The organism is Bartonella sp. M0192, assembly GCF_016102305.1.
In the GTDB taxonomy this organism is placed as follows: Bacteria; Pseudomonadota; Alphaproteobacteria; order Rhizobiales; family Rhizobiaceae; genus Bartonella; species Bartonella apihabitans.
Map to the genome: position 1 here is coordinate 1271274 of NZ_JACFOU010000001.1, position 230686 is coordinate 1501959.

Annotated in this window: 200 protein-coding genes, 6 tRNA genes and 2 pseudogenes (1 of these 208 running past the window's edge); 149 read left to right on the top strand and 59 right to left on the bottom strand. The window is 45.4% G+C overall.

Annotation, left to right across the window (positions count from 1 at the left end; all coding sequences use genetic code 11):
- Positions 1–29: 29 nt before the first annotated feature.
- Together H3S82_RS05580 and H3S82_RS05585 are read right to left on the bottom strand one after the other, a co-directional pair.
- Positions 30–890: a 23S rRNA (adenine(2030)-N(6))-methyltransferase RlmJ gene (locus H3S82_RS05580; protein WP_198232311.1), complete on the bottom strand. Its 861-nt coding sequence runs from the start codon at positions 888–890 to the stop codon at positions 30–32.
- A 23-nt stretch (positions 891–913) separates the two neighbouring features.
- Entirely contained in the window at positions 914–1675 is a 762-nt protein-coding gene (locus tag H3S82_RS05585; protein WP_246785240.1) for a L,D-transpeptidase, read from the bottom strand.
- 317 nt (positions 1676–1992) lie between these two features.
- Between H3S82_RS05585 and H3S82_RS05590 the strand changes: the two genes are divergently transcribed.
- From H3S82_RS05590 to H3S82_RS05645, 12 genes are all read left to right on the top strand, one after another.
- Positions 1993–2814: a DMT family transporter gene (locus tag H3S82_RS05590; RefSeq protein WP_255519358.1), complete on the top strand. Its 822-nt coding sequence runs from the start codon at positions 1993–1995 to the stop codon at positions 2812–2814.
- A gap of 53 nt (positions 2815–2867) precedes the next feature.
- Positions 2868–4988 (top strand): molybdopterin oxidoreductase family protein, encoded by a 2121-nt coding sequence (locus H3S82_RS05595; protein ID WP_198232313.1) that lies wholly within the window; start codon positions 2868–2870, stop codon positions 4986–4988.
- 90 nt (positions 4989–5078) lie between these two features.
- The gene (nagZ, locus tag H3S82_RS05600) at positions 5079–6095 is read left to right on the top strand and encodes a beta-N-acetylhexosaminidase (protein ID WP_198232314.1); all 1017 of its coding nucleotides are present in this window, start codon (positions 5079–5081) and stop codon (positions 6093–6095) included.
- Positions 6096–6176: 81 nt separating this feature from the next.
- A complete protein-coding gene (locus H3S82_RS05605; RefSeq protein WP_198232339.1) occupies positions 6177–7010 on the top strand; it encodes a ScpA family protein in 834 nt (277 codons plus the stop codon).
- A complete protein-coding gene (gene scpB, locus H3S82_RS05610) occupies positions 7003–7707 on the top strand; it encodes an SMC-Scp complex subunit ScpB (protein ID WP_198232315.1) in 705 nt (234 codons plus the stop codon). The genes H3S82_RS05605 and scpB overlap by 8 nt, the downstream gene beginning before the upstream one ends.
- Before the next feature lie 114 nt (positions 7708–7821).
- Positions 7822–8151 (top strand): twin-arginine translocase TatA/TatE family subunit, encoded by a 330-nt coding sequence (locus H3S82_RS05615; protein WP_077971052.1) that lies wholly within the window; start codon positions 7822–7824, stop codon positions 8149–8151.
- A 62-nt stretch (positions 8152–8213) separates the two neighbouring features.
- Positions 8214–8984 carry a Sec-independent protein translocase protein TatB gene (gene tatB, locus H3S82_RS05620; protein WP_198232316.1) on the top strand — a complete coding sequence of 257 codons (771 nt, stop codon included), beginning with the start codon at positions 8214–8216 and terminating at the stop codon, positions 8982–8984.
- A gap of 21 nt (positions 8985–9005) precedes the next feature.
- Complete coding sequence (gene tatC / locus H3S82_RS05625) at positions 9006–9803, top strand: twin-arginine translocase subunit TatC (protein ID WP_198213045.1); 798 nt, start codon at positions 9006–9008, stop codon at positions 9801–9803.
- A gap of 61 nt (positions 9804–9864) precedes the next feature.
- Positions 9865–11142, top strand: coding sequence for a serine--tRNA ligase (serS, locus tag H3S82_RS05630; RefSeq protein ID WP_077971057.1), 1278 nt, complete (start codon positions 9865–9867; stop codon positions 11140–11142).
- Positions 11143–11162: 20 nt separating this feature from the next.
- Positions 11163–11927: a 5'/3'-nucleotidase SurE gene (gene surE / locus H3S82_RS05635; protein ID WP_198232317.1), complete on the top strand. Its 765-nt coding sequence runs from the start codon at positions 11163–11165 to the stop codon at positions 11925–11927.
- A 4-nt stretch (positions 11928–11931) separates the two neighbouring features.
- The gene (locus H3S82_RS05640) at positions 11932–12591 is read left to right on the top strand and encodes a protein-L-isoaspartate(D-aspartate) O-methyltransferase (protein ID WP_077971062.1); all 660 of its coding nucleotides are present in this window, start codon (positions 11932–11934) and stop codon (positions 12589–12591) included.
- A 262-nt stretch (positions 12592–12853) separates the two neighbouring features.
- Complete coding sequence (locus H3S82_RS05645; RefSeq protein ID WP_198232318.1) at positions 12854–14038, top strand: peptidoglycan DD-metalloendopeptidase family protein; 1185 nt, start codon at positions 12854–12856, stop codon at positions 14036–14038.
- Positions 14039–14112: 74 nt separating this feature from the next.
- Here the strand turns inward: H3S82_RS05645 and H3S82_RS05650 are convergent, their stop codons facing one another.
- On the bottom strand, positions 14113–14976 hold the full coding sequence (locus tag H3S82_RS05650) for an ATP-binding protein (RefSeq protein ID WP_198232319.1): 864 nt from the start codon (positions 14974–14976) through the stop codon (positions 14113–14115).
- Positions 14977–15220: 244 nt separating this feature from the next.
- Between H3S82_RS05650 and yajC the strand changes: the two genes are divergently transcribed.
- The 4 genes from yajC (at position 15221) to H3S82_RS05670 (ending at position 19485) form a co-directional block, all read left to right on the top strand.
- Positions 15221–15757: a preprotein translocase subunit YajC gene (gene yajC, locus H3S82_RS05655; RefSeq protein ID WP_198232320.1), complete on the top strand. Its 537-nt coding sequence runs from the start codon at positions 15221–15223 to the stop codon at positions 15755–15757.
- A gap of 247 nt (positions 15758–16004) precedes the next feature.
- Positions 16005–18251, top strand: coding sequence for a protein translocase subunit SecD (gene secD, locus H3S82_RS05660; protein WP_198232321.1), 2247 nt, complete (start codon positions 16005–16007; stop codon positions 18249–18251).
- On the top strand, positions 18251–18637 hold the full coding sequence (locus H3S82_RS05665) for an Mth938-like domain-containing protein (protein ID WP_078040365.1): 387 nt from the start codon (positions 18251–18253) through the stop codon (positions 18635–18637). The genes secD and H3S82_RS05665 overlap by 1 nt, the downstream gene beginning before the upstream one ends.
- Positions 18634–19485 carry a phytoene/squalene synthase family protein gene (locus H3S82_RS05670; RefSeq protein WP_198232322.1) on the top strand — a complete coding sequence of 284 codons (852 nt, stop codon included), beginning with the start codon at positions 18634–18636 and terminating at the stop codon, positions 19483–19485. Before H3S82_RS05665 ends, H3S82_RS05670 begins: the two co-directional genes overlap by 4 nt.
- Before the next feature lie 107 nt (positions 19486–19592).
- Here H3S82_RS05670 and glp read toward each other — a convergent pair whose 3' ends face one another.
- The 5 genes from glp to H3S82_RS05695 are packed head-to-tail and all read right to left on the bottom strand — an operon-like array spanning position 19593 to position 25014.
- Positions 19593–20819, bottom strand: coding sequence for a gephyrin-like molybdotransferase Glp (glp, locus tag H3S82_RS05675; protein ID WP_198232323.1), 1227 nt, complete (start codon positions 20817–20819; stop codon positions 19593–19595).
- The gene (gene moaC, locus H3S82_RS05680; protein WP_198232324.1) at positions 20800–21303 is read right to left on the bottom strand and encodes a cyclic pyranopterin monophosphate synthase MoaC; all 504 of its coding nucleotides are present in this window, start codon (positions 21301–21303) and stop codon (positions 20800–20802) included. The genes glp and moaC overlap by 20 nt, the downstream gene beginning before the upstream one ends.
- 1 nt (position 21304) lies before the next feature.
- Positions 21305–22099: an indole-3-glycerol phosphate synthase TrpC gene (gene trpC / locus H3S82_RS05685; RefSeq protein WP_198232340.1), complete on the bottom strand. Its 795-nt coding sequence runs from the start codon at positions 22097–22099 to the stop codon at positions 21305–21307.
- Positions 22089–23117 carry an anthranilate phosphoribosyltransferase gene (gene trpD, locus H3S82_RS05690; protein ID WP_078039370.1) on the bottom strand — a complete coding sequence of 343 codons (1029 nt, stop codon included), beginning with the start codon at positions 23115–23117 and terminating at the stop codon, positions 22089–22091. The genes trpC and trpD overlap by 11 nt, the downstream gene beginning before the upstream one ends.
- Before the next feature lie 7 nt (positions 23118–23124).
- Positions 23125–25014: a peptidyl-prolyl cis-trans isomerase gene (locus H3S82_RS05695; RefSeq protein ID WP_198232325.1), complete on the bottom strand. Its 1890-nt coding sequence runs from the start codon at positions 25012–25014 to the stop codon at positions 23125–23127.
- A 160-nt stretch (positions 25015–25174) separates the two neighbouring features.
- Between H3S82_RS05695 and tpiA the strand changes: the two genes are divergently transcribed.
- The 16 genes from tpiA (at position 25175) to H3S82_RS05775 (ending at position 42717) form a co-directional block, all read left to right on the top strand.
- Positions 25175–25939, top strand: coding sequence for a triose-phosphate isomerase (tpiA, locus tag H3S82_RS05700; protein ID WP_077971085.1), 765 nt, complete (start codon positions 25175–25177; stop codon positions 25937–25939).
- Positions 25940–26020: 81 nt separating this feature from the next.
- Positions 26021–26530, top strand: coding sequence for a preprotein translocase subunit SecG (gene secG / locus H3S82_RS05705; protein WP_198233559.1), 510 nt, complete (start codon positions 26021–26023; stop codon positions 26528–26530).
- A gap of 592 nt (positions 26531–27122) precedes the next feature.
- Positions 27123–27755 carry a L,D-transpeptidase gene (locus H3S82_RS05710; protein WP_198234366.1) on the top strand — a complete coding sequence of 211 codons (633 nt, stop codon included), beginning with the start codon at positions 27123–27125 and terminating at the stop codon, positions 27753–27755.
- Between the two features lie 240 nt (positions 27756–27995).
- Positions 27996–29624, top strand: coding sequence for a CTP synthase (locus tag H3S82_RS05715; protein ID WP_198232951.1), 1629 nt, complete (start codon positions 27996–27998; stop codon positions 29622–29624).
- Positions 29625–30105: 481 nt separating this feature from the next.
- Positions 30106–30939: a 3-deoxy-8-phosphooctulonate synthase gene (gene kdsA, locus H3S82_RS05720; RefSeq protein WP_198232924.1), complete on the top strand. Its 834-nt coding sequence runs from the start codon at positions 30106–30108 to the stop codon at positions 30937–30939.
- 92 nt (positions 30940–31031) lie between these two features.
- A complete protein-coding gene (eno, locus tag H3S82_RS05725) occupies positions 31032–32306 on the top strand; it encodes a phosphopyruvate hydratase (protein ID WP_198232925.1) in 1275 nt (424 codons plus the stop codon).
- Positions 32307–32529: 223 nt separating this feature from the next.
- A complete protein-coding gene (locus H3S82_RS05730) occupies positions 32530–32940 on the top strand; it encodes a TM2 domain-containing protein (protein WP_198232926.1) in 411 nt (136 codons plus the stop codon).
- A gap of 297 nt (positions 32941–33237) precedes the next feature.
- Positions 33238–33567, top strand: a complete 330-nt coding sequence (locus H3S82_RS05735; protein WP_077991813.1) for a septum formation initiator family protein — start codon at positions 33238–33240, stop codon at positions 33565–33567.
- Positions 33568–33696: 129 nt separating this feature from the next.
- Positions 33697–34737 (top strand): pyruvate dehydrogenase (acetyl-transferring) E1 component subunit alpha, encoded by a 1041-nt coding sequence (pdhA, locus tag H3S82_RS05740; RefSeq protein WP_077971101.1) that lies wholly within the window; start codon positions 33697–33699, stop codon positions 34735–34737.
- Between the two features lie 56 nt (positions 34738–34793).
- Positions 34794–36137, top strand: coding sequence for a pyruvate dehydrogenase complex E1 component subunit beta (locus H3S82_RS05745; protein ID WP_370541276.1), 1344 nt, complete (start codon positions 34794–34796; stop codon positions 36135–36137).
- A gap of 13 nt (positions 36138–36150) precedes the next feature.
- Positions 36151–37536, top strand: coding sequence for a pyruvate dehydrogenase complex dihydrolipoamide acetyltransferase (locus H3S82_RS05750; protein ID WP_198232928.1), 1386 nt, complete (start codon positions 36151–36153; stop codon positions 37534–37536).
- 2 nt (positions 37537–37538) lie between these two features.
- Positions 37539–38180, top strand: a complete 642-nt coding sequence (locus H3S82_RS05755; protein WP_198232929.1) for an SGNH/GDSL hydrolase family protein — start codon at positions 37539–37541, stop codon at positions 38178–38180.
- Positions 38181–38206: 26 nt separating this feature from the next.
- On the top strand, positions 38207–39667 hold the full coding sequence (gene lpdA, locus H3S82_RS05760) for a dihydrolipoyl dehydrogenase (protein ID WP_198232930.1): 1461 nt from the start codon (positions 38207–38209) through the stop codon (positions 39665–39667).
- Positions 39668–39740: 73 nt separating this feature from the next.
- Positions 39741–40709: a lipoyl synthase gene (lipA, locus tag H3S82_RS05765; RefSeq protein ID WP_075869990.1), complete on the top strand. Its 969-nt coding sequence runs from the start codon at positions 39741–39743 to the stop codon at positions 40707–40709.
- Positions 40710–40712: 3 nt separating this feature from the next.
- Complete coding sequence (locus tag H3S82_RS05770; RefSeq protein ID WP_077971118.1) at positions 40713–41174, top strand: type II toxin-antitoxin system RatA family toxin; 462 nt, start codon at positions 40713–40715, stop codon at positions 41172–41174.
- A gap of 190 nt (positions 41175–41364) precedes the next feature.
- Positions 41365–42717, top strand: coding sequence for a ferric reductase-like transmembrane domain-containing protein (locus H3S82_RS05775; protein WP_198232931.1), 1353 nt, complete (start codon positions 41365–41367; stop codon positions 42715–42717).
- A gap of 423 nt (positions 42718–43140) precedes the next feature.
- On the opposite strand, the gene H3S82_RS05780 is transcribed toward H3S82_RS05775, so the two are convergent.
- The 3 genes from H3S82_RS05780 to rirA are packed head-to-tail and all read right to left on the bottom strand — an operon-like array spanning position 43141 to position 45406.
- Positions 43141–43635 (bottom strand): CinA family protein, encoded by a 495-nt coding sequence (locus tag H3S82_RS05780; RefSeq protein WP_198232932.1) that lies wholly within the window; start codon positions 43633–43635, stop codon positions 43141–43143.
- On the bottom strand, positions 43632–44888 hold the full coding sequence (locus tag H3S82_RS05785) for a bifunctional 2-C-methyl-D-erythritol 4-phosphate cytidylyltransferase/2-C-methyl-D-erythritol 2,4-cyclodiphosphate synthase (protein ID WP_369459124.1): 1257 nt from the start codon (positions 44886–44888) through the stop codon (positions 43632–43634). Before H3S82_RS05785 ends, H3S82_RS05780 begins: the two co-directional genes overlap by 4 nt.
- A 50-nt stretch (positions 44889–44938) precedes the next feature.
- Positions 44939–45406, bottom strand: coding sequence for an iron-responsive transcriptional regulator RirA (gene rirA, locus H3S82_RS05790; RefSeq protein WP_077971124.1), 468 nt, complete (start codon positions 45404–45406; stop codon positions 44939–44941).
- An 811-nt stretch (positions 45407–46217) separates the two neighbouring features.
- Here rirA and H3S82_RS05795 point away from each other — a divergent pair.
- From H3S82_RS05795 to H3S82_RS05830, 8 genes and pseudogenes are all read left to right on the top strand, one after another.
- A pseudogene (locus H3S82_RS05795) lies at positions 46218–48395 on the top strand (ATP-binding protein); the annotation flags it as partial.
- Between the two features lie 14 nt (positions 48396–48409).
- Positions 48410–49774 carry a sigma-54 dependent transcriptional regulator gene (locus H3S82_RS05800; RefSeq protein WP_077971127.1) on the top strand — a complete coding sequence of 455 codons (1365 nt, stop codon included), beginning with the start codon at positions 48410–48412 and terminating at the stop codon, positions 49772–49774.
- Positions 49775–49777: 3 nt separating this feature from the next.
- Positions 49778–51154, top strand: coding sequence for a Trk system potassium transporter TrkA (gene trkA / locus H3S82_RS05805; RefSeq protein ID WP_077971131.1), 1377 nt, complete (start codon positions 49778–49780; stop codon positions 51152–51154).
- A gap of 11 nt (positions 51155–51165) precedes the next feature.
- The gene (locus tag H3S82_RS05810) at positions 51166–51984 is read left to right on the top strand and encodes a hypothetical protein (RefSeq protein WP_198232934.1); all 819 of its coding nucleotides are present in this window, start codon (positions 51166–51168) and stop codon (positions 51982–51984) included.
- A 422-nt stretch (positions 51985–52406) separates the two neighbouring features.
- A complete protein-coding gene (clpP, locus tag H3S82_RS05815) occupies positions 52407–53039 on the top strand; it encodes an ATP-dependent Clp endopeptidase proteolytic subunit ClpP (protein ID WP_077971133.1) in 633 nt (210 codons plus the stop codon).
- A 237-nt stretch (positions 53040–53276) separates the two neighbouring features.
- Positions 53277–54551, top strand: coding sequence for an ATP-dependent Clp protease ATP-binding subunit ClpX (clpX, locus tag H3S82_RS05820; protein WP_077971134.1), 1275 nt, complete (start codon positions 53277–53279; stop codon positions 54549–54551).
- Positions 54552–54745: 194 nt separating this feature from the next.
- Positions 54746–57172: an endopeptidase La gene (lon, locus tag H3S82_RS05825; protein ID WP_077971135.1), complete on the top strand. Its 2427-nt coding sequence runs from the start codon at positions 54746–54748 to the stop codon at positions 57170–57172.
- A gap of 239 nt (positions 57173–57411) precedes the next feature.
- On the top strand, positions 57412–57690 hold the full coding sequence (locus H3S82_RS05830; RefSeq protein ID WP_077971136.1) for an HU family DNA-binding protein: 279 nt from the start codon (positions 57412–57414) through the stop codon (positions 57688–57690).
- 67 nt (positions 57691–57757) lie between these two features.
- On the opposite strand, the gene H3S82_RS05835 is transcribed toward H3S82_RS05830, so the two are convergent.
- The 3 genes from H3S82_RS05835 to trmFO are packed head-to-tail and all read right to left on the bottom strand — an operon-like array spanning position 57758 to position 60525.
- Entirely contained in the window at positions 57758–58390 is a 633-nt protein-coding gene (locus H3S82_RS05835) for a YrbL family protein (RefSeq protein WP_198232935.1), read from the bottom strand.
- Between the two features lie 60 nt (positions 58391–58450).
- Positions 58451–59149 carry a phosphoglycolate phosphatase gene (gene gph / locus H3S82_RS05840; RefSeq protein ID WP_198232936.1) on the bottom strand — a complete coding sequence of 233 codons (699 nt, stop codon included), beginning with the start codon at positions 59147–59149 and terminating at the stop codon, positions 58451–58453.
- On the bottom strand, positions 59122–60525 hold the full coding sequence (gene trmFO, locus H3S82_RS05845; RefSeq protein ID WP_370541277.1) for a methylenetetrahydrofolate--tRNA-(uracil(54)-C(5))-methyltransferase (FADH(2)-oxidizing) TrmFO: 1404 nt from the start codon (positions 60523–60525) through the stop codon (positions 59122–59124). Before trmFO ends, gph begins: the two co-directional genes overlap by 28 nt.
- 1102 nt (positions 60526–61627) lie before the next feature.
- Between trmFO and H3S82_RS05850 the strand changes: the two genes are divergently transcribed.
- The 10 genes from H3S82_RS05850 (at position 61628) to H3S82_RS11285 (ending at position 70082) form a co-directional block, all read left to right on the top strand.
- Positions 61628–61710 (top strand) — tRNA-Leu (locus H3S82_RS05850).
- Positions 61711–61860: 150 nt separating this feature from the next.
- Positions 61861–63357: a trigger factor gene (tig, locus tag H3S82_RS05855; RefSeq protein WP_198232937.1), complete on the top strand. Its 1497-nt coding sequence runs from the start codon at positions 61861–61863 to the stop codon at positions 63355–63357.
- Between the two features lie 141 nt (positions 63358–63498).
- Positions 63499–64998, top strand: a complete 1500-nt coding sequence (gene gatB, locus H3S82_RS05860) for an Asp-tRNA(Asn)/Glu-tRNA(Gln) amidotransferase subunit GatB (protein WP_198232938.1) — start codon at positions 63499–63501, stop codon at positions 64996–64998.
- Between the two features lie 5 nt (positions 64999–65003).
- The gene (locus H3S82_RS05865; protein ID WP_198232939.1) at positions 65004–65492 is read left to right on the top strand and encodes a GNAT family N-acetyltransferase; all 489 of its coding nucleotides are present in this window, start codon (positions 65004–65006) and stop codon (positions 65490–65492) included.
- Positions 65493–65597: 105 nt separating this feature from the next.
- On the top strand, positions 65598–65996 hold the full coding sequence (locus H3S82_RS05870; RefSeq protein WP_077971146.1) for an NADH:ubiquinone oxidoreductase subunit NDUFA12: 399 nt from the start codon (positions 65598–65600) through the stop codon (positions 65994–65996).
- Positions 65997–66133: 137 nt separating this feature from the next.
- Complete coding sequence (locus H3S82_RS05875) at positions 66134–66520, top strand: DUF2155 domain-containing protein (RefSeq protein WP_370541278.1); 387 nt, start codon at positions 66134–66136, stop codon at positions 66518–66520.
- A 621-nt stretch (positions 66521–67141) separates the two neighbouring features.
- Positions 67142–67645 carry a hypothetical protein gene (locus H3S82_RS05880; protein WP_198232940.1) on the top strand — a complete coding sequence of 168 codons (504 nt, stop codon included), beginning with the start codon at positions 67142–67144 and terminating at the stop codon, positions 67643–67645.
- 118 nt (positions 67646–67763) lie between these two features.
- On the top strand, positions 67764–68198 hold the full coding sequence (locus H3S82_RS05885; protein WP_198224841.1) for a L,D-transpeptidase: 435 nt from the start codon (positions 67764–67766) through the stop codon (positions 68196–68198).
- The gene (locus H3S82_RS05890; RefSeq protein WP_198232941.1) at positions 68198–69373 is read left to right on the top strand and encodes a hypothetical protein; all 1176 of its coding nucleotides are present in this window, start codon (positions 68198–68200) and stop codon (positions 69371–69373) included. The genes H3S82_RS05885 and H3S82_RS05890 overlap by 1 nt, the downstream gene beginning before the upstream one ends.
- Positions 69339–70082 (top strand): rhomboid family intramembrane serine protease, encoded by a 744-nt coding sequence (locus H3S82_RS11285; RefSeq protein ID WP_198232942.1) that lies wholly within the window; start codon positions 69339–69341, stop codon positions 70080–70082. The genes H3S82_RS05890 and H3S82_RS11285 overlap by 35 nt, the downstream gene beginning before the upstream one ends.
- 115 nt (positions 70083–70197) lie before the next feature.
- On the opposite strand, the gene H3S82_RS05900 is transcribed toward H3S82_RS11285, so the two are convergent.
- Complete coding sequence (locus H3S82_RS05900) at positions 70198–71025, bottom strand: RNA methyltransferase (RefSeq protein WP_198232943.1); 828 nt, start codon at positions 71023–71025, stop codon at positions 70198–70200.
- A 208-nt stretch (positions 71026–71233) separates the two neighbouring features.
- On the opposite strand from H3S82_RS05900, the gene H3S82_RS05905 reads away from it, so the two are divergent.
- Together H3S82_RS05905 and H3S82_RS05910 are read left to right on the top strand one after the other, a co-directional pair.
- Positions 71234–71317: transfer RNA gene (locus H3S82_RS05905), tRNA-Tyr, on the top strand.
- A 23-nt stretch (positions 71318–71340) separates the two neighbouring features.
- Positions 71341–71414 (top strand) — tRNA-Gly (locus H3S82_RS05910).
- 72 nt (positions 71415–71486) lie between these two features.
- On the opposite strand, the gene H3S82_RS05915 is transcribed toward H3S82_RS05910, so the two are convergent.
- The gene (locus H3S82_RS05915) at positions 71487–72338 is read right to left on the bottom strand and encodes a MurR/RpiR family transcriptional regulator (RefSeq protein ID WP_198232944.1); all 852 of its coding nucleotides are present in this window, start codon (positions 72336–72338) and stop codon (positions 71487–71489) included.
- Positions 72339–72516: 178 nt separating this feature from the next.
- Here H3S82_RS05915 and H3S82_RS05920 point away from each other — a divergent pair, with 178 nt between their 5' ends.
- The 16 genes from H3S82_RS05920 (at position 72517) to rpoC (ending at position 92905) form a co-directional block, all read left to right on the top strand.
- Positions 72517–74166, top strand: a complete 1650-nt coding sequence (locus tag H3S82_RS05920) for an ABC transporter substrate-binding protein (RefSeq protein WP_198232945.1) — start codon at positions 72517–72519, stop codon at positions 74164–74166.
- 84 nt (positions 74167–74250) lie between these two features.
- Positions 74251–75267 (top strand): ABC transporter permease, encoded by a 1017-nt coding sequence (locus H3S82_RS05925; RefSeq protein ID WP_198232946.1) that lies wholly within the window; start codon positions 74251–74253, stop codon positions 75265–75267.
- Between the two features lie 8 nt (positions 75268–75275).
- Positions 75276–76151: a D,D-dipeptide ABC transporter permease gene (ddpC, locus tag H3S82_RS05930; RefSeq protein WP_246785242.1), complete on the top strand. Its 876-nt coding sequence runs from the start codon at positions 75276–75278 to the stop codon at positions 76149–76151.
- A gap of 2 nt (positions 76152–76153) precedes the next feature.
- Positions 76154–77134 carry an ABC transporter ATP-binding protein gene (locus tag H3S82_RS05935; RefSeq protein ID WP_198232948.1) on the top strand — a complete coding sequence of 327 codons (981 nt, stop codon included), beginning with the start codon at positions 76154–76156 and terminating at the stop codon, positions 77132–77134.
- On the top strand, positions 77131–78078 hold the full coding sequence (locus tag H3S82_RS05940; RefSeq protein ID WP_198232949.1) for an ABC transporter ATP-binding protein: 948 nt from the start codon (positions 77131–77133) through the stop codon (positions 78076–78078). Before H3S82_RS05935 ends, H3S82_RS05940 begins: the two co-directional genes overlap by 4 nt.
- The gene (gene ddpX, locus H3S82_RS05945) at positions 78069–78662 is read left to right on the top strand and encodes a D-alanyl-D-alanine dipeptidase (protein WP_198237121.1); all 594 of its coding nucleotides are present in this window, start codon (positions 78069–78071) and stop codon (positions 78660–78662) included. The genes H3S82_RS05940 and ddpX overlap by 10 nt, the downstream gene beginning before the upstream one ends.
- 384 nt (positions 78663–79046) lie before the next feature.
- Complete coding sequence (gene tuf / locus H3S82_RS05950) at positions 79047–80222, top strand: elongation factor Tu (protein ID WP_078040400.1); 1176 nt, start codon at positions 79047–79049, stop codon at positions 80220–80222.
- A gap of 52 nt (positions 80223–80274) precedes the next feature.
- Positions 80275–80350: transfer RNA gene (locus tag H3S82_RS05955), tRNA-Trp, on the top strand.
- Between the two features lie 336 nt (positions 80351–80686).
- Positions 80687–80899: a preprotein translocase subunit SecE gene (gene secE / locus H3S82_RS05960; protein WP_077971156.1), complete on the top strand. Its 213-nt coding sequence runs from the start codon at positions 80687–80689 to the stop codon at positions 80897–80899.
- Between the two features lie 20 nt (positions 80900–80919).
- Complete coding sequence (gene nusG, locus H3S82_RS05965; RefSeq protein WP_077971157.1) at positions 80920–81450, top strand: transcription termination/antitermination protein NusG; 531 nt, start codon at positions 80920–80922, stop codon at positions 81448–81450.
- Between the two features lie 164 nt (positions 81451–81614).
- A complete protein-coding gene (gene rplK / locus H3S82_RS05970) occupies positions 81615–82043 on the top strand; it encodes a 50S ribosomal protein L11 (RefSeq protein WP_077971159.1) in 429 nt (142 codons plus the stop codon).
- A 4-nt stretch (positions 82044–82047) separates the two neighbouring features.
- Positions 82048–82749: a 50S ribosomal protein L1 gene (rplA, locus tag H3S82_RS05975; RefSeq protein ID WP_077971161.1), complete on the top strand. Its 702-nt coding sequence runs from the start codon at positions 82048–82050 to the stop codon at positions 82747–82749.
- Between the two features lie 314 nt (positions 82750–83063).
- Positions 83064–83582: a 50S ribosomal protein L10 gene (gene rplJ, locus H3S82_RS05980; RefSeq protein ID WP_077971163.1), complete on the top strand. Its 519-nt coding sequence runs from the start codon at positions 83064–83066 to the stop codon at positions 83580–83582.
- Positions 83583–83682: 100 nt separating this feature from the next.
- A complete protein-coding gene (rplL, locus tag H3S82_RS05985; RefSeq protein ID WP_077971165.1) occupies positions 83683–84054 on the top strand; it encodes a 50S ribosomal protein L7/L12 in 372 nt (123 codons plus the stop codon).
- Positions 84055–84409: 355 nt separating this feature from the next.
- Positions 84410–88549, top strand: a complete 4140-nt coding sequence (gene rpoB / locus H3S82_RS05990) for a DNA-directed RNA polymerase subunit beta (protein WP_078039397.1) — start codon at positions 84410–84412, stop codon at positions 88547–88549.
- A gap of 147 nt (positions 88550–88696) precedes the next feature.
- On the top strand, positions 88697–92905 hold the full coding sequence (gene rpoC, locus H3S82_RS05995) for a DNA-directed RNA polymerase subunit beta' (RefSeq protein WP_198237122.1): 4209 nt from the start codon (positions 88697–88699) through the stop codon (positions 92903–92905).
- A gap of 145 nt (positions 92906–93050) precedes the next feature.
- Here rpoC and H3S82_RS11390 read toward each other — a convergent pair.
- A pseudogene (locus tag H3S82_RS11390) lies at positions 93051–93425 on the bottom strand (VOC family protein).
- 658 nt (positions 93426–94083) lie between these two features.
- Positions 94084–94470 carry a hypothetical protein gene (locus H3S82_RS06005; RefSeq protein WP_198232174.1) on the bottom strand — a complete coding sequence of 129 codons (387 nt, stop codon included), beginning with the start codon at positions 94468–94470 and terminating at the stop codon, positions 94084–94086.
- A gap of 452 nt (positions 94471–94922) precedes the next feature.
- Here H3S82_RS06005 and H3S82_RS06010 point away from each other — a divergent pair, with 452 nt between their 5' ends.
- Entirely contained in the window at positions 94923–95309 is a 387-nt protein-coding gene (locus tag H3S82_RS06010; RefSeq protein WP_077973506.1) for a MerR family DNA-binding transcriptional regulator, read from the top strand.
- Positions 95310–95351: 42 nt separating this feature from the next.
- Here H3S82_RS06010 and H3S82_RS06015 read toward each other — a convergent pair whose 3' ends face one another.
- A complete protein-coding gene (locus H3S82_RS06015) occupies positions 95352–96320 on the bottom strand; it encodes a DUF1624 domain-containing protein (RefSeq protein WP_198232173.1) in 969 nt (322 codons plus the stop codon).
- A 95-nt stretch (positions 96321–96415) separates the two neighbouring features.
- Here H3S82_RS06015 and H3S82_RS06020 point away from each other — a divergent pair, with 95 nt between their 5' ends.
- The 3 genes from H3S82_RS06020 to H3S82_RS06030 all read left to right on the top strand — a co-directional run bounded on the left by H3S82_RS06020 (position 96416) and on the right by H3S82_RS06030 (position 99268).
- A complete protein-coding gene (locus H3S82_RS06020) occupies positions 96416–97093 on the top strand; it encodes a nitroreductase (RefSeq protein ID WP_198232172.1) in 678 nt (225 codons plus the stop codon).
- A 335-nt stretch (positions 97094–97428) separates the two neighbouring features.
- Entirely contained in the window at positions 97429–98826 is a 1398-nt protein-coding gene (locus tag H3S82_RS06025) for an L-serine ammonia-lyase (RefSeq protein WP_198232171.1), read from the top strand.
- 10 nt (positions 98827–98836) lie between these two features.
- Positions 98837–99268 (top strand): DUF1489 family protein, encoded by a 432-nt coding sequence (locus H3S82_RS06030; RefSeq protein ID WP_198224830.1) that lies wholly within the window; start codon positions 98837–98839, stop codon positions 99266–99268.
- Between the two features lie 31 nt (positions 99269–99299).
- On the opposite strand, the gene H3S82_RS06035 is transcribed toward H3S82_RS06030, so the two are convergent.
- Both H3S82_RS06035 and H3S82_RS06040 read right to left on the bottom strand, forming a co-directional pair.
- Positions 99300–99575 (bottom strand): hypothetical protein, encoded by a 276-nt coding sequence (locus H3S82_RS06035; RefSeq protein ID WP_077971174.1) that lies wholly within the window; start codon positions 99573–99575, stop codon positions 99300–99302.
- A 36-nt stretch (positions 99576–99611) separates the two neighbouring features.
- The gene (locus H3S82_RS06040) at positions 99612–100976 is read right to left on the bottom strand and encodes a D-alanyl-D-alanine carboxypeptidase (RefSeq protein WP_198232190.1); all 1365 of its coding nucleotides are present in this window, start codon (positions 100974–100976) and stop codon (positions 99612–99614) included.
- 312 nt (positions 100977–101288) lie between these two features.
- Between H3S82_RS06040 and clpS the strand changes: the two genes are divergently transcribed.
- The gene (gene clpS / locus H3S82_RS06045; protein ID WP_078039404.1) at positions 101289–101678 is read left to right on the top strand and encodes an ATP-dependent Clp protease adapter ClpS; all 390 of its coding nucleotides are present in this window, start codon (positions 101289–101291) and stop codon (positions 101676–101678) included.
- A 6-nt stretch (positions 101679–101684) separates the two neighbouring features.
- The gene (clpA, locus tag H3S82_RS06050) at positions 101685–104030 is read left to right on the top strand and encodes an ATP-dependent Clp protease ATP-binding subunit ClpA (RefSeq protein ID WP_077971177.1); all 2346 of its coding nucleotides are present in this window, start codon (positions 101685–101687) and stop codon (positions 104028–104030) included.
- A 165-nt stretch (positions 104031–104195) separates the two neighbouring features.
- Here clpA and H3S82_RS06055 read toward each other — a convergent pair whose 3' ends face one another.
- The 3 genes from H3S82_RS06055 to H3S82_RS06065 are packed head-to-tail and all read right to left on the bottom strand — an operon-like array spanning position 104196 to position 105858.
- The gene (locus tag H3S82_RS06055; RefSeq protein WP_198232170.1) at positions 104196–104618 is read right to left on the bottom strand and encodes an HIT family protein; all 423 of its coding nucleotides are present in this window, start codon (positions 104616–104618) and stop codon (positions 104196–104198) included.
- Positions 104619–104673: 55 nt separating this feature from the next.
- On the bottom strand, positions 104674–105393 hold the full coding sequence (locus H3S82_RS06060; RefSeq protein WP_246785297.1) for a glycerophosphodiester phosphodiesterase family protein: 720 nt from the start codon (positions 105391–105393) through the stop codon (positions 104674–104676).
- Between the two features lie 3 nt (positions 105394–105396).
- Positions 105397–105858, bottom strand: coding sequence for a RidA family protein (locus H3S82_RS06065; protein ID WP_198232168.1), 462 nt, complete (start codon positions 105856–105858; stop codon positions 105397–105399).
- Positions 105859–106005: 147 nt separating this feature from the next.
- On the opposite strand from H3S82_RS06065, the gene H3S82_RS06070 reads away from it, so the two are divergent.
- The 14 genes from H3S82_RS06070 (at position 106006) to lpxB (ending at position 120226) form a co-directional block, all read left to right on the top strand.
- Entirely contained in the window at positions 106006–106830 is an 825-nt protein-coding gene (locus H3S82_RS06070; protein ID WP_198232167.1) for a cell envelope integrity EipB family protein, read from the top strand.
- Positions 106831–107035: 205 nt separating this feature from the next.
- Positions 107036–107818 carry a 30S ribosomal protein S2 gene (rpsB, locus tag H3S82_RS06075; RefSeq protein WP_077973510.1) on the top strand — a complete coding sequence of 261 codons (783 nt, stop codon included), beginning with the start codon at positions 107036–107038 and terminating at the stop codon, positions 107816–107818.
- Positions 107819–107932: 114 nt separating this feature from the next.
- Positions 107933–108856, top strand: coding sequence for a translation elongation factor Ts (tsf, locus tag H3S82_RS06080; RefSeq protein WP_198224824.1), 924 nt, complete (start codon positions 107933–107935; stop codon positions 108854–108856).
- 150 nt (positions 108857–109006) lie between these two features.
- Positions 109007–109726, top strand: coding sequence for a UMP kinase (gene pyrH / locus H3S82_RS06085; protein WP_198232166.1), 720 nt, complete (start codon positions 109007–109009; stop codon positions 109724–109726).
- Positions 109727–109760: 34 nt separating this feature from the next.
- Positions 109761–110321, top strand: coding sequence for a ribosome recycling factor (gene frr, locus H3S82_RS06090; RefSeq protein WP_078039408.1), 561 nt, complete (start codon positions 109761–109763; stop codon positions 110319–110321).
- 33 nt (positions 110322–110354) lie between these two features.
- The gene (locus tag H3S82_RS06095) at positions 110355–111080 is read left to right on the top strand and encodes an isoprenyl transferase (protein ID WP_198232165.1); all 726 of its coding nucleotides are present in this window, start codon (positions 110355–110357) and stop codon (positions 111078–111080) included.
- A gap of 76 nt (positions 111081–111156) precedes the next feature.
- Complete coding sequence (locus H3S82_RS06100; RefSeq protein WP_198232164.1) at positions 111157–111972, top strand: phosphatidate cytidylyltransferase; 816 nt, start codon at positions 111157–111159, stop codon at positions 111970–111972.
- A 15-nt stretch (positions 111973–111987) separates the two neighbouring features.
- Positions 111988–113136 carry an RIP metalloprotease RseP gene (gene rseP / locus H3S82_RS06105; RefSeq protein WP_198232163.1) on the top strand — a complete coding sequence of 383 codons (1149 nt, stop codon included), beginning with the start codon at positions 111988–111990 and terminating at the stop codon, positions 113134–113136.
- Between the two features lie 229 nt (positions 113137–113365).
- A complete protein-coding gene (gene bamA / locus H3S82_RS06110) occupies positions 113366–115780 on the top strand; it encodes an outer membrane protein assembly factor BamA (RefSeq protein WP_198232162.1) in 2415 nt (804 codons plus the stop codon).
- A gap of 47 nt (positions 115781–115827) precedes the next feature.
- Positions 115828–116871, top strand: coding sequence for a UDP-3-O-(3-hydroxymyristoyl)glucosamine N-acyltransferase (gene lpxD / locus H3S82_RS06115; RefSeq protein WP_077971188.1), 1044 nt, complete (start codon positions 115828–115830; stop codon positions 116869–116871).
- Positions 116872–116875: 4 nt separating this feature from the next.
- Positions 116876–117355, top strand: coding sequence for a 3-hydroxyacyl-ACP dehydratase FabZ (fabZ, locus tag H3S82_RS06120; protein WP_077971190.1), 480 nt, complete (start codon positions 116876–116878; stop codon positions 117353–117355).
- 9 nt (positions 117356–117364) lie between these two features.
- A complete protein-coding gene (lpxA, locus tag H3S82_RS06125; RefSeq protein WP_198232161.1) occupies positions 117365–118192 on the top strand; it encodes an acyl-ACP--UDP-N-acetylglucosamine O-acyltransferase in 828 nt (275 codons plus the stop codon).
- Positions 118193–118194: 2 nt separating this feature from the next.
- Positions 118195–119067 (top strand): LpxI family protein, encoded by an 873-nt coding sequence (locus tag H3S82_RS06130; protein ID WP_198224806.1) that lies wholly within the window; start codon positions 118195–118197, stop codon positions 119065–119067.
- Positions 119060–120226 carry a lipid-A-disaccharide synthase gene (gene lpxB, locus H3S82_RS06135; protein WP_198232160.1) on the top strand — a complete coding sequence of 389 codons (1167 nt, stop codon included), beginning with the start codon at positions 119060–119062 and terminating at the stop codon, positions 120224–120226. Before H3S82_RS06130 ends, lpxB begins: the two co-directional genes overlap by 8 nt.
- Positions 120227–120514: 288 nt before the next feature.
- On the opposite strand, the gene H3S82_RS06140 is transcribed toward lpxB, so the two are convergent.
- The 5 genes from H3S82_RS06140 to H3S82_RS06160 all read right to left on the bottom strand — a co-directional run bounded on the left by H3S82_RS06140 (position 120515) and on the right by H3S82_RS06160 (position 124855).
- The gene (locus tag H3S82_RS06140; RefSeq protein WP_198224802.1) at positions 120515–121294 is read right to left on the bottom strand and encodes an amino acid ABC transporter ATP-binding protein; all 780 of its coding nucleotides are present in this window, start codon (positions 121292–121294) and stop codon (positions 120515–120517) included.
- Positions 121295–121319: 25 nt separating this feature from the next.
- The gene (locus H3S82_RS06145; protein ID WP_198232159.1) at positions 121320–122567 is read right to left on the bottom strand and encodes an FAD-binding oxidoreductase; all 1248 of its coding nucleotides are present in this window, start codon (positions 122565–122567) and stop codon (positions 121320–121322) included.
- A gap of 39 nt (positions 122568–122606) precedes the next feature.
- Positions 122607–123314, bottom strand: coding sequence for an ABC transporter permease (locus H3S82_RS06150; protein WP_198232189.1), 708 nt, complete (start codon positions 123312–123314; stop codon positions 122607–122609).
- Positions 123314–124033, bottom strand: coding sequence for an ABC transporter permease (locus tag H3S82_RS06155; protein ID WP_198232158.1), 720 nt, complete (start codon positions 124031–124033; stop codon positions 123314–123316). The genes H3S82_RS06150 and H3S82_RS06155 overlap by 1 nt, the downstream gene beginning before the upstream one ends.
- Positions 124034–124102: 69 nt before the next feature.
- The gene (locus H3S82_RS06160) at positions 124103–124855 is read right to left on the bottom strand and encodes a transporter substrate-binding domain-containing protein (protein ID WP_198232157.1); all 753 of its coding nucleotides are present in this window, start codon (positions 124853–124855) and stop codon (positions 124103–124105) included.
- A 795-nt stretch (positions 124856–125650) separates the two neighbouring features.
- Here H3S82_RS06160 and H3S82_RS06165 point away from each other — a divergent pair.
- From H3S82_RS06165 to H3S82_RS06200, 8 genes are all read left to right on the top strand, one after another.
- Complete coding sequence (locus tag H3S82_RS06165; RefSeq protein ID WP_198232156.1) at positions 125651–126955, top strand: MFS transporter; 1305 nt, start codon at positions 125651–125653, stop codon at positions 126953–126955.
- A gap of 50 nt (positions 126956–127005) precedes the next feature.
- Complete coding sequence (locus H3S82_RS06170) at positions 127006–128172, top strand: M20 aminoacylase family protein (protein ID WP_198232155.1); 1167 nt, start codon at positions 127006–127008, stop codon at positions 128170–128172.
- Positions 128173–128710: 538 nt separating this feature from the next.
- Positions 128711–129505, top strand: coding sequence for a thymidylate synthase (locus H3S82_RS06175; protein WP_078039419.1), 795 nt, complete (start codon positions 128711–128713; stop codon positions 129503–129505).
- Entirely contained in the window at positions 129502–130011 is a 510-nt protein-coding gene (locus H3S82_RS06180; protein WP_198232188.1) for a dihydrofolate reductase, read from the top strand. Before H3S82_RS06175 ends, H3S82_RS06180 begins: the two co-directional genes overlap by 4 nt.
- A 111-nt stretch (positions 130012–130122) precedes the next feature.
- Entirely contained in the window at positions 130123–131310 is a 1188-nt protein-coding gene (gene hflK, locus H3S82_RS06185) for an FtsH protease activity modulator HflK (protein ID WP_198232154.1), read from the top strand.
- On the top strand, positions 131310–132206 hold the full coding sequence (hflC, locus tag H3S82_RS06190; RefSeq protein WP_198232153.1) for a protease modulator HflC: 897 nt from the start codon (positions 131310–131312) through the stop codon (positions 132204–132206). Before hflK ends, hflC begins: the two co-directional genes overlap by 1 nt.
- The gene (locus H3S82_RS06195; protein WP_198232152.1) at positions 132206–132391 is read left to right on the top strand and encodes a DUF2065 family protein; all 186 of its coding nucleotides are present in this window, start codon (positions 132206–132208) and stop codon (positions 132389–132391) included. The genes hflC and H3S82_RS06195 overlap by 1 nt, the downstream gene beginning before the upstream one ends.
- Positions 132392–132528: 137 nt before the next feature.
- Positions 132529–134025: a Do family serine endopeptidase gene (locus tag H3S82_RS06200; RefSeq protein WP_198237123.1), complete on the top strand. Its 1497-nt coding sequence runs from the start codon at positions 132529–132531 to the stop codon at positions 134023–134025.
- A 303-nt stretch (positions 134026–134328) separates the two neighbouring features.
- Here H3S82_RS06200 and serB read toward each other — a convergent pair whose 3' ends face one another.
- On the bottom strand, positions 134329–135228 hold the full coding sequence (gene serB, locus H3S82_RS06205; RefSeq protein ID WP_198232150.1) for a phosphoserine phosphatase SerB: 900 nt from the start codon (positions 135226–135228) through the stop codon (positions 134329–134331).
- Positions 135229–135242: 14 nt separating this feature from the next.
- On the opposite strand from serB, the gene miaA reads away from it, so the two are divergent.
- Positions 135243–136109, top strand: coding sequence for a tRNA (adenosine(37)-N6)-dimethylallyltransferase MiaA (gene miaA / locus H3S82_RS06210; RefSeq protein ID WP_198232149.1), 867 nt, complete (start codon positions 135243–135245; stop codon positions 136107–136109).
- A 944-nt stretch (positions 136110–137053) separates the two neighbouring features.
- Here miaA and H3S82_RS06215 read toward each other — a convergent pair.
- The 3 genes from H3S82_RS06215 to H3S82_RS06225 all read right to left on the bottom strand — a co-directional run bounded on the left by H3S82_RS06215 (position 137054) and on the right by H3S82_RS06225 (position 143445).
- Complete coding sequence (locus tag H3S82_RS06215) at positions 137054–140797, bottom strand: vitamin B12-dependent ribonucleotide reductase (protein ID WP_198232148.1); 3744 nt, start codon at positions 140795–140797, stop codon at positions 137054–137056.
- An 815-nt stretch (positions 140798–141612) separates the two neighbouring features.
- Positions 141613–142089, bottom strand: a complete 477-nt coding sequence (locus H3S82_RS06220; RefSeq protein ID WP_198232147.1) for an NUDIX hydrolase — start codon at positions 142087–142089, stop codon at positions 141613–141615.
- Between the two features lie 123 nt (positions 142090–142212).
- Complete coding sequence (locus H3S82_RS06225) at positions 142213–143445, bottom strand: UbiH/UbiF family hydroxylase (protein ID WP_198237124.1); 1233 nt, start codon at positions 143443–143445, stop codon at positions 142213–142215.
- Between the two features lie 179 nt (positions 143446–143624).
- Here H3S82_RS06225 and pcsA point away from each other — a divergent pair, with 179 nt between their 5' ends.
- The 6 genes from pcsA (at position 143625) to H3S82_RS06255 (ending at position 150570) form a co-directional block, all read left to right on the top strand.
- Entirely contained in the window at positions 143625–144392 is a 768-nt protein-coding gene (gene pcsA, locus H3S82_RS06230) for a phosphatidylcholine synthase (protein WP_281432059.1), read from the top strand.
- 131 nt (positions 144393–144523) lie between these two features.
- Positions 144524–145573 (top strand): enoyl-CoA hydratase/isomerase family protein, encoded by a 1050-nt coding sequence (locus H3S82_RS06235; protein ID WP_198232145.1) that lies wholly within the window; start codon positions 144524–144526, stop codon positions 145571–145573.
- The gene (locus tag H3S82_RS06240) at positions 145573–145989 is read left to right on the top strand and encodes a DUF6163 family protein (protein WP_198232144.1); all 417 of its coding nucleotides are present in this window, start codon (positions 145573–145575) and stop codon (positions 145987–145989) included. Before H3S82_RS06235 ends, H3S82_RS06240 begins: the two co-directional genes overlap by 1 nt.
- Positions 145990–146171: 182 nt before the next feature.
- Entirely contained in the window at positions 146172–147461 is a 1290-nt protein-coding gene (locus tag H3S82_RS06245) for a murein L,D-transpeptidase (RefSeq protein ID WP_077971227.1), read from the top strand.
- 123 nt (positions 147462–147584) lie between these two features.
- Positions 147585–149366, top strand: a complete 1782-nt coding sequence (locus tag H3S82_RS06250) for a hypothetical protein (protein ID WP_198232143.1) — start codon at positions 147585–147587, stop codon at positions 149364–149366.
- 124 nt (positions 149367–149490) lie between these two features.
- Positions 149491–150570, top strand: coding sequence for a COX15/CtaA family protein (locus H3S82_RS06255; RefSeq protein ID WP_225867969.1), 1080 nt, complete (start codon positions 149491–149493; stop codon positions 150568–150570).
- A 163-nt stretch (positions 150571–150733) separates the two neighbouring features.
- Here the strand turns inward: H3S82_RS06255 and argC are convergent, their stop codons facing one another.
- A complete protein-coding gene (gene argC, locus H3S82_RS06260) occupies positions 150734–151669 on the bottom strand; it encodes an N-acetyl-gamma-glutamyl-phosphate reductase (RefSeq protein WP_198232142.1) in 936 nt (311 codons plus the stop codon).
- A gap of 355 nt (positions 151670–152024) precedes the next feature.
- Here argC and glyA point away from each other — a divergent pair, with 355 nt between their 5' ends.
- From glyA to nusB, 6 genes are all read left to right on the top strand, one after another.
- A complete protein-coding gene (gene glyA, locus H3S82_RS06265; RefSeq protein WP_077971233.1) occupies positions 152025–153332 on the top strand; it encodes a serine hydroxymethyltransferase in 1308 nt (435 codons plus the stop codon).
- 20 nt (positions 153333–153352) lie between these two features.
- A complete protein-coding gene (gene nrdR, locus H3S82_RS06270) occupies positions 153353–153835 on the top strand; it encodes a transcriptional regulator NrdR (protein ID WP_198232141.1) in 483 nt (160 codons plus the stop codon).
- A complete protein-coding gene (ribD, locus tag H3S82_RS06275) occupies positions 153828–154940 on the top strand; it encodes a bifunctional diaminohydroxyphosphoribosylaminopyrimidine deaminase/5-amino-6-(5-phosphoribosylamino)uracil reductase RibD (RefSeq protein WP_198232140.1) in 1113 nt (370 codons plus the stop codon). Before nrdR ends, ribD begins: the two co-directional genes overlap by 8 nt.
- A complete protein-coding gene (locus H3S82_RS06280) occupies positions 154925–155533 on the top strand; it encodes a riboflavin synthase (protein WP_198232139.1) in 609 nt (202 codons plus the stop codon). The genes ribD and H3S82_RS06280 overlap by 16 nt, the downstream gene beginning before the upstream one ends.
- A 194-nt stretch (positions 155534–155727) precedes the next feature.
- Complete coding sequence (locus H3S82_RS06285) at positions 155728–156183, top strand: 6,7-dimethyl-8-ribityllumazine synthase (RefSeq protein WP_198232138.1); 456 nt, start codon at positions 155728–155730, stop codon at positions 156181–156183.
- Positions 156180–156659 carry a transcription antitermination factor NusB gene (nusB, locus tag H3S82_RS06290; protein ID WP_077971240.1) on the top strand — a complete coding sequence of 160 codons (480 nt, stop codon included), beginning with the start codon at positions 156180–156182 and terminating at the stop codon, positions 156657–156659. Before H3S82_RS06285 ends, nusB begins: the two co-directional genes overlap by 4 nt.
- Positions 156660–156807: 148 nt before the next feature.
- Here nusB and H3S82_RS06295 read toward each other — a convergent pair whose 3' ends face one another.
- Positions 156808–157320, bottom strand: coding sequence for an outer membrane protein assembly factor BamE (locus tag H3S82_RS06295; protein ID WP_077971242.1), 513 nt, complete (start codon positions 157318–157320; stop codon positions 156808–156810).
- A gap of 237 nt (positions 157321–157557) precedes the next feature.
- Here H3S82_RS06295 and H3S82_RS06300 point away from each other — a divergent pair, with 237 nt between their 5' ends.
- The 5 genes from H3S82_RS06300 (at position 157558) to H3S82_RS06320 (ending at position 161435) form a co-directional block, all read left to right on the top strand.
- Positions 157558–158139, top strand: coding sequence for a DUF177 domain-containing protein (locus H3S82_RS06300; protein WP_246785244.1), 582 nt, complete (start codon positions 157558–157560; stop codon positions 158137–158139).
- Between the two features lie 135 nt (positions 158140–158274).
- The gene (gene plsX, locus H3S82_RS06305; RefSeq protein WP_198224761.1) at positions 158275–159345 is read left to right on the top strand and encodes a phosphate acyltransferase PlsX; all 1071 of its coding nucleotides are present in this window, start codon (positions 158275–158277) and stop codon (positions 159343–159345) included.
- Positions 159346–159391: 46 nt separating this feature from the next.
- Positions 159392–160366, top strand: a complete 975-nt coding sequence (locus H3S82_RS06310) for a beta-ketoacyl-ACP synthase III (RefSeq protein ID WP_077971248.1) — start codon at positions 159392–159394, stop codon at positions 160364–160366.
- A 74-nt stretch (positions 160367–160440) separates the two neighbouring features.
- A complete protein-coding gene (locus H3S82_RS06315) occupies positions 160441–160752 on the top strand; it encodes an integration host factor subunit alpha (RefSeq protein WP_077971250.1) in 312 nt (103 codons plus the stop codon).
- A 176-nt stretch (positions 160753–160928) separates the two neighbouring features.
- Positions 160929–161435 (top strand): MerR family transcriptional regulator, encoded by a 507-nt coding sequence (locus tag H3S82_RS06320; protein ID WP_198232137.1) that lies wholly within the window; start codon positions 160929–160931, stop codon positions 161433–161435.
- A gap of 968 nt (positions 161436–162403) precedes the next feature.
- Here the strand turns inward: H3S82_RS06320 and H3S82_RS06325 are convergent.
- Positions 162404–162478: transfer RNA gene (locus H3S82_RS06325), tRNA-Val, on the bottom strand.
- 102 nt (positions 162479–162580) lie between these two features.
- On the bottom strand, positions 162581–162943 hold the full coding sequence (gene cpdR / locus H3S82_RS06330; RefSeq protein ID WP_075870787.1) for a cell cycle two-component system response regulator CpdR: 363 nt from the start codon (positions 162941–162943) through the stop codon (positions 162581–162583).
- A 164-nt stretch (positions 162944–163107) separates the two neighbouring features.
- On the opposite strand from cpdR, the gene H3S82_RS06335 reads away from it, so the two are divergent.
- Positions 163108–164019, top strand: coding sequence for an N-formylglutamate amidohydrolase (locus H3S82_RS06335; protein WP_246785245.1), 912 nt, complete (start codon positions 163108–163110; stop codon positions 164017–164019).
- A 217-nt stretch (positions 164020–164236) separates the two neighbouring features.
- Positions 164237–165022: a histidinol-phosphatase gene (hisN, locus tag H3S82_RS06340; protein ID WP_198232136.1), complete on the top strand. Its 786-nt coding sequence runs from the start codon at positions 164237–164239 to the stop codon at positions 165020–165022.
- Here the strand turns inward: hisN and H3S82_RS06345 are convergent.
- The gene (locus H3S82_RS06345; protein WP_198232135.1) at positions 165012–165953 is read right to left on the bottom strand and encodes an alpha/beta fold hydrolase; all 942 of its coding nucleotides are present in this window, start codon (positions 165951–165953) and stop codon (positions 165012–165014) included. The two genes, hisN and H3S82_RS06345, sit on opposite strands and share 11 nt — an antisense overlap.
- A 409-nt stretch (positions 165954–166362) precedes the next feature.
- Between H3S82_RS06345 and H3S82_RS06350 the strand changes: the two genes are divergently transcribed.
- The 3 genes from H3S82_RS06350 (at position 166363) to H3S82_RS06360 (ending at position 173563) form a co-directional block, all read left to right on the top strand.
- Positions 166363–166851: an Hsp20 family protein gene (locus H3S82_RS06350; protein ID WP_077971255.1), complete on the top strand. Its 489-nt coding sequence runs from the start codon at positions 166363–166365 to the stop codon at positions 166849–166851.
- Between the two features lie 483 nt (positions 166852–167334).
- Positions 167335–172062, top strand: coding sequence for a glutamate synthase large subunit (gltB, locus tag H3S82_RS06355; protein ID WP_198232134.1), 4728 nt, complete (start codon positions 167335–167337; stop codon positions 172060–172062).
- Positions 172063–172108: 46 nt separating this feature from the next.
- Entirely contained in the window at positions 172109–173563 is a 1455-nt protein-coding gene (locus H3S82_RS06360; RefSeq protein WP_198224753.1) for a glutamate synthase subunit beta, read from the top strand.
- A gap of 454 nt (positions 173564–174017) precedes the next feature.
- Here H3S82_RS06360 and H3S82_RS06365 read toward each other — a convergent pair.
- Together H3S82_RS06365 and H3S82_RS06370 are read right to left on the bottom strand one after the other, a co-directional pair.
- A tRNA-Pro gene (locus H3S82_RS06365) sits at positions 174018–174094 on the bottom strand.
- A 451-nt stretch (positions 174095–174545) separates the two neighbouring features.
- Complete coding sequence (locus tag H3S82_RS06370) at positions 174546–174944, bottom strand: cytochrome c family protein (RefSeq protein ID WP_198232133.1); 399 nt, start codon at positions 174942–174944, stop codon at positions 174546–174548.
- Positions 174945–175118: 174 nt separating this feature from the next.
- On the opposite strand from H3S82_RS06370, the gene H3S82_RS06375 reads away from it, so the two are divergent.
- Positions 175119–175490, top strand: coding sequence for an iron-sulfur cluster assembly accessory protein (locus H3S82_RS06375; protein ID WP_198232132.1), 372 nt, complete (start codon positions 175119–175121; stop codon positions 175488–175490).
- 173 nt (positions 175491–175663) lie between these two features.
- Here the strand turns inward: H3S82_RS06375 and mazG are convergent, their stop codons facing one another.
- A complete protein-coding gene (gene mazG, locus H3S82_RS06380) occupies positions 175664–176494 on the bottom strand; it encodes a nucleoside triphosphate pyrophosphohydrolase (RefSeq protein ID WP_198232131.1) in 831 nt (276 codons plus the stop codon).
- A gap of 116 nt (positions 176495–176610) precedes the next feature.
- Between mazG and galE the strand changes: the two genes are divergently transcribed.
- The gene (gene galE / locus H3S82_RS06385; protein WP_198232130.1) at positions 176611–177618 is read left to right on the top strand and encodes a UDP-glucose 4-epimerase GalE; all 1008 of its coding nucleotides are present in this window, start codon (positions 176611–176613) and stop codon (positions 177616–177618) included.
- Between the two features lie 26 nt (positions 177619–177644).
- Positions 177645–177854, top strand: a complete 210-nt coding sequence (locus tag H3S82_RS06390) for a molybdopterin-binding protein (protein ID WP_198232129.1) — start codon at positions 177645–177647, stop codon at positions 177852–177854.
- A 756-nt stretch (positions 177855–178610) separates the two neighbouring features.
- Here H3S82_RS06390 and H3S82_RS06395 read toward each other — a convergent pair.
- The 7 genes from H3S82_RS06395 to H3S82_RS06425 form a co-directional block, all read right to left on the bottom strand.
- Entirely contained in the window at positions 178611–179543 is a 933-nt protein-coding gene (locus tag H3S82_RS06395) for a lipid A biosynthesis lauroyl acyltransferase (protein WP_370541234.1), read from the bottom strand.
- Positions 179543–180571, bottom strand: a complete 1029-nt coding sequence (locus H3S82_RS06400) for a zinc-binding dehydrogenase (RefSeq protein ID WP_198232127.1) — start codon at positions 180569–180571, stop codon at positions 179543–179545. Before H3S82_RS06400 ends, H3S82_RS06395 begins: the two co-directional genes overlap by 1 nt.
- A 51-nt stretch (positions 180572–180622) precedes the next feature.
- Entirely contained in the window at positions 180623–181900 is a 1278-nt protein-coding gene (locus tag H3S82_RS06405) for a beta-ketoacyl-ACP synthase (protein WP_198232126.1), read from the bottom strand.
- 10 nt (positions 181901–181910) lie between these two features.
- On the bottom strand, positions 181911–183104 hold the full coding sequence (locus H3S82_RS06410) for a beta-ketoacyl-ACP synthase (RefSeq protein WP_198232125.1): 1194 nt from the start codon (positions 183102–183104) through the stop codon (positions 181911–181913).
- A 9-nt stretch (positions 183105–183113) separates the two neighbouring features.
- The gene (locus H3S82_RS06415) at positions 183114–183398 is read right to left on the bottom strand and encodes an acyl carrier protein (protein ID WP_077971280.1); all 285 of its coding nucleotides are present in this window, start codon (positions 183396–183398) and stop codon (positions 183114–183116) included.
- 228 nt (positions 183399–183626) lie between these two features.
- A complete protein-coding gene (locus tag H3S82_RS06420) occupies positions 183627–185948 on the bottom strand; it encodes an NADP-dependent malic enzyme (protein WP_370541236.1) in 2322 nt (773 codons plus the stop codon).
- 16 nt (positions 185949–185964) lie between these two features.
- On the bottom strand, positions 185965–186744 hold the full coding sequence (locus H3S82_RS06425; protein ID WP_198232123.1) for an SDR family oxidoreductase: 780 nt from the start codon (positions 186742–186744) through the stop codon (positions 185965–185967).
- A 265-nt stretch (positions 186745–187009) separates the two neighbouring features.
- On the opposite strand from H3S82_RS06425, the gene H3S82_RS06430 reads away from it, so the two are divergent.
- From H3S82_RS06430 to H3S82_RS06445, 4 genes are read left to right on the top strand one after another with little or no spacing between them, the layout of a single operon-like run.
- A complete protein-coding gene (locus H3S82_RS06430) occupies positions 187010–188179 on the top strand; it encodes an ABC transporter permease (RefSeq protein WP_198224737.1) in 1170 nt (389 codons plus the stop codon).
- A 12-nt stretch (positions 188180–188191) separates the two neighbouring features.
- Entirely contained in the window at positions 188192–189031 is an 840-nt protein-coding gene (locus H3S82_RS06435) for an ABC transporter ATP-binding protein (RefSeq protein WP_077971285.1), read from the top strand.
- Position 189032: 1 nt separating this feature from the next.
- Positions 189033–189998 carry an MlaD family protein gene (locus H3S82_RS06440; protein ID WP_077971287.1) on the top strand — a complete coding sequence of 322 codons (966 nt, stop codon included), beginning with the start codon at positions 189033–189035 and terminating at the stop codon, positions 189996–189998.
- A complete protein-coding gene (locus H3S82_RS06445) occupies positions 189995–190606 on the top strand; it encodes an ABC-type transport auxiliary lipoprotein family protein (protein WP_198232122.1) in 612 nt (203 codons plus the stop codon). Before H3S82_RS06440 ends, H3S82_RS06445 begins: the two co-directional genes overlap by 4 nt.
- A 1371-nt stretch (positions 190607–191977) precedes the next feature.
- Here H3S82_RS06445 and H3S82_RS06450 read toward each other — a convergent pair.
- Positions 191978–196999, bottom strand: a complete 5022-nt coding sequence (locus H3S82_RS06450) for a hypothetical protein (RefSeq protein WP_198232121.1) — start codon at positions 196997–196999, stop codon at positions 191978–191980.
- 201 nt (positions 197000–197200) lie between these two features.
- On the opposite strand from H3S82_RS06450, the gene H3S82_RS06455 reads away from it, so the two are divergent.
- Positions 197201–197524: a 2Fe-2S iron-sulfur cluster-binding protein gene (locus tag H3S82_RS06455; RefSeq protein ID WP_198232120.1), complete on the top strand. Its 324-nt coding sequence runs from the start codon at positions 197201–197203 to the stop codon at positions 197522–197524.
- 3 nt (positions 197525–197527) lie between these two features.
- Here the strand turns inward: H3S82_RS06455 and H3S82_RS06460 are convergent, their stop codons facing one another.
- Complete coding sequence (locus tag H3S82_RS06460) at positions 197528–198154, bottom strand: DUF922 domain-containing Zn-dependent protease (protein ID WP_198224729.1); 627 nt, start codon at positions 198152–198154, stop codon at positions 197528–197530.
- 105 nt (positions 198155–198259) lie between these two features.
- Between H3S82_RS06460 and folP the strand changes: the two genes are divergently transcribed.
- The 3 genes from folP (at position 198260) to H3S82_RS11395 (ending at position 200275) form a co-directional block, all read left to right on the top strand.
- On the top strand, positions 198260–199096 hold the full coding sequence (gene folP, locus H3S82_RS06465) for a dihydropteroate synthase (RefSeq protein WP_198232119.1): 837 nt from the start codon (positions 198260–198262) through the stop codon (positions 199094–199096).
- Complete coding sequence (folK, locus tag H3S82_RS06470; protein ID WP_198232118.1) at positions 199087–199623, top strand: 2-amino-4-hydroxy-6-hydroxymethyldihydropteridine diphosphokinase; 537 nt, start codon at positions 199087–199089, stop codon at positions 199621–199623. The genes folP and folK overlap by 10 nt, the downstream gene beginning before the upstream one ends.
- A 109-nt stretch (positions 199624–199732) precedes the next feature.
- Positions 199733–200275, top strand: a complete 543-nt coding sequence (locus H3S82_RS11395; protein WP_149867422.1) for a hypothetical protein — start codon at positions 199733–199735, stop codon at positions 200273–200275.
- 60 nt (positions 200276–200335) lie between these two features.
- Here the strand turns inward: H3S82_RS11395 and cobJ are convergent, their stop codons facing one another.
- From cobJ to cobG, 4 genes are read right to left on the bottom strand one after another with little or no spacing between them, the layout of a single operon-like run.
- Complete coding sequence (gene cobJ, locus H3S82_RS06480) at positions 200336–201739, bottom strand: precorrin-3B C(17)-methyltransferase (protein WP_198232117.1); 1404 nt, start codon at positions 201737–201739, stop codon at positions 200336–200338.
- A 23-nt stretch (positions 201740–201762) separates the two neighbouring features.
- Entirely contained in the window at positions 201763–202503 is a 741-nt protein-coding gene (locus tag H3S82_RS06485) for a precorrin-2 C(20)-methyltransferase (protein WP_198232116.1), read from the bottom strand.
- The gene (locus H3S82_RS06490; protein WP_198232115.1) at positions 202500–203126 is read right to left on the bottom strand and encodes a precorrin-8X methylmutase; all 627 of its coding nucleotides are present in this window, start codon (positions 203124–203126) and stop codon (positions 202500–202502) included. Before H3S82_RS06490 ends, H3S82_RS06485 begins: the two co-directional genes overlap by 4 nt.
- 27 nt (positions 203127–203153) lie before the next feature.
- On the bottom strand, positions 203154–204521 hold the full coding sequence (gene cobG, locus H3S82_RS06495; RefSeq protein WP_198232114.1) for a precorrin-3B synthase: 1368 nt from the start codon (positions 204519–204521) through the stop codon (positions 203154–203156).
- Between the two features lie 71 nt (positions 204522–204592).
- On the opposite strand from cobG, the gene cbiE reads away from it, so the two are divergent.
- The 8 genes from cbiE (at position 204593) to ilvN (ending at position 213146) form a co-directional block, all read left to right on the top strand.
- A complete protein-coding gene (gene cbiE, locus H3S82_RS06500; protein WP_198232113.1) occupies positions 204593–205807 on the top strand; it encodes a precorrin-6y C5,15-methyltransferase (decarboxylating) subunit CbiE in 1215 nt (404 codons plus the stop codon).
- Positions 205808–205935: 128 nt separating this feature from the next.
- Complete coding sequence (hfq, locus tag H3S82_RS06505) at positions 205936–206178, top strand: RNA chaperone Hfq (RefSeq protein ID WP_077973529.1); 243 nt, start codon at positions 205936–205938, stop codon at positions 206176–206178.
- Between the two features lie 177 nt (positions 206179–206355).
- Positions 206356–207705, top strand: a complete 1350-nt coding sequence (gene hflX, locus H3S82_RS06510) for a GTPase HflX (RefSeq protein ID WP_198232112.1) — start codon at positions 206356–206358, stop codon at positions 207703–207705.
- A 29-nt stretch (positions 207706–207734) separates the two neighbouring features.
- On the top strand, positions 207735–208277 hold the full coding sequence (locus tag H3S82_RS06515) for a gamma carbonic anhydrase family protein (protein WP_077971312.1): 543 nt from the start codon (positions 207735–207737) through the stop codon (positions 208275–208277).
- A 69-nt stretch (positions 208278–208346) separates the two neighbouring features.
- Positions 208347–209330, top strand: a complete 984-nt coding sequence (locus tag H3S82_RS06520) for a bile acid:sodium symporter family protein (protein WP_198232111.1) — start codon at positions 208347–208349, stop codon at positions 209328–209330.
- Complete coding sequence (locus H3S82_RS06525; RefSeq protein ID WP_198232110.1) at positions 209314–210129, top strand: methyltransferase domain-containing protein; 816 nt, start codon at positions 209314–209316, stop codon at positions 210127–210129. Before H3S82_RS06520 ends, H3S82_RS06525 begins: the two co-directional genes overlap by 17 nt.
- Before the next feature lie 633 nt (positions 210130–210762).
- Positions 210763–212562, top strand: coding sequence for an acetolactate synthase 3 large subunit (locus H3S82_RS06530; RefSeq protein WP_198232109.1), 1800 nt, complete (start codon positions 210763–210765; stop codon positions 212560–212562).
- Positions 212563–212573: 11 nt separating this feature from the next.
- The gene (gene ilvN, locus H3S82_RS06535) at positions 212574–213146 is read left to right on the top strand and encodes an acetolactate synthase small subunit (RefSeq protein WP_198232186.1); all 573 of its coding nucleotides are present in this window, start codon (positions 212574–212576) and stop codon (positions 213144–213146) included.
- 75 nt (positions 213147–213221) lie between these two features.
- Here ilvN and H3S82_RS06540 read toward each other — a convergent pair whose 3' ends face one another.
- Entirely contained in the window at positions 213222–214295 is a 1074-nt protein-coding gene (locus H3S82_RS06540; RefSeq protein ID WP_198232108.1) for a nitronate monooxygenase family protein, read from the bottom strand.
- A gap of 86 nt (positions 214296–214381) precedes the next feature.
- On the opposite strand from H3S82_RS06540, the gene H3S82_RS06545 reads away from it, so the two are divergent.
- The 3 genes from H3S82_RS06545 (at position 214382) to H3S82_RS06555 (ending at position 216514) form a co-directional block, all read left to right on the top strand.
- Positions 214382–215503, top strand: a complete 1122-nt coding sequence (locus H3S82_RS06545; RefSeq protein WP_198232107.1) for an ATP-dependent RecD-like DNA helicase — start codon at positions 214382–214384, stop codon at positions 215501–215503.
- A 77-nt stretch (positions 215504–215580) separates the two neighbouring features.
- A complete protein-coding gene (locus H3S82_RS06550; protein WP_198232106.1) occupies positions 215581–216348 on the top strand; it encodes a glucose 1-dehydrogenase in 768 nt (255 codons plus the stop codon).
- Between the two features lie 13 nt (positions 216349–216361).
- The gene (locus H3S82_RS06555; protein WP_198232105.1) at positions 216362–216514 is read left to right on the top strand and encodes a hypothetical protein; all 153 of its coding nucleotides are present in this window, start codon (positions 216362–216364) and stop codon (positions 216512–216514) included.
- 138 nt (positions 216515–216652) lie between these two features.
- On the opposite strand, the gene gltA is transcribed toward H3S82_RS06555, so the two are convergent.
- Complete coding sequence (gltA, locus tag H3S82_RS06560; protein WP_077971323.1) at positions 216653–217945, bottom strand: citrate synthase; 1293 nt, start codon at positions 217943–217945, stop codon at positions 216653–216655.
- Between the two features lie 348 nt (positions 217946–218293).
- Entirely contained in the window at positions 218294–219715 is a 1422-nt protein-coding gene (gene gltX / locus H3S82_RS06565) for a glutamate--tRNA ligase (protein WP_198232104.1), read from the bottom strand.
- Positions 219716–219937: 222 nt separating this feature from the next.
- Here gltX (H3S82_RS06565) and H3S82_RS06570 point away from each other — a divergent pair, with 222 nt between their 5' ends.
- Positions 219938–222133: a ComEC/Rec2 family competence protein gene (locus tag H3S82_RS06570; RefSeq protein WP_198232103.1), complete on the top strand. Its 2196-nt coding sequence runs from the start codon at positions 219938–219940 to the stop codon at positions 222131–222133.
- 531 nt (positions 222134–222664) lie between these two features.
- On the opposite strand, the gene bfr is transcribed toward H3S82_RS06570, so the two are convergent.
- Positions 222665–223159 carry a bacterioferritin gene (bfr, locus tag H3S82_RS06575; protein ID WP_077971331.1) on the bottom strand — a complete coding sequence of 165 codons (495 nt, stop codon included), beginning with the start codon at positions 223157–223159 and terminating at the stop codon, positions 222665–222667.
- Positions 223125–223439 (bottom strand): (2Fe-2S)-binding protein, encoded by a 315-nt coding sequence (locus tag H3S82_RS11195; protein ID WP_077971333.1) that lies wholly within the window; start codon positions 223437–223439, stop codon positions 223125–223127. The genes bfr and H3S82_RS11195 overlap by 35 nt, the downstream gene beginning before the upstream one ends.
- 229 nt (positions 223440–223668) lie before the next feature.
- Here H3S82_RS11195 and rpiA point away from each other — a divergent pair, with 229 nt between their 5' ends.
- The 7 genes from rpiA to gltX (H3S82_RS06610) form a co-directional block, all read left to right on the top strand.
- The gene (rpiA, locus tag H3S82_RS06580; protein ID WP_198232102.1) at positions 223669–224373 is read left to right on the top strand and encodes a ribose-5-phosphate isomerase RpiA; all 705 of its coding nucleotides are present in this window, start codon (positions 223669–223671) and stop codon (positions 224371–224373) included.
- Between the two features lie 83 nt (positions 224374–224456).
- Positions 224457–225038 (top strand): DUF2059 domain-containing protein, encoded by a 582-nt coding sequence (locus tag H3S82_RS06585; protein ID WP_077971336.1) that lies wholly within the window; start codon positions 224457–224459, stop codon positions 225036–225038.
- A gap of 176 nt (positions 225039–225214) precedes the next feature.
- Positions 225215–226603 (top strand): glutathione-disulfide reductase, encoded by a 1389-nt coding sequence (gene gor / locus H3S82_RS06590; protein ID WP_198224694.1) that lies wholly within the window; start codon positions 225215–225217, stop codon positions 226601–226603.
- A 200-nt stretch (positions 226604–226803) separates the two neighbouring features.
- On the top strand, positions 226804–228177 hold the full coding sequence (locus H3S82_RS06595; protein WP_198232185.1) for a class II 3-deoxy-7-phosphoheptulonate synthase: 1374 nt from the start codon (positions 226804–226806) through the stop codon (positions 228175–228177).
- Positions 228178–228223: 46 nt separating this feature from the next.
- The gene (locus tag H3S82_RS06600) at positions 228224–228577 is read left to right on the top strand and encodes a diacylglycerol kinase (RefSeq protein ID WP_198224692.1); all 354 of its coding nucleotides are present in this window, start codon (positions 228224–228226) and stop codon (positions 228575–228577) included.
- A 44-nt stretch (positions 228578–228621) separates the two neighbouring features.
- The gene (locus tag H3S82_RS06605; RefSeq protein ID WP_198232101.1) at positions 228622–230298 is read left to right on the top strand and encodes an NAD+ synthase; all 1677 of its coding nucleotides are present in this window, start codon (positions 228622–228624) and stop codon (positions 230296–230298) included.
- 9 nt (positions 230299–230307) lie between these two features.
- Positions 230308–230686 carry the beginning of a glutamate--tRNA ligase gene (gene gltX, locus H3S82_RS06610; RefSeq protein WP_077971346.1) on the top strand. The gene runs 992 nt beyond the window's last position, so 379 of the gene's 1371 nt are visible here — the first part of the coding sequence; the start codon lies at positions 230308–230310; the stop codon falls past the right edge of the window.

Here is a 230686-nt window from a genome sequence, read left to right on the forward strand (position 1 = left end):
TATGTTTCATTGTCTCAAATCCGTCAAGGTCAAACAGCTTCACCATTTATCCATTCATTGATTAATTGTGCATGTTTGTCCACGCCGAGGCGATCAAGCAAAAATGCTTTGAGCTTGTTCATTTCCTGGGGCAACACATAAGGTGGATTGACAATAATCATGCCACAGCCATCAAGTCCCGGCATTTCGGAGCGTTGTTTGATTCTAAGCTCTAGCCGCAAGATTTTCGGTATCGAAGTGCTTTTCAACTCGTTCATGAACCAATTGAGTTCATTATAATGTTTGACAGGATACCAAAGGGCATAAATTCCACCGGAAAAGCGCTTATATGCTTTCTCGAGACCTTCGATAAGCCGTTCGAATTCGTCGGTTTTTTCAAATGGCGGATCAACAACAATAAGTCCGCGCTTTTCTTTTGGCGGCACGTGGGCACCAAGCGCAAGATATCCGTCAAGATGGATGATACGCGCCTGATAATCACCGGCAAAATTATTCGCCAATTTTTTATAATCGGCTTCATGAAGCTCTATTGCCGTTAAGCGGTCCTGTTTTCTTAAGAGTTTCCGCTCGAGGTAAGGGGAGCCCGGATAACGGGTCAATTTGCTGCTATTTCCGCCATTAAGGTCGTTTACAACATCAAGCCACGGCTTGATGAGCAATTCGATGTCGGGTGCGATAGGTTGATGAAGGATACGGCCGATACCGTCAATCCATTCACCGGTTTTTTGTGCCTCTTCCGAAGCAAGGTCATAAACGCCGATACCTGCATGTGTATCAATCACACGGAAAGCATGGTCTTTCTTTTTTAAGTATTCGATGATGCGGGCGATAATAATGTGTTTGAACACATCGGCAAAATTGCCTGCATGATAGATATGACGATAATTCATTATTTTTCTAATCGTTTTTAATATCAGCCGAGGCCGATTTTATGGGGCAGAACAACAGCGCGGGTTCCAACCGGCACACGGCTATAAAGATCGATAATATCCTGATTGAGGAAACGAATACATCCCGAGGATACACGCTTGCCGATTGACCAGGGTTCGACCGTTCCATGCAAACGGAAAAGTGTGTCTGTTCCACCCCGATAAAGATAAAGTGCACGAGCGCCGAGCGGATTACCGGGACCACCTTTCATGCCATCCGACAGATGGCCGTATCTTTGCGGCTGCTTTTGCATCATGCTTGCCGTCGGGTGCCATGTCGGCCATACTGCTTTGCGACCAATTGTTGCTTCTCCTTGAAAATCTGCAGCGGCCGACCGCGCAACACCGACGCCGTAGCGCATGGCTCGTCCTTCCGAAAGCACAAAATAACAGAAGAAGTTGGTTGGATCGACAACAATGGTTCCAGGCTTATAAGGCATATGGAATGCAACTTCCTGACGCAGATATTCCGGATTGATACGCCTTGTATCAACAGCACTCACCGGAAAACCGTTATCGGTCGTAGCCGCATACATGGATGCGTATTTTTCATTTAACGGATATTCTCCGTAACTGACCTTCTTCTTTTGCGTAACCTTCGGCTTCGCCTTGTGCCGCCTTATAACATAGGTCGTTGTCGTAACCGGCTCGCCGGTATCAATCGGAACCATTTTGGGTAAGGGGTGGCGAAAAGTACAACCGGCAAGGAAAAGCGGTGCCGAGAGAAGGAAAAAGCGTCTGTTCATTTTAAAGATCTCGATAGCGCGGACAGACCATAAAATTATAAAGCAAGTTCTGGTCCGTCATAATTGGAAAAAGCAAATATCCTTCAATAAGGTTTGATGAGCAGATAAAAGAAAATGGACATAGACTCTTTTCTGCAAATCAATTTTTATGTGGGAAGCTTTTAACACAAAATTAACCTGACTTGATAGAGGTCTTTAAATCTGATTTTCTAATTTTTTTGGATTAACTTGAACTTCCACTTATAAACCTCCCTTTTATCGGTTTGTTGACCGGAAAGTATGGCAGATGTCGGGCTTGATGGTGTCACTTGTGCTTTTTGGCCGCATTGATGCATGCGCTATGGAGCGTGGCTTTGAAATTAACCGGTGAGGCAAAGGCTAATATAACGGTTTTTATGGCGGGTTCTTCTATTCTGGCACTTGCAGGTATTCCTTTTCAATCCTTGCCATCACTTGCGAGCCTGCCGATTTTGCTCATTTCTGTCTTTGTGCAGGTCATCTATATGATGCTTGTCGGAATCGTTTATCAAAAAGGTGATGTAAGCCAGTCTTATCCGGTGATGCGGGGCGTAGCACCGCTTTTTGTTGCGCTCTTGAGCGAACCGGTTCTCGGCGAACGACTGTCTTTGGTGGCATGGTGCGGTGTTATTCTTATATGTTTCGGGGTGCTGACCTTGGCACTTGAAGCATTAAGACGCAGCAATAGAATAGCCCCCTCTATCATCCCGCTTTCTTTGCTAGCGGCTGCTTTTATAGCCTTTTATACTCTCCTTGACGGGGTGGGTGTCAGACTATCGGGGGCGCCTGCTTCTTATATTTTATGGATATTTTTTCTGATTGGTTTGGTGAAAGTTGTTTTTGAACTTTTCAATCATAAAACGCGCCAACCATTTTTGACCCACTTTCAACGCTATTGGTTTATCGGTCTTGTTGGCGGATTTTTGTCGCTCGGGTCTTACAGCCTTGCCCTTTGGACAATGACAAAGTTACCGGTGGCGCTGGTTGCGGCTTTGCGCGAAAGCGCAATAGTCTTTGCTGTTATTTTATCCTATTTCGTCTTGCGTGAACATGTGAGCCTCGCGCGCTTTATCAGCTCGATCATCATTGTTCTTGGCGTTATTGCTGTAAGACTAGCCTGAAAATAGTAAAATTGCTAAATACATCCGTTTTCATTGATTGAGTCGGAATTACCATGAACAACGTAAAAATTGGTCATACAGCCTGTCCCCATGATTGTCCTTCAACCTGCGCGCTTGATGTGGAATTATTGTCTCCGACAAAAATAGGCCGGATCAGGGGAGCAAAAGACAACACTTATACGGCAGGCGTTATCTGTGCAAAAGTCGCCCGTTACAGCGAGCGCGTACACAATCCGGCAAGATTGTTGAAACCGCTTGTCAGAAAAGGTCCAAAAGGCGAGGGTAATTGGCAGCAAGTCTCATGGTCTGATGCACTCGACCTCATAGCCGAAAACTTTCAAAAGGCAGAGAAAAAATACGATTCAACCACTATATGGCCTTATTTCTTTGCCGGAACCATGGGATTGGTGCAGCGCGATTCAATCAATCGTTTGCGGCACGCCGGAAAATATTCGCGGCAATTTTCAACATTTTGTACCAATACCGCAGCAACCGGTTATTTTGCCGGGACCGGCAGGATTGCGGGTGTTGACCCGCGGGAAATGGAAAAATCCGATCTTGTGGTGATCTGGGGGACCAATGCGGCAAGTACGCAGGTCAATGTTATGACCCATGTCACCAGAGCGCGTAAAGACCACCATGCTCGCATTGTTGCTATTGATGTTTTCGAGAGTGCAACGGTGCGTCAGGCCGATCTTGGCTTGATTTTAAGACCGGGAACCGACGCAGCCTTGGCCTGTGCCGTTATGCATATATTGTTTCGGGATGGTTTTGCCGATTGGAATTATCTCGAACGCTATAGCGATGACCCGCAGGGGCTCGAGCGCCATTTAAAAACAAAAACGCCGCAATGGGCCGCTGAAATTACCGGTCTATCTGTTGAAGAAATAGAAACTTTTGCCCATTGGGTGGGAACAACCAAACGCACTTTCTTCCGGCTGGGATACGGTTTTACCAGACAACGTAACGGCGCGGTTGCAATGCATGCAGCGCTTTCTGTGCCCGCAGTTACGGGAGCATGGCAATATGAAGGTGGTGGCGCATTCTATTCTAACGCTTCGATATTTGCTCTTAACAAGAACGAAATTGAAGGAACGGCTTTCTCTGATCCGAAAATCCGTTCGCTTGATCAATCGAAAATCGGCAGAATTTTGCTTGGCGATAAAGAAACACTTTATGGTGGCCCGCCTGTAACTGTGTTGTTTATCCAGAATACCAATCCGGCAAATGTTGCGCCCGAACAACGGTTGATCCACAAAGGTTTGGCTCGCGAAGACCTTTTTACAGTGGTTCATGAGCAATTTATGACGGATACCGCTAAAATGGCCGATGTCGTTCTGCCTGCAACAATGTTTCTCGAACATGATGATATTTATCGGGCAGGTGGCCAACAACATATTCTATTAGGACCGAAATTGATTGAACCTCCGCTTGGACCGAAGCCCAATCTTTATGTTATAAACGAATTGGCAAAACGGCTCGGATTTGGTCACATGGCGGGGTTCGATAAAACAGCCGTTGAACTTATCGATAATATGTTGAGAGCGTCACACCGCGGGACTTATGAAGAACTTAAGGAAAAACGCTGGCTTGACGTTCAGCCTTCTTTTGAACGCGCCCATTTTCTGAACGGTTTTGCCTGGCCTGACAGGAAATTCCGTTTCAAGGCACAATGGACAGGTTATAAAGCTCCCGACACTCCCCCTGATACGATGGGATATCAAGGGCCGTATCAAGAAATGCCCGATTTTCCCGACCAGTGGGATGTTATTGAAAAAGCGGATGAAGAACATCCGTTCAAACTTGTAACATCACCCGCACATAATTTTCTCAATTCAACATTTTCGGAGTCACCTACATCTTTATTGAAAGAAATCCGTCCAACGCTCATGATCCATCCCGATGATGCAGCAATTTATGGTATCGCGGATGGCGATCTTGTCGAGATAGGCAATCAACGCGGTAGTGTGGCGCTTCATGCAAAATTGTTTAAAGGCTTGAAAAGACATGTTGTGGTCTCGCAAGGATTGTTTGCCAATTCAAGTTTTGTTTGGGGAGAAGGGATAAATGTTTTGACCGGAGCAGATTCACCGGCTCCTAATGGCGGCATAGCCGTTCACGATATAAAAGTCTGGGTGAAAAAGCTTGATAATTCCGTTAGGGCACAACGTTAATAAAGTCACGGCGAATACTCGAAAAATGCTATAGAGTCGTTATAATTGATTTCGGAAAGGCGCCTTGAGACGGCGAAACAGTTAAGGACTATGCAAAATATGAAAGCTATGATTGTTGGTGTATCAGGCCTTAGCCTAACGGCAGCCGAAAAAGATTTTATAGCAGAAAACCAGCCTTGGGCTTTTATTCTTTTTGCAAGAAATATCGGTTCGGCCGACGAGGTTAAACAATTGACTTCCTCGCTCGTCTTGGCAAGTGGCCGAGAGGATGTTTTTATTTTCATTGATCAGGAAGGTGGACGTGTCCAAAGGCTGCGTGCGCCGCTAGCGCCTGATTATCCGCCGGCTGCAACATTGGGTGAACTCTATAAAAAGGATAAAGCAAAAGGGGTGCGTGCAACCTTTATCATGTCACGTCTTCACGCATTTGATCTGCGCCGGTTGGGAATAAACGCCGACTGCCTGCCGCTTCTTGATGTGCCGATTGAAGGAGCAGATAATGTGATTGGTACACGTGCTTATGGCAATGACTATGAAACAGTTATAGCCTTGGGACGAGCAGCCGCAGAAGGTTTGAAGGCAGGCGGTGTCCTGCCGGTCATGAAACATATTCCCGGGCACGGTCGCGCATTATGCGACACCCACAAAAGCCTTGCCCGTGTTGATGCATCACTGGAGACTTTACGTCTTAATGATTTTGCCCCGTTCGAGGCATTATCCGATCTTCCGGTGGCAATGACGGCGCATGTTGTTTATGAAAGCGTTGATTCCGAAAAACCGGCAACCTTGTCAAAAAAGGTCGTGGGCGGCATTATTCGTAAAGAGATTGACTTTGACGGCTTGTTGATGACGGATGACTTATCGATGAAGGCGCTTTCAGGCGATCTGGGTGATTTGGCAAAAGAGGCTTTCGAAGCCGGATGCGATCTTGTTTTACACTGCAATGGCGAACAAGAAGAAATGCAAAAAATCGCTGCAGCAACGCCCTGGCTTGAAGGAAAATCGCTCGAGCGCGCGCAATATGCGACAAACTGGGTTAGCGAGCCCGATCAAGCTGACGAGAAGGCATTGCGGGAGGAATTTCAAAATCTCCTTGCGTTAAGCTAAGAGGAATCGGATTTGGCACAAAACGACAATAAATCTAATCCGAAATTAAAAAACGCGAACGGACACCGTGCTCAAACGGCAATGGAACCCATTTGGGAACAGGATGAGGAACACGGCGTCAGTGAACCGACATTGGTTATTGATGTTCAGGGGTTCGAAGGCCCGCTTGATCTATTGTTACAATTGGCTCGTAACCAGAAAGTCGATTTGGCACATATATCCATTGTCGAACTTGTACAACAATATCTTGATTTTGTTAAAACAGCACATGAATTGAGACTCGATCTCGCGGCCGATTATCTGGTGATGGCCGCCTGGCTTGCTTATCTCAAATCCCGTTTGCTTGTGCCGCAGCGGTCGGATGACGAAGGGGAAAGTGGCGAAGAGCTTGCCGGATTGTTACAATTCCGTTTGCAGAGGCTTGAGGCCATGCGTGAAGCGGCAGGACAGCTTGTAAACCGTAACCGTTTGGGACGGGATGTTTTCAAGCGCGCCAATCCGGAAATGGTGGTAGTTGAAAAAAAGCACCTGTATGATGTATCGCTTTATGATCTGTTGATGGCTTATGCCGGTTTGCGCCAAAGACAGGCTGTGAAACGTGTCGAAGTAGGAAAGAGAGAGGTCTGGTCGCTAAAAGCCGCGCGCGCAATCTTGGTGCGGTTGATGGGCGAAGCAAAAGATTGGCAGGCATTGGACAAGTTTTTATTTGCTTTTATCCCGACAGCTTATGAACGTCGCACAGCATTGGCCAGCACTTTCGCGGCAAGTCTTGAAATGGTGAGAGAAAAGCAGCTTGATATCCGTCAGGCTGCGCCTTTTGCTCCGATTTATCTTCGTGCGCACAAAAAGGCTGAAGGGCCGAAAACCATAAATATCGGGGGCGGGGTAAAGCCCGTAAGTAAGCAAGATGACTGAACCAAAAAACGCAGAAAAAAATAGAAATGGCGAGCTCAACATAACCCCCGAACTTGTTCGCATGGCCGAAGCAATTGTTTTTGCGTCGAGCGAACCTGTGACTGATCGCGCTTTGGAAGAGCGGCTTCCCAATGGCGCAAATATTTCGGCGATTATGGATGTTTTGAAACAGGATTATCAAAAACGCGGGGTCAATCTCGTAAAAGTGGGAAATGCTTATGCGTTCCGGACAGCACCCGATCTTGCGTTTCTTTTGAACAGGCAAGAAGAGCGGCCAAGGAAACTTTCCCGTGCTGCTTTGGAAGTGCTGGCAATTATTGCCTATCATCAACCGATAACGCGTGCGGAACTAGAAGACGTCAGAGGCGTTGAAACATCGAAAGGCACGTTGGATGTGTTGATGGAAGCAGGTTGGGTGAAAATTCGTGGAAGGAGGCGCGTTCCGGGACGACCAGTCACTTACGGAACGACCCTTGCATTTCTGGATGAATTCAGCCTGCCGGAAATTTCGGATTTACCGGGGATGGAAGAGCTGAAAGGTGCAGGTCTTCTATCGTCAAGATTACCGTCAAGTTTCCGTATGCCGTCACCGACAGCCGATCCGGATATTCTGACCGATGAAGAAGAACCGCTTGAAGATGTCAATTTGGAACAATTAGGACTTTTAAGTCCACTTGATCGGGAAGAAAAATCTTAAAATCACCTTGTTTGGGAATAAAAAATGTAAATACACGTGGTTGTGTTTAAAAGACTTGAAAAAAGTGTCTAAAAGTACACATTAAGACAGTTCCAGCATTGAAGAGAGTACATAATGGGAAATTTCCTTTCACCTGTTCACCTCATAGTGATCCTACTCATCATTCTTGTCCTATTCGGTCGTGGTAAAATTTCAGAATTCATGGGCGATTTTGCTAAAGGTATCAAGAGTTTCAAAAAAGGTCTGAAAGAAGACGATGACGAGGCTGAAACTCAACAACCGGCAGAGCGGCCGGAAATTAAAACCATTGACGTTCAGCCGGAAGAAACAGTTCAGCCGGCCAAACGTGTAGCGAGTCCCCGTAAACCGGCGGCAACAAAAACTGCATCCCGTTCAACCAAATCGAAAGCTAAAACAACGCAACGTAAAACAACGAAATCGTGAAGTTTGTTGTTGTCAGAGCTTTTGTTGAGAAAGCCTTTCTTGTTGGAAAGGGTCTTTGAATAATGTTCGGAATTGATGGACCGGAATTTATTGTTATTCTCATCGTGCTGATTGTTGTGGTCGGCCCGAAAGACTTGCCGAAAATGTTAAAAGCGATCGGCAAGGCAACGGCGCGTATGCGCTCGACAGCCAACGAGTTCCGCCGTCAATTTGACGAAGCCATGCATGAAGCCGAACTGGACGATTTGCAAAAAACTCTTACCGATGTAAAAGATCTTGACCCCCGCAAAAAGCTAACCGAAATATTCGATCCTATTCGAGACGTCGCAAAAGATGTCAAAGCGAGTATTGAGGTTAGTCAGGAGGACGACAAGCACTCGAAGTCGCAAGATGCTGCTTTAGAAGACGTGGCTGATAAGTCTTCCGGTGGTAAAGATAACGAAAATTCGCAAAGTCATTCATTATCTGCTGATGCCACGGCTAGTACTGTCAGAATAGTTGATGATGAAAAATTCCAGTCAGCTACAGTTTCAACTGCCTCTGCAGGAGGTGACAGCATGGCGACAGAGGAACATCCGGCAACACCAACATCCTCCGAAGTGACAAGAACAAAGCCGACAGTTGAAACACCGGCCAAAGGCAAGATGACGGCAAAACAAACCGCAGCGTTGAAGCTGAAAACGGCGACAAAGCGTAAGGTGTCAGCAACAACAAAGTCGTCATCGCCTGAAAAGACCGCTAGTACCGGAGCTGTGAAAGCTCCTGCACAAAAACAGAAAACCGCAAAACAGGCTGCTTCACGGCCTAAAAAGGCAACCGTTGCCGACGTTTGAATAAAATAGGAAAAGACCATCGTGCATGAGGATGAAGACGAAGTCGAAGCAAGCTCGGCGCCGCTACTGGATCATTTGATCGAGTTACGCCACCGGATTATCGTATCTTTGATTGCATTTGCTATTGCCTTTATTATCTGCTTTTTCGTCAAGGATTACATCCTGAATTTCCTCTTGTGGCCCTATCAATGGGCAATGAAAATTTCCGGCGGAAATCCTGACAGCATCCGTTTGCAATCAACACAGGTTTGGGAAACATTTCTGACCAAAATGAAGCTTGCAGCGTTTGGCGGCGTCATTTTGTCATTTCCTTATCTTGCGTTCCAGTTATACAGCTTTATTGCGCCGGGGCTTTATCGCAATGAGAGGCGCGCTTTTTTGCCATTTCTCATAAGTGCGCCGGTATTGTTTCTTTTGGGCGGTGCATTTGTCTATTGTGTGCTTGCCCCGATGATGTTGTGGTTTTCCCTGTCACAGCAATTATTGCCTGATTCTCATTTGAAAGTTGAATTTATCGCACGTATTTCCGATTATCTGAGCTTTATGCAGTCTTTCATTCTGATATTCGGTCTTATCTTCCAGCTTCCTCTTGTTACCAGCCTGTTGACAAAAGCAGGTCTTATTACGTCGAAAATGCTTGTTTCCAAACGGAAATGGGCAATTCTAATCGCTGTTGTTGTTGCGGCAATGGTGACACCTTCCGATTTCTTTACGATGTTCGGCGTCGCGCTTCCGACAATTCTGCTTTATGAAGTTTCTATTATTGTTTCACGCTGGATTGAAAAGAAACAGGCAAAACAAAATAACAAGGCTTCCTGATTAGGCCATTGTGGTTTAAGAACAGAAATAGAATTAAAAAAATTTGTACAGGAATATCTTGATGCTTGATATCAAATGGATTCGGGAAAATCCGCAGAAACTCGACGAAGCTTTGGCAAAACGTAGTGCCGAACCACAGGCAGAGAAACTGATAGCGCTTGATCTTGAGCGTCGTAACCACGTTTCTCACGTTCAGGTTGCGCAGGAAAGACGCAATGCAGCTTCGAAAGAAATTGCGCAGGCTATGGCATCCGGTGATACTAAACGGGCCGAAGCCTTGAAGTCGGAAGTGGCAGAACTCAAAACATTCCTTTCAACAGCAGAGACAAAAGGAAAAGAGCTGACAGCCGCTCTTGATGAGGCACTGTCCCGTATTCCTAATATTCCGCTTGATGATGTGCCGGTAGGGCGCGACGAAAATGACAATGTCGAACGTTATAAGGTGGGAACACCACCGTCTTTCCCGTTCGAGCCCAAACAACATTTCGAAATTGGTGAAAAACTTGGCCAAATGGATTTTGATCGTGCGGTGAAACTTTCCGGCGCACGTTTCACAGTATTGTCGGGACAGCTTGCCCGTCTCGAAAGGGCACTTGGCCAATTCATGATTGATGTCCACACGCTGGAACATGGCTATCGTGAAGTTTCAGTTCCGGTTCTCGTTCGTGACAGCGCACTTTTCGGCACTGCCCAACTGCCCAAATTTGCCGAAGACTTGTTCGAGACAACAGACGGGCGTTGGCTTATTCCAACGGCAGAAGTACCGCTGACGAATCTCGTTGCAGGCGATATTCTGGATGCCAAAAAGCTCCCGATTCGCGTCACTGCGTTGACCCCGTGCTTCCGTTCGGAAGCCGGTGCTGCCGGTCGTGATACGCGCGGTATGTTGCGCCAACACCAGTTCTGGAAAGTCGAAATGGTATCTATTACCGACGAAGATAGTTCTCTGGATGAATTGGAACGCATGACAGGGTGCGCTGAAGATATTTTAAAACGTCTGGGGCTTCCCTTCCGGACAATTACGTTATGTACCGGTGATATGGGATTTAGCTCCCGCAAAACATATGACCTTGAAGTGTGGTTGCCGGGGCAAAATACCTATCGCGAAATATCGAGCTGCTCGGTATGCGGTGACTTTCAGGCGCGGCGTATGAATGCGCGTTACCGGAAAGAAGGCGAAAAATCGACGCGCTTCGTTCACACTCTGAATGGCTCTGGAGTTGCTGTCGGGCGCTGTCTCATTGCAGTTATGGAAAATTATCAGCAAAAAGATGGTTCCGTGGTTATACCGGACGTTCTTCGCCCTTATATGGGTGGATTGGAACGGATTGAAGCGTAAAAATTTCAGGGAACTTCAATATGCGTATTTTGCTAACCAATGATGACGGTATTCATGCGGAAGGGCTGAAAATTCTTGAACAGATCGCCCGTCAACTCTCTGATGATGTCTGGGTTGTCGCTCCGGAAGAAGATCAAAGCGGTGTTTCACATTCTTTGACCATTTCAGAGCCTTTACGTTTGCGTCAAATTGATGAAAAACATTTTGCTTTGAAAGGCACTCCCACAGATTGTGTCATTATGGCGGTCAAGCATATTATGCCGGAAGCGCCCGATCTTGTTCTATCGGGGGTTAATGCCGGAGGTAATCTAGCTGACGATGTGAGCTATTCGGGAACGGTTTCGGGTGCGGTAGAGGGGATGTTACAGGGGATCCGCTCGATTGCTCTTTCACAAGAATTTTTGCACGAAACGAAGCGCGACAATATTCCTTGGAATACGGTTTTATCTCTCGCTCCGGATATTTTGAAAAAGCTCGTAAAAATTCCTCTTCCCGAAGGTGTTTTGCTCAATGTGAATTTCCCGGCTTGCGAAGCTGACGAGGTGACAGGATTGTCTGTTGCTCCGCTTGGTAACCGCGGACACCAGATACTTATCGATAAACGCGCTGATGGTCGTGGCCTACCTTATTACTGGATGTATTTCAGCAGAGGAAAGGGCAAGAACAAGGAAAAAACAGATATTGATGTGCTTCAGGAGAAGGCTATTTCTGTTACTCCAATAGAGCTTGATCTGACGGCACATAGATTTTTGGATGTATTAGAAAAAGCGCTCTTGGGAAAATAGAGGGATGGAAGCGATGCCCCCTATGTCAGAACGAGAAGAATTGATAAGCCTTGTCCTGAAAATGCGGGGCAGGGGGCTTGATGATATGGCCTTATTTTCTGCATTGGAACGCACATCGCGTCGGGACTTTGTTTCGGCACCTTTTACCGATAGTGCTTATGAGAATAAGGTTATCCCGATAGAGTGCGGCGAATATATCGAGAGGCTTGAAGAACAGTTATATATTATTTCTGCATTGTCTCTCGAAAAAAAACATCGTGTGCTCGAGATCGGAACAGGCTCGGGCTTTACCGCTGCTTTGATTGCAAGACTTGCGGGCCGTGTGACGACGGTCGAAAGATATAAAACTTTATGCGACATTGCCCGTCAACGATTTCACGCATTGGAAATAGATAATATTGTTTTGCGACAAATGGACGGCAGCCGCGCTTTGTCCGGGTCAGGCCCTTATGACCGGATATTGGTGTGGCCATCACGTAATCGTGATCCACAGGAATTTCTCGAATTATTGGCAGCCAATGGTGTGCTTATCGAAGCTATCGGACCGGACGAAGGCGAACAGATGGTTGTACGCTATCGCAAGACCGGAAGCAGGTTCGAGAGGACAGATATGTTCAGAGTGCGCTACCAACCCTTCATCGAGGGCGTTGCAGCTATTCTGTAATTTCCTCAGGAATATCGCTTCCTGAAATCAATAACCTCATTGAAAATCGTCAGACGATAAAAGGCTTAATCCCTCTGATAGGCTTTTTTTAAACTCCTCGTAAATTATATATAATAATATGTGCATGTGATCAGTTTACGAGGCAGGGGGTCTATTTCGACGGGCAATAATTTTTTTTAACCTTAATCGAAATTTTAACCGTCGAGTAACATTAACACGTTTTAATGGCTACAGTTGAGTATCGGGTATATGGACAAAAAACATGCGTTTGAAAGTTATGAGTAAAGCTTCGCACCGCTATCTTCGAACAGCGGCATTGTTCATCCTAGCTGGTTTTGCCACGGGATGTAGTTCAGGTACTCAACGGTTTACCGACAGTTTTTATACCGGTGCTACCGCCAATCAGCAACAGGCGATCAACAAACAAGCCGGTTACCAACAAATGCCGCAAACCACAGGCTCGATCCAGAGCAGCGAGTTGCTGCCCGTAGCCGGTCAACCTTCCTATCAGGCAGCCCAGTCACAATCCCAACCGACTTATGGTTCTTCTGCTTCCCAGCCAACGCAGGTAGCATCTGCTGGTCAGGTTCTGGGAACACCACCTCATAATCTTGGGCAGATGTCATCATCATCTTCTTCAATGCCTGCCCAATCGGCATCAAAGAAAAATGGCAGCTATATCGTCCAAAGTGGCGACACACTTTATAGCGTTTCGCGTAAAACCGGCGTAAGCGTCGAATCGCTTAAAAGTGCTAACGGTTTGAGCAATGGTGCAATCCGTGTCGGGCAATCATTAATTATTCCGGGCGGTCATAATACGGAAGTAGCTTCAACAGCTGCTCAAACAAAAACACAAACGCCGGCAGCTTCTCCTGAAACAAAGCAGGTAGCGCCGACAAAGACCGCTGCTGCAAGCCAGCCTGCATCTTCTCAACCAGCCGCCGAACCGGTTAAGACCGCACAGAATGAACCGGCAAAACCTGCTGCCGAGCCTGCTGTTGCAAAAAGCAGCGATACGACGATGAATCAGGCTGAAAATGTAGCCGTTGTAGCACCTCAGGCGACCGGCATTTCCAAAATGCGTTGGCCTGCACAGGGACGCATTCTTTCAAGCTTCGGACAGAAAGAAGGCTCAAGCACGAATGACGGTATCGATATTATGGCACCGGAAGGCTCGTCTGTTAAAGCGGCAGAAAACGGTGTTGTTATCTATGCCGGTGACGGTTTGAAAGAATTCGGAAACACCGTGCTTATCCGCCACGAAAACAATATCGTTACCGTCTATGGACATAACAGTAAAATTCTCGTTCAACGCGGACAGAAAGTCCGCCGTGGTGATGAAATCGCAAAATCCGGTATGTCGGGCAATGCATCGACGCCGCGTGTCCACTTTGAAGTGCGCAAGAATTCGAGCCCTGTCAACCCGATCAAATATCTGGAAAACTGATAATTCTTTGAAAGTTTGAATTTTATGAGAAAGCCGGTTTTTGACCGGCTTTTTGTTATTTTATCGGAAGTCGCTTAATTGAGTTTCTTGCCCAACCGGCCGGCTAATCCCATAATAAACTGCCATGCCACGCGTCCGGAACGGTTTCCACGCGTTGTTGCCCATTCGAGCGCATCATGATGGATTTTATCAAGCGGTTCATCAAGTCCGTAATGGCGAACATATCCGTCAATCATATCGAGATATTCATCTTGTGCGCATTTATGAAAACCGAGCCATAAACCGAAGCGATCCGACAACGAGACTTTTTCTTCGATTGCTTCGGAGGGGTTCACGGCGGTCGACGATTCATTATCAATCATCTCGCGGGGCATTAAATGACGGCGGTTGGAGGTTGCATAAAAAACCACATTTTCCGGACGCCCTTCAACACCACCATCAAGGGCGGCTTTTAATGATTTATAAGACGTGTCATCCTGATCGAAAGACAAATCATCGCAAAAAATAATTGACCGGTATGGCGTTTTTCTGAGTTCCGTTAGCAATATCGGCAATGTTCCTATGTCTTCACGGTGGATTTCAATAAGTTTCAATGGAAGTTTATCGGTGTTTTCTTCGTTAATTTTCGCTTGTACTGATTTTACCAATGAAGATTTGCCCATGCCTCGCGCTCCCCAAAGGAGCACGTTATTAGCCGGCAAGCCGTTAGCAAATTGGCGCGTATTTTCAATGAGCGCATCACGCGCCTGATCGACCCCCTTGATGAGGTCAATATCAATTCTATTTACGTGTTTGACAGGCATCAGGGCAAGTTTATCAGGATTCCATACAAAACAATCACAGTTGTCCATATCGAGGGGCTTGGCTTCAGCAGGGGCCATGCGCGACAATATAGCAATCAGTTGATCCAGTTTGTGGTTTAGATTTTCATCAATCATTTTAATTTCCGCCAATTAAGTAGAGGCGTATCTTTATCATGTGTAATATTAAAACCAAAATTTTTCTTCATGAAAACATTGCCGGTTGCGTTCTTGCAGGCAAAGCTTTAATGCCTAGGATTGAATAAAAATCGCTTGAAGCGGTTGAATGAGCTTCAAGCTCGTTGATGTCGCGTTTGACTTGTCAATTACATGGATCAATCCAAAACGGGTAATGCCCGCTATCAAAGCTAGGAGATAGTTAATGTTTATTACCAACGCTTATGCACAGGCCGCTGGTGGTTCGACGGGGGAAGTGTCAACTTTGATGACGTTTGCACCTTTTATTCTGATTTTCGTCATCATGTATTTTCTCATTATCCGGCCACAACGCAACCAGATGAAAAAGCGTCAGGAAATGCTGAATGCCATTCGTCGTGGCGATACAGTGATTACTGAAGGCGGCCTTATCGGTCGCGTTACGAAAGTTGTTGGTGATGCTAACGGTGAAGTAGAAATCGAAATTGCAGAAAATACCCGCGTTCGCGTGATGCGGGCGAAAATTCTGACTGTCGAGGTCAAGGGAGAGCCGGTTAGTGAACAAAAGTCCAAGCCTGCACTAAAAGCTGCTAAAGGCAAAAATAAGAAAAAACAGTCGGATAATAGGCAAGAGTCAAACACTGATCAGACTGAACAAGCAGCTTCGGCCGAGGACAATAATAGCGGAAATGATACCGCAAAAATCGAGAAAGACGAAAACAAGTCCGATAGTGTAGCAAGTCAGGAAAAGACCGGAGCTTGAACGAACAGAAAACGGATATTTGACGTTTTTCTTAACTTTGCTAAAGATGATTCCCGTTAAACGGGAATCATTGATTCTTGCAAAATGGCAATTTCCACGAGTTCCTATCGGAATTGTCATTGAAAGTTTCTGAATAACAGGGTCTTTCCTGTTTGAAATGCTTGCTTTGGCGCGAATGTCATTGGCACACTCTATTGATTGTAATTTTGGGAACGTAAAATTTTGAGGTAAAATCGGGAGCCTTCTCATGCTTTATTTTCCTCGCTGGAAACGGCTTCTGATCTGGTTTGTAGTTCTTGTTGGCGTGATAATCGCCTTACCCAATATTCTACCTCAGGCTTTGCTTGCCCATTTACCGCAATTCTATTCAACGCTTCATTTGCCAATGGGTGTAGATTTACAAGGTGGTTCGCGCCTTGTGGTCCAGTTGCCAAAAAATCAAATTGCTGAACGCGATGCGACAATAGACGTCATGAAAAGACGCCTCGATATCGGAGCCGCGGGGTTTAAAGACTATTCTATTGCCAAGCAAAGCCGCGATAAAATCCGCATTGAAGTACCAGGACTTTTCGATGTCCAGTTACTTAAAGATATCGTAAGCGTGACTGCGCGTTTTTCACTTTATGAAGAAGATACATCCGTTCCGGTAAACGATGTGATTATGGGCAAAGTTGCGCGTCCCGAAGGTACAATTGTTACCTATTCAATGGATGACCCGCCGGTAAGCTATTTGTTGAAAGATCGTCCGTTTTTGACCAATGACAATATTGCGAGCGCCTATGCAGAAAAAAACGCTGATACAACCGGCTCGTTATTAACTGTCGCATTGGATAGCGAAGGACAACAAAAACTTTCCGAATTTACCCGAAAAAATTCCGACAAGCGGCTTATCATTGTGTTTGACAATGAAGTGCTGGCAGCGATGAGATTTCCGGTACCGATTGACGACGGCTATATTCGGGTAGGGCCATTGCCGGATGATGTCGCCCATAATCTCGAAACTGTTCTGACAACCGGACCACTTCCGACTGATCTTACTTTTATTGAAGAAAGAACAGTAGGGGGAGACCTTGGTACAGCCTATGCAAAAGCCGGTTTGCACGCTGCTTTCGGTGCTCTTGTTATTGTTGCCGTTTTCATGGTTTTGTCATACGGCCTTTTGGGGCTGACTGCCGATGTGGCACTGGCTGCTAATTTGATGATGTTGGTTGCAGTGCTAAGTCTTGTTGGCACACCGCTGACGCTTGCCGGATTTGCAGGTCTTGTTCTGATTATCGGAGTATCGGTTGATGCCAATATTTTGATTTACGAGCGCGTACGCGAGGCAAGACGCAACAATTATTCGGTTACCCAAGCCGTTGAAGCCGGATTTTCCGGTGCCATGAGCACGATTGTTGACGCGAACGTCACAACTTTCATTGCCGCACTGGTTTTGTTCATGTTGGGCACCGGTCCCATTCATGGCTTTGCGCTCACAGTTACGATCGGCATTTTGACCTCGCTCTTTACGACTTTCACATTCACGCGGATGATGATCAGTTGGTGGATCCGGACATTCCATCCTCGTGAAATACCACAGCGTATCATTCGGATTATTCCCCCCAATACCAGTATCCGGTTTATGAAACTTGGCAAAATAACTCTGGCCTTGTCGACGGTGCTGATTATTTTGACTGGCGGCCTCTATGTGACAGCGGGGGTAAATTACGGAATCGATTTTGCCGGTGGATCTTTAGCGGTTCTCGAAGCTAAAAACGGTAAGGCGGATATTTACGACATTGCCTCGCGGGTTAACGATCTCAATATCGGGGGTGTCAATGTTTCGCCAACCAAAAGGCCTTCGGAAGCCGAATTGACAATTGCAAGTCAGGAAAATGGCGAAGATGCCGAACAAACTGTCGCTGTGAAACTTCGGGGAGAATTCGGCAGTGATTACACTTTGCAGCGCCTTGATATTGTCGGTCCGACAGTTTCGGCAGAATTGAGCCGTGTCAGCGCACTTGCTATTTTCGTGTCATTGCTGGCAATATTTGTTTATGTTCTATGGCGTTTCCGCTGGCAATTTGCAATCGGAGCCGTTTTGACAACGGTTCATGATATTATCATTCTTGTCGGCATTTTCCTGCTGTTCCAATGGCAGTTCAACCTTTGGAGCATAGCCGCACTCCTTGCTATTATCGGCTATTCTTTGAACGATACGATTGTTGTTTACGATCGGGTCCGTTCGCTCCTTAAAAAACGCGGCAATATTGATATGCGCAGTCTCGTTGATATTGCCATCAACCGTACCTTGTCGCGCACGATTTTGACCTCTCTTGCAACTTTGCTGGCACATGTCCCTCTTTATTACTTTGGCGGCGCCGATATGAAAGATTTTGCATCGGTTCTCCTCATTGGTATAATCATAGGTACATATTCTTCTATATTTATAGCCGGTCCATTGCTGGTGCTCTTGAGAGTCAAGCCGAACCAGACCGACGGTAAGGGTTCATGATGTCTGATGCAATCAAGATGAGGGAGGCACATTTCCCCGGACGTGCGCCTATTGATGCTTATGGAAATGGTGGTTTCCGGTTTGCCGATATGTCGAATCGGGGCTCGATCATTTGCGTTCCATCCGGCATATATGGTCTGGAAATGAAAACGCCTGTGCCGACCATGGAGGACATAAAGCATGTTCTTGATGAAGCTGATAAAATCGAGGTTTTTCTCGTTGGTACAGGAGAAAATTTGTTAAGGTTGCCTGAAAACTTGAGAATGGTTCTGCGCAAAAAACATATTTCTACAGACACGATGAGTACCGGCGCTGCGGTTCGTACTTTTAATGTCCTCTTGGCGGAAGATCGCGCAGTCGCCGCACTCCTTTATGCAGTTGAATGAATAAAGACGCGTCCTATTGTTTAAAACTGTTAAAAGAGAGCGATAGAGATCGCTATCTCTCGATTTTATTCGCACCGCTACAATATCGTGAGGGACTTGCGAGCCTTTTTGCTTTTAATGTCGAAATCAATCGAATTTCGGAAACGGTGCATGAGCCGATGATTGGTGAAATTCGTTTGCGTTGGTGGCGTGATGCAATCGAAGCCGGTAAAACGGGCGAGGGCAATCCGGTCTTAAGTGCATTGCTTTCAACTATTCGGCAATATAATTTACCGAAAGCCGCACTGCTACGCTATTGTGATGCACGTGTGTTCGACTTTTATGATGATCAACTGCCTGATCTAACAAGTCTTGAAGGCTATTGCGGTGAAACAACAAGCGCGCTTTTGGAACTTGCATGCCAGATTCTGGAAAAAAATGCGTCGTCATTGACGGCGGAAGCGTCAGGACAAGGCGGTGTTGCAGATTTTATGTGTCGGCTCCTACGTTCGCTCCCCTTGTTAAAAGCAAACGGGCGCCAATATTTTCCAAAGAATATTGTTGAGGCAACGGCAGAGGATTTCATTGTCTCTGCGCCCCATGAAAAATCGGAACAGCAGAAAAAATTGTTAAACGCCGCAATCGAATTCGATAAAAAACATTACCAGAAATTCTATCAATATTATAAAAACTTGCCGGTGAGTGTGCGTCCGGTTTTTCTACCTCTGGCCATCATACCGGAGGCGCTACGAAAAATTGAAAAGAAAGGCACGCTTGCATTCAAAGAATGTGTCACACCTTCTCCGCTTCGTCATTATCTAGCTATTACAAAAGCAGCTATAACCGGACGCATGCCAAAAATATTGTAAGCCCGCAATATCGGGTTTGAAAATGCATGCATAGTTCCCGATTTTAAATGATAGGCCGCGTCGTTATCGTCTTTCAACGGGACATCGACACGACCGCGCCGGAAATATTATAAGCCGGCGCCGTCGGGGATGAAAATGCGGCATGGCTCGCCCACTTGAAGCGGGGTGCCGTTTTCCTCGCGGATGATGAGACAATCCGCATTGGCCATGAGCCGTATCAAGGATGAATCCTGACTACGCACCGGCGTGACCCATCTTTCACCTTTTGCATTAACGGAGAGGTTGGCACGGACAAAATGCCGTCTCGGGCCGTTTTCCGGAAGTGGTACGGCAAGAAGCGCGTCTTCGATATGCGGACGATAAGTTCTCCCTGAAAGTTTCTCCAATATTGGAACCAGAAAAATATGGCCGCAAACCATGCTTGATACAGGGTTTCCTGGAAGCCCTAAAACCAGCATTTTATGGTCATGTGGCAAAACCCCGAACATGAGAGGTTTACCCGGACGCATTGCAACCTTCCAGAAGTCGAGCTTCATACCTTCCGACTTCAAAACAGTTTGCACAAGGTCATATTTGCCGACAGAAACACCACCACTGGTGACAAGAAGGTCAACTTTTTCGTCTCTTGCCCGGTTAATCTTTTCGCGGATTGATTCTTCATTGTCGCGGGCTATTCCGAGATCGACAACGTCGCAATGATGGGCCCTTATCAGATAGGTAAGACCATAGGAATTCGAGCATACGATCTGGTCTTTTCCGGGGATCTTGCCAGCTTCTACAAGCTCATTTCCTGTTGCCAAAACAGCAATTTTCGGACGCCTGACAACTTTTACCGCTCCATGGCCGGTTGACGCGCAAAGTGCCAAAGCAGAAGGCGTCATGACACGCCCTTTTTTAAGAACACTGTCACCTTTTTCGAAATTTCCGCCTCTGGGACGAATATTGGCATTCGGTTCGGGCGCTTTTGTAAAAGAGACGCTATCGCCTTCTATGACGGCGTTTTCCTGAATTATAACGGTATCGGCGTCGTCAGGAACAGGAGCGCCGGTAAAAATCCGGACAGTTTCAGCTTTGCCGATTTTTCCTTCATAGCCTTTGCCTGCTGCGGCTTCTCCGACAACATGGAATTTCGTGTCTTGCCGGTAATCCTGATAGCGTATGGCAAAACCATCCATAGCAGAGGAACGGAAAGGCGGTTCCGTCAATTCGGCTATAACATCCTGAGCCAGTACTTGCGCCTGTCCAACCTTGGTCAATGGAGTAAGCACGCTTTCAAGCGTTTCAGTTGCTGCAAGTAAACGGTTTAGAGATTCTTCAACATTGATGAGAGGCATTTTTTTCTTCTCGCTTCCATGTGCCAGATTTTCCTCCCCGCTTTTCCAATAGACAAATATTGCTGATGATCATGTTTTTATCGAGAGCTTTTGCCATATCGTAAATCGTCAAACACGTGATGGATACAGCAGTCAAAGCTTCCATTTCGACACCGGTTTTGCCGTTAAGACTGACGGTTGCAGTAATCTGATAACCGGGCAAATCATGATCGGCGGTAATGTCGATAGCAATTTTTGTGAGCATGAGGGGATGGCATAACGGAATAAGCTCCGATGTTTTTTTTGCCCCCATAATGCCTGCTATTCGGGCTGTTGCCAAAACGTCGCCTTTGGGGGCATTACCATTTTCGATTGCTTCGAGGGTTTCCCTTGCCATCTTTATAGAACCGTGGGCAATAGCTATCCGGTCGGTTTCGCGTTTTCCCCCGACATCGACCATGTGTGCTTCACCTTTAGCATTCACATGGGTTAGTTTATCGCTCATATTATAGTCCTAATAAGTTTCTCGTCGCCTTTGCTACATCGTTCTGCCGCATCAGACTTTCTCCGATAAGAAATGAACGAATGTTGCTTTTTTCCAATCTTTTCAGATCATCGTGGGTAAAAATGCCACTTTCACCCACCAACAGGCGATCATCAGGAACCATATGGGAAAGTCTCTCGGAATTGGCAAGATCAACTTCAAAATTGCGCAAATTGCGGTTATTAACCCCGATAAGTGGCGATTTAAGTTTTAATGCCCGTTCAACTTCAGCTTCATTATGGGTTTCTATGAGAACATCCATACCAAGTTCGAATGCGGTTTCTTCCAGTGCTTTGGCCAAATTGTCATCAACCGCCGCAAGAATGATGAGAATGCAATCGGCTCCCCATGCGCGGGCTTCATAAACCTGATAGGTATCGAAGAGAAAATCTTTTCTTAAGGCAGGAAGATTACAAGCTTTGTGTGCTAATCGCAAAAATTCCGGAGATCCCTGAAAAGAGGGGGTATCGGTTAGAACCGAAAGACAGGCTGCCCCACCTTTTTCATAAGCTTTTGCAAGCGCCGGCGGGTCGAAATCTTCTCTGATAAGCCCCTTTGAAGGGCTCGCTTTCTTAATTTCGGCAATCAAACCGAAAAGACCTTTATCTTCCTTGGCTTTCAGTGCTTTATAAAAACCGCGTGGTTTTTCAGCCTTTGCGGCCAATTTTTTTAAGTTTTCGAGAGGCAAAGCTTCTTTAGCTTTGGCTATTTCCTGACGTTTATAGGATTCAATTTTCTTTAGAATATCACTCATTATTGTCACCAAGGTCGTTCGAAACCTTTATCAATTGTTCCAGCTTTTCTTTAGCTTTACCTTGATCGATACTTTGCTTGGCAATTTCGACACCTTGTTTCAGTGTGTCGGTTTTTCCGGCTATGATGAATGCTGCGGCGGCATTCAAAAGAACAATATCACGATAAGCTCCGTGTTGCCCTTCAAGAACGGCTCGCAATGCCTGTGCATTATATTGCGGGTCGCCACCTTTGAGGTCTGCCATTGTAACACGTTTCAAACCGGCATCTTCGGGGGTCACTGTGAAAGTTGTGAGGACGCCGTCTTTGAGAGCAGCAACGTCGGTTTCGCCTGCTGTTGTCAATTCATCCATGCCGCTGCCATGAACGACCCAGAGTGATTTCGAGCCAAGTCCCTGAAGAACTTTGGCGATAGGAACAACCCATTGGGGTGAAAAGACGCCGATCAACTGGTTCGTAACGCCGGCAGGATTGGAAAGCGGTCCGAGTATGTTGAAGATTGTCCGTGTACCAAGTTCGACACGCGCAGGCCCAACATGACGCATCGCCGAGTGATGGGTTGGTGCAAACATGAAGCCTAGCCCCACTTCACGGATGCAGCGTCCGATCATTTCAGGGGTAGCATCAATATTCACACCAAGGGCCGCCAAAGCGTCGGCAGCACCCGATTTTGACGATAAGGCACGGTTTCCGTGTTTACCCACAGGAATTCCGGCACCAGCAACAACAAAAGCCGTAGCGGTCGAAACATTGTAAGAACCTGACTGATCTCCACCAGTACCGACAATATCGACAGCGCCATCTACTGAATCGACCCGCAACATTTTCTTACGCATGGACGCAACAGCACCGGTGATTTCATCAATGGTTTCGCCGCGAACCCTGAGCGACATTAAAAAACCACCAATCTGGGCAGGTGTTGCCTGACCGGACATCATGATTGTAAAGGCTGCTTCGGCTTCATCTTTTGTGAGTGAAGCACCCGTTGCAACCTTGTTTATAAAAGGCTTAAGGTCACTCATGATATCCTCACTGAAGGTTGTTGGTTATTGCTTTAAGATTCGCGATATTGGCTTTGACAGGTGCCTTTGCATTGGCAAGTTCCAAAATTGCAAGACCGAGATCTGCTCCCACCATAGCATCGATATTGGTTTTTAACTGAGGTTCGAGCGATTTGGGGTCGGTGTTCAAAGGTTGAACCGATTCTGTTACAAGATAAACAATCCGCTGGTCCTTATCGGCGGCCTTGGACACACCGCTATGCCCCTTGGGACCGGAGAAAGCCGCATTGATACCATCAGCTCCCAGGACTTCATCCGAACCACCACGGTTAAGCCCGCGAGCTGTCTTTTTCGTCACACCAAGCTCTCGAGCCAAATCATCAAGTGTTTTGTGATCTTTCAATTCCTGTTCCAGTTTCGAAGCTTTCTCGTCGAGTAGTCTTTGTGTTTCCCCGGCTTTCCATAAAGCAACGACTTTATCTTTAACCTCATCCAGAGTTTGGTCACGGGAATCGACAATTTTGTCAACGCGATACCATAAGTAACCGCCTCCCTTAATCGCAATGGGATCAAGATCGGCTCCTTCTGTAGCCTGAAAGATATTATCAACGAGCATAGATTGTTGTGGTAAATCAGCTACTGCTTTTCCATCAGGCGTTTGGGCCTTTGAATCAATCGTAACCTTCCACAAATCGAGCTTATATTGTTTTGCGAGCTCATCAAGTGACATCCCTTCGAAGCGGGCATTTTCAATGGCATCATGATTATCGCGCATAGCATTTGCTGCGTTTTCCTTCGCTAATCTATTGCGGATATCCGGTTCGGCTTTTTCCAATGGAGTAGGACCTTGCGGCGTAATTTTTACGACACGTATGATGACCGGTCCTTCAAGATCATTGATGACGTCACTGACCTTGTTCGGTTCGAGTTCGAAAATGTCTCTTGCAATAGTCGACGGAAAACCGGTTTTTGCTGCGGGACCTTTGGTAATGTCTTCTAGTGTTTTATGTTCACTGCTGACCAGATCCTCGAAAGTCGTTCCATTACGGAGTTTGGCGGAAGCATTGTCTGCTTCTTGTCTTGTTTTGAAGCGCAATATTTGAACCGTACGTTCCTCGGGTGACATGAAACGAGAAGCATTGCGGGTATAATAGTCCTTGATTTCATCCTCGGAAATATCGGCAGGTTTAAGCAAGCTTTCCGGTGTCATTTCCATTAAAGTGACCTGACGATATTCCGGTGCGTGAAATTCGGCCTTATGGGCGTCAAACGATTTTTGCAATTGTTCGGAAGTGGGGTCTTTAATTTCGCCAATTTCTTTTTTCGTCACGAGAAGGTAATCGACAGAGCGTGTTTCGTTGCGGTAATTCAGCAATGCCGAGTAAAATACGTCGGGCGCAGCCATGTCGTTGACTGCGGAATAGACAAGCTGGTTACGTTTCTCTTTACCGGCCAGGTAATCAATAAAATCAGCCTCGGGAAGCCCCTCTTGTTTGAGATAGCTCAGAAAAATAGTGCGATCGAATTGCCCTTGCTGTTGAAAAAACCGGTCGGCACCTATGGCACGGGCAATTCCATCTTTTGAAACGCCGATTTTCATCAACCGAACCTGCTCGTCGAGCAATACATCCTGCTGAAGCTGGCTAAGCGCCATTTGCGGAAGACCGTATTGCTTGGCTTCGGCTTCGGAAAGCAAACGTGGTAGCTGATTGGTGCTCGCAAAAAGCTTGATCTGATCTTGCAAAGCTAATCTGTAAGTATTGGCTTTGATTGTGGATTTTCCCGATGTGAACAAGTCATGTCCACTGGTTCTTCTTAATTCCGGCACTCCCCATAAAAGGACAAAGCATAGAACAAGCAGACCAAGGAAAACCTTGGCAATCCAAGAATTGACAGCACTTCGTATTGTATCAAGCATCGGCGAATTCCGTTTTAACTGGCTTCATTTAAGCAAAAAGCTCTGATAGGATGTGCAACAAAGGCGCACAATATGCAAGGTTTAACACTTGCTTTAGTGGTGTAATTTGTTAGTTAAGGCTATTAATGCGCTGTTTTAAGACTGTTATTGAGGAAAAATCATGACACCGAATGTTAGACCGCTCGTCGCAGGAAATTGGAAAATGAATGGCACTGGCGAATCTCTTGCCGAGTTGCGGGCAATTTCCGCTGGTGTTAATTCGGATCTTGGACGTTTATTCGAAGCATTAATTTGTGTACCGGCTACTTTGCTCTCCAGAGCCGCCGACAGTCTTGATGGCGAAAAACTTCTTCTCGGCGGGGAGGATTGCCACACAGCCGATTTTGGTGCCCATACCGGAGATATTTCCGCTCCCATGCTCAAAGAGGCCGGAGCGAGTTACGTCATTGTCGGCCATTCGGAAAGACGTAATGACCACCATGAAAGCAACGATCTTGTTCGGCAAAAAGCCGAAGCGGCGTGGCGAGCCGGTCTGGTTTCGATAATTTGTGTTGGTGAAAAACTTGAAGAACGCGAAAGCGGAAAGACGCTTGATGTCATTGAAAAACAATTGGCTGGTTCTGTCCCCGATCATGCAACACCGCAAAATACCGTGATTGCCTACGAACCGGTTTGGGCTATTGGTACCGGTAAAACACCGACAGCTAAAGACGTTGGTGAAGTCCACGAATTTATGCGCAACAAGCTGGTTGCCCGTTTTGGACAATCGGGAAAACTCTTCCGTTTGCTTTATGGTGGTTCCGTCAAGCCTGATAATGCTGTCGAATTATTGGGCGTTCATAATGTCGACGGTGCGCTGGTCGGCGGAGCGAGCTTGAAAGCCAATGATTTTCTGGCAATTTGCGGCGCTTATCGGAAATTATAGTTGAAGATTTTTGTCTTGCCTCTTGGATTATGTAAAAATTACGTGTAAACAGCCGCGAACGGTAATAATAGAGCAGAGCTTATGCAGACAGTATTGATTGTCATTCATCTTCTAATTGTCATCGCACTTGTCGGCGTTGTATTGATACAGCGTTCCGAAGGTGGTGGCCTGGGCATTGGCGGTGGTTCCGGCTTTATGACAGCACGCGGCACAAAAAACGCGCTGACACGGCTGACGGCAATTCTTGCACTCTGTTTTTTTGCAACATCGATTGCTCTTGTAGTTCTGGATAGTGTTTCCAATCCTGCTGCCGATATTATCAATCGTATTCCTGCAAAGGATACAAAAGCTCCGACTCAAAATACACCGTCGACTGCAACAGAACAGATACCGACAGGTGAAGGTCAAGCACCGGCAAACAATGCAAATCAACCGGCAGGTTCTAACCAGTCAGGTAATGAAGACCAGAAGGGCAACCAAAGCACGATAACGCCGGATGCCCAGAAATCTTCCACAAATGGCAATAAATCAGCTCCGGTTATGGAAAATCCGGTGCCGCAGCAACAGGAAAATCCGGTACCAAACAACTAAACGAGGGTTTGGTATACGGTTTTGAGATTCCGGTTGATCAATTACAGAAAATAAAGGGCGGTTTTCGCCCTTTTATTTTGTTGAACGGCTCATTTGTTTTATGTTGAATTTTCAGACCCAAAAATTTTTACAGAATAATTTTATAATAGTTTTGTAAATTGATTAAATATTTTTAATCACTGGATAAACTCTTCAGCCAATCGGAAAGTCTGTTTCAGAATTTTCTATCAGACCTACTGAAGTAAGAATGCTATTTTTTTGAAGAAATCGGGGAGGGGGCAAGAAAACAAATTGAATTTCTGTGCGGAATTTTCTATTTGGCAATTTGAACGTGGATTTTAACCCTGTTTTATCTAATGCTGGCCGAACGAAATATTATTATTGGCAGAATAGCTTCAACCTAGACAAATGGAAAAAAATTCCAAATCTTAACAAAGTGTTGCATGACTGCCATAGCAGTCAGTCAACTTTTATGTCGCTACTTGAAAAAGATTGAGGACAAACAAATTTGGTCGTATGAACAGCAGCAGTGTTGCTAAAACCGAATTTGTTGTAAAACCTCTCGAACTTTCATCGCGGAATTGAAGTTGAAATGATCCACCGTTTATTGATTGCCGGTTTGTCCGGCTTGTTTTTTTTGTCAGGTAATGTTGCCTTTTCAGAAGAAATTGCTGATAGCGATGATGCCGATAATGCTCAAGTCGCATCGGTTGCGCCCGTTGGACATATTCAGATACCAACTGTCAAAAGTTATAACGTACCGGAAAAATATCGTCCTCAGACCGTATCCTTTTCCGGTTATAAACCGGGGACGATTGTTATCGATCCCAAGAATTATTTCCTTTATCTGATCGAAACACCCACAACCGCAAGACGTTACGGAATTGCTGTTGGTAAGATCGGGCTTCAGTTCAAAGGAACAGCCAATATCCGTTTTAAACGCGAATGGCCACGTTGGATTCCGACAAAAGATATGGTTAAACGTAGTCCCCAGCATTACGCAAAATTTGCCAATGGTATGGATGGGGGCCCGGGAAATCCGCTCGGCGCACGTGCGCTATATCTCTGGCAGGGTAATAAAGACACCTATATCCGTATTCATGGGACAGTCCAGCCTTGGACAATCGGTTCTTCTGCTTCCAATGGCTGCTTCCGTATGATCAATGATGATGTTCTTGATCTTTATGATCGGGTGGATGTCGGCACAGAAGTTGTTGTGCTTTGAAACACAATTAAAATCTACTTTTAAAAGCCCCGCGTCATACGGGGCTTTTTATTAATCAAAACAACGCTTTAATGCTGAAAAGCGAATCGGTTTTTCAAGTTTGGTCGATTTTTTTATATAAAAATCCTTAGAGAGTAGAAATACGGGGCCTTTCGGGAATCGTAATTAAAAAGAAAAAATTGCGAAAAACCCAATTTTTTTCTGGAAGAATCATCAATGAACGGTTATCTCCATAAGCCCATGGCACGATATGTTTTTATTACTGGTGGCGTGGTTTCTTCCCTTGGAAAAGGCATTGCCGCAGCAGCTTTAGCTGCATTGTTACAGGCTCGCGGGTACCGTGTAAGGATCCGCAAGCTAGACCCCTATCTTAACGTTGATCCCGGCACAATGTCGCCTTATCAGCACGGAGAAGTCTTCGTGACCGATGACGGTGCCGAGACGGATCTTGATCTTGGGCATTACGAGCGTTTTACCGGTCGTTCGGCAAACAAGCAGGACAATATCACGACCGGCCGCATTTATCGAAATATCATTGAACGGGAACGGCGTGGCGATTATCTCGGTGCGACGGTTCAGGTTATTCCGCATGTTACTGATGAAATCAAAAATTTCATTATGGAAGGTAATGAAAATTACGATTTCGTTTTATGCGAGATTGGCGGCACAGTCGGCGATATTGAAGCGATGCCGTTTTTGGAAGCGATAAGGCAGCTTCATAATGAATTACCGCCTCATACAACGGTCTATATGCATCTAACATTGATGCCCTATATTCCCGCTGCCGGAGAATTGAAAACCAAGCCGACACAACATTCGGTTCGTGAATTACAGTCTGTGGGTATTGCTCCGGACATATTACTTGTGCGTACCGATCGGGCTATTCCGGAATCGGAACGGCGCAAACTTTCGCTCTTTTGTAACGTCCGTCCGTCAGCCGTGATTCAGGCGCTTGATGTCGATACGATTTATGACGTTCCGATAGCCTACCATCGGGAGGGGCTGGATTCGGAAGTTCTGGCTGCTTTTGGAATTGATCCGGCTCCGGAACCGAAAATGGATCGCTGGATTGAAATTAATCGTCGTCTTCATAATCCGGAAGGCGAAGTCACTATTGCGGTGGTCGGTAAATATACCGGCTTGAAAGATGCCTACAAATCTCTTAACGAGGCTTTAACCCATGGCGGTCTTGCCAATAAGGTCAAAGTCAATCTCGAATGGATAGAGTCGGAAATTTTCGAAAAAGAAGACCCGACACCTTATCTCGAAAAAGTCCATGGCATTCTTGTTCCCGGTGCTTTCGGCGAACGTGGTGCCGAAGGCAAGATCATGGCCATTCGTTTTGCTCGCGAGCGTAAAGTTCCGTTTTTCGGTATATGCTTTGGTATGCAGATGGCCTGCATAGAGGCTGCACGTAATCTCGGCGGTATCAAAAATGCTTCGTCGACCGAATTTGGTCCCACGGACGAGCCGGTCGTTGGTTTGATGACAGAATGGCTTAAAGGGAATGCTTTGGAAAAACGTGCTGAAAAGGGCAATCTCGGTGGCACAATGCGCCTTGGAGCTTATGAAGCAATCCTGAAAGAAGATAGTGCCATTGCAAAGATCTACGGAAAAACCGATATTTTTGAACGCCATCGCCATCGTTACGAGGTCAATATCGACTATAAAGAACGGCTTGAAAATTGTGGTTTGATTTTCTCCGGCATGTCACCTGACGGTGTTTTACCAGAGACAATCGAATATAAGGATCATCCATGGTTTATCGGGGTTCAATATCATCCCGAGCTGAAATCGCGTCCTTTCGAACCTCATCCGCTTTTTGCCTCTTTTATAAAAGCAGCGATGGTACAAGGCAGATTGGTTTAATAAGGGCGATCGGTTTAATATCGTATTCGTTTTTGATATTTGAATTTTGCAAAGTTCCAATAAGGGGCTTTGCAATTTTTTTGGTAGATAAATGATTTTGCGACTTGTTTGAATAATTTTGCGAGTTGTTTGATCAGTTAAATTTATTCAGGAATATAATGATTGCAGGGATATAGTGATTGTTTTTCCACTATAACGCTTTCATCAGGTCCGTGATTTTGGATTAATTACCGGTTTTTTGATTTTTTCTTTTCGGCTCAAAAAACCGGAACCGGATATCTTGTATTGAGCATTTCATTCTCGGTCACGGTTTTAAAAACATTCCGGATTGATGCTTTCTTTTGTACAAAATTACCGAAAGCAGTTGATTGTTGCTTTTGAGCGGCATTTGAAAACAATCATATTGAATAGACTGTGTTTTTTAAGGTAAGGTCTGACAATCAGCAAAAATCATATGAAAATGATTAGATTAGAGGACTAGATGACGAAACCGAATAGCACTGTCTCTGTAGGAAATGTTGTATTTTCCAATAGTGCGCCGCTTTCAATTATTGCGGGGCCATGTCAAATGGAAAGCCGTGAACATGCATTTGATATGGCGGGTAAGATAAAAGAGATTGCAGAAAAACTGGGTATTGGTGTTGTTTATAAGTCGAGTTTTGACAAGGCCAACCGTACGTCTTTGAACAGCAAGCGTGGCATCGGCCTTGAAAAGGCTATGGACGTATTTGATGATTTGAAACGGGAATTCGGTATTCCTGTACTGACGGATATTCATACAGAAGAACAATGTGCACTTGTTGCTCCTCATGTTGATGTTTTACAAATTCCCGCATTTTTGTGTCGTCAAACCGATCTTCTTGTGGCAGCAGCAAAAACCGGCCGCGTTATCAATGTAAAAAAAGGTCAATTTCTCGCCCCGTGGGATATGAAAAATGTCCTGGCCAAAATTACCGAGAGCGGAAATCCGAATGTTATGGCTTGTGAGCGGGGTGTTTCGTTCGGTTATAATACGTTGATTTCGGATATGCGGGCATTGCCGATTATGGCACAATTCGGCTCGCCGGTCATTTTTGATGCCACCCATTCTGTCCAGCAACCGGGCGGGCAGGGCACATCCTCGGGCGGACAACGCGAATTTGTTGAAACGCTTGCACGCGCGGCTGTGGCAGTCGGTGTTGCCGGTGTTTTTCTGGAAACACATCAGGATCCGGATCATGCTCCCTCTGATGGGCCGAATATGGTCAAGCTCGAAAATTTGCCGAATCTGTTGGAAACATTGATGGCGTTTGACCGGTTGGCAAAAAAGCTTTAATCGATTTTATGAGATGTTAGGTATTCCCTCGCAAAGAGAGTTTGTCTAATCATGAAAGAACTAACGAACCCTGATCGGGAAGGAAACGCGAGATGACTGCAATTGTAGATATTGTTGGCCGTGAAATTCTGGATAGTCGTGGCAATCCGACTGTCGAAGTTGATGTAGTTTTGGAAGATGGTGCATTTGGGCGCGCAGCGGTGCCTTCCGGGGCTTCGACAGGTGCTCATGAAGCTGTCGAACTGCGCGATGGCGGTACACGTTATCAGGGTAAAGGCGTTGAAAAAGCGGTGAATGCAGTCAACGGCGAAATTCTTCAGGAAATTGGTGGTCTTGATGCGGAAGATCAAATAGCGATTGATGAGGCGATGATTGCGCTGGATGGTACAGCAAACAAGTCGCGCCTTGGTGCGAATGCAATTTTGGGAGTTTCTCTGGCAACAGCAAAAGCTGCCGCAAATTCTGCCGGTCTGCCGCTTTATCGTTATGTCGGCGGTACTCAGGCCCATTTGATGCCAACGCCAATGATGAATATTATCAATGGCGGCGTTCACGCTGACAATCCGATCGATTTTCAGGAATTCATGATTTTGCCAGTTGGTGCACCGACTTTGAAGGAAGCTGTCCGTTACGGCGCCGAGATTTTCCACACCTTGAAAAAGCGCTTGAAAGATGCCGGTTTCAATACCAATGTCGGCGATGAAGGCGGTTTTGCTCCAAATCTCAAGAGTGCCGAAGCAGCTCTCGAATTCATTGTCGAATCCATCAAGGCAGCCGGTTACAAGCCGGGCGAACAGGTCGCGCTCGGCCTTGATTGTGCATCATCGGAATTTTATAAAAACGGTTCCTATGTTTACACTGGCGAAGGCAAAACGCGCAGTGCTGAACAACAGGCAGATTATCTCGAAAAACTCATTAGCGATTTCCCGATTATCACAATCGAGGATGGTATGGCAGAAGACGATTGGGATGGTTGGAAAATTCTGACTGACCGGATCGGTAAAAAATGCCAACTCGTTGGAGATGATCTTTTCGTTACCAATTCTGCACGTTTACGCGACGGTATCAAAATGGGCGTCGCCAATTCTTTGCTCGTCAAAGTCAACCAGATTGGTACTTTAAGTGAAACACTTGATGCTGTCGAAACAGCTCATAAAGCCGGTTATACAGCAATTATGTCGCACCGCTCCGGTGAAACCGAAGATTCGACCATTGCCGATTTGGCTGTTGCCACCAATTGTGGGCAGATCAAGACCGGGTCTCTTGCCCGTTCAGACCGGCTTGCCAAATATAACCAGTTGATGCGAATCGAGGAAGAACTGGGCGGTCAGGCTCGCTATCCCGGTATTTCCGCTTTTCGTATCTGATTGAAGATTAGCAATATCAAAACTCTTTTTTGAAGAGCGGACTTCAGAGTCCGCTCTTTGTTGATTTTTGCATTAATTTTTATAACGGACTAGCTTTTTGAAACACGCAACATATTTAAACCAGTGGTCTGACCCCACAAAATAGCAATGTTTATCAAAAAGCAAAGTTGAATGCTCACTCAACTGAAGCAGTTTGCTTTTTAACAAAAGATCAGGAGTTTTTATGCGCGGTTCGATTATAAGTTACACAAGGAACAAAGGTCTTATCTCGGGAGCCGATAACAACCGTTACGAATTTACGCGGCTTGACTGGAGCGGACAAGGCGAACCGTCGGCCGGAATCAAGGTTGATTTTGTAACACAAGGGGCGATCGCCAAAAATATCTTTCCCTTAAGCATTGATAGCAAGCATTCGAAAGTCGTTATGGCAATCGTATGCTGGTTCTTCGGGATTTTCGGAGTTCATCGTTTTATGGTCGGAAAAATCGGTACTGGCGTGTTGATGCTTCTGCTCACGGTTACAGTTATCGGTTCGATCATTTCGTTTATTTGGTCAATTATCGATTTTATTCTGATCCTTATGGGGAAATTCAAAGATAAAGACGGAAATCCGATCACAAGCGAATATCTTTGACTTGGAAATAATCACTGGAAAGGTCAACACCGGAAAACAGAGGCGAATATTTTTGCGATTATCTGTCAGGCAATGAACTTTGTGAAGTTTGTCTTTTGATGTGTCTGCACGAGACAAGTGGTCGAGATAGCACTGGTTAAAATGTCTATAACGGGTATTTTTAAAAAAAATCCAAAAATCAACCGGCAAAAGCTTTTCGTCATTTTGTTTTTAGGAATTTAGCCTTCCGGTAATCTATCTTTAATAAAAATCATGCATCAATGATTTAAGTTCGATAGGGACAGAAATGCTGAAATGATGTGGACAAAACAGAAACGCAGATCAATCAAGGGGCGCTTTATATTGCCGCTTATGACGATTGGTGTGCTGAGCTATTTTGGCTACCACATTTATCACGGTGAATATGGTTTATATTCTCGTGTTAAAGTAGAACAACATATCGACAGCCTCAACAACGAGTTGAAATCGCTTGAAGAGCAGCGCAAAGGAATAGAAAAAAAGGTTTCGCTTTTAAAAGACGGTCATATAGAACGCGATATGCTTGATGAATATGCTCGCAAAAATCTTAATCTTTCGAAGCCGAATGAATTTGTTATTCTGACGGGTCAAGGCGATTTGTCAAAATAGCAAAATTCTGTTTATTTCCTAAAAAATAAATATATCAATACCTTACACGAATTTTTACAAACATTTATAGTGCTTGTAACTTTGGCGGGGAAAGCGTATTTTTTAAAACACCAATTAAGGGAGTTTAATATGGCAGCACGGGCTAAAAAAACTTCTGCGAAAAAAACGCAGACCGTATTAACCAATACCGCCAGATCACCTGAGCCGGCGGAATTCACCAAAGAAGAAGAACTTCAGTTTTATCACGATATGCTTTTAATCCGACGGTTTGAAGAAAAAGCCGGTCAGCTTTATGGCATGGGCGTTATTGGCGGCTTTTGTCACCTTTATATCGGCCAAGAGGCGGTGGTAACCGGAACTGTCAAAGCAATAAAACAAGGCGATCAGGTGATCACTTCCTATCGCGATCATGGACATATGTTGGCAACAGGTATGAACCCTCGCGGTGTCATGGCTGAACTCGCCGGTCGCAAAGATGGCTTTTCCAAAGGGAAGGGCGGTTCGATGCATATGTTTTCCAAGGAAAAGAACTTTTTTGGCGGACATGGTATCGTCGGTGCGCAGGTTCCGATCGGAACAGGATTGGCTTTTTCCAATAAATACCTTGGACGCGATAATGTAACGCTTGTCTATTTCGGTGACGGCGCGGCCAATCAGGGCCAGGTCTATGAAAGCTTCAATATGGCTTCGCTTTGGAAACTTCCTGTCGTTTACGTTATTGAAAACAACCAATATGCCATGGGAACGGCAGTTTCTCGTGCTTCTGCCGAGACCGATTTTTCACGTCGTGGTTTGTCTTTTGAAATTCCCGGTTATGTTGTCGATGGTATGGATGTCTGTGCTGTAAAATCGGCAGCCGATGAGGCTGTTGCATGGGCACGTTCAGGCAAAGGTCCGATTATTCTCGACATGCAGACCTATCGTTATCGTGGTCACTCTATGTCGGATCCGGCCAAATATCGCACCAAAGAAGAGGTGGAAAAGGTCAAGACCGAACATGATCCGATCAATCAGGTGAAGAACCGTTGTATCAAAAAGGGTTGGGCAACAGAAGACGAATTGAAAGACATTGACAAAAAGGTTCGTGCTATCGTTGCAGATGCGGCAGATTTTGCTGAAAATGATCCCGAGCCGGATGTATCCGAGCTCTATACCGATGTTCTTCTTTAATAGCGAGGAAAGCGACTATGTCTATTGATATCTTGATGCCGGCGCTTTCGCCCACAATGGAAGAAGGCAAAATTTCAAAATGGCTTAAAAAGGAAGGCGATAAGGTCGAGGCCGGTGATGTGATTGCCGAAATCGAAACCGATAAAGCCACTATGGAAGTCGATGCAGCCGATGAAGGAACTATCGGCAAGATTCTTGTTCCTGAAGGAACAGCAGGTGTAAAGGTCAACACGCCTATTGCGGTTCTGCTTGAAGATGGTGAAACAGCGGCGGATATTAAAAATGCCGTTAATCCGGCAAAAGAGGCAGCACCAAAAGCACCGCAACCACCTGCACCTGCCGCTCCGGCTCCGGCTGCACCGAAGCCCGCAGAGCCGGTCGTTCAATCCGACCCCGATATTCCGGCCGGAACAGAAATGGTCAAAATGACTGTTCGCGAGGCTTTGAACGAAGCCTTGGCTGAGGAAATGCGTCGTGACGACAAGGTTTTTCTGATTGGTGAAGAAGTTGCACAATATCAGGGTGCTTATAAGGTCAGTCAGGGACTGCTTGATGAATTCGGTGCACGCCGCGTTATTGATACGCCGATTACCGAACAGGGCTTTGCCGGCCTTGGCGTTGGGGCAGCCTTTGGTGGCCTGCGTCCTGTCGTTGAATTCATGACGTTCAACTTTGCCATGCAAGCAATCGACCAAATTGTCAATTCGGCTGCTAAAACACATTATATGTCTGGCGGGCAGATGCATGCCCCTATGGTTTTCCGTGGTCCGAATGGGGCGGCCGCTCGTGTTGGTGCCCAGCATTCGCAATGCTATGCATCATGGTACAGTCATGTACCGGGCTTGAAGGTTATCATGCCTTACACGGCTGCCGATGCCAAAGGGCTTCTCAAAGCGGCAATCCGCGATGATAATCCCGTCATCTTCCTTGAAAATGAATTGCTCTATGGTCATCAGTTCGACGTGCCAAAGCTTGATGATTTTGTTTTGCCAATCGGCAAAGCCCGCATCCATAAAGCCGGTAACGATGTAACAATCGTCGGCATGGGCATGGGGATGAATTACGCGGTTGAAGCACTGCCGGAATTCGAGAAACTCGGAATTGATGTCGAGTTGATAGATCTGAGAACTGTTCGTCCGATGGACTTGCCGACAATTATTGAATCGGTCAAGAAAACCGGTCGTTTGGTCACGATCGAAGAAGGCTTTCCGCAATCATCTGTCGGAACAGAAATTGCAACACGTGTAATGCAGCAGGCGTTTGATTATCTTGATGCGCCGATTGCTACAATTGCAGGCAAGGATGTTCCTATGCCTTATGCTGCCAATCTCGAAAAACTTGCTTTGCCGAGTGTTGCAGAGGTTGTTGATGCCGTAAAATCTGTCACCTACAAAGCCTGAAGGAGAACGCACTATGGCTATAAAAATCACGATGCCGGCGCTTTCCCCGACAATGGAAGAAGGCACTTTGTCAAAGTGGGATATCAAAGAGGGCGACAAAGTTTCGCCGGGTGATACTGTTGCCGAAATTGAAACAGATAAGGCAACGATGGAAGTTGATGCCGCTGATGAAGGCACGCTTGTAAAAATCGTCGTTCCGGCAGGGACACAAGGTGTAAAAGTGAATGCCTTGATCGGTATTCTCGCAGAAGACGGCGAAAGTGCCGAGGATGCCATCAAAGCGATTGAAGACGAAGAGAAAAAACAGCCTTCATCTTCTCCGGCACCGGCTCAGCCGACGACACCCGCTGCACCCGCAAAAGCAGATTCAACTCCGGTTCAAGCTGCTAAAGCGTCTCCGGCTCCCAAACAAGCGACTCCCACTTCTTCCGAAACACCGGGTACAGAAAAGGGCAACCGTATATTTGCCTCGCCATTGGCACGGCGGCTTGCCAAACAAAACGGGCTTCAATTGTCGCTTATTTCAGGCACAGGTCCGCATGGTCGTATCATCAAGCGCGATATTGATAGCGCTCTTGCAAACGGCACAGGCAAGGCTGCTGGTATTGCGGAGCAGTCTGTACAGTCTTCTGTCTCGCTCGAAAGCTCGTCTTCAGACGAATTGACAATGAAGCTTTTCAATACCGATGAATATGAAATCGTGCCTCACGACGGTATGCGAAAGACTATTGCCAAGCGTCTCGTTGAATCCAAACATACAGTTCCGCATTTTTATGTAACAATTGATTGCGAGATTGATGCATTGCTGAAATTGCGCGCAGAATTGAACGCAGCAGCTCCGATGGTTAAAAACGATGTTGGCGAAAAACCGGCCTACAAACTTTCAGTGAATGATATGGTTATCAAAGCGACTGCATTGGCACTTAAAGCTGTGCCGGATGCCAATGTTTCCTGGCTTGATAGCGGTATGATGCGCCACAAATTTGTGGACGTGGGGGTCGCTGTTTCCATTCCGAACGGCTTGATTACGCCGATCATCAAACATGCTGAGGAAAAATCGCTTTCGACAATTTCCAATGCAATGAAAGATTTGGCAAAACGGGCGCGGGAACGCAAGTTGAAACCCGAGGAATATCAGGGCGGAACGACTGCTGTTTCCAATATGGGCATGTATGGTGTCAAGGATTTCTGCGCCATTATCAACCCGCCACATGCGACGATCTTTGCAATCGGTGCAGGTGAGCAACGCGCTGTCGTTAAAAATGGTGCCTTGGCCATCGCAACGGTCATGTCGGTGACATTGTCAACCGACCATCGCGCGGTAGACGGAGCATTGGCAGCCGAGCTTGCACAAGCTTTCAAAAAGTTCATTGAAAACCCGATGAGCATGTTGGTGTAATAATGAAAAAAACTGTTCTGGCTTATGGGGATTCCCTGACATGGGGCTTAAATCCGATAAACCAAACACGTTATACCAACGAAATTCGTTGGCCGCGTGTGCTGGAACAGCAATTCAACGGCGCGATTGAAGTTGTCGAGGAAGCATTGTGCGGCCGCACAACCTGTTTTGATGATAAAACTTCAATCGACGACCGGAATGGTGCAGCAATCCTTCTGACAGTCCTGGGCTCATGTCATCCGCTTGATCTGGTGATCATGATGCTCGGCACCAATGACTTGAAGAAATTTGTTGCGGGTTCCGCAATGGCAGCATGTCTGGGCATGAAACGGCTTATCAATATTGTCCGTTCCTATCCTTATATGTCGCAGACGGAACCTCCGGAAATTATTATTGTTTCTCCGCCTCATCTGGCGGAGACCACTCATCCTTTAAGTGGCGAGCGTTTTAGTGGTGCTATTGGAGAATCCAAAAAGCTGTCGATTTTTTATTCGGATCTTGCTGACGAGATGGAATGCGCCTTCTTCGATGCTGCATCTGTTGCAATCGCGTCACCTGTGGATGGCGTTCATCTTGACGAAAACAACACAAAAGCAATTGGCAAAGGGCTTCAACCGTTGGTACATGTCGTTCTCGGCCTTTAGTTCTATCTTTCCCCATGGAGGAAAAATTGGCAAATTCATATGATGTTATTGTTATCGGTTCTGGCCCCGGCGGATATGTTACCGCAATCCGTTCTGCCCAATTGGGCTTCAAGACCGCTATTGTCGAACGCGAACACCTTGGCGGTATTTGCCTGAATTGGGGATGTATTCCGACAAAAGCGCTGCTTAGAACAGCAGAAATCAAACATTTTAGCGAACATGCCAAAGATTATGGCTTGAAACTCAACGGTTCGATCGAGGCCAACATCAAGGATGTCGTGCAACGCTCCCGCACTGTTTCTGCCCGTCTTAATGGCGGTGTCGGCTATTTGATGAAGAAAAACAAGATCGACGTTATTTGGGGCGAGGCAAAGCTCACCAAGGCAGCTTCAAATGCCGGTCTTGGTGAAATTGTCGTCGGTAAAATTACCAAAAAAATTATGCAGCCACAAAACCCTATTCCGAAGGGCACTTTGGGCGAGGGAACATATCAGGCCAAGCATATTATTGTGGCAACCGGCGCGCGTCCGCGTACGTTACCGGGCATCGAACCGGACGGGAAACTGGTTTGGACCTATTTTGAAGCAATGGTTCCTGAAACTATGCCGAAATCCATCGTCGTTATGGGCTCGGGCGCTATCGGAATTGAGTTCGCTTCCTTTTATCGTGACATGGGCGCGGAAGTCACGGTTGTGGAAATGATGCCGCAAATTATGCCTGTTGAAGATGCGGAGATTGCTGCATTCGCACGTAAGCAATTGGAGAAAAAAGGAATCCGAATCCTTACCGAAGCGAAAGTTTCGAAAATCGAAAAAACGTCCAATTCTGTGACAGCTCACATTGATATAAAAGGCAAAACTGAGACCGTTACTGCAGATCGTCTGATCTCTGCGGTGGGTGTGCAAGGCAACATAGAAAATATCGGGCTTGAAGCGTTAGGTGTAAAAACCGAACGCGGTTGTGTGGTAATTGACGAATGGGGACGCACCAATGTGCCCGGTATTTATGCTATCGGCGATGTTGCGGGTGCTCCTATGCTGGCCCACAAGGCCGAAGAAGAGGGCGTGATCTGTGTCGAGCATATTGCCGGTCTTGAAACAGCCGAACCTTTGGACAAGAGAAAGATTCCAGGTTGCACCTATTGCACGCCGCAAGTTGCTTCCGTCGGATTGACCGAAACCAAAGCCAAGGCCGCAGGCTATGACATAAGGGTCGGGCATTTTTCGTTTTCTGCAAACGGCAAGGCAATTGCTATGGGAGAGGATCAGGGTATCGTCAAAACCATATTTGACCGGAAAACCGGCCAGTTACTTGGTGCACATATGGTTGGAGCAGAAGTAACCGAACTGATTGAAGGTTTTGTGGTTGCGATGAATCTTGAAACCACAGAAGAAGAGCTGATGCATACAGTCTTTCCTCATCCAACGCTTTCGGAAATGATGAAGGAAAGTGTCCTTGATGCTTATGGGCAGGTTTTGAACGCCTGACGAACATCAAGAAGTGAATTGCATTCTTATTGCTTATACTCCATATGAGGGGAGAAAGAGCGTGAGGTACTAAATGGTTACCGTTGTTGACACTTTATCGCAGAAACGGGTCCGGCATCCGGAAAAAGCCAATCGACCGGATTCAGAGGTTTTAAAAAAGCCTGATTGGATCAGGGTGAAAGCGCCGTCATTGCGTGGGCAATATGCGGAAACCCGTCATATTGTGCGTGACAACAATCTGGTGACAGTTTGCGAAGAAGCCGGATGCCCGAATGTTGGTGAATGCTGGACTCAAAGGCACGCAAGTTTCATGATTTTGGGGGCAATATGCACCCGTGCATGTGCCTTTTGTAATGTTGCAACCGGTATACCTCTTCCTGTCGATAAGGATGAACCGGAACGCGTTGCCGATGCAGTCAAACAAATGGCGCTTAAACATGTAGTAATCACTTCTGTTGATCGTGATGATCTTCCCGATGGTGGTGCCCAGCATTATGCCGATGTCATTCATGCAATCAGAAGAAAGTCACCTGGTACCACCATTGAAATCCTCACGCCTGATTTTCGTCATAAGGAAGGTGCTCTCGAAACTGTGGTTGCGGCCAAGCCGGATGTATTTAACCATAATCTTGAAACTGTGCCGTCAAAATACCTGACGGTGCGTCCGGGTGCGCGTTATTTCCATTCGATCAGACTGTTGCAGCGGGTCAAGGAGCTTGATCCATCCATCTTTACAAAGTCCGGTATTATGGTCGGACTTGGTGAAGAACGGAATGAAGTTCTTCAATTGATGGATGATTTGCGTTCGGCCGATGTTGATTTTATGACCATTGGCCAATATTTGCAGCCGACGCGTAAACATCATCCTGTTATCCGCTTTGTTACGCCGGAAGAGTTCAAATCCTACGCCATTATTGGCAAAACCAAGGGTTTCCTTCATATGTCTTCAAGTCCGCTAACCCGTTCATCACACCATGCGGGCGAAGATTTTGAAGCACTGAGAAAAGCTCGCGCAGAAAAGCTGGCTCATCAACGCGGATAAAGAATGCCAAAATTTAATACCCAGCGGAAAGTTCAGCATACCGATCTCGAGATGTTCAATCTTGTTTCGGATGTTGAACGATATCCCGAATTTTTGCCAATGTGTGAATCCCTCAACGTTCGCTCGAGCGAAGAGAGGGGAAATAAAACCCTGCTTACTGCCGATATGACAGTTGGCTATAAAATGATCAGGGAAACTTTCACGACGCAGGTTCTTTTGGATAAAGAAGAGCGGCGTATTGATGTTCGTTATATTGACGGGCCATTCCGCTACCTTGAAAACCGCTGGATATTCAAGCCCCTTGAAGATGGCAAATCATGCGAAGTTGAATTCTATATTGATTACGAGTTTAAAAGCCGGATGCTTGGCATGCTTATGGGCGCTATGTTCGATATAGCATTCAAGCGTTTTACCGAAGCTTTCGAGATGCGGGCAGACAAGATTTACGGGGCGGCAGAGGCCTGAAGACGGTTTAATCACGAAGTTTGCTATCTGATTTAATAAACATTTTGAAAGCAGTTTTCAAAATGTGGTTTTAAACTGGATAAAAATTATAAAGTTTAATGAAATCAATATATTAAATAAGTTTAAGTTTTAATTTTATCAATTCCATTCTATTTTCTGATGAAAAACAGAAGACAGGTTATGGCTCTTGATGAGAAACTTGAAGATTACGTATTTTGTGTTCATTTTCATTTGTATCGCGGTCTGGTTGGCAACCGGCGAATTTTACGGCATCAAAGATGGTTATTTTGCTTTCAGGCGGGAAGCCATCCAGCTCACAGGTCTTCTCGCTTTTGTGGCAATGAGTATGGACGTGGTAATTGCCTGTCGTCTTAGAGTGATAGATGATGCATTGGGTGGGCTTGATAAAGCCTATCGGCTTCATAAATGGCTTGGCATTACCGCACTTGTTACCGCTGTTATCCATTTTCTCCTTGCCAAAGGAACAAAATGGGCCGTCGGCTGGGGATGGCTCGTAAAGCCTGTTCGTCAACATATTGATATAGCCAATTTGCCTCAAAAAGTCGGGCTTGAATATGTGTTCTCGATTTCCAGAAAGAATGCCGAGTTTTTTGGGGAATGGGCTTTTTATATAGCGGTTGTTTTGTGTCTTGTTGCGTTGATAAAGCTTATTCCTTACCGGTTTTTTGCTCATGTCCATACAATTTTTGCAGCGGTATATCTTGTTTTAGTGTTTCATGCGGTTGTGTTGACAAAATTTGCCTATTGGGGCGAGCCATTCGGTTTGTTGGTAGGTGTTTCATCAATTTTTGGGGTCATTGCTGCAATTACAGTTTTGCTCAAACGGTTCGGCTTCGGCCGTCATATCGCGGCGATAGTGACGGACTATGCGATTGATAAAGCCAATGATGCAGTACGCTTGACTTTAAAAGTTTCCAATAATTGGGCCGGTCACAAAAGCGGACAATTCGCATTCGTCACACTGGATAAAGGAGAAGGCGCACATCCTTTCACAATAGCGTCCCATTGGAATCCGCAAAAACCCTTTTTGACGTTTTTTGTTAAAGGTTTGGGAGACTATACCGATAAACTCGTAAAACAGAATCTAACCGGCAGGAAAGCGCGCGTTGACGGGCCTTACGGAAAGTTTTGTTTTAGCGACGACAAATTACCCGAACAAATATGGATTGGCGCAGGCATAGGAATTACGCCATTTCTTGCAAGACTTGACGAGTTGGCTTCATCAAAGAAAAACAATAAAGCACAAATAGACTTTGTTTATGTTGCCCAAACGATTAGTGGAAGCGAGAAACAAAAGCTTGTCGAATTGGCGCAATCGGCTGGTATCAGATTGAAAATTTGGCTAACGCCTGAAGAGGGAAGGTTCAATGGATCCTTGTTAAGGCACCTATTTGTGAACTGGAAACAATCGTCAATATGGTTTTGCGGGCCTATAAAATTCGGTGAGACGCTGGAAGATGACATGGTTAAAAGTGGCTTTGCCCGTCGGCATTTTCATCGGGAATTATTTCAACTGCGATAGGTTCACATAGCTCCAAAAGGTTGTACGATTTTATCGTCGGAACGGGGGCAAACTTGCTCATGAACGCCTTTAAATCGGATAGTTAAAGGCCGCTCCTCATTCCGATTTTAAGTCTCTATCGGGATGGCCTGTATAAAACCCAGTAACTTTAACTCCGGCCAAAGGGGAGTGCGGAGCTATTGTCATAATTTTACAGGCGAAAAAATTGGCGACAAATATAGATTTCGCCAAGCTTGATTAAGAATCGTTATTTGATTTCCTCCGGTCCGGTTTAAATTCCCCGAGGAGCTTTGACCGTAACCGGTGTCCTGAAGTCAATCTCCATTGTAAACTGCGATTAAAGCTAAGGAAGGTAGTGATTTCCGTACCAGACTGAAATCGCACTGGCCGCTTAGTGGGAGTAACGTGCAGCAATCATCAAGGCTAAGCTTTGTCGATCGCTTCTAGAACCAGATCCAACGCCCGTTCAACAGTCGCATGACGAACGTTTTCGCGACCAAGATCGCCAAATCGGGCTTCAAAATGAAGTGTCGGCTTATTTGTCAACGCAACAGCCATGTGGACAAGCCCCACCGGCTTTTCGGCACTGCCGCCACCCGGGCCCGCAACTCCTGTAACCGAAACAGCAATATCGGCACCTGAATGTTTGACACCGCCTTCGGCCATTGCAATAGCGACTTCTTTCGACACAGCACCAAATGTTTTGATCATATCGGAAGGCACACCGACGAGCCTATTTTTTGCCTCGTTGGAATAGGTAATGAAGCCACATTCCACAACGTCGGACGACCCTGCAATGTCGGTCAGGCTGCCGATGATCAAGCCACCTGTGCAGGATTCCACAGTTGCCAGTTTCAAATGGTGTAAACGGCAGGCTTCAAGAACTTTTTTTGCCTTGGCTTCAGCAATAAGAGTCATTCTGGAACACTCCCCGGATAGATAACTGTCGCAGTTGCAATTGCAGCAATTCCTTCTTTGCGCCCGACAAATCCCAATTGTTCATTGGTCGTGGCTTTGACCGAAATACGGTCGGCAGATATGCCGAGCATATCCATGAGTTTTTCGGTCATTTCTTTTCTGTGTGGACCAACCTTCGGCGCTTCTGCAATCAGCGTAATATCCACATTGGCGATGCGCCCTTTGGATTCTTTTATAATAGATACAGCATGACGCACAAAAATATCCGACGAGACATCCTTCCATTGCGGGTCGGAAGGGGGAAAATGTGTACCGATATCTCCAGCACCCCGTGTAGCAAGCAATGCATCCGTCAAAGCGTGAAGAGCGACATCGGCATCCGAATGGCCGCTCAATTTCTTTTCATAAGCGATTTTTACGCCGCAAAGCGTCACTCCATCGCCCGGTTCGAATGGATGGACATCATATCCATTACCGGTGCGAACATCCGGAAATTGGAAAGAAGCGGGTGTCTGCTTTTCCTGATTTGTCATGGCTTCCTTTTTCATACGCAATTCGGCAATAGCAAGATCTGCAGGCCAGGTAATTTTCATATTTTCACTGCTGCCAGCCACAAGTTTTATACCGAACCCTGCCCATTCCGCCAAGGCACAATCGTCGGTAAAACCGGTTAATCCTAGGTTCGCGGCTTTTTCATGCAATTTTAAAATTTTAGAAAAAGGAAATGCCTGCGGCGTTTGCGCCCCGAAGAGATGATCGCGCGGCACTGTCTCGACAACTATGCCGTTATCATCGGCACGTTTGAGTGTATCGGAGACTGCTACAGCAGGTAAGATTCCGAAATCTTGAGACAGCGCATTATCAATCCGTCCCAGAAGTAAACCGGAAACAAAAGGCCGTGCACCATCATGAATAAATACATATTGAGGTTTGTTGGCTACACTCAGACTATTCAATGCGCGGAGACCGCAAAGGGTCGATATCTGTCGTGTGTTTCCACCGTGAACAATCGTGACATGGTCTGCCAAGTCACCAATTGCTTTTTGACAAAGCATTTCGTCATCGCGATGGATGACCAATATGATGGTTGTAAACAGCCCGCTATCCAGAAAACGCTTGAGCGTGTGAAAAATGACTGCATGACCGCCAAGCGGTCGATATTGTTTGGGGCCATTTTCAGGCGAACCAATGCGTTCACCCCTGCCAGCGGCTAATATGATGGCTGCGTTGGATATGATGCGCCCCTTCAAAATTGATTATAACAACAAAACAATAGATTATAACGTGAATTCCGACTGGGATATTAGTTCAAAACTTTCGCGTTTTCATCATGCTCGTCATGTTCATGGATACCGAGACGTTCCCTGAAAGTTGGCCTTTGCAAATCGGCAATGGAAGTTGCCTTCAACACGTCGAAAAAAGCTTTTAAAGCCTTACTCAATGTTGCATTGAGGCCGCACGAATTCACCAATGGGCATTCAATGGCACCACTTTCAAAGCACTCCGCCATTGCAAAATTTTCTTCTGTAACTTTCACAACGTCGGAAACAAAAATCTCGTCAGCCGGCTTGGCAAGCTTAACGCCGCCATTACGTCCACGCACGGTTTGCATTAATCCGGCTTCGACCAGTGGATGAAGAATTTTGAACAAAAACAGTTCGGAAACCGAATAGGCTTTGGCAATTTCCGGTACGCGGCTCAACTCTCCTTCGTTAGCAGCGCAATACATCAACATCCGGATGGCATAATTCGTCTGTTTTGTGAGCCGCATTTCCATTCCTTTCTGTTAGAGACATCTCTCTATAATTTAGAACGATTCTTAAAAATGTGAAGATGTTTTCTTTACTTTTTTTAGAAGGTTTTATCAAACCATTGTCAATAAGCGTCTTTGGTTTTGGTAATTGGAAGCAATCAACAGGAATAAAGTGGATAAGAATAATGGTATTAAAACTATCCTAGCAGCATAATTTGTCCTGATTTTGACAAAACAAGCCGGATATCCAGACATTGTAACGTGACAAGAAAGAGGAACTCAAGACTAGCCAATGCCTGTGACGCTTGAATAGCACATCGTTAAAATCTGACGCTCGGACGGCGCATAGGTGAAACAAGGAAAAAACGTCCGACAGAATCTATTCCGGTTTAGTGATTGGAAAAGAATATGCTCCAACCCATTTTAACATGAATGACAACAGAATTTTGAAGATGCAACAAATTCGATTTTTGCAAAATTCGTTATCCGCTTTTCAAAAGGAACAAGTGCTGACTATTTTATAGAGCGAATTTATATTATTGGTGACAATGAGTGGACATCTGCCGAAGTCGTTTTAGAATGATAAACGAGTTTTATAGAAAAATTTCGGTAAGCATGTGAATGAATATCATGAATTCACTCGATATGAATTCCATTATCATTTTGTAAAAGGGGACTTTTCCTTCATAATTAGGGAAGGTTCAATTCTTTCTGTTGCATTTTCGCCACAAAGTGTTGCATCATTGTCGAAACAATGGGTTGGATCGGGAAGAATCACGAATTGGTAAAACCGGAAGATAAAAGCTTATATGGCGTCAAACGACGGAATATGCATGCATTCTTCGGAATCATGGTTATTGCATTGGCTTTGCTAACGGCAGTTGTCTCTTTTGCTATTCTGTTGGGTTTTACGCCGATTATTCCAAGCACTTTCGTGACGCTTGTCCTCATTGCCGTCAATAGCGTATGGGTGCTCGGGCTTATAGCTATCGCTTGCTATGAGTTAATGCCGATTATTCAAGCGTGGAGAGCAAGAAGGGCTGCTTCAAGACTTCACGTCAGAATAATTTCGCTTTTTGCACTTGTTGCAACATTGCCTGCCGTTGTGGTTGCAATTGTTGCCGGTGTAACACTCAATCAGGGGCTCGATCGTTGGTTTGATACAACAACAAGACAGATTGTGGCTTCCTCGATCGATCTCGCCAATGGTTACGCAGATGAGACATTGCAAAACCTGAAAAATTCTTCATATGCTATGGCCCTTGCACTCGACAACCGCAGGCTTCTGGCATTAAATCCTACCGAATACAGGTTGCAACTCACCCGCCATGCGGCAGGGCGGGATTTGCGCGGAGCTTTTTTGCTAAGTCCGAACGGCACGGTTTTTTTGCAAAGTAATCTCGGTGGTGAGGACAAATTGCCAATACCGCCAGCAAATCTCATTGTTCAAGCGACAAATGGCAGTCCGTTCACTTTTCAACCCGGTGAGCATGATTATTTTGGTATCATCTTAAAACTGAACGATATACCAAATACATTTCTTTATCTTGTAAGGGACGTCGACGAACGCGTTTTATCGGCATTGCGTCTGACCGAAGCCAATACCGCACGTTATCGTGATCTTAACGAAAACCGTGTTCCGACACAAATTGCTTTTGCTGTCCTTTATCTTTGTCTGTTTCTCAGTCTGTTGATTTCGGCAATCTGGACAGGTATTGCCGTGGCAGACCGTTTGGTGCGACCCATCCGTCTGCTGATCGGTGCGGCCGATGATGTCGCTTCCGGCAATATGGATGTTGTGGTTCCCGTTCGTGCCAAGGATGGTGACATCGGTCAACTGTCCCGGACATTCAATTATATGGTGAGCGAGCTTAAAAGTCAGCGCAATGAGTTGATTTCTGCGCGTGACCAGATAGACGAGAGACGTCGTTTTTCGGAAGCAGTCCTTGCCGGTGTCAATGCAGGGGTTGCGGGAATTGACGAAAACGGGGATGTTACGACTATCAATCGTTCTGCGCAGACAATGTTCAATCTTGATCCGAAAGAAGTTGTCGGAAAAAGTCTTATGTCGCTCAATGCGGATATTGGACAAGTATTCGAGGTTGCGCGTTCATCGGGACGCAAAAATCATCGCGAACAGGTTACCCTTTCGCAAGACGGACGTAATCGGGTTTATAATGTGCAGGTTACGATGGAGGAAAACGATGGTAACGGGCAATCATGGGTTTTAACAATTGATGACATAACCGATCTTGTGGAGGCTCAAAGGTCGAGTGCATGGGCCGATGTTGCCCGTCGTATCGCCCATGAAATAAAAAATCCGCTGACACCGATACAATTATCGGCCGAACGCATACGCCGGCGTTATGGTAAGGTGATTACGGATGATCGGGATGTTTTTGACCAATGTGTCGACACAATCATACGGCAAGTTGGCGATATCGGAAGAATGGTCGACGAGTTCTCGTCTTTTGCCCGAATGCCTAAGCCGGAAATGCACCTGCTTGATATGCGGGAGCCGTTAAGAGAGGCCTTTTTCCTTGTTGAAGTGTCACGTCATGATATCAAATTCGAGCGGGATTTGGGAGAAGAGCCACTCATGGGCGAATTTGACAGCCGGCTCATCGGGCAGGCATTCGGAAATGTTATAAAAAATGCAAGTGAAGCAATTGATGCAATTGCGGTCGATAAAGCGATCGAGGGACATATCCTCGTGCGTTCTTATCGCGAAGGGGATAAACTTATTGCCGATATAATAGATAATGGCAAAGGCCTCCCCAAGGAACAAAGACAAAAATTATTGGAACCCTATATAACGACACGAGAGAAGGGGACCGGATTGGGACTGGCAATCGTGCGTAAAATTGTAGAGGAACATGGAGGCTATATGGAATTACATGATGCACCGGTAAATTTTTATAATGGTCGTGGTGCAATGATCCGTATGGTCTTTCCGGCAGCAGGTATTGGCAAATCTGATGTTGTTAAAGTAGATGTTGAGAAATAGGACGGTTAAGTAAGATGGCTTCAGATATTTTGATTGTCGATGATGAAGCGGATATACGCGAACTCGTCGGTGGAATACTCGAGGATGAAGGGCACGAAACACGTCTCGCTGCCAATTCGGACGAAGCACTCCAGCAAATCGAAAACCGTGTTCCGCGATTGATTTTTCTCGACATCTGGTTGCAGGGAAGTCGTCTGGATGGTTTGGCACTGCTTGATAAAATCAAAACGCGTTATCCTGATTTACCCGTTGTGATGATTTCCGGCCACGGAAATATCGAAACGGCTGTTTCGGCGATTAAACGCGGTGCTTATGATTTTATCGAAAAACCGTTCAAAGCGGATCGTTTGATTTTGGTTGCCGAGCGGGCGCTTGAAACATCCAAGTTGAAACGCGAAGTCAATGAATTGCGCAAACAATCAAGTGTTACGCCGGAATTGCTTGGCAAGTCGCTTGTGATGAACCATTTGCGCCAGACGATTGAAAAAGTGGCGCCCACCAATAGCCGTATCATGATTACCGGCCCATCAGGTTCAGGTAAAGAAACGACAGCGCGGGCAATCCATGCCCTTTCAAACCGTGCAAACGGCCCATTTGTGACAATCAATGCGGCAACCATTACTCCTGAAAGAATGGAAATCGAACTTTTTGGAACCGAAATGGATGGAGGGGAGCGTAAAGTTGGTGCTCTTGAAGAAGCACATGGCGGCATTCTCTATATTGACGAGATCGCGGACATGCCGCGCGAAACACAAAGCAAGATTTTGCGCGTTTTGACCGACCAGACATTTGAACGGGTGGGGGGCAGCAAACGCGTTAAAGTGGATGTGCGTGTTATCTCGTCAACAGCACAGAATCTGGAAGGGTTGATTGCCGAAGGCCGTTTTCGTGAAGATCTGTTCCACCGTCTGGCAGTTGTGCCGATTGCTGTTCCACCACTTGCAAGCCATCGGGAGGATATTCCCGAACTTGTGCATTATTTTGTGCACCAGATTTCCGAGCAGGCTGGGATAAAACCACGTGAAATCGGTGATGATACGATGGCAATTCTACAGGCTCATAGTTGGCCCGGAAACATCAGACAGTTGCGCAATAATATCGAGCGTTTGTTGATTTTGGCACGCGGCGAAGGAGGAGACGGTCCGATTACGGCCGAACTTCTGCCTGCAGAAGTCGGCGATACATTGCCACGCGCACCCACTGACTCGGATTTACATATTATGGCGCTGCCGTTAAGAGAAGCGCGAGAACTTTTTGAAAAGGAATATCTGGTTGCACAAATCAACCGGTTTGGTGGTAATATTTCGCGTACTGCCGAATTCGTCGGCATGGAGCGGTCTGCACTGCACCGTAAACTGAAATCGCTTGGAGTTTCTTAAAATATGCGCGTCATCATTTGCGGGGCTGGTCAGGTCGGCTACGGGATAGCAGAACGTCTTTCCAATGAACAACATGACGTTACGGTTATTGATATCGAGCCGAAGCTGATCGAAAAAGTGCGTGATACTCTTGATGTTCGGGGTATTGTCGGACATGGCGCACGTCCTGATGTTTTGCGCGCTGCCGGTGCCGATGAAGCAGATATGCTCATTGCTGTAACGCTTTCCGATGAAGTCAATATGGTGGCATGTCAGGTTGCCCATGCGCTCTTCAATGTGCCGACAAAAATTGCACGTGTTCGTAACCAATCCTATCTTGATCCGCAATATCAGGGTTTGTTCCAGCGCGATGCTTTGCCAATTGATGTCGTTATTTCGCCGGAAATCGAGGTTGGCGAGATGGTGTTGCGCCGCATTGCTCTACCAGGTGCATTGGACGTTCTTTATTTCAGTTATGACGAAATTGTTGCCTTAGCACTTGAATGTATGGAAGATTGTCCCGTCATCAACACACCGCTTAGACAATTGACCGATCTTTTTCCGGATTTGCTAACGACTGTGACAGCCGTCAAAAGGGGAAAGAAACTCTTCATTGCCCATGCCGATACAGAATTGAAAGTGGGGGACATCACCTATCTTGTCGCTTCACGCAGTCAGGTGCGCCGTGCTTTGGGGCTGTTCGGTCATGACGAGCAGGCAGCAAACCGTATCATTATCGCAGGCGGTGGTCATATCGGACTTTATGTTGCCCGCGCAATGGAAAAACGTCAACACAAGGCAAGGTTACGCATTATCGAAGCGGATAAAGCGCGGGCGCTTGCTATCACCGATCAATTGGATCGTACCGTTGTGCTGAATGGTAGTGCCCTTGATCCGGCGATTTTGCAGGAAGCCAATGTCGAACAGGCCGATCTGATCGTAACATTGACAAATCAGGATCAGGTCAATGTGCTGAGTGCCATTATGGCCAAAATGTTTGGTTGCAAGTCGAATATGGTTCTCATTAACAATATTGCTTTTCAGGAATTTACCAGAACTGTAGGGATTGATTCCCATCTTAATCCGCGCAGTGTCACAATTTCAAAGGTGCTTCAGCAAATGCGTAGGGGGCGTATTCGCTCGGTCTATTCGGTGTCGAACGGAGAAGCCGAAATTATTGAAGCAGAAGCTATGCAGACGTCTCCACTTGTCGGAAAGCCCTTGTCAGAACTCGAATTACCTCAAGGTTTGCGTATTGGCGCTATCTATCGCGACAATTCGATGATCCGTCCAAAGGGGGATACACGTGTTCTTGCAGGCGATATGGTTGTCATTTTTGCAATGGCCGATGCAGTACGGGATGTAGAACAACTGTTTCGTGTCAGCCTGGAATATTTCTAAGAGGTCTTCGAATGGATATCTGCACTTTCTGGTATGGAGATCGCTTGCGTCCTATTGATTGGCTGTGCCTTTCGTCAATGGTAATGACCGGTCAACATGTCAAACTTTATAGCCATGGAAATGTGGAAAACGTGCCTGAAGGTGTCGAGCTCCTTGAGGCGGAGCCGATATTGCCGCTTTCGACACTTTACCGGCTTGACCCGAAATTTCCGGATTTCAAACCTATCCGTACAATTGTGCAATTGTCTGATCTGTTTCGCGTGAGGCTCATGAAAAACCGCGCCGGTGTTTGGCTTGATACCGATGTCTACCTTGTCAAACAATTCCATCCGGAAGAGGGAAAGGTATGGCTTGCCCGAGAAAATCGTTCGCGCGTAGGGGTTTCTGCGCTTTATCTTCCGGCTGACAATCCTATCATCAAGAAATATGATGACTATCTTGAAAGCGGCCAAATGGTGCCGGACTGGCTCGGTTTTCATCGGGGAATATGGATACCGTGGCGTCTCAAAAGACAAAAACTGCCTGTTGTCCCCGGACGATTGGGAATCACGGTTTTTGGCAATGACGGAATATCTAGGCTCGCCAAAAGATACGGCTTTTTTGGTGAGGCCAAAGAAAAGGAAACTTTTTATTATTGGACCGGTCGTGATACCGAACGTATTTTTGATCCTGCTTATGGTCTTGAGCCGCTAGACGATCCACGCTTTATAGGTTTTCATGTTCATAAAAAGGAAAGAACGACCGACCCTATTAAAGAAGGAAGTTTCTATGACTGGGCAACAAAAAGAATTCCCGGTTTTTTCAAGATAGTTGAACAGCAAAAAAATTAGAAAGTGCACTCGATCGGCTGTCATGGATTTGGGTCGGACAGGGTATCATGACTGTCGGGCAACAACTGCAATAACCGGATGTTGAAATTGAAATCATCAATTTTATATAAAGCCGCTTGCTGTTGTGTTTTTCTGTACCACGTTAAAACAATTGTAAATGTTGTTTGTATAAATGTGTGGGCCTTTGTTGAAAGACTTGAAGTTGAAGCGGGATGAACACATATAAAAACGCTGTTTCAGATGAAGAAATAGCATATGGTAATCTTCTTGAGATAATTCTCACACAAATCATCCGGTAGCGATTCCGATGGCCTTGCGTTTTAAGGCAAAACAAAAATCTATTGATCTTCTAATGGATTGATATTCTGGTTATAACGACATTTCAGGTCGCAAACGACGATTCGTATAATATGGAAGTGAAAATGAGTGATCCGATCCAGACTGCCCTCAATCTTGTTCCAATAGTTGTGGAACAGACCAATCGCGGCGAACGGTCCTATGATATTTTTTCCCGCTTGTTGAAGGAAAGAATTGTCTTTATCAATGGCCCGATTGAAGACAGCATGGCAATGCTTGTCTGCGCCCAACTCCTGTTTCTCGAAGCAGAAAATCCGAAAAAGGAAATCAGCCTCTATATCAATTCTCCCGGTGGCGTTGTCACTTCGGGTATGGCTATTTATGACACGATGCAATTCATCCGTCCCGCTGTTTCAACTCTTTGCATGGGGCAGGCAGCTTCTATGGGGTCGCTTTTATTGACTGCCGGTGCCAAAGGACATCGTTTTGCATTGCCGAACGCACGCGTTATGGTGCATCAGCCTTCCGGCGGCTTTCAGGGGCAGGCCTCGGATATCGAGCGTCATGCGCAAGATATCATCAAAATGAAGCGGCGGCTGAATGAAATTTATGTTCATCATACAGGTCAGGATTATGAGACCATCGAACGTACACTCGACCGCGATCATTTTATGACAGCAGATGAAGCGAAAGAATTCGGCTTGATCGATGAGGTCATCCAGTATCGTGCCGAGGCCGAAGAAGAACAGAGCGACTAAATTTTACAAGATCGGGTAGCGGTCGTTTCAATAATTTTTGAAACAATAAGCCATCAAATCGCCGCTTCCCGATTTTTAGTAAAAAATAACATTTAGCGTTTACATGTTTTAGGGGAAAAAACGGTTACATAGATGGCCGTAATTTTGATTTGTTTTAGTTTCTTGGTGGAATGGGCTTGAAAAGTTTAACCGAAAAGGCAAAATATTTCATGCAATTCGGGCGAAAGGATAAAGGAAATGAGCAAAATTGGTAATAACGGGGGCGATTCGAAGAATACGCTTTATTGCTCATTCTGCGGCAAAAGTCAGCATGAGGTGCGTAAGCTTATCGCTGGACCCACGGTGTTCATTTGCGACGAATGTGTCGAGCTTTGTATGGATATTATCCGTGAGGAAAATAAATCTTCCGGAGTGAAAGCACGTGATGGCGTTCCGACACCGCAGGAAATCATGGCTGTTCTTGATGATTATGTAATTGGCCAGTCACATGCTAAGCGTGTTTTGGCAGTTGCTGTCCATAACCATTATAAACGTTTGGCAAACCAGTCGAAAAGCAATGATATCGAATTGTCGAAATCGAATATTCTGCTGGTTGGACCAACAGGATGCGGTAAAACTTATCTGGCGCAAACACTTGCCAGAATTATTGACGTGCCGTTTACAATGGCCGATGCAACCACTTTGACTGAAGCAGGCTATGTCGGTGAAGATGTCGAGAATATTATTCTGAAGCTGTTGCAAGCTGCCGATTACAATGTCGAGCGGGCACAACGCGGCATCGTGTATATTGACGAGGTTGATAAGATTTCGCGTAAATCCGATAATCCCTCCATCACACGTGATGTCTCGGGCGAAGGTGTCCAGCAAGCATTGTTGAAGATTATGGAAGGTACGGTTGCGTCGGTTCCCCCGCAGGGTGGTCGCAAACATCCGCAGCAAGAATTTTTGCAAGTGGATACAACCAATATCCTGTTTATTTGCGGTGGTGCATTTTCCGGCCTTGAAAAAATTATCTCTGCACGTGGAGAAAAAACATCAATCGGGTTCGGTGCCACAGTCAAAGCACCGGATGAACGTCGTATTGGCGAGATTTTTCATGATCTCGAACCGGAAGATCTGTTGAAATTCGGTTTAATTCCGGAATTTGTCGGCCGTCTGCCGGTTATAGCAACTTTGGAAGATCTGGATGTGGATGCATTGGTTCAAATCCTGTCGCAGCCGAAAAATGCATTGGTCAAGCAGTATCAGCGCTTATTCGAAATGGAAGATGTCAAATTGACATTCCATGATGATGCATTACGGGCAATTGCCAATAAAGCTATCGAGCGGAAAACCGGCGCACGCGGATTGCGTTCCATCATGGAAAAGATTTTGCTGGATACGATGTTCGAACTTCCTACATTGGAAGGTGTTCAGGAAGTGGTCATTTCTAGTGACGTTGTAGAAGGTAAAGCGCGTCCGCTTTACATCTATGCCGAGCGGGACCACTCCAAGGAAAATGCATCGGCTTGATTTTTCAGATGGTCGGACAATAAGATCCGACCACCTATGCGTTTAAAATATCGGGCGATCTTGTCTTTCGTTATCGCGTAGCTCTTGATTTATAGGTGGTGAGCCACCACCTAATCCCTTTGTGCGTGGGTATCTGCTTAATATGAGGGGTGCCGACGTTGCAAACGAGCCCAAGGCTCCAGAAAGGAAATGTTATGCAACATGATTTAGAGAAGACGGCGGATGTCGGCAGTAAGCTTTATGCTGTTTTGCCGCTTCGCGATATTGTTGTCTTCCCCCATATGATTGTGCCGCTATTCGTTGGTCGCGAAAAATCCATTCGTGCTCTTGAAGAGGCGATGGGTCAGGATAAGCAGATCCTGCTGGCTACCCAGAAGAATGCTTCGGACGATGATCCAAAGGCCGACGATATTTATGATGTTGGTACATTAGCGAATGTGCTGCAGCTGTTGAAATTACCGGACGGGACTGTCAAGGTTCTGGTGGAAGGTGTAAAGCGCGCCAAAATTACCGGTTTTTCGGATAATCCGGACTATCACCAAGCTTATGCAACACCACTTGATGAACCGGAAGAAGACAAGGTCGAGATCGAGGCACTGATGCGTTCGGTCATCTCGGACTTTGAAAACTATGTGAAATTGAACAAGAAGATTTCTCCGGAAGTCATTGGTGCTGTCAGCCAGATAGATGATGCAACGAAACTTGCCGATACGGTCGCTTCCCATCTGGCAATCAAGCTTTCCGAAAAACAGGAAATGCTTGCATTATTGTCTGTTCGCGAAAGGCTCGAGAAAGCACTTGCCTTTATGGAAGGCGAGATCTCTGTCTTGCAAGTTGAAAAACGGATACGTTCGCGCGTTAAACGCCAAATGGAGAAAACCCAACGCGAATATTATCTTAACGAGCAGATGAAGGCTATTCAGAAAGAATTGGGCGATGGCGAAGATGGCCACGACGAAATTTCTGAATTGGAAGAACGCATCAAGAAAACGAAATTGTCGAAGGAAGCCCGTGAAAAGGCAGAAGGTGAAGTCAAGAAACTTCGCAATATGTCTCCTATGTCGGCTGAAGCGACAGTAATACGTAATTATCTTGATTGGCTCCTCGGTATCCCGTGGGGCAAAAAATCCAAGATCAAGAATGACCTTAACTATGCGGAAAAAGTTATGGATGAGGAACATTTCGGTCTTGAGAAAGTCAAAGAACGTATTGTCGAATATCTTGCTGTCCAAAGCCGTGCAGCCAAAGTAAAAGGGCCGATTATTTGTCTCGTTGGACCGCCCGGAGTTGGTAAGACTTCGCTTGCCCGTTCGATAGCCAAAGCGACCGGACGTGAATATGTGCGTATGTCTTTAGGCGGAGTGCGTGATGAAGCGGAAATTCGTGGTCATCGTCGTACCTATATCGGATCCATGCCCGGCAAAATCATCCAGTCGATGAAAAAGGCGAAGAAAAACAATCCGCTTTTCCTTCTCGACGAGATTGACAAGATGGGGCAGGATTTCAGAGGTGATCCGTCATCGGCATTACTTGAGGTGCTTGATCCGGAACAGAATAACACCTTTATGGATCACTATCTTGAGGTCGAATATGATCTTTCGGATGTGATGTTTGTAACCACTGCCAATACGTTGAATATTCCAGAACCATTGATGGATCGTATGGAAATCATCCGTATTGCCGGTTACACGGAAGAAGAAAAGATGGAGATAGCCAAACGCCATCTTCTCCCGAAGGTCATGAAAGAACATTCACTTTCGAAGAAAGAGTTTGTTGTAACTGATGAAGCGATCCGCTCGATCATTCAATATTATACGCGCGAAGCAGGGGTTCGCGGGCTTGAACGCGAATTGATGAAACTTGCACGCAAGGCTGTGACGGAGATTGTCAAGAAAGAAAAGAAGTCGGTTAAAGTCGATGACAGCAATATCGACGAGTTTCTTGGCGTCAAGATATTCCGTTACGGTCAGATTGAAGGTGAAGATCAGGTCGGTGTTGTTACGGGGCTCGCATGGACCGAGGTCGGCGGTGAATTGCTCACGATTGAAGGCGTTATGATGCCGGGTAAAGGCCGTATGACAGTTACCGGTAATTTGCGCGATGTTATGAAGGAGTCAATTTCGGCTGCTGCATCCTATGTCCGCTCGCGGGCTGTGGATTTTGGTATTGAACCTCCTCTGTTCGAACGCCGTGATATCCACGTTCACGTTCCCGAAGGTGCAACACCAAAAGACGGTCCGTCCGCAGGTGTTGCCATGGTAACGGCAATTGTTTCGGTTCTGACCGGTATACCTGTCCACAAGGATATCGCGATGACCGGCGAAATTACGTTGCGTGGACGGATTTTGCCGATTGGCGGGCTGAAAGAGAAATTGCTTGCAGCATTACGCGGCGGTATCAAGAAGGTGCTCATTCCTGAAGAGAATGCAAAAGACCTTGTTGATATTCCTGATAATGTCAAAAACAACATGGAAATTGTTCCGGTAAGTTTTGCAAGTGAAGTTCTCGATCATGCACTTGTTCGTCGTCCCGAACCGATTGAATGGGTAGAACCTGCAAATCCGCCGGTTACCAACAATATATCAAGTGATGAGGATGGCGTTACTTCTATAGCCCACTGAATCACATGTCAGTAACGACATATACTAAAATTGAGAAAAGGCAGTTTAGACTGCCTTTTCTTTTTATTTTCGTTTTTCAATTGTGAATTACGTTATTTTTTCCGTGAATAACTGTGATTATCCCGAAAATTCGGGCTTTTTTTGATAAATTTGGCTTCTGTTTGCCATAGTTTTCAATAAACTCGCACGCAACCGGTGGAATCACTATTGTCCGGTAATAGAAAGAAAGGAATTATCCAATGAATAAGAACGAATTGGTCAGCTCTGTCGCTGAAAAAGCCGGCATCACAAAAACTCAAGCGGCTTCTGCTGTAGATGCATTTATTGCTTCTGTCACCGATGCTTTGAAAGATGGCGGTGATGTTCGTCTTCCCGGTTTCGGTTCATTTGAAGTTTCCCACCGTGCTGCCACGAAAGGACGCAACCCTTCAACAGGCGCAGAAATCACCATTCCTGCCCGCAATGTTCCTAAGTTCTCGGCTGGCAAAGGTTTGAAAGACGCCGTCAACAACAAATAATCCATTGCCATGTTTTAAAAGCCCGGTCTTTTCTCAAGTGCCGGGCTTTTCATTGTCTTCGTGATGGCTATTTGCGGTTTTTCAAGTCAAGAAATGGCGCCAGTGCGTCAGTGAATTCGTGAAGTTCATGAATATTTTTTGCCCGGTTATATTTTTGACACCATGCGCGCAATGGAAAAAGTCCGGTTTCCCCGATGCCATCTACGAGAACAAGGGTGGATTTGCCGTTTCTCGAGCTTAGTAATATATTATCGAATTTCAGATCGTAGCAGATAATACTTGTTGTCTTTACCCAGTGAATGAAATCTTCAATTTCTTGACGATATTTTGGAATATCATTCTGGTAATGGCCAAAAGGCTTTGCATAATTTCCCGACGAATCCTGTTCAGCTTTGACGAGTAATCCCCAACCGATGTCAGTTGAAACGATTCCGGCAATCTGCATCAGATGTTTTTCATTTTCTGCCATATCGGGATCGGTAAAATGACGCATATATTCCCGAATTTCGCGGGTATTGGGCGAGTTGATATCGATTGCTTTTCTTAATTGTCGTAGACGCGAAAAACCGGCGATTTTTTTACGCCATGCGGGCGAGGGGATTTTTATCAGATAGTCGGGATTTTGCTCATTGATGTATACCGAGCGGGTTAATCCTTCAAACAACGGTGTTTTATCTGACAAGGTAAGGATATGTTTCATTGCGACTTCACCTCACTTTGTGCAAGGCCGTTAGATTTACTGTTACAGTTCCTGAAAACTTCACATCATGCATCCGGCGACCAATTGCGGGGTCAATGCATCGTAATGGCTGATTATTTTGGTCGGATTGAATGTGCTGACCGGCTTGTCGGTATAACCGAAATCGACTGCTATAACGGGAATATCTGCACTTTGTGCCGCAAGGATGTCGGTCTGGCTATCACCCACCATAACTGCTTTATCAGGCGAACAGCCAGCACGTTCGATGGTAGAAAGAATATGTCGGGCATCCGGTTTATGATAGGCAAATGTGTCTCCGCCGACAATCGTTACAAAACGATCGGCTTCGCCCATTCCTTCCAAAAGGTGACGGGCCAAATTTTCATATTTGTTGGTGCAAACGGCAAGCTTGTATCCCGCATCGGAGAGTTTTGTGAGTGCTTTGTCAACGCCTTCGAAAAATTGTGTCTTTCCCGGCATATTTTCTTCATAATGACGCATAAATACGGAAAGCAACTGTTCGACATGCGTATTATCCGGTTTGATGTTCTGGAAACTGAGCGCGCGTTCGATCATAATACGTCCGCCCATGCCGACAAGACGACGAATGTCAACAGGCTCGAACGTTTTGAGGCCTTCTTGCGCAAGACAGAAATTGAGGCTGTCGAGCAAATCCGGCGCGGAATCAACAAGTGTTCCGTCAAGGTCAAAGACAACAATAGGCGTGTTACTCACTGAAGTTTCTCCTCGTTCAACCATTTTTCGCAATCGGCAAGCGCGCGTTTTGTCAAAGCCTGTTTTTTAGCCAGTATTTTTTCTTTGCCGCGTAAACGCTTGCCTTCCGGTTTTTCAATCTCGACAGGCGGAAACAAACCGAAATTGATATTCATCGGCTGGAAGGATTGTTTGCCACCATCGTCGTTCATTATATGACCACGCGTGATATGATTAAGCAACGCCCCGAATGCCGTTGTGATTGGCGGTATGCGAGGTTCCTTCCCCTTATAGTCAGCGGCAGCAAAGCGCCCTGCCAAAAGCCCGATTGCAGCCGATTCAACATAGCCTTCACATCCGGTCATTTGGCCGGCAAAGCGCAAGTTTTTGCGTTTTTTAAGCCGTAATGTTTCGTCGAGCAAGACAGGTGAATTGAGATAGGTGTTGCGGTGGATTCCGCCAAGCCTCGCAAATTCGGCATCTTCAAGACCAGGAATCGAGCGAAAAATGCGCGTTTGTTCGCCATATTTGAGCTTGGTCTGAAAGCCGACCATATTATAGAGCGTGCCAAGCGCATTGTCTTGTCTCAACTGTACAATAGCATAAGCTTTTACAGTCGGATTATGTGCATTGGTAAGTCCCATGGGCTTCATCGGACCATGACGCAAGGTTTCGGGACCACGCTCGGCCATTACCTCGATAGGAAGACAGCCATCAAAATAAGGTACGTTTTCAAATTCATGAAATTCGATTTTTTCCCCGTCTGTCAGCGCTTGTACGAAGTGCTCATATTGCTCCTTGTCGAGTGGGCAATTAATGTAATCTTTGCCGGTACCGCCAGGCCCGACTTTGTCATAACGGGACTGATACCAACAAATATCCATATTGATACTGTCCCTATAAACAATAGGTGCAATTGCGTCATAAAATGATAACGAATTGGCTCCGGTAATGTCTACAATTGCTTCTGCGAGACGGGGGGATGTCAAAGGTCCCGTTGCGATAATTACATTCCCCCATTCTTTTGGCGGAAGTGTCACAAGTTCGCTGCGGTCAACACTGATCAGGGAATGGTTTTCAATGATATCGGTGATTGTTTTTGAAAATCCTTCACGATCGACGGCAAGTGCACTGCCTGCCGGAACCTGATGTTCATCAGCCACCTTCATAACAAGCGAATGGGCAAGCCGCATTTCGGCGTGAAGGAGCCCCACCGCATTGGTTGAAGCATCGTCGGAACGAAATGAATTGGAACAGACGAGTTCCGCCAGATTTGCAGTTTTATGAGCGGGCGTGTTTTCGACCGGCCTCATTTCATGCAAAATAACAGGAATACCGGCTTCGGCTATTTGCCACGCAGCCTCGCTGCCGGACAGACCGCCGCCAATAACATGGATTGGCTTCATAGAAAAATTCGACATCATCATTCTTTGCGCAAAACATAAGATTCCAAGCGTGGAACGGTCAATAACACCTTATGGTACAAAAGGCACTGAGACAATGACCGTTCTTCAGACTATTTTTTCAGTAGAATAGATTGAATATGTAAAATCTTGCCAGAATGATTATTGTCCGCAACCTCATTATGTCATTTGCGAGTAACAAGCGGTCGTCATGAAGTTACGAAGGGTGAAACTTTAGCAGTTCAATCCCGAAATATTGTCAAGATTAACCGGTCATTGCTGCTTTGATATAACGAGCAAGGTCCAAGAAAATGAGTGGTCGGGCGTATTATAGAAACAAGAAAATTGTAATCGCAAAAAAATTTGAGACGAAAGCATTGCTTCCCGTTAAAGATGAAGTGGTTCCGCTTTATCGCGAAAGAAAGTGAATTCGGATAAAGTGAGAAGTGAAGTGCGAAAAACGGTCCAAGAGCACTTTATCCGATATAGCTGTCGGAGTGGTATTGTTATCCGACATGAAGTTTTGCTTTTTGATAACGGGAATAATTACTCGAGTGAAACATATATTGGCGAATCAAAAACACTATATTTTTGGCGCTCATTCGTTACACAGTTTTTGCTTTATGATTACATTGGAACAATGAAAACAAAAGTCACTCGGATTGTCGAAAGGGGGAGGGGTATTGTTGCGCAATCGTAAAGCAAACCAAAGCGGACAATTTGACGACAAAAACCAAGTTCCGACGGTGGAAAACAAAACCTGACGACAAAAATCAGGGCAAATGCATTAACGATTTTTGTTGTGAAGTGAACTATTCGGGAAATCGGAAAAACGCAATCTTGCAAAGCCTTGTGAAGTTTATCGAAGATCTCAACCGGAAGTTCGCGCGAGGGTTGTTTTTATCTATTCGGCGGGAACATTGCCTGGAATGGTTCGCGAGGAGATATTTTGCCAGCTTATCTACGCATTATTCCTTGTCTTCAGAAATTATGGTGGTTCTTTTCTTAAATATCCGGTAAAAAACGCAAGAGTCGGCTTTTTTCCTTTGATTGATAGAAATTGAATGATATAGAGACGCCGCTTGCCTATGGTTTGTTGCAAACCTGATTATCAGGATTTGCGGATGTGGCGAAATTGGTAGACGCACCAGATTTAGGTTCTGGCGGGCAACCGTGGGGGTTCGAGTCCCTTCATCCGCACCAAAGCAACGGCCTTGAATGCAAAGAGAATTTTTGCGGAGTTCCGCGCGAGGCGGAAGTCCGTTTCATGGTATTCTGACGCTTGGGTGTTAGAGCAGAATTGGTATCGGACAGGGCTTAAGTACTTGTCCTCAGAAAAATGAAGGTTGTTCGATGCAAGTTACCGAGACGCTTAATAAGGGATTGCAGCGCGAGATCAAGGTAGTGATCCCGGCTAAAGATCTGGAAGCAAAACTAAACGAACGTCTTGACGACGCTAAAGACAAGGTCAAGCTGAATGGCTTCCGCCCTGGTAAAGTGCCTGTCAGCCATTTGAAGAAAATGTATGGCAAGTCGTTTATGGCTGACGTTATCAATTCGATTCTGAAGGATACGCCGCGTTCGATTCTTTCAGACCGCAATGAACGTTCGGCCACCCAGCCGGAAATTGATATGAGCGAAGACGAAAAAGAGGCCGAAAAGGTCTTGAATGGTGATGCCGACTTCGTCTTTACTTTGAAATATGAAGTTTTGCCGAAATTCGATCTTAAAGATGTTTCCGGCATCGCTGTTACACGCGAAGTCGTGGAAGTTCCTGAATCCGATGTTGATAAACAGGTCGAGCGCATTCTTTCTTCCACCCGTACCTATACGGAAAAGAAAGGCAAGGCCGAAGACGGCGATCGCGTAACGATCGATTATCTCGGTAAACTTGATGGTGAACCGTTTGAAGGTGGCGCTGATAATGATGCGCAACTTGTTCTCGGTTCCAAACAATTCATCCCCGGCTTCGAAGAGCAGCTTATCGGTGTGAAAGCGGGTGACAAAAAAGTCATTACAGTAAAATTCCCTGATGACTACAATGCAAAACATCTGGCTGGTAAAGAGGCCACTTTTGACATAACAGTGAAAGAGGTTTCAAAGCCGGACGAACTGAAAATCGATGATGAAGCCGCCAAAAAACTTGGTCTCGAATCACTCCAAAAGCTGCGCGACGTCATTCGCGAGCAAATCGAGAACCAATATGGCACAATCACACGTCAAAAAGTAAAGCGTCAGATTCTTGATGCTCTTGATAATGATTACGATTTCGAGACACCGGAACGTCTCGTCAATGTCGAATTCAATAATATCTGGGCACAAATCACCAACGAGTTGAAGCAAGCCGGTCGTACTTTCGAGGACGAGGAAACGACAGAAGAAGCAGCCCGTGAAGAATATCGCAAGCTCGCTGAACGTCGTGTCCGGTTGGGCCTTGTTTTGTCTGAAATCGGTGAAAAAGCCGGAATCAGCGTTTCGGAAGATGAGTTGCAACGGGCAGTCTATGATCAGGTTCGCCAATATCCTGGACAGGAAAAAGAAATATTCGAATTTTTCCGTCGTACTCCTGATGCAGTCGCCAATTTGCGTGCTCCTATATTCGAAGAGAAAGTCGTTGATCATCTTCTCGGTAAAGTCAAAGTCACTGACAAGAAAGTGACGGCCGAAGAGCTGATGAAAGAGGAAGAAGACGAAAATTCTCCGAAGAAATCAGGGGCAAAGAAAAAGACCGTAAGCAAGAAATCCGAAGACAAAAAGGCTGATGACAAGAAGTCTTCTTCGAAGTCTCATGCGGAAGAGAAAGCACCTGCCAAAAAGGCAGCCGCAAAAAAGACAACGAAAAAAGATTGATTTGCTGTTGGATAAAATAAATCAGGCCCGGTTTTTCCGGGCCTTTTTTATAAGGATAACACTCTTTGCTTGCACTTGCCGCTTGTTTGGACTAGCCAATAGAGATAATTTTATCTTTAAAATAAGAATGATGGATTTCTAATGACACTCGTTGATGCCCGCACAGCAGACCCGAAACGCTTCATCTCCGGAGCTACCGGAGACTGGGAAGTCATTATCGGATTGGAAGTACACGCTCAGGTAACCTCCAATTCCAAACTTTTTTCCGGCGCTTCCACGAAATTCGGGGCCGAACCCAATGCTCATGTTTCTCTTGTTGATGCTGCAATGCCGGGTATGCTGCCTGTCATCAATATCGAATGTGTCAAACAGGCTGTGAAAACCGGATTAGGACTGAATGCCAAGATCAATTTAAAATCTGTGTTTGATCGCAAAAACTATTTTTACCCCGATTTGCCTCAGGGCTATCAGATTTCGCAATTTGAACAGCCAATCGTCGGGGAAGGTAAAATTATCATCTCTGTCGGTCCTGATAAAAAAGGTGAGTTCGAGGATGTGGAAATCGGTATCGAACGGCTCCATCTCGAGCAAGATGCGGGAAAATCTATCCACGATCAACATCCTACAATGTCGTTTGTCGATCTTAACCGCTCAGGCGTTGCACTGATGGAAATTGTGTCAAAGCCGGATTTGCGTTCGTCAGATGAAGCGAAGGCCTATGTCACGAAATTGCGTACGATCGTTCGCTATCTCGGAACATGTGATGGCAATATGGATGAAGGTGCAATGCGTGCCGATGTCAATGTTTCGGTACGTCGTCCGGGTGAGGATTTCGGTACACGGTGCGAAATCAAGAACGTTAATTCGATCCGTTTTATCGGACAGGCAATTGATTATGAAGCGCGTCGGCAGATAGCCGTTCTTGAGGACGGTGGTACAATTGATCAGGAAACACGGCTGTTTGACTCTGCAAAGGGTGAAACACGGCCGATGCGTTCGAAAGAAGAAGCGCATGATTACCGGTATTTTCCTGATCCCGATTTGTTGCCTTTGGTTTTTGACCAGAAATTTGTCGACGATCTGAAAGCCGACTTGCCGGCCTTGCCTGATGAAATCAAATCAAACTTCATTAATGAAATGGGTTTGAGCGCTTACGATGCTTCCATTCTTGTAAGCGAGAAGGCGATTGCCGATTTCTTCCAGTCGGTTGCTGCCGGTCGCGATGGCAAACTTGCTGCGAATTGGGTCATTAACGATTTGCTCGGCGCTTTGAACAAAGCAAGCCTTGACATTTCGCAATCTCCAATGAGCGCAGATCAACTTGGCGGAATCATCGATTTGATAAAAGAAGGTACGATTTCCGGAAAAATTGCAAAAGATCTCTTCGAGATCGTTTGGAACGAAGGGGGTGACCCTGCAAAAATCGTCGAGGAACGCGGCATGAAGCAGGTTACCGACACGGCCGCTATCGAAAAAACTGTCGATGAAATTATTGCTGCCAATCCGGATAAAGTTGCCCAAGCCAAAGAAAAGCCGACATTGGCTGGTTGGTTTGTCGGTCAGGTCATGAAAAAAACCGGTGGTAAGGCAAATCCTCAAGTAGTAAACAAACTGATAAAGGCAAAACTCGGGATAGAATAACGACCATGTGGATTCGCACTGCATCCAAGGATGATATCAATGCTATTCATGATCTGTTGATCGAAACATGGCATGCGACATTAGATGATATCGTCGGACGTGAAGAAGTTGATCGTAAAATTGCTCATGATTATACGCCTGATCTCTTGAAGAAAATGCTTAGTCGTCCAGCATCCGAATATGTCGTGGCGGATGACGGGGATACTCTTCATGGTGTTGCCTATGCAGCTCAGGGAGCCGTCAAAGGTGATTCTGAAATTGCACTTGTGCTTCATCTGTGTGTAAAACCGGAAAGTCAGGGGCAGGGGATCGGTCAACGTTTATTGATCGAGCTTGAAGAAGCTTTTCCGGCTGCCCGTAAAATTCGTGTAGCTCTCAATAAAAATGATGAGAGAACACAGAAATTTTTTGAAGAACAAGGGTATAAACACCTCGGGAAAACTACCGAGAACAAGTCGAATGATGATGTTGTCTTGGAGAAGACACTGTTCTGATCACGTCAATATTGACTTGCTTTTAATGTTGATGAGCTGCATAACGTTAAAAGTTGGTTTTTCGTTTGAAGCTTATGGGCTGAACTTGAAGGAGCTCACACTGAAATGGCTGGTATCTGGAAACAGGTTTTTACATGGTGGAACGGTAACACCATTAATACACGTTTTTTCACGTGGCTACATGGCAAGCGCGTAGGTGAAGACGAGTTCGGAAACATCTATTATGAAGGCAGCCGCCATAAAGACGGCTATCCGCGGCGCTGGGTTATTTACAAGAATTATTCGGAAGCTTCAACGATTCCTGCAGGTTGGCATGGTTGGATTCATCATCGCACAGATACACCACCAAGTGCAGAAAACTATCATGCACGTGAGTGGGAGAAACCGCATCTTCCTAATCTGACCGGTACAAGCAAGGCCTATACGCCGAAAGGTTCGATTGCCCATCATGGTCAACGTCCTCATGTTACCGGCGATTACGACGCGTGGACACCGGGCAAATAGCCATTTCGTAGCGGAAATCGGATTGTTTTTTCGCCATATTGCCATAATTGGCAAATAAGCTTCGAATTATAATAGATAACCATTGATGCGGTGCTATGAGATTTTTTAAACCGTTTTTCAGACGTTGCTTATTTGTCCTGTTTGCCTTATTCCTTGGGCTTTTTGTGACTGCATCATCTTATGCGCAGGAAACAACGAGATTAAGTAATCCTGTTGCTGTTTTTTCCGGTCTCGATAAAATTACCGGCCGCATCACAACCTTCGATGTCTATATAGGCGAGACCTACCAATTCGGTGCTCTTCAGGTGACGCCGCGGGTCTGTTATACAAGTTCGGCAGATGAAGCAACACGCACAGATGGATTTGTCGAGGTTAACGAAATCACTCTTGATAAAAAAATCAAACGCATATTCACTGGCTGGATGTTTGCTGATAGCCCCGGTCTTAATGCTGTCGAACACCCGATTTATGATGTGTGGTTGAAAGACTGCAAACAAAAATCCAAAGTTCCTGCTCCCCAATAATAGATTGTTATAGAGCGGTATAACGTTACTTTTTTGTATTTCTCTATATTGAATGAACAAATTGTTTCATTTTATTGTTTTGATAAACAAATCAAAAAGTTAAAAATGATGGTGTTAAAATAGAGAAATCATAGTTTATTAGGGAATTATAACGGACCTATTTTAAACAGATTATTCTTTTTTTGAAATTCGCAATCTTCAACATTATTTACTTTTTTATAACTTCATAACACGTGCGAAATATTCCCCCATTCGAATAGTGGGGATTTGGTTCCGTAAAACGGCCACTAATGCCTTGGAAAATGATGCATTGGAATAGGAATATACGGGCAACTGTTTTGGCTCAAAAAATCCGGTGTGGGAGGCTTGGTAACAACTCCTGAAATGACTGTGCCTCATCAAAAATAATGAAAATTGCTGTCGTCGAATGTCAAAAGCTATTCCGGTTTGGCTTTTCAGTATTCGGGTTTTCAACTTTACCCTTGCTAATTTGAGTACGTGCTTCTTTTATATTCGGGTTATTTGGGTTCAAAACAGTTTTGAAAATATCGGCTCAAGCTTGGCGTAAGCATCGGGTATTAGTTTCGTTTATCAGGAAATCGAAGTACTGGAAGGCTCACTATGCCATCAATTCGTGTGATGAAACAGATTTTTGCATCATTATTTTTGGCCTGTTGCTTGACCGGTTGTCAATGGTCAACAGAACCTTCAACCACGCATGATTATTATACGCGTGTTACAGAGCTGAGTTCCAAGAGCTTTTATTTTACCAACAATCCTTTGATTCAGTTGGAAATGCAGGCAAAATGGATTAGCAATCAGGGCTATGTCATTGATACAATAGCAACTTCCACGAATAGCAACGATCTGGATATTAGTCTCGCCTGGTCGCAAAAACGCAACTATCGCTATGTTGCGAGAGAAAAACTGAATATTGTTTGTACCATCGGATGTACCAATTCGGAAAAGGGACGCATATTCATTCCCGAAGATGAATTTCGTCAGTATGCAATTAGCGGCTTTATTTTCAAACTTGTCGGACGTGGAAATTATGTAGATGGTTTCCTTGATAAAAGAGCCTTTCAGCAAGTTCTGGACCAGATGCAGTCAATGCCGAAATACTGACAGTTACGAATTTTCAAAGGGCTGAATTAACTATTTTTTAACTTTTTATTTCGTTTTTGTATTTTTTCGTTTTACTCTATCTATCGCGTTTTTTGTGAATTTTGAGCGGGATAGGGCCATGAATTATTGGAAAATATCTGCTCTTTTGAGTGGAGCCACGATTTTTATGTTTTCACTGATGGGGCCAGCATCGGCTGATGATATTTTGGCACTCGTCAACGTTTCGAATCAGACAATGATTGTTAAAAAAGATGGTAAAACGCTTTACCATTGGAAAGTATCCACTGGACGGAAAGGATATGCGACTCCAAGCGGAACTTATCGTCCTGTCAGAATGCACAAAATGTGGCGAAGCCGGAAATATGACAATGCGCCGATGCCTTATGCAATATTTTATAATCAAGGTTACGCCATCCACGGCACATCTTATGTGAGCCGTTTAGGAAGTCCGGCAAGTCATGGTTGCATACGCTTGAATACGGCAAATGCAGAAATCCTTTATAAAATGTTGTTAAAAGAAGGGCAGGACAGCCTTAAAATCGTAATCAAATAATGGAAACAGAACATCGGGACTGGTTTGTTTTTTTAGAAAAACATCAAATTAAATTTTATTTTCTGGCTATTCTAGGCGGAACCGCTATCGGTTATTTATTTCGCGTTGCGAGCAGCGCAAATGAAGTCCTGAATTTTATTCTGCCGGTATTATTGTTTGTCACCTTCTTGCAGGTTCCTGTTTCCTCGGTAATTGACAATCTCGGCAATAAGCGTTTTGTGGCGGCGCTTCTTGTTGGAAATTTTGTATTTATTCCGATATTGGTAGCCTTATTGTTGTTGATAGGGGCGGGACTTTTCTTTCAATTATCCGATCCATCGCATTCTCCTTACGAGCAAAGCTTGCAAGCTCCTTATCTCGCCTTTGCTTTTTACGGCATGATTCTCCTTTGCGCACCTTGCGTCGATTATGTCGTGTCGTTTTGTCGTTTGGCCAAAGGTGACAGTTCCTCACTGACGGCCGCATTGCCCGTTTTGTTAATCATTCAGCTCGCTTTTTTGATGTTATTTTCTAGCGGCTGGTTTTATGACGAGCAAAATATGCAAGCTACTCGACCGGATATTATCGACTTTATCATATCCATTTTTCAGGTTCTGCTCGTTCCTCTCGCTCTTGCTTGGATTTTGCAATCCATTTCTCGCTATAACAAGGTCGTTGCATATTCGACCTCTTTTATGAAAAACAGCGTCGTGATGATTACGGCATTCACTTTAATGATAATTGCTGCATACGCTTTTTCGGAACTTTTCTCGATATTTGACGATAATGGTTATGCCTTCACAAAAAGATCGTCCGACGAGGCAACAGGGATTTATGAAAACACAACGGACTATGGCAGCAGTGAAAAGGCGCTATCACATGCTTTTATTTATGGAATAGCTTTTTATGGCCTTTATGCTTGTCTCGCTCCTTTTGTCGGCTTTTTCACCGCAAAGCTTTTTAAACTTTGCAGAAAACAGGAAATCGCATTGAGTTTCAGTGTTTCAACACGTAATTCACTTGTCTTGTTGCCATTTTTGCTAACTATATCACCAGCCGATGAACAAGCTTTGGTTGCAGCTGTCGTTTTGACACAAACTTGTGTCGAACTTGTTGCAGAGATTATATATGTGCGCTTTATACCGTGTTATGTAAAAAAACATGTCCGATCTCGGGAGATTGAATGTGAACGATGATTTTAGTCACTATAACAACAATTGCAGGAAACATGCGCCAATTTTCAATATACCTCCCGTCATTATTGCTATTATCTCTATATGTGTACTAAGCTTTATTATTCCGGAATATTTTTTTTCACCTAGATATTATGAGTTATTTTATATATATTGTTCGTTTATTCCAGAGTTCTTCACTCATGCTTTATTCAAATTCTGGTATACACCGGTAAGCTATTCATTTTTGCATGCGAATTTTATGCATGTGGGTGTCAATATGATGTGGCTCGTTATATTCGGCTCACCGCTCGCAAACCGGATAGGCAATATAAGATTTATTGTGTTCTGGTTTATCTGTTCGGCTGTCGCAGCTTTTGCACATCTCTTCATTTATCCTGAAAGTTATGTGCCGATGGTTGGTGCGTCGGGCGCAATATCAGGTATGATGGGGGCAGCTAGCCGATACGGTTTTCGTCAAGTCCGTACATTTTCTGAAGATCGAAGGTCGGAATTTGCCGGTCCGATTTTGTCTATCGGACAATCGGTCACCTCAAGGAATGTCGTTGGTTTTATCGGCACATGGATAATTATCGATATTATTACCGGTCTTGCAACACCATCAATGGGCGGCGAGGGCAGTTCGATAGCCTGGGTCGCCCATATCGGCGGATTGGTAGCCGGTTTCTTTCTTATTGGATTGTTCGACAAGCGCAGAAATCAAGAAATCTAGCGAGGCGAAAATCCGTGGCAATTAAAACCTGGAATACCGTGATGTAGAGCAAGCACAGCCTCCAATAGGGCGGGGTCTGTGCGAGTAAAACGCTTCTTGTGTTTTAGCCTTCAATTTAGTGAAGATGATTACGGGCGGCATAAAGCGAAATCGCAGCGGCATTGGAAACATTGAGTGATTTTATCGCTCCCGGCATATCAAGGCGCGCAAGGACCGAAACAGTTTCACGTGTCTTTTGCCGCAATCCTTTTCCTTCGGCGCCCAGAACGAGGGCAATATGTTTGCCCTTTAAGCTCGGTTCAAGCGGAAGCGGGCCTTCCGAATCAAGTCCGAAACTTGTGAAACCGGCTTTGTGCAGTTCTTCGAGCGCCTCTGCGAGATTGCGCACGGTGATGTGGTCTATAAGTTCCAAAGCACCGGAAGCAGCTTTCGCCAATACTCCTGTCTCCTGTGCAGAATGTCGGCTTGTGGTAATGAGAGCGCCGGCATTGAATGCAACGGCCGAACGCATAATAGCACCGACATTGTGAGGGTCTGTAACCTGATCAAGTACAATAACAAGATCGGTATTCGAAAGTTCGTCGAGTGAACGGGGCGCCAAAGGCTCGGTTTCGAGAACAACGCCTTGATGTACAGCATCGCTGCCAACCAGCGAATCGAGCATTTTCGGTGCAACAATTTCAACCGGACAATTTATTTCTGATTCGTTGATATCGAGCCGGTCAAGCGCATTTCGCGTGGCAAAAAGTTTTTCAAGCTTGCGTTTTTTGTTACGCAGCGCTGCCGCCACTGTGTGAAGCCCATAAAGTCTGAGCTCACCCGCATTAAATGCGGCCGGTTCGATTTTTTGTCTATTGGTTTTCTCGGTTTTTTTGCCGGTACGGTCGCGATATTGGCGGCGTAAGCGGGCATAATGAGAATCTTTGGGGGTTTTTTCATTCATAATTTTTTATAGCCGATTGAGATGTCGATCCGATACCAAAAAATGTCAAAAAAGACTTTTTTGTTATGAAATCGAAAATAACGGGATTTAACCTGTTGACAGAGGCAATGGTAAACGGCATAACGCCCCACACAAACAGAACGAGTTCTTTATGTATTTGGTCTGGTTGTATATGCCTTATCGCGCAACTCCGCTAGGTATTTTTAATGGAGGGGTGCCCGAGTGGTTAAAGGGGACGGACTGTAAATCCGTTGCGTATGCTACGTTGGTTCGAATCCAACCCCCTCCACCATTTACCGGAGCCGGAGTCAACGTGCGGGTATAGCTCAATGGTAGAGCAGCAGCCTTCCAAGCTGAATACGCGGGTTCGATTCCCGCTACCCGCTCCAGATTATTTCCCGAATATTTTTTGACCAAGATAATCGTTTATATTTGCCTGTCATGGTTTGATACCGTTAGGCTTAATCCACATAGGGGTCGAAAAAGTCTTGGCCGGCAGAAATGCGCGCCAGGCGATCTTCCGTAGATTTACCCAAGATAAGTATGATATCTTTCAGCAATAGATTGAGCACCGTATGGATACCGGTGGGTAGCCCCATAAAAAATTGATTTTCATGAGGTAGCACGATAATCTTATCAGTGATCGGGGCTGCCCATTCACAAAACTCATCACAAATAACGATCACGTCAATTCCCAAGCGTTGTGCCATCTCAGCAAGCTTCGGGCCATCCGCGCCATAGCGATAAGTGTCGATGATGATCAACGCATCTTTGTCGGCATCCTTATTGTAGATTTGCGGGTAAATACCATCGGCGGCATTAAGGATGTGGATGTTGGGCCGTATATATTTAAGCCGATCGCAAAAGCCTTGAGCCAAATAATGCATGGTCTGCATGCCTATGCCATAGAGATTGCGGCTAAAGCTTAGGCTTTCTACAATCGCCTGCCATTGGGGCGCTTGGCGCTGATGATACGCAGCCATAATGATATGCTGCAATGATTCCAATTCCTGATTGTCATGCTGGTCAGCGCGGGTTAAATAATTCTCGAAACGGTGCCCGATACGCGTTGGCATGGGGCCATATATGTCGGCTTTTACTTTTTTTCGCGCATCCGAAGAGTTTTTATAACCTAATTTCTTAAAAAACCGGCTGACAGTCATGGCGCTGACATCAAGTTGAGCGGCAATTTCAGCGCTGGTATTGAGTAATAAAAGTTCAGGGCGGAGGGTGATAAAACTTGCAATACGCTGCTCTAGTTTAGTGAAGCGCGCATCAGTGTTCTTAATTAGCTCGATGAAGTCATTGCCCATTTTATGTTCCGTATTCTTTTATGAGATAAGTGCAAAATGCGATTTTGGGAAGTCTGAAATACAGGAAATGTTAGAAGAATAACAAAATAACTTGACTGTGCGTTAAATATCAACAATAGCTAAGAAAAAAGTAAAAATTAATGAGGATGGAACACTCAAATCATGTTGGAGGAATGGCATGACGCAACCTTTCACAAAATCGCTGGAGCCTGTTGCTTGTTCGTTGGGGCGTATATCAGCTCACGCCCTTAGTTATTGCCGCTTTTTATATCCGAAAACGGCTTACACTTTTGGTAAAAATGCCCTGATTTATGCTGGCTTGTTGTCTTTGGCAGCTGCGCTGCCGCAGAACTTGTCAGCGAGTGAGGTTAATACTCTCGTTATTGCCAAGGCTGCTGATCCTCAATCGCTGGATCCAGCATTTACATTGGATAACAATGACCTGACAATTGTCTATCCAATGTATCAACGCCTGGTGCGCTATGAAAAGAAGCAAGATGAGACCGGCATAGCCGATGATCTGGCTGAAAGCTGGAGTGTTTCAGACGATCAATTAACCTGGGTTTTTAAAATTAAGGATGGGTTTAAGTTTTCCGATGGCACACCGGTAGATGCCAAAGCGGTGGAATATTCCTTCGAGCGCTTGTTCAATATGGGGCAGGGGCCATCAGCAGCTTTCCCAAAGGGCACAAGTGTTGCAGCTACCGGCCCATTGGAAGTAACATTCAAGCTTGAAAAACCTTTTGCGCCATTTCTTTATGTTTTGGCAGTCGATGGCGCTTCAATCGTCAATCCAAATGTTGAATCGCAAGGCAATGATCATGGTAGTGGTTGGCTGTCAATGCATTCTGCTGGCTCTGGCGCCTATATGTTGGAAAGTTGGGAACGTGGAAGCGCTATAATACTCAAACCTAATCCCTATTATTCCGGTACAAAACCCGCTTTGCAAAATGTGCGCGTTGAAATCGTTCCCGAGGCAGCCTCCCGCCGCTTGCGCCTTGAAGCCGGGGATGTGGATATTGCCGAAAGCCTGCCGCTTGATCAAATCCAGACATTGAAGAAAAACCCGGATTTGAACGTTGTTGAAGAGCCAAGCTTATCTGTAACCTATCTTTACCTTAACAATAAGCATAAGCCTTTGGATAATGTTGATGTGCGGCGTGCTATCTCTTATGCCATAGACTATCAGGCAATACTGGATGGTGTGCTTTCGGGTGACGGTGTCGTGATGGATGGCCCTATCCCAGAGGGGATGTGGGGTAAAAGCACTGATATTACCCATTATAGCTATGACCCCGGTAAAGCGGCCGAATTGATTTCCAAAGCGGGTATAAATGGTTCAAAACTAAAATTTCTTTATTCAGATCGTGATCCGTTATGGGAGCCACTGGGTATCGGCGTGCAGGCTTACCTTGCACAGCTCAATATTGATGTATCGCTTGAAAAGCTGGCAAATGCGACCTTGCGCGAACGGATTGAAACCGGTGATTTTGATATTGCTATCGGCGGGTGGTCGCCAGATTTTGCAGACCCGTATATGTTTATGAACTATTGGTTTGATAGCCAATGGCATGGTCTGGCGGGTAATCGCAGTTTTTATACCAACCCGCAAGTGGATGAGTGGCTGCGCCAAGCCGCAACAACCAGCGATCAGAACGAGCGCACACAATTATATGCAAAAGTTCAAAAAGTGGTTACGGACGAGGCACCTTATGTCTATTTGTTCCAGAGAAATTACATGGTTGCAATGCGCAAAAATGTAAGCGGCTTTGTCTATAATCCGATGCTGGACCATGTCTATAATTTTGCAGAAATGAGCAAAAAATAGGATAATGCCGGTTCAACCGGCATTCATTCCAATCTTCAACCTGGCCTTAACTGTCCTGATCATCCTGGTTTATAGGAACCTGTTATGTCGTTTCTTAATGTCATAAGAAAACGTTTGTATCTGCTTGTCTTTGTGCTGTTTGGCGTTTCACTAATAACGTTTACTATTTCCAATGTGGTGCCTGGGGATCCAGCGCGCATGATTGCGGGTGAACGTGCTCCCGCCGAGGTCGTGGAACGTATCCGCAATGATTTGGATCTCAATAAGTCATTACCTGAGCAATATATCCGGTATATGAAAGGCATATTTACTGGCGATTTGGGAACATCCATTCGTACCAAACGGCCAGTGCTGGAAGACCTGAAGCTATTTTTCCCGGCAACCATGGAATTGGCTGTAGTGGCGTTATTTATAGCCGCTTTTATCGCTATACCGCTTGGCGTTGCATCCGCCATTTGGAAAAATACTTTCATTGATTATGCGGTGCGCCTAATGGCAGTAATAGGTATTTCCACCCCTGCCTTTTGGTTGGGAATGTTGGTAATTGTGCTGTTTTATGCGCAATTGCAAATACTCCCCAGTGGCGGTCGCATTTCGCCGTCAATTATGATGCCGCCCAAGCTAACCGGTTTTTTATTATTGGACAGTCTTTTGGCAGGCAATTTTGCCGCTTTTTGGAGTGCGCTTAAGCATATCATCTTGCCAGCAATGACACTGGGCTTTGTGCATCTCGGCGTGGTCGCGCGACAAATACGTTCTGCCATGATGGATGAAATGCACCAAGATTATATTCGCACTGCAAACGCAAATGGGATTTCCAAATTTCGTATCATTTTTGCCGAGGCATTACCCAATGCTTTGATACCGTCCATCACTGTTATGGGGCTGGCACTGGGGGATTTGCTTTATGGTGCGGTGCTTACAGAGAGTGTCTTTGCTTGGCCAGGTATGGGGCGCTATGTGGTTGATTCTATATTATCGCTCGACTTTCCCGCAATCATGGGGTTCACCCTGGTGGTTTGCGTAGCCTATGTCTTTGTCAATCTCATTGTAGATCTCATCTACATGCTGGTTGATCCGCGTATCAGAAATATTTCATGAGGCAAACGATGAGTGATGTTTTAGTTGCACCAAGAACTCGTTTTGAGGGCTTGCGTTATTTCTGGTACCAGATGAGCCGCAATCCATTGATGGTTCTGGGTGGTCTGGTGGTCTTGCTCATATTGGTATTGGTTATCTTTGCCCCGTTATTTGCTACCCATTCGCCCACCGCTATTGATTATAAAGCGCGCTTGGCAGCGCCCTCGTGGCAACATTTCTTTGGTACGGATGAAGTTGGACGGGATATTTTTTCGCGCATTCTTTATGGCGGGCGCGGCTCGATTTCTGTCGGCTTTTTTGTGGTGCTTTGCTCCGGCTTCATCGGTCTTATGCTGGGCGCAATTTCCGGTATGATGGGCGGGCGTACAGACACCATAATCATGCGTATTATGGACGTGGTATTGTCTGTTCCCTCGCTGGTGTTGGTTATGGCGCTGGCTGCAGCAATGAGCCCGGGGCTTGTCAATGCGGCAATCGCGATAGCAATTGTGCGTATTCCATATTATGTGCGCTTGACACGTGGCCAAGCATTATTGGTGCGCGAAATGGCATATGTAACCGCAGCACGCACGTTTAAAGCATCGCGTTGGCATATATTGCGCTGGCACATAATGCCCAATATCGTATCACCGCTTCTGGTACAGGCCAGTCTTGATATTGGCAATACAATTCTATTGGTTGCGGGTTTGTCTTTTATCGGCCTTGGCGCCCAACAACCCATGCCTGAATGGGGCGCTATGGTTTCAGCCGGTCGCAGTTATATCCTTGATCAATGGTGGTATTCGGCTTTTCCAGGCATTGCCATATTGATCACCTCCGCCGCCTTCAACGTTTTTGGTGACGGCATCCGCGATATACTTGATCCCAAGAATAAGGCACGTTGATTATGGCCAATAGATTGTTGAACATAGATGGCTTAAGCCTTAACTTTCCCGGTTATTTAGGCAATGTCCATGCCGTTAATGGCGTTTCAATGCATATTGATGAAGGTGAAATTGTCGGGGTGGTGGGGGAAAGCGGCTCGGCCAAGTCTGTTACAGCGATGACCGCTTTGCAATTGCTGCCTAAAAACAGTTTTAAAGTTACCGCAGGTAGAATTGAATTATTGGGGCAGGATGTCTTGAGCTTGAGTGAGCCACAAATGACACGGTTGCGCTCGGACAATGTGGCAATGATTTTTCAAGAGCCGCAAACGGCACTCAACCCCACCAAGAAAATCGGCAAACAGATTTTACAAGTGCTGAAAATTCACACGAACATGCGTGGGCGAGAGGTGTATAATTTTGCTTTGAGCATTTTGCGTGATATGCGCATTAATGATGCAGAAGAAATTATGCAGCGTTATCCATTCGAGCTTTCGGGTGGCATGCGTCAGCGAATTTTGATCGGCATGGCGTTCGCATGTTCACCACGTTTGTTAATTGCAGATGAGCCAACAACGGCCCTTGATGTGACTGTACAGCGGCAAGTGCTGCAACTTATGAATGCGAAAGCCCGCGATACAGGGACTTCAATTATGTTCATCTCGCATGATTTGGCGGTGGTTAGCCAATTTTGCGACAGGGTATATGTTATGTATGCCGGCACCGTGGTTGAAAGTGGTCCGACAGCTCGAGTGCTATCACATCCGTCGCATCCCTATACACAAGCCTTGATAGAAGCCTTGCCGGAAAATGCCACCCCGGGACAAAAGCTAAAATCCATTGCTGGTAGCGTACCAAACCTCATCAATTTGCCCGAGGGCTGTAGCTTCAGAGAACGTTGCACGGCGGCTTTTGAGCGCTGCTCGATGAAACCTCCCATGTTTAATAGCGAAACCAGCCAAGGACAGGTCGCGTGCTGGTTGTCCGAAGGACAAAAACAATGAATGAAACGGTTTTAGAACTGCAAAAGGTCAGCAAAAACTATCCTTATGGCGTCAATTGGCGTGGCAAACCCACTGGACAGGTTCATGCGCTTAATCAGGTTGATCTGACCATCAAACGCGGTGAGACATTGGGTATTGTTGGTGAGTCAGGATGCGGCAAGACAACGCTGGCGCAGTTATTACTTGGGATTGTCAAGCCAAGTTCCGGTCAACTGATAATGCCAAATCAACACAGCACCAATATGCAGATCGTTTTTCAAGACCCACAATCTTCACTCAATGCACGCATGCCCGTTTGGCGGGTTATAACCGAACCGCTATTTGCCAAACAAAATATGTCAAAGACACAGTTGCGTGACATTGCACACGATTTGATAGCAAAAGTTGGCTTGCGTGCCGAAGTGCTGGATCGCTATCCGCATGAGTTTTCAGGCGGGCAGCGGCAGCGTATCGCAATCGCCCGCGCTTTATCTTCAAATCCGGATATCATCATTTTGGATGAACCGACATCCGCACTTGATATTTCGGTTCAAGCGCAAATTTTAAATTTGCTGCAAGACATACAGCAAGAACATGGCCTCAGTTACCTATTCATATCGCACAATATATCTGTCATTGAACATATGTGTGACCGTATCGCTGTGATGTATCTTGGTCAGGTTGTTGAAATTGGCGATGCAGATGATGTTTTAAAACATCCTGCCCATCCTTATACCGAACTGCTATTGGACAGCGTTCCCAGCCTATTGAAAAAATCAAATTTGACCGATCCAATAGAAAATACCGAATTGCCATCCAATCGCAATTTGCCGAAGGGCTGCTTCTTTCGAGATCGCTGTATACTCCAACAAAGAGGTTGTGAAAAACCGCAAACACTTGATCCAACCCATGACAGTTTTGCCCATCAAGTGCGATGCCATGTAAGGGCACAGGCATGCCAATAGAAATAGTTTTGGGAGTAGAAATTCGCCAAACAGTCGCGAAGGAGCATAAGATGACTTTAGTTAAAATAGACCATGCGGATTTAAAGATCGATATTGTTTACGCAACAGCGAACAATTTTATCGGTGAAGTTGCATATGTCAACGCGACGCCGATGTTACACCCCGATGCGGCTGATGCTCTATATAAAGCCGCCGAGTTGGCTAAGGCCATTGGGCTTCGCCTCCATATCTGGGATACTTATCGGCCTCAAGCCGTACAACAAAGATTTTGGAATTTTCGTCCGGATGAGCGCTTTGTTTCTAATCCGCTCAAAGGGTCAGATCATACACGCGGTATTGCTGTTGATTTGACCTTGGAAACCTTGAATGGTGAAATGTTGGATATGGGGACTGGCTTTGATGCCTCCATTGTCCAGTCCTATCATGGCGCGACAGATATTTCACCAGAAGCACAGCGCAATCGTTATTTGCTTCTAGGAATCATGACCACTGCCGGGTTTTCATTATTAAAAACCGAATGGTGGCACTATGCATTACCAAATTCTATCAATTATCCTCTTATTGAAGATTATGATTTTTCATAATCACGAAGCCTGTCTCGGGGTAATAAGTGCAAAAACAACGAGATAGAGCAGCTCAGCTATCCAACAAAGACCATAGCTTCTCGGGTGTTGGAAAATTGGTGCTAATTTGAAAACGAGGTATTGTAATAGTGGAATATATCTGTATATAGAACTCGCGCTATCGGTCAGATATGATGACGATAGCATTTCTCATGTTTTGTTTGTTGTAAAATCAGCAAAACGGGGATAGGCATAGATCATGGAGTTTAACTTATGTGCTATGCTGGCGAATTTGGACGGATCATTCCGTCTTTTGGTATGGCGCCGGCCTTAGCGGGCCGGTTAAATTCAGTTGTAATTCCCTTGATAGCCAAGGGGTGTTAACAAGACAAGAGATCGACGGCGATGGCAAAGAGCAAATATGAACGTACGAAGCCGCATGTAAATATCGGCACGATTGGTCACGTTGACCATGGTAAGACAACGCTGACGGCAGCGATTACAAAATATTTTGGTGAGTTCAAGGCGTATGACCAGATTGATGCTGCGCCGGAAGAACGTGCTCGTGGTATCACGATTTCTACAGCGCACGTTGAATACGAGACAGAGAAGCGTCACTACGCCCACGTTGATTGCCCGGGACACGCTGACTATGTCAAGAACATGATCACCGGTGCTGCTCAGATGGACGGTGCAATTCTTGTTGTTTCGGCTGCTGATGGCCCGATGCCTCAGACACGTGAACACATTCTTCTTGCCCGTCAGGTTGGCGTTCCTGCAATTGTTGTTTTCTTGAACAAGGTTGATCAGGTAGATGATGAAGAGCTTCTTGAGCTTGTCGAGCTTGAAGTTCGTGAACTTCTTTCCAAATATGATTTCCCTGGCGACGAGATTCCGATTGTTAAGGGTTCTGCATTGGCTGCTCTTGAAGGCACCAACAAGGAAATCGGTGAAGATGCTGTTCGTCTTTTGATGCACGAAGTTGATGAATATATTCCAACTCCGAAGCGTCCGATTGATCAGCCTTTCTTGATGCCGATTGAAGACGTGTTCTCGATTTCCGGTCGTGGTACAGTTGTTACCGGCCGTGTTGAACGCGGTGTTGTCAAGGTTGGTGATGAAGTTGAAATCGTTGGTATTCGTCCGACAACAAAGACGACGGTAACCGGCGTTGAAATGTTCCGCAAGCTTCTTGATGAAGGTGAAGCAGGCGACAACATTGGTGCACTTCTTCGTGGTATTGAACGTGAAGGTGTCGAACGTGGTCAGGTATTGGCGAAGCCCGGTACAGTTACACCGCACACCAAGTTCAAGGCAGAAGCTTATATTTTGACAAAGGATGAAGGTGGTCGTCACACACCATTTTTCACCAATTATCGTCCGCAGTTCTATTTCCGTACGACAGACGTTACCGGTATTGTAACACTGCCGGAAGGTACAGAAATGGTTATGCCGGGTGATAATGTTACGATGGATGTCACACTGATTGTTCCGGTTGCTATGGAAGAGAAGCTCCGCTTCGCTATCCGTGAAGGTGGCCACACTGTTGGTGCCGGTATCGTTTCTAAAATCATTGAATAGTTTTAGATAAAAGGCAGACGTAGTGTATGACAATGCGTCTGCCTTGATCTGAAGGGGTATAGCTCAGTTGGTAGAGCGGCGGTCTCCAAAACCGCAGGTCGTGGGTTCGAACCCTACTGCCCCTGCCATTTTTTTAAAACAGGATGCAAAATTTTACAGTTCGCTCGAATAAGGTGGGGCGATTTTATCCGGTTTTTTGAAAAGGGATAGATATAGTTTATCAGGAACAGAAGACGGTTTTGGATAGTCTGTTCGTGATAGGAACTTGGCTTCAAGAAATAAAATTACAAATCATATGAAGCGGCTGCTTCAAAAATTTGGCTTGTATTTTTATGAATAACGCTTTATTTAGTGTTAACGATGAAATCGCGTGAGGCTTTTGTAGGAGCTTTTCGCGGTTTTGGCATGTTTGAAGTTGACTTTGTGATTCGCGATAGTTTTAAAGAAAAAATGTAGGAAAAGTGATGGCTGCCAAGACAAATCCCATTACATTTATCAAGCAGGTCCGTGCCGAGACTGCAAAAGTCACCTGGCCGACTCGTCGCGAAACGACAATTTCAACGGTTATGGTTGTTTTGATGGCGGCGTTTGCAGCTGCATTCTTTTTTATCGCAGACCAGATTATGAATTTTGGCGTTTGGGAGAGTATCGCCCTTCTGAAACGTCTTTTCAGCTAATAGTTCAAGGAAAAGTAACCGTGGCTGCACGTTGGTATATTGTTCAGGCCTATTCAAATTTTGAGAAAAAAGTTGCAGAGGCTATTGAAAAGGAAGCAAAGCTGAAAGGCTTAGATCATCTCTTTGAGAAGATTCTTGTTCCGACCGAAAAAGTAGTTGAAGTTCGGCGTGGGCGCAAAGTTGATTCCGAGCGGAAATTTTTCCCTGGTTATGTACTGGTTCGCGCTGATTTGACGGATGATGTTTATCACCTCATAAAAAATACGCCGAAGGTAACCGGTTTTTTGGGGTCGGATTCGAAACCGGTTCCGATTACCGATCGTGAGGCTGACCAAATACTTAATCAGGTTCAACAAGGAATCGAGCGTCCGAAGTCTTCTGTTTCGTTTGAAGTGGGCGAACAAGTTCGCGTGGCCGATGGCCCATTTGCTTCCTTTAACGGAATCGTTCAGGAAGTCGAGGATGAAAGATCCCGCCTGAAAGTTGAAGTTTCTATTTTTGGACGTGCTACTCCTGTTGACCTTGATTTCGGTCAGGTGGAAAAGCTTTGAGGTATTTTTTCAAGAAGTGCTTTTTAAAGTGCTTTTTGAGAATTGAGTTGTGGAAGGTGAATGCGGCTCTAGCCGGTTGCAAAAACCAGACCACAAAACTGCAAGGCCGGTTTTACCGGTCATCAAACCGCCGGTTTTCGGCATAGTTAAAAAGGCAGATTATTATGGCTAAAAAAATTGCAGGCCAGCTTAAGCTGCAGGTTCCGGCAGGAGCGGCAAACCCGTCTCCGCCAATTGGACCTGCTCTTGGTCAGCGCGGCATCAACATTATGGAATTTTGTAAAGCGTTTAACGCCGCATCGCAGGAAATGGAAAAGAATTCTCCGATTCCGGTTGTTATTACCTATTATCAGGACAAATCCTTTACATTCTCGATGAAAACGCCGCCGGTTTCTTATTTCTTGAAAAAAGAAGCCAATTTGAAATCGGGCTCAAAAGAGCCTGGCAAGACAGTTGCCGGAACGATTTCTCGCGACAAAGTTCGTAAAATTGCGCAAGCCAAGATGAAAGATCTTAACGCCAATGACGTTGAAGCTGCGATGCGCATGATTGAAGGTTCAGCCCGTTCAATGGGTCTACAGGTGGTGGGCTAAGATCATGGCGAAGATAGCAAAAAGACTTAAGAAAATCCGTGAAGGTGTAGACTTTAACAAGTATTATCCTTTGGACGAAGCGGTCAAGATGGTCAAAGATCGTGCGATTGCCAAGTTTGACGAAACAATCGAAATCACGATGAATTTGGGCGTCGATCCCCGTTATGCAGACCAGATGGTTCGTGGCGTTGTCAATCTCCCGAATGGAACAGGACGTCATGTACGCGTTGCTGTTTTTGCTCGTGGAGATAAAGCTGAAGAAGCAAAAGCTGCCGGTGCCGATATTGTTGGTGCAGAAGATTTGTTTGAAACTGTAAATGGCGGTACAATCGAGTTTGATCGTTGTATTGCTACGCCGGACATGATGCCACTGGTTGGTCGTCTGGGTAAAATCCTCGGACCGCGTAGCTTGATGCCAAACCCTAAAGTTGGTACTGTTACTCCGGATGTCGCAGCTGCAGTAAAGGCATCAAAAGGTGGTGCCGTCGAATTCCGCGTTGAAAAAGCCGGTATTGTTCATGCAGGTGTTGGCAAAGCTTCCTTTAGTGCCGAGCAGATTGCCCAGAATGTGAAAGCATTCGCTGATGCTGTTTTGAAAGCAAAGCCGTCAGGCGCAAAAGGCGACTATTTGAAGCGCGTCGGTCTGTCGTCAACAATGGGTGTTGGTGTCAAGATCGATTTGGCTTCGGTCCGTCCGGAGCAATAAGAATTCAACCGGCCGTTGGCTGGTGTATCAATCCGGGCTTTTTAAAGAAGCCCGGGTCATACCGGGGAAACCCGGAATGTCCTGTCCGAGATTGTGGGTGACACGGTGAGTGTCTTAATAGAGTTAAACCTGCATGAGACTGGGGTAATGACCTGGATGTTTTTGAGACTAAAAGGTTTGAACCAGCGTTGCCTTTGAGCGCTGTAAAAAGCGTGAAGAAGGGGACAGGATCCTCACTGATAACGGAAATGGTTTCTGTTATCTCAAGGCAACCCGACGGGTTTTTGATAAAACCTGTTAAATGGAGAGAGACAGTGGATAGAGCGGAAAAACGCGAATTTGTCACATGGCTCAATGGGGCTTTAAAAGAGTCCGGTTCGGTCGTTGTGGCTCACTATTCCGGTCTGACAGTTTCACAAATGAACGAACTGCGTTCGAAAATGAGTGAAGCTGGCGGTTCCGTAAAAGTCGCAAAAAACCGCCTTGCCAAGATCGCTCTTAAAGGCACGGATTCGGAATCAATTTCAAATCTGTTCACCGGACAGACACTGATTGCCTATTCTTCGGATCCGGTGACAGCACCGAAAATTGCTGTCGAATTTTCTAAAGCTAATGACAAACTTGTCATTCTTGGCGGTGCAATGGGTACCACCAACTTGAACGCGGATGCCGTGAAGTCTTTGGCTTCATTGCCGTCGCTCGACGAGTTGCGTGCAAAACTGGTCGGAATGATTTCCACACCGGCTACCCGCATTGCTCAGGTTGTCAAGGCACCTGCTGGTCAGGTCGCACGTGTTATTGGCGCATATGCCCGCAAGAGCGAAGCGGCTTAAGGCTGTTTCGCAAACCGGTTATTAAAAAAGATAGGAAAATCTTTTTAGCCGGTTCGCTGTTAAACAATTGGTTAAACCTTTTAATTGAAGGAATATAAAAATGGCTGATCTCGCAAAGATCGTTGAAGACCTTTCCAACCTCACCGTTTTGGAAGCTGCAGAGCTTTCCAAGATGCTTGAAGAAAAATGGGGCGTTTCTGCTGCTGCTCCGGTAGCAGTTGCTGCCGCTGCCGGCGCTGCTGCTCCGGCTGCTGAAGAAAAGACCGAATTTGACGTTATTCTCGTTGCTGGCGGTGCCCAGAAGATCAACGTCATCAAGGAAGTTCGTGGCATTACAGGTCTTGGACTTAAAGAAGCCAAGGATTTGGTTGAAGGTGCTCCGAAGCCTGTTAAAGAAGGCGTTTCGAAGGACGAAGCAGAGAAACTTAAAGAACAGCTTGAAAAGGCTGGCGCTAAGGTTGAACTTAAATAAGTTCGTAAAGCCGGTGGGTGCTTACCCACCGGTTCCACTCGAAAGAGCTGGAAGACGGACTTTGGATTGAACCCTTTTCCTGACAGTTCGGTGGCTGTCAGGAAACGGGTTTAAACCGTTCAGGGACATGACATTAGAATCAACGATTGGATGGTTGGTCGTCGGTCTTTGAGAAAACAAGGCGCTCCGGTAGCATGGGGGTTGCCAATGTCATCCGTTTTACCGGATGGCGTATAAAATAAGTAGGATGTAGGTCATTTTTTGGTCTACTTTAACTGGTCTGCTTCATGCAGATTGATGATGTATTGCCTCTAGGGAGTATAACTTCCCGAAGGGCACAAATCGAGGAGCGACGATGGCTCAGACCCTTTCATTTAACGGTCGCAGGCGCGTGCGCAAGGTATTCGGAAAGATTCCCGAAGTGGCCAAGATGCCAAACCTTATCGAGGTTCAAAAGGCTTCTTATGACCAGTTCCTGATGGTTGATGAACCAAAGGGCGGAAGAAAAGACGAAGGCTTGCAAGCTGTATTTAAGTCGGTGTTTCCGATAACGGATTTTTCGGGTGCATCCATGCTCGAATTCGTCCGTTACGAATTTGATCCACCGAAATTCGATGTTGAAGAATGTCGGCAACGCGATCTTACCTATGCGGCACCTCTCAAGGTGACGCTGCGTTTGATCGTGTTCGATATTGATGAAGATACCGGTTCCAAGGATATTAAAGATATCAAGGAACAGGATGTCTATATGGGCGATATGCCCCTTATGACAGAAAATGGTACCTTTATTGTTAATGGTACGGAACGTGTTATCGTTTCACAGATGCACCGTTCACCGGGTGTATTTTTTGATCACGATAAGGGAAAATCCCATTCTTCCGGCAAATTGTTATTTGCTGCACGTATTATCCCGTATCGCGGTTCCTGGCTTGATATTGAATTTGATGCCAAGGATATCGTTTATGCCCGTATTGATCGGCGCCGTAAAATACCTGTAACAAGTATCTTGATGGCACTCGGTATGGATGGACAGGAAATCCTGTCGACGTTCTATAATACCGTCACTTTCAAACGAGCCAAAGATGGTTGGCGTATTCCTTATTCGGCTGAACGATATAAAGGAATGAAGTTGCTGGCTGATCTTGTTGATGCCGATACGGGTGAAGTTGTTGCACAGGCTGGCAAGAAACTGACAGCACGTGCGGCAAAGCAACTCGTTGAAAAAGGCCTTAAAGAGATCAAGGCTACGGAAGATGATCTTTTCGGTTCGTATCTGGCTGAAGATATTGTCAATTACGAAACCGGCGAGATTTATCTTGAAGCCGGCGACGAGATTGATGAGAAAACACTCCAGATTTTGCTTGACCAGAATGTTGACGAAATCAATGTGCTGGATATCGACCACGTCAATATCGGTGCTTATATTCGCAACACTCTCGCAGCCGATAAAAATCAAAGTCGGCAGGATGCTCTGTTCGATATTTATCGGGTTATGCGCCCTGGCGAACCGCCCACACTTGAAACAGCCGAAGCAATGTTCAATTCGCTGTTTTTTGATCCGGAGCGCTATGATCTTTCGGCCGTTGGTCGCGTAAAGATGAATATGCGTCTTGATCTTGATTGTCCGGATACTATCCGCATTTTGCGGAAAGAGGATATTCTGGCAGTCGTCAAGACACTCGTCGAATTGCGTGATGGTCGTGGTGAAATCGACGATATTGATAACCTCGGTAACCGTCGCGTCCGCGCTGTCGGTGAACTGATGGAAAACCAGTATCGCATTGGTTTGTTGAGGATGGAACGCGCCATCAAGGAGCGTATGTCTTCAATCGAGATCGACACGGTTATGCCGCAAGATCTTATCAATGCAAAACCGGCTGCTGCTGCTGTGCGTGAATTCTTCGGTTCGTCGCAGTTGTCGCAGTTTATGGACCAGACCAACCCGCTTTCGGAAATTACCCATAAGCGGCGTCTGTCGGCATTGGGACCGGGTGGTCTTACCCGTGAACGTGCCGGTTTCGAGGTTCGCGACGTGCATCCGACCCATTATGGTCGTATCTGCCCGATCGAGACTCCGGAAGGTCCGAATATCGGTCTTATCAACTCGCTTGCAACATTTGCCCGTGTCAACAAATATGGATTTATTGAAAGTCCGTATCGCAAGATCATTGATGGCAAGGTTACACGCGAAGTCGTTTATCTATCGGCGATGGAAGAGTCGAAGCACTATGTGGCGCAGGCAAATTCCAATTTGTCAGATGACGGCAAATTTGTTGATGAATTCGTCGTTTGTCGTCATGCTAACGAAGTGTTGATGGCGCCTCGCGAGAATATCGACCTCATGGACGTTTCACCGAAGCAGTTGGTTTCTGTTGCTGCAGCGCTTATTCCGTTCCTCGAAAACGATGACGCGAACCGCGCTTTGATGGGTTCCAACATGCAACGTCAGGCTGTGCCACTGGTTCGCGCCGAAGCACCGTTTGTCGGAACCGGTATGGAACCGATCGTTGCTCGTGACTCCGGTGCTGCTATTGCGGCCAAACGTGGTGGTATTGTCGATCAGGTTGACGCAACGCGTATTGTTATTCGTGCGACGCAGGATCTCGACCCGACCAAATCGGGTGTTGATATTTATCGTTTGCATAAATTCCAACGCTCCAATCAGTCGACCTGTATCAACCAGCGTCCTTTGGTTCGTGTTGGCGACCATATCGAGAAGGGCGATATCATTGCTGATGGTCCTTCGACCGATCTCGGTGATTTGGCTCTCGGACGTAACGTTCTCGTCGCGTTCATGCCGTGGAACGGCTATAACTATGAAGATGCTGTTCTATTGTCCGAACGGATGGTTGCAGAAGACGTATTTACTTCAATCCACATTGAGGAATATGAAGTTTCTGCCCGTGATACGAAACTTGGACCGGAAGAGATTACACGTGATATTCCGAATGTTTCGGAAGAAGCACTGAAAAACCTCGATGAAGCAGGTATTGTTTATATCGGTGCCGAAGTTCAACCGGGTGATATTCTCGTTGGTAAGATCACACCGAAGGGTGAAAGTCCGATGACACCGGAAGAGAAGCTCTTGCGAGCTATCTTCGGTGAAAAGGCTTCCGATGTTCGTGATACGTCAATGCGTATGCCTCCGGGGGCATTTGGTACAGTCGTTGAAGTTCGCGTTTTCAATCGCCACGGCGTTGAAAAAGATGAACGTGCTATGGCTATCGAACGCGAAGAAATCGAGCGTTTGGCCAAAGACCGTGATGACGAACAGTCCATTCTGGACCGCAGCGTTTATGCACGCCTTATTGATATGCTGAATGGAAAAACAGCTATCGAAGGGCCTAAGGGCTTCAAGAAAGGCACGAGCCTTAATGAAGCTGTCATGAACGAATTTCCGCGTTCACAATGGTGGCAGTTTGCGGTTGAGGACGAAAAGCTCCAAGGCGAGATTGAAGCATTGCGCAAGCAATACGACGAATCCAAGGATGCTCTCCAGCGTCGCTTCATGGACAAGGTTGAAAAAGTCCAGCGTGGTGACGAAATGCCTCCGGGCGTCATGAAGATGGTCAAGGTTTTTGTTGCTGTTAAGCGCAAAATCCAGCCGGGTGACAAGATGGCGGGTCGTCATGGTAACAAGGGTGTCGTTTCGCGCATTCTGCCGATTGAAGACATGCCATTCCTTGCAGATGGTACACACGCTGATATCGTGTTGAACCCTCTGGGCGTTCCGAGCCGAATGAATGTCGGGCAAATTCTTGAAACCCACCTTGGTTGGGCTTGTGCCGGTATTGGCAAGCAGATAGGCGATTTATTGGAAGCTTATCGTAAGGGCGGAGATATCAAGCCGTTGCGTCAACGTATTGAGGATATTATTCCCGATAATGACCGTAACGAGCCAATCCGTGAATACGATGATCCGAGCATTGTTCGTCTTGCTGACCAGATGAGCCATGGTGTGTCGATTTCGACACCGGTCTTCGATGGTGCACATGATGCCGATATCAACAATATGTTGAAGGAAGCAGGGCTTGCAACTTCAGGACAGGTTCAGCTGTTTGACGGCCGTACCGGTGAACCTTTCGATCGTCAGGTGACAGTGGGCTATATTTATATGCTTAAACTGCACCATCTGGTCGACGATAAGATTCACGCCCGTTCGATTGGACCTTACTCGCTTGTTACCCAGCAGCCGTTGGGTGGTAAAGCACAGTTCGGCGGTCAACGTTTCGGCGAGATGGAGGTCTGGGCACTTGAAGCTTATGGTGCCGCTTACACCTTGCAGGAAATGCTGACAGTGAAGTCGGACGATGTGGCCGGACGTACCAAAGTTTACGAAGCTATTGTTCGTGGCGATGATACGTTTGAAGCGGGTATACCGGAAAGCTTCAATGTTCTGGTTAAGGAAATGCGGTCTCTCGGGCTCAATGTCGAGCTTGATGACACGCGTGAATTATTGGCTCAGCAGCAAAACTTGCCGGATGCAGCCGAGTAATCTGAAAGGTGCGCCCAAGAGGGCGCGCCTCCATTGGCTTTTGTTAAGTCGAACAAATAGATTTCTATTGAGATAGGTTTTTGTTTAACAGTTTACAAAAACAACTATCGCAACGGGTTTTTAGTAAAACCCCTGAAGGAGAACGGCATGAACCAAGAGGTCATGAATCTTTTCAATCCTCAGGCGCCTACACAGACGTTTGATTCCATCAGGATATCAATCGCCAGCCCTGAGAAGATTCTGTCCTGGTCTTACGGCGAAATCAAAAAGCCCGAGACCATTAACTACCGTACGTTCAAGCCAGAACGTGACGGGCTTTTCTGCGCGCGTATTTTCGGGCCGATCAAGGACTATGAATGTCTGTGCGGCAAATACAAGCGCATGAAATATAAAGGCATTATCTGCGAAAAATGCGGCGTTGAAGTAACTCTTTCACGTGTTCGCCGTGAACGTATGGGGCATATCGAACTTGCTGCTCCAGTCGCACATATATGGTTTTTGAAATCACTTCCGAGCCGCATCGGTACGCTTCTTGATATGACCCTCAAAGATATCGAGCGCGTTCTTTATTTTGAAAACTACATTGTAACCGAACCGGGCTTGACCTCGCTCAAGATGCATCAGCTTCTTTCCGAAGAAGAATATATGATGGCAGTTGACGAATTCGGCCCCGACCAGTTTACAGCTTTGATCGGTGCAGAAGCTATCTACGAGCTCTTGGCTGCAATGGATTTGCAGAAAATTGCTGCAGATTTGCGCACCGAATTGGCAGAAACGACATCGGACCTGAAAATCAAGAAATTGATGAAGCGTCTGAAGATCGTTGAAAACTTCATTGAATCGGGAAATCGTCCGGAATGGATGATTATGAAAGTCATTCCGGTTATTCCGCCGGATTTGCGCCCGTTAGTTCCGTTGGATGGTGGCCGTTTTGCGACGTCCGACCTGAATGACCTCTATCGTCGTGTGATCAACCGTAACAATCGTTTGAAACGTCTGATCGAGCTTCGCGCTCCCGGCATTATTGTACGTAACGAAAAACGTATGTTGCAGGAAGCTGTCGATGCGCTGTTCGATAATGGTCGCCGTGGTCGTGTCATTACCGGTGCCAATAAGCGTCCGTTGAAATCGCTCTCGGATATGCTGAAAGGCAAGCAGGGACGTTTCCGTCAAAACCTGCTCGGTAAACGCGTCGACTATTCCGGTCGTTCTGTTATTGTGACCGGACCGGAACTGAAGTTGCATCAATGCGGCTTGCCGAAGAAAATGGCTTTGGAACTATTCAAGCCGTTCATTTACGCACGCCTTGATGCAAAGGGTTATTCATCAACCGTAAAACAAGCCAAGAAGCTCGTTGAAAAAGAACGCCCTGAAGTTTGGGATATTCTCGAAGAAGTTATCCGTGAACACCCAATTCTTTTGAACCGCGCTCCGACGTTGCACCGTTTGGGAATTCAGGCCTTTGAACCGACTTTGATCGAAGGTAAGGCAATCCAGCTTCATCCGCTGGTATGTACAGCTTTCAACGCCGATTTCGATGGCGACCAAATGGCTGTCCACGTACCGCTGTCGCTCGAAGCCCAGCTCGAAGCCCGCGTCTTGATGATGTCGACAAACAATATTCTGCACCCTGCCAACGGCGCGCCGATTATTGTTCCTTCGCAAGACATGGTGCTTGGCCTTTATTACCTGTCAATTGTTTGCGAACATGAGCCGGGTGAGGGGATGGCTTTCGGTGATATGGGTGAATTGCAGCACGCTTTGGAGAGTAAAGTTGTGACGCTTCACACCAAGATCAAAGGGCGTGTCAAGAGTATTGATGCAGAGGGTAATGTTGTTTCGAAGATTTACGATACCACACCGGGTCGTCTGATCATCGGTGAAACACTGCCCAAAAGCCCGAACATCAAGTTCGACATTGTCAATCAGGAAATGACCAAAAAGAACATTTCCAAGATGATTGACCATGTTTACCGTCACTGCGGACAAAAAGAAACAGTGATGTTCTGCGACCGCATCATGTCTCTGGGTTTTGCCAATGCTTGCCGTGCCGGCATTTCGTTCGGTAAGGACGATATGGTTATACCGGAAAGCAAGGCAAGACTGGTTCAGGAAACCGAGGCTTTGGCCAAGGAATATGAACAGCAATATAATGACGGTCTTATTACACAGGGTGAGAAGTACAACAAGGTTGTCGACGCTTGGGGTAAATGTACCGATCGCGTTGCCGACGAGATGATGAAACGCATTCAGGCGGTTGAATTTGATCCCGAAACAGGGCGTCAAAAACCGATGAATTCGATTTACATGATGTCTCACTCCGGTGCCCGTGGGTCGCCGAACCAGATGAAGCAGCTGGGTGGTATGCGTGGGTTGATGGCAAAGCCTTCGGGCGAAATCATCGAAACACCGATTATCTCCAACTTCAAGGAAGGCTTGACTGTGAACGAGTACTTCAACTCGACACACGGTGCCCGTAAGGGACTTGCCGATACAGCCTTGAAGACAGCTAACTCCGGTTACTTGACCCGTCGCCTTGTCGACGTTGCGCAAGATGCTATCATTTCCGAGGTTGATTGCGGAACAGACAAAGGTCTGACAATGCAGGCTATCGTTGATGCCGGTCAGGTTGTTGCCTCCCTCGGCCAACGTATCCTTGGTCGTACCGCACTTCACGATATTATCCATCCGACAACGGGTGAAGTCATCGTTGAAGGCGGCCGCATGATCGAGGAAGCGGATGTTGCCAAGATTGAAGCTGCCGGTATCCAGTCTGTCCAGATCCGTTCTGCTCTGACTTGCGAAACCCGCATCGGTGTTTGTGCCAAGTGCTATGGTCGTGATCTCGCACGTGGTACGCCGGTCAATCAGGGTGAAGCAGTCGGTGTTATTGCAGCCCAGTCTATTGGTGAGCCGGGTACACAGTTGACAATGCGTACATTCCACTTGGGCGGTACCGCACAGGTTGTTGATACCTCTTATCTGGAAGCATCCTATGAAGGTAAGGTTGAATTGCGCCACCGCAAGGTTGTTCGCAATTCTGAAGGCCATCTGGTCGTTATGGGTCGTAATATGGCTATCCTTATCAAGGATGAAAACGGTAAGGAACGCGCTTCTCACCGCATTACCTATGGTGCTCGCATCTTCGTTGACGATGGCGATGTCGTTAAACGTGGTCAGCGTATTGCCGAATGGGATCCGTATACCCGTCCGATCATGACCGAAGTTGAAGGCTATATCGGCTTCGAGGATATGGTTGATGGTCTATCTGTTACAGAAACGACCGATGAAGCAACCGGTATCACCAAACGTCAGGTTATTGACTGGCGTGCCAATCCGCGTGGCGCCGATCTTAAGCCTGCCATTGTTATCTATTCTGATAAAAAAGGCAGCAAGATCGCCAAGCTTTCGAAGGGTGGTGATGCCCGTTATATGATGTCGGTTGAAACCATTCTCTCGGTTGAACCGGGTGCTCATGTAATGGCTGGTGATGTTATTGGTCGTTTACCAATGGAAAGCGCCAAGACCAAGGATATTACCGGTGGTCTTCCACGCGTTGCCGAACTCTTTGAAGCACGTCGTCCGAAGGATCATGCTATTATTGCTGAAATTGATGGCACAATCCGCTTTGGACGCGACTATAAGAACAAACGGCGCATCACAATCGAGCCGAATGATGATACGGTAGAGCCTGTGGAATATCTCATTCCGAAGGGCAAGCCTTTCCATCTGCAGGATGGTGACCAGATTGAAAAGGGTGATTATATCCTCGACGGCAATCCGGCACCGCATGATATTCTGGCCATCAAGGGTGTGGAAGCTTTGGCCTCCTATCTCGTCAATGAAATACAATCTGTCTATCGTCTCCAAGGTGTTGTGATCAACGATAAGCATATTGAAGTCATCGTTCGCCAGATGCTGCAAAAAGTCGAAATTACCGATTCCGGTGACTCCGGCTATATTCCGGGTGACCATGTTGACCGGATCGAGCTACAGGAAGTTAATGATCGGCTCATCGAAGAAGGTAAGAAACCGGCAAGCGGCAATCCTGTTCTGCTGGGTATTACCAAAGCTTCACTGCAGACACCGTCATTTATTTCTGCAGCATCCTTCCAAGAAACAACGCGTGTGCTTACTGAAGCAGCCGTTGCCGGAAAGATGGATACTTTGCAGGGCTTGAAGGAAAACGTTATCGTTGGTCGTCTTATCCCTGCCGGTACCGGTGGCGCAATTGCCCAGATCCGTCGCATTGCAACAGCTCGTGACGATCTGATCGTTGATGAACATCGCAAAGCCAATGGTGGCGATAAAGCCAATGCTATGTTGTCTGATATGACACATACAGCGGCTGAATAAGCCCACTATCAGGCTGGTTTTAGAACAAAAGAAAAGCCCGACTTAATTGTCGGGCTTTTTGTATTTTAACGTTTGAAAAATTTTCGGGCTTGAAAGAGGGGAGCTGATTTTTAAAAAGAAATTGTTCAATCGGTTATCATTTCAGCTATTCGGAAATCTCGATCGGATTCAAATCTGGGTCACGTATGTAAACGGAACGGATTTTCCCATTCGCTCCGGTGCGCTCGACAGGACCTTCAACAATAGGACAGTTGTTCTTTTTCAGGTGAGTAATGACTTTATCGATAGAAAGTTTTGATATGAAACAGAGTTCCAAACTACCCGGAACGGGCAGGTGAGACTTAGGTTTTTACTCTTTGCCATATTGATGGAGATTGATCTTCTGATTGCCGAAGCGGAGTGCAAAACGATTTTCTCCGAAAACGTCTAGCTTGAGCTCCAAAATTTCCATGTAAAAACGCTTGGTCGCTTCGAGATCAAAACATGTCATTACAAAGAGGTCAGTATGATCGAAAAGCATTGAAATCCATCCTCGCCAATAAAATCATTAGTGCGATATTTTGTATATTTATTTAGAAAAATTATAGAATTTTACAGTCATAAAAATATTTTTAATTTAAATCAATTTTTATTTCTAAATATATTTTAATATAAAAATATATTTTATATAAAACATAAAAATAAATAAATTAAATAATGAATATTCTTTATTAAGAAAATTTTATTTAAATATATAAAATAAAATTGTATTTAAGATATTTGAAATAGGAAGAAACAATAATAATTATCGTAAAATAAAAAAATACGTAAACGGGGTTAAAAATAGATTTATCCAAATCCCACGACAGGTATTATTAAGATTGTGAAAGAAACCCACGATAGCTACTATCAAGATTGTGTAAGAGATTAAGAGTTAGCTGGTAAAAGCACGAGAAGGAATGAAATTTTCCGAACAGAATTGGAAAGGGCTTGATCATGGGAACTAAAAGGAGAAAACAGTAGTAAATGAAAAGCGGGATAATTTGTCACACGACAACAAAACAGAAGATCTTGGGAGCCACCATATTTAGTAACGTCATTTAGCGAGACGGTTTGTAAGCGGAAATATTCGCGCTAATAAGTCACTCTGGTAGTACCGGTTGTAATCCACATTAGTCGTAACAACGAGATCAGTCCTATCAATGGTCGGGCTCATCATGTTGGTGGTCACCGATTTCGATATTGGCATCGTCAAGAGTTAGCTCATGGCGTTCGCAGGTTTCATACATCCAATTTGTGAATTTTACTTTCAGTCCGTTAAGCGAATAAAGATCGGTATAGTAAATGCGATTAGTAGCCATGCACCAAGGGACATCTTTTGCGTCAATTCCCGATTGTTTGTGGAGAAGTTCCGTAACATAAGCAATACCTTCTTCACAGCTTTCGGTGCGGCAATAATTTTTATCCTCGGCAAAGGCATAGAGCTCTGACCTGCCAAGCCAGTTGACGAGGCTGTTGAAAGAAATTGGAATGGCGGCAATGACAATCAAAACGATCAAGCCAAATATCCAAATTTTCTTATGCATGATGGCACACTTCGCTTGACGTGTTCGTTTGTTGACGACGTTTTCACCTTGTCCGCATGATAGACGGATTAAGGCCTTTGAAATAGAGCATAATTGCATCACCCTTTTAAAAAATTCAAATATAAGAGAAGAATTCTCGTGTTGGTTAGCTGATACAGATAGCTGAACATGCGCATTTTAGTCTGAGATATCGGTGTTGAAGCAAGCCTATTGCTGGCTTAATAAACGACAAAAAATGGAGTCAATTTAGAGAGATTGCCATAATCAGCGTTGAAAGCGATGAAAGGCGTTGTGAGTGATATGGTCGGTTGGTGCGAAGATATAATTGTGGCGGAATGGAATTTTAATGCCCGTATTCTATTGCATCAGCATTTTTCAACGCTATGGTGGAAATAAAAGATGGAAATATTGAGGTTTGACAGATTGTTAGTCGAACCTTGTTTGGTAAGCTTATGCATGAATATTATTCAATAGGTGAACTTACGCGGGAATTTGGCGTAACAACGCGGACATTGCGTTATTATGAAGATCAGGGGCTTATTGTCCCGATGCGCCGTGGCAGGACACGTCTCTATACCGAGCTTGATCGGCATCGGTTGCAACAGATATTAAGAGCCAAACGACTGAATTTCACTTTGGCAGAAATTGCCTCTTTGTTAACCGTTACCGGTACGCCGCTTGACGATACGGTGAAAGTCGAGAACGTGTTGCAGGAAATAAAAGAAAAACGCGAGGATCTCAAACAGATGCGCCGCGATATAGACGAATCATTGCACGAGCTTGAACGCATAGAAGAAATCTGTTTCGAGCGTTTGGCCGAACGCGAAGTCAATGGTTAAGTCGAAGATAAATTCGGGACAGTCTTAACTCTTTCATCAAAGCTATTGTTGCTTCAAAACGGTTTGCCCCCAGCAAGCATTGATGGATTTTTGTAATCTTTCATCGGTCTGGCTGACCTCTCCTCTGGAAAATTCGCTCATCATTTGTTGATGATCTATTTGGTCAAATACGCAACTGCAAAAAGCAGTACATAAATGACTATCAGCCTGGCTCTCACGACATTCATTGACGCAAGCCCTTTCCAAGGGTTTACGCAATGCATCCGGAGAAGGGGGAAAAACAGCAGCAATACAATAAAGGAGAGCTAACAGGACAGGTTGGTGAACGAGATAAAATATGAGGCTGTGGCGCCCGATGAGCTGTAGGGATTTATTGAGCCATTGCGGGCGGATCCCGTTTTGTAAATATATAAATAGATGAAACTTGTCGCAGATGCGGGCTGTTGTAAGCCCTAAAAGAGCTGAGCCGAACCACGGGAAAACCGGAACATAATCAAATGAGGGGCGGGGATAGCTCGAAAATCCGATCCATAATAAATAAGGTGCGTTGAAAAAATCGGATTTCAGTATGAATGGCAACAGAACAAAAATAAAAATAGCCAAAAAATTCAATACAAGCGGCGTATGCAAGAAAAGCAATCCGATGACGGTTGCCACAGCTATTTCATGTAATATTCCGAAATAGATGAAGCCTTGCGGCATGATAAAATAGGTAACAATAGAGACAACAAAAGCAGCCAGTACGATGATCGACAAGCGTCGGAAATAGGGCGAAAAGCGGAACTGTTTTCCCTGTGCAAGATAGAGACTGAAACCGGAAATAAACAGGAAACAAAACGCGACAATGCGCGCCAGAACACGCAAACTGCCTTCAGCAGGAACTTGAGGGTCTATATAGGAAAAATAGCTCAAATCCCAACTGAAATGATAAACCACCATGCCAATCAGTGCGAGCCCGCGAAAGAGATCAACCTTTTGTAATCGTATTTTAATCGTTTCAGGCTGGTTCATATCGGTATCCTTTGCTATCTATCTAACACAAAGTTTTTGCTTTGCTTGGGTAAATTAGGCCGCTTGTTCATTTTTCCTGTGGGTGGAACATAAAAATGACCAAAATTGAAAAATTTTGCGACGTTGTAAAAAGTAGAAAGTCTATCAGGGCTTACCTCGATAAAGACGTTGACCGTAAGATGGTGGAAGATATTTTGCGCTTATCGTCGCGAGCACCTTCGGGAGCAAATATACAGGCTTGGCAAGTTATCGTTCTTCATAACGGGACATTGAAAAAGTTGGGACAAAAACTTTTTGACATGTCGGTGGCAGGCATAAAAGAAGAATGTGAATATCAGTTTTATCCCCGTTCGTGGCGTGAGCCTTATCTCGCGCGACGGCGTAAAGTCGGCTGGGACCTTTATCGGTCACTGGGTATCGCGCGTTCAGAGCGAAGCAAGATCGAACACCAGCAAGCGAAAAATTTTATGTTTTTTGGTGCTCCGGTGGGACTTATTTTTACAATGGACAGGGATATGGAGCTTGGCAGTTGGCTCGACCTTGGCTGTTTTATTCAGACAATCGCACTTGTAGCGAGAAGTTTTGGTCTTGATAGCTGTATTCAGGCGGCTTTTTCAGAATATCATAAAACGATCTCTGACGAGCTTCAAATACCGCCTGAACGACAGGTTATTTGCGGACTTGCCTTAGGCTATCGCGATGAAAACGCACCTGAAAACAATTTTCCGACCGAACGTGTCCCGTTGGAGGATTTTGTTCGCTTTGTTGATTGAGTGCGGCCGGAACGGGATTTCGCTTTGCTTTAGTGATAAATTCCTCAAAAATATTTTGTGAATAGAAAAATTTGTTAATCAAATTTTAATATTGTGTCTTTGCGGGTTCACCGTTATAGGTGTCGTCAATACGAATTCTGCGTTGATTGTATTGCGGGTATCAAAAGGTGCTTTATGGATGAAATTGTCGAAAAATCATGTTGGGGCATCGCTATTCGGGCATCACTCGGACTCCTTGCTATTATTGCCGTGATTTATCTGACTGTCGGTTTCTAGAATTTGTTCAGGCGCAAACGTCCATTTCATAATGGATATCGATTTGTTCGTTTAAATCCATGTTTCTATCAGTTTTCGAACTATTCAAAATCGGCATAGGACCGTCAAGCTCTCACACAATGGGGCCAATGACGGCAGCCAACAGGTTCCTGGCGGAGATACTGTCGAACAATTGGCCTAAGCCGGTCAACACTTCAATTACCCGTTTGCGTGTCTCTTTACATGGATCATTGGCCTTTACCGGTCTCGGACATGCAACAGATCGTGCCGTTATATTGGGCTTGTTGGGGCAACAACCGGCAAGTGTCGATCCCGATAACATGGATAAATTGGTCGCATCAGTCTATCAGACAAAGAAAGTTCAACCTGCCGGTCATCCGGACTACCGGTTTGACCCCGAAAAAGATTTGATCTTCGATCGGAAGACGGTGTTACCAGGGCATAGCAATGGTCTTGTTTTCGAAGGACTTGACCAATTTGGAAACGTCCTTTTGCGGCGCGTTTATTATTCTATCGGCGGCGGATTTGTTGTGAGCGAGGACGAATTAAATCGCGTTGAACATAATAAAAAAAATGACAACCGGATTGTTCCTTTTCCCTTTGATACAGCAACAATGATGCTTGATATGGCGAAAAAATCCGGCCTGTCTATCGCCGAAATGAAGCGCGCCAATGAAGAAACGTTGATGACGCGAAGTGAACTTGATGAAGGTCTCGATAAAATATTTCTTGCGATGAAATCAAGTGTTGATCGCGGACTTCATCATGATGGTGAACTACCCGGAGGGCTACACATCAAGCGTCGAGCCAAGAAGCTTTATGACAAATTATTGAGCGATAGCAAAAGAAATAAAGTTGGACCTTTAGCAGCAAATGACTGGCTTTCAACTTATGCTATAGCGGTTAATGAGGAAAATGCCGCAGGCGGACGTATTGTAACCGCGCCTACCAATGGCGCGGCAGGGGTGGTTCCGGCCGTACTCAGTTATTATTTGCGGTTTTGTGCCGGAGCCGAACGCGACGGCATACGTAATTTTTTGCTTACTGCTGCGGCGATTGGCGGTGTCATAAAATATAACGCGTCGATTTCAGGAGCAGAGGTCGGTTGTCAGGGTGAAATCGGCTCGGCAGCTTCCATGGCTGCGGCAGGGTTGACTGCTGCTTTGGGTGGAACAGCGATGCAGATTGAAAATGCTGCGGAAATTGCTCTTGAACATCATCTGGGGATGACATGTGATCCGGTAGCAGGCCTTGTTCAAGTACCGTGTATCGAAAGAAATGCCATGGGTGCCGTTAAAGCGGTGACAGCCGCTTCGCTGGCACTTCATGGCGATGGCAGCCATTTTGTTTCACTGGATGCCTGTATCCGAACGATGCGCGAAACCGGCCGTGATATGAGTGACAAATATAAAGAAACAAGCAAGGGTGGACTTGCAGTCAATGTGACGGATTGTTAAGTCATAAATTATGACACTTCACATGGTAAAATTATGTGTTGGCTGCTCTTCACCGGAGGAGCTTGCCCAATGGATTGATTATCGTTTGGAACAACTGAAAGCTGCTGGCGAAAAACCGGAGCAATATCACATCACTCGTATGGTGCCAAAAAGAATTGACGAACTCCTCGACGGTGGCTCGCTTTACTGGGTGATGAAAGGCAATATACAATGCCGACAAAAATTTCTGGATATTCGCCCCTTTACCGATGATGAAGGTATCCATCGTTGCAAGCTTGTTCTCGAGCCAAAAATTATACCGACAATCTGGCAGCCGAGACGTGCTTTCCAAGGGTGGCGCTATCTTGATGGAAGTGAAGCGCCAGAGGATGACAATACGAGTGAGAAAGCCCGCCTGCCGGCTGCTTTAAAACAGGAACTGGCCGATCTCGGTTTGCTTTAGAGCAGGCGGATATTTTGTAGACTTTAGGGATTTAGATATTTGTCGATCCCAAGCGGAATTTTACACCGAAAGATCCACGTGGACTTGCAACACGCAAATGAATGCGAACCGGTGGCATAGCCAGACGACGGTTACGTTGTGTTTGGCAAATCAGGAGACCAAGAAGCGAGCGCGTGGTGATACCGCGCGGCGTCGCTTTCAGGTCAGCCAATTTCAAAGCAGCCTGCTGAAGAGATCGCAAAGCGAGAAGCGAGCCCTCGTGATTAACGGAGCGGGCTTTTAACACCATATCATTTGCATTTGCCATAGCTTGATTACCTTTTACGCAAAACTCAGACATTGGTTACATTGTTATCGCATAGCAGTTAAAATTTGCTTTCTTTAGAAGCGAACAGGCGTCCCATGCCGCTTTTTTTGTATTGAAACCGACGAAACGGGCGCGATAGTAGCGCTGGCCGTCTTTTTCAAAAATCTGGGTATAAGGCGTCGCTGTTGCCAAAGCCGAGCGGGCGGCATCCGATGCATTTGACAGCATTTCCGTTGCCTGTTGTTGATTTGGCAAAGAACCGATCTGTATAGCCCAGCCTGTCTGGTCGGAACGCCCGTTGGTTGGCGCAGATGCGGTAATTACGGGATCGATAGCTGTTTTTTCATTGGCATCGTTTTTCTGTTTTGAAACGATTGCCTGATCAAGCTCTTTTACAGCCGGAGCGGTTTTTGCTGTTGTGTTGGCAAGCGCGGTCAAAACATCAGAGTTATTATCCGGCTTTTTGGCAATCTGCGGATTTGAAGCAGTCGTTACAGCTTCTGGCTTCGGCGTCGAAGCAGTTGTATCGGCTTTAGCCACGGCTATGTCGGCTTTGGCAACCGGAACGGGTGCTTTGTGAGGCTCCGGCAAGTCATATTGTGTTGCCGCAATAAGAGGGGCGCGTGTTTTGGCTCGACTTGCTTCCGGTAGATAACGCCGCAAAAGCTCTGCCATGTGTGCATCGCGTAAAGCAGATGATTTGCCACCCATGACAACGGCAACAATAGAGCGTCCATCCATACGCATAGATGTAGCAAGGTTTGAACCGGACATGCGGGTGTAGCCGGTTTTAATACCGTCAACGCCTTTCATATCCCGTACCAACCGGTTGTGTCCGTTAATGGTTTGGCCGCGGAACTGGAAACTTGTGGTTTTGAACCAGTCATACTGCTTCGGAAAATGTTCGCGGAGCGCCAAAGATAAAATTGCAAGATCGCGTGCCGTCGAATAGTTCTGTACGTCCGGTAAACCCGATGCATTGGCAAAATTGGTATTCATCATGCCCAAGCGACGTGCTTTTGCCGTCATGATCTGGGCAAAGCGCTGTTCGGAACCGCCAAGATATTCACCGATTGCAGTTGCGACATCATTTGCAGATTTCGTGATCAATGCCTTGGCTGCAAGCTCTGCCGGAATCGTTTGGCCGGTTCTGAAACCGATTTTTGTGGGTGGACGGGAAGCTGCATAGGCGGAAACGGGAATAGGGGTGTTTGGTGTGACACGACCCGATTGCATTGCCTCGAACAAAAGATAAAGCGTCATCATCTTCGTAAGGGATGCCGGATAGCGACGTGCATTTCCATTAACTTCGTATAAGGTTCGTCCGGTATTGGCATCGACAACTATAGCGGCATATTTATCGGCATAAGCGCTTTGTGGAGCTGCTTGTGCATAGGTCATAGACACTGAAAATATGAGAGTTGCAATGGCGGCTTTCTTTATGAAACGAGCTACTTTTTGGTAGGCTTTTTGCACTTTTTACGACCTTTTATTACGCCAAACAGAATTTGCGACAAAAGGGGTCTCACAGACCCCTGCCGCCTTTTCGCGGGGAAGATTAATATGACAGCGTTACCAATTTCTTTATGAGAACAAATTTTTAGTGATTATTATTTGGCTAAAGGGAGAAGCTTAGTGGTGGAAAATGGCGTAAAACAATTATTAAACTTGCGATTCTGGGACTTATAATCTGTTAAAAATACATTACATGGAATGCATGGGCGAGAAAGAACAATAACCTTGGTAGAATTAAGTTTGCAAAAATTAGCCGGACAGAATGGCGGGAAGGAAAATGAAGACACAGGTAGTTTTGAAACCGGTGTTGCAACAAAATCCCTTCCGAAAGTAAAAAAACCGGATTTTTATCGTGTTCTCCTCTTGAATGATGATTACACGCCTATGGATTTTGTTGTGTTTGTTTTACAAAAATTTTTTCGTAAAAATCGTGAAGATGCAACGCGTATTATGTTGAATGTTCACCATACGGGTGTTGGTGAATGTGGTGTTTATTCCTATGAAGTCGCCGAAACAAAAGTTGCGCAAGTTATGGATTGTGCCCGGGAAAATCAGCATCCTTTGCAATGCGTAATGGAAAGAAAGTGAACTCCGATGCCGTCTTTTACCACAAGCCTCGAAAAGACCCTTCATAGAGCGCTTATGATTGCCAGTGACGCACATCAGGAATATGCGACATTGGAACATTTGTTATTGGCGTTGCTTGATGATGTTGATGCTAAAGCCGTTATCCTTGCTTGTAACGTTGACATTGAACAATTACGCACGCGTTTGACGCAATATGTCCAATCGGAACTCGATTCGCAGATAGGCGATGATGAAGATACCAAGCCTACCAATTCGTTCCAGCGCGTTATCCAGCGTGCGGTTATCCATGTCCAGTCGGCAGGACGGGATATTGTAACCGGTGCAAATGTTCTTGTTGCAATTTTCGCCGAACGGGAAAGTTTTGCTGCTTATTTCCTTCAGGAACTGGGAATGACACGCTATGATGCGGTCAATTTTATTTCCCATGGTATCGCAAGCGAAAATGGCGCTGCGAGCTTCCCGCTGGATGATTCTGATGACGAGGTGTCAACTTCGCAATCGGCCAACAAGGATACCGATGCACTTTCGGCATATTGTATCAATCTTAACGAACGTGCGCGTCAGGGCAAGATTGACACATTGATAGGTAGGGATAAAGAAATTGCCAGAACAATCCAGATTTTATGCCGGAGGTCGAAAAACAATCCGCTTCTGGTTGGAGATCCCGGAGTAGGTAAAACAGCTATCGCCGAGGGCTTGGCAAAACGAATTGTCGATGGCGAAGTGCCGGACGTTTTAAGCAGTGCTACGATTTTTTCACTCGATATGGGAATGCTTGTTGCCGGTACCCGTTATCGTGGTGATTTTGAAGAACGCTTGAAACAGGTTGTAAAAGAGCTTGAAAACTATAAGGGTGCCATTCTCTTTATTGATGAAATTCATACTCTGATCGGCGCGGGCGCAACATCGGGCGGTAGTATGGATGCTGCAAATCTTTTGAAACCGGCACTTTCTTCGGGGCTTATTCGTTGCATCGGTTCGACGACCTATAAAGAATACCGTCAAATCTTCGAGAAAGATCGGGCTTTGGCTCGGCGTTTCCAAAAGATCGATGTCAATGAACCGTCTATTGATGATGCCATTGAAATTCTGAAAGGTTTGAAGCCTTATTTCGAGAACTTCCATCAGATAAAATATACCGATGATGCTATGAAGGCGTCGGTCGAACTTTCATCACGTTACATGTCGGACAGGCGGCTACCTGATAAAGCGATAGATGTGGTCGACGAGACGGGCGCGGCACAAATGCTTTTGCCTAAAGACAAAAGAAAAAAGACAATTGGTGTGAAAGAGATTGAGGAAACGGTTGCAACAATGGCACGCATTCCTCAAAAAAACATATCGCGCGATGATCGTAAAACATTGGCAAATCTCGAAAAAGAATTGCGAAGAGTGGTTTATGGGCAGGATAAAGCAATTGCCGCTTTGACTTCATCAATCAAGCTTGCCCGTGCCGGTCTGCGCGAACCGGACAAGCCTATAGGGAGCTATCTATTTTCAGGTCCGACCGGCGTTGGTAAAACGGAGGTCGCCAAACAACTTGCAGCGTCTCTCGGCATCGAGTTGTTACGATTTGATATGTCGGAATATATGGAACGGCACACTGTTTCGAGATTGATAGGTGCACCACCGGGATATGTCGGCTTCGATCAGGGCGGGTTGTTGACAGATGCTGTCGACCAGAACCCACACGCTGTGCTTTTGCTTGATGAAATAGAAAAAGCGCATCCTGATCTCTATAATATTCTTTTACAGGTGATGGATCACGGTAAGCTGACCGATCACAATGGAAAGCAGATCGATTTTCGCAACATCATTCTTATTATGACGACAAATGCCGGTGCAGTGGATATGGCAAAGTCTGCAATCGGTTTTGGAAAGACCGAGCGTGAGGGCGATGACATAGAGGCAATTAACCAGTTATTTCCTCCGGAGTTCCGTAACCGGCTTGATGCGATCATTCCATTTGCACCCTTGTCTGAACCGATTATTCATCAGGTCGTACAGAAGTTTATTTTGCAACTCGAAGCACAACTTGCCGATCGGGAAATAACCTTCGAGTTGAGTGATGGCGCAACCAAATGGCTTGCTAATAAAGGTTATGATCAACGTATGGGGGCTCGTCCTCTATCGCGGGTTATTCAGGAATATATAAAGAAGCCGCTGGCTGAAGAAATATTGTTCGGAAAGCTCCGCCATGGCGGTACTGTTAAAGTTATGACCGATAAATCGGACAAAAACAAACTGGCTTTGGAAATTATCAGTAATGAAGCACAAACGAACAAAAAACCGGTAAGAGCAGTCAAGGCTTCCGGAAGGCGGGTAAAAAAGCCGACGCCGGCCGATCAATGAATGCAATGACGATATATATATAGCAGCAAAATATAACGTCGAAAAATAAATCATATCGAGACAAAAATGCCTGCGCGATGAACCATCGGGCAGGCATTTCTGATAAACTTTTTCGTTACGGTGCTTTTGCACAGAACCGGTTGGTTATTGTGGCTCGCCTTTGTTTTAAAGTGCTGCGCGGATTTTTGCGGCAGATTCTTCCAGTGTTTTTGTATCGACCGGTTCCCCGCTATGTGGCTTCAAAGGAACATTTTCGAAACGCGGAATAACATGGAAATGGAGATGAAAAACAGTTTGACCGCTTGCCGGTTCATTAAACTGCATGACAGTTACACCATCTGCATTGAATGCTTTTTTAACAGCCTTTGCTATTTTCTGCACAACCTTGATAACTTTAGCTAGAGTCTCCGGCTCAGCATCCAGTAGATTGCGGGAGCCTTTCCGTGGAACAATCAATGTATGCCCTTTACCTTGCGGCATGACATCCATGAAAGCGATGACATCGTCATCTTCATAAACTCGGATAGAGGGAATTTCTCCACGAATCAACTTCGCAAAAATATTATTTTCATCATAACTTTGTTGCATTTTTCTCCTCACTTATTGTTTTAGACATCGCACTAACTATTAGGATGTACGGGGTTTAATTGTCGTTGTCGGGTTTAAAACCTTCAAATATCATTTGGTCGGCATTAACACGTGCTCTTTCCCACTCTTCAGAATTGTGAATAGTAAAAGCAAGAACGGGCATGCCCAGCTTTTCACGGACAAACCGTACAAAAGGATTGGACAACTGCCTGAAATTATAGGCCACGAACTCCATATCATGAGCAAGCATTGCAAAGTGTTGTTCAATCTCCGAGCGCTTGTTTCCTTCAGCTTTTATCCCGTGTGGTATTGCACGGTCACCGAAACGTATGCGCCGTAAAATATGCACATCCTGAGACATGATTGCCGATTTGTTCGGGTAAGCAACCAACAACTCTGTCACCGTTGAAATCAGGCCCGCATCTTCTCCTTCATTGCCTTCCAGATTTGCCAGAACAGGGACTTTGCCGGCAATGTTTTGAAGAAGTGCCTCAAGGGTAAAAATGCGTGGCTTGCCCTCACTGGTTTGGATATTGGCAATTTCCGATGAACGGAGATCTATGATACGTTTTTTCTGGCCTGTTATTTGTTCAAGAGAAGCGCCATGAAATACCATCGGAACGCCGTCATGAGACAGTTGGACATCGCAACAAATGGTATAATTCTCAAGCGCTGCCAGTTCGAATGCCGGCAGCGTATTTTCTTGAACAGACTTATCTAAGCCATGAAGTCCACTATTCGCGATGGGCCTTTTTGATAACCAATCAATCCTCATCACTCAGATTTCCAGAATTGCTTCCACTTCCACCGGAACATCCATCGGTAGTGCAGCAACTCCTACAGCCGAACGAGCATGCTTTCCGGCTTCACCCAAAACATTGACAAACAAATCCGAAGCACCGTTGGCAACTTGAGGAATGTCAGTGAAATTGGGGTCGGTTGCAACAAAAGCGGTTACTTTTATGACCTGCTTGATTTTGTTCAAATCTCCCAAAGCGGCTTTTGCCTGTGCCAGAATGTTGATTGCACATGCTTCGGCAGATTTTTTTGCCTGTTCAGAAGTGACTGTCCGGCCGACTTTGCCTATTGCGACAGGCTTTCCGTTACTAAGCGGAAGTTGACCGGAAATATAAAGCTGGTTACCGGATTTTCTGGCAGTCACGTAATTTGCTACAGGTTGTACAGCAGCGGGAATTGTAACGCCAAGTTTTTGCAAACGACTTTCAATCGTATCAGACATTTTTTACCTCTTTTCCCGTCATTTCATATTTGCTCAATAACCCATTTTCTCGAACATGGAAATGCGATCTTCAAAAAAAGAAATTACTCGCTTTTTTACCATTATATATGATAACGCCAAGGTTAAGGAAAAAACAGGAATATGCGGATGCCAAAATTTCTATTTGCCTTTATTTTATCGGTTATGTGCGTGAACGTTGCACGAGGCGAAGATAAAGTTGTCATGGTGCCGCATTTGGCAATCTATGACCTCCAGCTTGAAAATGCTGCAGATAAATCGGGTATTTCGGGTCTCGTCGGCCGTATGGCTTATGAATTCAATGGTTCGGCTTGTGAAGGTTATACCACAAGGTTTCGCTTCGTCACGCGCATCAATATGGCTGATTCACCAACGCGTCTTACCGATCAACAAATGACCAGTTTTGAATCGGCAAATGGCAAAGAATTCCGTTTTGTAAGCAAAACTATAATCGATCAGGAAGTTACAAGTGAAACGGATGGCGTTGCCAAAATTTCCAATGGAAATATGATTGTCAATACGAAGAAGCCCAAAGAAAATGAAGTCAAGTTAAAATCGGCCGCTTTTCCGACAATCCAGACTGAAGAAGTCATCCGTAAAGCAAAAGCCGGCCAGCATTTTTACCGGACAGTCTTGTTCGATGGCTCGGATGATGCTGATCGTCTGACGGAAGCGACAGTGGTGTTAGGCGATAAAGTGGATGCAAAGTCTGACGATGAAACCAAAATCATGGGGAAACTCGGAAATGAGCCATATTGGCCGGTGACAATTTCCTATTACAATGATGACGAGAATCAGGACGGTTTACCAGTCTATCGAACAAGCTTTCTTCTTTATGAGAATGGCGTCACACGTGACCTTGTAATGGATTATGGAAATTTTTCTGTTCGGGGTAAATTACAAACTTTCAAATTATTTGATGCCCCGTCTTCAAAGGAAAATTGTAAAGACTAAAACCGGTTACAACGATTTTTGTATTTTGTTTAAGAATATCGCTTGGTTGAGGTTAAAAGACTTGAAACTTTGTCCGATATCACTTAACTAACCAAATATTCCACACACGGGAAATGGGTGATTGCGGGAGAAATCCGCAATTTTCCGCCGGTGGCAGGTGTTACCTGCCTCATTCCGTGGAGGTTCAACCGGAAAGGATAAAAAAATGGCATTGCCAGATTTTACTATGCGCCAGCTTTTGGAAGCCGGTGTTCACTTTGGTCACCAGACACATCGCTGGAACCCGAAAATGGCTCCCTATATCTATGGGCAGCGCAATAACATTCATATTATCGATCTTGCACAGACTGTACCCTTACTCCATAACGCCTTGAAGGTGGTATCGGACACGGTTGCCCGCGGTGGTCGTGTGCTTTTTGTTGGCACTAAGCGTCAGGCTTCCGATATTATTGCGGAAGCGGCCAACCGTTCGGCCCAGTATTACGTCAATGCGCGTTGGCTCGGCGGTATGTTGACCAACTGGAAAACAATTTCCAATTCTATTCAGCGTTTGCGCAAACTGGACGGAATTCTTGCCAATGAAGCACAGGGCTTCACCAAGAAGGAACGTCTTAATATTGAACATGACCGCGATAAACTCAATCGCGCACTTGGCGGTATCAAGGATATGGGTTCGGTTCCGGATCTTCTGTTTATCATTGATACGAACAAGGAAAAAATTGCAATCGATGAAGCCAAACGTCTGGGAATTCCGGTCGTTGCTATAATCGATACCAATTGCGATCCGGATAATATCAATTATCCGATTCCTGGAAACGATGATGCTTCACGTGCGATTGCTCTTTATTGTGATCTGGTTGCAAAGGCTGCCCTTGATGGTATCGCCCGTCAACAAGGCGCAATGGGCGTTGATCTTGGTGCACAGGCAGAAGCTCCTGTCGAACCTGCTCTGGAAGAAAATAAAGAAGCAACTCCTGCCGCAGAATAACGAATAAATTGTGCCCTTGAGACAAGGGCACTTCAACTCAATGATGTATGGTCGCGGGCGTGCTGAGGGATAATCCTTGCACGCTTTCGCCGTTATTAAGATTAAGAGGCAAATATGAGCATTACCGCAGCACAGGTGAAAGAACTTCGCGAATTGTCGGGCGCCGGTATGATGGATTGCAAGACAGCACTTGCAGAAACAAATGGCGATATGGAAGCAGCCGTTGATTGGCTGCGTAAAAAGGGCATTGCCAAGGCTGATAAAAAAGCTGGTCGTACAGCGGCTGAAGGTCTCGTAGGTGTAGCCTCCAACGGTAAAAAGGCTGTTCTTGTCGAAGTGAATTCCGAGACAGACTTTGTTGCCCGTAACGATGCGTTTCAGGATATTGTTCGCAATATTGCAAAAGCCGCGCTGGATACGGATGGAACATTGGAAAAAATTTCGGTTTCAAGCTATCCGGGGTCAGATAAAACTGTTGCCGAGACACTCAAAGATGCCATTGGCAAAATCGGCGAAAACATGACATTCCGTCGTTCCGCTGAGCTATCTGTCGATAATGGTGTCATTGCAACCTATATTCATAACGGTATTGGTGACGGCCTTGGTAAAATCGGTGTTCTTGTTGCAATCGAAACCAATGGCGATAAAGATGCAGCCGAACATTTTGGTCGGCAGGTTGCCATGCATGTTGCTGCAACAAATCCTTTGGCATTGACTGCCGAGGAAGTCGATCCGGCAGCTGTCGAACGTGAAAAAGCAATTTATTCCGAACAGGCTCATCAGTCTGGAAAACCTGCCAACATTGTAGAAAAGATGGTGGAAGGTCGTATGCGCAAATTTTATGAAGAAGTTGTTCTGCTTTCACAGGCCTTTGTTATCAATCCTGATGAAACTGTAAGTCAGGCTTTGAAAAATGCAGAAAAAGAAATCGGCGCACCGGCAAAAATAAAAGGTTTTGTTCGTTTTGCCCTTGGTGAGGGTATCGAAAAAGCCGAAAGTGATTTTGCAGCCGAAGTCGCTGCAGCAGTAAAAGGCTGATTTTTGGACAAAATCCGGTTTATTTGCGTAAAAACAGTGCTTTTTGCATTGTGAGGCACGGAAAAAACGTTGTAGAGAGGGCATCGCGTGACAATGCGGTGCCCTTCGTGTATCGAAGGCACAAATGAATTTTGCATTTGGAGACTATTGATGACAGATACCCCGCTCTACAAACGAATTTTATTGAAAGCCTCTGGCGAGGCATTAATGGGTGGGCAAAGTTTCGGTATCGATGTTTCAGTCGTTGATCGTATTGCCAAAGACATTGCTGATGCGCATGAAATGGGTGTCGAAGTCGGCGTTGTCATCGGTGGCGGAAATATTTTTCGCGGCGTTGCGGTCGCCTCACGCGGTGGTGATCGTGTGACCGGTGACCATATGGGGATGCTGGCAACAGCGATTAATTCTCTTGCATTGCGCACATCATTGACAAAGCTCGGGGTAGATGTTGTCGTGCTTTCCGCCATCGCAATGCCACAAATCTGTGAAAGTTTCTCGCAACGCAAGGCTGTCGGCTATATCAGTCAAGGCAAGGTTGTCATCTTCGCAGGTGGCACCGGAAATCCGTTTTTTACCACTGATTCGGCAGCCGCGCTTCGAGCGGCAGAAATCGGAGCGGATGTGCTTTTAAAAGCTACCCAGGTTGATGGAATATACTCGGCCGACCCGAAAAAGGATCCTTCTGCAACCCGTTTCGACCATTTAACGCACGAAGAAGTTATCAAAAAGGGTCTTGCAGTTATGGATACCACCGCAATTACTCTGGCTCGTGAAAACCATATTCCTATTATTGTCTATTCGATCAGTGAAAAGGGTGGACTGGCCAATGTGTTGAATGGCACCGGACGCTATACAGTGGTATCGGAATAATATTCGTCTAAAAATAATCCGAAGGAGAGTTAGTATGAGTGACGCTACAAATATCGACGATCTCAAGCGCCGTATGGAAGGCGCCATTTCATCATTCAAACACGAGCTCACTGGTTTGCGGACCGGTCGTGCTTCTGCGAGCTTGCTTGAACCGATAACGGTCGAAGCTTATGGCTCGACTGTGCCGCTTAATCAGGTCGCCAATATTTCCGTACCGGAACCGCGCATGTTGTCGGTTTCGGTCTGGGATAAATCAATGGTGTCTGCAGTTGACAAGGCCATCAGAGAATCTTCATTGGGCCTGAACCCGATAACGGACGGTACAACTTTGCGCATTCCATTGCCGGAACTTAACGAAGAACGCCGCAAAGAGCTTGTTAAAATTGCTCACCAATATGCGGAGCAGGCGCGCGTTGCAGTTCGCCATGTTCGTCGTGACGGAATGGAAGGATTGAAAAAGGCTGAAAAGGATAGCGAGATCAGTCAGGATGAAAGCCGTATTGCTTCTGATAAAATTCAGAAATTGACGGATACGACGATCGGCGAGATCGATAAGGTATTGGCTGCTAAACAAGCGGAAATTATGCAAGTCTAAAACTATTTATTGCAGCAAACAGGTCGGAAAAATATGTTATATCCACGTCATATTGCCATCATTATGGATGGAAACGGCCGATGGGCACGTGCTCGTGGATTACCCAGAATTGCCGGTCATAAGATTGGCATGGAAGCACTTCATAGAATTGTGCATCATGCCAGTCAAATGGGGCTTGAATGGTTGACTGTTTTTGCTTTTTCTTCTGAAAACTGGTCACGCCCTGAATCTGAAGTCAATCATCTGATGGGACTTCTGAAGTTATTTATAAAACGTGATCTGCTTGATCTTCGCGATCATAATGTCCGTGTATGGGTGATAGGCAATCGTGAAGAGGTGCCAGCGGATATTCAGAGTCTACTCGATGAAGCAGAGACAATTACGCAAAAAAATGACGGACTCAATCTTGTTGTCGCATTCAACTATGGTGGACGTGCCGAAATTGTCCGGTCTGTAAAAAAAATCGCAAAATCTCTGGCAAACGGAAATATCAATATTGATGAAATTGATGAAGCCGTTTTTTCAAAATATCTTGATACGGCTGAAATGCCGGATCCTGACCTAATAATCCGCACCAGCGGGGAGCAACGTTTGTCGAACTTCTTGCTTTGGCAGTCGGCTTATAGCGAATTTTATTTTGCTCCCTGTTATTGGCCTGATTTCGATGAAAGACAACTTGATATAGCTGTTGAAGATTATTGGTTGCGTGAACGTCGTTTCGGGCGTGTACCAGATTATAAAAAAGAAAAGTTGTTATAACTTTGATCTTTATCTTAAAAAGAAATTGGATGAAAAATAAAGTTCGGGATGCAAATTTGTTCGGATCGGAGAACCGATGTCTAATCTTCTCATGAGAATTCTGACAGCTGTTGTCTTTGCAGCTATAGCACTTTTTCTGACATGGGAAGGCGGCTTTGTATTTGCTTTATTTGCCTGGTGCGTTGGTGGCTTGGTTCTATACGAGTGGAGAGGGATTAGTAAAAGCTGCTGGCGGCAAATAGACGAAATTATTGCCTCCGTGGCATATATTATTTTTGGCATTCTGCTTGTTGCTGATTTTTCAGCGCCTCTCGTTTTTGTCGTGATTTTTTTATGTGCTATTGTCCTCGCACTTGTGGCAGGAAGAAAAACCGGTTGGGTCGCTGGAGGCTATCTCTATGCAACTTTGCCCGTTCTATCCTTGACATATATAAGAGGCGAAGAACCATTCGGATTCGGTGCGATTATTTATCTCTTCGCTATTGTTTGGGGAACGGATATAGCGGCCTATTTCAATGGACGTTCGCTCGGCGGACCAAAACTCGCTCCCAAATTTTCTCCTAATAAAACGTGGAGTGGGGCCATTGGCGGTGCATTGGCCGGTACTGCAGGCGGATGCCTCGTAGCGTTTGTAGCTCTTGATACTACTCCAGCCAATTTGTTTATCCCTGTACTGTCTCTTGCTCTTTCGATTGTATCGCAAATTGGAGATATTTCTGAATCGTGGGTAAAACGGCACTTTGGTGTAAAAGATTCAGGGCGCTTCCTGCCTGGACATGGCGGCTTTATGGATCGCGTCGATGGACTGGTTTTTGCGGCCATTCTGCTTTATCTCGTTGGTGCAATAGCTGCAGATATGACAGTTCCTTCAAATATGTTTAACCTGATCTGATTGACGGAGCCTCTCTTGGAAATAATGAGTTTTATTGCTGATGTCGGCACACCGTTATTGCGTATTTTTGGTGTGATATGTGTCATCATGGTCATTATTTTTGTCCATGAAATGGGCCATTATCTCGTGGGGCGCTGGTGCGGTATCGGCGCGAGTGCATTTTCATTGGGATTTGGTCCGGAAATCTGTTCGCGGACCGATAAGCGTGGCACACGGTGGCGCATTGCATTGATACCTCTTGGCGGCTACGTGAAATTTATCGGCGACGAAGATGCTGCCGGAATGGCTTCGAAAGCGGATGCGGCGGCGCTTCCCGGATCTTTTGCTTCTGCTGGTGCCTGGGCTCGTGCTGCTACCGTTTTTGCCGGACCATTTACCAATGCACTTTTTACCGTTGTGGTTTTGTCGTTTTTCTTCTTCTCCTATGGCAGAATAATCATTGAACCGGTTATCGGTTCATTGGTGGATGGTGCGCCCGCAATGACGGCAGGGTTAAAACCCGGAGACCGTTTTATAGAGATGGATGGTCAAAAGGTTGAAAGTTTCGACGACCTCATCGGTTATGTTTCGCTCCACGGAGGTGATCCGATCGATTTTACGCTGGAAAGATCAGGGCAGCCTTATAACGTTACCATTACGCCAAAACCGACGGAACGGGATGACGGATTTGGCAATAAAGTTCGCGTCGGCATGATTGGCGCTGGAGCACCTGCTGATCCGAATAATCCGGGAAGACTGGATCCGGCCTATGAAAAACATGTCAATTATGGATTGTTTTCGGCAATTGGTGAAGCAACGGACAAATCGGCTTTTATTGTCGTTCAGACAGTTCGTTTTCTCGGGCGATTGATTGAAGGGCGGGAAGATCGCTGTCAATTGAGCGGCCCTTCGAAAACGGCAACAATAGCTTGGCAGGTAAGCGAGACCGGATTTATGTCGCTTCTCAATCTTACAGCCTTTCTTTCAATCGGTATCGGGTTGATAAATCTGTTTCCTTTGCCACCGCTTGATGGGGGGCATCTGGTTTTTTATGTTATTGAAGGTGTTATCGGGCGGCCGGTTCCCAAGCGTATTCAGGAAATCATTTTTAGCGTCGGCTTTATTATTGTCGTTGCTTTTATGTTATTTGCAATATCCAACGATTATTTATGCTGGTTAGGTTGATTAAGCTGTGTTAACAGTTTATCAAGTTGGGCGATGTTTGTTATTTAAAAATGATGTAAACTGTTTACCATATTTGTGAAATGCCGTGGCATACATGCCACGGTGAGTAAAGAAGTAGGCAGATTTTAACGGAAGGCCTTGCTTGTATAAAAAAACCCGCTATTAGGGATATATAAGCATTTTTGGGCACGGTGTGTCTGGAAACAAATAAACAAGGGTAAAGAAGCCAATGACGGCGAATTCGAAATTTCTTAGCGCAGCATCTGCACTGGCACTTACGGTAGCAATGGCCGTTCCGGCAACTGTAACTGTCTCGGTTTTGGGGATGGGGGTTGCACAGGCGGCTGTCGTTCACGCCATCGAGGTTCGTGGCAACCAGCGTGTTGACGCACAGACGATTCGTGATAACACGGGTATCAAGGTTGGAAAGAATTTTTCCAATAATGATATTGATGAAGGTTTGAAGCGGCTTTTTGCAATGGGGCTGTTTTCCGACGTCAAGATGAAGCAGGTTGGTGGTACGCTCGTGGTTTCTGTCAAGGAATACGAAGTCGTCAATCAGGTGCTTTTCCAAGGTAATAAAAAGGTCAAGGATCCTGATTTGCAGCGCGTTATTTCGCTTAAGCCGCGCGAAGCTTTCGATCCTGCCAAACTTGCATCCGACGAACAGTCCATTCGTGATGCCTATCGTTATGTAGGTCGTAATGATGCAGAGGTTTCGGCCCAGACTGTCGATCTCGGGCAAGGACGTGTGAATGTCGTCTTCAAGATCACAGAAGGTAAGAAAACCAAGATTGACGATATTACCTTTGAAGGAAATAAGGCTTTTGGTAACCGCCGTCTGCGTGATGTTATCGCAACCAAACGCTCCAATATCCTTTCTTGGCTGACCAGAGGCGATGTTTATAGTGATGATCGCTTGCAGGCTGATCAGGAAGCTTTGCGCCGTTTCTATTTCAATCACGGTTATGCCGATTTTCAGATTGTTTCGGCTGATGCGACATTCGACGAAGCCAGTAATTCCTATAAAATCAAATTCGTTGTTGATGAAGGTGCCCGCTATAAATTAGGCGATGTACAGGTCGATAGCACAATTGAAGGGGTTGACACTAAATCAATGGAAAAAGTGCTGAAGACACATGAAGGCGATGTCTATTCAGCCAAGCGCATTGAAGACTCGGTATTGGCAATCAATAACAAGGTTGCTGATTCGGGTTATGCTTTTGCTAAAGTTGAGCCTCGTGGTGACCGTGATTTCAATAATCATACGATGTCTATCGTTTACAATATCGATCAGGGGCCAAGAGCCTATGTCGAGCGAATTGAAATTCGCGGTAACGATAAAACACGTGACTATGTTATCCGTCGTGAGCTCGACTTGAATGAAGGCGATGCTTATAACCAGACAATGGTGCAGCGTGCTAAACGGCGCCTTGAAGGGTTGGGCTTCTTCCAGACTGTCAATGTTTCAACAGCTCCGGGCTCAGAACCGGATCAGGTTATCCTTGTTGTTGATGTGACCGAAAAATCAACGGGTGAGTTCTCTATCGGTGGCGGTTATACAACAGGTGGCGATTCGCCGGGTGCTTCGGTTGAAGCTTCTATTACAGAGCGTAACTTCTTGGGGCGCGGCCAATATGTTCGTATTGGTGCCGGTGCCGGTGAAGATGACGCACGTAACTATAATTTATCATTTACCGAACCTTATTTTCTTGGTTATCGGTTGTCGGCCGGTTTTGATGTTTTCCGTCGTACATATCGTATGAATGACGACTATGATGTCAAACAAACAGGCGGTTCGGTTCGTTTTGGTGTGCCGATTACCGAACAGTTAACCGGTAGCATCGCTTATAACTATGTTCAGGAAGAATATGATCTTGACCACGAGGGTCGCTATGAGAAACTTGCTGATAAATTCCATACTTCTAAAGAAGAACAGGAGATGAAAGATTATTCCGGTGCCATTATTCAGGCTTCGAAGAATAGTCCGTGGATTCGTTCGTCGGTCAGCTATGGTTTGACCTATAATACTATAGATGACATGAAAAACCCGCATGATGGTCTTTTTGTTCGTGGTATTCAGGAATATGCCGGTGTCGGTGGTGATGCCAATTTCTTGAAGACGACTGGCAAGGCCATGATGTACAAGACGATTTCGGAAACATACGATCTCGTTGGTTTGCTGTCTGTCGGCGGTGGCTATATCCACGAGATCGGTGACGATGGTGTCCGTATCTTCGATATGTTCAAGAGCAATTCGGATATCATTCGTGGTTTCAAATATAACGGTATCGGTCCTCGTCAGCGCTCTACAGACGGAGATAAGTACTTCCTTGGTGGTACGACCTATATGAATGCCACGGCGGAAATCCAATTCCCGATGCCGGTTGTTCCGGATAGTTTGGGTATGCGTGGAGCGTTCTTTGCTGATACTGCAACACTTTACGGCAACAAGTATGATCCTAGTTATCCTGGTGAGAATCCGGTTACCGGTGATGAGAGTGCATGGCGTGCATCTGCCGGTGTCAGCTTGATGTGGGCTTCGCCATTTGGGCCATTGCGCTTTGACTATGCTTGGCCTGTTGCTAAAGAGAGCGGTGACCGGACACAGAACTTCAACTTTGGTGTCTCGACCAAGTTCTAATTTTCCCTTTCTCCCGATCTTGAAGGGTCGGGAGAGAAAGTGTTCTGATGGCGGATTCATTATTTTTTACGCCGTCCCGACAGTTGACTGTTGGCGAGGCGGCAGCTTTAACAGGTGCCGCTTTACGCAATCCTGAATTAAGTGGTTCAGTAATCAAGCATCTTTCTTCGCTGGATAATGCGGAGCCGGGTTCTCTCGTTTTTGTCGAAAGTAGAAAATTTGCAAAAGCGTTGCTCGGGAGCCAGGCTCTTGCCGTTTTTTGTTCCGAAGATGTTGCTTCCAAAGTTCCTGATAATATTGCTACTCTTGTAACGCAATCGCCACATCGTGATTTTGCGATGATTGGACGCATCCTGTTTCCGACAGCTTCAACACCGGCTCCGTGGTTTGGAGAATATGGAGTTTCACCAAAAGCTTTTGTTCATCCGGAGGCAAAACTCGAAGAAGGAGTGACGGTCGAACCGGGTGCTGTTATCGGACGCGGAGCAGAAGTAGGGAGCGGTACGCTTGTTTCCTCAACGGCCGTCATCGGTGAAAATTGTCGGGTAGGGCGTGAATGCTATATCGCGCCATCTGTTTCAATTCAGTATAGCTTTATAGGTAATCGGGTTCGTCTTTATCCGGGAGTGAGAATAGGTCAGGACGGGTTCGGTTATGTCGGTGGACCGAGCGGCATTGAAAAAATTCCGCAGCTTGGGCGCGTTATTATTCAGGATGATGTAGAAATCGGTGCCAATACGACAGTTGATCGCGGTGCATTGAAAGATACGATCATTGGCGAAGGCACAAAAATAGATAATTTGGTTCAAATTGCTCATAATGTGCAAATCGGACGTTTTTGTTTGATTGCTGCGCATTGTGGAATTGCAGGTAGTTCTACAATCGGTGATATGACGCAATTGGGAGGAAGTGTCGGTCTGGCCGATCACGTAAAAATTGGCTCACGTGTGCAGATCGCTGCAGCAAGTGGCGTTATGAATGACATACCTGACGGCGAAAAATGGGGTGGTAGCCCCGCTCGCCCGATCAAACAATGGTTCCGCGAAGTTGCGGCGCTAAGAAATATGACAAAGTTCAATAAGGAGAAATGACAAGATGAACGCTGCTGTTGAGAAGAACAGTCTGGAGGCAGTAGACATTCGTAAGCTGTTGTCGATATTGCCTCATCGTTACCCGTTTCTTCTTATTGATCGTATTATTGATATTGACGGTGATCAATCGGCAATTGGCATTAAAAATGTTACGGTAAACGAACCGCACTTCACAGGGCATTTTCCGGAAAACCCGATTATGCCGGGTGTGCTTATCATTGAAGCGATGGCTCAGACTGCCGGCGCAATTTCGTTGCTTGTTCAGGGCGACGAAAAACCCGGCGTTGTTTATCTCATGACCGTCGATAAAGCAAAATTCCGTAAACCTGTTGTGCCGGGAGATCAGTTGAGACTCCATGTCAAGAAATTGAAACAACATGGTGGAATCAGACGCTTTTCTTGCCTTGCGGAAGTTGATGGAAATCGCGTGGCAGAAGCGGAAGTTGCTGCTATGATTGCGGTTGCCGAGAATAAAGAAGAATAGGGTTCTAGAATGTCCGGTGTTGAAATTCATCCAACTGCGATTGTGGAAAAAGGTGCAGAACTTGGTACCAATGTAAAAATCGGGCCTTTTTGTACCGTAAGCGCGGACGCTGTTATTGGCGATGATTCCCGTTTGTTGAGCCATGTTGTCATAATGGGCCCAACCACATTGGGGGCAAACGCTCTTGTCTATCCGAATGCAGTTTTAGGGGGAGATCCTCAAAATAATAAACACAAAGGTGGACGTACTACTTTGGTTATCGGAAAAAATTGCATCATCCGTGAAGGTGTCACCATGCATCGCGGGTCGGATACAAGCCGTGGAACAACAACGGTTGGCGATGATTGCGAATTTTTGGCTTATGCCCACGTGGCTCATGATTGTGCTTTGGGAAATCACGTTACATTTTCCAACAATGTGATGATCGGTGGCCATGTCGTGATCGGTGATTATGTGATTATTGGTGGCGGCGGTGCGGTTCATCAATTCGTTCGTGTCGGGCATCACGCTTTTGTTGGTGGTTTGGCCGCTCTGGTTGGTGATCTCATTCCCTATGGGTCTGCTATCGGCGTCCACGCATGGCTGGGTGGCTTGAATATTATAGGCATGAAAAGATCAGGTTTGCCGCATAGTGAAATTCACGCTGTGCGTCATGCTGTACCGATGCTCTTTGACAGAACCAAACCCATTGCCGAAAGAGCCATTGACGTACGTAATGCCTATCCAGCTTCAAAAGCGGTAACTGACATTATCGATTTTGTTGAAGCTGATCATAAACGCGCGTTTTGTACGCCAAAACTCGATAACACAAATAACAGCGGCGATATCGGATATTGAATATGGGGAAGGGCGACACAAAACGTAGCCTTTCCGGTCGTACCGCTATCATCGCGGGAAATGGCGTTTTGCCTTTGGCTGTTGCCAGCGCAATAGAAGAAATGGGGGAAAAGCCGTTTCTTGTTCCACTGAAAGGCGAAGCCGATCCGAGACTTTACGCCTATGAGCACTGTGAAATATCGGTCGTACAGCTAGCTAGGCTGATAAAAGCTTTGAAAAAAGCGAATATCACCAATGTTATATTGGCAGGTGGTGTCAAAAGTCGGCCTAATCTCAAAGATCTGCGCCCTGATTGGACAACGTTATCAGCATTGCCAAAATTGTTTCATGCTTTGGGGCAGGGAGACGATGCGCTTTTGAAAGCCTTCATTAGCGTTGTCGAAAAATATGGTTTTCATGTTGTGGGCGCCCACGAAGTCGTTCCACAATTATTGGCACCCAAAGGATTCAATCTGACGAAGAAACGCGCTGACGAAAAAAATTGGCGGGATATTATGCTTGCAGCGGAGGCAGCTGCAATTTTGGGAAAACTTGATATCGGTCAGGGAGCAGTTGCTGTAAAAGGGCGCGTCGTGGCCGTTGAAGGTGCGGAGGGTACCGATAACATGTTGCGCCGTGTCACGGAAATGCGTAATGAAAAACGCATTCCTCTAACAGGGGGGGTGTTGGTCAAGCGAGCTAAAGAACAACAGGATGAAAGAGCCGACTTGCCCACCATTGGGCCTGAAACAATTATCCATGCCAAACAATGTCATTTGGATGGCGTTGCCGTCGAAGCAGAACGGACTTTCATCGTTTCATTAAAAGAGACAGTTGAACAAGCAGATAAATGTTCGCTTTTTATCGAGACCTTCGGAAAGAACGAATATGTCTGATGGTCCTATTAAAATTGCTATCGTTGCCGGCGAGGAATCGGGAGATTTGCTCGGAGCAGATCTGATATCGGCACTGGCGCGAAAAACCGGACGCAATATCAAACTCATAGGCGTTGGCGGCTCACATCTTGAAGCATTGGGGCTAAAAAGTGCCTTTAATGTTGATGACATAGCTTTAATGGGGCTTGGTGCTGTTTTGAAAAAACTGCCGAAGCTCATCCTGCATATACACCGTCTGGCGCGGTTTATTGCTGATGAAAAGCCTGATTGTCTTATCATCATAGATAGTCCGGACTTTACCCACCGTGTTGCGAAAAAAGTCCGGAAATTCGCGCCTCAAATCCCTATCATAAAATATATTGCTCCTTCGGTTTGGGCGTGGCGCCCCGAACGAGCCAAGGCAATGTGTTCCTATATCGACCATGTTCTTGTTGTGCTCCCTTTCGAAAAAAAGGTTATGCATGATTTGCAAGGCCCTCCAGCTACTTATGTCGGTCATAGATTGTTGACCTATCCGCCATTGCTGGCAATGGAAAGAATGCGGTTGCGCCATTTGGAAGAGAAAAAGTTGGCGCCGACAGTGGTCATATTACCGGGCTCGAGACATTTTGAAATTCGTGGTTTGATGCCGATTTTCGGGGCAGCTTTGGAAATTTTAAAAAAACGGCAGCCAGCTATCAATTTTGTTTTGCCTACTCTGCCAAGGCTTGCCGACAGTGTGCGCAAACTTATGAGTGAATGGCCGGTAAAAGTGGAAATTGTGGTTGGTGAGGAGGAAAAATGGGCAGCTTTTGCAAAAGCTGATGCGGCACTTGCTGCGTCCGGTACCGTTTCTCTGGAACTAGCCCTTGCTAATATTCCAATGGTTCTTGGCTATAAAGCTGATCTTTTTTCAAAAACCTTTATATTGCCACGGGTAAAAGTGTGGAGCGCCGCATTGCCCAATATCATCGCCGACCGGCCGGTTGTTCCGGAATATTTCAATGAATTTTTGCGTCCCGGTATGCTGGCCCGTCAGGTTGAACAACTGGTTGTTGCAGGACCGGTTCGTCAAGCGCAACTTGACGGATTTTCTTTGATCAAAACGACGATGAAAACATCTGCACCGTCTGGCGAAATTGCATCGCAAGCCTTGTTGAAATATCTGAAGCTTCAGTGAAATGCTTGTAGCGCTTATCAGGTCACTGGAGCTTCCTCGAAGCTGGGTGAAATGGAAAACAGCACCCGACCTAATTCAGGTTATTTTTAAATAAATGCGCCTATCGAATATGTGTCTGCCGAAAATTTGCAATTATCTACGTACTTATTGCGGAATTGCTTTAGCTACCAAAACGTTTTGTGCAGCCCGTTAAAATTTGTCGAAACAGGCAGATGAAACTGTTTCAGTCATCATAGGGCGTAATTTCGTTGAAAAACGCCATTCATGAACCGGTTTAACACTCGATTATTAGTGTTTTATTTTTGCAAGAAAATCTTTAGCCCTTTGGTTATCAGGATTTGAGAAGAATTTATCAGGTGTTGTGTCCTCAAGAATCTTTCCATTCTCAAGAAAAAGAACACGTTCTGAAACTTCGCGCGCAAATCCCATTTCATGTGTGACGCAAAGCATGGTCATGCCGGTTTCGGCAAGCTTGACAATAACATCCAGAACTTCTCCGACCATTTCCGGATCAAGAGCCGAGGTTGGTTCATCAAACAACATAACCTTGGGTTCCATGCAAAGAGCACGAGCAATAGCAACGCGCTGCTGCTGCCCGCCGGATAACTGGGACGGGTATTTTTCGCTATGGGCCTCGATACCGACCTTACTCAAATATTTGATTGCGCGCTCTTTTGCCTTTTCCTTTGTCAGTCCTTGAACGGTCATGGGAGCAAGAATGCAATTTTGCATGACAGTCATATGGGGAAAGAGATTAAAATGCTGGAATACCATGCCAACTTCGCGGAGCACCTTTTTCTGCTCTTGTGGCGCTGCAGTCATGATATCGACGCCATAAATGCGGATGCTTCCTTGTTCGGGCACTTCGAGCTGGTTTATGCAGCGGATAAGAGTTGATTTACCGGAACCGGATGGCCCACATAAAACAATGCGTTCTCCCGCTTTAACGTCAAGGGAGATATTATGAAGGGCCTGAAATTCACCATACCACTTGTTTAATTCTTGAATGACAATGACATGTTCATCAGATTTGGCTTTATCGTTGTTATTGTGCTGAACTGCCGCCATTGCTGTTGTTCTCCGTTTCTGGTTCTCAAAACCGTGTTAGACTGAAAGCATCAGGAGATGTCAATGGTTGTTCACCCGCCATTATCTCGGCAAGTAATTTTCCACTAACCGCTCCAAGCGTCAATCCATGATGCGCATGGCCAAAATTGAGCCAAAGACCTTTATGTGCAGGCGCTTTTCCGATAATCGGGCGCATGTCCGAAAGACAAGGGCGTTCACCAAGCCAAGGTTCGGTCTCGACATATTCACCGAGCGGAAAAATGTTTTTTGCAATTTTTTCAGCCCGCTTTAATTGTGTCCAATAAGGCGGGGCTTTCGGACTTGCAAATTCGATACCCGTGGTAAGTCGAATTCCTTGACGCATTGGCGCCAATACAAAACCGGCGACGGGATCACATATTGAATGCTTAAGAACAGTCTTCTCGTCAACTTGGCGGAAGTGAATATGATAGCCACGTTTTACGGCAAACGGAATGTGACGATAGCCGAATTTGTTCATAAATTGGATGGACTGGGGGCCAAGAGCAACCACAACATCGGGTGCCCCGATTGATATGCCGTTATCATTTATTTGCCAGAGCCCGTTATTATATTCGGTTTTCAAAGTATCGAGTTTCACGAAACTCCCACCTTGTTTGATGAAATAACGCGCATAAGCGGCGGTCAACCCGCCGGGGTCGTTGACAGTTTTCGGATCAAGCCAATGAATACCGCCGACAAGCTGCGGACTGATAGATGGAACACGCTGAATTAAAGCGTTCCGGTCAAGAACATCATAATCGAGGTGAAAACGCTCAAGCGAAAGAAGATGGTTTTTCGCTTTGTCAAAATCTTTATCGGTGCGGAATATCTCGAGCCAGCCCTTCGGCTCAATAAACGAAGTAGCACCGGCTAATTCGGCTAAAAAATCGTGTTCTTTGACGCTATTTTCGATAAGCGGCAACAAAGCCAAAGTCGATTTTTTTAAGTTTTTCGGTGATGATTGGCGCCAGAACTTGAAGAGCCATAGTGCTATTTGTGGCAGGTAAGTCCAGTCAAACCGCACATCGGTTTGATGATTGAAGGCATAGGCGATAAGACGCGAAAATTCACGGGGAAAATGGTAAGGAATGACGCTTGATCTCTCAATCAATCCCGCATTGCCGTAACTTGTTCCCTGTCCGGGGTCTTTTTTATCGACAAGGCAGACATGATAGCCTCTCAATTGAAGATGTAAACATGTGCATACGCCGACGATTCCGGCTCCGAGCACGATAACATCAAATTTTTTCATTTGAACGTAATCCCGCAATCCTCTTTTATTCGGCTGACATTAACGCAGATGACGTGTCAGTCTACGTTCTGTCACGCCGATCAAGCGCCGAACAATTTCAACGATAATCAGATAAAGTACAGCCGCCCAGATATAGACCTGAAAATCGAATGTACGTGAATAGGCAAGTTTGGCAACGCCCATCAGATCATAAACTGTCACGAGAGATGCAACAGCACTGGCTTTGATCATAAGGATGAACTCGTTTCCTAAAGGACGCAATGCCATGATCATGGATTGCGGTAATATAACACGGATGAATGTGGTTTTCCGGGAGAGCCCCAATGCTTTGGCCGCTTCGTATTGACCGGTAGGTACCGATTGCATGCTGCCGCGGAAAATTTCTGCCTGATAAGCAGCGGTATTCAACGCGAAAATGAAGAGACAACACCACCATGAGCTTTGGAAAAACCACCACAATCCGACGCTTTTCCAAAAAACACTGAAAGAGCCGATGCCGTAATAAAAGAGAAATAATTGTGCAAGGAGCGGCGAGCCACGGAAGAAATAGATGTAAATACGAGCCGGTAAACGCAGAAACGAATGTTTCGAGCGCCAAGCAAATGTAATCATGATGCTCAAGAAAAAGCCGACCGTATAGGAAAGTGCTACGAGCTTTACGGTGACGAAAAAACCGTCAATAAATTTCGGGCCATAGCGGCTCAAAATATCCGGATTGATGATAAAATGCAAAAAGTCGGGTATCATCATGCGGATACCTTTTCATAACATGCATTGGCACGCTTTTCCAAATGGCGGATAATGAATGAAGAAACAGCCGAAAAGATAAGATAGATGACACAGGCAGTCAGATAGAAAAACATCGGTTTTTTTGTTGCTGCGACAGCGAGATTTGTCTGACGCATCACATCGACGAGCGCGATCGTTGAAACCAGAGACGTATCCTTGAGTAATGTCAACCAGTTGTTTGAAAGACCGGGCAGGGCATTGCGTGCAAGCTGCGGCAAAACCACACGAAAAAACGTTGTGGCAGGCGAAAGACTCAAAGCTTTGGCAGCTTCATATTGGCCGCTATCCAGTACTTTGAAAGCGCCGAGCCAGACTTCGCATGAGAAAGCCGCAAAGACCATCCCCAGAGCCAAAACACCGGCAAAGAAAGCATTCACCGAGAATTCTGCCTCAATATTAAAATGTGCCATCAATGATTGGACGAGGGTCTGCAATCCATAATAGACAAGAAATAATGTCAATAATTCAGGCAATCCGCGAAAAATTGCGGAAAATATTGTTGCAATAATCCGGAAAAATTTCACATCCGACTGGATCATCAGCGAGCAGATGAGACCAAGGGGGAGCCCCAAAGGTAAACAGCAAAGCGCGAGTGACAAAGTCACTCCCGCTCCGATGAGCATAACCATACCCCAACCGCCACTGCCAAATGACAGCAATGACAAATACTCGATCATCAATGAAAGCTCCGGTTATTCGTTATCAATAGCCGATAGAAAAAATTGCAAAATGATTCAACCGGTTAATTAATAAATATCGGATTGAAAGTACTTTTTGGCAATTTTGTCATAGGTACCGTCGGCACGAATATCATCAATTGCCTTATTCAGACGGTTCTTCAAATCATCCGAGTTTTTGCGAATAGCAATGGAAATCGGCTCTCTTGTACCTTCAACTTCGCCAAGAAGTTTGCAGCACTCCTTGCCATCTTTTTCAAGCCAGGTCAAAAGCGGGAATTTATCATGAATAATCGCGTCAAGACGGTGATTGATCAAATCGCTATTGGCTTCTTCGGGCGTTGGATAAAGCTTCAGATTGGTTCCCTCGGGGGCATAGTTATCTTCAGCATAGATTGCCTGTGTTGTACCGGCCTGAGCCCCGAGATTTTTTCCGTTGAGAGATTGTGGGCTGAGATCCTTGATGTCCGAATCCTTCGGGACAGCAACAGCAAGTGTTGTTGTATAATAGCGATTTGTGAAATCGACTTTTTGCTTACGTTCTTCGGTCGGAACCATTGAAGCAATAATAGCATCATATTTTTTTGCCAGAAGTCCGGGAATGATTCCTTCCCAATCCTGGGCTGTAACAGTGCATTCAACTTTCATTTTGTCGCAGAGTGCATAGGCAATATCGACATCGAAACCATGAAGGTTATTGTTGGAGTCAACGTAACTGAATGGCGGGTAGGCTCCTTCGGTTGCGATACGCAAGTTTTCAGCATGTGCGGAAAAGCTCATCATAAGGCTTCCCAAAACGAGTCCAGCTGCTAGGATTTTCATGTTGTACTCCTGTTTTAAACAAAATGGTTCTATTCCAATTAGTCTTAGCGCTAAGTTTTAGCGAAGGGCAATTTAAAAACATAAATCCACCGATATATCCCTGAAAAACGCTTCATTGTCTCTCTCCATTGATGCGCAGCCGTCAGTTTGAACGGAAATGAAAATCCTGCCGTTTTTTGAACGAGTTCAATCAAGCATGGCAATGCTTGTCGACCTCACTAGGTTTCAATGGACAAACTTGAAATCATGTGCGCCCTTTTAATAATGGGGGCATGAAGGTTGCCTCCTTCAGGGCAATTATAGCGTGATACGTGAAATAAATGGTTCTCAGCCTACATAAAACCATTGCCGGACATGGGTGACATCAGGCGCAAATAAAAGGTAAGACCGAGAGCTTGAAAAATGCCGAATCTATTTTTTAACAGGTGTTCGTAAGCCCTTGTAAGTTCGATATTATTTTGCCGCCTAATAAAGAGTTTTGCTGCCGTTTCTCGTTCCGGTTTTATATTCAATCGGCTTAAAGCACGTTGAAGGATAAGGGCTCAACGCAATTTGAGCAATAAATAGGTTTCGGGCAGTTTCGGAAATGCTGCCATATTGCTCAATGCTCCGAAAGTTACCGATCTATTTTCTATGCAATATTGACTATTCTTCATATTGAAACAGTTAACCCACTAACTTCTGGAAACTTGAAAGTCCTCGGTTTTTCGTTATGGCTTTCATTTTAAAAAACCAACATATAGTTGTTTATCTTTATGATATTTTGGAAAAAGCAGATAACCTTAAGGAGAACTCATGCAGAGCGCCCAGACGCTTACGAAAGATTCGACTGAAAACGAAAGTCCGGCGGTTTCGAGGAAAGTTATTATCGCTGCCGTTATAGGGGGCATGCTCGAATGGTATGATTTCGGTGCCTATGCACTTTTTGCCTATCTCATTTCCGACCAGTTTTTCCCGACCGGCAATGAAACGGTGTCGATGCTGCTTACCTTTATCACTTTTGCCATCGGCTTTTTGACCCGTCCTCTCGGTGCCATTATTCTGGGAAGTTATTCCGATCGCGTAGGTCGAAAGTCGGCATTGTCGTTGACGATGATTCTGATGGCTATCGGCATGGGGATTATCGCAATATGTCCGACTTATACGCAGATCGGCATATTTGCACCGATAATTATTGTCATTGCCAGACTTATACAGGGTATCTCGGCGGGAGGAGAAATCGGCTCGGCATTGTCTATCCTCGTTGAAACGGCGCCTGCAAATAAACGGGGCCAATATGCTGCTTGGCAACAGGTCAGTCAGACGGGCGCATTTCTTGTGGCAGGCATCATAGGTTGGATGATTACCGCGTTTCTGCCGCTTGAAGATGTTGCGCTTTGGGGCTGGCGTGTGGCTTTTGCCTTCGGCATGCTGGTTGCTCCTGTGGGATTTTACGTTCGTCGACAAATTGACGAATCACCGGAATTCTTGGCCGAGAGGAACAAAGGCATCAAAGAACATGTACCTTTTGCCATTTTGCTCAAAAATAGCTGGAAGCCGCTATTGATAGGTATCGGCATTGTTATGATCTGGACAGTGACGAGCAAGACCGCTAGTTCCTTTATGGCAACCTATGCAATTAACAATTTGCATATGGCTTTGACATCTCCTTATCTCGGCATGATCGTAATGGGCGTTGTTTTACTGTTTTGCCCGCTGGTTGGAGCATGGTCGGATAAGATCGGACGGCGTCCGATTATGATTGGAGCGGCTATCGCCATTTTTGTTTTCGCCTATCCGTCATTCTGGATATTGTCAGCCCATCCGAATGTGTGGGTCCTTATCGGCCAACAATTCTTTTATGCGGTTCTTATGGTGCTTTATACGGCGCCTGCATCGGCAGCCTTATCCGAACTCTTTCCGACAGCTTTCCGCTCTTCAGGAATTGCACTTTCCTATAATATAGCCGTTACGATATTCGGTGGTTTTTCTGCCGCAATATCCACCGCGCTTATCGGAATGACCGGAGACAATCGTGCAATTGCCTATTATATTATGTTTGCGGCTTTTATAAGCGTTGTGGCACTTTTATATTCTGGTAAAATAACGAAATTGAAATAGGGGAAAATCTGGAGTGCCTCGCGAGAAAGGCACGCCGGCTGTAATTGAAAATGATAGAAGATAGTTGTGAAGTTGCTGCTGCCATCAGGCTCTATCTGCCAGAAATGACCGCGTTGCGCCATCAAATCCACTCCAATCCCGAGACCGGTTTTGAAGAAAAAGCAACCTCTGCTATTGTTGCCAAATTGCTTGAGGGGTGGGGATATAAAGTCTCCGAGCTTGCCGGAACCGGCATAGTTGCAACTTTAAAAGCCGGAAATGGGGAAAAAACATTGGGGCTACGCGCTGATATGGATGCCTTGCCGGTTACCGAACAAACCGGCTTGTCCTATGCCAGTAAAAACTCCGGAAAAATGCATGCCTGCGGCCATGACGGACACACATCAAGCTTGTTGGCGGCGGCTCGCTATCTGGCTCGCACAAAGCAATTTTCCGGTACGCTCAATCTTATTTTCCAACCGGCCGAAGAAGGTTTGGGAGGTGCACGACGTATGATTGAAGAGAGAATTTTTGAAAAATTCCCCTGTGATGCTATATTCGGCTATCATAATGTTCCGGGGGTTCCATTAGAGAAATTCTGCTTTATTCCGGGTGCGGCAACCGCCGCTTCGGACCGCGCAAGAATTGTTGTTAAGGGAAAAAGCGGCCATGGTGCGCAGCCGGAAACATCGGTCGATCCGATTGTTGTCGGTGCTGCAATTGTTACTTCATTGCAAACAATTGTTTCGCGCAATCTATCGCCGTTAAAACCTGCCGTTGTAACGGTAGCAAGTTTTCACGCCGGCGAAGCATATAACATCATTCCTGCAACCGCAGAATTGAAGATAACGATCCGCAGCTATGACGAGACAACGCGCAATTTTCTTGAAAAACGCGTAAAAGAGATTGCTGAATATCAGGCAAATGTCTTCGGAGCAAAATGTGAAATCGACTATTTTCATCTCAATCCTGCTTGCCAAAACGATAGAACACTGACCGCTTTTGCTCGTGATGTTGCCGAAAAAACGTTTGGCAAAGACGCTATCGAAGAGCGGTCGCAACCGTTCACTTTCAGTGAAGATTTTTCTTACATGCTTCAGAAGAAGCAAGGCTGTTATTTCTTTATCGGTAATGGCAACACGGCAAACCTCCACAGCGATCATTATGATTTCAATGATGAATTGTTATTGCGTGCAAGCACTTATTGGGTGCGGCTGGTGGAAACTTATCTTAGCTAGAGTGAAAAAATCGGGTGTTAGGCCCGTTTATTCAATGAGACAGGTTAGGTTCGCCTCGTTCTCACTTACCAACAATCGGAGGCCGAAAAGCTTTTGAACCTTGAGATTTCGACAATTTGTGCAAAATTGCCGGCTTCCAAAATAATGACGTGTCCGAATATTACTCTCCGAACTCTTGTCGAACGTGGTTTTATCGGCAGTGAATGCCTAAGGTCAGAAGTTTACGAAAGTCTTTTTAATTTACGAACTTCGCTTCAAAGCCTCTCATATCTCGATAATGCTCCTCGAAAATGCGTTTCGAATGAAGGTGTTATAGAACTTACATGATTCATTACTTAAAAATGTCTGAAGTTACAGTAGCGATTAATCGAAAAAATTCCCGCGCGACAGCGGCAGAGTAGTTCAGACGTTTCAAAACCGAAAAATACAATCTTCACACGTGATTTAACTTTCCAGTGTGATTTATTGTTGAAAGAGGTGGGGGTGAGCATGGTGTGGCTATTCCCCTTTTTGAAAAGAATCTGCTAATGAAAAAGTCATGAAAAACTATCTCGACCTTCTTTCTTATGTTCTGAAAAACGGCGTTGACCGTTCCGATCGTACCGGAACGGGGACGCGTTCGGTATTTGGCTACCAGATGCGGTTTGATCTTTCCAAAGGCTTTCCGCTTTTGACCACGAAGAAGCTTCATGTCCGCTCGATTATCTATGAGCTGTTATGGTTTTTGCGTGGCGATACCAATATCAAATGGTTGAATGAACACGGCGTTTCTATCTGGAACGAATGGGCAGATAAAAATGGCGATCTCGGACCTGTTTATGGCTATCAATGGCGGTCCTGGCCGGCTCCGGATGGCCGCCACATCGACCAGATTGCCAAGGTTGTCGACATGATTGTCAAGACCCCTTATTCCCGTAGACTGATTGTTTCAGCGTGGAATCCCGCATTGGTTGATGAAATGGCATTGCCGCCGTGTCATTGCATGTTCCAGTTTTATGTGGCCGATGGAAAACTGTCTTGCCAGCTTTATCAACGTTCGGCAGACATATTTCTGGGAGTGCCTTTCAATATTGCCTCATATGCTTTGTTGACAATGATGATTGCACAAGTCACAGGGTTGAAGGCTGGAGATTTTGTTCACACATTCGGCGATGCCCATCTCTATACCAACCATTTTGAACAGGCGAAGCTGCAATTAACACGCGAACCATTGCCCTTGCCGACGATGAAACTTAATCCGGAAGTCAAAGATCTTTTCAAATTCGAATATGAGGATTTTGAACTCGAAAACTATGTAGCAGCCCCGCACATAAAAGCGCCGGTGGCAGTCTGATGACAACGATCAGTCTCATTGTTGCTGTTGCTGAAAACGGTGTTATTGGTCGCGATGGCGCAATGCCGTGGCGTTTGTCAACCGATTTGAAGAGATTTAAATCACTGACACTCGGGCATCCTGTGATTATGGGGCGTAAAACATGGGATTCGCTCGGAAAGCCGCTACCGGAAAGGGTCAATATTGTCATCACCCGGGATAAGTCTTTTTCGGGAGAGGGGGCGATTGTTGCCCATTCTCTTTCCGAAGCTCGACAATTAGCTGAGGAAGAAGCAATAAAAGCAAAAACGGATGAGATATTTGTCATCGGTGGAGGAGCGGTCTTCAAAGAAGCGTTGCCTTTTGCCGATCGTATGTATGTGACGGAGATATTATCACCTGTTGAAGGAGATACATTTTTCCCGTCATTTGATCCCGAAAATTGGCGAGCTTTATCAACTGAAATAGTGCCTGAAGGGCCAAAAGACACATTTCCTACAAGATTTGTCGTCTATAAACGTCAATAAGCTTTGAAAAAAGGACAAAAGCGCGATCAATGCGTTGAAACGTTAGATTTACATCCCTATAAAAGAGGAACGATAAATTTGCGCGATTGTAGCGCTGAGCAAGAGGTGATTATGCCCTGGAGCAATCAGAATGGCGGCGGCCCATGGGGAGGCGGCGGAAATAACGGTGGAAGCCCCTGGAGCGGTGGTGGAAATGATAATGGCAATAACAAAAATCCGTGGGGCGGAAAGCCGACAGGTTCGGGCGGCAATGGCGGCGGAAATAATGGCGGTAATGGTCCGGATATAGACGATATCTTGCGCAAAGGTCAGGATACACTCAAACAGTTCGGCGGTGGTGCCATCGTACTTGTTGTGATTATCGTTGCAATCATATTCTGGCTTTTTCAGTGTTTCTACATTGTCCAGCAGAATGAACAGGCTGTTGAACTGAGATTTGGTGTGCCGAAACCCGGCATTATCAATGACGGTCTTCATTTCCATTTTTGGCCGATTGAAAATTATTTGAAAGTGCCACTTACGGAAAAATCGATTGCCATCGGCGGTAAGCCCGGGCAAACGCAACAGAGCGACGGTTTGATGCTATCAAGCGACCAGAACATCGTTTATGTCAATTTTTCCGTATATTATCGCATTTCCGATCCGGGCAAATATCTCTTCAATGTCAATGAACAGGAAGGCACTGTGCGTCAGGTTGCAGAAAGTGCCATGCGCGAAGTGATCGGACGCCGTCCGGTTGACGATGTTCTGCGTGACAAGAAAGAAGAAGTTGCCGATAACGTGAAAAAGATTATCCAGTCGACAGCCGATAAATATCAAATCGGTGTACAGATCAATCGTGTTTCTATAAGCGAGGCTGCTCCGCCGACGAAAGTTGCAGCAGCCTTTAATTCTGTTCAGCAGGCTGAACAGGAACGTGGACGTATGATTGAAGAGGGTAACCGCGTACGTTTCAAGAAATTGGGGCAGGCCAACGGTGAGGCTTCAAAAGCACGCGAAGTTGCCAAGGGCGAAAAAGCCCAGATGATTGAAGAGGCAAAAGGCCGTGCGGAACGTTTCGAAGCAATCTCGCATGAGGCAGCAGTAGCCCCCGAGGCGAGCCGCTATCGTCTCTATATGGAAACAATAGGAAGCATTCTCAATGCACCGGATAAACTGGTGCTTGATCAGAAAAACGGTGGACCTGTTTCCTATTTGCCTTTGAGCGAATTGATGTCGGCAAAGGATCGGCCGTCCGCAACTTCCACGGCGGCAAAGCCAACCCAATCTGGCTCTGATACCACAGGAGGGCAACAATAATGCAGCAGAACCGTTTTTTCATTGCCCTTGGTGTCATTATTGTTGTTCTTTTGGCAATCTGGATGTCGGTATTTATCGTCTATCCACGTCAGCAGATTGCAGTTAAACGTTTCGGGCAAATTGTCAGAGTCGAACAGGAACCGGGACTCTACTTCAAAACGCCTTTTATCGACCAAACAGTCATTATTGATAATCGTCTGTTGCGCTATGATGTTCCTACGCAATCTGTGCAGGTGCGCGGTGGTGCCTATTATGAGGTCGATGCATTCTTCATCTATCGGATAACCGATCCGAAATTGTTCCTGCAGCGCATCAGCTCGGGTCGTCCGCAAGTTGCAGCAGAGGAAAATCTGGCACCACGCTTCATTGATGCTTTGCGTGCCGTTTATGGAAAGCGCGAATTCAAAGCTGCCCTGTCGGATGAACGTGGAGCTATGATGGAAGAGGTTCAGCAGCAATTTTCGGCTGATGCCGGTTCACTCGGCATTACGATTGTTGATGTCAGAATCCGCAAAACCGATTTGACGGATGCAGTATCGGAAGATGTCTATCGCCAGATGGCAGCCGAACGTGAGGCAGCAGCCGAAAATATTCGTGCTCGTGGTCAGCAGGAACGGGACCGCATTGTGGCCGAAGCCAATCGCGAATACGAAGAAATCGTTGCAGCGGCCAAGCGTGACGCCGAAATTACCCGCGGTGAAGGACAGGCTGAAAGCATTCGTCTATTGCTGGAAGCGAGAAAAACCAATCCGTCATTTTATGATTTCTGGTTGGCAATGGAAAATTATAAGAAGTTGAAATCGACACCGATGGTTATTTCGCCGAACGAGGATTTCTTTTATTATTTCCATAATCCACTGGCGACCGGAAAAGTGAATGCACCGGCAAATAATTGATGGAGCTCTTTTTTACTGCACTTGGTCTTGTCCTTTTTATCGAAGGACTTGTTTATGCAGGCTTTCCGGCATTGGTAAAAAAAATGGCGTCACAGATAGATGTGACGCCTGAACATATATTACGTATGAGCGGCTTTTGTGCAATGGTTATCGGTTTGATTATTGTGTGGCTTTCACATTCGTAAATGATAGGGTAAAAATCAGCTATTGATAATTGGGGGTAAAGGCTGGTTCAGGAAGAATTCAGTCATTTCCCTTTGTCATGAAATGTTTTAAACGGGATGATAGCACGGTCATTGTCGCTTTCAGATGGGATAGGAATATGGTGTTAAAGCGTTTTATGCTTGCTGCGGCTCTTTGCTCGGTTGTTTCATTTTCTCAGTCTGAAAGTTTTGCAGAAGTCGCATTGGAACACAAAGCACCTCAATCGGTCGCAAATCTTGCGTCGGGTTTGTTGGATGCGGTTGTCAACATTTCAACGTCCCAGACAATAAAAGGAACAGAACAGGGAGATAAAACCACCCCGCCAAAAGTGGAAGAGGGTGCACCCTTTCAGGAATATTTTAACGACTTTTTCTCGTCTAAAAATGACAAGAACGAATTGAACCAGTCACGCAAAGTCCAGTCTCTTGGTTCCGGATTTGTCATTGATGCCGAAAAAGGGCTTATTGTTACCAACAACCATGTCATCGCTGATGCTGATGATATCGAGGTAAATTTTACTGATGGTTCCAAGCTCAAGGCAAAGCTTTTGGGCAAAGATACCAAAACAGATCTCGCCCTTTTGCAGGTTGATCCCAAGGGCAAAAAACTTACCGCCGTTTCATTCGGTGATTCTGAAAGTGCACGCATCGGCGATTGGGTTATGGCTATCGGAAATCCGTTTGGCCTTGGCGGCACAGTGACAGTCGGCATTATTTCGGCGCGCAATCGTGACATTAGTGCCGGTCCTTACGATGATTTTATTCAGACCGATGCAGCGATCAATCGCGGCAATTCCGGCGGTCCGCTTTTCGATATGAACGGCAAAGTCATTGGTATCAATACCGCAATTATATCGCCATCCGGAGGTTCTATCGGTATCGGTTTTGCTATCCCCTCCGATATGGCAACCGGTGTATTGGATCAGCTCAAGCAATTTGGTGAAACCCGTCGCGGTTCGCTCGCAATAAGGATTCAACCGGTGAGTCAGGAAATTGCGGATAGTTTGAAATTGCCAAAAGCGGAAGGTGCGCTTGTTGCCGGCAAAATTGACGATAAAACTGTCGATAATGCTCAATTGAAAGACGGGGACGTGATCACGCGCTTTGGTACGCATGCCATTAAAGACGCGCGTGAATTGCCAAGGATAGTTGCTGAAAGTCCCGTGGGTAAAATTGTCGACGTAACTATTCTTCGCAATGGCAAAGAGAAGACAGTAAAAGTGAAACTTGGGCGCCTCAAAGAAAAGGAACTGGAAACCGAGACTTCTGACGACGACGAGCATGGCGGAGAAGACAAAAAGGCGGAAGCCTCTGATTCCATCCACGCAATGGGGATGACATTGTCGGCACTATCTGACGAACTGCGCAAACGCTTCCATATCAAGCCGGATATTAATGGCGTTGTCGTTACCGCTGTAACGGCAAATAGTGCGGCTGACGAAAAACGTATTCGCACTGGCGAGGTTATCGTTGATATCAATCAGCAGGCTGTCAAAACGCCGGAAGATGTTTCAAAACAGTTGGAACTTTTACGCGCAAACGGCCGTAAAAATGCGCTTTTAATGGTTGCCGGCGAGGATGGCGAGTTGCGCTTTGTTACATTACGTCTTGAATGATGTGCGATATTCGGACGATACTGGAGCGAGCTTTTTTACATGGTTTCTGACCATCAATATCGGATAGCTAAATTCATTATCAATGATCAGGCGTAACTGCTTCTGTAATTGTTCAGGCCAACCCGTTCGCATTGAATTATCACTTCAACACAAAAACAGATGGTGTTTGAAACAAGCTTTAATGCGCCTATTTTCCATGATTTGGTTTTTCAGCGCCTTTTACCATATCGGATTTGGCGAATTGACTATCAAACTCGAGAAAGCGAATTTCTTTCTCGCCGGAGTATGATTACGAGATATTTTTCAATGGAGAAAATCCGATTTGCGATAACCCTGTAGATAGAGAAGAGCGGTGAGATCACCATAATCAATACGAATTGAAGCAGCTTCCGCCACAAGTGGCTTGGCATGGAGTGCAACACCGGAACCGGCCAGATTAAGCATTGCAAGGTCATTAGCTCCATCACCCACGGCCATGGCATCTTCCGGTGAAATATCCAATTTCTCACAGAGTTCTTCAAGCTTTTCCAATTTTGCTTGTTTGCCTAAAATAGGTTCATTGACAACACCGGCAAGATGCCCGTCTTCAACGACAAGTTCATTGGCATTGTGTTCATCAAAACCGATTGCATTTGCTATTTTTTTTGTAAACAATGTAAAACCGCCTGAAACAAGGGCGGTGTAAGCGCCATTCCCGCGCATGGTGGCGATAAGTTCTTTTCCTCCATTGGTCAGAGTAATACGGTTTTCAATGACATCGTCAATGATTGATAATGGCAGACCTTTCAACAGGGATACCCGCTCGCGAAGTGCCGGTTCAAATGCAATTTCGCCATTCATGGCGCGTCTGGTGATGTCGGAAATATAGTCGCGCAATCCCGCAACATCGGCAAGTTCGTCAATACATTCTTGTCCGATCATGGTTGAGTCCATGTCGGCGACAAGCAGTTTTTTCCGCCTCTTGTCTTGAATTTGGACAGCAAAATCCACCGGTTCGCCCTGAAGTGCGGCACGCAAGGCTTGTTTCGCTTTTTCTGGTCCGATATTGTCACCAAGCGGGATATCACATGCAACTCCGTCACAAAGCCAATAGACAGTGCTTGCATTAAGACTATGAGAGGCTTTATCAACGAGCTGCGGTGTTAAAACCGGTCTATCAGGATTGGCAATCAACGTTGCCACAAGCAACTCACTTCGGGACATAGAAAACTCCGCTCATGAAAAAAAGAACAATTACTTTGATAGCGGGACCAACGGCAAGCGGCAAGTCGGATTTTGCTTTAAAATTGGCAGAGAAAAGCGGGGCCTCGATTGTCAATGCCGATTCTATGCAAGTTTACAGTGTTTTGCAGATTATTACGGCACGACCAGATAATGATGATATGATGCGCGTTCCACATTATCTTTACGGCTATGTTTCACCCGAAAAACCATATTCTACGGGTCAATGGCTTAAAGATGCTTCGGATATCATAAAGTCTGTTGAAGGCCCTCTTATTTTTGTCGGAGGAACGGGACTCTATTTTAAAACCTTATTGGAAGGCATGGCCGAAATTCCCGATATACCGGCAAATATAAGAGAAAAATGGCGTGAAGAGCTGAAGAAAAAAGGTGCATCTGCGCTTTACAATATTCTTAAAGACATTGATGGCCCGGTCGCTCGTCGCTTGAGTGACCATGACGGCCAGAGAATTATTCGTGCGCTGGAAGTCTATGAGGCAACAGGAAAACCTCTTGGTTATTGGCAAAGTCAAAAGACTAAACCGGTACTTGAAGGTGAAGATGTCACCAAATTACTTTTAATGCCGGACCGTAACCTTGTTTATCGCCGTATAGAAGATCGTTTCGATAAAATGGTTGATAATGGTGCTTTGGACGAAGTCCGTTCACTGATAAAACTGGGATTGGATCCTTCAATGCCCGCTATGAAAGCCATTGGTGTACCAGAATTCAACCGAGTTTTACGAGATGAAGACTCAATTGAAACGGCAATTGTCAAAGCCAAAACAGGTACGCGCCGTTATGCAAAACGCCAAATGACATGGTTCCGGCACCAGTTAGCCAGTGACTGGAAAAGAATTTAAATCTTTTTGAAAAAGAACTGTTCAAGCTTTTATTGACAGACGAAATTATGGTCTCAGGCCTTAAAGTCGTTATCTAAAAATGCGATCAGTAAACATACGCGTTTTTGTGATCGAGGCTGCATAAAGAGGAAATATCATCAGAGAAGTGCAATTGTTCGATCATTCCAAGGAACTGACGAAAATCGTTTTTGTCTGAAAAGTAATTAAAAATCAGTCTCATAAATAAAAAACTTGAATCAAAAAGTGAATATTTCAACCAATCGGTGTTTCTATCCTTTTTGAGGTATTTTCGTTTCTATAGTGATTGGATAACAGCTCTTGTCTCTTGGCTAAAGGGGCCGGTTGAATATTTTGTGTGGCAAAAAAATTTTGCTGTCCATTTTAGGCTGGTTGGCTTTTATGGCTGTTTAAAACTTTTCTTATAACAGTTACCGGAAGTCTTATTTGAACAGACCTGATCATAGCGAATATGTCGTGAATTGCCAGCCATGCAATGGACAATAGCGGGCTGACCAGCATGAGATAAGTTGATGGAAAGAAATTGTAATTATCTATCCTATATTCGGGAAAATCTCTCATAGGACGAGGAATACAAATCAGCTTCTGATCGTGAATTTATAACGAGCGGCGTTCGTTGTTTATGTAAATGGAACCGCATGAACAATTGAACAAATTGTTTTCGCGATTTCTTCATCGGGCTGGCGTGTTGCGATTATCAATTTTTATATTCTATAAGCGATCTATCCCGAAAATAGATTTGAAAAAGTAGAAAATGACGCAACCGAGCGATCAATCGGGTCTTTTGATAGGTCTTTTGGGGGCTCCATTCGTGTTTCGGGAATGAAAAAAGCAGAACATGAATATCGTGTTCTATAACCAAAGGAGGCGACAAAAAAACGGCCCTCAAAGGGGCCGTTAAGAAAATTAGGAAAAGTATAAAATGATCAACTACAACCGCTTGTAGCACCACATGTATCACATTTCAAACAAGTACCATTACGCACCATTGTGAAATTCTGACATTCGGAGCACATATCTCCGGTGTAGCCTTGCATCATAGCCTGTTTTCTGCGGTCAGATGCGAGTTTCTTGGCCTCTGCAACTTCATTGGCCATTTCTTCTGCTTTTGCTTCTTCAGAAGTATCGGCATCGAACAAATTATTGATTTTGTTTTCTTCTTCAGCCAAGTCCTGTTTCAAAGCAGTAGCGCCATGCGTTTCTAAAGCTGATGAAGCTTTTGATTGGACAGCAGTTGCAGTTTTCAATGTCGTTACATTCGACTTTGTGGCTGGCGTCGCGATTTTTGCAACCGGCCCTTTGGGATCTGTCAGTTTCAGATTGTAACCGCGCGTCCAACCTGTCGATATCAGGTTTGTCTTACCCTCTCTCACACCTTTACCCAAGGCAGTGTTGGAAAAGTCGGACATATCGACATGGGCAAGGTCATAACGACCGAGATAAGAAACCGCTAGTTCCCGAAAAACATAGTCAAGAATTGACGTTGCATTTTTGATTGCATCATTTCCCTGAACCATTCCAGCCGGTTCGAACTTGGTGAACGTAAAAGCATCGACATATTCTTCCAACGGTACGCCATATTGTAGCCCAAGCGAAATGGCGATAGCGAAATTGTTCATCATTGCACGGAATGCAGCGCCTTCCTTGTGCATATCAATGAAAATTTCCCCCAGACGTCCATCACCGAATTCACCGGTTCTAAGATAGACTTTATGTCCGCCAACGATCGCCTTTTGCGTGTAGCCTTGCCGGCGATTCGGTAATTTTTCGCGTTCATGAATATATTTTTCAACGACTTTTTCGACGATCTTTTCTGTAACTTTTGCCGTACGTGCAGCCGCCGGTTGTTCAATCAGGTTATCAACCGCATCTTCATCATCGTCATCGGCAATGAGCGATGCATTCAATGGCTGGGACAATTTCGAACCATCACGATAAAGCGCGTTGGCTTTCAATGCGAGTTTCCATGACAACATGTAAGCATTTGCGCAATCTTCGACAGTTGCATCATTCGGCATATTGATCGTCTTGGAAATAGCCCCCGAAATAAAAGGTTGGGCGGCTGCCATCATGCGGATATGGCTTTCAACCGACAGATAGCGTTTGCCGATTTTTCCGCAAGCATTGGCGCAATCAAATACCGGATAATGCTCTTGTTTGAGGTGAGGGGCACCCTCAAGTGTCATTGCACCGCAAACATGAAGATTGGCGGCCTCGATATCCTTTTTCGAGAAGCCGAGAGCAGGGAGCATCTCGAAAGAAACGTCATCAAGCTGTTCTTCAGTGAAGTTCAAAACGTTTTTGCAGAAATCCTCGCCCAATGTCCATTTATTGAAGACGAACTTGATATCGAAGGCACTTTTCATTGCCTCGTTCAAAGTTTCGATCTTTTCGTCAGTGAAACCTTTGGCTTTCAATGTTGTCGGGTTAATTGCCGGCGCCTGATTGATATTCCCGTGACCGACTGCATAAGCTTCAATTTCGGCGATCTGGCTTTCGGAATAACCCAATGTGCGCAAAGCTTCCGGAACAGCGCGATTGATAATTTTGAAATAACCGCCACCGGCAAGTTTCTTGAATTTCACCAATGCAAAATCAGGTTCGATACCGGTTGTGTCGCAATCCATAACAAGGCCGATTGTTCCGGTCGGAGCAACAACGGTGGCTTGCGCGTTGCGATAGCCATAGAGCTTACCAAGTTCCAAAGCTTTGTCCCAGGCTTTACGGGCGCGTTCGACCATCTTCGGATCCGGGCAATCTTTTTCAATTAAAGCCACCGGATTAACGGATAGACCTTCATAACCTGTCGTTTCCCCATAGGCCGCACGGCGATGATTGCGAATGACACGCAACATATTGTCTTTATTCGGTTTATATCCTTTGAATGCTCCAAGTTCCTTGGCCATTTCAGCCGATGTCGCATAAGCAACACCGGTCATGATTGCAGTAAGGGCACCACAAATTGCGCGTCCTTTGTCCGAATCATAAGGAATACCGGAAGTCATTAACAAGCCGCCAATATTGGCATAGCCAAGCCCGAGTGTGCGGTATTCATAGGAACGTTTGGCAATTTCTTTGGATGGAAATTGCGCCATCATCACCGATATTTCAAGAACGATAGTCCATAGACGGACACTATGTTCATAAGCGTCGAGATCATAAGAACCATCGTGATTGCGATAGGTCAACAAATTGATCGAGGCAAGATTGCAGGCTGTGTCATCAAGGAACATGTATTCAGAACACGGATTCGACGCGCGAATTGGCCCTTCGGCAGGTGACGTATGCCAATCATTCATCGTTGTATTGAAGTGCACACCCGGATCGGCAGAAGCCCAAGCTGCATAAGAAATACGGTCCCACAAATCACGGGCGCGTACTGTTTTATGCACTTTTCCGTCTGTGCGACGAATAAGGTTCCAATCGCTGTCATTTTCGACAGCACGTAAGAACTCGTCTTTCAAAGAAACAGAATTGTTCGAATTTTGCCCTGATACAGTAAGATAGGCTTCCGAATCCCAATCTGTATCATAAGTATCAAATTCCATATTACGGAAGCCTTGACGGGCAAATTGGATAACGCGTTGAATGTAATTTTCCGGAACTTGATCTTTTTTGGCTGCCCGAATTTCCCGTTTTAATGCCGGGTTCTTGTTAGGGTCAAAACAGTCTCCGTTATCTGCTTCGCAATTGACACAAGCCTTCATAATGGCTGTGAGATGTTTTTTGACAATTTTGGAACCGGTCACCAAAGCGGCTACTTTTTGCTCTTCGTGAACTTTCCAGTCGATATAGGCTTCAATATCGGGATGATCGATATCGACCACAACCATTTTTGCTGCGCGACGCGTAGTACCGCCCGACTTGATCGCACCGGCTGCCCGGTCACCGATTTTTAGAAAGCTCATCAAACCGGAAGATTTACCGCCTCCGGAAAGTTTTTCACCTTGGCCGCGCAATTGCGAAAAATTCGAACCCGTACCGGAACCGTATTTGAAAAGGCGGGCTTCACGCACCCATAGATCCATAATGCCGCCTTCATTCACAAGGTCATCCGCAACAGACTGAATGAAGCAGGCATGGGGTTGTGGATGTTCGTAGGACGATTTCGACCTTGTCAGTTCTCCGGTTTTCCAATCGACGTAAAAATGTCCCTGACTTGGACCATCAATACCATAAGCCCAGAACAGCCCTGTATTGAACCACTGCGGACTGTTGGGCGCGACACGTTGAGTGGCAAGCATATAGGCGAGTTCGTCATGAAAAGCGCGGGCATCATTTTCGGTATCGAAATATTTGCCTTTCCAGCCCCAATAGGTCCATGTTCCGGCCAGACGATCAAAAACCTGTCGCGCGTCCATTTCCGAACCATAACGCCTGTCTTCGGCAATTTTTGCCAGTTCTTTTTCATCTGCTACAGAACGCCAAAGCCATGAAGGAACGCCATTTTCCTCTACTTTTTTCAAGGCTGCCGGTACGCCTGCCTTGCGGAAATATTTTTGTGCCAGAATATCGGCCGCTACCTGACTGAACTGGCTGGGAACATCAATATTTTCGAGCCTGAAAACGATCGAACCATTGGGATTTTTGATTTCACTTGTCGCTTTATGGAATTCAATACCAGTGTAGGGAGATTGTCCCTCCTTTGTGAAATGGCGCGCAATTTTCATAGCCTGTCCTTATTCAATATGTTGTGTTTGCCCCTGTCGGTTTTAACCGACGACAAACTGTCCCTAATCTCTTCAATCTTCTACAACGGGCGAGAGAGATTAACCCCTAATTTATTATCGTAAGTCACGAGCAAAAAACGGACCATTCTTGTGATCCGTCAAATGCAGTTACCTATAACACACATTCTTTAAGCGAAAGATGTTCGCTGGCATATGTTGTGCTATTAACTCAAAGACTATACCAAATATAGTGAATTTATTATAAACTTTTAAGTTTTACACAACGCTTCATGGACCCTCAAAACAACGCAAATCAACAAAATTGCGAGCCATGCCCGCTCGCAATTACAATTTTGACTACTCACTGATTTACTCATGATTACAATGTGGAACGTGACGCGCTTTAAAGCACATCAGCTTGAAAGCCATAAAAGAACAAAACCACTTTCCCGTCAAGGAGTCGTTTGTTCAAATCGTACAACAACTAGATATAGTGGGTTCACTGGTGGAAAAATGATGTGAATAACGGGGACGAATAAATTCCACTCTTTATTTTTCGTCAAATAACGTGAACATAAAATATCTCTGGCTGGAATTCTCAAAGAGAGGATTTAAAAAAACATAAATTTCATGGTGAGATAGCAAGAGTTCTATTCCCGAATCACCGACGCTACAAGTGGTCGCTATTTTTCCGCCAGATGTAATTTCACGGGATTTGGAAATATCTGTAAATCGAGCCTTATCGAATCAATATCCGGAGAACGGGTTGGAGCTTGGCATTCAACGGCTATATGCCATGAGTCACCCGGTTGTTATCAACGCGGACGATAATCAAGAAGCAATTTTTTTAATTGTGGTTCGACGACTCGACGGGCCGCTTCTTCCGGCGTAACCCATTCGAAAATGCGCTGGCCGCGTTCCGGCCATTTTTTCTCCTGATGGGAATAGAGTACGGCGAATACATCGACACTGAAATTGCCATTTTCACCGCCCGGCATGTCAGTTTTCGTGTATTGATAGGAGCCAATCGAAGCCGTCTCGGCAATACCGCGCACACCTGCTTCTTCATAGGCCTCCTGAAGGGCTGCTTGGGATAGAGTGCGCCCCGGCATTGGCCAACCTTTAGGAATAATCCAGCGACCGGTACCTCTACTTGTAATGAGCAGAAACTCCACGGCACCTTTTTGCAGTCGATAGACCAGAGCGGCCACCTGCAAAAAATGGTCACCATCGACAACGATCTTTTTGTCTGCGGCTACCAATGTACCATTTATATCTGCTGCTTGAACCATCTCGTTCCTTTTTGCGTTAGCCTCGCTGGAAGTAAAATATAAATGTCATCTGATTACAAAAACACGATATTCGCTCTATTTCCGATGGACGAACGAAAAATTTGGTCGATCGACAAGGCAATGTCAGTTTGTCAACGTCGATTTGCTCGTTGGACATAAAGCTTTTGCAATCGCGCGCAGACCGTTGCCCGGATACATCCCTTCACGCATGAAAATGTTTCGAAGAGGAGCAAAGTTTCTCAACAATTCCAAACCGGCACTCCGCACGAATTGTACAGGCAACATATCGGAAAGCAATGCTTTGTTGAGAGCGTGAACCGAACCGGTGCGTACCCAAATATCGGCTTTGCGATATTTATTGTAATTTTCCATGACCCGTTGGCTGCCGGGATCTTTCGGATCGCTTTCAATGGCTTTGACGGTATTGATGGCGTCACGAATACCGAGGTTAAGCCCTTGGGCACCAATCGGCGGAAAGACATGGGCGGCTTCACCAACCAGAATTGTTCGTTTGTCGGCAAATGCCTTCGGGACTATGCCGGATAAAGGCCAAGCTTGTGCAGGTGTAATAACAGTTACCTTTCCGAGCATCGCCTGCATTCTCTCTTCAATCGCACTCGCCAGTCCCTCAGGTCCAAGTCCAAGAATTCTGTTTGCGCGTTCGGGATTGAGAACCCATACCAAACTGGATTTTTTGCCGGGTAATGGCACTTGTGTAAACGGACCATCTTCCGTGTGGAATTCGGTAGAAATGTTATTGTGCGGGAACTCGTGGGAAAAACTTAAGATAATGGCTGTCTGCGGATAATTCCACTGGCGGCAGTCAATCCCCGCAGCAATGCGTGCTTTCGAATTTCGCCCGTCTGCAGCAATAAGAAGACGGGCATCCACATGAGAATTGTCTTCCAGAGTGATTGTGACGTGATCATCGCTATGGACGATAGATTTCGCCGAAACATTGAGACGTTTGATCAGCTTACAGTCGGCTACAGCCTCACTGATGGCATTGTTAAGTGCAACATTCGGCATATTGTAACCGAAGGCTATCTCCCCGATTTCCGAAGAATGAAAGCTCACAACCGGACTGCGGATGAGCCTTTTTGTTCCGTCAACGATTCGCATTGTGGAAAGTGCGGCTGCCTTGTCTTTCAGGTTTTCCCAAATGCCGAGAGAATCGAGAATTTTTATTGCCGGCATCATCAATGCAGTGGTTCTGAGATCATTGCTGTTTGTTTCCGGACCGATCAGATAGGAACGATAACCTTTTTGAGCGACTGCAAGTGCAGAAATCATTCCGGCAGGTCCAGCACCGATGACGGCAATTGTTATATTATTTTTGTCTGTTGGAACTACCATAGTCGGGCCTTTCTACTATATTAGCTGATAGAGCGATCTCATTGTCAATTTAACACAATATGTGGATCAATCTAGCAATTGCAATCAATTGTTTTAATTTTTGTGATCAGTGATAGAAAGGGCATAAAAATTTATGCTGAAATGTGATAATCGCATTTGACGAGAGGGACTGGTCTGCTTTGAAAAATAAACTTGCTGGTAGAATAAAGAGTAGTGCCGAAAAACTGCGTCATAAAAAGGTAACGATGCCGCAGGCGAGGGCATTTTCGGTTCATCTTCTTACCGCATCAGGGTCGTTTCTTGCCTTTTTATCGCTGGTCGCTGCTTCCGAAAAAGAATGGACGGCAATGTTCGGCTGGCTCGGTCTGGCATTATTGGTTGATGGTATCGACGGTCCGATTGCCCGTAAGCTTCAGGTAAAATATGTCCTTCCTACGTGGTCGGGTGAACTTCTCGACAACATAATCGATTATGTCACCTATGTGCTCATACCGGCATTCGCGCTTTATCAAAGCGGTTTCATGGGGGAGGGACTGTCATTTTTGTCCGGCGCCATCATTGTGGTCTCCTCGGCTATTTATTATGCCGACACAGGTATGAAAACCAAGGAGAACTTTTTCAAAGGTTTTCCGGTCGTGTGGAATATGCTGATTTTTACGCTTTTTATTGTCAAACCGGGAGAATGGACAGCGTTCAGCATTGTTGTGATTTCCGCGATTATTTCATTCCTTCCGATTTATTTTTTGCATCCGGTGCGCGTGGTGCGCTTGCGTCCACTCAATTTGACAGTCTTTCTTATATGGTGTGCTCTCGGCATTATCGGGATTTGCTATCGGCTCGAGGCTCCCGATTGGGTAAAAATTGGCATGACAATTTCCGGCCTCTACATTTATCTCATAGGTGCTGTGATGCAACTGTTCCCCACACTTGGGAATAAAGAACGTTAAGTCAAAAAATTTACCAAATATTAATTTTTGTCTCTTGCCTTGAGCCTCAACGAAACAAGGTTGATTGATTTTACGTCCAATAATGATTTAAATAGCAAAAGCCTTTCAGTTTTCCTAAGGAGTTTTGGGCTATGCAACTTGATTTTGGTGGCGGGAACGAGGTCACGTTTTTAAAAGAAGGTCGGGCAGGGATTGTCCGTCTCGCACGCCCCCAAGCGCTGAATGCATTAAGTCTTGATATGTTGCGTGCACTTGAAAAAGCCTTGCACAGTTGGGAAACAGATGACGATGTATTATGTGTCGTGGTCGAGGGAGAAGGCAGATCTTTTTGCTCAGGCGGTGATGTTGTTTATGCTTATAAGCAAGGCAAAGCAGGGCACCCTGCTTATGACTATTTTTCCTCCGAATATAAGCTCAACAGCTATATAGGACGTTTCCCAAAGCCTTATATCGCTATACTTGATGGTATTTGTATGGGCGGGGGCGCCGGTATTTCTATTCATGGCTCACACCGGATTGTGACAGAAAATACCACTTTTGCTATGCCGGAGAGTGCTATCGGTTTCTTTCCCGATGTCGGAGCAGGTGATTTTCTATCCCGTTTGAACGGGCAATTCGGAATGTATCTGGCTCTAACCGGTGCAAGATGTAAATGGGGCGATTGTTTGCAGACTGGGCTTGCTACCCACGCGGTTTCACAAGACAAGCTTGAAGATCTGCGCGCAAGTATTATTGAGCAGGGTAATCCACGTCCGGCGCTGGAACAATATGCAGTTGAAGTTGATTTTGAAACAAATGCCGAGACGCGATCACTGATTGCAGAGTGCTTCAATACCGACAAGCTTGAGGAAGGCATTAATCTCCTCAAACAAAAAGCCGATGAGGGCAACGATTTTGCCAAAGAAACTCTTGCAACGCTTCTGGCACGTTCACCGACAAGTTTGATGGTGACCTGGCGCGCGATGAAGCAATGTAAACCATTAGGGCTCGACGATTGTCTGAAGCTTGAAAACCGTGTTGCCCACCACATGATGGATAATCATGATTTTTATGAAGGTGTGCGGGCGGTATTAATAGACAAGGACAACGAACCGCATTGGCAACCGGAAAATTTGGCCGGTGTTACCGACGAGATAGTTGATTCCTATTTTCAACCGGTTGAAAAAGAATTGGATATTTAATGGATAACCAGTTACGCCAAGTAGCTAAACCAAATCTGGTATTATCATCTTATTCCATTTTTTTGCATTGTCTGGCTTTTGTTGCTCTCTTGTTTTCCATTTTTTATTGGATACGCATGGTCGGCGTATTTCCCGGAACACTATGGCGGATTGATCGCATGCCCTGGCTTTGGCAGGTGCTGACAGTCAGTCTGTCCGTTGTCTATCCGATTGCAGCTCTTGGGCTGTGGATGGGGTCTCTTTGGGGAATAATCTTATGGTTTTTTGCAGCCCTGACAGAATCTCTTGCATTTACTGTCTATAGCTCAAGCTTTATTTTTTTCCCCTCGCTTGCAGTATTCCATTTTTTGGTTGCTATACTATTTGTTATGTTTCGGGGTTTTCTTTATCTCAAAAAGAAGAAAAAGATAATGTAGTTACCCAATTTTAACGTGACAATGCCTATATCTATCAGCTAACGGAGAGTCACTTTTTTGTTAGACATGATAAAGACACAAAAATGGTTAATTCTAGGAAAAAGTGACAATTACTTCTACCAAATGCTGTTAAGCGTCAATGTCGATTTTATCGACAAGTGCATGCGTGGAAAAAATCAAGAATGACAAATAAAAACATGACATCGGTCAAAAATCCTTCAATAGGCCGTAGGTTCTTTTTAAAATCTTTGGCAACTGTAACGGCTCTGTCATATGCTCCCGTTTTAGCCAAGGCAAACAACACTTTGTTTGCGCAATCGGGGCGTGCCCGTTGGGATGACCAGTTTGATGCAGGTCCTGCAGGGAGTACCAAAGTTGCTTCCAATCAGCCGGTATTAAGTTTTGCAACAGTTGAAGATACTCAAAAGGCGATTACGCAATATGAGGGTATTGTCAGTCGCGGTGGTTGGCAAAGAGTTCCGACAGAACAGGGCAAATTGCAAATTGGTGTAACACATCCGGCAGTGACCGCATTACGACAAAGACTTGCAGCGTCGGGAGACCTTCAAAGTGGTGTGGGGATGTCTTCATCTTTCGACACTTATGTTGATGCCGCTGTAAAACGCTTTCAGGCCCGTCATGGATTGCCAGCCGATGGTGTAACGGGCGAGGCGACCTATAAATCAATGAATGTCGATGCCCAAACGCGCCTTAATCAACTTCACATCAATGTCGAGCGGTTGAAGACGAAAGTCGAAATGACGGCTCAAGAACAGCGTTTTGTAATGGTCAACATACCGGCTGCGCAAATCGAAGCCGTGGAAAATGGTGTGGTTGCGCAAAGACATACAGCTGTTGTTGGTAAAATTGATCGACAAACCCCGTTACTGGATTCAAAAATCAGCCAGATCATCCTTAATCCGTTCTGGACAGTACCGAAGTCGATTATCCGTAAAGATATTATTCCTCTGATGCAAAAAAATCCGTCCTACCTTTCGGATAACAGCATCCATATTTTTAATAATCGTGGCGAGGAAGTACCCCCCGAAAGCATCAATTGGCATAGTGACGAGGCTGTCAGTATGATGTTCCGGCAAGATCCGGGTAAAATTAATGCCATGTCATCGACAAAGATAAATTTTGCCAATCCTTATTCGGTGTACATGCACGATACTCCCATACAAACCCTGTTCAATAGCTTGATGCGTTTTGATTCATCTGGTTGTATCCGTATTCAGAACATTCGCGATCTCAATGTGTGGATTTTGAAGAATACGCCCGGGTGGGACAGGCAACGTATGGAAGCGGTGATTGCCTCCCGACAAAATACACCGATTAATATTCCCGATCCCATACCGCTTCATTTTGTCTATATTTCCGCTTGGTCAACGGGAGAGGGGGTTGTCCAATTCCGTGACGATATTTATCACTTGGATGGCTCCTCGCAATTGGCTCTTGATACGGCCGGTTGAACTATTTTTGACAAAAACATCAAAAAACCGCCTTTATGGCGGTTTTATTTTTATTTTTTAAGGGGATAGTTACCCATTCTGTTCTATCTGGAAGGCATTGTCTTTTGCATCAGTTGAACAGGAATGCCAGAACAAGCCGGAAAGAATAGAAATTTCACGCGTTTTTTGCCGCAAAACATAATATTTGTTTTGCTGATTACGGCTTTTTGTTTTGTTCTCGCTTTCATTTATTGTTTGTCAAAACCGCAGATTTACGAGGCAAAGGTAGAAGTTTCGATCAGAAAACTGGATGGCCTGACATTGGATGACGATAATCGCAATCGGGCCATTTCAATCGCCACATCGCGGCCGGTTTTGAAGCGGACGGTGGAACTGTTGGAAAAGCAGGAAATTCCGTTCAACCTGAAAAAATTCAATTATTTTCTTTCGCTCCGTGATGATAAAAATCATCTTTTATTGGAGTTTGATGATGAAAATGCGACTCATGCCGAACTTGTATTGGCAAATTTGCTGGAAGCTATCCGCCAAGAAGTGAAGCGAGTCTATCCCAATCCCGATGTGGCACTGATTTCCACTATTCGTACACAGCGCAACAACGTTTTGAGCTCGACTTTGAACAGTTTTAGTGAAAACGCCAAACAGGGGGAGCGAGAAAAGCAAACCGACGACCTCTATTCTTCTCTCATTGTCGCAATTGGTAATCGTGTTGCCTATAATGCGTCGATTGAGGTTTTGAAAAATCTTTTGAATACCGGTCAGTCACCGCTTGTTCTCGACTTCATCGCCAATGATCCGGCAGTTTTGAAAACTACTGATGATTTGAATAAGTTGACAGCAGAAATTGCCCATATGGAAACCCAATTGGCGGGCAACCATCCCCAGATCAAAGCAATGCGGGCTGAACAGAATGAGCTAAAGTCGGAGCTTGAAAACAATATTGACCTCTCAATCAAACGTCTCTATGCACAAGCGGATGTTGCGACAAAAGTTGAACGGGATTTGCGCAATGAACTCAATGGGACGGTCGGCGTTACCGGTTCTTCCGCTGACAAGCAGTTGCTTGACGAACTTGAGAGAAAATTGAAGGCGATTTGGGACGACTATGATAAAACAATCGAGAAATCCGGCCTATTGCGGGCGAGCAATTTTGTTGTTGTGAATGGTCCAATAACGGTCGAAAAACAATCTGTTTTATCGCGATATGGAAGCAGAATCTTGGGATTCGCTTTAATTGTTTTCTTGTCACTTTTGATTATTCAGACGATCATTAAAAACCACGCTTTATTTAAAACACGCAGAAACGTGGATGGTCAATTTTCCGATCGTAAAGGAAACAGCGACGGCGGGAGCATGAACTCGGCCGCCCCGTCCTCGCCGAAAGCTGCATTGAATTTAGCTGAAACGGTTGAAAAACTCGAACAAAACCACGCAGGATTTATTGCGGTGGTTGGCAAAAAAGCAGCAAAAACTGCCGCGCGCTTGTCGATGGAATTGAAAAAAGAGAACAATGCAATTCTTTTGATTGATATCTCGACCAATGAAATCGGAAATCTCATCGGTCCTCATCGTGGTTTCACAGATGTATTGACAGGTGACGCAAAAATTTCGGAAGTTATCTATAACGATTATGACACGGGTGTCGATATTTTGCCTCAAGGTTTGGCCAGTCCGCTTCGTGCCAAGGATTTTTCTAAAGATATTCCGGCATTCATTTCGGCGCTCGAAAGCAGCTATTCGATTGTTATTGTTGCAATGTCGGGTGAGCCGGAATTCGGGTTGGAAGAAATATTTTCTGAAAGCGATTGCCTTGTTATTTCGTCCGGTGACAAATCCGATGGAGATCATTGGACGGAATTGTTCTTGAAATATTCTGCGCAACCGGTATTCAGGCTCATCAATAATTGATAAAAAGTGGAAACGCGACGGCTTGTCGCGGCTTGCACCCTTGTTTTCTTAAAAACATTGCTGCACCAATAGGAAAAAGAACCGGATAATCCCGGCAGATATTATTGAGTGAAAGCGTCTCGTTATGACAATGACTGCAATTGATGAAACCGTGCCTAATGCCAGACAGGCGCACAATCGCAAAATGATCAAGATATGGCTTTATGTCATATTAATTCTTTGTTTGGCAATTGTCATCGTCGGGGGTGCTACACGCCTTACCGGTTCAGGGTTGTCTATTACCGAATGGAAGCCGGTTCACGGGGTTATTCCGCCAATTGGCGAAGCAGAATGGCAAGATGAATTCGAGAAATATCAACAAATAGCCCAATATAAAGTTGTCAATCAGGGAATGACGCTTTCACAATTTAAAGGTATTTTCTGGTGGGAGTGGGCCCATCGTTTATTGGCACGTCTTGTCGGTGTTGTTGCATTATTCGGACTCATCTGGTTTTGGGCAACCAAACGAATTGAAAAAACTTTTCTTCCACAATTAATCGCGGTTCCTGTCATTATCGCCATTCAGGGGGCGATTGGCTGGTGGATGGTTGCGTCCGGCCTCGGCGCCAGTGATTTGACAAGTGTCAGTCAATATCGGCTGGCGATTCATCTTGTTACGGCCTGTATTGTTGTGATCTTCGTTACTTATGTTTCTCGCGGACTTGCCGATTATAGTGATAAGCCTGCCAATCGCAGCATACAGAAATTTGCCGGTTGGCTTGTTTTTATGGTGCTTGTGCAAATTTATCTCGGAGCTCTTGTTGCAGGTCTACATGCAGGCAAAGTTTATAATACGTGGCCATTAATGGATGGCCAGTTGGTGCCGGAAGGATTGCTCGCCGATCAGCCATCCTGGCGCAATTTTTTCGAAAATCGGTTGACGGTACAATTTGTCCATCGGTGTTTTGCTTATCTTCTGTTGTTGGCAGCGCTTGTCCATGCTCTGAAAGTCGAAAAGCTCGCATCGGGAACAACCCATGCGCGCCGTGCAATGCTGTTGCTTTTGGCCATTGTTGTTCAAGCTATTTTCGGAATCATCACGCTTTTGCTTGAGGCTCCAATCAGCTGGGGATTGATCCATCAGGGTGTTGCGCTATTGGTACTGGTATTTGCCGTTGCACATTGGCGCGCAACAAAAGGCGCTTATGCTGTAGAAAAAGCATGACCGGCTTGATAAAAAAAGTCAGACTTTCAGTGCGTTTAATCTCTCAGGAACAGCGGAAAGATTAGCCGGCAAACAATCAAACAATTAAAAAAGCAAAAAAAATTAGATCGGCCATCAATTGGCCGGTCTTCTATTATTTATGAGCAGAAGAAAAACGGGATTTTTAAGATTTTCCGATCATAAGATCAAGATTTTGCACTGCCGCTCCCGAAGCGCCTTTACCGAGATTATCCAGAACGGCTGAAATATTGTAAATCCCGTTAGAATCATCACCAAATACAAATATTTTCAATTTGTCTGTATTGGCGAGCAATTCCGCGTCAAGCCGCGCCAAATTACCGGTTTCCTGTTCATTCGCAACGCTGACGAGCTTGCTATCGTGATAATGGGCTTTGAAAATAGAACGCAAAACATCGGTTGTAACAGTTTTTTGTAAAAGCGAATTGTGAATCGGAATATTGACAATCATGCCTTGGGGAAATCTTCCGACACTTGGTAGGAAAATCGGCGAATGTGAAAGTTTACCATGAACACGTATCTCCGGCACATGCTTATGCTTGAGGTTAAGCCCGTAAATGAAATAATTTGCGGTTATCTTTTCGTCACAGCTTGGGTCTTCCATTTGCGCGATCATCTTTTTTCCACCACCGGTGTAACCAGACACAGCGTTAATGGAGACTGGAAAATCTTCTCCTATAATCCCGGCTTCCCTTAATGGACGAATAATGCTTAACGCACCGGTGGGATAACAGCCCGGATTGGCAACGAAACGTGCCGAGCTTATCCGTTCCGGCTGACCTTTCGTGAGTTCGGCAAAACCGTAAACCCAGTCGGGGGCAATGCGGTGTGCCGTGGAACTGTCGATGATGCGAATTTTCACATTGCCTGCAAGACTATTGACAGTGTCAATTGCTGCCTTGTCAGGAAGGCAGAGGATGGCAATATCGGCCGCATTCAATCTTTCCAAACGCGCAGCTTCATTGTGGCGGTCTTCCAGCGGAATTGACAGAATTTCGAGGTCATCTCGTGCGGCCAACCGCTTCCTGATTTGTAAGCCCGTTGTACCGTGTTCGCCATCAATAAAAACTTTTGTTTGCATTTCCTTGCACCTGATTTTCGCCGGGATTGGGGTTGTTAAAAGACTTGCACGAATGATTTTAATCTCTTCTCAAAGAACACAGCCATTCTTTTACAGAAGAGGCGGTATATTGTGCCTTACGAAGCGATAAAAATAAATTCTTTTTTGTAACCGTTTAAGCGTTTTATCGAGGAAAATTATTCAAGAGGCAGTTTTAGCGGTTAATCAAGCGATCAGTAAATAATAATTGCAGATCAAATTGATTTTTCTGAGGATTTTTTTCGAATTATTGGCTATTCACGTCGAAAGCGTTTAACATAATATAACGCTGTGATAATTATTAAGCGGCTATTTTTCATTGTTAGGAATATTTCCCATGAGCGACCAAGTGGATGTGGCGCAAAAGCGCTTTTTTAACGACGATCTTAAAACAACTGATTCCGAGATATATGATGCCATTCGCGGCGAACTTTCCCGTCAGCGTAATGAAATCGAGTTGATTGCATCGGAAAACATCGTATCGCGTGCTGTCCTTGAAGCACAAGGTTCGGTTCTAACCAACAAATATGCCGAAGGTTATCCGGGTAAACGTTATTATGGCGGTTGCCAATATGTGGATGTGGTTGAAAATCTTGCAATTGAACGCGCAAAGAAACTGTTCGGAGCGGCTTTTGCAAATGTGCAACCGAATTCCGGTAGCCAGATGAATCAGGCGGTATTTTTCGCCCTTTTGAAGCCGGGTGATACATTTATGGGACTTGACCTCAATTCCGGTGGGCATTTGACCCATGGGTCTCCGGTCAATATGTCCGGAAAATGGTTTAATGTGGTATCTTATGGCGTTCGCAGAGATGACCAAAGAATAGATATGGACGAAGTCGCTCGTATCGCGCGCGAAAACAAGCCCAAACTTATACTTGCCGGTGGCACAGCCTATTCGCGCTTTTGGGACTGGAAACGGTTTCGCGAAATTGCGGACGAGGTTGGTGCATATCTTATGGTGGATATGGCGCACATAGCCGGCCTTGTTGCCGGAGGTGTCCATCCTTCGCCTGTTCCTTATGCCCATGTTGTCACGTCGACGACACATAAATCGCTTCGCGGACCGCGCGGTGGTATGATTTTGACGAATGATGAAGCAATTGCAAAAAAGATCAATTCGGCTGTTTTCCCGGGTATTCAGGGTGGACCGCTCATGCATGTCATTGCTGCAAAAGCTGTTGCATTCGGCGAGGCTCTGCGCCCATCGTTCAAAACTTATGCGCAAAATGTTGTCGCAAATGCGAAAACCTTATCGGCACGTCTTATTAAAAATGGTCTTGATATTGTATCCGGCGGCACCGATAACCATTTGATGCTGGTTGATTTGAGACCAAAAAATGCAACCGGTAAACGGGCAGAAAGTGCGTTAAGCCGCGCCCATATTACCTGCAACAAAAACGGAATTCCTTTCGATCCGGAAAAACCGTTTGTTACATCAGGTGTGCGGCTTGGTACACCGGCAGGAACCACACGTGGTTTTGGCGAAAAAGAATTTGATGAAATTGGTGAGCTGATTTCCGAAGTTCTTGATGGATTGAAAGCTGCAAATTCGGATGAGGGAAATGCTGCTGTAGAAGCACATGTACGTGAAAAGGTTCAGGCATTGACCGAACGTTTCCCGCTATATCCTTATCTTGGCTGATTATTTGAACGGAGTAAAAAATGCGGTGTCCTTACTGTCAATCTGAAGATACTCAGGTAAAGGACTCGCGTCCGGCCGAAGATGGTTCGGTTATTCGCCGTCGCCGCATATGTCCCGTATGCGGCGGCCGTTTCACAACATTCGAACGTGTCCAATTACGTGAATTGATGGTCACCAAGAAGAGCGGTCGCCATGTGCCTTTTGACCGTGACAAACTTATGCGCTCTGTGGAAGTTGCCTTGCGTAAGAGAAATGTCGATCCAGAGCGTGTCGAGAGGGCAATATCAGGTATTGTCAGACAACTTGAAAGTTCGGGAGAACCCGAAATATCATCGGAACAAATAGGGTGCCTTGTCATGGAAGCGCTGAAAGGTATCGATGATATTGCCTATATCCGTTTCGCCTCCGTTTATCGCAATTTTCGCAATGCCAGTGATTTTCACGATGTAATAGACGAATTGTCGGATCGTGACGGAGAAAAAGAAAACAACAATAATGGTTGATAAAATTGCCGATTGTCGATTTATGGCTGCCGCTATCCGTCTGGCGAGTTGGCATATCGGGCAAACTGCCGAAAATCCTTCAGTCGGGGCGATTATAGTCGGTTCCGATGGTAATACGATCGTCGGACATGGGGTGACAGCAAAAGGCGGAAGGCCACATGCTGAAACGCAAGCCTTGGCAATGGCGGGCGAAAACGCACGAAATGGCACAGCTTATGTGACGCTCGAACCCTGTTCACATTACGGGAAAACACCCCCATGCGCCGATGCCCTTGTGAATGCCGGTATAAAACGTGTTGTCATTGCACGTCTTGATCCCGATAAAAGAGTGAGCGGGCGTGGTGTAATAATATTGGAAAATGCCGGCATCATTGTTGAAACCGGTATATTGGCAGGTAAAGCCTTCGAGGGGTTGAGCGCCTATCTGACAACAAGACAGTTATCGCGTCCAGAAGTGACGCTCAAAATGGCGATATCGGCTGATAACGGTATCGGTATTAGAGGCAAGCGAAATGTTCTGATCAGCAATGAACTATCGCGTTCGGTAAGCCACATGATGCGTGCGAAAAACGACGCAATTCTCATTGGAATTGGAACTGTTCTAGCAGACAATCCCGAACTGACCTGTCGATTGTCCGGGCTTGAAGACCGGTCGCCAGTGCGTGTCGTGGTTGATCCGGAACTCACTATGCCTCTTGATTGCCAACTGGTGGCAACTGCAAAAAACGTTCAGACATGGGTAATAAGCAGCAAGAACGGCAACGAGCAAAAAAAAATCGAACTTCAGGAAAAAGGTGTCAAACTTCTTGAATGTGATGGAAGCAAGACGACCATATCTCCCGAACAAATCCTTCGCATATTGTTTGAGAATAATATTTCAAGCGTCCTAATCGAAGGCGGTGCGATAACAGCCCGGACTTTTCTTGACCAGAAGGCGGTTGACAAGGTCGTTCTGTTCCGTTCAACAATAATGCTTGGCGATGACAGGATTTCTGCACCGGATTTCAAAAAATATCTTGCTGATTTCATGAAAATCGAACAAGCCGAATTTGGTGAAGACAATTACAGTGAATGGAGGCTCCGTCCCGAATGTTTACCGGAATAGTAACGGATATTGGCGAGCTAGCTGAAAAAGAACCTTTAAACGAAGGCTTACGGATAAAAATCCTCACTCATTACGATATAGATACAATCGATATTGGTGCGTCGATTGCCTGTTCCGGTATCTGTCTGACGGTTGTTGAAAAATCCCGTTCGGGCGCAAACAAAAACAGTTTTACTGTGGAAGCTTGGGAAGAAGCATTACGTCTTACGAATATTTCCAGATGGAAAATTGGTGGACATATCAATCTTGAGAGGTCTTTGAAACTGGGCGATGAAATGGGAGGTCATCTCGTTTCCGGTCATGTTGACGGTTTGGCCGAGATAATGGAGATAAAAGAAGAAGGAGATGCAAGGCGTTTTCAATTGAAAGCTCCGCAGGAATTTTCTCCTTTTATTGCGCGCAAAGGTTCTGTCGCATTGGATGGTACGTCGCTTACAATAAATTCGGTCGACGGCGATTTGTTTGACATATTGATCATACGCCATACTCTGGAAGTGACAACGTGGGGGGAGCGCAAGAAGGGCGATTGCGTCAATCTTGAAATAGATCAATTGGCTCGATATGCTGCGCGATTATCGGAATTCCGCCACTAGCGCTCCGGTTATTTTTCAATTCATTTACCTTGCTGTCTTCAAATGGCACTCTATTGGAGCCATTTTGAGAAAAGCCGCTTTCGCATTTTAAAAAACTGTTTTAAATGGAAGTATATTGGCTCGTTCCCATTGTTTATAATGGGCTTTGAGGGACATAGAGTGCCAACCCTATTTTTGAGTTGTAGGATCAGATTATGACAAAGAAGAACTTGAAAAAGGCTCACATATTAATTGTGGAAGCTCGTTTTTATGATGAAATTTCCGATGCATTGTTGAAAGGTGCAACGGAAACGCTCAAAGCAGCGGGAGCAGAGTTTGATGTTGTAACTGTTCCGGGAGCTTTGGAAATTCCGGCAGCCATTGCCTTTGCGGAAAAAGGCGAAAAAAACTATGATGGTTATGTCGCACTGGGGTGTGTCATCAGAGGGGAAACATATCATTTTGAAATTGTTTCCAACGAATCATGCCGCGGCATTGCGGATTTGACCGTTCGCAAGCGATTGGCTATCGGCAACGGCATCATCACAGTCGAAAATGAAAAACAGGCTTGGGCACGTGCACTGCCTGATAAAAAGAATAAAGGCGGTTTTGCCGCCGATGCAGCGCTACATATGATCGCGCTGAAAAACAAGTTCGGAGTAAATCATTGAATAAAAGCCCTGCCAATAATATTAACGTGCCGCGCCGCGCGAATAAACGCGGCGCTGCACGTTTGGCTGCTGTTCAGGCGCTCTATCAGATGGATGTTGCCGGAACAGGTATTTTGGAAATTACATCAGAATATGAGACTTATCGCTTGGGACAAGAGGTCGATGGCGAGCAATATCTCGAGGCTGACCCGCAATGGTTTCGTGCCATCATAGCAGGGGTGGTGGAGGAACAACGTCAGCTTGATCCGATGATTCGTCAACATTTGCCGGAGGATTGGCCTCTATCGCGTATTGATTCTACACTGCGTGCCATATTGCGGGCAGGAGCGTGGGAAATCAAAAATCGTAAAGATGTTCCGATTGCTGTTGCAATAAATGAATATGTCGACATTGCCAAAGCTTTCTTTTCCGGGGAAGAACCGCGAATGGTCAATGCGGTTCTCGACCGCATGGCAAAAGAATTGAGACACAAATAGGTTGTTGCAATAAAGAAAAACAAAAAAAGCTCTATCATTCGATAGAGCTTTTTTAATTCAACCAGCAACGAATGCAGAAACCGGTTCAATAGAGCCAAACACCTTTGCTCCGCCTACAATTGTTATTGGAAACGGAATGAAGTGACTATCAACGGCCATTGGTAGGTAACTGGGGAACGCCCTTCGAACCTTTGATCAACTGGGACAGGAATGATTGGTCATGACCACCGGTCGGGGTTGTCTTCGAAATGCTATCGAAAACTTTACCATCTTCCAGACCGTAATTGGCAATCCGTTCAACCTGTCCATTTTTGTTGAAGTAAATAGCCAGAATTTTACGATCGACAATTTTCGGCTTCATAAATTGCGCACCGCGATAACGCGTTTGGGAGATATAATAAAATACCTCATTGTCATACATTGCTGTCATCGAAGGCGAGCCAAGTGCAAGCAAAACCTGATCACGACTTGAACCGACAGGAACAGAAGCAAGTGCCGATTCGTCAAGAACATAGCCTTCGTTATAGGTCTGGCTTGTGTTGAGAAAATCATGTGACTTACAGCCACCGAGTGTAATTGTTGTAGCAGCCATTAAACCGATGATTAACCCACGCTTAGCTCGGGTTGTAATGCGGACCGTGTAAAACAATGACATCTCCATCTAACGCATGGCGGGGATAATTTCTTTTTCAACCTTTTTGCCTAAACCACCTTAAAGCGGTTTGCAATAGATTGCATCGTTAGAGACTTGCAATTATTAACAATGAGTATGTAAAAAAATCGGAATAGAGCAAAGACTTTTCTGTGACTTTCATACGATATCGTTAAAGGTATTGGGCGTTATCGTTAAAGGTATCGGGAAAAATTATCGGTTGAAAAGAGGCTGGATAAAATCGTTATGGATGATAATGACCAAACACACAATAATGATAATGACCATCACGTCATGAGCTTTGCCATTCACTATCCTGTCAATGTCCGTTCGTTACCGGTGAAAGGAATCCGTATCAAGATTGATGCAGATGAAAAAGAGCGGCTGAAGCTTGTGGAAAACCATGGCTTGCTGGAGGTAAAATCGTTTCACGCCGATGTTCACATTTCTCCTTGGAAGAAACGCGGTGTTCGTGTCAAAGGCAAGTTTGAGGCTGAAATAGTTCAGGCTTGTGTCGTCACACTCGAACCTCTTCCAAAACATATAGAAGAAGAGGTGGAGTCAGTTTTTATCCCCGACGATTCCAAGCTTGTCAAATATCAAGAGCGCGATAATACAAGTGAAGTTTTTGTAGATGCTGAAGGTCCTGACACGCCTGAAGTATTTCATGGTGATTCAATTGATATCGGCGCTTTTCTTGAAGAATTCTTCGAACTATCGATTGATCCTTATCCACGTAAAGAAGGCGTGGACGGAAACTATATTGAAGATATGGAAAAAGACAAAAGTGAACCTTCACCTTTTGCCATTTTAAAACAACTGAAATAGCCAAGGTCGTCGAAAAAACAAAATTTATTGTTGTATAATGGCTTAAAACCAGTATTTTCGGCGTTAAGTTTCACACAACGTCGCTTTATTGCGGCATTGCTTATATATAATTCGAAACTGATAGGACATTTGAGAGTGATCAGAATTTCTGTGGATGCAATGGGCGGCGATTTTGGCCCTGAGATCACAATTGCCGGTGCGGCAATTGCGCAGAAACGTTTTCCTGAAATACGTTTTATTTTTTATGGCGTTGCGAGTGCAGTTGAACCGGTTTTGAAGCGTTATCCGGAACTTGGTTCCTGTTCAACATTCATTGCGACCGAAACCTATACCCGTATGGACGAAAAGCCTAGTCAGGCATTGCGAAACGGGCGCGGCAAGTCATCAATGTGGAAAGCGATCGAAGCTGTGAAAAATGGTGAAGCCGATGCCTGTGTATCAGCCGGTAACACCGGTGCATTGATGGCAATGTCATATTTTTGTTTGAGAATGATGGAAGAAGCCGACCGTCCTGGCATTGCGGGAGTTTGGCCGACATTGCGTGGTGAAAGTCTTGTGCTTGATATTGGCGCAACCATTGGCGCGTCGTCGGATCAACTTGTTGATCTGGCGGTCATGGGAGCCGGTATGTTTCGTGCGCTTTATAATGTCGCACGTCCGACAGTCGGTCTTCTTAATATAGGAGTGGAGGAAGTCAAAGGACTTGATGAAATCAAGCAGGCAGGCATGATGCTGCGTGAAATCGGGCTCGACGGACTGGAATATAAAGGCTTTGTAGAAGGCAATGATATTGGAAAAGGTACTGTCGATGTTGTGGTTACCGAAGGATTTTCAGGTAATATCGCATTGAAAGCAGCCGAAGGGACCGCAAGGCAAATGGCGCAAATATTGCGTGAAGCAATGTCCAGCTCATGGCTGACAAAACTCGGTTACCTTCTATCAATCAGTGCTTTTCGTAAGCTCAAGCAAAAAATGGATCCCGGACGTGTAAACGGCGGTGTCTTACTTGGTTTGAATGGTGTTGTTATTAAAAGTCATGGTGGAACCGACGCGGATGGGTTTGCTTCTGCTTTACGTGTAGGCTATGAAATGGTTAACAATAAACTTCTGGAGAAAATCGCAGCGGATTTGAGGCATTTTCACGATAAAAAACCCGAACTTCTCAATCATGGTGACCATGCGGGCCATGGTGCGGAGCATATATAACGCATTGAAAATTAATTATTGATTCGCTGGTTAAGGATAGAACTGAATGATTCGATCTGCCATATGTGGCATAGGAAGTGCGCTGCCTAAAAAGAAAATGTTGAACAGCGAGCTCGAGGGGATTGTCGAGACATCCGATGCATGGATCGTTCAACGGACGGGAATCCGCCAGCGTTATATTGCCGGAAAAGATGAAACGACCGTTTCTCTTGGAGCGGCTGCCGCACAAGCTGCTCTTGATAATGCCGGACTTACTGTCGCCGATATCGACTGCATTATTCTGGCAACAGCAACACCTAACCATACTTTTCCCGCTTCGGCGGTGGAAATACAGAATGCATTGGGAATGTCGCACGGCTTTGCGTTCGATGTTCAGGCCGTCTGTTCAGGCTTCATTTTTGCAATGACAACTGCCGATCTTTATTTGAAAGGCGGCATGGCCAAGCGAATTCTTGTCATTGGTGCGGAAACCTTCTCGCGTATTCTTGATTGGAATGACCGTTCGACATGTGTGCTTTTCGGGGACGGCGCGGGCGCTGTTGTTCTCGAAGCTGTCGAGAACCAGAGTGGCAATAACAGTGATCGTGGTATTCTTGCCTGTAAACAACGTTCAGACGGTGCATTTGTCGACAAGCTTTACGTGGATGGTGGCCCTTCGACCACGCAAACCACAGGGCATTTGCGAATGGAAGGCCGCGAAGTGTTCAAACATGCTGTAGGCATGATTACCGACGTTGTGGATGATTGCTTTTCTGCAACCGGAATATCGCCTTCCGAGCTTGACTGGTTTGTACCTCATCAAGCCAATAAACGTATTATCGACGCATCGGCCAAAAAACTTGGTATTGCTGATGAAAAAGTTGTGATCACCGTTGATCAGCATGGCAATACTTCGGCCGCGTCTGTGCCTTTGGCGCTTGCGGTAGCGGTTAAAGATGGTAGAATAAAAAAAGGTGATCTGGTCATGCTGGAGGCAATGGGCGGCGGATTCACATGGGGAGCTATTCTTATCCGTTGGTAGTGCCAAGACAACTTGACCGATAATATGTTTAACGTATAAGTTTTTTATACTTCAATTATAAGAAGGCGATTGTTATGGCTGGTAATACAGTGACGCGCGCGGATTTAGCAGATGCAGTTTGCAGAAAAGTTGGCCTGTCACGCACAGAGTCGGCTTCATTGGTTGAAATGATCCTTAATGAAGTTTGCGATGCAATTGTCAAAGGCGAGACGGTAAAATTATCGTCGTTTGCAACTTTTCATGTTCGTAACAAGACAGAACGTATTGGTCGCAATCCGAAGACAGGTGAAGAAGTGCCGATTTCACCCCGTCGCGTTATGACGTTCAAGGCATCGAATGTTTTGAAGAAAAAAATTCTCGACGGTCATCGGTCCAAAAAATCGTAAAATTACCTATATATATTTAGGCAGAGCAAAAAGACCGATATTCGACAGCTGTGGCAGGAGCCAATGGCCGATTGTTTATTTGCATATGCCGGAATTTTGTGAAAATGGAAGTAACGTTACGGTGACTGTCAATTACCAGAAAGTTCGAGGTTGTTATATTCGGAAAAGGCCAAAAAATGGATAAAAGTCCAGATGCTTTTCGTACAATCAGCGAAGTTGCTGAAGCGTTGGATCTACCTCAACACGTTCTTAGGTTTTGGGAAACACGTTTTTCCCAGATCAAGCCGTTAAAACGTGGAGGCGGGCGGCGTTATTACCGGCCAGCCGATGTGGATTTGCTGAAAGGAATTCGGCAACTTCTTTATGAACAGGGTTATACAATAAAAGGTGCACAGCGCCTATTGAAAGAAAACGGCATAGCCTTTGTAATTGCGTTGGGCAATGGAGACGTTGCTGCAATTGATGCAATTACGATGAAGAAAAAAGCTGAAGAGGAAGCCGAAAATACGCCGCTACCAGCAAAACAACCGCAATCCAGAGGCCTGTTCAGCTTCATGAAATCCGATTCCGACACTGAAGTGGGCGGAAGCAATATCGGAAAAGGCAAGGATAACAAAACCTTGCTTCAGGAAGCTTTGTTTGAATTGATCGAATGCAAAAGAGTTCTTGATCGCGCTCGTTAAGCTCTCGATTGGTGCTGAAAAAATATAATTTTAAATTCGTTGACGGGGTTGATTAGCATCTGACAGAAAGCGGGCATTCACTATGTCTATGATTTGTCAGGACGCAGTATATGCAATTGGCCACGACAATCGGAATAGTTCTTAACGATGACTGATATTTCTTGAATCCATTTCGTTCAATTCTGCGCGTTTCAAGTGGACAAAAATTCGTCAGTATAAAGCGGCTTCGTTTTTGAATACGGTACAGGCGAGGGCGGGTTTTTATTGCAGTTTCCGGTACTTATTTGCAATTAAAGATATTTTAGCATGCCGATATCAATGTCATAGGACGTTTTGTTATAGCTCCACTTCTTTCCTATAGTTAAATGGAACTAAAACCCGCTGGAATAGCGGCAACACCAGCCGGATCCAAAAAGGCCTATTCCAGACGCAGTTGTCTGATAGAGCAGCGTTTTATGTCCAATAAAGCAGCATTTTACCGGCAATTTCCTGTAAAATGTCTGAATGTTTTTGGCGAATTATCAGATTAACGCAGTTATTATCGGCTTCTCCGGAACGCATGTCGGTTGAATTGTCACAGAGTCAACTTTGCTTTCGGTTTTGAATAAAGGTTTGCTTTGCGTAACGCGAATAGCCAATTGAATTTTTGTCTTTCTCGACAATTCCACTCATAAATTTTTTAAAACAGCAGAGGCACTCGTCACGTGGGGAATCAAAAAACCGAATATGCAGCCGATTTAATGATTCCCGATTTTCAGAAACGCATAGCTTCTGAACAATTGTCATGTGATTGACATGGCATGAACGAGAAACGATTAAATGGCCTAATTAATAGAGTGCGATATGAAGAGGGGATAAAAGCTTGTTTGCTTCAACAAAGAGGTAACTCGTTGCCGTTCTATGACGATAAGCAACAAACGGAAAAACAAATTTTTTTAAGCAAGAAAACGGATTAATTGAAAAACAGATGGTGGGCGTGACAGGGATTGAACCTGTGACCCCTACAATGTCAATGTAGTGCTCTCCCTCTGAGCTACACGCCCATCTGACGCTGTTGCATACACCACAACAAAACGGTGAGGTCAATGCCTTTTTATAAAAAATCGCTTATAAATCGGGAAATTGTGGATTTTTAAAAATATCTTTTAAGCTGCGATAAGCATCTTTTCGACTTCGGAAACGAGTTCACGCAAATGGAATGGCTTGGACAGAACCTTTGCATCTCGTGGTGTATTGCTGTCGGAGTTGAGTGCGACAGCAGCAAATCCGGTGATAAACATTACCCGCAAATCCGGATCAATTTCGGTTGCACGGCGAGCGAGCTCTATACCATCCATTTCCGGCATCACGATATCGGTCAATAAAAGTGAGAACGGTTCTTCCTGAAGCCGTTCATAGGCGCTTGCACCGTTATCAAAATCGGTAACTTCGTAACCGGCCCGTTCCAGAGCTTTTGCTAAAAATCGACGCATATCATTATCGTCTTCGGCAAGCAAAATTCGTTTCATAATAATGTCCAGCAGTTGTTTATTCGATTTGGAACCTTATCTCACTCTTACTCATACAATAAATTAGATTGGTAAAAAAAGCGGTAAAGGCATGTTGAATGGACTTTGTTTCTTATAATGGTTAATTGCCGGTTGCGAATGCCATAAAAACTGGTTTACCTTTTATGAAACAAACAAAAAATGGGCAGGCTATTAATATGAATGCAAACGGCGTGACAGCATTTCAATATTTTGAACCGGCTGAACTGCGTGTGCCGTTTTTATTCAATTCACCTCATTCCGGCAGGTTTTATCCGGAAAGCTTTCTTGAGCAGTCCGTGCTCGACAATTTTACGATCCGGATGTCGGAAGATTGTTTCGTCGATTTGCTTTTCGGGAAAGTTGTAGGGCTTGGTGCCGCGCTTATGGCGGCAAATTACCCACGGTCTTTTATCGATGTCAATCGTGCCCAATACGAGCTCGATCCTGATATGTTCTTCGAACCTATGCCGGATTATGTTCCAAATCCGTCAACACGTGTTATGGCAGGCTTGGGGACTATACCAAAAAACGTAGCGAGTGATTTACCGATATATAACGGGCGAATCCATCTGGAAGATGCTTTGAAACGTATTGATAGTCTATATGTTCCCTATCATAAGCATCTTCAATCAACGCTCAATTTAATGCGGAAACGGTTTGGTTTTGCAATTCTTATAGATTGCCACTCAATGCCGGGAAAACTGAAGTTTTTCAACGGTGGCGAACAGCCGGATTTTATTCTGGGCGATCAATACGGGCAATCCTGCACCAATGCGTTTGTTGAATATACCGCCGAGCTTTTAAGAGAAAAGGGATATAATGTCAGTCTCAACCGGCCGTATTCGGGCGGTTTTATTACTGCCCATTACGGAAAACCTGCCGAAAATATCCATGCTCTTCAAATTGAAATCAATAGAAGTCTCTATCTCGACGAAATTACACTTGAGGCGAACCATAATTTCAGTTCACTGCAAAAGGATCTCACTTCTTTGTCGGCTGATCTTATGGCATTTCCGGAACAGGAATTCACGCTTTGCAAAATAGCTGCCGAATAGTGTGATTATTGTTAGACAAGACAAATCGGTCACTTTTCTGACGGAACGTGAATTGGCCAAAAAGATAAAGCCAATCGAAGATTTCTATCATATATTGGAAATGCGAGAGCATTTTGCGGTGACGAGCACCTGTCAGGCGGTCATTGAATTTTTATGAAAAAGCAGCTTAAATAATCACTATCCGGTTCGAGCTGATAATAAACAATCGAGAGTAATCATGAGTGATCTTCCGGGATTCGAATTTTTTCAAAAAATCGCTAAAATAGTAGAGGAGACTTCTCTACCTTTTTTTCGACATACGCTTTCAATTGATAATAAAGACAAAACCGGTTTCGACCCCGTAACAATTGCTGATCGCAAAACAGAAATTGCCTTGCGCGAATTTATCCATCAGCAATGTCCTGATGATGGAATCGCGGGTGAGGAATTTCCCGCTTTGAATGGGCTTAACGACCATATATGGGTCATCGATCCGATAGACGGGACGCGGTCTTTCATTACGGGAATGCCCGTTTGGGGCAGTCTTGTAGGATTGAAAAAAGCTGGCAAAGCAGTGGCGGGGATGATGACACAACCTTTCACAAGCGAACTTTATTACAGTTCCGGAAAGGGAAGTTATCTTTATACAAATTATGATGGCCAGCACCGGAAGCTTTACACAAGCTCGTGCAAATTGCTTGCTGAAGCGACAATTTTTACAACTGATCCCGAGCTTTTCAAAGGGGGAGACAAAGCACGTTTTTCGGAACTCCGCTCAAAAGCACGCTTAACGCGTTACAGTGCGGATTGTTATGCATTTGCCATGCTTGCCGCGGGTTTTGTTGATCTGGTCGTTGAAACAGAACTGAAACCTTATGATATTATGGCACTCATTCCGATTATCGAACAGGCTGGCGGCGTCATCAAACAGTGGAACGGTGAAAACGCGGAGGATGCCGGAAATATTGTGGCAGCAGCAACGCCGGAATTATTCGACGCGGCTACATTAATCCTCAATAGCTGATATCATAGGCCTTGGTGCCAGGAATAAACGTGTCAAATAGTGCCCAGAACTGTTTTTTTAAATTGTCGGTCCCATTCAGGATGTCGTGCCCGGCACCAGAAAGTCTCATTGTGTCGGCGAGCCTGACATTGTTGCTAAAACGAAGAAATTGCTGAGTATTGATCAGTTTATCATTATGTCCCAAAACAAAAATTGTCGGAAAACGCAAATCGTTTTTTTGTAAGCGGGTCTTTGCAAAATTCACTGTTTCTAGAACCCGTGCAAGCCAACGCCTGTCAGGTAAGCGAATATTTTGTGATTTTTTTTGCCGGCTAACTTCAGAACCTCTTCCTGTTGTCAGGCGGCTGTTGTTTGAAAATAGTAGTTTGGCTCGTGGCAGTTTCAAGCGGCCAAGGCCAAAATCGCTCATGAGGCTCGTGAGTTTGCTCTGGAAACTGCCGGTCGTGTACCCCAATGGAGTGAAAAGTGGTGAAAGACCTATAAAGCGTTGGCACTGGTTGTTGATGATATCGAGTGCGGAAATTGCGATAAGGCATCCCATATCATAAGCCAGAAAATAATAGGGAGGTGGACAATCGGGATAAACAATCTTTTGCAGAAATTCGTCAAGATCACCTATTTGCTGATTGATGTCGAAGGTTAATCTGGACTTTTTCTTAGTCTCTGTCGCATCAGGAACAGATCCACCTTGCCCATACCAGTCGAACGAAGCATAAGAGAAGCCACGGCCGGATAGTTCGTAAAACAATTCTCCATATCTTTCACAACTATCTTCCATGCCCTGAAGAAAAATCAGAGTGCCTTTTTTATAGTTGTGTTTTTGCACTTTCGAAACAATGCGCAAGTGTCTTTTGTCCGAAGTTTCCATCAAGGACGTGTGGAGAAAGTAAATTCCATTCTTGTCACTTGGCATTGTCAGGGGTGTGTGCAATTCTACTATCTCACCTTGTTGTCTCGCTATAGCCTTTGTCCATTTAGTCCGCAAAATTTAAAAAAACATTTCCGACTTTTTACCTCATTGGAATCTATCACAAAAGCACAACTTGCTCCCGCTTGGAACGGGTAAAATTACAAAATTCCGATTTCGGAAAAATGAATAAAAGAGAACCTCAGGCAAGGGGAGCGGAATGAAAAAAATCTTTCTACCTCACTTGTTGGATTTGGCGTGTCTTTGCGGATGTAAAATTTTGAACAATTTTTAATCAGTGCCTTGAAAGTCGACTAATTAATAACCAGATAAGCTCTGCGATCGCCGATATGGGGTCGTTGGTTATATTGATCTGCCTTTTTGGAGATTGCCGTAACCAAACAAATCGTCGCTCTGAAGGAGGGCAATTATTATGCGTCAAGTAGATTTTTCACCATTATATCGTTCAACTGTCGGTTTTGACCGTTTATTCAATATGTTTGATACGATGACACAGCCGGAGAGTGTTCAAGCTTATCCTCCGTATAATATCGAACGGTTGAGCGAGAATTCCTATCGGATTTCCATGGCGGTGGCCGGATTTTCCGAAGATGAAATTGATATTGAAGCACAAAGCCATCAACTCACTGTAAAGGGTGAGAAATCACATGAAGAAGAAAATGATGAAGGTGATTTTCTCTATCGCGGAATTGCTTCGCGGTCCTTTGAACGTCGCTTCCAATTAGCTGATCACGTTGAAGTGGTTGGCGCACAGCTTCAAAATGGTTTGCTTCATATTGAATTGAAACGGGAAATTCCCGAAGAGATGAAGCCGCGTAAAATAGCGGTGCAGACTCCAAAAGCTTCTAACACCAACAAGCGTGTTCAAAAACATGATGTGGAAGTTGAAGCAGCGGAATAATCATTCCTAAATGTTGACTTCGGAAAGCGTGTTGGTCTGTCAATGACAGGCCTCACGCTTTTTTATTATCTACTTTTGTCTGAAATGAATGTACCGGAATGAATTTTTGCTCTACTCAAACCTTGAATTTTTAGTCGACAATAATTGAAGCGCTTTTTTAAAACCACTATTCCAATCTTTATCCGGAGAGGCACTTCGCCTGCCACAGACTCTCGGGGATTTTTAAAGGAGAGGAAGCCTTTTTCTTCCAGCTAAAAAATAAATGAAACGAAATATCATAATTAAAATAATAAAAATAAATTAAATAAACAATTATTGAAATAATATTTCAATTTTTACGTTTAGCAGTTGAAAACTTAGAATCTTTCTGACATAGCTTCTTAAACGAGAGATTACGCCGTGCTAACAATGCTATTTGAAGACTAAAAACAGCAAATTTCTGGCGTAGTTTTCATATTGGTTTGTGAAAAAAGGGCTTTCTAAATGTCGGATAGCGTTATTTCAGGTAATAAAATTACTCAAAATGGTTCAATAACGTCATCATTGGCGGGCGCAGGGGCCACGTCGGCTTATGGAATTCCGGCCGCGCAAGGACTTTATAGCCCTAAAAATGAGCATGATGCTTGCGGGGTGGGATTTATTGCACAGTTGAAAAATGTAAAATCCCACAAGATCATTGAAGATGGGCTTTTCATGCTTGAAAATCTCACTCACAGGGGTGCGGTTGGGGCAGATCCTTTGGTGGGAGATGGTGCAGGTATATTGGTCCAGATACCGGACCGTTTTTTTCGTGAAGTTATGGCCGAACAGGGCGTGGAATTGCCGAAAGCCGGTCAATATGCTGTCGGACATATATTCATGCCGCGCGACGAAGCGATGCGTGCCCATATCGAGCAGATTGTCAAGGAAGTTATTGCCTCGGAAGGCCAGCATTTTATTGCCTTTCGTGATGTGCCGGTTGATAATTCTTCGCTCTCGAAAGCGCCTGCGATTGTTGCAACAGAGCCGGTTCATCGGCAGGTTTTTATCGGTCGCGACCCATCTATAAAATCGGATGACGATTTTGAACGGCGGCTTTTTGTGCTGCGCAAGGTTATCTCGAACAGAATCTTCCATGAGACAGGTGGAAGAGATAATGGCTTTTATGTCGTTTGTCTGTCGTCCCGCACTGTCATTTACAAAGGCATGTTTTTGGCCTTTCAAGTCGGTGCTTATTACAAAGATTTGCAGGATGAACGTTTTGAAAGTGCTTTGGCGCTTGTGCACCAGCGTTTTTCAACCAATACTTTTCCATCCTGGAAACTTGCTCACCCTTATCGGATGATTGCTCATAATGGTGAAATCAATACGCTGAGAGGAAATGTCAACTGGATGGCTGCCCGTCAGGCTTCGGTCGATTCAGAGCTTTACGGCAATGATATTTCAAAACTCTGGCCAATTTCCTATGAAGGACAATCGGATACAGCCTGTTTTGATAACGCTTTGGAATTTTTATATGAGGGTGGTTACTCGCTCCCTCATGCGATGATGATGCTCATTCCGGAAGCCTGGGCAGGAAATAGCCTGATGAGTGTCGAACGGCGTTCGTTCTATGAATACCATGCGGCATTGATGGAACCGTGGGATGGACCGGCAGCAATTGCCTTCACTGATGGCCGCCAGATAGGTGCAACGCTTGATCGTAATGGTCTGCGTCCGGCGCGCTATATTGTGACGGATAATGATTATGTCATTATGGCTTCGGAATCCGGTGTTATTCCGGTTGAAGAAAAGCACATTATCCGCAAGTGGCGTTTGCAACCGGGTAAAATGTTGCTCATTAATCTGGAGGAAGGGCGCATTGTATCGGATGAAGAAATAAAGTCCGAAATTGCCTCCAAGCATCCTTATCGTCAATGGCTCGATAACACCCAGCTTATTCTGGAAGATCTTGCTCCCGTCGAACCGCGGTCTTTACGCAAGGATGTGTCGCTGCTCGACCGTCAACAGGCGTTCGGTTATACGCAGGAAGACAAAAAATTTCTACTTTCGCCGATGGCAACAACTGGACAAGAGCCGATCGGATCAATGGGTGTTGATACACCGATCTCGGCAATGTCCGATAAATCCAAACTGCTTTATACTTATTTCAAGCAGAACTTTGCTCAGGTAACCAATCCGCCAATTGATCCAATCCGTGAAGAGCTGGTGATGAGTCTGGTCTCTTTCATCGGTCCACGTCCGAATATATTCGATTTGGTAGGAACCTCGCGTCGCAAGCGTCTGGAAGTTCGTCAACCGATTTTGACAAACGGAGATCTCGAAAAAATCCGGGCTATTGGCCAGACGGAAGACCACTTTGATACAAAGACAATTGATATCACCTATTCCGTTCAGGAAGGGGCAGCAGGGCTTGAAGGTGCGGTCGAACGCCTCTGTGAGCGTGCAGAAGCTGCAGTTCACGGTGGTTATAATATTATCATTCTGTCCGATCGCCAGATTGGACCGGACCGTATACCTATTCCTGCATTGCTCGCGACAGCGGCTGTTCACCATCATCTCATCAGAAAAGGGTTGCGCACGTCCGTCGGATTGGTTGTCGAGACTGGCGAACCTCGAGAAATTCATCATTTCTGTTGCCTCGCAGGCTACGGGGCAGAGGCGATCAACCCGTATCTCGCATTCGACACATTGATCGACATGTACGAGCGCGGGGAATTTCCGAAAGAAGTCGAAGAACATGAAGTAATTTATCGTTATATAAAATCGATTGGCAAAGGTATGCTCAAGGTTATGTCCAAAATGGGCATATCAACCTATCAATCCTATTGTGGCGCGCAAATATTCGATGCAGTCGGGCTAAAACAGTCTTTTGTTGACCGTTTCTTTACGGGTACAGCAACCACAATCGAAGGGGTCGATCTGGATCAGATTGCGGCTGAAACAGTTAAACGCCATACAGCCGCATTCAGCAATGATCCTGTTCTCCTCCATTCGCTTGATGTTGGTGGTGAATATGCATATCGTATTCGTGGTGAAGCGCATATCTGGACGCCAGATGCAGTTGCAAGTCTGCAGCATTCTGTTCGCACATCCAATCCGGCGCTTTTTACGGCTTATTCACAACGTATAAACGGTGAAACCGCCCGTGCAAAGACCATTCGTGGCCTTTTCAAAATCAAGAGCGCAGAAGAGCGTGGTGCGAAACCCGTCGCGATTGAGGACGTTGAACCGGCTACCGAAATTGTAAAGCGGTTTTCAACCGGTGCAATGTCGTTCGGCTCGATCTCGCGTGAGGCTCACACGACATTGGCTCGTGCCATGAATAAAATCGGCGGAAAATCCAACACCGGTGAAGGTGGTGAAGAGCCTGATCGTCTTTATCCTTTGCCGGACGGTACACAAAATCCGGAACGGTCGGCTATCAAGCAGGTGGCTTCCGGACGTTTTGGGGTAACGGCAGAATATCTTGTTAATGCCGATGTTATACAAATCAAAGTAGCACAAGGTGCCAAGCCTGGTGAAGGTGGACAATTACCGGGGCATAAAGTTGACGCTATTATTGCCAAAACGCGTCACTCGACGCAAGGTGTCGGTTTGATTTCACCGCCTCCACACCACGATATCTACTCGATCGAAGATTTGGCGCAGCTCATTTTTGATCTGAAAAATGTCAATGAATTTGCAGATATTTCTGTAAAACTTGTGTCGGAAGTAGGTGTTGGAACAGTTGCGGCAGGTGTTGCCAAGGCTCGTGCCGATCACATTACGATTTCCGGTTATGACGGTGGTACAGGAGCTTCTCCTTTGACCTCGGTCAGGAATGCCGGTTCATCGTGGGAAATGGGACTTGCCGAAACCCAGCAAACGCTGGTTCTCAATGGTTTGCGTTCGCGTGTTGCATTACAGGTTGATGGCGGTTTAAGAACAGGTCGCGATGTCATTATCGGGGCGCTTCTCGGGGCTGACGAATTCGGCTTTGCGACAGCTCCGCTGATTGCGGCAGGCTGTGTCATGATGCGCAAATGCCATCTTAACACATGCCCGACCGGCGTTGCGACACAGGATCCCGTATTGCGCAAGCGTTTCAAAGGAACGCCGGAACATGTGATCAACTTCTTCTTTTATCTTGCCGAAGAAGTACGCGCTATTCTGGCACATATGGGCTTCAAAAAACTCGACGATATTATTGGTCAATCGGATTTGTTGGATAAACAGCCGGCGATCGATCATTGGAAAGCAAAGGGTCTCGATTTCAGTCGTATCTTCTATAAGCCCGATGCCGAAAAGAAACAGACAAGGCACACGGAACATCAACATCATCCGATCGAGGATGTTCTTGACCGTAAACTGATTGAACGTGCTTCGGAAGCTCTCGAAACTAAAAAGCCTGTCGAGTTTGAAACGCTCATACGCAACGTTGACAGATCTGCCGGTGCAATGCTCTCTGGCGAAGTGGCGAGACGTTATCGTCAAAGAGGATTGCCGGATAACACCATAAACGTTCATTTCAGGGGCACAGCCGGCCAATCATTTGGTGCTTTCCTTGCCAAGGGGATAACCTTCGACCTTATCGGCGACGGTAATGATTATGTCGGCAAAGGTCTTTCGGGCGGCAGAATTATTGTTCGTCCACCTGAAGACAGTAATGTTGTCGCCGAGGATTCGATCATTGTCGGAAATACCGTTCTTTATGGCGGTATCGAAGGCGAATGTTATTTCCGCGGTGTGGCAGGTGAACGTTTTGCCGTGCGCAATTCGGGCGTTGCTGCGGTCGTTGAGGGAGTTGGCGATCACGGTTGCGAATATATGACCGGCGGTATCGTGGTTGTGATCGGCAAGACCGGCAGAAATTTTGCTGCCGGCATGTCTGGTGGCGTTGCCTATGTACTCGATGAAGCAGGTGATTTTGCTAAAAGATGCAACATGGCGATGGTTGAACTCGAACCTGTTCCCGAAGAAGATGATATGCTTGAAAAACTTCATCATCACGGTGGTGACCTCATGCATAAAGGTCGGGTAGATGTCTCGGCCAATATGACCCACCATGATGAAGAGCGACTGGCCCAACTGATTGCCAATCATCTGCATTACACGGGTTCCGCACGGGCCAAGGAAATCCTGGATAATTGGGATCAATATCGTCCGAAATTTGTAAAAATTATGCCGGTCGAATATCGCCGTGCTTTGGAAGAAATGGAACAGATGCGCATGGAAACGGCTGCTGAATAACAGCAGCCGGTGTCCATAGTGCAAACTTCAGATACGGAAACAACAAATGGGTAAAGTAACCGGTTTTCTTGAAATAGATCGCCAATCTCAAAAGTATCAGCCAGCCTCTGATCGCATCCGCCATTTTCGGGAATTTACTATTCCGATGTCCGAAGCAGAGGTGCAGAAACAGGCCGCACGTTGTATGGATTGTGGCATTCCTTACTGTCATGGTTCGACGGGGTGTCCCGTCAATAACCAGATACCGGATTGGAATGACCTTGTTTATAAAGGCAATTGGAAGGAAGCGATTAACAATCTTCTGTCCACAAACAATTTCCCTGAATTTACAGGCCGCGTTTGTCCGGCACCTTGTGAAGAGGCCTGTACGCTCAATCTTGAGGATGTTCCTGTAACAATCAAGACAATCGAGCAGACATTGGCTGACAAGGCTTTTGCACTTGGTTTTTTTGCGCCTCAACCTAATGAAGCAAAAACAGGAAAAAAAGTTGCCATTATCGGATCAGGCCCATCAGGAATGGCAGCAGCGCAGCAACTTGCCCGTGCTGGTCATATGGTCGATGTTTACGAACGTGAAAGCCGTCCGGGAGGGCTTTTACGTTACGGCATTCCTGATTTTAAGATGGAAAAACATCATATCGATCGTCGTATCGAACAATTGGAAGGCGAGGGTGTCACTTTCTATTGCGGTGTCAATATCGGCGTCGACAAGGCGGTTGATGATCTTTTAAGCAATTATGACGCGGTTCTTTATTGCGGTGGTTCTGAAACACCGCGCAAGATCGATATTCCGGGAATCCATTTTCATGGTGTGCATGACGCCATGTGTTACCTCGTTCAGCAAAATAAACGTGTCGGGCGCGAAAATATCGAATCAGTCGGCTGGCCTTCACCGCCGATCATCGCCGATGGAAAACATGTGGTTGTTGTTGGCGGCGGCGACACTGCGTCCGATTGTGTGGGAACGGCTTTCCGCCAAGGTGCCGTCAAGGTAACCCAGTTGGATATTCGTCCTCAACCACCGGAAAAAGAAGATAAACTCAGCGTTTGGCCTTATTGGGCTACCAAAATGCGCACCTCGACCAGTCAGGCGGAAGGTGCAGAACGCGAATTTCAGGTTGCTACACTCGAGTTCGTTGCTGAAAATGGCGAATTGACCCATGTAAAATGTTGTCATGTCGATGAACAACGTAAACCGATAGCCGGTACCGAGTTTTTTATTCGAGCTGATCTTGCATTTGTCGCAATCGGTTTTGCCGGACCATTCGAAGCTGGTGTTTGTAGCGAGTTGGGAGACCGTCTGAAGTTGAAGGTTGATCGTCGCGGAGCGCATTCTGTCTTGGCCGATACGAACAATTATAAAACCAGTGTCGATAAGCTTTTTGCAGCCGGTGACGTGAGACGCGGTCAATCACTCGTTGTATGGGCAATCAGGGAAGGGCGGCAGGCTGCTCGTGCCATTGACGAGTTCCTGATGGGCGAAACATTGCTGCCTCGTTAAATTGACGACGAAGAGCGGGTTAGCCGCGATATACCATGTGCTTCAAGGCTTCGGAATTTCCGGAGCCTTTTTATATTGAGCATTTTCAATGAAAGTTATTGTTGGACAAAACGGGCCGCTGAAATAGTGAACGATGAGCGGAAGCAACAATTCTTTCATGTGCAGATCGTGAATTCATTGGAATATCACTACCTCGTTAACTCACTATAACGAAAAAAGCTGACTACCAAATTGGCTTGATTTAGCTCCGGATATTCAGGAGCTTATTTATATGCCTTGATAACCTGATATAGTGCCGGTCAAGTTCGCTGAATCTTGAAAACCCATAACACATTCCAGATCTTAAAATTGCAATTCGGGAGATTATTTTCCGTGATTCATCGTTTGATAAACGTAATGATACGGTAAGGCGCGCCATTTTACACGGAAGAACTGAAAAATCCAGAAAGAAGAATGGTCGGAGCGGCGGGATTCGAACCCACGACCCCTTGACCCCCAGTCAAGTGCGCTACCGGACTGCGCTACGCTCCGAACCGTGAAGAAGGCCTAAAATACTAGCGATATAAAGGCAAGCGAAAAATTCTTAAAAAAGATCAAAATTGCTAAAACACTATTCAATTACGTTGTTTTGTGCAGATTTGACGGGAACCCGAATTATAGCTCTCTTCGAACTTTTATCAGTTTTTGGCCCCGATTATTGACCTTATGGGATCATCATTGCTTCCCACCGGCATTTAAATCTTTGTAAGCCAAGTTATCGTTCCCGCAAAAACCGATTCCGGTTTCTGTGTTAAATCCATGTTCAAAATGCTTTAACCCGACGATTGCTTAATCTGTCGTTTTTTCACGAAGCTAAAGACAATCCATTTGATTTTTTATCATTTTAAAAAATGTGTCGTTATTCCGAAGACGCGTAATGCCGGCACGTGCAGAACAAACATAGGCCAGCCGGCAAAAGTCGGATTTTTAATGCGGATTTGGTTTATTTTTTATCGGGAACAGGCAAGACCGAATTCAGATACGCAATGAGATCATCAATATCCGAATCATTATTCAGGCGAATGGATGCCATGCGCGTTCCTTTTACCATCCCTTGAGGGTTATGAAGATAAGTTATGAGTGTCTCTCTATTCCAGATAAGGCCATTTTGACCGGCATTCACCATGGCAGGTGAATAACGGTAACCCTGAAGTGTGCCGGCTCTCCGCCCGATGATACCTTGCAGTGTCGGACCGATCCGATTGTCGGGCTTATCTGCATTATGGCAGGCGGCACAACGTTTGAAAACGATCTTTCCATTTTCGATATCAGCAGCGTGAGAGGCTGGAGCAAGTGTCGAAATGCTAAAAATCGTAAGACAAAAAATAATAAGACGACGCATCAACTTGATCAAATTTCACTCATAGAATTTTCAGTTAGTTAATTATTAGCACCAAAATTTTTGTATTGGTATTCAAAGATTGAACCCGATTTTCCGAAAATCGTGATTAAATCTTGACGCCAGCCGATTGAAATACCAGATTAGCACTTGGAAATTAAAAGGAACAAGCAATCTATGGCCGGATTTTCAGTAATCACAATGACAGATGCAGCCAAAGAGCGCATTCGTGACATAATGGCAAATAACGATGCATATGGAATCGTTGTGGGCGTAAAAAAGGGTGGATGCGCAGGTATGGAATATACTGTCGACCTCGCAAAGTCTGTCGTCGAGAATGCCGATATTGCAGAAGATGACGGTGCGCGGGTTTTTGTATCTCGTGAAGCCACACTGTTCCTGCTAGGCACACAGATCGACTTCGAAAAAACCACTTTACATACCGGATTTGTTTTTAATAACCCCAATCAGACGTCTGCTTGTGGTTGTGGAATGTCCGTTGAAATTCGTCCTGCGACCCAGGCTGATTTGGCTGTTGCACAGAAGTAATAAGAACTACGAAATCAATTGTGCTAACCTGATCGCGATTTGATCGCGCGATAGGGTGGATTTTATTGCGTTTCGCACTTATTCACAAAATTTGATAGCAATAAAACTCTCGCATCATCAGGGAACAAACGTTCAGTCATAATCAGTGCGGATTTTGTTTATTTGGGATTTTGCTATTTTTTACGGCTTTCAACTTTGGCTTCATTCCAGAGTTTTTCCATCTCGTCGAGAGAGGCGTCGTTCAGGCTTTTGTTATTTTTGCTTAGCTCGTTTTCAATAAAGTTGAAACGGTAGCGGAATTTCTGGTTTGCGTTTTTTAACGCTGTTTGTGTCGAAACACCAAGTCGTCTTGCAAGATTGAGAAGCGTAAAATAAACATCGCCGAATTCATCTTCTATGTCTTTTTCATTTTTGGATTGGAGAGCGTCTTTGAGTTCATTAACTTCCTCGTCTATTTTTTCAAAAATAGGGGCGGGGTCTGTCCAGTCAAATCCGACTTCTGCAGCTCGCTGTTGTAACGCAATAGCTTCCTTTTCCAATGGCTGAGCGGATTTTACGCATGCGAGATAGCCTTTGGGAGTGTCATCTGGAAGATTTGCCAATTTTCGCTTTTCACTCCTTTCTGCTTTTTCTTCTTTCTTTATGCGCTCCCATTCACCCTTTATAAGTCCTTTCTTTCTCTGTTCAGGAGAACCGAAAACATGGGGATGCCGACGTATCATCTTTTTCGTTATAGCATAGACAACATCTCCAAAGTTGAAACTGCCTTCTTCTTCGGCCATTTGAGCATAATATACAACTTGCAAGAGCAAATCTCCGAGTTCCTCACAGAGATCATATTTATCGTTTCGTTCAATTGCATCGGCAACTTCGTAAACTTCTTCGACGGTATAAGGGATTATGGATTTGAAATCCTGCTTCTTGTCCCAAGGACAACCGGTTTCAGGGTCTCTCAGGGCTCTCATAATTTCGATCAGGCGGTTAATATTGTTTGACGGTTCCATGGTGAAAAAACTTTCAGATATTAAAAAAATGCAATAATTTATTCCATTCAACGGCTTGTCAGTGATAAAGAATTCTTTCATAAAAGTCACATGTCTTGTGGTCTATAGGTTGCATTATGAATATTTTGGTGACTGGCGGCGCGGGTTACATAGGTTCGCATTGTTGTGTGGCACTTATGAATGCCGGCTATCGCGTTATTATTCTTGATAATTTCGGTAATAGTCATCCGGAAGTATTGCGCAGAATTGAAAAGCTCACAGGACGGGCACCGACGAACGAGTCAGGTGATGTACGCGATCGTAGTTTTGTCGAATATGTTTTGGAACATCATAAATGCGATGCTGTCATCCATTTTGCCGGTTTGAAATCTGTTGCCGAATCCGAAAAAAAACCGGATCTTTATTATGATTGCAATGTGGTTGGAAGTTTGCGTTTGTTGCAAGCGATGAAGTCGACCGGTGTAAAAAAACTGGTCTTTTCATCAACAGCCACTGTTTATGGTCCTCCGAAATATTTGCCTTATGATGAAAAACATCCGCTCAATCCGGTGAGTGTCTATGGGCGCACGAAATTGACTGTAGAAAATATGCTGCGTGATTTTTACGCAAGCGACCCGAGCTGGGCATTCTCTATTCTTCGTTATTTCAATCCCGTAGGGGCAGACGAGAGCGGATTGATAGGGGAAGATCCCAAGGGTGTTCCAAATAATCTTATGCCTATCATCGCTCAGGTTGCCTCGGGAAAACGCGATAAAGTCATGATATGGGGGAATGATTACGACACCGAAGACGGAACCGGAGTGCGTGATTATATTCATGTGAGTGACTTGGCCGAGGGGCATTTGCGGGCCTTGAAGACCTTGGAACATCCCGGTTGCGATGTTATCAATCTCGGACGCGGTCGCGGCTATAGCGTGATGGATGTCATCAAGGCATTTGAACATATATCCAACAGGAAAATAAAATATGAAGTCGGGCCAAGACGCCCCGGCGATATTGGGGAATTTTTCGCCAATCCGTCAACGGCATTTGATAAACTTCATTGGCGAGCCGAAAAAGATTTGGAAAAAATGTGCGCGGATATGTGGAATTTTCAAGTCAAGAACCCAGATGGTTATAAATAATCCTTAACCGGGAAGGAAACTGGGGAATGAAAATCAGTGCGCGTAATATTCTGAAAGGTAAAATTGTCGCCATCAAGAAAGGTGCAACCACGGCCCATATCCAGATCGACATAGGCGGACCGATTGTAACCGCATCGATCACCAATGAAGCCGTTGATGATCTTCAGCTAAAAGTCGGTGAACCGGCTGCTGCTGTTATAAAATCATCCGATGTTATGGTTGCAGTTGCAGATTAAGGAGGCTTCCCAGCTAACGATAAAGAACGGCTGATGATGCGATATTTCGCTTTGTCTTAGCGTTCGTGCCGAGAGACAGAAAATATTGCCATTTTTTCTCTTCGAATTTGTGGGATTATCTGCCGAAAAACGAGGGGTGTATCGGGCTATTTAGGTTTGTCTCCTCTATTAAGGAGAGCTTCAATTAAAGAACGGTGCAAAAACATATAAATTTGACAGCCGTGTGCGGACGCAAGTTTTGATATTAAAAAAACCGGAATTTGCCTCGTCAAAGCGATAGAACCGTTCATTGAATTTGGTCTCTAACAAACGCCCCCGGACCCACTCTCTTTTTCAGTCGCGATAAAGCCTGAAAGGGAATAATATCTCGTTTGCTATTTCGTCCTCGGGAAGTTTGGCAAATAGCCGGAAACTGTTGCTCGTACAAAAGCTTTAAAAGCCTATTGATGTTATCTTCAAAGCACTCATCTTTTAGAGCTTTGTGCTTTTTAACTTACGAGCTTCCCAATGGTTGAGAAAGCGATCGGAAGTCAATATATCTATCAAAATGCCGCTATTTTACTGATAATCACATAGCTTGCTTCTCGCTGGAGCGTCGCTTTCGTGAACCCATGACTTTGTCAATATTGCCGTCATTATTGTGTTGGAAGCCTAATGTGGAGTTATGCGTTATCATGATAATCCGCAATGCCGAATAGATATCCAGCGGGTGCAACAAATGGGAAATCCGTTTTTCGGGGAACGTTATAAGAGATACTAATCGTCCCAGCGTTTATGGAACCACATCCACTGACCAGGATATTCGCGCACCCATGTTTCAACAGTGTCATTCAGCTTTTGGGCGGCTGCAACCTCATCAATATTGCCGTCCTTATCTTTTGGCAAATCCATGCGTTCATAAAGTTCCAGCCGGTAACGTCCACCCGGTAAGCGGATAGAGCGGGCAGGGTAGACATCGCAGTCATATTGGCGGGCAAGCTTGATCAATAAAGGGTTGGTTCTGACAGGTCTATCAAAAAAAGTTCCCTTTATACCACGGCGGAACTTTTGATCGACCAGCATGCCGACATCTTCACCTTCTGCCAATTTGCCTGCAAGCGCCCAAGCAGCACCGGCTTTGGAAGGTACAAGATGCCCCATAGCAGTGCGCCGGGCCTTCAAAACCCGTTTTGCGATATAGGGATTATTCGGCGGGCGAAAAAGTGCCGTTACATTGAGATCGAATGTTGCAGCACAAATGGGTAAAAGTTCAAAATTACCGGTGTGGGCTGTAAAGAAAATGTGCGGTTTTTTCTCGTCTCGGAGCCGGACAAAGATATCAATTCCATCGACTTCAACCAGACCGGGCTTTTTGGCATTCGGATCAAAGTCGAAAATTTTATCAAGGAATACATATTCCGCAAATAAGCGCCCCATATTTTCCCACATTTCAAGAGCGGTTTTACGGATCCATTCGGGATCTTTTTCCGGATAGGCCTGACGCAAATTGTCGAGCGCAATCTGGTGACGTGGGAGTAGGGGCCCAACAGTTCGGGCAAACCAAGCAAAAAAGCCGATTCCTGCTTTTGCCGGAAGATAGCGAATAAGCGCCATCAATCCGGCGACGAAATGTGCCCACGACCAGTCCCACCAGTCTTTCAATTTCGTCCGGATACGAAAAAGAATGAGTTTTGAACGCAATTTTTGCATCAACTGATTTTCAGGATGATTTTACCAAACACATCGCGGCTTTCCATCCGTTTCAATGCTTTTTCAATGTCTCCAAAATCGACAATGGTATCAACAACCGGATGAACAATGCCTTCTGCCATTTTTTGCATGGCATTCGCCATATTTTCCATTCGGCAGCCGAAAGAACCGAAAATTTTCAATTGCTGTTGGAAGAGTTGCATCAAATTCATTGATGTAGAAACACCTGATGTCGAACCACACGTAACGAGGCGTCCGCCGCGTTTCAAAGACAGCATCGAACCGGCCCAGGTATCGGCACCGACATGTTCAAAAACGACGTCGACGCCTTTTTTCTTGGTCAGCTTTCTTACAACATGTTCAAACCGATCGTTCCGATAGTTGATGACGACATCGGCACCGAGAGCTTTCGCTTTTTCGATTTTGCCGTCAGAGCCGACTGTTGTATAAACCGTGCAGCCCATACGCTTTGCCAATTGTATTGCAGCCGAACCGATGCCTGATCCACCGGCATGTATGAGAATTGTCTCGCCGGGCTGAAGTTTTGCATTATCGAACAGCATATGTTCGACAGTTCCGAAAGTGATTGGAGCGACAGCGGCATCAATTTCATCACAATCAAGCGGTGCCGGTACCAGCAATCGGGCAGGCAAATTCACAGCCTCGCAGGCAAAACCGTCAATATGGAAGCCGTGAACACCGCTGACATGTGTACAAAGATTATCCCGTCCTTCACGACAGTTTTTGCAAAGTCCACAGGTTCTTGCTCCGTAAATGGATACAATTTGTCCCACCTGAAGGTTACCAACGCCCGAACCGATCGACTGGACAATGCCGGAAGCTTCCGCTCCGATTGTGAGCGGTAATTTGCGCTTCGCAAAAGCCATACCACGCCATCCCCAAACATCGATATGGTTAAGCGCTACAGCCTTTATCTGAACAGTAACTTCACCATTGCCGGGAGCCGGAGGAGGCGCTATTTCTGTTAATTCAAGACGTTTGTCGTCAAGCAATTGCAATGCGCGCATGACTATTCCTTCTTAAAAATAATGTGCCAGAGAATGCCGCTAAAAGGTGAGTTACCCGTTATAAGCTCTGATGACAAGACTTTCATTCTGTCCACCAAATCCGAAAGAATTGGAAAGAACAGAAGTCACATTGCCCTTCCGGCACTTGTTAGGCACTACATCAAGTGGAATTGCCGGATCAGGGTCATCATAATTGATGGTCGGCGGCATAATACCGGTTCTGATGGTCAATAGTGAAAAAACGGCCTCTATCGCACCGGCCGCAGTCAGTGTATGACCAATCATGGATTTATTGGATGACACCGGAACATCATGAACACGTTCGCCAAAGACATTTGACAAGGCCAGATATTCCATCTTTTCGTTTTCCGGTGTCGAGGTCCCATGAGCGTTGATATAATCAACGTCATCAATGCCGATGCCTGCATCTTCCAATGCTTTGCGCATCGAACCGGTTGCAGGCGATGCATCAGGTTTTGACCTCGTGCGGTGAAAGTCGTCGGCTGTTTCTCCGCAACCGGCAAGAATACCCAGAACTTTTGCTCCGCGCTTTAATGCACTTTCAAGCGATTCCATAACGAGTGCGCCTGACCCTTCAGCCATTACGAAGCCATCACGGCCTTTGCTGAAAGGTTTCGAGGCTTTCTCGGGTATCTGGTTTTGCGTTGAAAGAGCGGATAACAAAGAAAACCTTATCAGAGCTTCTGCCGAAACCGAACCATCTGTACCAATTGTCAAGGCACGATCGGTTTCGCCGCGTCTTATCGCTTCCACGCCAAGTTGTATTGCCGTTGCGCCGGAGGCGCAGGCGGTAGACAAAGTAACAGGAAGGCCGGTTGTTCCAAAATGATCTTTCAAACGTTCAGCGATATAGCCGAATTGTGTAGTCTCGAAGAAAGCTTGATGAGGGGTTTTAGCGCATATTTCCAAAAATGCCTGATAGGATGGACTTTTTTCGCGATTAACTTCATCGTCAAGAGCAAAACGCGACTTCCAATCAAGTTCTACCGGAGGAGCAGCTAAAAAGAGTGGCCCGTTAAAAGCAGTTTCATCAAGTCCGGCTTCCTCAATTGCTTCGCTTGCAGCAACTGTCGCCAGTTTTTCCGATAAAGCCGAAGCACCGATGTGACTTTCTTCAAGAAAATCTACCGTGCCCGCTATTTGTGTGGTCAAACCTTCAACCGGAAAGCGCGTAATCCTGTGAATGCCGCTGACACCATTGACAAGCTTTTCCCAGTTTTTATCTTTTCCCTGACCTAAAGAACTGATGACACCAGCTCCGGTAATTGCGACAACTGGCCGCCCTAGATGATCGGTATATTTGTCCATTACGAATCCTTTAGCCAGCTATAAGTCTTGCCATGCCTTCGGCTCTTGTTGCGCCAACGGTAGAAACGATAACGCTCTCAAGATTGCCATCGAATGGTTGTTCATCATCACTTAATGCTTTGAAGCTTTGTTTTTTCTTCATAGCCATGGCGCCGAGAGCCAGTGCGAGAGGAAATTGCGCTTCACGCCAATGGCCGAACAAAGTCGAGATACCTCGATAGGCAAGCTTGTTCTTGTCCCATAATGTCTTCTCGGCTCCGGTTATGCCTTTAACGCCGGAAGCGCCTGATACGATGAGATCATTTTGTCCGAGAAGAGCGTTTCCTTTGACACGCTCCAGAATTGTATCCAGTGTTTTCTCAATCGGTATCTTTTTACGATTGGTTTGATCGGCTACGAAATCCGAAATGACTGCATAGATATTGGCACCTCGTTTTTTTGCATATTCGGCACTTTCCAGTACCAGAAAAACGCCGCCGGAGCCTGTTACAAGGCCGCCACCCAGACAATTCTCACGCTGCCATACAGGCGACCAACCATCCCGCTTCAACAATTGCCCCAATTCTTGCCCCAACAACATATCATAGTGCTGGGCATTATATGAGCCACCAACAAGGGCATGAGTGCTTTGGCCTGATCTGATACGCGCAATTGCAACCATCAAGGCAGCAAGGCCACTTCCTTCTTCACCCATAAAGCTGCGTGAGGAGCCTATAACCTTGTGAACGATCGAAATATTGCCTGCCAATAGATTTGAAAGCTGGGCAAGGAATAGAGTTGGACGCAACTCGGTTGACAGAGTGGCGTTGAGCATTACGCCACGATCGGTTGTTGTGCGACCTTTGTTGAGTATCTCGACATCAACATTGACATCACGCTCGCCACCACCGGCACCAACGATCATATCCATGGTTGAAGTGATCGAAAGATCACCTTTGACACCCGCATCGTCCAAGGCAAGACCGGCCGCATATGTACCCAATCTTTGCCAGGTTTCCATCTGTCTTTGATCACTCCGCTTGGGAATTTGCTTACTCCAGTCAACGTCCCCGAGAGCGTGAACGGCATAAGGCGAAAAGCTTTCACTATCAATTCGCGGGGAGATAGAAGACGCGTTCAGCATCTCCCAATGTTTTTCAACACCTTCCCCCAAAGAACTGATTAAACCTATACCGGTGATGACAACAGAATGGTTCTTTTGCATTATACAGGATTATCCGGCGTTTTTGGCTGCAACAAGTTCGTCAATTTTTGCGCAAAGATTTTTCAAAACAAAATATTCATCTGTTCCTACTTTGCCTTCATTAACTTCCTGTGTCCATTGCTCTAGCGGTATTTTGATACCGAAAGCTTTGTCTATGGCAAAAACAATATCCAGAAAGTCCAGACTATCAATACCGAGATCGTCAATCGTATGGCTTTCCGGTGTGATTGTATTGCGATCGATCTCGCTTGTTTCAGCGATGATATCGGCAACTTTGTCAAACGTAGAGGACAATGTGCAATTCCTTTTACTAGTTACGGCCGTCGAGCAGCCTTTCAGCGATTCTATCTAGCGTCTTTCTCAATTAAAAAAAAGACTTAAAGCAGAATTAACATTTCTTATTGCTTCCCGGAAACAATATTCCGCCTCTTCCACTATAAAGCCGGTTCTATTTCGGCTTTTTTATGGAGATAGAGGCGGAATAACAGTCAAAAAGTAAAATGGAAAGCAAATTTTACGACTTTATCCCTTCTTGAGTTGTTTTTGATTCCCTTTCGTATTGGCTTCAAGGACGGCAAGAGCTGTCATATTGACGACACCACGAGAGGTAACGGATGGTGTTAAAATATGAGCGGGTCTTGCTGTACCCAACAATATAGGACCGACATGTAATGCATCTGTCAGATTTTTTACAACATTAAGAGTGATATTGGCAGCATCAAGATTAGGAAACACAAGCAGATTTGCTTCTCCTTTTAAACGCGATCCGGGGAAAACGCGATCACGTAAAATTTGTGAAAGAGCCGCATCTCCATGCATTTCACCATCTGATTCAAGCTCGGGATAACGCTCGGCAAGAAGCTCGGAAGCTTTGCGCATCTTTCTGGCGGATTCGGTATCTTTAGAGCCGAAGTTCGAATGAGAGAGAAGCGCAACTTTGGGCTCGATACCGAAACCACGAACTTCTTCGGCAGCAAGTGCCGCCATTTCCACTATCTGTTCTGCACTTGGATCGGTGTTTACATAAGTATCTGTGAGGAAGAGTGTTCCACGCTGTGATATCAACAGGCTCAAAGCCGAAAACTGACCGACATTATTTCCGAGACCTATGATTTGATCGACAAGTTGAAGATTCCTTCCAAAACGGCCACCAAGCCCGCAGATCATGGCATCAGCCTCGTTACGCATGACAGCAAGAGCGGCAATTGCTGTTGTCGAGGTCCGCACGATTGTTTTTGCGGCTTCCGGTGTTACACCACGCCGGCCCGTGTAATGAAGAAACAGATCGACATAATCCCGATAACGGGGGTCATTTTGCGGATTGATGAGTTCGAAATCCTTACCCGGACGAATTCTCAAACCGTAACGTTTCAGTCTGGTCTCGACCACGTCCGGTCTGCCGATCAGAATTGGTGTGGCTGTCTGGTCTTCGAGAACTATTTGAGCTGCACGCAAAACTCTTTCGTCTTCACCATCTGCATAGATAACGCGTTTATGTTCAGCAATTTTTGCGGCGGCAAACACCGGTTTCATGATAAGTCCGGAACGAAAAACAAAGCGGTTCAATCGATCAAGATAAGCGTTCATATCTTTGATCGGTCTTGTCGCCACGCCTGATTCCATTGCCGCCTTTGCAACGGCCGGTGCAATGCGCAAAATAAGCCGGGGGTCAAACGGGGAGGGAATGAGGTAATTTGGTCCAAAGCTGAGAGCTTCACCCGAATAGGCACGGGCAGCGACATCGGAAGGTTCTTCCTTGGCCAGTGCAGCAATAGCGTAAACAGCTGCTGCTTTCATCTCCTCGTTGATTGCCGTTGCTCCGACATCAAGTGCACCACGGAAAATATACGGAAAACAAAGAACATTATTAACCTGATTGGGATAATCGGAACGACCGGTGCAAATCATCGCATCGGGACGCACTTTTCTGGCATCCTCAGGCATAATTTCCGGCGTCGGATTGGCAAGAGCCAGAATGAGTGGCGTCTTGGCCATTTTGGCGACCATTTCCGGCTTCAGGACATTTCCTGCCGAAACCCCGAGGAATATATCGGCATTATCAATGATGTCATCAAGTTTTCGGGCATCTGTCTTTTGCGCGTAGACACTTTTCCAGCGATCCATCAGCGCTTCGCGTCCCTCATAAACAACACCTTCAAGGTCGCTGACCCAGATATTCTCTTTCTTTGCACCGAGTCGGACCAAAAGATTGAGGCAGGCGAGGGCTGCCGCACCCGCTCCGGAAGCAACAATTTTTACATCCTCGATTTTTTTGTGAGCAAGTTCGAGGCCATTGATAACAGCTGCACCAACGATAATGGCTGTCCCATGCTGGTCGTCGTGAAATACCGGAATATTCATCCGTGCCCTGAGCTGTTCTTCGACTTCGAAACATTCAGGTGCTTTGATATCTTCAAGATTGATGCCGCCAAATGTCGGCTCCAAAGCAGCGACAGTTTCGACAATATGCGGAATGTCATTTGCTTTTATTTCGATGTCGAAAACGTCAATATTCGCGAATTTTTTGAAGAGGACGGCCTTTCCTTCCATAACCGGCTTGGCGGCAAGCGGGCCAATATTTCCAAGACCGAGAACCGCAGTGCCGTTCGAAACAACCGCAACGAGGTTTGCTCGTGAGGTGTATTCTGCTGCCGTATTCGGATCGTCGTGGATTGCCTCGCAAGGAGCAGCAACGCCGGGGGAATAGGCAAGTGCAAGATCACGCTGGTTTCCAAGCGGAGTTGTCGGGTGTATTTCGAGTTTTCCGGGGTTCGGATAACGGTGATAAAAAAGTGCAGCTTCTTCGAGTTCTTTCTGACGAGGGGATTTGTTTTTCTGTACCATATTGCTCATCCAAATTTCAAAAGGCGCTCAAATAAGAGCCGCCATCAATGATTAAATTTTGCCCGGTTATAAAACCGGATTTTTCCGAGCATAAAAAAGCGCAAGCCTGTCCGAATTCTTCGGGATTGCCAAATCGTTTTGCCGGATTTTGTGATTGTCTTTCTTTCATGATCGTGTCAACGGATATTCCGGTCTCACCGGAAGCGGCATCAAAGCTTTGTTTTAGCCGGTCAGTCAGAAATGGACCGGGCAAAAGATTGTTAATTGTTACGTTATCGCAAACAACCGTTCGGGCAATGCCTGCGAGAAACGATGTGAGGCCGGCCCGTGCACCCGATGACAGATCAAGTCCTGCTATCGGAGCGTAGACGGATGTAGACGTTATATTGACAATGCGGCCGAATTTTTTTTGGACCATTTTGTCAATCACTGCTTTGATGAGTTCGATTGGCGTTATCATATTCTGAATGACGCCATCGACAATTTTATTGCGGTCGAGCTCTCTGAAATCACAAAATTGCGGGCCGTGATTATTGGTAACGAGAATATCCGGTTCAGGGCATTGTTCTAGCAATAAATGCTGTCCCTCGGACGTTGAAACGTCACCAACAACTTCTACCACGCTTGCCTGGGTAAGTGCTTTGATCTCTTTTGCTGTTTTATGAAGACTATCCGCATGTCGGCCATTGATTATAACGTCGCATCCTTCATTTGCCAAAGCTATAGCACATGCTTTTCCGAGTCCTTTGCTTGAAGCACATATGATTGCTTTCCGCCCGCTTATACCCAAATCCATATTATACTTTCATTCAGAAAAAACTTGATAAAGAGATGAAATTCAATACTCATCTCGTCTTTTTAGACGAATGTTATGCTTTCGTTTCATCTTTTTCAACTATAGTCTAAGGACACGCGCCTGTCATGATCCACGAAAGCTCTCTCCTTACACGAATGTGTTATAATCAAAATTTTTATAGTTAATGGCACATTAATCTTTCTGAATGATACTTAAAATTGTATTGAGAGGAATCGACGTTTCAACGGGGTAATGGACGGGTTGAATGAGTGATCGCATAAACGCGAAGGAAAAGGCAGAGAAAAAACCGGCAATTGTGGAACATGAGCTCCGCGATGGTGTTTTGTCTGTCTTGTGCCATGGCTATTGGACGACCCACACTGTCTATCTTATTGACGACGATTTACGTGAGCTGGAAAATGTTGATTGCCAAAAAGCGGTTCTGGATGCTTCGGGACTGCAATCTCTTGACACTGCCGGAGCCTGGGTCCTCGAGCGGCTTTATGTAAAACTCAAAAAACGCAACATTGCTGTCGAACTTACCGGTACAAAACAATCCTGGCATTCGCTGCTTATTACAGTGGGGAAGAGTTTTTCAAATAAAGATGACACGCTCAACGAGCCGAAACTGCCGGCCTATATCCGCTTTTTTTCGACACTGGGTGAAAGGGTGATCAACAGTTATCACGATTTTTTACTCGCTATGGATATTTTGGGAGCGACAATTCGTGGCTCGCAAATGAAAAAAGGTCGTGGATCCGGCGTAAGTCTTCCAGCTGTGGTGACGCAAATAGATCGAATGGGTGTTGGTGCTGTTCCTATCATCGTTCTTATGTCTTTTATTGTTGGTGCTATTATCGCTCAACAAGGGGCGTTCCAGTTACGTCTTTTCGGAGCTGAAATCTTTGTCGTCGATCTCGTCGGGATTCTGGTTTTTCGCGAGCTCGGTGTTCTTTTGACAGCCATTATGATTGCTGGACGTTCCGGAAGTGCGATTACTGCCGAAATAGGGTCCATGAAAATGCGTGAAGAGACGGACGCGTTGAAAGTTATGGGACTAAATCCGATCGGTGTCCTGATTTTTCCGCGTCTTGTGGCTTTGGCAATTATTTTGCCACTTCTGACCGTTATTTCCGATCTCGCTGCGCTGGTGGGTGCTGGCGTGGTTGCCAATCTCTATTCGAATATTTCATATGAGGCTTTTATAACGCGTTTGAACGATGCTGTTTATACGACAACCTATTTTGCAGGACTTATCAAAGCGCCTTTTATGGCATTGATCATTGGTATTATCGCATCTGTCGAAGGGATGAAGGTTGGAGGAAGCGCCGAGTCACTAGGGCAACGGGTGACAAGTTCGGTTGTTAAATCGATTTTCGTTGTCATTGTTATTGATGGCTTTTTTGCCATCTTCTATGCTGCAATCAACTTTTAAGAGGTTTTCAAGGTGAGAAAAGCCAAACGAAACCACTCGACATTGGATCTGACAACCGATGAAATCATCTCGGTTCGTGATGTTACAGTCCAATTTGGCAGCAAAAAAGTTCTTGATGGATTGAATTTGGATATTCATCGCGGGGAAATTCTGGGTTTTATCGGTCCGTCGGGTGCCGGAAAATCAGTTCTTATGAGAACCATTCTGGGACTGAATAAAAAAGTATCAGGCCATATAAAAATACTGGGACAGGACATTGACGAAATTTCGGATCAGGAAAAGGTCGAGATCGATATGCGAATGGGCGTATTATTCCAGCACGGTGCGCTTTTTTCAGCATTGAATGTTCTGGAAAACATTCAGGTCCCGATGCGGGAATATCTCGATTTGTCGCCAAAATTGATGGACGAACTTGCGCGGCTTAAAATCTCGTTGGTCGGACTAGAAGCCGATACGGCGGAAAAATATCCTTCCGAGCTTTCCGGCGGCATGATTAAACGTGCGGCTCTGGCTCGTGCATTGGCGCTTGATCCCCATATTGTTTTTCTGGACGAACCGACATCCGGTCTTGATCCGATTGGCGCGGCAGATTTTGATCTTTTGATTGAAGATTTACGCGACACTATGGGATTAACTGTATATATGGTAACACACGACCTTGATAGCCTTTATGCTGTTTGTGACAGAATAGCAGTTCTCGGTCATAAAAAGGTTATGGTTGAGGGGACTATTGAGGAAATGTTGAAGTTTGACGATCCGTGGGTTCAATCGTATTTTCGCGGCAAACGCGCAAGACAGATTGTTCCTCGTGATCGACACCCGAAAACTGATATAAAAGAGACGGCAGAGTAAGATGGAAACCAGAGCAGATTATGTGACAGTCGGTATCTTCACTGTGGTGACACTTATCGCTGCTTTTATGATCGTTTATTTCATAGCCAGAATGGGTGATTCGCATCAGCTCGAACCTTTGGATGTGCGTATTCCCGGTTCGGTAACGGGGCTTGGTGAAAGCAGTCAGGTTTTTTTCAACGGCATTCGCGTTGGTACGGTGCGTAGGCTGGTGCTCGATGATACCAATCCGAACATGGTTATAGCGAAAACCGAAATTAATGGTACCACCCCTATAACGCGCTCCACAGTCGCAACTTTAGGCTTTCAAGGATTAACCGGTCTTGCTTTTATTGAACTAAAAGGGGGGAGCCTGAAAGAACCTAACCTTTTGCAAGAGGCCAAAAAGGAAGATACAGTCGCTCGTATCGATGCGGATCCGTCGACATTCAACAATCTGTTGGCGACAGCGCAAGATATATTTGCTCGCGCCAATTCCACTCTGGGCGAGATGGAGCAATTTATGAAAGATTCCCGTGAACCGCTCACGGAAACGATTAAAAATGCCCGCAATTTTTCGGATACGTTGAACAAAAACACCGATAATGTGCAGAAAATTCTTGATGATACCAGACAAATGATGTCACGGCTTAATACGGCTTCGGAAAAAGCAGATTCTATAATGGCAAAGCTTGACAACATGCTTTCACCCGACAACCGGAACAGCGTCATTGTACAAGCCCAGCAAACTTTAGCTTCTATTCAGAAAGCTGCCGACACGATAAATGAGCATATCGGGCCGATTGCGAATAATCTTGAAAGATTTTCGGGGCAGGGTTTGAGAAATGTCGAGGCGCTTGTTAGTGATAGCCGCCGCTCGGTTGACCGTATTGAAAAGGCAATATCCGATCTGGAGCGTGATCCTCAACGGATATTGTTCGGAGGTTCGGGTACTGTGCCACAATATGACGGGAGAACACGTCGATGATAATAGAAACGAAACACGTCAAACGGATTCTCAGCTATCCTTTGGGATTTCTGTTGACGGCTTCTCTTCTTTCAGCATGTGGAGCGCCCGCGCGTGATACTTATGATCTTTCTATCAACGATGTTGCTGTTGCCGGAACGCCGAAACATCAAAAAATACAGATACTTGTTGAAAAACCGGATGCTGTTAAAGCGCTTGATGGACAAGATATTGTTATTAAGCAGAATGGTTCCATCGCTTACCTTAAACGGGCACAATGGAGCGATCGTCTTCCTGATCTCGTTCAGGCACGTCTTGTTCAGGCCTTTGACAATAGCAATCATTTTGGTGGCGTTGGACGCCCCGGTGATGGCTTGGCAATCAATTATCGTATCCTGACTGATATCCGGTCATTCGATGTCAATGTTGTTAACGGACACAACACTGCCATTCTGGAAATATCTGTAAAAATTATGGATGACAGAAACGGCAATATAACGGAGTCCAGAGTTTTCAAAACCGAGGCACCTGTTTCAGGAACAAATAATAATCAATATGCCGCAGCCTTGGATAATGCCTTTAAGAAAATGACTAATGACATCATAAATTGGACGATTTCGACTATCTGAAAAATGTAAAGCATCCGCCTTTATGGCGAAGACCTGCGAATTTTGATGACCAATCATGGGGTTAAGGTTAAGCAAAAAAGATAGCCAAACCCCGAACCGGTGCGAAAAAAAATATTGGCAAAATAAATGGTGAGGTTCTCGCAGAATTTTTGGCTTTAACCTGTTTTATCGCCATCGAACACTTAAGTCACTAACCGATGCATTGACCAATAAGGGCGAGTAACGACCGCACCATTATTGATATTCTCATTATTGCTGTTTCATTCGTTAGTTTCAAAAATCACCAAACAGCTACCAGCCGCGTTAGGTTTAAACCCACAAAGCGGCTATGTGCTTGATCGGCAGTTAACCGCTAAATCGAACAAGGCAGATAACAGTTCCGGAAATTCTAGTAACGTCGCTTGAAAAGAATCCGAAATTCATGAGTCGATAGAAAGCCTGAAGCGATATTATTTTTTTTCAAAGACGGCTTGTCAGGAAAGCAAAGAAATTTGTGCGGTTTAAGAATTTCGTATCTTGTAATAAATTTTGCGAAGCTAACCGGATAGCAATTTTTAAAAATAAAAATGAAATATTGAAAATCGATATAACGTAATTTTCCCGATTTTCGGAAAACAAAAAAGATAGGGGATGTTTCACCTTTCTATGGAGGGATTGTATAACTATTAACAAGTTATTCAATCAGAGCCTTTGTCGCTTGATTGATTGTTTTCCGGTGGTTTTTCGACAATTTATGATTTTAAAATTGCTTTGTCTTTCAAAGATAGGGCAGGTAGACATGAAATCCCCGTCTTTGATTGTTTGTTGAAACAGTTTGTTCTTGGACTGTTTGTCGAGACGAGTTGAAACGGTCTCAATTAAAAAAACAGCATTTTTTAAAACGGTGATCCCTTTCACATAATGGTTGTTCGGTTGTTTTTTCTGAAACTTTTGTTTCTGTCCAATTTATTGGCTTCCGGTTATCCGATCACGTAAACCTGTCCTTACCCGCTTCAATTGACAAAAGCATTCAGGCTAATGATGTGCAGAGAACTCACGGTACAATTCCGATCTGTTCGAATGATATTTTCCACATTAAAGCAAAGAAAATAGCGATAGTACGATAAAAATTTTAACGGGTTGATGGCCGCTTTTATACAGGATAACTCACTTTGGATGCCCCGTTTTAGACGTCTGTAACCTCAATCGAGGGAAACGAACGGAATGAACAATCAGCAAAGATAAGGCAACAGAGACAGACGGAACGCAAATCGTGCGGAGCCAAATCTCCGACAAGGTTAATCAAGTTTGATAGACCGACGGATAGCGAGAAATGAAGTCGCAGACCACGGATATGAAAAAGGGGAACTTGATGTTCCCCTTTCAATGAGATTACTGGATACGGCCGCTTGCATGGGCAAGCATTGTATAAACCTTGCCTGTATCGGAAGTGAGATATTTCCTTATCGTTTCTCTGTCGCCAGTTTCCCGAGAGACATCGCGTAGCAGCTTTTCGAAATCTGCAATATATTGGTTGACCGAACGGCGGAAGTCGCTATCAACCAGATATTTTTGGCGGATTTTTTCGAATGTTTTCTGACCATTCAGCGTATAAAGCTTCTGTGTATAAATATTCCGCTGTCCACGACGATAATGATCCCAGAGTTGAACCGCAGCATTGTGGTCAATTGCCCGGACAATATCGACGGATAGAGAATTTAGCGATTCAATCACATGATCGGCAGGGCGCGGTTGGTCAACTTTGTTGAGAGTTGCAACACCCGATTCATCTCCGCGAGAAGCTCGAGCCAAAAGATTTGATACCCAACCGTCTTTTACAGGCGCCGTGGCTGGCTTTGGTGTCATCGACGGATTTGCGGTAAAATTCTGTTTGAACAAAGTGGATGAACGCGGTCTGTCTTCAAAAACAGGGGTTTCCGCTTTCAAGCTTGTAGCCGACGTTGATGGCCGTGAAAAATTGCTGTTCTGCGCATTTTGCTGCATGAGCAGAGACAATTCCTGCAACGCTTTGATCTGATCGGTAACAGCATGACGCATTTGTTCTGCTGATTCCTTCGTTTGTGCCGGCAGTTGACGGATAGTGGTGTTCAAATTATTGCTTGTTTTTTCAAGCTCGCTCTTGATGGATTCTGTTGCTCGACGAATTTCATCGGTAGCGTTGGAAAATTTCGACGAGGCGACGACAACCATCTCGTTCAAACTCTGTTGAAGTCTGAACGCTGAATCGCGTGTGCTCTGGTCTGTTTCTTTCAATGCCGACCCGATAGCCTCCTCGTAATGGGCAATGACCTGATTGATTTCTTCCGATTTGGACATCAATGCGTCACTTAATTGAGCCAATGCATTTTGCTTTTCTTCAATCGTACCACTAAACGAGTTTTGTGATTGATTAAGCATGTGAACAGCCTGATTGAGAACATTTGCGTGTTGATCAAGGCTTTGAGACATTTGATTTATTTGTTCAAGTGCGCTGCCAGACAAACCTTGCAGAAGTTCAACATTGTTGCCCAACATCTGGGTAGAATTGTTCAGATTTTCAGCAATCTGATTACTGTTCTGGTAGAAACTATTGGCCGCTTCATTGAACTGTCCGTCAATATTCTGGATTGACGAGATCAAGCTATTTGCATTGGCACTGATATTCTGTGCAGATTGCTCCATCTGCATCAACACTCCCGAAACATTGCCGATGAAATCATCCTTGACACCGGAAACCGCTTGAAGTGTTTCCGAGGTGCGTTGTGCCAAGGCGTTCATCAAGGCATCATTTTGTGCTTGCATGCGTTGTTCGGCTTCTTGTGTTGCAGCGCTCAATTGATCATTGAACTGGGCTGCCAGACTACCGAGTGATTGGGTCGTCTGTTGAGCAGCCTGTCCGAGATTTTCGGCAACATTTGTCAGTTGTTCAACATCACCTGCAATCTTGCTGGAAGCTCCGCTAACGACATTATTGACGTTTTCGCCAATGCTATTCAAATGATAATCGATATTGGTTTGCAATTGCTGCATCGTTTCGTTCAGCAAATTGGAACGATCAGCTAATGATTGTTCTATAGATTGTGCTGAACTGACTATAACCGAATTGAAACGTTCGGCCTGCTGATTGATAATTCCCTCGGCTTTCGCCATTTCACCGTCAAAAGATGTTGTCAACGTCTGTCCAGCTTCATTGAAGCGTGTTGTGGCTTCATTAATTTTTGCATCAAGAGATGAAAGAATGTTGTCACCCGCAGCCGAAAGAGCTTTCCCAACCGTTTCGGATTGTTCTGTCAGGTTTGTAACAGCCCGTTTTCCGGAAGCAGACAGGACACCTTCGGCCTTTACAGCTACATCGGCAAAAGACGTTACAAACTCCTGACCAAGATCGGCAATCTTGGTTTGAACCTTATTTGTTTCATTATTCAGCGTCGACAAAATACTATCGCTGATATTCGTGAGGGTAGACTGAAGTTTGGTTGCTTCCTCATTGAAGGAGGAGAGAACCTGATTGCCCGATTGCGACAACAAAGAAGATGCTTTGTCAGCAATATCGTTCAGTGAATCCTTTAAAGACGCATTTGAATCTTCAAGAATTGTTTTGGTTTTATCTGTTTGTTCGGCCAAAGATGTTGTCAAACCGGCTCCGGTAGACGAAAGGATGTCGGACGCTCTGTCAGTTGCTTCTGTCAGGCCGTTAACGAGTTTATCGCTTGTCTCGTTTAGCAGCGAATGCGCTCTGTCGGTCTGGGATGTCAGGTTTGTCACCAGCTCACCACCCGATTGGGTAATCAATTCGGATGCTTTTTTGGCTTCATCGGTGAATGTTTCTGACGCAGAAGTAATGCTGTCGCGAAGGTCGCTAGCAAAAGACAGGGCTGAACCTTCCAACGAGCTTTTTACGTTCTGTATGCCGGTTTCCAGTGCGGTCTGTATCGTCTGGGTACGATTGTCAAGAATCGCAGTCTGTTCGGAAAACGTGTTTTTAATGCCTTGATTGTTTTTGGCTACCACGTTTTTAAGCTCGTCCGATTTTTGTTCTAACAAGTTGCTTTGCGCTTCGAACGATTTCGATATTTCACCTAGCGTATTCGTAAAGTTATCCTGTAACTCTTTTGCGCGCTCGGTGACGATATTGGAATTGGTGGTCAATGTCTCATTCATGGATCCGATGCGGTTATCCATTGACGTTAACAATGAATCATTTGATTCGTTCAGCGCTTTTTCAAGCAATTGCGTATGATTTTTAAGAGTGTCCAAATGATTCGCGAACGCCGTTTTCAATTCCTGGCTATTGTTGGCGATCGAATCTTGTACTTTCAGTACCTGACTGCCAACTGTATCGTTGAATGTAGCGTCACCTTTTGCAATGACATCCTTGATATAATCAATGCGCTCTTCCAGAATACGTGCCTGATCGGCAAGGACTTCGTTCAGAGCGGAACTGTTGACTGTAAGTGAATCTCTTAAAGCATCCGCTCTCGTGTCGATATTTTTGGTTTGTGTATCAATAAGTTCGTTGGCTGTTTCAAAACTCTTTTCAATAGCAGCCTGTAATGCGTTGGTACGTTTTTCAATGCCTTCAACATGCTCGCGCGAGTGCAGATCAAGTGTTTCGACATTTTTTACCAAAACTTGTTCAATACTGCTGACGTGCTGTGAAAGTACGTCCATCTGACCTTTCACTGTCTGAGCCAATTTGTCGGTTTCGCTCCCGAGCATTTCTGCTATGAGTTCGCGTCCTCCGGCTATCTGTGATTTGAATTCTTCGGAACGATTTTTGAGCATATCGCCAAGCGAGATATCAAGCCCTTTGACTTCATCAGCAAGCAATTTTTTGCCGTCATCAAATGTTGACAGGAAGTCGTTACGACCTGCGGTAAATGCATTCGCAATTTCGACAGTACGAGCCTTGAGAGTTTCGTTGATTTGATTTGCTCTTGCATCAAGAACGCCACCCAGCTTTTCAGTGTTTTCTTCGAGCTCTTGAGCACGGTTTATAAAGGCAGCGATGATTGAATTACCACGTTCGCCCAGTGAACTGTCGACATCGGCAAGACGTTTTTCAAACGCCGCAATCGCTTCTGTGGCGACATTGTCGAATTGTGTGGACAAAGTAGAAGCATGGTCACCCAATTTTGTAATTTTGTCGTTGAAATCGGATAAAGCCCGCTCGGTAGCAGCTTGCATCCGTTGACTGAGTGCTTCTGCGCGCTGTTCTGCTTCCTCGGCTCCTTGATTGAAACTTGTGGAAATTTTTTCACTATTTTTTTCCAGCCGTTCTGCAGCAGAAGTAACGCTCTGTTCGAGATTGTTATAAAGATCGGAATTCTGCCTTTGCAATTCTTCAGCAGTCTGACGGAATTTTTCAGCGAGTTCGCCACTTACGCCGTCACCCACCTCTGCCAATCTGGCAACAAGTTCTTCGCCCTGTTTTTGGAGTGTTTGAGTAAGAGTTTTTGTAACATTCTCGACATTGTTCGAAATATTGGACGTGATGACGTCGAATTCTTTGCTCAATTCATTTTGTGTGCCGCGAATAGTGGATTGCACCCGATCGGCATGACCGAGAATTGCCTCCCGTTCGGTGCTTAGTTCACTAATGAGATTATGAATACGCGATTCATTTTCTGTATAGGCACGTTCAAGGTTTTGAACTTCACCCTGAATGAGTGCTTCGAGTTCCACAGCCCGTGACAGAGTCCGTTCAATACCTTCGTTCATGGCAGAAACTTCCTGACGGATAGTTTTACCAAGTGATACGGCATGTTCTTCTGTTGCTTGCGGACGACCTAAGCGTAAGGCAGCATCACTTACTGCAGCCGCAATATTGCGGAGTTCAGTGGATCGTTTGGAAAGCTGCGCAAATCCCCAGAACATTAAAATCGGTACAGCGGTTCCGGCGGCAACGGCAAGTCCGACAGGAGTGGCAGCAAATGCTGCAAGGCCGGCGGGAGCCAATGAATTTGCAACATATGCACCGCCTGCTGCCCACAGAGCACTGAGTGCAGTGGTGCTCCAATAAATACGTGATGGCTTTGCCGTATAGTTTCCGGAAACCTTTATTAAATTGAGATCATCATTGGCAGGCTTCGGTGGATTGGTTACCAGACTGTCATGCACGGTACCGCCAGTCGATTCGCGATCCGGCTTTTTGCCGAACAGGCTTTCAGCCACAGATTCATCAACAGTTGGGCTATTCTGGCCATTCAAACGAGCCGAAGGAGCATTTTCAGCAGCAAGCTCTTCTGTTGCTTGCGCTATTTGCTCGGCGAGATCATCCAGGTCGATCAGGCCGTTGGTCGATTGGGCAGCACTCTCTTTTGTGGTGGCATTATCGAAATTGAAGTCCAAAGCCTCTTCGAGTGCTTCTTCGACTTCGTCATCAATTTTTTCTGCCTTGGTTCTACGTGCCATCTTAGCCTCTTTACTCTATACACATTGAAAGACGGTGGTACTTTCAATAAAGCATGCTTATCCTAACCTTTAAGGAATTAGAAAGGAATACGTTCTTGGCTAAAGTTTGAAATCTTTTAAGATAAAGTTAACGGCGCCACGGGGGGAGTCTCAAAAAACTAAAAAAAATATGATAAATCAAATATATAGGACGATTGTAAGTTGGTACATATTTTGTTCATAAGTGAGGAAAACAACCAGCAATTTGCTGTGGATAGCTCATCAGGCCTCACTCTGATGGAAGCTGCACTGGAAAATAACGTGCCCGGCATCATTGCCGAATGTGGTGGCGCATGTTCCTGTGCAACATGTCATGTCTATATAGATGAAAAATGGCGGAGCAGGGTAGGGGCGCCAAATATAATGGAAGATGATATGTTGGATTTTGCTTATGACAGACGTGAAAATTCCAGACTTTCTTGTCAAATTGTTCTCGATGAAAGTCTGGATGGACTTATTGTTTACATTCCCGAACGCCAAAGTTGATGATTATTGCTTTGCTTGTTCGAGTTTTTGCAGGCGTCCGACAAGTAAATTTATAAAGCGGTGATCGAAATTGACAGCCTCTGCACGATCAAACTGTCGTTGGGCATTTTCATGGTCGATCAATATATTATAGGTTGTCTTTTCGATATCCTGCTTCAACAGATTGCAATTCGATCTATAGGGAAGACTTTTTACCGAGCGTTCTATTTTTGTCGCATGGGAGCGCGCAATCACAATGTGACTTTCTTCATGGCGCTGGATATCCCTCGACAATGTGTCCCATACAAGTGCCATTTCTATCGATTTGGTCGTTGAACGTTGTTTCCATCTAGGCAGAGACATTTTCGCGTGAACATCGACGTTTACGGATGCGACCTTGCAATAACGGCCGTCCTGAACAAGTTTCAATCGCGGATCAAACGAAATTGTTGTGGCTCCGGGATGGCGGCTTCCGGTACTTTTAATATAGGGTCCCTTATGTGCCAAGGCTTTATCGAGTTGCGCAGGAGTTGTGCCTGACAAAGTGTAATAGCTGACAGTTTTATAAATTCTGGCGGCATCAGCCGTTACAGAAAACGGTATCAAGAAAAAACATGTAGCAGCCAAAGTACTGATCGTTTTTTTGAACATTTTAATCTCTGTCGTTAAAAATAGTAAACTTGTGTGATCATTTACATGAATATGCTAAAAAAGCGTCTACAAAATAAGACAATCTTGAAGCAAGCGAAAATTAATATGAAAAACTTCTGGTCGATTGGTCATAATAAAACAATTTCACTTCATCCGTCGTCTGTTTTGATGGGCATCTTGAACGTGACTCCGGACTCCTTTTCAGATGGGGGGGACCACAATTCTTTGCAAGAGGCCGTTAGCTTTGGACAAAAAATGATGGATGATGGCGCTTCCATTATTGATATCGGAGGCGAATCCACCCGACCGGGATTTGATACCGTCACCATAAAAGAAGAACAAAATCGTGTATTGCCGGTTGTCGAAAAATTGGCCGGAAAAGAGGGGGCGTTTTTATCTATTGATACGTATCACGCGGAAACTGCCCATCTTGCCTTGAAAGCGGGTGCACACATTATCAACGATATTTGGGGGTTGCAGCGGGAACCCGAAATGGCCGAGATTATTGCTTCCGAGCGGGCGGGCGTTGTCATCATGCACAATTCCCGTGACCGCGACGTTTTGACAGACATTATCGAAGATCAGAAATTCTTCTTTGACAAATCTTTGGAGCTTGCCAAAAAGTCCGGTATTGCCGATGATGCTATTGTACTCGACCCGGGATTCGGGTTCGGTTTGGATTTTCATGATAATCTTGTCTTATTGAACCGGGCGTCAGAACTTCATATGTTCGGTTTTCCGTTACTGGCTGCTACCTCGAGAAAACGTTTCCTCGGTACTTTAACCGGTCAGCAAGACGCGAAAATGCGCGATATAGCAACGACCGCAACCTCCGTTTTATTGCGACAAGCGGGTTTTTCCATTTTTAGAGTACATAATGTGATCATGAATAAGGATGCATTGGCGGTTGTAGACGGGGTCGAAGGCGTGGCATGCAATTAGCTTATAAGAAAAAAAGTTCAAATAATATTCCCCAAAAAGCCTGGCTGGGGCTAGGGGGCAATATCGGGGATGTTCCATCGACTTTGAAATATGCTCTTGCCGATATCGAACACTCTTCGGAAAACCATCTGATATCTGTTTCATCCTTCTATCAGACACCCCCATGGGGCAAAATAGACCAAAACCGGTTTGTCAATATTTGCTGTGAAATCGAGACGCTTTTTGATCCGGAAAATTTGTTACAATTCTGTCTTCATATCGAGAAAAAATATGGTCGGGAAAGAAAGATAAAATGGGGGCCGAGAACTCTCGATATAGACCTGCTTGTTTATGAAAATATCCCTCATTACCGGTCGGAAACCTTGACATTACCGCACCCGTTGATGACTGAAAGAGCGTTCGTTTTATACCCTTTATGCGAAATAGCGTCGGCTCTTATTGTCAATGGACGCACTATCAGGGAATGGAAGAAGGACTGCGCAGATGATGGCATTGTGGTACTTCCGACACACTTCACGATGAGATGACTGTCATTTCACATATTAATGATGACGGAAGAGAAAAAAATCGTTAAAGGGCTTTATAAGTTCGATCGTGTTTATAAGCATCATCGAAGAGCTAAGCTGAGGTGCCCGCATGTCAAGCGTATTTCCGAAATCCATCTTTATCGTTGCAGGTTTTGCACTTTCCGTTACCGGATGTACTACAACACAAAACCAGACAACGGCGACGAATTCTCTGACAACTGCTGTTGCAAGCAATCCGGCACCGAAATTTCCTTCATTTACCGCTCCGACACGCAGCGTAGCCCCTGATCTCGCACAGGCATGTATCAATAGTGCGGCAAATAAGTATTTTTTGCCTACGCGCGTGATCAAAGCGGTTGATTCCCGCAAACCCGGAGATGGCTCGACACAAGTTATCCTCAAAGTTGATTTACGTGATGCTGTTTGCACCGTCAGTGCAGGAGGTGTCGTAAAATCGGTGATTGACACATCTCCGAAAAGTGCAGATCAGATAGCTGCGGAAGCTCAGGCGGCTGCGGGAACCAAAGCTTTATCGCAAAATACAACAGAAACCACTGTTGTCAGGACACCTAAGAAAACGACATCGACAACCTCTACCGGTGTTAAAAAACGGACACAAGCGACAGCAGCCTCAGGGCAATCCTTATACTAAGAGATTGACTGGCATAGCGTTAATAGCGGTACAGCCATTAATAAAAGGGTGATCTGGGTTTTATCTATCCGGATAGGAACGGGGGGTATAGCTCCACACTTTGCCAGCCCTTTCAAAACGGCGTGTTTCACTTGAACCGATGATAACCACAGAACGACTCGTAATGTCTCTGATGTTCATGTCGGCAAGTGTCGTTATCAAGGTCTGTTCGCCAGTGCGTCCGATATCGGTTCCTATCATAACAATCCGGTCGGCAGGGCAAAGTTGGTTCAATATACGCAAGACATCAACGATTTTCGTCGGGCGGTTGCGTGATACGGGGTTATAAAGTGCCAACACCATATCCGATTTTATTGCCGCAACCAGTCGCTTTTCGATGATTTTCCACGGTTTCAGATTGTCAGATAATGAAATAACCGCAAAATCGTGTCCCAATGGCGCTCCGAGACGCGCTGCGGCAGATTGCGCGGCAGTTATACCCGTTTCTACTTTTACTTCGACATTGTCCCAAAGCGGCGAATAGTTCTCATCGAGAGTTTCAAAAACAGCGGCAGCCATGGCGAATATTCCGGGGTCTCCCGAAGAAATCATAGCCACTCTTTTGCCCGTAGCAGCAAGGTCCAACGCTTCTTTTGCCCTTAAAAGTTCTTGCCTGTTATCGCTCGGATGGAGCGTTTGTTTCGCCAGAAACGGAGATGCGAGTTTTATATAATAATCATAGCCGAAAATATCGGTTGCTTCTGCCAAAGCATTACGAGCAGAAAAGGTAATATTTTCGCTGTTTCCAGGCCCCAGCCCGACAATTGTAAGCAGCCCGTTTTTTTTGCTCTTGCGATAAATGAGCTTGTTAGACGAGCCTTTTATATCACTCCCGTTCTCATCAATAACGATCTTAAGTGAAGCGTCCGTTGAAAATGGGAGTGAACCGGTAGAAAACCACTGATGCGTTCCCACCAGCTCTACGGTTTCTCCGGCAAGAAGCGAAGAAAGAAAACTTGCAGCGTCGTTTTTGTTGACAAGTTCGAGGTCTTCCGGAGGGGTGAGAAGATTTAGACCAAATCGCAAATATCCGCTGGTGGTAATTGCTGCATGACTATCAAGAAGCTTTGCGAGGTCATGAGCGAGATCATTCGCGCCGATATTCGCTCCCAATAATGGCACAACGGAAGAGCCATCTTCTGCAATACACAAAACCGGAGGTTCACTGAATTTGTCTTTCAAAAGCGGGGCAAGAATTCTGACAATGAGACCGCAAGCACACAAAGCAACGATCGGACGGCCGGATAGGAAAGCATCTTTTATTGAACTGGCTATGTCATCGACAATGGTAATATCTGTGCCTTCGACACGGCTTGTTCCATATATAGTTGCGTTTTTCAAAAATTTGGAAATAGCAATAGCCTGATCTTTCGAAAAATCGGAAAATATAAATATGCCAATATGTTGTGACGAATAATTAAACAATATAATTAACCCTTTTGCCTATGTCAGGTCTTATTCTGGTGCTTTATACCCGGTATCAATACAAGTGAGAAATAGGGCGATTTTTCACTATCAGCTTCAAGGATAGGAATGATTTTCTGCTCGTCCATTGTCGCTCTCTCGATATAAAGTGCGCGTTCCGTCAGGCCGGTTATTTCCAACGCCTCTTTTATTTTGGAAAGGTTTCTTCCCACTTTCATGATAGCAAATGCATCGCCGTTGCGAAGTTTGTCGACAAGCGCCTGTTTCTCCAAGACGCCCGACAAAACGGTAAAGCTTTGATTGCGGTAGCACAAAGGCACTTGTAAAACAGATGCGGCTCCGAATATTGAAGAAATACCCGGAATGATTTCTGTCGGGTAGCTTTTTCCCAGAAGGTTATAAAGATACATAAACGAGCTATAAAATAGCGGATCCCCTTCAGCCAAAATAACAACAGTTTTGTTATTTTTTAAATATAAATCAATCGTTTGGTACGAGTTGTTATAAAACTGATTTAACTTTTCGCGATAAAGATCGGATCGGCTGTCGGATTGCACAGTTACGGGGTAGGTCAATGGCTGTAAATGTGCTTTTTCAGAAATCCAACGCTTGGCAATTCTTAGCGCATTGCTGTTATGCGTTTCCGTTTCGTGATAAACGATAACGTCGGCGGACTGGATCGCTTTCATCCCTTTAACCGTTATAAGTTCGGGATCGCCGGGGCCAACGCCAACACCGATAAGCTTTGCTCGTTTTCCGTTCATTCGCGTTCACTCGCCAAAGCGTTAATAGCAGCCGCTGCCACTGCGCTACCGCCCCGTCTTCCGTGAACAACAATATAGGGTATGGAAAATTGGTTTTTAGCCAAAGCCTGTTTGGATTCTTTTGCGCCGACAAATCCTACCGGACAGCCGATAATCAATTCAGGCTTTTCAAAACCTTGTTCAATGAGGTTAAGAAGGTGAAAGAGTGCTGTCGGTGCGTTACCAATGACGACAACAGAGTTTTTTATATAAGGTTTCCAAAGTTCGACTGCTGCTGCTGAACGCGTGTTTCCGATTTTTTTCGCGTGTTCCGCTATAGATTTATCTGCGAGTGTACAGATAACCTGATTATTCGCCGGTAACCGTTTTCGGGTGATTCCTTCGGCAACCATTTTGGCGTCGCATAATATTGTAGCACCGTCGGCGAGCGCCTTCCTACCGATACTGCCAGCGCCGTCGGAAAATGCAATATCTTTCACGATGTCAGTCATACCGCAAGCGTGTATAACCCTGACAACCAGCTTTTCGAGATCGGCCGGTATATTGGTGAGATCAGCTTCCGAGCGTATTGTTGCAAATGACCGGTTGTAAATTTCCTGACCATCTCTCAAGTAATCAAGCATAGCTTCACGCCTTTTTATGGTATTTTTCTATTTCTCGTTTTCTATATAGCGCATAACATCAGATATGCTCATATTCTCGCACAAAAGTTGCCCGAATTTATCTTTTTCCGTCTCATTCGTTAAATTTGCACGATAGAGGTTATAAATACCGTCTTTGACAGCGAGAATCGTGAACGGAAAAGCTTCGGTTGCCACGCAGGATTTTGAACATGCGGTCAAGTGAACGAGCGCTTTCGGATTGCCTGAAAAATGCTCAACGAGATATTTTCCATCACGTTGAACATTGGAAAGTGCCGAATGACAGAGAGGCGCACCGGCACAACAATAAACATAAAGTGCCGGGTTATTTTCGTCGGTTGCAAGTCCGAGTTTCGAAAGACCATCTCTGATCAATGTTGCTTCATCCCGACTGCAATCGGGTATGATGATCCCCTGATAATGGGTAAGGCGTATCGGCGTGTTGCGAGCGCGCATTCTGGCAAGTTCTGCAACGCCGTGCAAGGTTTTCGATGCCATTCGTCCGAGCTCGGGTCTTGCACCCACATAAAAAAAGTCTTTCTGTTTCTGCGGTAATATGCCGGTTAATGTCGACAGGTCTTCATGTAAGTCAGGGTTCATCAACGGTTTGGAGATGTCATTGCCGAAATGTTGATAGATATGGGTTAGAAAATCTTTAAATCTGCCACTAACGCAAAGATGCTTCATGCGACTTATGGAAGGTTCGGATTTTGTTATGGAGATGAACAATCCGAGCGCATATCGTATAAATTCCAGCGCTTTTTTTTCTGTGATGCTGCCAATGGTAGGCGATTTGCTATCCGGCATATCGAGCGCCGATGAAGCAAATCCGAAATTGTAAGCTTTGCCGTCAGGATGGGCTGAAAGCCAGATATCGGCTTTATGGTTCAAAACCTGTGTTGTTTCACCGCCATTTATCAGAAATGAAAATTTCGGAGACAGGCTCGCAAAGTTTTTTTCAAGTTGCAACATAGCAAGAAGCTTGTCGGCAAATTCAACAGTATTACACGACATGTCTACGTCAATGCCGGCTGTTGGTGCAACCATGACATTTCGAATATCGTCGCCTTCCGGAGTTAAAGGTCCAAGACCAAGATCAAGAATTTTGTTGATCAACTTCTGTTGGTTGTTTTTTGCAACAGCGCGTATTTGCACATTTGCTCTTGTTGTGAGTTCGACATAGCCGCACGAAAAGGTTTCGGCTGCATCTGCTATGCCGTCAATTTGCTCGCTCGTCAAACGGCCTAACGGTAGTTTTATTCGGCAAATCCCGCCATCATTGGCTAGCGGCATACGAAACAATCCCGGACAGGCAAATCGTCTATCCTGAACTGCCTTGATTTTAACTTCATTTTCTGTAGGTGCGGCGGTAATCATTTTGCTTGCTCTCGGAGTGGGCAGATTCTAATAAAGCTAAATAGGGACAAATAGCTTACCGATCAACGTGAATGAACAAAAAACCTTGGCTGACAATTATTGGTATCGGAGATGACGGCTGGAGTGGCCTTACGCTGCGCCAACAAAATGCTTTAACTGCGGCTTCCCATATATATGGTGGCAAACGACATCTTGGTTTTTTGCCTGAAAATTTGTCGGCGAAATTAATTTCTTGGCCGTCACCTTTTTCAAAAGGCGTAGACGGAATATTGTCGTTAAAAGGGCAAAATGTTGTCGCGCTGGTCAGCGGAGATCCTATGTTTTTCGGAGCAGGAGCAACTTTACTTCGAAAAGTACCCGTAGCCGAGGTATTGGTTCTGCCACATCCGTCGTCGTTTTCATTGGCCGCCTCACATCTCGGCTGGGCATTGCAAGATACAGTCTGCCTTTCAATCAACGGCCGTCCTATTCGTTCCATCCTTGGCCAATTGCAGAACAATAACCGATTGATTATTCTGTCGGAAAACAAAAACAGTCCGTCAGAGCTTGCAAAACTCCTAGTAGATTATGGTTTTGGTGCAAGTGAAATGACTGTCATGGAACATTTGGGCGGTGAAAAACAGCGCATTCGCGCTCGAAAGGCTGAGAAATTCGACCTTGATGATTGCGAAAATCTCAATCTGGTCGCGGTTGAATGCCACGCTGATCGTGCAGATGCCGGATTTAGTTTTTGTTCAGGATTGCCCGATGACGCCTTTTTCACAGACGGTCAACTCACCAAACAGGATGTCAGGGCAGTTACTATGGCGCATCTTGCTCCGAGATTTGGTGAAGTATTGTGGGATGTTGGAGCCGGTAGCGGCTCGATTTCGATTGAATGGTTACGTGCCGCTAGAGGAACACGTGCTTATGCAATTGAAAAAAAAGAGAGTAGACAAAATACGATTTTAAAAAATGCCGATCACTTTGGAGTTATCGGTCTCTCGCTTATAAGAGGAGAAGCGCCGTTTTGTCTGGCTGGCCTTGAAAGCCCCGATGCAATATTTATTGGCGGCGGTTTTACCCATCCCGATTTGTTCGACTGCTGCTGGAAAAGTTTGAAGTCCGGTGGAAGGCTGGTTGTCAATGCTGTAACGCTTGAAACCAATGCCATCCTTGCAGAGCATTCCAAAAAAGTTAATGCGCGCCTCATTCATCTTGCATTTGCAGAAGCTGTTCCTTTGGGAAATTTTCACGTATGGCGCAATTCGCTTCCTATCACCATGATGATTGCCCGAAAAACCTGAACTGTTTAACATATTATGCTACTTAAAGCTGTGGGCGCGGTTGTAGTTACGGATTGACAACTGGTGGTTTTTTGTTCGATATGAACAAATTAGAATTTTATGCGGTTCGAAATATAGGTATAAGAACAATGACAGAACGATCGCAGCACCTGCAGGATCTCTTTCTGAATGCAGTACGTAAACAGAAGATTTCTCTTACAATCTTTTTGGTAAATGGCGTCAAACTTACCGGCATAGTAACATCGTTCGACAATTTTTGCGTGTTGCTGCGACGTGACGGGCACTCCCAGCTCGTTTACAAGCATGCGATATCGACCATAATGCCTAGTCAGCCGGTGCAGATGCTGGATGAAGAAGAGGACATTGAATAGCTCCTCCGGGATAATTTCTTGGGGGGATAGCTCCTAGGGCATTTTTTAAAAAAGGAATTTTCGGTTGAAACTTCAAAAAAGAGTTTTCGGTTGAAAAAAGTTTTCTTGCCAAAAAGATCAGGTTTTTTCACTTCCCGGTCTTCCCACTTTTATGTCGAGTTTTGTGGTTAGCTTGTCATGATGGACGATCATGACAAGACCCACAAACTGGTTTCAAGACAAACAGTTGAAACACGAGCAATTGTTATCGTTCCCGTCATATATGATCGGGAGAACTCGAAGAAAAATTATGAAGCATCGTCGCGCTCGCGTATCGATGAAGCGGTAGGGCTTGCCGAAGCTATCCGCCTGAATGTTGTTGAAAAAATATCCGTCAATATCGAAAAACCGCGTCCGGCAACCTTGCTAGGTCAAGGAAAAGTCGAAGAAATCGGCAAGGTTGTTTCTGATGGAAAAATCGACCTTGCGGTCATGGACTCTTCTCTGACGCCGATCCAGCAGAGAAATCTTGAAAAAGCCTGGAACTGCAAAGTTATTGATCGCACAGCTCTTATTCTCGAGATTTTTGGCGATAGGGCAAGAACAAAAGAAGGTGTCCTTCAGGTGGAGCTTGCCCACCTCAATTATCAAAAGGGTCGATTGGTCAGAAGTTGGACCCACTTGGAAAGACAGCGCGGTGGCAGCGGCTTTCTCGGCGGACCTGGTGAAACACAGATTGAAGCTGACCGGCGCATTTTGCAGGCCAAAATTGTTCGCATCAAGCGTGAACTTGAAACAGTCGTCAGAACAAGAGCACTCCATAGGGCGAAAAGAAAAAAAGTCCCTTATCCGGTTATAGCACTTGTCGGTTATACCAATGCCGGTAAATCGACATTATTCAATCGTTTGACGGGCGCGGATGTGTTGGCCAAAGACATGCTCTTTGCAACACTTGATCCGACATTGCGCAAAGTAATCCTGCCGCACGAACAGACGGTGATGTTGTCGGATACGGTTGGATTCATTTCCGATCTTCCAACCCATCTCGTTGCAGCATTCAGAGCCACATTGGAAGAGGTTGTCGAAGCTGACCTCATCCTTCATGTGCGCGATATGTCGGACGTCGAAAACCACGCCCACGCGCAGGATGTCTTGAATATTTTATCAAGTCTTGGTGTCAATACAGATGATCCTCATCACATTATAGAAGTCTGGAACAAGGTCGATTTGCTCGACGATGTGTCACTGGCTGCTTTGCAGGATTCTGCCCGCACTTCTCTCACGCCGGTTGTGGCTGTTTCTGCTCTAACCGGCAAAGGCGTTGACAAACTTCTCGCGATTATTGAAAAACGAATATCCGGCGAAATGATCAAACGGCAAATTGTTCTCAAGCCGGATGAATATGGTCTTCTTGATTGGCTTTACAAGAATGGTGAGGTCGTCAAAAAGACGTCTAAAGATGACGGTTCGGTTATTGTTTTGGCAAATCTAACCGTACAGGCGAATGATCGCTTCGATAATATCATTAAAACAAAACATTCGGACTAACCGAAATTTATCTCCGGAGGGAAATGCAAATGGCTTTTTATCGGCTTGATGGTATAGATCCCGTTGTTGAAGATAGTGCAGCGAGCTGGGTTGCAGAAAGTGCCGAAATTATCGGAAAGGTGGTTTTAAAGCCGCGCTCCAGTGTTTGGTTCGGAAGCGTTTTGCGCGGGGACAATGAAACGATTACTATTGGTGAGGGAACAAATATTCAGGATATGACAATGGTTCACACCGATGTTGGTATCGAAGTGTCAATTGGCAAAAATTGTACTATTGGTCATAAAGTCATCCTTCACGGTTGTACCATTGGAGATACCAGCTTGATCGGAATGGGTGCCATTATTATGAACCACGCGGTTATTGGCGAAGAGTCGATAGTGGGAGCAGGGGCATTGGTTACTCAAGGGAAAGAGTTTCCGAGCCGGTCACTTATTGTTGGCAATCCGGCACGTTTTGTCAGAAATTTGACCGATGAGGAAATAGAAGGCATTAAAAAATCTGCGTCACATTATTATGACAATGCACAAAGATTCAAATATAATCTCGTGCCTCTCACTTTGCCGGAACAATGATAGGTCCATTTACGAGGGGCTACTCATCAACTATTCCATTTTCTTCGTACAACAAGAAGAATAGCAATAATGAAGTTTTTGCCAGACAAATTCTTAACTGCGCTGATTGTGGCAATTATCATTGCCAGCATCGCCCCAATATCCGGAAAAGCGGCGGATTGGTTTTCGTTGCTTACCCAGATTTTTGTCGGATTACTATTCTTCCTGCACGGAGCAAAGTTACCGTGGCAAGCGGTTCTAGCCGGTATTGTTCACTGGCGACTGCATTTGACAGTGTTTCTTGCGACATTTGTTCTTTTTCCGATTTTGGGTGTTTTGGCAGGCATTATCGTTCCGGGGTTGAAAGAGTCTGCTTTCTATGCGGGCATCCTCTATTTGTGCGTCTTGCCTTCAACGGTCCAATCGTCGATAGCTTTCACGTCCATCGCTGGTGGAAATATTCCTGCTGCAATTGTTTCGGCTTCAGCATCGAATATTTTTGGCATGTTTTTAACGCCGCTTCTCGTCGGACTTCTGTTTTCCGCAGGCGGTGGCAACGCAACCATATCGGCAACGGCATTTGAAAGCATTCTGGTGCAACTGCTTATTCCGTTTGTTCTCGGTCAGCTTTGCCAGCGCTTTATCGGAAATTTTATAGTGCGGCACAAATCCTTGACTTCAATCGTCGACAGAGGGTCAATTATTCTGGTTGTCTATCTTGCATTTAGCGAAGCGACTACAAGCGGATTGTGGCACACCACAAGCTGGCACGATCTGATTGTGATGATTATTATCGACGTGGTTTTGCTAGCGATTGTATTGACCGTCACATGGTATGGGTCAAAATTGTTAGGCTTCGACGAGAAGGACTGCATAACAATTACTTTTTGCGGTTCGAAAAAAAGTCTCGCAAGTGGCGCGCCAATGGCAAATGCCATTTTTGCCGGCTCGGGTGGGGCAATCGGCGCAATTGTCTTGCCACTCATGTTATTTCACCAGATACAATTGATGGTATGTACGATCATTGCTCGTCATTTATCGGAAAGAAGAAAACAAAGTGGCACAGACGAATAAAGCCGAATTGGAACATTTTTATAACCTCGGGCTTTCCCTTGAAAAACAGGGAAAATTTGATGAAGCAGCCGCAGCATATCGACGGGCATTGGAAGCAGATCCCGAAGATTATGGCGGGATTAGAGTGAGACTTGCTTCTATTAATCGGGGAGAAACGCCGAAGACTGCTCCAAAAGCCTATGTGGCAACTTTATTCGACCAAAATGCCGATATGTTCGATTATATTCTGGTTGATCAATTGGGCTATGACGTACCGTTACAATTGCGAGAACAGTTATTAGCAGCTTTTCCCGACTTGAAATTTGATCGAATGCTCGATCTTGGCTGTGGCACAGGACTTTCGGCTGATGCACTTGATGATCTGGCAAGTGACAAGACCGGTGTCGATCTTTCCGAAAATATGATCGAGATTGCACATGAAAAAGGTGATTACCAGCATCTGTTTGTAGGCGATGCCTTGGAATTTGTTACACGCTCTGCCGAGCAGTGGGATTTGATTGTCGCTACCGACGTTCTACCCTATATGGGGGACATCGGATTGTTTTTCGATAAAGTTTCTGAACGTCTTGCACAACATGGAGTTTTCGGTTTTTCAACCGAAACACTTTCCGAAAGCGCATTTAACGGACTGAGCTATAAAGTAGGACCTCATCAACGTTTTGCCCACAACGAGGATTATATCCGGAATGAATTGGCAAAACACAATATTGAATGTGTAAGCGTCAATAATATAGTTGTTCGTGCCGAACAGGGTGAGCCTGTGCCGGGACAATTATATGTCACTCGCAAGATATCCTGACTTTTCGACCGGATCTTGGTAACAGATCGGGGCTCTTTGTTCTCATTGTCCATTTAATCGAACGAATGAACCGGCGATTATTTCCTCTATAGTGTTGAGGAATTTAAGAGCTCGCTTGCTTCGTGCTCCATCCGTTTTTGTTACCCCTTAAGCCGGACATAGAATTGAGGTTTTTAGTTCGTGGAAACAAAGTGGGAAATATGTCGGGTTTCTAATATATCAAAAATGCTCTTGTGATCCCTGAAACCTATATAAAATAGTGCGGCGAAAACTTCCAAGATTCAAGAAACGTATTTCTCTGACGATTGAATTCGACTGTCTGTTACACACGGCTTTGACACGTTGATTTAAAAGACGGGTACAAAATAGAAGAGGCTTTATACAAAAACATGCAATCGGAAAATCAAGATTCTGCTTAATAAACTACACATATTAGATAAAAATTGAAACTTTTGGATTGACGGGCTGTCATAGGCATAATAATGTTTCGCGCATGAAACAGATTATTCTAGTAGTGCGAACGCGTATGAGGCAAATGGTGTAACCATTCGGCTAACAGCCACTCATACGCGAAACAGGCTCCCTTGGGGGCCTTTTTTATTAGCCAAAGAATTCAGTTGACGAGTAGGAAAAATGACAGAAGAACCAAAACCAAAAGACAGTTTCGACGGAAAAACAATGTCTGGTGCGGAAATGGTCGTACAAGCGCTTATCGATCAAGGGGTAGAACGTGTATTTGGTTACCCCGGAGGAGCAGTTCTCCCGATTTTTGACGAAATTTATCAGCAGAATTCATTCGAACATATTCTTGTTCGCCATGAGCAGGCAGCCGGACACGCAGCCGAAGGATATGCTCGCAGTACCGGTAAAGTCGGCGTTATGTTGGTGACATCTGGTCCGGGGGCTACAAATACCGTTACAGCATTACAGGACGCATTGATGGATTCTATTCCGCTTGTCTGTTTTTCAGGGCAGGTTCCTACAACGCTGATTGGTACAGACGGTTTTCAGGAAGCCGATACCGTCGGTATTACACGTCCGTGTACGAAACATAACTGGTTGGTAAAAGACGTAAACGACCTTGCCCGCATCATTCATGAAGCGTTCTATATTGCACAAACGGGACGGCCGGGACCGGTTTTGATCGACATACCGAAGGATGTACAATTTGCTTCGGGCGTTTATACCGCGCCGCGCTCCATGCCACGCCAAAGCTATCGCCCCCAATTGGACGGTAACGCCAAAGCAATCGAATATGCGGTTTCAATGCTCGCTGAAGCGAAAAAACCGGTAATTTATACCGGTGGCGGTGTTATTTCCTCCGGTGCCAATGCGGTAAGATTGTTGCGTGAGCTTGTTGCTCTCGGTGATTTTCCTATCACATCAACACTGATGGGATTGGGAGCCTATCCGGCATCGGGAAAAAATTGGCTGGGTATGCTCGGTATGCACGGTACTTACGAAGCCAATATGACAATGCATGACTGCGATGTGATGTTGGCGATCGGTGCACGTTTTGATGATCGTATTACCGGTCGTCTTGACGCTTTCGCACCGAAAGCAAGAATTATTCATATCGATATTGACCCTTCATCAATCAACAAAACTGTTCAGGTTGAAGTTCCGATCGTTGGCGATGTTGCGCATGTTCTGGAAAATATGACGCGCAGTTTGCGTGCTCTGAAACCGGTGCCGGACAAAGAAGCAAGAAAAGTCTGGTGGGATGAAATCAATCACTGGAGAGCGCGTAATTGTCTGGCTTATAAGCACAGATCCGATGTTATTATGCCGCAATATGCGATAAAACGCCTTTATGAACTTACGAAAGACAAAAACGCATATATCACAACAGAAGTTGGCCAACACCAGATGTGGACGGCTCAATATTATGGCTTCGAGGAACCACGCCATTTCATGACATCGGGTGGATCCGGTACGATGGGATATGGCTTTCCGGCTTCGATCGGCGTGCAAATTGCGCATCCTGATGCGCTGGTTATTTGTGTTGCAGGCGATGCGTCAATTCAGATGAACATTCAGGAATTGGCAACGGCAATGCAACATAAAACACCCGTCAAGGTGTTTATATTGAACAACCATTATATGGGAATGGTGCGTCAGTGGCAGCAGCTTCTCCATGGAAACAGGCTGTCGAATTCCTACACAGATGCTATGCCGGATTTTGTAAAACTCGCCGAGGCTTATGGTGCAGTTGGCATAAGATGCTCGAAACCGGAAGAACTTGATGGGAAAATCAAAGAAATGCTTGAATGCGACAAGCCGGTTTTCTTTGATTGTGTGGTTGCCAAGCAGGAAAATTGTTTTCCGATGATTCCATCGGGTAGGGCACATAATGACATGCTTCTTCCTGACGAAGCTAATGATGAAACAATTCAGAATGCTATCGACGCAAAAGGTCGCTCGCTCGTATAAGGGATAGAATGATGAACGCACAGAATTTAAGTTTTGGTTCGGCTTATTTTATCGAGCCGAATAATGACCCGATGGAAACGCATATGCTTGCAGTTCTCGTTGATAACGAACCGGGCGTGCTTGCCCGTGTTATCGGGATGTTTTCGGGACGCGGTTATAATATTGAAAGCTTGACAGTTTCGGAAACAGAACATGCAGAAAAGCTTTCCCGTATTACGGTTGTGACACGGGCAACGCCGCAAGTTCTTAACCAGATTCGTCATCAGTTGGAACGGATTATACCGGTTCATCGCGTGGTCGATTTGACTGTTCGTGCACGTGAGCAGGGGCAAGATGGACCTATCGAGCGGGAATTGGCACTTATAAAAGTAACAGGTGAAGGTGCCGATCGTGTGGAAGCATTGCGTTTGGCCGAGGCATTCCACGCCAAGGTGATCGATGCAACGGCCGAACATTTTATTTTCGAAATTACCGGACGCACCGCGAAAGTCGATCAGTTTATTTCCATTATGGAGCCTTTGGGATTGGTAGAAATATGTCGGACAGGCGTTTCGGCGATGAACCGTGGTCCGGACGGCATGTGATAACGGAAAGCTAAACGATAAACCAGTTTGAAGGTCTCTACCGCAAGGTAGGGGCCTTTTTTTAAACGCTCATTTTTACGACGATTGCATAGCATCAAGAAATTCTTTTTTGAGGCAAGCAAGAAGTTTCTTCGCGTCCATCGGTCGGGAAAAGGGAGCACCTTGGCCAGCCCAATAGGCACCGAATCCGAAGTCCTGATGTCCTTTGGCAAGATTGGCAATTTGTTTTGCCGCGTCATAGGCATAGGGATAGGAAGGTACATCTTTATCCGGCTGATGCCGGGTGAAATCGACAAAAGAATTATAAAGCGCACGCGCTGGTCGCCCCGAGAAAGCACGTGTCATAACTGTATGATATGCTGATTGGCTGGCGAGAGTTTGTTTATATCCGCTATCGGCTTGCGATTGGGGGCAGGCTATGAAAGCTGTTCCTAATTGCACGGCGCTTGCACCGGCTTTAATGCATTCTGCAATATCTTGACCATCCATTAATCCGCCAGCCGATATGACGGGTATGGAAAGATTTTTCAAAATTATCTTTAAAAGCTGTTTGAGAGAAAGACATGAGTCCGCTAAATTTTCATCGAATATCCCTCGATGACCGCCGGCTTCATAACCTTGAGCAATAATTGCATCCAAGCCGGCGTTTTCAATAGCCCAAGCTTCATCAAGATTGGTTGCTGTTGCTATGAGATATATTCCGGCTTGCTTCATAGCCAAGATTTTTTCGGTTTCGGGAAGTCCGAAATGGAAACTCACAATTGCCGGTTTTTCTTTCATAACGAGCTCGAACAATTCGTCGTTCATATAAAAACTGCTATAGATTTCCCGCAAAGTTTGAGGTGGCTCGGCGTTAAATTTGTGGAACAGGGGACTTAATTTCTGAAGCCACGCGTCGTCAATTTGTTCGTCGGGCTTGACAGGCTTGTGGCAAAAAAAATTGATATTAAATGGCCGCCTTGTGACCTTTTTTAATGTTTCTATTGCCCGAGATGCAGCATCAGGCGAGGATGCGCCCAATCCCAGAGAGCCAATAGCGCCATTATTACAGATTTCTGCCGCAAGCTCCGGTGTTGAAACCCCTGCCATTGGAGCTTGAATAAGCGGGATTTCGAGATTGAAATGATGACAGAAATCGATGTAGGACATATCTTCCTCCCTAAAAACACGGGTGCTGTTTTTAAAAGGACTATAATGGACTTGCTCTGAACCGTCGAATCCTGTTTGGATAAGTTATGCAATTTTCACCACAGCAAGATAAAGCACTGACCAGCGTCGCAAATTGGCTTAAAAATGGTCAGTCTCAGGTTTTTCGTTTGTTTGGCTATGCGGGCACGGGAAAAACAACCTTGGCACGCTATTTTGCCGAAAGCGTTGATGGTACGGTGCAATTTGCCGCTTTCACCGGTAAAGCGGCGCAGGTGTTACGCTCAAAAGGCGCGAGCAATGCGCGAACTATTCACTCTTTGATATATCGCCCAAGGGGTGAAGAAGAAGTTGCCGACGAAAACACAGGTAAAACTTCGATGGCACCGATGTTTTCACTCAATCGTCAAAGTCCGATTGCACAGGCCAAGCTTGTTGTCATTGATGAATGCTCAATGGTTGATGAACAGCTCGGGCGTGATCTCATGAGCTTTGGAACCCCTATTCTTGTGTTGGGAGACCCCGGACAATTGCCGCCAATATCGGGAGGCGGATTTTTTACCGAACATGAACCGGATTTCCTTTTGACGGAAATTCACCGTCAGGCACGGGATAACCCGATTATTCGTCTCGCAATGGATGTTCGTGAAGGACGCGATATTGACTATGGCGACTATGGTGCGGCTCAAGTCATAACGCGGAAGCAGGTTGACCAGCAACTGGTTCTCGACGCCGATCAGGTTCTCGTTGGCATTAATCGAACACGTCGCCTCTATAATAAGCGTTTGAGAGAACTCAAAGGTTTTACAGCCGATTACCCGCAAGCCGGCGATAAGCTTGTTTGCTTGCGCAATGATCCGGCAAAAGGTTTGTTGAATGGGTCGTTATGGAGAGTAATGACGGCATCCAAGGAAACCGTAAAACCCGGTATAAGTTTGCTCGTCACTCCGGAAGATGATGATCGCGGTGTTGCAAAAATCAAGTTGTTGAAAGCAGTTTTTGATGACCCGGAAAGCGATATTTCCTGGCAAATGAAGCGCCGTTATGATGATTTTGATTATGGCTATGCTTTAACGGTCCATAAAGCCCAAGGCTCGCAATGGGATAATGTTGTATTATTTGATGAAAGTTTTGCTTTTCGTGATACGCGCGAACGTTGGCTTTATACAGCAATCACGCGTGCAGCCGAAAAATTGACAATTGTACGATAATCAATTCTTCTGATAACATTCGATAATTGCGATTAAAATAGAATACTATTTCAATGTACCTATGAGGAGAATTTACTATGCGGGTGAAAGACAAAGTTGCAATCGTTACAGGCGGTGCAAAAGGTTTGGGCGAGGCGACATCACGTCTTCTAGCCAAAGAAGGTGCGAAGGTTGTTTTGACCGATCTTGATGAAGTGCAAGGCAAAAAAGTAGAGGCGGAAATTAATAAATCCGGCGGTACTGCAAAATACATGAAACATGACGTTTCCAAGGAAGACCAATGGAAAAAAGTCGTTGACGACACAGTCAGTCTCTTTGGCCGGCTGGATATTCTGGTGAATAACGCAGGCGTTGGGCATTCGGCTTCGGCTGAAGACGAAACTATGGAAAAATGGCGCTTTCTCTTATCAATCAACCTTGATGCGGTTTTTCTTGGTACCCGCGAAGCGATACGTGTGATGAAAAATCAAAAGAGCGGTTCGATTATCAATTTGTCATCGATCGAAGGCTTGGTTGGGGATCCAACGCTTGCTGCCTATAACGCAAGTAAGGGCGGGGTTCGCCTTTTCACGAAGTCTGCTGCATTGCATTGCGCAAAATCGGGTTATGGAATTCGCGTCAATTCCGTCCATCCTGGCTATATCTGGACACCGATGGTTGAACAAAATGCCATAGACAGCGGCAATGTCGAGGAAAGAAAAGCAGAGTTAACAGCTCTCCACCCGATTGGAAAATTAGGAGTACCGGACGATATTGCTTACGGTATTCTTTATCTTGCTTCCGATGAATCCGGTTTTGTCACCGGTTCGGAATTGGTTATTGATGGCGGCTATACTGCCCAATAAAGTGCGTTAAATCATGCCATTGCCCAACCAGACTATATGGGCAGTCGCTAACGCTACGCGAATGCAGGCAACCGGTGAAGACGCGTCTTATGCCGGTTGTGACCGGCATCTGACCGGCGGCGAATGTCGGTTAGCAGAGTTGAGTGAATTTATGGAATTCGTCTAAGACACTAGGTAGCCGACTTTTTTAACGACGCTATCTTGGTCTCTAACGTAATGTTTGAATTAAAAATAACCCCGTCACAAAATGTTGTGACGGGGTTATAATTTTGTCTTTCAAGAAATTGAATATTTCCGAAGCAAATTATTTCCGTTTGTCGATAGGAACATAGTCACGGCGTGCAGCTCCGGTATAGAGCTGACGCGGACGGCCGATCTTCTGTGCCGGATCCTCAATCATTTCTTTCCATTGTGCAACCCAGCCGACACAGCGTGCCAAGGCAAACAGAACTGTGAACATATCGGTCGGGAATCCGAGAGCTTTCAATGTAATGCCGGAATAGAAATCAACATTCGGGTAAAGCTTCTTCTCAATGAAATATTCATCATTAAGAGCAATATGTTCGAGTTCCATAGCGATGTCGAGAAGCGGATCGTCCTTGATACCAAGTTCGGTCAAAACTTCATGACATGTCTTTTGCATGATTTTTGCACGAGGGTCGTAATTTTTATAGACGCGGTGACCAAATCCCATCAGGCGGAAAGGATCGTTTTTATCCTTGGCGCGTGCGATAAAGTCAGGAATTCTATCAACCGAACCAATTTCCTGAAGCATTTTCAAGCAGGCTTCATTAGCACCGCCGTGAGCAGGACCCCACAGGCAGGCGACGCCGGCAGCAATACATGCAAACGGGTTGGCACCCGAAGAACCGGCTAGACGAACAGTTGATGTCGAAGCATTCTGTTCATGGTCGGCATGAAGAATGAAAATACGATCCATAGCGCGTGCCAGCACCGGATTAACTTTATATTCCTCGCAAGGAACAGCAAAGCACATTTGCAGGAAATTAGCAGCGTAGCCCAAGTCGTTGCGTGGGTAAACAAACGGTTGGCCGATTGAATATTTGTAGGCCATAGCGGCGAGAGTCGGTACTTTCGAAATCAACCGGATTGATGCGATCATTCTTTGACGGGGATCAGCGATATCAAGTGAATCGTGATAGAAGGCCGACATTGCTCCAAGACAAGCCACCATCACAGCCATCGGGTGTGAGTCGCGGCGGAAGCCGTGAAAGAATCGCGAAAACTGTTCGTGAACCATTGTATGTTCGCGCACTGTGCGGTCAAAATCTTCTTTTTGTTTTTTACTCGGAAGTTCACCGTATAGAAGCAGGTAACAGGTTTCCAGGAAATCGCCCTGTTCTGCAAGCTGATCTATCGGATAGCCACGATACAGCAATACGCCTTTGTTTCCGTCGATAAAAGTGATTTTAGATTCACAAGAAGCTGTTGACGTAAAACCGGGATCATAAGTGAATGTTCCGGTTTCTTTATAGAGCGGAGCAATTTCGATAACGTCTGGCCCCATAGTGCCTTTACGTACCGGAAGCTCAATGCTTTTACCGTCAACAGTTATATGTGCTTTATTATCTATCATATGTCTTCCCTTTCAGAACCTCCACCCCACAAACGATGAGGTACCGCGTTCACATTACAGGTAATGACTGCGGCTCACGTCCAATGCCTGTGTTGTTTTCCAGATTATCCGAAAAGAGCCGGCTTGCAATGTCTAAGTTGCGTATTTTTTCGTTACCGGTGTCAATCTTGTGTGATTCAATTTTAAGAAATTGCGTAAAAATGCAGCGGAATTCTTGCAACTTCTGATTTCTATTCAAACTGTTAAGAAAAAAAGCCACAGCCCTTTAAAAAAAAGGCTGTGGTGCAAAATTAATCTATAAATATTAAAGTCGTTTTCAGATTATAAAGCTTGTTTTGTGATTTTTCCTTAAGCAATCTGATCACGAATTCGTCCAAGCGACTCGTCACGTCCTAAAATGACAAGAACATCGAAAACGCCTGGCGAAACGGCTCTTCCGGTTAATGCTGCACGCAATGGCTGAGCAACTTTACCGAGCTTTAATTGAGCCTCTTCAGCATAGTTCCGGATAATATGATCAAGCTTTTCTTTGGTCCAGTCCGTGCAAGATTCGAGAGCGGAATAAATCCCTTTGAGGATGGTCTTGCCTTCGTCACTTAATAGGTTGGTTGCCTTTTCATCGAGTTTCAATGGACGGTCAGAAAAGATAAAAGCAGCATTATCAATAAGCTCGACAAGTGTCTTTGCGCGCTCTTTGAGCTCCGGCATTGCCTTTAGGAATTCTGAACGATTTTTCTCGTTCAGTTTGGCCTCTAGTTCTTTACCACCTTCAATCTCGGGCAGAATAGAAAGCGCAGCGTCAAACAAATCTTTGTCGTCACTCATACGCATATATTGACCATTGATCGCTTCGAGCTTTTTAAAATCGAAGCGCGCTGCACCTTTGTTAATGTCGTTAATATCAAACCACGAGATCATATCTTCGGTCGACATAATTTCATCGTCTCCGTGGCTCCAGCCGAGACGAACAAGATAATTGCGCAAGGCAATAGGCAAGTACCCCATGGCACGATAGGCATCAACGCCGAGCGCACCATGCCTTTTTGAAAGTTTCGCACCATCTGCCCCATGGATGAGCGGGATATGAGCCATAACCGGAACATCCCAGCCCATAGCATTGAATAGAATTGTCTGGCGGGCCGCATTGGTCAGGTGGTCATCACCGCGGATAACGTGAGTGACCCCCATGTCATGATCATCTACAACAACTGCAAGCATATATGTTGGCGTGCCATCCGAACGAAGAATAATGAAATCGTCGAGATCTTTATTCGGAAAATGTACATCGCCCTGAACGCGGTCATGAACAATTGTCTCGCCCTGTTGGGGCGCTTTGATGCGAATGACCGGCTTTACACCTTTGGGAGCCTCAGATGGGTCGCGGTCACGCCATATGCCGTTATAACGCGGCGGCTTTCCCTCTGCGCGCGCTTTTTCACGCATTTCGGTCAACTCTTCCGGCGTTGCGTAACAATAATAGGCTTGGCCTTTTTTGACGAGTTCTTCTGCTACTTCGCGATGCCGGTCAACGCGCGAAAATTGTGAAATGGGATCGCCTTCCCATGTCAGTCCCAACCATTTCAATCCGTCAATAATTGCATCGACGGCAGCTTTTGTAGATCTTTCGCGGTCGGTATCCTCAATGCGGAGCAGCATCTTGCCGCCAGTGTGTTTGGCATAAAGCCAGTTGAAAAGAGCGGTACGCGCCCCTCCGATATGGAGAAAACCGGTTGGTGAAGGGGCAAAACGTGTAACTACAGGCGTGGACATAATGTCTCCAGATTTCTTTGAGTATTCCATTGTCAGTATGGCGTCGAACCATTAGCATAGACTCAGCACCATGCACCAGCCATACCAACGGGGACGGATAGAATTATAAAGCAGAGAAATGCGTTAGAAAGCAAATCAAATGCGCAAAGGTTGAACAGCCAATCCGTTAAGACCAGAACGAGGTCTGTTGCGCAGCTTTACAGTCCGCTTGAACGGCATGTCGTGAGTCTGCCAGATGATATACCATTTATCGCTCCACATAAAACAGGGTTAAAGCGGCTTTATAAACAACTCGCCGATATATTTTTGTGGGGGTATTCCGCATTCATTTTTGAACGCGAACAAGGATTATTATTTTTACTAATACCTGTGTTCATGACTGTCGGTGTAGTCATCTATTTCGGACTTTCTTACGAACCTGATGGCAGAACTCTTACAGCGCTTTCTATGATCGCAATCGGGATATTCATTCTCTCCCGTCACTTTTGTCCGGCCTTTTATATAACCGGTTTGGCAATGTGCATTTTTCTTGGTGCTTTGTGTTCGAAAATAGAAACCTGGCGTCTTTCTACGCCAATGCTCGGGAGTGATATCTCTTCGACAATCAAAGGACGGATTATATCTGTTGAAAAAGTAGCACGAGGGAAATCACGGTTGATCGTGGATATAATTTCCACTGAAAAACCGCATCTCAATCATGCTCCTGAACGTGCAAAACTAACATTCTCCAGTAGCAACACAGAATTTGAACCTGGAGATGGTATCGAAGGACGTGCAAAATTACGGGCAAGCTCCGGCCCGATACGTCCTGATAGCTATGATTTCAGCTTTGCAAACTATTTTCAATCAATCGGCGCACAAGGGTATTTTGTCGGTAAACCGACAAAGATTTTTGTCGACCCGCCCACTTCGTCAATGGAACGGTTTTCTTTAGCGGTTGCGCGTCTCCGCTTGGCAATGACAAACAGGATAATCAATGCGATAGGTGGCGAAACAGGTAGCATAGCAGCGGCACTTATTACTGGTCAGAGGGGCGGTATTCTACCGGCAACAAATGAAGCATTACGCATAGCCGGACTTTCCCATATATTGTCTATTTCGGGTTTACATATGGCGATGGTCGCGGGAATGGTTTTAATTGTTATCCGGACATTGCTTGCACTATTTCCGTCTTTTGCTTCGCGCTATCAATCAAAGAAAATTGCCGCGGCGGCGGCGTTGTTTGTATCCGCTTTCTATCTGTTATTGTCCGGCTCGGACGTTGCTGCCCAACGCAGTTTCGTAATGGTTGCGGTTATGCTTGTGGCAATAATTTTTGATCGTTCCGCAATTACAATGCGTAACCTTGCTATCGCAGCAATTATAACTCTGGTTGTGTTTCCTCATGAAGTTTTGGGACCGAGTTTTCAAATGTCGTTTTCGGCAACCGGAGCTTTGATTGCAACATTTGGCTGGTGGAGCCGGAAACATAAATCCGGTTTTCAGACAACGCCAATGTTTTTCGGTGCTGGCGTGATGCGAATTGTTCTGTTTCCGGTTCTCTCAACCGCCGTCGCATCACTTGTTGCGGGACTCGCAAGCGGGATTTTTTCCGCTTATCATTTTTCCAACACGGCGCCTTTAGGCGTTCTTAGCAACGCTTTAGCCTTTCCTGTTATGTCGATTGCTGTCATGCCTTTCGCTCTTGCCGCCGCGCTGCTAATGCCTTTTGGTCTGGAGTGGTGGCCCTTGCAAATTATGGGAGTAGGGGTGAAATTTGTCGAAAAAATAGCCTATAGCATGGCTTCGATTTCTCCCGACGTCAATCCGGGGCTGATACCCGCTATAGCATTGGTTTTTTTATCCATCGGCCTCGTAATCCTGCTGTTTTTCAAAACAAGATTATGTTTGTTTTCCACAATATTCTTTTTGGCCGGTATAATTTTTGTCATTCATCAAACACAGCCTTTATTGCTTATATCTGAAGATAAAGGAGCAGTCGGATTGATAGACGACAAAACCCTTTATATTACAGATATTAAACCGACCAGATTTACAACGGAAGTTTGGTTGCGTTCATATGCTTTGAACGGAATTGTCGGCCCGTCGTCAGAAGACCACCAGAAGAATGCCCAATTCATTTGTGATCATGGTACGTGTCATGCGCAAAAAGACGGCGGGTTGAAAATAGCGGTGATTGAGAAGCAAAATAGCAGCGACTTGACCTGTCCGGATGATGATATACTCGTACTTTCCAGTAATATTCATCTGATAAATTGCAGACCGGAACAAAAGGTCATTACCGAAACTCCCTTGAATCTCAAAGGCAGCATAGTCGTAACAGACAATGGAAAAATTATATCGGCAATCGAAAGTGGACCAACGCGCCCTTGGAACGAACACAGGAAATATTTGCGTTTGTCAGGTTCCGAATTTTGAACGTTAAAATTAAGAAAAGTAGGTGGCCTGTTATTCTGGATTGATCAATCGGAGGGCATTGGAGATTAGTTTCGGATAGCTGAAAAACAGGTAAAACATCAAGCCCTGATCTTATTGCTGAATATTCATTGGTCTTCATGAAACGTCAAATGCGTCGATCAACTATCCGGCGTCGGGATATTTGATAGCAAGCTGAAAATCTACAATATTGAACGACATATCCGAAAGGCAAATTTCCCATTTCACCGGTTTTAACAACATGACTGACGTGAAATTAAAGGCAGGACATTATTGACGCGACATTACAGGTGTGACAGCATCGCGCTCAGGTTATTGAAAATTTCCATTCTGAAAATTGACTTAATAAATCGACCACTTTAATAATTCGATCGTCTAAATGGCTTACTTTTATTAAAACTCTTTTTTGCAAGAGTGATTATATTTTCGGAAAAAATATAATTGAAACAGAACAAAATATAAAAACTGGCTGGAGCGAAGTTTTTCTTGGACCCCAGCCAATAAACAAAAAAATTACTCTTTTGCTTCAGCGTGCTCGGCCGAACCGGCATTGAGCTGACCATATTTCTCTTCACCAATCTTGTTGAGAAGAGCAAGCTGTGTTTCGAGAAAGTCAATATGTCCTTCTTCATCTTCCAACAATTCGTCAAACACTTTTTTCGAAATATGATCGGAAAGTTCGGCACATAGTTCACGTGCAACGCGATAAGCTTCTCTTGCTTCATATTCACCAGCCAAGTCGCATTCGAGAACTTCTTTAATGTTCTGTCCGATGCGCAATGGTGCAAGCGTTTGAAGATTAGGGTGACCTTCGAGGAAAACAATGCGCTTTACCAGCTTGTCAACGTGGCCCATTTCTTCAATAGACTCTTCACGTTCCTTATTGGCAAGTTTTGTGTAACCCCAATCTTCGGTTAAACGGTAGTGGATCCAGTATTGATTGACTGCACCGAGTTCCAAAAAGAGCGCATGATTAAGCTGCTCTATGACCTTTTCGTGACCTTTCATGTTGGCCTATTCTCCTATATTTCAATCGTAATGCGCGCACACGATCAAGATAGGAGATAATTTCAGCCTCGTCCCGATTATGTAGGCGATGAAAATTTTCCGAAACTCGAATAATAGTTTCAAGTATATTCGGAAAGCAACAGCAACACTTGCCGCGCTTCGCCAGTACTTTATAAATTTTTCCGGGAACAATCAATTGCCAACAATCCTCTTCCAACAGAGAATTGATCACATCTTCGATCTCTGATTGAGTTATTACGTTACACGAACAAACAATCATTATCGATAACCAAGTCCAAATTAACCCATACGACTCAAATAAACATGACAAACATATGAAACTTTAGAGCCGAAATCAAGCATAAACTGGATATTTTTTATCAACTATAAAAATAGGGTATAAATCGGTGAATTTTGTCCAAAACAGCAGTTTCATTACGCGTAGTGATTGCAATTTTTCGAACGATACGTAAGAGGTAAATAGCATTTTTTAGGAAAAACTGATCGTCATGGATTCTCTGCAATTAAAGAAAGCCGCTGCCGCAAAGGCCGTCGAATTTGTCGAAGACGGAATGAAATTGGGAATTGGTACCGGTTCAACGGCTAATGAATTTATTCGTTTACTGGCTCGTAGAGTAAAAGAAGGACTGAAAGTAACAGGTGTTGCGACATCGGAACGCTCCGAACAATTGTGTCGTGAGTTGGGAATTCCTGTTGCCAGCCTTGATGAAATGCCCAGTCTCGACCTTGATATTGACGGTGCTGATGAAATCGGACCGAAGATGGCGCTTGTCAAAGGTGGAGGAGGGGCTCTGTTGCGGGAAAAAATTGTGGCTTTTGCATCCGCCCGAATGTTGGTCATTGCTGATCAGTCCAAACTTGTAAAAACACTCGGCGCATTTCCGTTACCGATTGAAGTCAATCCATTCGGTTTGCAAGCAACAAAACTGGCCATTGTCGACGTTGCAAAAAGCCTTGGCCTTTCAGGTAATATTTCTTTACGCGTCAAAAATAACAAAACTTTTGTTACTGATGGTGGACATTTTATTCTTGATGCATCATTTAGCCGTATTTCTGATCCAGAGAGTTTGTCGAATGCGCTTTTCTCTATTCCCGGCGTTGTCGAGCACGGATTATTTTTGAATTTGGCTAACAAATCAGTGGTCGCAATGGCTAATGGTGAAATAAAAGTTTTGGAAGAGTCGGATTTTTAGAGTAAATGTCTTTGTCATCGGGATATTTCTTGACGAAAAAAATGGCTAAGAATTATTGACCACAATTATGGAGTAACCACTGAATGAATACGGCATTTTCCATTCGCCGCCTTGCTGCAACGCTGGGAACGGTTGCCATTGTTAGTATCGGAATCAATTTTGCCCATGCTGACGATATTAGCGAAGCCCACTTGCAATCAGCACAAAAAGCAATCGCAGCAATCCATGCAACAGACCAATTTGATGAATTTCTGCCAAGCACCGCTCGTGATTTGAAAGACGAGCTCATGCGCAAAGACCCTAATCTTTCGAATATCATTTCCGATACGGTCGACGAGCAGGCCATGGCGTTGGTCAAACGTCGTGCCGATCTTGAAAAGGAAGCAGCGCGTGCTTATGCCAAGCATTTCTCACAAGCGGAACTTGACCAAATTACCGCTTTCTACACGTCTGATACAGGCAAGAAATTGCTCACAGAAGGACCGGTTGCTGTCAAGGATATTCTTTCTGCCTATGACGTATGGCGTCAAGGAGTTGCTCAAGATTTAGCGACAAATGTTGGTAAAGCAATGGCTCAAAAGGTTGGCCCTCAAAAACGCGCCGCGCCTGCTGCACCGACAGCGCCTTCGACAGCTAAACCAAAAGCTCCGGTACCAGCTCAATAATAACTTTTCGGTGATTCTTGGAAATAGCGGCATATTTGCCGCTATTTTTTTGGCAAAAATTCCAAAATTTCGGTATTGCAGAACGGGAGTAAAGTGAATTGCATTACGTTGGCTTACAATTTTGGTGCGATTACACCATATAAAAAACTGCATAACCGAATTGAAAGGAATAGCCTGTGTCATCTTATGATTTTGATTTATTTGTAATAGGTGGTGGCTCGGGTGGCGTGCGTGCAGCGCGTTTGGCCGGTGCACTCGGTAAAAAAGTTGCTATAGCAGAAGAATATCGGATGGGTGGCACTTGCGTTATTCGTGGATGTGTTCCAAAGAAACTTTTTGTCTATGCCTCCCAATATTCTCAAGAATTCAAAGATAGTCATGGTTTTGGATGGACTGTCAGCGGTTCCCGTTTTGATTGGAAAAAACTTGTCGCAGCCAAAAACAAGGAAATTTCGCGGCTCGAAGGGCTTTATCGTAAGGGGCTAGATAATAATCATGTCAAGATATTCGAGAGCCGCGTTGTTTTTGTTGATGCACACACCTTGAAGATAGAGAAAACGGGCGAAGAAATTAGCGCTGAAAAAATCCTCATTGCTACAGGCGGACATGTTTCCCGTCATCCCGAAATTATCGGTCATGAATTGTGCATCAGCTCTAATGAAGCTTTTAACCTCGAACAATTACCGGAATCAATTGTGATTGCCGGAGGCGGTTATATCGCGGTAGAATTTGCAAATATCTTCCACGGATTGGGCGTGAAAACAACGCTCGTTTACAGAGGTGATCTTGTTTTGCGCAAATTCGATTCCGATTTGCGGCAATTGTTAAACGATGCGATGCAGGAAAAAGGCATCCGCATTGTTTATCATGCAACGATCAACAAAGTCGAGAAAGAAGCGGAAAACGTTAAAGTCGAGCTTTCGAATGGCGAAACCCTAACAGTGGGAAAAGTAATGCTGGCACTGGGGCGCTCGCCCAATACAGAAGGCTTGAACCTTGATAAAGCCGGGGTAAAATGCAATTCTCATAATGCAGTTATTGTTGATGAATACATGAAAACAACTGCTGATAATATATGGGCTGTCGGTGACGTAACTGACCGCATACAACTGACACCGGTCGCGATTCATGAGGCTATGTGTTTTATTGAAACTGCTTTCAAAAATAATCCTGTCGCTCCGGATCACGAATTGATTGCGACGGCTGTATTTTCCCAGCCTGAAATCGGTACAGTCGGAATGACAGAAGAAGAAGCTGCACAAAAGTTCAAACGTGTCGAGGTCTATCGGGCGCTTTTCCGTCCTATGCGGAATACGCTATCGGGAAATACTGAAAAAATGCTCACCAAACTTGTTGTCGACGGCTCGTCGCGGGTCGTTGTCGGTGCCCATATATTGGGACACGATGCCGCCGAGATGGCACAACTGCTTGGTGTTTCTCTCAAAGGCAATCTAACAAAAGATGTGTTTGACAGAACTATGGCACTTCATCCGACTGCTTCAGAGGAATTGGTCACAATGTATAAGCCGACATATGTTTATGAAAACGGGAAAAAGCTTAATTGAAAACTGAACTGATAGACGAGAAAAATTGTTGAATTTCGATAAAAATAATCAATTTTTTTGATTAGAAGAGCCTGTGTCTTGGCTTTAAACAACAATTCTGCTTATATCGGAAAATTGTTAAGTGCCTCATCGCGAACATTCCATAATCTTCCGGTGGAAGTGCGCTTATCTTATGATTTATACTGTGAAGCGAGATAATGATGACTAAAAATTGGACGCCTGCATCTTGGAGATCAAAACCGATCAAGCAGGTACCGACCTATCCTGACCCTGTAGCATTGGCTCATGTTGAAAGCGAATTGCGTCGTTATCCTCCTTTAGTTTTTGCTGGCGAGGCACGTAATTTAAAACACGAGCTGGCCCAGGTTGCCGAAGGTAAGGCATTTCTTTTACAAGGTGGCGATTGCGCGGAAAGTTTTGCAGAACATGAAGCAGATAACATCCGTGATTTTTTCCGGGTGTTTTTGCAAATGGCTATTGCGCTTACTTTCGGGGCGTCAAAGCCAGTTGTCAAAGTTGGCCGCATTGCCGGTCAATTTGCAAAGCCTAGATCTTCTGATACCGAAACCAAAGATGGCGTAACGTTACCGTCATATCGTGGCGATATCATTAATGGCATAGAGTTCAATAAAGAATCCCGTACTCCCGATCCCCAACGTATGTCGGAGGTTTACCGTCAGTCTGCTGCGACATTGAATTTGCTCCGTGCTTTTGCTCAAGGTGGCTATGCCAATCTTGATAATGTCCATAAATGGATGCTGGGTTTTATAGCAAACAGCCCGCAAGGTGAACGTTATAGCAAGCTGGCACAACGGATTTCGGAAACGATGGATTTTATGCGGGCAATCGGAATTACGCCGAAAACCAACTCATCACTTCGGGAAACGTCATTTTATACCAGCCATGAAGGTCTCCTTCTTGGTTATGAAGAAGCATTGACCCGTGTGGATTCAACTTCAGGCGATTGGTATGCGACATCGGGTCATATGCTTTGGATTGGCGACCGCACCCGTCAGTCCGATCATGCCCATGTCGAATATTGCCGTGGCATTAAAAACCCGATTGGTCTCAAATGCGGACCATCACTTGACCCAGATGATCTGATAAGGCTCATTGACATACTCAATCCGGAAAACGAGCCGGGGAGACTTACTCTGATAGCACGGTTCGGATATGATAAAGTCGAAGACCATTTGCCGCAGCTTATTCGCTCCGTCGAACGCGAAGGCAAGAAGGTCGTGTGGTCTTGCGATCCGATGCATGGGAACACAATAACCGCAAACGGCTATAAAACCCGTCCGTTCGAGCGTATCCTGAAAGAGGTGGAGAATTTCTTCGCAGTTCATCATGCGGAAGGAACCTATCCCGGTGGCATTCATATCGAAATGACCGGTCGTGACGTAACAGAATGTACCGGTGGTGCACATGCAATTTCGGCAGATCACCTCTCTGATCGTTATCACACGCATTGTGATCCAAGGCTTAATGCAGATCAGGCTCTGGAATTGGCATTTCTTGTTGCGGAATTGTTGAAAAAACAACGTGATGCCGAGACAGTAAAGGCTTCGGCATGAAACCGGGAATAAAAGCAGTTTAGTCTACAAACTGAATGGTGAACGCATGGAGAGATTATTCAAGGCATTTTTGAATTCCCTTCATGCGCTCGGATATTTGCTAACCCACGAAAAAGCTATTATTCAAGAAGCTGTAGTTTTTTTAGTTTCTCTCCCCATAGCTTTTTTTATCACTAAAGAATGGGGTAGCTTTCTTCTACTTACGGGATCTATTGTTTTTGTTATTATCGTAGAGGTGCTAAACACAGCGATTGAAGCGGCGTGCAATGCCGTCACACACGATTATCGCGAAGAAATTAAAATCGCTAAAGACGCAGGCTCATTAGCAGTTTTGCTCTCTATTATCTTAACACTATGCATATGGATTACAGTGATTATTCAAACCTTGTTTTTCGTTTAACTTATGCCGTTGCAAGTGCAACGATGACAGGCTAAATCAAGATCATGACCAAAAAGTTGATAGAAAATGACCTCACGCTCGCAATTGCACAATTAAACCCTGTTGTTGGTGACATTGAAGGCAATTTAAAACTTGCACTTGACGCCCACAGGCAAGCAAGCGATGCGGGTGCCGATCTTTTACTGTTTACTGAACTCTTTATTAGCGGTTATCCGCCTGAAGATCTGGTTTTAAAACCGTCTTTTAATGAAGCATGCGAAAAAGCAATCAGCGAGCTTGTAACTGTTACGACCAAAGGTGCAGGTATCATTGTCGGCGTTCCTCTCCGTCGAAAAGGTCATGTTTATAATTCTGCACTCCTTCTTGATGAGGGAAAGATCATTGCTGAATGTCGTAAATTCGACCTCCCGAATTATAGCGAATTTGATGAGAAACGTGTTTTTTCTCCGGGTCCCCGTCCGAAGCCGATCAATTTCCGCGGAATAAAGTTAGGTTTACCGATCTGCGAAGATATTTGGAACGATGATGAAGTGGCAGCTCGTCTTGCCGCCGAGGGGGCAGAAATTATTCTCGTACCGAATGGTTCACCATATAGTCGCGAAAAACCGGAATTGAGATACGACGTTGTCAAAAAACAGGTGGTGAAGTCTTCTTTGCCGATCGTTTATGCCAACCAGATAGGTGGTCAGGATGAACTCGTTTTTGACGGCGCGTCTTTCGCACTCAATGCAAATGGCTCGAATGCTTTTCAAATGAAACATTTCGAAAGTGACTTGGCATTTAGCCATTGGCAAAAACAGAATGGGAAATGGTTTTGTCTTTCAGGTCCACAAGAAAAATTGCTTCATGACTTAGCTGCCGATTATCAGGCATGCGTTTTGGGATTTGGTGACTACGTCAATAAAAACAGATTCAAAAGCGTAGTGTTAGGGCTTTCGGGCGGTATCGATTCGGCTCTTTCGGCAGCTATTGCTACAGATGCTTTAGGTGCGGAGCGTGTTCATGCAGTTATGCTTCCCTATCGCTATACATCTTCAGAGTCGATAACGGATGCCGAGGAATGCGCCAAAATGTTGGGCTGTCGTTATGATACCGTACCAATTGCAAAACCGGTCGAGGCATTTGAAGATATTTTGACACCGCTTTTTCAGGGGCGCAAACCGGATATTACCGAAGAAAATTTGCAAAGCCGTACGCGTGGTACGGTTTTGATGGCTATATCCAACAAATTTGGCTCAATGGTGGTAACGACCGGTAACAAATCTGAAATTTCTGTCGGATATGCCACTCTTTACGGCGATATGAATGGCGGTTTCAATCCGATCAAAGATATTTATAAAATGCAGGTTTATGCACTATCCAACTGGCGTAACAACCATTTTCCGATAAATGGTTTAGGGCCTAAAGCAGCCGTCATACCCCAGAATATTATTGAAAAGGCTCCGACTGCCGAGCTCCGTGAGAACCAGAAAGATGAAGATTCGCTTCCACCTTATCCGGTATTGGACGATATTCTTCGTTGCCTCGTCGATGAAGAAATGAGTGTTTCGGAAATTGTTCAACGGGGGCATTCACGCGAGATAGTCGAAAAAGTCGAGCATTTGTTATACATATCCGAATACAAAAGACGCCAATCGGCTCCCGGTGTGAAAATTAGTCACAAGAATTTCGGCCGCGATCGGCGTTACCCTATTACCAATCGTTTTCGCGATAAAAATTGAGTTATATTTATGATTAAAGTTCGTTTTGCACCGTCTCCAACCGGTTATATTCATATTGGAAACACCCGAATTGCTTTGTTTAATTGGCTTTTTGCAAAAGCCAAGCAAGGTAAATATGTTTTACGTTTTGACGATACCGATCTTGAACGGTCGAAACAGGAATATATTGACGGTATTGGCGTCGATCTTGATTGGTTGGGGATAAAACCTGACGAAATTTATTATCAATCCAAGCGATTTGATCGATATAATGAAGTTGTAGCAAAGCTCAAAGAGCAAGGCCTTCTTTATCCTTGTTACGAAACACCGGAAGAGCTGGAAAGACGGCGTAAAATCCGTTTGTCGCGTAAACTCCCGCCCATTTACGGACGTGAATCCTTGAAACTTA

Coding starts and splice junctions, on each gene's coding strand:
- rpiA (WP_198232102.1), top strand. CDS start 223,669: ATGGATTCTCTGCAATTAAAGAAAGCCGCTGCCGCAAAGGCCGTCGAA.
- nrdR (WP_198232141.1), top strand. CDS start 153,353: ATGCGGTGTCCTTACTGTCAATCTGAAGATACTCAGGTAAAGGACTCG.
- H3S82_RS06375 (WP_198232132.1), top strand. CDS start 175,119: ATGGCCGGATTTTCAGTAATCACAATGACAGATGCAGCCAAAGAGCGC.
- lpxA (WP_198232161.1), top strand. CDS start 117,365: ATGTCCGGTGTTGAAATTCATCCAACTGCGATTGTGGAAAAAGGTGCA.
- H3S82_RS05890 (WP_198232941.1), top strand. CDS start 68,198: ATGGAAACAGAACATCGGGACTGGTTTGTTTTTTTAGAAAAACATCAA.
- scpB (WP_198232315.1), top strand. CDS start 7,003: ATGACTGAACCAAAAAACGCAGAAAAAAATAGAAATGGCGAGCTCAAC.
- H3S82_RS06550 (WP_198232106.1), top strand. CDS start 215,581: ATGCGGGTGAAAGACAAAGTTGCAATCGTTACAGGCGGTGCAAAAGGT.
- gltX (WP_198232104.1), bottom strand. CDS start 219,715: ATGTCCACGCCTGTAGTTACACGTTTTGCCCCTTCACCAACCGGTTTT.
- H3S82_RS06530 (WP_198232109.1), top strand. CDS start 210,763: ATGACAGAAGAACCAAAACCAAAAGACAGTTTCGACGGAAAAACAATG.
- H3S82_RS05585 (WP_246785240.1), bottom strand. CDS start 1,675: ATGAACAGACGCTTTTTCCTTCTCTCGGCACCGCTTTTCCTTGCCGGT.
- H3S82_RS05605 (WP_198232339.1), top strand. CDS start 6,177: ATGGAACCCATTTGGGAACAGGATGAGGAACACGGCGTCAGTGAACCG.
- H3S82_RS05695 (WP_198232325.1), bottom strand. CDS start 25,014: ATGCTTGATACAATACGAAGTGCTGTCAATTCTTGGATTGCCAAGGTT.
- rplA (WP_077971161.1), top strand. CDS start 82,048: ATGGCGAAGATAGCAAAAAGACTTAAGAAAATCCGTGAAGGTGTAGAC.
- argC (WP_198232142.1), bottom strand. CDS start 151,669: ATGCAAACAAAAGTTTTTATTGATGGCGAACACGGTACAACGGGCTTA.
- H3S82_RS06335 (WP_246785245.1), top strand. CDS start 163,108: ATGAAACAAACAAAAAATGGGCAGGCTATTAATATGAATGCAAACGGC.
- H3S82_RS06165 (WP_198232156.1), top strand. CDS start 125,651: ATGCAGAGCGCCCAGACGCTTACGAAAGATTCGACTGAAAACGAAAGT.
- rpoB (WP_078039397.1), top strand. CDS start 84,410: ATGGCTCAGACCCTTTCATTTAACGGTCGCAGGCGCGTGCGCAAGGTA.
- miaA (WP_198232149.1), top strand. CDS start 135,243: ATGAAAAAAAGAACAATTACTTTGATAGCGGGACCAACGGCAAGCGGC.
- moaC (WP_198232324.1), bottom strand. CDS start 21,303: ATGAGCGATAAACTAACCCATGTGAATGCTAAAGGTGAAGCACACATG.
- H3S82_RS06150 (WP_198232189.1), bottom strand. CDS start 123,314: ATGATACCCGACTTTTTGCATTTTATCATCAATCCGGATATTTTGAGC.
- tatB (WP_198232316.1), top strand. CDS start 8,214: ATGTTCGGAATTGATGGACCGGAATTTATTGTTATTCTCATCGTGCTG.
- secG (WP_198233559.1), top strand. CDS start 26,021: ATGCAGACAGTATTGATTGTCATTCATCTTCTAATTGTCATCGCACTT.
- H3S82_RS06040 (WP_198232190.1), bottom strand. CDS start 100,976: ATGACCTATGCACAAGCAGCTCCACAAAGCGCTTATGCCGATAAATAT.
- H3S82_RS06555 (WP_198232105.1), top strand. CDS start 216,362: ATGCCATTGCCCAACCAGACTATATGGGCAGTCGCTAACGCTACGCGA.
- H3S82_RS06095 (WP_198232165.1), top strand. CDS start 110,355: ATGTTATATCCACGTCATATTGCCATCATTATGGATGGAAACGGCCGA.
- H3S82_RS06295 (WP_077971242.1), bottom strand. CDS start 157,320: ATGGAGATGTCATTGTTTTACACGGTCCGCATTACAACCCGAGCTAAG.
- H3S82_RS06310 (WP_077971248.1), top strand. CDS start 159,392: ATGATTCGATCTGCCATATGTGGCATAGGAAGTGCGCTGCCTAAAAAG.
- ddpC (WP_246785242.1), top strand. CDS start 75,276: ATGAGTGATGTTTTAGTTGCACCAAGAACTCGTTTTGAGGGCTTGCGT.
- H3S82_RS06065 (WP_198232168.1), bottom strand. CDS start 105,858: ATGTCTGATACGATTGAAAGTCGTTTGCAAAAACTTGGCGTTACAATT.
- H3S82_RS06170 (WP_198232155.1), top strand. CDS start 127,006: ATGATAGAAGATAGTTGTGAAGTTGCTGCTGCCATCAGGCTCTATCTG.
- H3S82_RS05900 (WP_198232943.1), bottom strand. CDS start 71,025: ATGAATGAAAAAACCCCCAAAGATTCTCATTATGCCCGCTTACGCCGC.
- ilvN (WP_198232186.1), top strand. CDS start 212,574: ATGAACGCACAGAATTTAAGTTTTGGTTCGGCTTATTTTATCGAGCCG.
- clpX (WP_077971134.1), top strand. CDS start 53,277: ATGAGCAAAATTGGTAATAACGGGGGCGATTCGAAGAATACGCTTTAT.
- H3S82_RS06600 (WP_198224692.1), top strand. CDS start 228,224: ATGGAGAGATTATTCAAGGCATTTTTGAATTCCCTTCATGCGCTCGGA.
- H3S82_RS06255 (WP_225867969.1), top strand. CDS start 149,491: ATGACAATGACTGCAATTGATGAAACCGTGCCTAATGCCAGACAGGCG.
- nagZ (WP_198232314.1), top strand. CDS start 5,079: ATGCAAAATATGAAAGCTATGATTGTTGGTGTATCAGGCCTTAGCCTA.
- H3S82_RS06395 (WP_370541234.1), bottom strand. CDS start 179,543: ATGCAAAAATTGCGTTCAAAACTCATTCTTTTTCGTATCCGGACGAAA.
- H3S82_RS05940 (WP_198232949.1), top strand. CDS start 77,131: ATGAATGAAACGGTTTTAGAACTGCAAAAGGTCAGCAAAAACTATCCT.
- H3S82_RS05920 (WP_198232945.1), top strand. CDS start 72,517: ATGACGCAACCTTTCACAAAATCGCTGGAGCCTGTTGCTTGTTCGTTG.
- H3S82_RS06285 (WP_198232138.1), top strand. CDS start 155,728: ATGACAAAGAAGAACTTGAAAAAGGCTCACATATTAATTGTGGAAGCT.
- H3S82_RS06585 (WP_077971336.1), top strand. CDS start 224,457: ATGAATACGGCATTTTCCATTCGCCGCCTTGCTGCAACGCTGGGAACG.
- H3S82_RS05800 (WP_077971127.1), top strand. CDS start 48,410: ATGGCTTCAGATATTTTGATTGTCGATGATGAAGCGGATATACGCGAA.
- H3S82_RS06220 (WP_198232147.1), bottom strand. CDS start 142,089: ATGGTTCAAGCAGCAGATATAAATGGTACATTGGTAGCCGCAGACAAA.
- serB (WP_198232150.1), bottom strand. CDS start 135,228: ATGTCCCGAAGTGAGTTGCTTGTGGCAACGTTGATTGCCAATCCTGAT.
- H3S82_RS05710 (WP_198234366.1), top strand. CDS start 27,123: ATGATCCACCGTTTATTGATTGCCGGTTTGTCCGGCTTGTTTTTTTTG.
- H3S82_RS06520 (WP_198232111.1), top strand. CDS start 208,347: ATGAAGTTTTTGCCAGACAAATTCTTAACTGCGCTGATTGTGGCAATT.
- folK (WP_198232118.1), top strand. CDS start 199,087: ATGCAATTAGCTTATAAGAAAAAAAGTTCAAATAATATTCCCCAAAAA.
- lpxD (WP_077971188.1), top strand. CDS start 115,828: ATGGCGGATTCATTATTTTTTACGCCGTCCCGACAGTTGACTGTTGGC.
- H3S82_RS11395 (WP_149867422.1), top strand. CDS start 199,733: ATGTCAAGCGTATTTCCGAAATCCATCTTTATCGTTGCAGGTTTTGCA.
- H3S82_RS05925 (WP_198232946.1), top strand. CDS start 74,251: ATGTCGTTTCTTAATGTCATAAGAAAACGTTTGTATCTGCTTGTCTTT.
- eno (WP_198232925.1), top strand. CDS start 31,032: ATGACTGCAATTGTAGATATTGTTGGCCGTGAAATTCTGGATAGTCGT.
- H3S82_RS06315 (WP_077971250.1), top strand. CDS start 160,441: ATGGCTGGTAATACAGTGACGCGCGCGGATTTAGCAGATGCAGTTTGC.
- H3S82_RS06225 (WP_198237124.1), bottom strand. CDS start 143,445: ATGGTAGTTCCAACAGACAAAAATAATATAACAATTGCCGTCATCGGT.
- H3S82_RS06025 (WP_198232171.1), top strand. CDS start 97,429: ATGTTTCTATCAGTTTTCGAACTATTCAAAATCGGCATAGGACCGTCA.
- folP (WP_198232119.1), top strand. CDS start 198,260: ATGAAAAACTTCTGGTCGATTGGTCATAATAAAACAATTTCACTTCAT.
- hflX (WP_198232112.1), top strand. CDS start 206,356: ATGATGGACGATCATGACAAGACCCACAAACTGGTTTCAAGACAAACA.
- H3S82_RS06055 (WP_198232170.1), bottom strand. CDS start 104,618: ATGCAACAAAGTTATGATGAAAATAATATTTTTGCGAAGTTGATTCGT.
- H3S82_RS06035 (WP_077971174.1), bottom strand. CDS start 99,575: ATGGCAAATGCAAATGATATGGTGTTAAAAGCCCGCTCCGTTAATCAC.
- rpsB (WP_077973510.1), top strand. CDS start 107,036: ATGGCATTGCCAGATTTTACTATGCGCCAGCTTTTGGAAGCCGGTGTT.
- H3S82_RS06445 (WP_198232122.1), top strand. CDS start 189,995: ATGATAATAGAAACGAAACACGTCAAACGGATTCTCAGCTATCCTTTG.
- H3S82_RS06250 (WP_198232143.1), top strand. CDS start 147,585: ATGCCAGAACAAGCCGGAAAGAATAGAAATTTCACGCGTTTTTTGCCG.
- H3S82_RS06450 (WP_198232121.1), bottom strand. CDS start 196,999: ATGGCACGTAGAACCAAGGCAGAAAAAATTGATGACGAAGTCGAAGAA.
- gltB (WP_198232134.1), top strand. CDS start 167,335: ATGTCGGATAGCGTTATTTCAGGTAATAAAATTACTCAAAATGGTTCA.
- cbiE (WP_198232113.1), top strand. CDS start 204,593: ATGAACAAAAAACCTTGGCTGACAATTATTGGTATCGGAGATGACGGC.
- H3S82_RS05835 (WP_198232935.1), bottom strand. CDS start 58,390: ATGAAACATATCCTTACCTTGTCAGATAAAACACCGTTGTTTGAAGGA.
- yajC (WP_198232320.1), top strand. CDS start 15,221: ATGTTTATTACCAACGCTTATGCACAGGCCGCTGGTGGTTCGACGGGG.
- H3S82_RS06485 (WP_198232116.1), bottom strand. CDS start 202,503: ATGAACGGAAAACGAGCAAAGCTTATCGGTGTTGGCGTTGGCCCCGGC.
- H3S82_RS06130 (WP_198224806.1), top strand. CDS start 118,195: ATGGGGAAGGGCGACACAAAACGTAGCCTTTCCGGTCGTACCGCTATC.
- H3S82_RS05880 (WP_198232940.1), top strand. CDS start 67,142: ATGCCATCAATTCGTGTGATGAAACAGATTTTTGCATCATTATTTTTG.
- trkA (WP_077971131.1), top strand. CDS start 49,778: ATGCGCGTCATCATTTGCGGGGCTGGTCAGGTCGGCTACGGGATAGCA.
- H3S82_RS06410 (WP_198232125.1), bottom strand. CDS start 183,104: ATGCAAAAGAACCATTCTGTTGTCATCACCGGTATAGGTTTAATCAGT.
- lon (WP_077971135.1), top strand. CDS start 54,746: ATGCAACATGATTTAGAGAAGACGGCGGATGTCGGCAGTAAGCTTTAT.
- H3S82_RS06430 (WP_198224737.1), top strand. CDS start 187,010: ATGAGTGATCGCATAAACGCGAAGGAAAAGGCAGAGAAAAAACCGGCA.
- bfr (WP_077971331.1), bottom strand. CDS start 223,159: ATGAAAGGTCACGAAAAGGTCATAGAGCAGCTTAATCATGCGCTCTTT.
- H3S82_RS06320 (WP_198232137.1), top strand. CDS start 160,929: ATGGATAAAAGTCCAGATGCTTTTCGTACAATCAGCGAAGTTGCTGAA.
- H3S82_RS05735 (WP_077991813.1), top strand. CDS start 33,238: ATGTGGACAAAACAGAAACGCAGATCAATCAAGGGGCGCTTTATATTG.
- H3S82_RS06405 (WP_198232126.1), bottom strand. CDS start 181,900: ATGGACAAATATACCGATCATCTAGGGCGGCCAGTTGTCGCAATTACC.
- gatB (WP_198232938.1), top strand. CDS start 63,499: ATGACACTCGTTGATGCCCGCACAGCAGACCCGAAACGCTTCATCTCC.
- H3S82_RS06245 (WP_077971227.1), top strand. CDS start 146,172: ATGACAAATAAAAACATGACATCGGTCAAAAATCCTTCAATAGGCCGT.
- H3S82_RS05730 (WP_198232926.1), top strand. CDS start 32,530: ATGCGCGGTTCGATTATAAGTTACACAAGGAACAAAGGTCTTATCTCG.
- H3S82_RS06140 (WP_198224802.1), bottom strand. CDS start 121,294: ATGGCGGCAGTTCAGCACAATAACAACGATAAAGCCAAATCTGATGAA.
- glp (WP_198232323.1), bottom strand. CDS start 20,819: ATGCCTCTCATCAATGTTGAAGAATCTCTAAACCGTTTACTTGCAGCA.
- H3S82_RS06540 (WP_198232108.1), bottom strand. CDS start 214,295: ATGTCCTACATCGATTTCTGTCATCATTTCAATCTCGAAATCCCGCTT.
- clpP (WP_077971133.1), top strand. CDS start 52,407: ATGAGTGATCCGATCCAGACTGCCCTCAATCTTGTTCCAATAGTTGTG.
- H3S82_RS05595 (WP_198232313.1), top strand. CDS start 2,868: ATGAACAACGTAAAAATTGGTCATACAGCCTGTCCCCATGATTGTCCT.
- pyrH (WP_198232166.1), top strand. CDS start 109,007: ATGACAGATACCCCGCTCTACAAACGAATTTTATTGAAAGCCTCTGGC.
- galE (WP_198232130.1), top strand. CDS start 176,611: ATGAATATTTTGGTGACTGGCGGCGCGGGTTACATAGGTTCGCATTGT.
- rplL (WP_077971165.1), top strand. CDS start 83,683: ATGGCTGATCTCGCAAAGATCGTTGAAGACCTTTCCAACCTCACCGTT.
- rplK (WP_077971159.1), top strand. CDS start 81,615: ATGGCTAAAAAAATTGCAGGCCAGCTTAAGCTGCAGGTTCCGGCAGGA.
- H3S82_RS05865 (WP_198232939.1), top strand. CDS start 65,004: ATGTGGATTCGCACTGCATCCAAGGATGATATCAATGCTATTCATGAT.
- surE (WP_198232317.1), top strand. CDS start 11,163: ATGCGTATTTTGCTAACCAATGATGACGGTATTCATGCGGAAGGGCTG.
- tpiA (WP_077971085.1), top strand. CDS start 25,175: ATGACACCGAATGTTAGACCGCTCGTCGCAGGAAATTGGAAAATGAAT.
- H3S82_RS06605 (WP_198232101.1), top strand. CDS start 228,622: ATGACCAAAAAGTTGATAGAAAATGACCTCACGCTCGCAATTGCACAA.
- H3S82_RS06595 (WP_198232185.1), top strand. CDS start 226,804: ATGACTAAAAATTGGACGCCTGCATCTTGGAGATCAAAACCGATCAAG.
- H3S82_RS06490 (WP_198232115.1), bottom strand. CDS start 203,126: ATGCTTGATTACTTGAGAGATGGTCAGGAAATTTACAACCGGTCATTT.
- H3S82_RS06100 (WP_198232164.1), top strand. CDS start 111,157: ATGTCTAATCTTCTCATGAGAATTCTGACAGCTGTTGTCTTTGCAGCT.
- H3S82_RS06015 (WP_198232173.1), bottom strand. CDS start 96,320: ATGAACCAGCCTGAAACGATTAAAATACGATTACAAAAGGTTGATCTC.
- frr (WP_078039408.1), top strand. CDS start 109,761: ATGAGTGACGCTACAAATATCGACGATCTCAAGCGCCGTATGGAAGGC.
- lpxB (WP_198232160.1), top strand. CDS start 119,060: ATGTCTGATGGTCCTATTAAAATTGCTATCGTTGCCGGCGAGGAATCG.
- H3S82_RS11285 (WP_198232942.1), top strand. CDS start 69,339: ATGTCCGATCTCGGGAGATTGAATGTGAACGATGATTTTAGTCACTAT.
- H3S82_RS06420 (WP_370541236.1), bottom strand. CDS start 185,948: ATGGTACAGAAAAACAAATCCCCTCGTCAGAAAGAACTCGAAGAAGCT.
- gltA (WP_077971323.1), bottom strand. CDS start 217,945: ATGATAGATAATAAAGCACATATAACTGTTGACGGTAAAAGCATTGAG.
- bamA (WP_198232162.1), top strand. CDS start 113,366: ATGACGGCGAATTCGAAATTTCTTAGCGCAGCATCTGCACTGGCACTT.
- H3S82_RS06010 (WP_077973506.1), top strand. CDS start 94,923: ATGCATGAATATTATTCAATAGGTGAACTTACGCGGGAATTTGGCGTA.
- H3S82_RS05670 (WP_198232322.1), top strand. CDS start 18,634: ATGAATAAAGACGCGTCCTATTGTTTAAAACTGTTAAAAGAGAGCGAT.
- H3S82_RS06155 (WP_198232158.1), bottom strand. CDS start 124,033: ATGATCGAGTATTTGTCATTGCTGTCATTTGGCAGTGGCGGTTGGGGT.
- H3S82_RS06460 (WP_198224729.1), bottom strand. CDS start 198,154: ATGTTCAAAAAAACGATCAGTACTTTGGCTGCTACATGTTTTTTCTTG.
- hflK (WP_198232154.1), top strand. CDS start 130,123: ATGCCCTGGAGCAATCAGAATGGCGGCGGCCCATGGGGAGGCGGCGGA.
- H3S82_RS05580 (WP_198232311.1), bottom strand. CDS start 890: ATGAATTATCGTCATATCTATCATGCAGGCAATTTTGCCGATGTGTTC.
- cobG (WP_198232114.1), bottom strand. CDS start 204,521: ATGATTACCGCCGCACCTACAGAAAATGAAGTTAAAATCAAGGCAGTT.
- H3S82_RS06200 (WP_198237123.1), top strand. CDS start 132,529: ATGGTGTTAAAGCGTTTTATGCTTGCTGCGGCTCTTTGCTCGGTTGTT.
- H3S82_RS05780 (WP_198232932.1), bottom strand. CDS start 43,635: ATGACTCTTATTGCTGAAGCCAAGGCAAAAAAAGTTCTTGAAGCCTGC.
- H3S82_RS05745 (WP_370541276.1), top strand. CDS start 34,794: ATGGAAGAAGGCAAAATTTCAAAATGGCTTAAAAAGGAAGGCGATAAG.
- lipA (WP_075869990.1), top strand. CDS start 39,741: ATGGTTACCGTTGTTGACACTTTATCGCAGAAACGGGTCCGGCATCCG.
- H3S82_RS05915 (WP_198232944.1), bottom strand. CDS start 72,338: ATGGGCAATGACTTCATCGAGCTAATTAAGAACACTGATGCGCGCTTC.
- H3S82_RS06030 (WP_198224830.1), top strand. CDS start 98,837: ATGACACTTCACATGGTAAAATTATGTGTTGGCTGCTCTTCACCGGAG.
- H3S82_RS06215 (WP_198232148.1), bottom strand. CDS start 140,797: ATGAAAATTGCGCGCCATTTCACAAAGGAGGGACAATCTCCCTACACT.
- H3S82_RS06240 (WP_198232144.1), top strand. CDS start 145,573: ATGGATAACCAGTTACGCCAAGTAGCTAAACCAAATCTGGTATTATCA.
- trpD (WP_078039370.1), bottom strand. CDS start 23,117: ATGAGTGACCTTAAGCCTTTTATAAACAAGGTTGCAACGGGTGCTTCA.
- H3S82_RS06350 (WP_077971255.1), top strand. CDS start 166,363: ATGCGTCAAGTAGATTTTTCACCATTATATCGTTCAACTGTCGGTTTT.
- H3S82_RS05935 (WP_198232948.1), top strand. CDS start 76,154: ATGGCCAATAGATTGTTGAACATAGATGGCTTAAGCCTTAACTTTCCC.
- H3S82_RS06175 (WP_078039419.1), top strand. CDS start 128,711: ATGAAAAACTATCTCGACCTTCTTTCTTATGTTCTGAAAAACGGCGTT.
- H3S82_RS06425 (WP_198232123.1), bottom strand. CDS start 186,744: ATGGATTTGGGTATAAGCGGGCGGAAAGCAATCATATGTGCTTCAAGC.
- rpoC (WP_198237122.1), top strand. CDS start 88,697: ATGAACCAAGAGGTCATGAATCTTTTCAATCCTCAGGCGCCTACACAG.
- pdhA (WP_077971101.1), top strand. CDS start 33,697: ATGGCAGCACGGGCTAAAAAAACTTCTGCGAAAAAAACGCAGACCGTA.
- clpA (WP_077971177.1), top strand. CDS start 101,685: ATGCCGTCTTTTACCACAAGCCTCGAAAAGACCCTTCATAGAGCGCTT.
- H3S82_RS05750 (WP_198232928.1), top strand. CDS start 36,151: ATGGCTATAAAAATCACGATGCCGGCGCTTTCCCCGACAATGGAAGAA.
- H3S82_RS05870 (WP_077971146.1), top strand. CDS start 65,598: ATGGCTGGTATCTGGAAACAGGTTTTTACATGGTGGAACGGTAACACC.
- gph (WP_198232936.1), bottom strand. CDS start 59,149: ATGGTTGAACGAGGAGAAACTTCAGTGAGTAACACGCCTATTGTTGTC.
- hflC (WP_198232153.1), top strand. CDS start 131,310: ATGCAGCAGAACCGTTTTTTCATTGCCCTTGGTGTCATTATTGTTGTT.
- H3S82_RS06145 (WP_198232159.1), bottom strand. CDS start 122,567: ATGAAAAAATTTGATGTTATCGTGCTCGGAGCCGGAATCGTCGGCGTA.
- H3S82_RS05715 (WP_198232951.1), top strand. CDS start 27,996: ATGGCACGATATGTTTTTATTACTGGTGGCGTGGTTTCTTCCCTTGGA.
- H3S82_RS05770 (WP_077971118.1), top strand. CDS start 40,713: ATGCCAAAATTTAATACCCAGCGGAAAGTTCAGCATACCGATCTCGAG.
- H3S82_RS05775 (WP_198232931.1), top strand. CDS start 41,365: ATGAGAAACTTGAAGATTACGTATTTTGTGTTCATTTTCATTTGTATC.
- tig (WP_198232937.1), top strand. CDS start 61,861: ATGCAAGTTACCGAGACGCTTAATAAGGGATTGCAGCGCGAGATCAAG.
- H3S82_RS06440 (WP_077971287.1), top strand. CDS start 189,033: ATGGAAACCAGAGCAGATTATGTGACAGTCGGTATCTTCACTGTGGTG.
- H3S82_RS06160 (WP_198232157.1), bottom strand. CDS start 124,855: ATGAAAATCCTAGCAGCTGGACTCGTTTTGGGAAGCCTTATGATGAGC.
- H3S82_RS06005 (WP_198232174.1), bottom strand. CDS start 94,470: ATGCATAAGAAAATTTGGATATTTGGCTTGATCGTTTTGATTGTCATT.
- hisN (WP_198232136.1), top strand. CDS start 164,237: ATGAGTGATCTTCCGGGATTCGAATTTTTTCAAAAAATCGCTAAAATA.
- tsf (WP_198224824.1), top strand. CDS start 107,933: ATGAGCATTACCGCAGCACAGGTGAAAGAACTTCGCGAATTGTCGGGC.
- ribD (WP_198232140.1), top strand. CDS start 153,828: ATGGTTGATAAAATTGCCGATTGTCGATTTATGGCTGCCGCTATCCGT.
- H3S82_RS05665 (WP_078040365.1), top strand. CDS start 18,251: ATGTCTGATGCAATCAAGATGAGGGAGGCACATTTCCCCGGACGTGCG.
- H3S82_RS06515 (WP_077971312.1), top strand. CDS start 207,735: ATGGCTTTTTATCGGCTTGATGGTATAGATCCCGTTGTTGAAGATAGT.
- secD (WP_198232321.1), top strand. CDS start 16,005: ATGCTTTATTTTCCTCGCTGGAAACGGCTTCTGATCTGGTTTGTAGTT.
- H3S82_RS06070 (WP_198232167.1), top strand. CDS start 106,006: ATGCCAAAATTTCTATTTGCCTTTATTTTATCGGTTATGTGCGTGAAC.
- rirA (WP_077971124.1), bottom strand. CDS start 45,406: ATGCGGCTCACAAAACAGACGAATTATGCCATCCGGATGTTGATGTAT.
- mazG (WP_198232131.1), bottom strand. CDS start 176,494: ATGGAACCGTCAAACAATATTAACCGCCTGATCGAAATTATGAGAGCC.
- H3S82_RS06280 (WP_198232139.1), top strand. CDS start 154,925: ATGTTTACCGGAATAGTAACGGATATTGGCGAGCTAGCTGAAAAAGAA.
- kdsA (WP_198232924.1), top strand. CDS start 30,106: ATGACGAAACCGAATAGCACTGTCTCTGTAGGAAATGTTGTATTTTCC.
- H3S82_RS06545 (WP_198232107.1), top strand. CDS start 214,382: ATGCAATTTTCACCACAGCAAGATAAAGCACTGACCAGCGTCGCAAAT.
- H3S82_RS06020 (WP_198232172.1), top strand. CDS start 96,416: ATGACCAAAATTGAAAAATTTTGCGACGTTGTAAAAAGTAGAAAGTCT.
- H3S82_RS05755 (WP_198232929.1), top strand. CDS start 37,539: ATGAAAAAAACTGTTCTGGCTTATGGGGATTCCCTGACATGGGGCTTA.
- hfq (WP_077973529.1), top strand. CDS start 205,936: ATGACAGAACGATCGCAGCACCTGCAGGATCTCTTTCTGAATGCAGTA.
- glyA (WP_077971233.1), top strand. CDS start 152,025: ATGAGCGACCAAGTGGATGTGGCGCAAAAGCGCTTTTTTAACGACGAT.
- H3S82_RS11195 (WP_077971333.1), bottom strand. CDS start 223,439: ATGATTGTTTGTTCGTGTAACGTAATAACTCAATCAGAGATCGAAGAT.
- H3S82_RS06060 (WP_246785297.1), bottom strand. CDS start 105,393: ATGAGGATTGATTGGTTATCAAAAAGGCCCATCGCGAATAGTGGACTT.
- clpS (WP_078039404.1), top strand. CDS start 101,289: ATGCATGGGCGAGAAAGAACAATAACCTTGGTAGAATTAAGTTTGCAA.
- H3S82_RS05640 (WP_077971062.1), top strand. CDS start 11,932: ATGGAAGCGATGCCCCCTATGTCAGAACGAGAAGAATTGATAAGCCTT.
- H3S82_RS05885 (WP_198224841.1), top strand. CDS start 67,764: ATGAATTATTGGAAAATATCTGCTCTTTTGAGTGGAGCCACGATTTTT.
- H3S82_RS06360 (WP_198224753.1), top strand. CDS start 172,109: ATGGGTAAAGTAACCGGTTTTCTTGAAATAGATCGCCAATCTCAAAAG.
- H3S82_RS06390 (WP_198232129.1), top strand. CDS start 177,645: ATGAAAATCAGTGCGCGTAATATTCTGAAAGGTAAAATTGTCGCCATC.
- ddpX (WP_198237121.1), top strand. CDS start 78,069: ATGCCAATAGAAATAGTTTTGGGAGTAGAAATTCGCCAAACAGTCGCG.
- serS (WP_077971057.1), top strand. CDS start 9,865: ATGCTTGATATCAAATGGATTCGGGAAAATCCGCAGAAACTCGACGAA.
- trmFO (WP_370541277.1), bottom strand. CDS start 60,525: ATGTCGAATTTTTCTATGAAGCCAATCCATGTTATTGGCGGCGGTCTG.
- tuf (WP_078040400.1), top strand. CDS start 79,047: ATGGCAAAGAGCAAATATGAACGTACGAAGCCGCATGTAAATATCGGC.
- H3S82_RS06400 (WP_198232127.1), bottom strand. CDS start 180,571: ATGCGCGCATTGCAATTGCTTGACGACAAACGTCTTGAATTAACAGAA.
- H3S82_RS06195 (WP_198232152.1), top strand. CDS start 132,206: ATGGAGCTCTTTTTTACTGCACTTGGTCTTGTCCTTTTTATCGAAGGA.
- H3S82_RS05645 (WP_198232318.1), top strand. CDS start 12,854: ATGCGTTTGAAAGTTATGAGTAAAGCTTCGCACCGCTATCTTCGAACA.
- H3S82_RS05615 (WP_077971052.1), top strand. CDS start 7,822: ATGGGAAATTTCCTTTCACCTGTTCACCTCATAGTGATCCTACTCATC.
- H3S82_RS05810 (WP_198232934.1), top strand. CDS start 51,166: ATGGATATCTGCACTTTCTGGTATGGAGATCGCTTGCGTCCTATTGAT.
- H3S82_RS05650 (WP_198232319.1), bottom strand. CDS start 14,976: ATGATTGATGAAAATCTAAACCACAAACTGGATCAACTGATTGCTATA.
- secE (WP_077971156.1), top strand. CDS start 80,687: ATGGCTGCCAAGACAAATCCCATTACATTTATCAAGCAGGTCCGTGCC.
- H3S82_RS05830 (WP_077971136.1), top strand. CDS start 57,412: ATGAATAAGAACGAATTGGTCAGCTCTGTCGCTGAAAAAGCCGGCATC.
- cpdR (WP_075870787.1), bottom strand. CDS start 162,943: ATGAAACGAATTTTGCTTGCCGAAGACGATAATGATATGCGTCGATTT.
- fabZ (WP_077971190.1), top strand. CDS start 116,876: ATGAACGCTGCTGTTGAGAAGAACAGTCTGGAGGCAGTAGACATTCGT.
- H3S82_RS06235 (WP_198232145.1), top strand. CDS start 144,524: ATGCAACTTGATTTTGGTGGCGGGAACGAGGTCACGTTTTTAAAAGAA.
- H3S82_RS06370 (WP_198232133.1), bottom strand. CDS start 174,944: ATGCGTCGTCTTATTATTTTTTGTCTTACGATTTTTAGCATTTCGACA.
- H3S82_RS06300 (WP_246785244.1), top strand. CDS start 157,558: ATGGATGATAATGACCAAACACACAATAATGATAATGACCATCACGTC.